General features: G+C 64.5%; 223 protein-coding genes and 1 tRNA gene (2 of these 224 cut by a window edge). 97 read left to right on the forward strand and 127 right to left on the reverse strand.

The genetic code is table 11. The features are described 5' to 3' along the window. Window positions 1-3417: the 3' portion of a HAMP domain-containing protein gene (locus BM374_RS25320; protein WP_092298330.1), read on the forward strand. 2874 nt of this gene lie to the left of the window's left edge; only the last 3417 of its 6291 coding nucleotides appear in the window; its start codon lies beyond the left edge, outside the window; its stop codon occupies window positions 3415-3417. 13 nt (window positions 3418-3430) lie between these two features. Next, the gene (locus BM374_RS25325) at window positions 3431-4915 is read left to right on the forward strand and encodes an HWE histidine kinase domain-containing protein (protein WP_092298333.1); all 1485 of its coding nucleotides are present in this window, start codon (window positions 3431-3433) and stop codon (window positions 4913-4915) included. Here the strand turns inward: BM374_RS25325 and BM374_RS25330 are convergent. Then, window positions 4912-5133, reverse strand: a complete 222-nt coding sequence (locus BM374_RS25330; protein WP_092298336.1) for a hypothetical protein — start codon at window positions 5131-5133, stop codon at window positions 4912-4914. The genes BM374_RS25325 and BM374_RS25330 overlap by 4 nt on opposite strands. A 219-nt stretch (window positions 5134-5352) precedes the next feature. Here BM374_RS25330 and BM374_RS39195 point away from each other — a divergent pair, with 219 nt between their 5' ends. Both BM374_RS39195 and BM374_RS25340 read left to right on the forward strand, forming a co-directional pair. After that, window positions 5353-5544: a hypothetical protein gene (locus BM374_RS39195; protein WP_244552690.1), complete on the forward strand. Its 192-nt coding sequence runs from the start codon at window positions 5353-5355 to the stop codon at window positions 5542-5544. 92 nt (window positions 5545-5636) lie between these two features. Next, window positions 5637-5861 carry a hypothetical protein gene (locus tag BM374_RS25340; RefSeq protein WP_092298342.1) on the forward strand — a complete coding sequence of 75 codons (225 nt, stop codon included), beginning with the start codon at window positions 5637-5639 and terminating at the stop codon, window positions 5859-5861. Between the two features lie 39 nt (window positions 5862-5900). On the opposite strand, the gene BM374_RS25345 is transcribed toward BM374_RS25340, so the two are convergent. Genes BM374_RS25345 through BM374_RS25355 form a run of 3 tightly spaced genes read right to left on the reverse strand, consistent with a single transcriptional unit; the run spans window position 5901 to window position 6612 of the window. Continuing rightward, window positions 5901-6125 carry a hypothetical protein gene (locus BM374_RS25345; protein ID WP_092298345.1) on the reverse strand — a complete coding sequence of 75 codons (225 nt, stop codon included), beginning with the start codon at window positions 6123-6125 and terminating at the stop codon, window positions 5901-5903. Between the two features lie 35 nt (window positions 6126-6160). Then, window positions 6161-6370 (reverse strand): hypothetical protein, encoded by a 210-nt coding sequence (locus BM374_RS25350; RefSeq protein ID WP_092298962.1) that lies wholly within the window; start codon window positions 6368-6370, stop codon window positions 6161-6163. Between the two features lie 32 nt (window positions 6371-6402). Further along, window positions 6403-6612 (reverse strand): hypothetical protein, encoded by a 210-nt coding sequence (locus BM374_RS25355; RefSeq protein WP_092298346.1) that lies wholly within the window; start codon window positions 6610-6612, stop codon window positions 6403-6405. A 115-nt stretch (window positions 6613-6727) separates the two neighbouring features. Here BM374_RS25355 and BM374_RS25360 point away from each other — a divergent pair, with 115 nt between their 5' ends. Together BM374_RS25360 and BM374_RS25365 are read left to right on the forward strand one after the other, a co-directional pair. Next, the gene (locus tag BM374_RS25360; RefSeq protein ID WP_092298349.1) at window positions 6728-6922 is read left to right on the forward strand and encodes a DUF3072 domain-containing protein; all 195 of its coding nucleotides are present in this window, start codon (window positions 6728-6730) and stop codon (window positions 6920-6922) included. 74 nt (window positions 6923-6996) lie between these two features. Continuing rightward, window positions 6997-7266, forward strand: a complete 270-nt coding sequence (locus BM374_RS25365; RefSeq protein ID WP_092298352.1) for a DUF6496 domain-containing protein — start codon at window positions 6997-6999, stop codon at window positions 7264-7266. Window positions 7267-7278: 12 nt separating this feature from the next. Here BM374_RS25365 and BM374_RS25370 read toward each other — a convergent pair whose 3' ends face one another. After that, entirely contained in the window at window positions 7279-7641 is a 363-nt protein-coding gene (locus tag BM374_RS25370; RefSeq protein WP_092298965.1) for a hypothetical protein, read from the reverse strand. A 272-nt stretch (window positions 7642-7913) separates the two neighbouring features. Continuing rightward, window positions 7914-9440: a Do family serine endopeptidase gene (locus BM374_RS25375; protein ID WP_177248525.1), complete on the reverse strand. Its 1527-nt coding sequence runs from the start codon at window positions 9438-9440 to the stop codon at window positions 7914-7916. 211 nt (window positions 9441-9651) lie between these two features. On the opposite strand from BM374_RS25375, the gene BM374_RS25380 reads away from it, so the two are divergent. Continuing rightward, window positions 9652-10488: a universal stress protein gene (locus tag BM374_RS25380; protein WP_092298355.1), complete on the forward strand. Its 837-nt coding sequence runs from the start codon at window positions 9652-9654 to the stop codon at window positions 10486-10488. Between the two features lie 21 nt (window positions 10489-10509). Here BM374_RS25380 and BM374_RS25385 read toward each other — a convergent pair whose 3' ends face one another. From BM374_RS25385 to BM374_RS25430, 10 genes are all read right to left on the reverse strand, one after another. Beyond that, window positions 10510-10722, reverse strand: a complete 213-nt coding sequence (locus BM374_RS25385; protein WP_092298358.1) for a hypothetical protein — start codon at window positions 10720-10722, stop codon at window positions 10510-10512. Between the two features lie 169 nt (window positions 10723-10891). Then, window positions 10892-12745: a putative bifunctional diguanylate cyclase/phosphodiesterase gene (locus tag BM374_RS25390; protein WP_092298971.1), complete on the reverse strand. Its 1854-nt coding sequence runs from the start codon at window positions 12743-12745 to the stop codon at window positions 10892-10894. A 267-nt stretch (window positions 12746-13012) separates the two neighbouring features. Next, on the reverse strand, window positions 13013-13750 hold the full coding sequence (gene rpe / locus BM374_RS25395) for a ribulose-phosphate 3-epimerase (RefSeq protein WP_092298361.1): 738 nt from the start codon (window positions 13748-13750) through the stop codon (window positions 13013-13015). Next, window positions 13747-14679 carry a CbbX protein gene (cbbX, locus tag BM374_RS25400; protein WP_092298363.1) on the reverse strand — a complete coding sequence of 311 codons (933 nt, stop codon included), beginning with the start codon at window positions 14677-14679 and terminating at the stop codon, window positions 13747-13749. The genes rpe and cbbX overlap by 4 nt, the downstream gene beginning before the upstream one ends. Before the next feature lie 99 nt (window positions 14680-14778). After that, window positions 14779-15183 carry a ribulose bisphosphate carboxylase small subunit gene (locus tag BM374_RS25405; protein ID WP_092298366.1) on the reverse strand — a complete coding sequence of 135 codons (405 nt, stop codon included), beginning with the start codon at window positions 15181-15183 and terminating at the stop codon, window positions 14779-14781. Window positions 15184-15194: 11 nt separating this feature from the next. Continuing rightward, entirely contained in the window at window positions 15195-16655 is a 1461-nt protein-coding gene (locus BM374_RS25410; RefSeq protein ID WP_092298369.1) for a form I ribulose bisphosphate carboxylase large subunit, read from the reverse strand. A 33-nt stretch (window positions 16656-16688) separates the two neighbouring features. Next, window positions 16689-17774 (reverse strand): class II fructose-bisphosphate aldolase, encoded by a 1086-nt coding sequence (fba, locus tag BM374_RS25415; RefSeq protein ID WP_092298372.1) that lies wholly within the window; start codon window positions 17772-17774, stop codon window positions 16689-16691. Window positions 17775-17788: 14 nt separating this feature from the next. Next, window positions 17789-19810, reverse strand: coding sequence for a transketolase (gene tkt / locus BM374_RS25420; protein ID WP_092298375.1), 2022 nt, complete (start codon window positions 19808-19810; stop codon window positions 17789-17791). A gap of 16 nt (window positions 19811-19826) precedes the next feature. After that, window positions 19827-20702, reverse strand: a complete 876-nt coding sequence (locus BM374_RS25425; protein ID WP_092298378.1) for a phosphoribulokinase — start codon at window positions 20700-20702, stop codon at window positions 19827-19829. 12 nt (window positions 20703-20714) lie between these two features. Then, the gene (locus tag BM374_RS25430; RefSeq protein ID WP_092298381.1) at window positions 20715-21752 is read right to left on the reverse strand and encodes a class 1 fructose-bisphosphatase; all 1038 of its coding nucleotides are present in this window, start codon (window positions 21750-21752) and stop codon (window positions 20715-20717) included. 120 nt (window positions 21753-21872) lie between these two features. Here BM374_RS25430 and BM374_RS25435 point away from each other — a divergent pair, with 120 nt between their 5' ends. Then, entirely contained in the window at window positions 21873-22844 is a 972-nt protein-coding gene (locus BM374_RS25435) for a LysR family transcriptional regulator (protein WP_092298384.1), read from the forward strand. Window positions 22845-23048: 204 nt separating this feature from the next. Here the strand turns inward: BM374_RS25435 and BM374_RS25440 are convergent, their stop codons facing one another. From BM374_RS25440 to BM374_RS25460, 5 genes are all read right to left on the reverse strand, one after another. Next, on the reverse strand, window positions 23049-23258 hold the full coding sequence (locus tag BM374_RS25440; protein ID WP_092298387.1) for a hypothetical protein: 210 nt from the start codon (window positions 23256-23258) through the stop codon (window positions 23049-23051). A 135-nt stretch (window positions 23259-23393) separates the two neighbouring features. Beyond that, entirely contained in the window at window positions 23394-23813 is a 420-nt protein-coding gene (locus BM374_RS25445; RefSeq protein WP_092298974.1) for a DUF4118 domain-containing protein, read from the reverse strand. 140 nt (window positions 23814-23953) lie between these two features. After that, window positions 23954-25147, reverse strand: a complete 1194-nt coding sequence (locus BM374_RS25450) for an MFS transporter (RefSeq protein ID WP_092298390.1) — start codon at window positions 25145-25147, stop codon at window positions 23954-23956. 70 nt (window positions 25148-25217) lie between these two features. After that, entirely contained in the window at window positions 25218-25772 is a 555-nt protein-coding gene (locus BM374_RS25455; RefSeq protein WP_244552691.1) for a TetR/AcrR family transcriptional regulator, read from the reverse strand. 432 nt (window positions 25773-26204) lie between these two features. Beyond that, on the reverse strand, window positions 26205-27164 hold the full coding sequence (locus BM374_RS25460; RefSeq protein ID WP_092298393.1) for an N-carbamoyl-D-amino-acid hydrolase: 960 nt from the start codon (window positions 27162-27164) through the stop codon (window positions 26205-26207). 225 nt (window positions 27165-27389) lie between these two features. Here BM374_RS25460 and BM374_RS25465 point away from each other — a divergent pair, with 225 nt between their 5' ends. Both BM374_RS25465 and BM374_RS25470 read left to right on the forward strand, forming a co-directional pair. Further along, window positions 27390-27614, forward strand: coding sequence for a hypothetical protein (locus BM374_RS25465; RefSeq protein ID WP_092298979.1), 225 nt, complete (start codon window positions 27390-27392; stop codon window positions 27612-27614). Between the two features lie 217 nt (window positions 27615-27831). Next, complete coding sequence (locus BM374_RS25470) at window positions 27832-28158, forward strand: hypothetical protein (RefSeq protein ID WP_092298396.1); 327 nt, start codon at window positions 27832-27834, stop codon at window positions 28156-28158. A gap of 252 nt (window positions 28159-28410) precedes the next feature. Here BM374_RS25470 and BM374_RS25475 read toward each other — a convergent pair. Next, window positions 28411-28487: transfer RNA gene (locus BM374_RS25475), tRNA-Pro, on the reverse strand. 68 nt (window positions 28488-28555) lie between these two features. Here BM374_RS25475 and BM374_RS25480 point away from each other — a divergent pair. From BM374_RS25480 to BM374_RS25505, 6 genes are all read left to right on the forward strand, one after another. Beyond that, entirely contained in the window at window positions 28556-29545 is a 990-nt protein-coding gene (locus BM374_RS25480; RefSeq protein WP_143270241.1) for an L-threonylcarbamoyladenylate synthase, read from the forward strand. 17 nt (window positions 29546-29562) lie between these two features. Next, window positions 29563-30990, forward strand: coding sequence for an FAD-binding oxidoreductase (locus tag BM374_RS25485; RefSeq protein WP_092298982.1), 1428 nt, complete (start codon window positions 29563-29565; stop codon window positions 30988-30990). Next, on the forward strand, window positions 30987-31424 hold the full coding sequence (locus BM374_RS25490; RefSeq protein WP_092298401.1) for a GNAT family acetyltransferase: 438 nt from the start codon (window positions 30987-30989) through the stop codon (window positions 31422-31424). The genes BM374_RS25485 and BM374_RS25490 overlap by 4 nt, the downstream gene beginning before the upstream one ends. A 70-nt stretch (window positions 31425-31494) precedes the next feature. Beyond that, the gene (locus tag BM374_RS25495) at window positions 31495-32076 is read left to right on the forward strand and encodes an NUDIX hydrolase (RefSeq protein ID WP_092298404.1); all 582 of its coding nucleotides are present in this window, start codon (window positions 31495-31497) and stop codon (window positions 32074-32076) included. Between the two features lie 103 nt (window positions 32077-32179). Next, window positions 32180-33121 (forward strand): glycine reductase, encoded by a 942-nt coding sequence (locus BM374_RS25500; RefSeq protein ID WP_092298408.1) that lies wholly within the window; start codon window positions 32180-32182, stop codon window positions 33119-33121. A 37-nt stretch (window positions 33122-33158) separates the two neighbouring features. Continuing rightward, entirely contained in the window at window positions 33159-34352 is a 1194-nt protein-coding gene (locus BM374_RS25505) for a CaiB/BaiF CoA transferase family protein (RefSeq protein ID WP_092298411.1), read from the forward strand. A gap of 91 nt (window positions 34353-34443) precedes the next feature. On the opposite strand, the gene BM374_RS25510 is transcribed toward BM374_RS25505, so the two are convergent. Further along, entirely contained in the window at window positions 34444-35202 is a 759-nt protein-coding gene (locus tag BM374_RS25510; RefSeq protein ID WP_092298414.1) for an SOS response-associated peptidase, read from the reverse strand. 63 nt (window positions 35203-35265) lie between these two features. On the opposite strand from BM374_RS25510, the gene BM374_RS25515 reads away from it, so the two are divergent. The 4 genes from BM374_RS25515 (at window position 35266) to BM374_RS25530 (ending at window position 37174) form a co-directional block, all read left to right on the forward strand. Then, window positions 35266-35766 (forward strand): hypothetical protein, encoded by a 501-nt coding sequence (locus tag BM374_RS25515; protein ID WP_092298417.1) that lies wholly within the window; start codon window positions 35266-35268, stop codon window positions 35764-35766. Window positions 35767-35769: 3 nt separating this feature from the next. Then, on the forward strand, window positions 35770-36204 hold the full coding sequence (locus BM374_RS25520; RefSeq protein WP_092298420.1) for an NUDIX hydrolase: 435 nt from the start codon (window positions 35770-35772) through the stop codon (window positions 36202-36204). Window positions 36205-36251: 47 nt separating this feature from the next. Further along, window positions 36252-36629 carry a TIGR02301 family protein gene (locus tag BM374_RS25525; RefSeq protein WP_092298423.1) on the forward strand — a complete coding sequence of 126 codons (378 nt, stop codon included), beginning with the start codon at window positions 36252-36254 and terminating at the stop codon, window positions 36627-36629. A gap of 278 nt (window positions 36630-36907) precedes the next feature. Further along, on the forward strand, window positions 36908-37174 hold the full coding sequence (locus BM374_RS25530) for a hypothetical protein (RefSeq protein ID WP_092227477.1): 267 nt from the start codon (window positions 36908-36910) through the stop codon (window positions 37172-37174). A gap of 41 nt (window positions 37175-37215) precedes the next feature. On the opposite strand, the gene BM374_RS25535 is transcribed toward BM374_RS25530, so the two are convergent. From BM374_RS25535 to BM374_RS25555, 5 genes are all read right to left on the reverse strand, one after another. Next, window positions 37216-37530 carry a cupredoxin domain-containing protein gene (locus BM374_RS25535; RefSeq protein ID WP_092298426.1) on the reverse strand — a complete coding sequence of 105 codons (315 nt, stop codon included), beginning with the start codon at window positions 37528-37530 and terminating at the stop codon, window positions 37216-37218. A gap of 10 nt (window positions 37531-37540) precedes the next feature. Beyond that, window positions 37541-38074: a DUF4142 domain-containing protein gene (locus tag BM374_RS25540; protein WP_092298429.1), complete on the reverse strand. Its 534-nt coding sequence runs from the start codon at window positions 38072-38074 to the stop codon at window positions 37541-37543. Between the two features lie 88 nt (window positions 38075-38162). Next, window positions 38163-38852, reverse strand: a complete 690-nt coding sequence (locus BM374_RS25545) for an RNA polymerase sigma factor (RefSeq protein WP_092298432.1) — start codon at window positions 38850-38852, stop codon at window positions 38163-38165. Window positions 38853-38944: 92 nt separating this feature from the next. Next, on the reverse strand, window positions 38945-39811 hold the full coding sequence (locus BM374_RS25550) for a sulfurtransferase (protein WP_092298435.1): 867 nt from the start codon (window positions 39809-39811) through the stop codon (window positions 38945-38947). 177 nt (window positions 39812-39988) lie between these two features. Next, a complete protein-coding gene (locus BM374_RS25555; RefSeq protein ID WP_092298438.1) occupies window positions 39989-41323 on the reverse strand; it encodes a dihydroorotase in 1335 nt (444 codons plus the stop codon). Window positions 41324-41419: 96 nt separating this feature from the next. On the opposite strand from BM374_RS25555, the gene ygfZ reads away from it, so the two are divergent. From ygfZ to BM374_RS25585, 6 genes are all read left to right on the forward strand, one after another. Next, the gene (gene ygfZ / locus BM374_RS25560) at window positions 41420-42301 is read left to right on the forward strand and encodes a CAF17-like 4Fe-4S cluster assembly/insertion protein YgfZ (RefSeq protein ID WP_092298441.1); all 882 of its coding nucleotides are present in this window, start codon (window positions 41420-41422) and stop codon (window positions 42299-42301) included. Continuing rightward, window positions 42298-42924 carry a DNA-3-methyladenine glycosylase I gene (locus BM374_RS25565; protein ID WP_092298444.1) on the forward strand — a complete coding sequence of 209 codons (627 nt, stop codon included), beginning with the start codon at window positions 42298-42300 and terminating at the stop codon, window positions 42922-42924. The genes ygfZ and BM374_RS25565 overlap by 4 nt, the downstream gene beginning before the upstream one ends. Continuing rightward, complete coding sequence (locus BM374_RS25570; protein WP_092298447.1) at window positions 42921-43544, forward strand: YfbR-like 5'-deoxynucleotidase; 624 nt, start codon at window positions 42921-42923, stop codon at window positions 43542-43544. Before BM374_RS25565 ends, BM374_RS25570 begins: the two co-directional genes overlap by 4 nt. Window positions 43545-43666: 122 nt before the next feature. Beyond that, the gene (locus tag BM374_RS25575; protein ID WP_092298450.1) at window positions 43667-44173 is read left to right on the forward strand and encodes a tyrosine phosphatase family protein; all 507 of its coding nucleotides are present in this window, start codon (window positions 43667-43669) and stop codon (window positions 44171-44173) included. Window positions 44174-44192: 19 nt separating this feature from the next. Beyond that, on the forward strand, window positions 44193-45155 hold the full coding sequence (locus tag BM374_RS25580) for an NUDIX hydrolase (RefSeq protein WP_092298453.1): 963 nt from the start codon (window positions 44193-44195) through the stop codon (window positions 45153-45155). 46 nt (window positions 45156-45201) lie between these two features. Next, the gene (locus BM374_RS25585) at window positions 45202-47895 is read left to right on the forward strand and encodes a DUF2339 domain-containing protein (protein ID WP_092298456.1); all 2694 of its coding nucleotides are present in this window, start codon (window positions 45202-45204) and stop codon (window positions 47893-47895) included. 14 nt (window positions 47896-47909) lie between these two features. On the opposite strand, the gene BM374_RS25590 is transcribed toward BM374_RS25585, so the two are convergent. From BM374_RS25590 to BM374_RS25615, 6 genes are all read right to left on the reverse strand, one after another. After that, on the reverse strand, window positions 47910-49598 hold the full coding sequence (locus tag BM374_RS25590) for a methyl-accepting chemotaxis protein (protein WP_177248526.1): 1689 nt from the start codon (window positions 49596-49598) through the stop codon (window positions 47910-47912). Between the two features lie 202 nt (window positions 49599-49800). Continuing rightward, window positions 49801-51543, reverse strand: coding sequence for a methyl-accepting chemotaxis protein (locus tag BM374_RS25595; RefSeq protein ID WP_177248527.1), 1743 nt, complete (start codon window positions 51541-51543; stop codon window positions 49801-49803). A gap of 202 nt (window positions 51544-51745) precedes the next feature. Continuing rightward, window positions 51746-52012: a DUF6894 family protein gene (locus BM374_RS25600; RefSeq protein ID WP_092298466.1), complete on the reverse strand. Its 267-nt coding sequence runs from the start codon at window positions 52010-52012 to the stop codon at window positions 51746-51748. Between the two features lie 162 nt (window positions 52013-52174). Continuing rightward, a complete protein-coding gene (locus BM374_RS25605; protein ID WP_092298469.1) occupies window positions 52175-52777 on the reverse strand; it encodes a hypothetical protein in 603 nt (200 codons plus the stop codon). A gap of 113 nt (window positions 52778-52890) precedes the next feature. After that, window positions 52891-53877 (reverse strand): acrylyl-CoA reductase (NADPH), encoded by a 987-nt coding sequence (acuI, locus tag BM374_RS25610; protein ID WP_092298472.1) that lies wholly within the window; start codon window positions 53875-53877, stop codon window positions 52891-52893. Window positions 53878-53919: 42 nt separating this feature from the next. Continuing rightward, the gene (locus BM374_RS25615; RefSeq protein ID WP_092298985.1) at window positions 53920-55170 is read right to left on the reverse strand and encodes an MFS transporter; all 1251 of its coding nucleotides are present in this window, start codon (window positions 55168-55170) and stop codon (window positions 53920-53922) included. Between the two features lie 341 nt (window positions 55171-55511). Here BM374_RS25615 and nadA point away from each other — a divergent pair, with 341 nt between their 5' ends. The 3 genes from nadA to nadC are packed head-to-tail and all read left to right on the forward strand — an operon-like array spanning window position 55512 to window position 59121. After that, window positions 55512-56615: a quinolinate synthase NadA gene (nadA, locus tag BM374_RS25620; RefSeq protein WP_092298475.1), complete on the forward strand. Its 1104-nt coding sequence runs from the start codon at window positions 55512-55514 to the stop codon at window positions 56613-56615. A gap of 9 nt (window positions 56616-56624) precedes the next feature. Further along, the gene (locus BM374_RS25625; protein ID WP_092298478.1) at window positions 56625-58232 is read left to right on the forward strand and encodes an L-aspartate oxidase; all 1608 of its coding nucleotides are present in this window, start codon (window positions 56625-56627) and stop codon (window positions 58230-58232) included. 10 nt (window positions 58233-58242) lie between these two features. Continuing rightward, window positions 58243-59121 (forward strand): carboxylating nicotinate-nucleotide diphosphorylase, encoded by an 879-nt coding sequence (gene nadC, locus BM374_RS25630; protein WP_092298481.1) that lies wholly within the window; start codon window positions 58243-58245, stop codon window positions 59119-59121. Between the two features lie 4 nt (window positions 59122-59125). On the opposite strand, the gene BM374_RS25635 is transcribed toward nadC, so the two are convergent. From BM374_RS25635 to BM374_RS25645, 3 genes are all read right to left on the reverse strand, one after another. Beyond that, window positions 59126-60583 carry a cell wall hydrolase gene (locus BM374_RS25635; protein WP_177248528.1) on the reverse strand — a complete coding sequence of 486 codons (1458 nt, stop codon included), beginning with the start codon at window positions 60581-60583 and terminating at the stop codon, window positions 59126-59128. Between the two features lie 499 nt (window positions 60584-61082). Beyond that, window positions 61083-64007 (reverse strand): pyruvate, phosphate dikinase, encoded by a 2925-nt coding sequence (gene ppdK, locus BM374_RS25640; RefSeq protein ID WP_177248529.1) that lies wholly within the window; start codon window positions 64005-64007, stop codon window positions 61083-61085. Window positions 64008-64101: 94 nt separating this feature from the next. Then, on the reverse strand, window positions 64102-64257 hold the full coding sequence (locus tag BM374_RS25645) for a DUF3096 domain-containing protein (RefSeq protein WP_014497329.1): 156 nt from the start codon (window positions 64255-64257) through the stop codon (window positions 64102-64104). Between the two features lie 237 nt (window positions 64258-64494). Between BM374_RS25645 and BM374_RS25650 the strand changes: the two genes are divergently transcribed. Further along, window positions 64495-64848, forward strand: coding sequence for a DUF1236 domain-containing protein (locus BM374_RS25650; protein ID WP_092298988.1), 354 nt, complete (start codon window positions 64495-64497; stop codon window positions 64846-64848). Window positions 64849-65100: 252 nt separating this feature from the next. Here the strand turns inward: BM374_RS25650 and glyS are convergent, their stop codons facing one another. The 6 genes from glyS to BM374_RS25680 form a co-directional block, all read right to left on the reverse strand. Further along, window positions 65101-67257, reverse strand: a complete 2157-nt coding sequence (glyS, locus tag BM374_RS25655) for a glycine--tRNA ligase subunit beta (protein ID WP_092298489.1) — start codon at window positions 67255-67257, stop codon at window positions 65101-65103. After that, window positions 67257-68192, reverse strand: coding sequence for a glycine--tRNA ligase subunit alpha (locus tag BM374_RS25660; protein WP_092298492.1), 936 nt, complete (start codon window positions 68190-68192; stop codon window positions 67257-67259). The genes glyS and BM374_RS25660 overlap by 1 nt, the downstream gene beginning before the upstream one ends. A gap of 235 nt (window positions 68193-68427) precedes the next feature. Then, a complete protein-coding gene (locus BM374_RS25665; RefSeq protein ID WP_092298495.1) occupies window positions 68428-68619 on the reverse strand; it encodes a hypothetical protein in 192 nt (63 codons plus the stop codon). Between the two features lie 116 nt (window positions 68620-68735). Next, window positions 68736-69644 carry a S49 family peptidase gene (locus BM374_RS25670; RefSeq protein WP_092298498.1) on the reverse strand — a complete coding sequence of 303 codons (909 nt, stop codon included), beginning with the start codon at window positions 69642-69644 and terminating at the stop codon, window positions 68736-68738. A 216-nt stretch (window positions 69645-69860) separates the two neighbouring features. Further along, window positions 69861-70628 (reverse strand): tRNA1(Val) (adenine(37)-N6)-methyltransferase, encoded by a 768-nt coding sequence (locus tag BM374_RS25675; RefSeq protein WP_092298502.1) that lies wholly within the window; start codon window positions 70626-70628, stop codon window positions 69861-69863. Continuing rightward, complete coding sequence (locus BM374_RS25680) at window positions 70621-70848, reverse strand: putative signal transducing protein (RefSeq protein WP_092298505.1); 228 nt, start codon at window positions 70846-70848, stop codon at window positions 70621-70623. Before BM374_RS25680 ends, BM374_RS25675 begins: the two co-directional genes overlap by 8 nt. 130 nt (window positions 70849-70978) lie before the next feature. On the opposite strand from BM374_RS25680, the gene BM374_RS25685 reads away from it, so the two are divergent. The 5 genes from BM374_RS25685 (at window position 70979) to BM374_RS25705 (ending at window position 75654) form a co-directional block, all read left to right on the forward strand. Then, window positions 70979-71986, forward strand: coding sequence for a polyprenyl synthetase family protein (locus BM374_RS25685; RefSeq protein WP_092298991.1), 1008 nt, complete (start codon window positions 70979-70981; stop codon window positions 71984-71986). A 327-nt stretch (window positions 71987-72313) separates the two neighbouring features. Beyond that, complete coding sequence (locus BM374_RS25690) at window positions 72314-72829, forward strand: winged helix-turn-helix transcriptional regulator (RefSeq protein WP_092298508.1); 516 nt, start codon at window positions 72314-72316, stop codon at window positions 72827-72829. Between the two features lies 1 nt (window position 72830). After that, the gene (fabF, locus tag BM374_RS25695; RefSeq protein ID WP_092298511.1) at window positions 72831-74093 is read left to right on the forward strand and encodes a beta-ketoacyl-ACP synthase II; all 1263 of its coding nucleotides are present in this window, start codon (window positions 72831-72833) and stop codon (window positions 74091-74093) included. 46 nt (window positions 74094-74139) lie between these two features. Continuing rightward, window positions 74140-74772 carry a LysE family translocator gene (locus BM374_RS25700; RefSeq protein ID WP_092298514.1) on the forward strand — a complete coding sequence of 211 codons (633 nt, stop codon included), beginning with the start codon at window positions 74140-74142 and terminating at the stop codon, window positions 74770-74772. A 6-nt stretch (window positions 74773-74778) separates the two neighbouring features. Further along, on the forward strand, window positions 74779-75654 hold the full coding sequence (locus BM374_RS25705; protein WP_092298517.1) for an alpha/beta fold hydrolase: 876 nt from the start codon (window positions 74779-74781) through the stop codon (window positions 75652-75654). A 100-nt stretch (window positions 75655-75754) separates the two neighbouring features. Here BM374_RS25705 and BM374_RS25710 read toward each other — a convergent pair whose 3' ends face one another. The 3 genes from BM374_RS25710 to BM374_RS25720 form a co-directional block, all read right to left on the reverse strand. Further along, window positions 75755-76639 carry a 4-(cytidine 5'-diphospho)-2-C-methyl-D-erythritol kinase gene (locus BM374_RS25710; protein ID WP_092298519.1) on the reverse strand — a complete coding sequence of 295 codons (885 nt, stop codon included), beginning with the start codon at window positions 76637-76639 and terminating at the stop codon, window positions 75755-75757. A gap of 26 nt (window positions 76640-76665) precedes the next feature. Further along, window positions 76666-78459, reverse strand: coding sequence for a tetratricopeptide repeat protein (locus tag BM374_RS25715; protein WP_092298994.1), 1794 nt, complete (start codon window positions 78457-78459; stop codon window positions 76666-76668). A gap of 303 nt (window positions 78460-78762) precedes the next feature. Beyond that, window positions 78763-80424, reverse strand: coding sequence for an electron transfer flavoprotein-ubiquinone oxidoreductase (locus BM374_RS25720; protein ID WP_092298521.1), 1662 nt, complete (start codon window positions 80422-80424; stop codon window positions 78763-78765). A gap of 135 nt (window positions 80425-80559) precedes the next feature. Between BM374_RS25720 and BM374_RS25725 the strand changes: the two genes are divergently transcribed. Then, complete coding sequence (locus BM374_RS25725) at window positions 80560-81363, forward strand: uracil-DNA glycosylase (protein ID WP_092298523.1); 804 nt, start codon at window positions 80560-80562, stop codon at window positions 81361-81363. A 13-nt stretch (window positions 81364-81376) separates the two neighbouring features. Here the strand turns inward: BM374_RS25725 and BM374_RS25730 are convergent, their stop codons facing one another. The 4 genes from BM374_RS25730 to BM374_RS25745 all read right to left on the reverse strand — a co-directional run bounded on the left by BM374_RS25730 (window position 81377) and on the right by BM374_RS25745 (window position 85325). Beyond that, a complete protein-coding gene (locus tag BM374_RS25730) occupies window positions 81377-82885 on the reverse strand; it encodes a glycosyltransferase family 39 protein (protein ID WP_092298527.1) in 1509 nt (502 codons plus the stop codon). A gap of 99 nt (window positions 82886-82984) precedes the next feature. Then, complete coding sequence (gene rnhB / locus BM374_RS25735) at window positions 82985-83764, reverse strand: ribonuclease HII (RefSeq protein WP_092298997.1); 780 nt, start codon at window positions 83762-83764, stop codon at window positions 82985-82987. A gap of 73 nt (window positions 83765-83837) precedes the next feature. After that, window positions 83838-84125, reverse strand: a complete 288-nt coding sequence (locus BM374_RS25740; RefSeq protein WP_092298531.1) for a VOC family protein — start codon at window positions 84123-84125, stop codon at window positions 83838-83840. A gap of 24 nt (window positions 84126-84149) precedes the next feature. Next, window positions 84150-85325, reverse strand: coding sequence for a PA0069 family radical SAM protein (locus tag BM374_RS25745; RefSeq protein WP_092298534.1), 1176 nt, complete (start codon window positions 85323-85325; stop codon window positions 84150-84152). 209 nt (window positions 85326-85534) lie between these two features. Between BM374_RS25745 and BM374_RS25750 the strand changes: the two genes are divergently transcribed. Together BM374_RS25750 and BM374_RS25755 are read left to right on the forward strand one after the other, a co-directional pair. After that, window positions 85535-87949, forward strand: a complete 2415-nt coding sequence (locus tag BM374_RS25750) for a phosphoketolase family protein (RefSeq protein WP_177248530.1) — start codon at window positions 85535-85537, stop codon at window positions 87947-87949. Between the two features lie 7 nt (window positions 87950-87956). Continuing rightward, entirely contained in the window at window positions 87957-89141 is a 1185-nt protein-coding gene (locus BM374_RS25755; RefSeq protein WP_092298999.1) for an acetate/propionate family kinase, read from the forward strand. Window positions 89142-89362: 221 nt separating this feature from the next. Here the strand turns inward: BM374_RS25755 and BM374_RS25760 are convergent, their stop codons facing one another. Continuing rightward, window positions 89363-90202: an RMD1 family protein gene (locus tag BM374_RS25760; RefSeq protein WP_092298540.1), complete on the reverse strand. Its 840-nt coding sequence runs from the start codon at window positions 90200-90202 to the stop codon at window positions 89363-89365. A 319-nt stretch (window positions 90203-90521) separates the two neighbouring features. Between BM374_RS25760 and BM374_RS25765 the strand changes: the two genes are divergently transcribed. Together BM374_RS25765 and BM374_RS25770 are read left to right on the forward strand one after the other, a co-directional pair. Next, window positions 90522-91097, forward strand: coding sequence for a glycosyltransferase family protein (locus BM374_RS25765; RefSeq protein ID WP_092298543.1), 576 nt, complete (start codon window positions 90522-90524; stop codon window positions 91095-91097). A 64-nt stretch (window positions 91098-91161) separates the two neighbouring features. Beyond that, the gene (locus BM374_RS25770) at window positions 91162-92091 is read left to right on the forward strand and encodes a bifunctional helix-turn-helix transcriptional regulator/GNAT family N-acetyltransferase (protein WP_092298546.1); all 930 of its coding nucleotides are present in this window, start codon (window positions 91162-91164) and stop codon (window positions 92089-92091) included. Between the two features lie 184 nt (window positions 92092-92275). Here BM374_RS25770 and moaB read toward each other — a convergent pair whose 3' ends face one another. From moaB to BM374_RS38745, 3 genes are all read right to left on the reverse strand, one after another. Continuing rightward, window positions 92276-92836, reverse strand: a complete 561-nt coding sequence (gene moaB, locus BM374_RS25775; RefSeq protein WP_092298549.1) for a molybdenum cofactor biosynthesis protein B — start codon at window positions 92834-92836, stop codon at window positions 92276-92278. A gap of 205 nt (window positions 92837-93041) precedes the next feature. Continuing rightward, window positions 93042-93983 carry a KPN_02809 family neutral zinc metallopeptidase gene (gene ypfJ, locus BM374_RS25780; protein ID WP_092298551.1) on the reverse strand — a complete coding sequence of 314 codons (942 nt, stop codon included), beginning with the start codon at window positions 93981-93983 and terminating at the stop codon, window positions 93042-93044. Between the two features lie 120 nt (window positions 93984-94103). Then, window positions 94104-94277 (reverse strand): hypothetical protein, encoded by a 174-nt coding sequence (locus BM374_RS38745; RefSeq protein WP_177248531.1) that lies wholly within the window; start codon window positions 94275-94277, stop codon window positions 94104-94106. Between the two features lie 109 nt (window positions 94278-94386). On the opposite strand from BM374_RS38745, the gene BM374_RS25785 reads away from it, so the two are divergent. Further along, window positions 94387-95517, forward strand: a complete 1131-nt coding sequence (locus BM374_RS25785; protein WP_092298554.1) for a site-specific DNA-methyltransferase — start codon at window positions 94387-94389, stop codon at window positions 95515-95517. 308 nt (window positions 95518-95825) lie between these two features. After that, a complete protein-coding gene (locus BM374_RS25790) occupies window positions 95826-96506 on the forward strand; it encodes a glutathione S-transferase family protein (RefSeq protein WP_092298557.1) in 681 nt (226 codons plus the stop codon). 259 nt (window positions 96507-96765) lie between these two features. Here BM374_RS25790 and BM374_RS25800 read toward each other — a convergent pair whose 3' ends face one another. Beyond that, complete coding sequence (locus tag BM374_RS25800; RefSeq protein WP_177248533.1) at window positions 96766-97200, reverse strand: nuclear transport factor 2 family protein; 435 nt, start codon at window positions 97198-97200, stop codon at window positions 96766-96768. A gap of 91 nt (window positions 97201-97291) precedes the next feature. Between BM374_RS25800 and BM374_RS25805 the strand changes: the two genes are divergently transcribed. Continuing rightward, a complete protein-coding gene (locus BM374_RS25805) occupies window positions 97292-98215 on the forward strand; it encodes a LysR family transcriptional regulator (protein WP_092298563.1) in 924 nt (307 codons plus the stop codon). A 104-nt stretch (window positions 98216-98319) separates the two neighbouring features. Here the strand turns inward: BM374_RS25805 and BM374_RS25810 are convergent, their stop codons facing one another. Further along, the gene (locus BM374_RS25810) at window positions 98320-98940 is read right to left on the reverse strand and encodes a glutathione S-transferase family protein (RefSeq protein WP_092299005.1); all 621 of its coding nucleotides are present in this window, start codon (window positions 98938-98940) and stop codon (window positions 98320-98322) included. Between the two features lie 142 nt (window positions 98941-99082). Here BM374_RS25810 and BM374_RS25815 point away from each other — a divergent pair, with 142 nt between their 5' ends. Continuing rightward, the gene (locus tag BM374_RS25815; RefSeq protein WP_092298566.1) at window positions 99083-100387 is read left to right on the forward strand and encodes a flavin-dependent oxidoreductase; all 1305 of its coding nucleotides are present in this window, start codon (window positions 99083-99085) and stop codon (window positions 100385-100387) included. A 178-nt stretch (window positions 100388-100565) separates the two neighbouring features. On the opposite strand, the gene BM374_RS25820 is transcribed toward BM374_RS25815, so the two are convergent. Further along, window positions 100566-100985, reverse strand: coding sequence for a PaaI family thioesterase (locus BM374_RS25820; protein ID WP_092298569.1), 420 nt, complete (start codon window positions 100983-100985; stop codon window positions 100566-100568). Window positions 100986-101037: 52 nt separating this feature from the next. Further along, the gene (gene mutY / locus BM374_RS25825) at window positions 101038-102156 is read right to left on the reverse strand and encodes an A/G-specific adenine glycosylase (RefSeq protein WP_177248534.1); all 1119 of its coding nucleotides are present in this window, start codon (window positions 102154-102156) and stop codon (window positions 101038-101040) included. Between the two features lie 122 nt (window positions 102157-102278). Here mutY and BM374_RS25830 point away from each other — a divergent pair, with 122 nt between their 5' ends. From BM374_RS25830 to BM374_RS25865, 8 genes are all read left to right on the forward strand, one after another. Beyond that, on the forward strand, window positions 102279-102770 hold the full coding sequence (locus BM374_RS25830; RefSeq protein ID WP_092298575.1) for a DUF721 domain-containing protein: 492 nt from the start codon (window positions 102279-102281) through the stop codon (window positions 102768-102770). 127 nt (window positions 102771-102897) lie between these two features. Next, window positions 102898-103554: a DsbA family protein gene (locus tag BM374_RS25835; RefSeq protein WP_092298578.1), complete on the forward strand. Its 657-nt coding sequence runs from the start codon at window positions 102898-102900 to the stop codon at window positions 103552-103554. A gap of 216 nt (window positions 103555-103770) precedes the next feature. Further along, window positions 103771-107235 carry a chromosome segregation protein SMC gene (gene smc, locus BM374_RS25840; RefSeq protein WP_092298581.1) on the forward strand — a complete coding sequence of 1155 codons (3465 nt, stop codon included), beginning with the start codon at window positions 103771-103773 and terminating at the stop codon, window positions 107233-107235. A gap of 129 nt (window positions 107236-107364) precedes the next feature. Next, complete coding sequence (locus BM374_RS25845; RefSeq protein WP_092298584.1) at window positions 107365-108345, forward strand: small ribosomal subunit Rsm22 family protein; 981 nt, start codon at window positions 107365-107367, stop codon at window positions 108343-108345. 133 nt (window positions 108346-108478) lie between these two features. After that, the gene (locus tag BM374_RS25850; RefSeq protein WP_092298586.1) at window positions 108479-109039 is read left to right on the forward strand and encodes a LemA family protein; all 561 of its coding nucleotides are present in this window, start codon (window positions 108479-108481) and stop codon (window positions 109037-109039) included. A 32-nt stretch (window positions 109040-109071) separates the two neighbouring features. Beyond that, entirely contained in the window at window positions 109072-110292 is a 1221-nt protein-coding gene (locus tag BM374_RS25855; RefSeq protein WP_092298589.1) for a M48 family metallopeptidase, read from the forward strand. Between the two features lie 197 nt (window positions 110293-110489). Further along, a complete protein-coding gene (locus BM374_RS25860; RefSeq protein WP_092298592.1) occupies window positions 110490-111242 on the forward strand; it encodes a P-loop NTPase family protein in 753 nt (250 codons plus the stop codon). A 60-nt stretch (window positions 111243-111302) separates the two neighbouring features. Further along, window positions 111303-111971 (forward strand): hypothetical protein, encoded by a 669-nt coding sequence (locus BM374_RS25865; RefSeq protein WP_092298595.1) that lies wholly within the window; start codon window positions 111303-111305, stop codon window positions 111969-111971. Window positions 111972-112151: 180 nt separating this feature from the next. On the opposite strand, the gene BM374_RS25870 is transcribed toward BM374_RS25865, so the two are convergent. The 5 genes from BM374_RS25870 to petA all read right to left on the reverse strand — a co-directional run bounded on the left by BM374_RS25870 (window position 112152) and on the right by petA (window position 118788). Continuing rightward, window positions 112152-112691, reverse strand: a complete 540-nt coding sequence (locus BM374_RS25870) for an adenine phosphoribosyltransferase (protein ID WP_092298597.1) — start codon at window positions 112689-112691, stop codon at window positions 112152-112154. A gap of 112 nt (window positions 112692-112803) precedes the next feature. After that, a complete protein-coding gene (locus BM374_RS25875; protein ID WP_092298600.1) occupies window positions 112804-114969 on the reverse strand; it encodes an anthranilate synthase component I in 2166 nt (721 codons plus the stop codon). A 231-nt stretch (window positions 114970-115200) separates the two neighbouring features. After that, window positions 115201-115875, reverse strand: coding sequence for a dienelactone hydrolase family protein (locus BM374_RS25880; protein WP_057757109.1), 675 nt, complete (start codon window positions 115873-115875; stop codon window positions 115201-115203). Window positions 115876-116122: 247 nt separating this feature from the next. Next, the gene (fbcH, locus tag BM374_RS25885) at window positions 116123-118195 is read right to left on the reverse strand and encodes a cytochrome b/c1 (RefSeq protein ID WP_092298603.1); all 2073 of its coding nucleotides are present in this window, start codon (window positions 118193-118195) and stop codon (window positions 116123-116125) included. A 62-nt stretch (window positions 118196-118257) separates the two neighbouring features. Next, a complete protein-coding gene (gene petA, locus BM374_RS25890) occupies window positions 118258-118788 on the reverse strand; it encodes a ubiquinol-cytochrome c reductase iron-sulfur subunit (RefSeq protein WP_092298606.1) in 531 nt (176 codons plus the stop codon). Window positions 118789-119066: 278 nt separating this feature from the next. On the opposite strand from petA, the gene BM374_RS25895 reads away from it, so the two are divergent. From BM374_RS25895 to BM374_RS25915, 5 genes are read left to right on the forward strand one after another with little or no spacing between them, the layout of a single operon-like run. Next, entirely contained in the window at window positions 119067-119525 is a 459-nt protein-coding gene (locus tag BM374_RS25895; RefSeq protein ID WP_092298609.1) for a tRNA (cytidine(34)-2'-O)-methyltransferase, read from the forward strand. 18 nt (window positions 119526-119543) lie between these two features. Further along, complete coding sequence (gene queE, locus BM374_RS25900; RefSeq protein ID WP_092298612.1) at window positions 119544-120176, forward strand: 7-carboxy-7-deazaguanine synthase; 633 nt, start codon at window positions 119544-119546, stop codon at window positions 120174-120176. Window positions 120177-120190: 14 nt separating this feature from the next. After that, window positions 120191-120556 (forward strand): 6-pyruvoyl trahydropterin synthase family protein, encoded by a 366-nt coding sequence (locus BM374_RS25905; protein WP_092298615.1) that lies wholly within the window; start codon window positions 120191-120193, stop codon window positions 120554-120556. Window positions 120557-120560: 4 nt separating this feature from the next. Then, a complete protein-coding gene (gene hemF / locus BM374_RS25910) occupies window positions 120561-121460 on the forward strand; it encodes an oxygen-dependent coproporphyrinogen oxidase (RefSeq protein WP_177248535.1) in 900 nt (299 codons plus the stop codon). Next, window positions 121451-122191, forward strand: a complete 741-nt coding sequence (locus BM374_RS25915; RefSeq protein ID WP_092298618.1) for an HAD family hydrolase — start codon at window positions 121451-121453, stop codon at window positions 122189-122191. Before hemF ends, BM374_RS25915 begins: the two co-directional genes overlap by 10 nt. Before the next feature lie 179 nt (window positions 122192-122370). Here the strand turns inward: BM374_RS25915 and BM374_RS25920 are convergent, their stop codons facing one another. The 3 genes from BM374_RS25920 to BM374_RS25930 are packed head-to-tail and all read right to left on the reverse strand — an operon-like array spanning window position 122371 to window position 124775. Further along, on the reverse strand, window positions 122371-122565 hold the full coding sequence (locus BM374_RS25920; protein WP_092298621.1) for a DUF2783 domain-containing protein: 195 nt from the start codon (window positions 122563-122565) through the stop codon (window positions 122371-122373). Further along, the gene (locus BM374_RS25925) at window positions 122562-124208 is read right to left on the reverse strand and encodes an FAD-dependent oxidoreductase (protein WP_092298624.1); all 1647 of its coding nucleotides are present in this window, start codon (window positions 124206-124208) and stop codon (window positions 122562-122564) included. The genes BM374_RS25920 and BM374_RS25925 overlap by 4 nt, the downstream gene beginning before the upstream one ends. Window positions 124209-124232: 24 nt before the next feature. Then, entirely contained in the window at window positions 124233-124775 is a 543-nt protein-coding gene (locus BM374_RS25930) for a VOC family protein (protein ID WP_092298627.1), read from the reverse strand. Window positions 124776-124898: 123 nt separating this feature from the next. On the opposite strand from BM374_RS25930, the gene BM374_RS25935 reads away from it, so the two are divergent. The 3 genes from BM374_RS25935 (at window position 124899) to BM374_RS25950 (ending at window position 126629) form a co-directional block, all read left to right on the forward strand. Further along, on the forward strand, window positions 124899-125390 hold the full coding sequence (locus BM374_RS25935) for a MarR family winged helix-turn-helix transcriptional regulator (protein ID WP_244552692.1): 492 nt from the start codon (window positions 124899-124901) through the stop codon (window positions 125388-125390). Window positions 125391-125719: 329 nt separating this feature from the next. Continuing rightward, on the forward strand, window positions 125720-126130 hold the full coding sequence (locus BM374_RS25945) for an ester cyclase (protein WP_092298634.1): 411 nt from the start codon (window positions 125720-125722) through the stop codon (window positions 126128-126130). Between the two features lie 13 nt (window positions 126131-126143). Next, the gene (locus tag BM374_RS25950; protein ID WP_092298637.1) at window positions 126144-126629 is read left to right on the forward strand and encodes a MarR family winged helix-turn-helix transcriptional regulator; all 486 of its coding nucleotides are present in this window, start codon (window positions 126144-126146) and stop codon (window positions 126627-126629) included. Between the two features lie 169 nt (window positions 126630-126798). Here BM374_RS25950 and BM374_RS25955 read toward each other — a convergent pair whose 3' ends face one another. Together BM374_RS25955 and BM374_RS25960 are read right to left on the reverse strand one after the other, a co-directional pair. Beyond that, window positions 126799-127317, reverse strand: coding sequence for a P-loop nucleotide/nucleoside kinase family protein (locus BM374_RS25955; protein WP_092298640.1), 519 nt, complete (start codon window positions 127315-127317; stop codon window positions 126799-126801). Between the two features lie 347 nt (window positions 127318-127664). Further along, window positions 127665-128336, reverse strand: coding sequence for a hypothetical protein (locus tag BM374_RS25960; RefSeq protein ID WP_092298644.1), 672 nt, complete (start codon window positions 128334-128336; stop codon window positions 127665-127667). Between the two features lie 393 nt (window positions 128337-128729). Between BM374_RS25960 and hpaD the strand changes: the two genes are divergently transcribed. Next, a complete protein-coding gene (gene hpaD / locus BM374_RS25965) occupies window positions 128730-129575 on the forward strand; it encodes a 3,4-dihydroxyphenylacetate 2,3-dioxygenase (protein ID WP_092298646.1) in 846 nt (281 codons plus the stop codon). A gap of 24 nt (window positions 129576-129599) precedes the next feature. Here the strand turns inward: hpaD and BM374_RS25970 are convergent, their stop codons facing one another. Next, window positions 129600-129809, reverse strand: coding sequence for a hypothetical protein (locus BM374_RS25970; RefSeq protein WP_092298648.1), 210 nt, complete (start codon window positions 129807-129809; stop codon window positions 129600-129602). 181 nt (window positions 129810-129990) lie between these two features. Between BM374_RS25970 and BM374_RS25975 the strand changes: the two genes are divergently transcribed. The 6 genes from BM374_RS25975 to BM374_RS25995 all read left to right on the forward strand — a co-directional run bounded on the left by BM374_RS25975 (window position 129991) and on the right by BM374_RS25995 (window position 134092). Continuing rightward, window positions 129991-130722 (forward strand): DUF3750 domain-containing protein, encoded by a 732-nt coding sequence (locus tag BM374_RS25975; protein WP_092299014.1) that lies wholly within the window; start codon window positions 129991-129993, stop codon window positions 130720-130722. A 113-nt stretch (window positions 130723-130835) separates the two neighbouring features. Further along, entirely contained in the window at window positions 130836-131048 is a 213-nt protein-coding gene (locus tag BM374_RS25980; RefSeq protein ID WP_092298650.1) for a YodC family protein, read from the forward strand. A gap of 734 nt (window positions 131049-131782) precedes the next feature. Continuing rightward, window positions 131783-132826 (forward strand): medium chain dehydrogenase/reductase family protein, encoded by a 1044-nt coding sequence (locus tag BM374_RS25985; protein WP_092298653.1) that lies wholly within the window; start codon window positions 131783-131785, stop codon window positions 132824-132826. Between the two features lie 224 nt (window positions 132827-133050). After that, a complete protein-coding gene (locus tag BM374_RS38750; RefSeq protein WP_177248536.1) occupies window positions 133051-133218 on the forward strand; it encodes a hypothetical protein in 168 nt (55 codons plus the stop codon). A gap of 39 nt (window positions 133219-133257) precedes the next feature. Beyond that, window positions 133258-133587 carry a GcrA family cell cycle regulator gene (locus BM374_RS25990; protein WP_092298655.1) on the forward strand — a complete coding sequence of 110 codons (330 nt, stop codon included), beginning with the start codon at window positions 133258-133260 and terminating at the stop codon, window positions 133585-133587. Window positions 133588-133657: 70 nt separating this feature from the next. Continuing rightward, entirely contained in the window at window positions 133658-134092 is a 435-nt protein-coding gene (locus tag BM374_RS25995) for a GFA family protein (RefSeq protein ID WP_092298658.1), read from the forward strand. A gap of 73 nt (window positions 134093-134165) precedes the next feature. On the opposite strand, the gene BM374_RS26000 is transcribed toward BM374_RS25995, so the two are convergent. Next, window positions 134166-135239 (reverse strand): TauD/TfdA family dioxygenase, encoded by a 1074-nt coding sequence (locus BM374_RS26000; protein WP_092298660.1) that lies wholly within the window; start codon window positions 135237-135239, stop codon window positions 134166-134168. Window positions 135240-135347: 108 nt separating this feature from the next. Further along, window positions 135348-137024: a cytochrome b5 domain-containing protein gene (locus BM374_RS26005; protein WP_092298662.1), complete on the reverse strand. Its 1677-nt coding sequence runs from the start codon at window positions 137022-137024 to the stop codon at window positions 135348-135350. A gap of 203 nt (window positions 137025-137227) precedes the next feature. Between BM374_RS26005 and BM374_RS26010 the strand changes: the two genes are divergently transcribed. Together BM374_RS26010 and BM374_RS26015 are read left to right on the forward strand one after the other, a co-directional pair. Beyond that, the gene (locus BM374_RS26010) at window positions 137228-137914 is read left to right on the forward strand and encodes a helix-turn-helix transcriptional regulator (protein WP_092298664.1); all 687 of its coding nucleotides are present in this window, start codon (window positions 137228-137230) and stop codon (window positions 137912-137914) included. Window positions 137915-137984: 70 nt separating this feature from the next. After that, window positions 137985-138353, forward strand: a complete 369-nt coding sequence (locus BM374_RS26015) for a VOC family protein (protein WP_092298666.1) — start codon at window positions 137985-137987, stop codon at window positions 138351-138353. Window positions 138354-138366: 13 nt separating this feature from the next. On the opposite strand, the gene BM374_RS26020 is transcribed toward BM374_RS26015, so the two are convergent. Genes BM374_RS26020 through BM374_RS26040 form a run of 5 tightly spaced genes read right to left on the reverse strand, consistent with a single transcriptional unit; the run spans window position 138367 to window position 141964 of the window. Then, on the reverse strand, window positions 138367-139137 hold the full coding sequence (locus tag BM374_RS26020) for a sulfite exporter TauE/SafE family protein (RefSeq protein WP_092298668.1): 771 nt from the start codon (window positions 139135-139137) through the stop codon (window positions 138367-138369). Next, window positions 139134-140402, reverse strand: a complete 1269-nt coding sequence (locus BM374_RS26025) for a CCA tRNA nucleotidyltransferase (RefSeq protein WP_092298670.1) — start codon at window positions 140400-140402, stop codon at window positions 139134-139136. The genes BM374_RS26020 and BM374_RS26025 overlap by 4 nt, the downstream gene beginning before the upstream one ends. 22 nt (window positions 140403-140424) lie before the next feature. Continuing rightward, on the reverse strand, window positions 140425-140688 hold the full coding sequence (locus BM374_RS26030; protein ID WP_092298672.1) for a DUF6111 family protein: 264 nt from the start codon (window positions 140686-140688) through the stop codon (window positions 140425-140427). Continuing rightward, on the reverse strand, window positions 140685-141356 hold the full coding sequence (locus BM374_RS26035; RefSeq protein ID WP_092298674.1) for a CoA pyrophosphatase: 672 nt from the start codon (window positions 141354-141356) through the stop codon (window positions 140685-140687). Before BM374_RS26035 ends, BM374_RS26030 begins: the two co-directional genes overlap by 4 nt. Next, entirely contained in the window at window positions 141353-141964 is a 612-nt protein-coding gene (locus BM374_RS26040; RefSeq protein WP_092298677.1) for a DUF1285 domain-containing protein, read from the reverse strand. Before BM374_RS26040 ends, BM374_RS26035 begins: the two co-directional genes overlap by 4 nt. A 274-nt stretch (window positions 141965-142238) precedes the next feature. On the opposite strand from BM374_RS26040, the gene BM374_RS26045 reads away from it, so the two are divergent. The 6 genes from BM374_RS26045 (at window position 142239) to BM374_RS26070 (ending at window position 152331) form a co-directional block, all read left to right on the forward strand. Beyond that, window positions 142239-143237 (forward strand): AAA family ATPase, encoded by a 999-nt coding sequence (locus BM374_RS26045; protein ID WP_092298680.1) that lies wholly within the window; start codon window positions 142239-142241, stop codon window positions 143235-143237. Next, entirely contained in the window at window positions 143237-144181 is a 945-nt protein-coding gene (locus BM374_RS26050; RefSeq protein WP_092298683.1) for a DUF58 domain-containing protein, read from the forward strand. The genes BM374_RS26045 and BM374_RS26050 overlap by 1 nt, the downstream gene beginning before the upstream one ends. Continuing rightward, window positions 144178-146991: a DUF4159 domain-containing protein gene (locus BM374_RS26055; protein WP_092298686.1), complete on the forward strand. Its 2814-nt coding sequence runs from the start codon at window positions 144178-144180 to the stop codon at window positions 146989-146991. The genes BM374_RS26050 and BM374_RS26055 overlap by 4 nt, the downstream gene beginning before the upstream one ends. A 7-nt stretch (window positions 146992-146998) precedes the next feature. Next, the gene (locus BM374_RS26060) at window positions 146999-149062 is read left to right on the forward strand and encodes a hypothetical protein (protein ID WP_092298689.1); all 2064 of its coding nucleotides are present in this window, start codon (window positions 146999-147001) and stop codon (window positions 149060-149062) included. A 344-nt stretch (window positions 149063-149406) separates the two neighbouring features. Then, window positions 149407-149829, forward strand: a complete 423-nt coding sequence (locus BM374_RS26065; RefSeq protein ID WP_092298692.1) for a DUF2946 domain-containing protein — start codon at window positions 149407-149409, stop codon at window positions 149827-149829. A 141-nt stretch (window positions 149830-149970) separates the two neighbouring features. Next, window positions 149971-152331: a TonB-dependent receptor gene (locus BM374_RS26070; RefSeq protein ID WP_092298695.1), complete on the forward strand. Its 2361-nt coding sequence runs from the start codon at window positions 149971-149973 to the stop codon at window positions 152329-152331. Window positions 152332-152378: 47 nt separating this feature from the next. Here BM374_RS26070 and BM374_RS26075 read toward each other — a convergent pair whose 3' ends face one another. From BM374_RS26075 to BM374_RS26115, 9 genes are all read right to left on the reverse strand, one after another. Continuing rightward, window positions 152379-152762 carry a RidA family protein gene (locus BM374_RS26075; protein ID WP_092298698.1) on the reverse strand — a complete coding sequence of 128 codons (384 nt, stop codon included), beginning with the start codon at window positions 152760-152762 and terminating at the stop codon, window positions 152379-152381. Window positions 152763-152802: 40 nt separating this feature from the next. Further along, complete coding sequence (locus BM374_RS26080) at window positions 152803-154419, reverse strand: N-acyl-D-amino-acid deacylase family protein (protein WP_092298701.1); 1617 nt, start codon at window positions 154417-154419, stop codon at window positions 152803-152805. A 9-nt stretch (window positions 154420-154428) separates the two neighbouring features. Next, the gene (locus BM374_RS26085; protein WP_210188596.1) at window positions 154429-155709 is read right to left on the reverse strand and encodes an MFS transporter; all 1281 of its coding nucleotides are present in this window, start codon (window positions 155707-155709) and stop codon (window positions 154429-154431) included. Window positions 155710-155959: 250 nt separating this feature from the next. Then, window positions 155960-156730 (reverse strand): IclR family transcriptional regulator, encoded by a 771-nt coding sequence (locus tag BM374_RS26090; protein WP_244552693.1) that lies wholly within the window; start codon window positions 156728-156730, stop codon window positions 155960-155962. A gap of 84 nt (window positions 156731-156814) precedes the next feature. Then, on the reverse strand, window positions 156815-157258 hold the full coding sequence (locus BM374_RS26095) for a hypothetical protein (RefSeq protein WP_143270242.1): 444 nt from the start codon (window positions 157256-157258) through the stop codon (window positions 156815-156817). Between the two features lie 47 nt (window positions 157259-157305). Further along, the gene (locus tag BM374_RS26100; protein WP_092298709.1) at window positions 157306-157821 is read right to left on the reverse strand and encodes a GNAT family N-acetyltransferase; all 516 of its coding nucleotides are present in this window, start codon (window positions 157819-157821) and stop codon (window positions 157306-157308) included. A gap of 57 nt (window positions 157822-157878) precedes the next feature. Further along, window positions 157879-158814 (reverse strand): glycosyltransferase family 2 protein, encoded by a 936-nt coding sequence (locus BM374_RS26105; RefSeq protein WP_092298712.1) that lies wholly within the window; start codon window positions 158812-158814, stop codon window positions 157879-157881. Further along, on the reverse strand, window positions 158811-160040 hold the full coding sequence (locus BM374_RS26110) for a hypothetical protein (RefSeq protein WP_177248537.1): 1230 nt from the start codon (window positions 160038-160040) through the stop codon (window positions 158811-158813). The genes BM374_RS26105 and BM374_RS26110 overlap by 4 nt, the downstream gene beginning before the upstream one ends. Further along, window positions 160009-160500 carry an NUDIX domain-containing protein gene (locus tag BM374_RS26115; RefSeq protein ID WP_092298715.1) on the reverse strand — a complete coding sequence of 164 codons (492 nt, stop codon included), beginning with the start codon at window positions 160498-160500 and terminating at the stop codon, window positions 160009-160011. Before BM374_RS26115 ends, BM374_RS26110 begins: the two co-directional genes overlap by 32 nt. 104 nt (window positions 160501-160604) lie before the next feature. Between BM374_RS26115 and BM374_RS26120 the strand changes: the two genes are divergently transcribed. Next, on the forward strand, window positions 160605-161486 hold the full coding sequence (locus BM374_RS26120) for a metallophosphoesterase family protein (RefSeq protein WP_092299021.1): 882 nt from the start codon (window positions 160605-160607) through the stop codon (window positions 161484-161486). A gap of 164 nt (window positions 161487-161650) precedes the next feature. On the opposite strand, the gene BM374_RS26125 is transcribed toward BM374_RS26120, so the two are convergent. The 3 genes from BM374_RS26125 to BM374_RS26135 all read right to left on the reverse strand — a co-directional run bounded on the left by BM374_RS26125 (window position 161651) and on the right by BM374_RS26135 (window position 164261). Further along, window positions 161651-162205, reverse strand: coding sequence for a hypothetical protein (locus BM374_RS26125; protein ID WP_177248538.1), 555 nt, complete (start codon window positions 162203-162205; stop codon window positions 161651-161653). Window positions 162206-162393: 188 nt separating this feature from the next. After that, window positions 162394-162603 (reverse strand): DUF4170 domain-containing protein, encoded by a 210-nt coding sequence (locus BM374_RS26130; protein ID WP_008560963.1) that lies wholly within the window; start codon window positions 162601-162603, stop codon window positions 162394-162396. 23 nt (window positions 162604-162626) lie between these two features. Further along, on the reverse strand, window positions 162627-164261 hold the full coding sequence (locus tag BM374_RS26135) for an isocitrate lyase (protein ID WP_092298721.1): 1635 nt from the start codon (window positions 164259-164261) through the stop codon (window positions 162627-162629). A 228-nt stretch (window positions 164262-164489) separates the two neighbouring features. Between BM374_RS26135 and BM374_RS26140 the strand changes: the two genes are divergently transcribed. Further along, window positions 164490-165935, forward strand: a complete 1446-nt coding sequence (locus BM374_RS26140) for a helix-turn-helix domain-containing protein (protein WP_092298725.1) — start codon at window positions 164490-164492, stop codon at window positions 165933-165935. Between the two features lie 172 nt (window positions 165936-166107). Here BM374_RS26140 and BM374_RS26145 read toward each other — a convergent pair whose 3' ends face one another. After that, window positions 166108-166401: an antibiotic biosynthesis monooxygenase gene (locus BM374_RS26145; protein ID WP_027575542.1), complete on the reverse strand. Its 294-nt coding sequence runs from the start codon at window positions 166399-166401 to the stop codon at window positions 166108-166110. Window positions 166402-166805: 404 nt separating this feature from the next. Between BM374_RS26145 and BM374_RS26150 the strand changes: the two genes are divergently transcribed. Together BM374_RS26150 and BM374_RS26155 are read left to right on the forward strand one after the other, a co-directional pair. Continuing rightward, entirely contained in the window at window positions 166806-167609 is an 804-nt protein-coding gene (locus tag BM374_RS26150) for a hypothetical protein (RefSeq protein ID WP_092298729.1), read from the forward strand. A gap of 162 nt (window positions 167610-167771) precedes the next feature. Beyond that, window positions 167772-168134: a hypothetical protein gene (locus BM374_RS26155; protein WP_092299024.1), complete on the forward strand. Its 363-nt coding sequence runs from the start codon at window positions 167772-167774 to the stop codon at window positions 168132-168134. Window position 168135: 1 nt separating this feature from the next. Here BM374_RS26155 and BM374_RS26160 read toward each other — a convergent pair whose 3' ends face one another. Together BM374_RS26160 and htpX are read right to left on the reverse strand one after the other, a co-directional pair. Beyond that, a complete protein-coding gene (locus BM374_RS26160) occupies window positions 168136-168777 on the reverse strand; it encodes a tetratricopeptide repeat protein (RefSeq protein WP_092299027.1) in 642 nt (213 codons plus the stop codon). 135 nt (window positions 168778-168912) lie between these two features. After that, window positions 168913-169881, reverse strand: a complete 969-nt coding sequence (gene htpX, locus BM374_RS26165) for a zinc metalloprotease HtpX (RefSeq protein WP_092298732.1) — start codon at window positions 169879-169881, stop codon at window positions 168913-168915. Window positions 169882-170269: 388 nt separating this feature from the next. Between htpX and BM374_RS26175 the strand changes: the two genes are divergently transcribed. The 5 genes from BM374_RS26175 (at window position 170270) to BM374_RS26195 (ending at window position 174668) form a co-directional block, all read left to right on the forward strand. Next, a complete protein-coding gene (locus tag BM374_RS26175; RefSeq protein ID WP_092298735.1) occupies window positions 170270-170497 on the forward strand; it encodes a hypothetical protein in 228 nt (75 codons plus the stop codon). A gap of 28 nt (window positions 170498-170525) precedes the next feature. Next, a complete protein-coding gene (locus BM374_RS26180) occupies window positions 170526-171842 on the forward strand; it encodes a lytic murein transglycosylase (protein WP_177248539.1) in 1317 nt (438 codons plus the stop codon). Window positions 171843-171953: 111 nt separating this feature from the next. Continuing rightward, entirely contained in the window at window positions 171954-172457 is a 504-nt protein-coding gene (locus tag BM374_RS26185; protein WP_092298738.1) for a DUF1993 domain-containing protein, read from the forward strand. Window positions 172458-172637: 180 nt separating this feature from the next. Beyond that, the gene (locus BM374_RS26190) at window positions 172638-173738 is read left to right on the forward strand and encodes an alkene reductase (protein WP_092298741.1); all 1101 of its coding nucleotides are present in this window, start codon (window positions 172638-172640) and stop codon (window positions 173736-173738) included. A gap of 123 nt (window positions 173739-173861) precedes the next feature. Beyond that, entirely contained in the window at window positions 173862-174668 is an 807-nt protein-coding gene (locus BM374_RS26195) for a tetratricopeptide repeat protein (RefSeq protein ID WP_092298744.1), read from the forward strand. Here BM374_RS26195 and BM374_RS26200 read toward each other — a convergent pair. From BM374_RS26200 to glpD, 8 genes are all read right to left on the reverse strand, one after another. Next, window positions 174657-175367, reverse strand: coding sequence for a hypothetical protein (locus tag BM374_RS26200; RefSeq protein ID WP_092298747.1), 711 nt, complete (start codon window positions 175365-175367; stop codon window positions 174657-174659). The genes BM374_RS26195 and BM374_RS26200 overlap by 12 nt on opposite strands. Window positions 175368-175513: 146 nt before the next feature. Next, window positions 175514-177295, reverse strand: a complete 1782-nt coding sequence (locus BM374_RS26205) for an ABC transporter substrate-binding protein (protein WP_092298750.1) — start codon at window positions 177293-177295, stop codon at window positions 175514-175516. Window positions 177296-177370: 75 nt separating this feature from the next. Further along, window positions 177371-177700: a DUF2160 domain-containing protein gene (locus BM374_RS26210; protein ID WP_092298753.1), complete on the reverse strand. Its 330-nt coding sequence runs from the start codon at window positions 177698-177700 to the stop codon at window positions 177371-177373. A gap of 9 nt (window positions 177701-177709) precedes the next feature. Beyond that, on the reverse strand, window positions 177710-178516 hold the full coding sequence (locus BM374_RS26215; protein WP_092298756.1) for a carbohydrate ABC transporter permease: 807 nt from the start codon (window positions 178514-178516) through the stop codon (window positions 177710-177712). Continuing rightward, window positions 178516-179490: a carbohydrate ABC transporter permease gene (locus BM374_RS26220; RefSeq protein ID WP_092298759.1), complete on the reverse strand. Its 975-nt coding sequence runs from the start codon at window positions 179488-179490 to the stop codon at window positions 178516-178518. The genes BM374_RS26215 and BM374_RS26220 overlap by 1 nt, the downstream gene beginning before the upstream one ends. After that, window positions 179490-180575, reverse strand: a complete 1086-nt coding sequence (locus BM374_RS26225) for an ABC transporter ATP-binding protein (RefSeq protein WP_092298762.1) — start codon at window positions 180573-180575, stop codon at window positions 179490-179492. The genes BM374_RS26220 and BM374_RS26225 overlap by 1 nt, the downstream gene beginning before the upstream one ends. A gap of 12 nt (window positions 180576-180587) precedes the next feature. Beyond that, the gene (locus BM374_RS26230; protein WP_092298765.1) at window positions 180588-181664 is read right to left on the reverse strand and encodes an ABC transporter ATP-binding protein; all 1077 of its coding nucleotides are present in this window, start codon (window positions 181662-181664) and stop codon (window positions 180588-180590) included. Continuing rightward, entirely contained in the window at window positions 181661-183211 is a 1551-nt protein-coding gene (gene glpD, locus BM374_RS26235) for a glycerol-3-phosphate dehydrogenase (protein WP_092298768.1), read from the reverse strand. Before glpD ends, BM374_RS26230 begins: the two co-directional genes overlap by 4 nt. A 231-nt stretch (window positions 183212-183442) precedes the next feature. Between glpD and BM374_RS26240 the strand changes: the two genes are divergently transcribed. Beyond that, entirely contained in the window at window positions 183443-183724 is a 282-nt protein-coding gene (locus BM374_RS26240; protein ID WP_092298772.1) for a type II toxin-antitoxin system Phd/YefM family antitoxin, read from the forward strand. Then, window positions 183721-184146 carry a type II toxin-antitoxin system VapC family toxin gene (locus BM374_RS26245; RefSeq protein ID WP_092298775.1) on the forward strand — a complete coding sequence of 142 codons (426 nt, stop codon included), beginning with the start codon at window positions 183721-183723 and terminating at the stop codon, window positions 184144-184146. Before BM374_RS26240 ends, BM374_RS26245 begins: the two co-directional genes overlap by 4 nt. A 4-nt stretch (window positions 184147-184150) precedes the next feature. Here BM374_RS26245 and BM374_RS26250 read toward each other — a convergent pair whose 3' ends face one another. Beyond that, complete coding sequence (locus BM374_RS26250; RefSeq protein WP_092298778.1) at window positions 184151-184996, reverse strand: DeoR/GlpR family DNA-binding transcription regulator; 846 nt, start codon at window positions 184994-184996, stop codon at window positions 184151-184153. Between the two features lie 92 nt (window positions 184997-185088). Next, a complete protein-coding gene (locus tag BM374_RS26255; protein ID WP_092298780.1) occupies window positions 185089-185763 on the reverse strand; it encodes an HAD family hydrolase in 675 nt (224 codons plus the stop codon). Window positions 185764-185912: 149 nt separating this feature from the next. Here BM374_RS26255 and BM374_RS26260 point away from each other — a divergent pair, with 149 nt between their 5' ends. Next, a complete protein-coding gene (locus BM374_RS26260) occupies window positions 185913-186299 on the forward strand; it encodes a nuclear transport factor 2 family protein (protein ID WP_092298783.1) in 387 nt (128 codons plus the stop codon). Between the two features lie 118 nt (window positions 186300-186417). On the opposite strand, the gene BM374_RS26265 is transcribed toward BM374_RS26260, so the two are convergent. The 10 genes from BM374_RS26265 to BM374_RS26310 all read right to left on the reverse strand — a co-directional run bounded on the left by BM374_RS26265 (window position 186418) and on the right by BM374_RS26310 (window position 200611). Next, window positions 186418-186609, reverse strand: a complete 192-nt coding sequence (locus BM374_RS26265; RefSeq protein WP_092298786.1) for a hypothetical protein — start codon at window positions 186607-186609, stop codon at window positions 186418-186420. Window positions 186610-186817: 208 nt separating this feature from the next. Further along, window positions 186818-187228: an acyl-CoA thioesterase gene (locus BM374_RS26270; RefSeq protein WP_092298789.1), complete on the reverse strand. Its 411-nt coding sequence runs from the start codon at window positions 187226-187228 to the stop codon at window positions 186818-186820. Window positions 187229-187235: 7 nt separating this feature from the next. Beyond that, window positions 187236-189332, reverse strand: coding sequence for a 3-hydroxyacyl-CoA dehydrogenase NAD-binding domain-containing protein (locus tag BM374_RS26275; RefSeq protein WP_092298792.1), 2097 nt, complete (start codon window positions 189330-189332; stop codon window positions 187236-187238). Between the two features lies 1 nt (window position 189333). Next, window positions 189334-190617: an acetyl-CoA C-acetyltransferase gene (locus BM374_RS26280; RefSeq protein WP_092298795.1), complete on the reverse strand. Its 1284-nt coding sequence runs from the start codon at window positions 190615-190617 to the stop codon at window positions 189334-189336. Beyond that, entirely contained in the window at window positions 190617-192884 is a 2268-nt protein-coding gene (locus tag BM374_RS26285; RefSeq protein WP_092298798.1) for an acyl-CoA dehydrogenase, read from the reverse strand. The genes BM374_RS26280 and BM374_RS26285 overlap by 1 nt, the downstream gene beginning before the upstream one ends. A 320-nt stretch (window positions 192885-193204) precedes the next feature. Beyond that, window positions 193205-193828 carry a flavin reductase family protein gene (locus BM374_RS26290; RefSeq protein WP_092298801.1) on the reverse strand — a complete coding sequence of 208 codons (624 nt, stop codon included), beginning with the start codon at window positions 193826-193828 and terminating at the stop codon, window positions 193205-193207. A 131-nt stretch (window positions 193829-193959) separates the two neighbouring features. Further along, window positions 193960-194559, reverse strand: a complete 600-nt coding sequence (locus BM374_RS26295; protein ID WP_092298804.1) for a TetR/AcrR family transcriptional regulator — start codon at window positions 194557-194559, stop codon at window positions 193960-193962. Between the two features lie 34 nt (window positions 194560-194593). Next, window positions 194594-197731: an efflux RND transporter permease subunit gene (locus tag BM374_RS26300; protein WP_092298807.1), complete on the reverse strand. Its 3138-nt coding sequence runs from the start codon at window positions 197729-197731 to the stop codon at window positions 194594-194596. Between the two features lie 174 nt (window positions 197732-197905). Continuing rightward, window positions 197906-199012 carry an efflux RND transporter periplasmic adaptor subunit gene (locus tag BM374_RS26305; RefSeq protein WP_092298810.1) on the reverse strand — a complete coding sequence of 369 codons (1107 nt, stop codon included), beginning with the start codon at window positions 199010-199012 and terminating at the stop codon, window positions 197906-197908. Window positions 199013-199282: 270 nt separating this feature from the next. Then, window positions 199283-200611 (reverse strand): MFS transporter, encoded by a 1329-nt coding sequence (locus tag BM374_RS26310; RefSeq protein ID WP_092299033.1) that lies wholly within the window; start codon window positions 200609-200611, stop codon window positions 199283-199285. A gap of 76 nt (window positions 200612-200687) precedes the next feature. On the opposite strand from BM374_RS26310, the gene BM374_RS26315 reads away from it, so the two are divergent. Further along, complete coding sequence (locus BM374_RS26315) at window positions 200688-201116, forward strand: ribosomal maturation YjgA family protein (protein WP_502689461.1); 429 nt, start codon at window positions 200688-200690, stop codon at window positions 201114-201116. A gap of 108 nt (window positions 201117-201224) precedes the next feature. On the opposite strand, the gene BM374_RS26320 is transcribed toward BM374_RS26315, so the two are convergent. Together BM374_RS26320 and BM374_RS26325 are read right to left on the reverse strand one after the other, a co-directional pair. Continuing rightward, window positions 201225-202385, reverse strand: a complete 1161-nt coding sequence (locus BM374_RS26320) for a winged helix-turn-helix domain-containing protein (RefSeq protein ID WP_092298815.1) — start codon at window positions 202383-202385, stop codon at window positions 201225-201227. A gap of 117 nt (window positions 202386-202502) precedes the next feature. Next, on the reverse strand, window positions 202503-202757 hold the full coding sequence (locus BM374_RS26325) for a hypothetical protein (protein ID WP_092298817.1): 255 nt from the start codon (window positions 202755-202757) through the stop codon (window positions 202503-202505). A gap of 250 nt (window positions 202758-203007) precedes the next feature. Between BM374_RS26325 and BM374_RS26330 the strand changes: the two genes are divergently transcribed. Both BM374_RS26330 and BM374_RS26335 read left to right on the forward strand, forming a co-directional pair. Continuing rightward, a complete protein-coding gene (locus BM374_RS26330; RefSeq protein ID WP_177248540.1) occupies window positions 203008-203475 on the forward strand; it encodes a MarR family winged helix-turn-helix transcriptional regulator in 468 nt (155 codons plus the stop codon). A gap of 46 nt (window positions 203476-203521) precedes the next feature. Continuing rightward, window positions 203522-205243, forward strand: a complete 1722-nt coding sequence (locus tag BM374_RS26335) for an FAD-dependent oxidoreductase (RefSeq protein ID WP_092298823.1) — start codon at window positions 203522-203524, stop codon at window positions 205241-205243. A 42-nt stretch (window positions 205244-205285) separates the two neighbouring features. Here the strand turns inward: BM374_RS26335 and BM374_RS26340 are convergent, their stop codons facing one another. Then, entirely contained in the window at window positions 205286-205531 is a 246-nt protein-coding gene (locus tag BM374_RS26340; RefSeq protein ID WP_092298826.1) for a hypothetical protein, read from the reverse strand. 377 nt (window positions 205532-205908) lie between these two features. On the opposite strand from BM374_RS26340, the gene BM374_RS26345 reads away from it, so the two are divergent. After that, window positions 205909-206550: an OmpA family protein gene (locus BM374_RS26345; RefSeq protein WP_092298829.1), complete on the forward strand. Its 642-nt coding sequence runs from the start codon at window positions 205909-205911 to the stop codon at window positions 206548-206550. Between the two features lie 51 nt (window positions 206551-206601). On the opposite strand, the gene BM374_RS26350 is transcribed toward BM374_RS26345, so the two are convergent. Continuing rightward, complete coding sequence (locus BM374_RS26350; RefSeq protein WP_092299036.1) at window positions 206602-207906, reverse strand: phospholipid carrier-dependent glycosyltransferase; 1305 nt, start codon at window positions 207904-207906, stop codon at window positions 206602-206604. A 173-nt stretch (window positions 207907-208079) separates the two neighbouring features. On the opposite strand from BM374_RS26350, the gene BM374_RS26355 reads away from it, so the two are divergent. Beyond that, window positions 208080-208781 (forward strand): FecR family protein, encoded by a 702-nt coding sequence (locus BM374_RS26355; protein WP_092298832.1) that lies wholly within the window; start codon window positions 208080-208082, stop codon window positions 208779-208781. Continuing rightward, on the forward strand, window positions 208781-209893 hold the full coding sequence (locus BM374_RS26360) for a hypothetical protein (protein WP_177248545.1): 1113 nt from the start codon (window positions 208781-208783) through the stop codon (window positions 209891-209893). The genes BM374_RS26355 and BM374_RS26360 overlap by 1 nt, the downstream gene beginning before the upstream one ends. 147 nt (window positions 209894-210040) lie before the next feature. Here BM374_RS26360 and BM374_RS26365 read toward each other — a convergent pair whose 3' ends face one another. The 3 genes from BM374_RS26365 to BM374_RS26375 all read right to left on the reverse strand — a co-directional run bounded on the left by BM374_RS26365 (window position 210041) and on the right by BM374_RS26375 (window position 211626). Further along, window positions 210041-210529: a VOC family protein gene (locus BM374_RS26365; protein WP_092298837.1), complete on the reverse strand. Its 489-nt coding sequence runs from the start codon at window positions 210527-210529 to the stop codon at window positions 210041-210043. 26 nt (window positions 210530-210555) lie between these two features. After that, entirely contained in the window at window positions 210556-210984 is a 429-nt protein-coding gene (locus BM374_RS26370; protein ID WP_092298840.1) for a VOC family protein, read from the reverse strand. Between the two features lie 129 nt (window positions 210985-211113). Beyond that, window positions 211114-211626, reverse strand: coding sequence for a cupin domain-containing protein (locus BM374_RS26375; RefSeq protein WP_092298843.1), 513 nt, complete (start codon window positions 211624-211626; stop codon window positions 211114-211116). A 129-nt stretch (window positions 211627-211755) separates the two neighbouring features. On the opposite strand from BM374_RS26375, the gene BM374_RS26380 reads away from it, so the two are divergent. Beyond that, window positions 211756-211974: a CsbD family protein gene (locus tag BM374_RS26380; protein ID WP_092298846.1), complete on the forward strand. Its 219-nt coding sequence runs from the start codon at window positions 211756-211758 to the stop codon at window positions 211972-211974. A gap of 160 nt (window positions 211975-212134) precedes the next feature. Here the strand turns inward: BM374_RS26380 and BM374_RS26385 are convergent, their stop codons facing one another. The 5 genes from BM374_RS26385 to ggt form a co-directional block, all read right to left on the reverse strand. Continuing rightward, window positions 212135-212527 carry an FKBP-type peptidyl-prolyl cis-trans isomerase gene (locus tag BM374_RS26385; protein WP_244552698.1) on the reverse strand — a complete coding sequence of 131 codons (393 nt, stop codon included), beginning with the start codon at window positions 212525-212527 and terminating at the stop codon, window positions 212135-212137. 133 nt (window positions 212528-212660) lie between these two features. Beyond that, the gene (locus BM374_RS26390) at window positions 212661-214952 is read right to left on the reverse strand and encodes a xanthine dehydrogenase family protein molybdopterin-binding subunit (protein WP_092298852.1); all 2292 of its coding nucleotides are present in this window, start codon (window positions 214950-214952) and stop codon (window positions 212661-212663) included. 2 nt (window positions 214953-214954) lie between these two features. After that, window positions 214955-215971 (reverse strand): FAD binding domain-containing protein, encoded by a 1017-nt coding sequence (locus tag BM374_RS26395; RefSeq protein WP_092298855.1) that lies wholly within the window; start codon window positions 215969-215971, stop codon window positions 214955-214957. Window positions 215972-215975: 4 nt separating this feature from the next. After that, window positions 215976-216539 carry a (2Fe-2S)-binding protein gene (locus BM374_RS26400; protein WP_092298858.1) on the reverse strand — a complete coding sequence of 188 codons (564 nt, stop codon included), beginning with the start codon at window positions 216537-216539 and terminating at the stop codon, window positions 215976-215978. 218 nt (window positions 216540-216757) lie between these two features. Next, window positions 216758-218344 carry a gamma-glutamyltransferase gene (gene ggt, locus BM374_RS26405; protein WP_092298861.1) on the reverse strand — a complete coding sequence of 529 codons (1587 nt, stop codon included), beginning with the start codon at window positions 218342-218344 and terminating at the stop codon, window positions 216758-216760. Between the two features lie 182 nt (window positions 218345-218526). Between ggt and trhO the strand changes: the two genes are divergently transcribed. Both trhO and BM374_RS26415 read left to right on the forward strand, forming a co-directional pair. Then, a complete protein-coding gene (gene trhO, locus BM374_RS26410) occupies window positions 218527-219279 on the forward strand; it encodes an oxygen-dependent tRNA uridine(34) hydroxylase TrhO (RefSeq protein ID WP_092298864.1) in 753 nt (250 codons plus the stop codon). Next, window positions 219269-219487, forward strand: coding sequence for a SlyX family protein (locus tag BM374_RS26415; protein WP_092298867.1), 219 nt, complete (start codon window positions 219269-219271; stop codon window positions 219485-219487). Before trhO ends, BM374_RS26415 begins: the two co-directional genes overlap by 11 nt. Window positions 219488-219491: 4 nt before the next feature. On the opposite strand, the gene BM374_RS26420 is transcribed toward BM374_RS26415, so the two are convergent. After that, on the reverse strand, window positions 219492-221396 hold the full coding sequence (locus BM374_RS26420; protein ID WP_092298870.1) for a diguanylate cyclase: 1905 nt from the start codon (window positions 221394-221396) through the stop codon (window positions 219492-219494). Window positions 221397-221567: 171 nt separating this feature from the next. Beyond that, window positions 221568-221783 carry a hypothetical protein gene (locus BM374_RS26425; protein ID WP_092298873.1) on the reverse strand — a complete coding sequence of 72 codons (216 nt, stop codon included), beginning with the start codon at window positions 221781-221783 and terminating at the stop codon, window positions 221568-221570. A 112-nt stretch (window positions 221784-221895) separates the two neighbouring features. Here BM374_RS26425 and hemE point away from each other — a divergent pair, with 112 nt between their 5' ends. Next, entirely contained in the window at window positions 221896-222930 is a 1035-nt protein-coding gene (hemE, locus tag BM374_RS26430; protein WP_092298876.1) for a uroporphyrinogen decarboxylase, read from the forward strand. A gap of 373 nt (window positions 222931-223303) precedes the next feature. Here hemE and hemC read toward each other — a convergent pair whose 3' ends face one another. Then, window positions 223304-224284, reverse strand: coding sequence for a hydroxymethylbilane synthase (gene hemC / locus BM374_RS26435; protein ID WP_092298880.1), 981 nt, complete (start codon window positions 224282-224284; stop codon window positions 223304-223306). An 85-nt stretch (window positions 224285-224369) separates the two neighbouring features. Next, window positions 224370-225141: the 3' portion of a GMC family oxidoreductase gene (locus tag BM374_RS26440; RefSeq protein WP_092298883.1), read on the reverse strand. The gene runs 854 nt beyond the window's last position; the window shows 772 of its 1626 coding nt (coding positions 855-1626); its start codon lies off the right edge, out of view — the gene reads right to left on this strand; its stop codon occupies window positions 224370-224372.

A 225141-nucleotide genomic window follows, 5' to 3' on the forward strand; every position in this document is an offset into this window, starting at 1 on the left:
GCCGAAGTCACGACCGCCGTGGCACGCGGCGACCTGTCGCGCAAGATCACCGTGGACGTGAAGGGCGAGATCCTCGAGCTCAAGAACACCATCAACACCATGGTGGACCAGCTCAATGCGTTCGCCGGCGAAGTCACGCGCGTGGCACGCGAAGTCGGCACCGAAGGCGAACTCGGCGGTCAGGCCCAGGTGCCCGGTGTGGCCGGCACCTGGAAGGACCTCACCGACACCGTCAACTTCATGGCGGCGAACCTCACCGAGCAGGTCCGCGGCATCGTCAAGGTGGTGACCGCCGTTGCGAACGGTGATTTGAAGCAAAATCTCACCGTGAAGTCGAAGGGCGAGGTCGCCGCGCTCGCCGACACCATCAACAACATGACCGAGACGCTCGCCACCTTCGCCGATCAGGTGACGTCGGTGGCGCGCGAGGTCGGCGTCGAAGGGCGTCTCGGAGGTCAGGCCGACGTGCCCGGCGCGGCCGGCACCTGGAAGGACCTCACCGGCAACGTCAACCTGCTCGCGGCCAACCTCACGTCCCAGGTGCGCGCGATCGCGGAGGTCGCGACCGCCGTGACCAAGGGCGACCTGACGCGATCGATCCAGGTCGACGCTCGCGGCGAGGTGGCCGAGCTGAAGGACAACATCAATACGATGATCACCAATCTCCGTCTAACGACGGAGTTGAACACCGAGCAGGACTGGCTGAAGACGAACCTGGCCAAGTTCACCAACATGCTGCAGGGCCAGCGCGATCTTGCGACCGTGGGCCGGCTGCTGCTGACCGAATTGTCGCCGTTGGTGAACGCGCATACCGGCGTGATCTACCAGGTCGAGAATGAGGATAATCCGCAGCTCCTGCTGCTCGCCTCCTATGCCGGCGACGGCGTCTACCCCTATCAGCGCGTGCTGCAGTTCGGCGAAGGCCTGATCGGCCAATGTGCCGTCGACCGGCGCCCGCGCATGATCGCCAACATCCCCGCCGACGTCGTACCGATCAACTCCGCGCTGCTGCGCGTCGCACCGAAGAACCTCGTGGTGCTGCCGGTGCTGTTCGAGGGTCAGGTGAAGGCGGTGATCGAGCTGGCTTCGCTCACCTCGTTCACGACCTCGCAAATGACGTTCCTGGAGCAGCTCACCGATTCCATCGGCATCGTGCTGAACTCGATCGAAGCGACGATGCAGACCGAAGGCCTGCTCAAGCAGTCGCAGCAGCTCGCCGGCGAACTGCAGACGCAACAGCGCGAATTGCAGCAGACCAACGACCAGCTCGAGCAGAAGGCGCAGCAGCTCGCCGAACGCAACGTCGAGGTCGAGCGCAAGAACCAGGAAATCGAGCAGGCCCGCCGCGCGCTCGAGGAAAAGGCGACCGAGCTCGCATTGACCTCGAAGTACAAGTCCGAGTTCCTCGCCAATATGAGCCACGAGCTGCGCACGCCGCTGAACTCGATCCTGATCCTGGGACAGCAGCTCACCGACAATCCGGACGGCAACCTCACCGCCAAGCAGGTCGAATTCGCCCGCACCATCCACGGCGCCGGCACCGACCTCCTCAACCTCATCAGCGACATTCTCGATCTCTCCAAGATCGAGTCCGGCACGGTGACTGTCGACGCCGAGGAAATCCTGACCGCGAACCTGCTCGAGACTGTCGGGCGGCCGTTCCGGCATGAAGCCGAGAATCGGAATCTGTCGTTCAAGATCGACGTCGATCCGAACCTCGCCCGCAGCATCGTCACCGATTCCAAGCGCCTGCAGCAGGTGCTGAAGAACCTGCTCTCCAACGCCTTCAAGTTCACTGCCGAAGGCGAAGTGCGGTTGAAGGTCGCCGGCGCGGTCGGCGGCTGGGGCACGGATCATCCGGTGCTGAATTCCGCACCCGCCGTGATTGCCTTCGAGGTCTCCGATACCGGCATCGGCATTCCCCTGGAGAAGCAGAAGCTGATCTTCGAGGCGTTCCAGCAGGCGGATGCCGGCACCAGCCGCAAGTATGGCGGCACCGGTTTGGGCCTCGCCATCAGCCGCGAGCTCGCGAGCCTGCTCGGCGGCGAAATCCACCTGCGCAGCGCCCCCGGCAAGGGCTCGACCTTCACACTGTATTTGCCGCTGAAATATTCCGGCCCGACCCTGGCGCCGCGCCCTGCGCCGGCGTCGCAACATCAGCCGCCCGCACTTCAGCCGAGTGCACCGGAACAGCAGCGCGTCATCGAGCAGCTGCCCGACGACCGGCTCGATCTCGATCCCGGCGACAGCATCCTGCTGATCGTCGAGGACGATCCGCATTATGCCCGGATCCTGGTCGATCTTGCCCGCGACAAGGGTTTCAAGGTCCTGGTCGCGGCGCGCGGTGCCGAAGCACTGGAGCTTGCCAAGCAGTACCAGCCGTGCGCCGTGTCGCTCGACGTATTCCTGCCCGACATGCTCGGCTGGACGGTGCTGAGCCAGCTCAAGCACAACCCGCTGACGCGCCACATCCCGGTGCAGATCATCACACTCGACGAGGACCGCCAGCATGCGCTGGCCCGCGGCGCCTTCTCCTTCGTCAACAAGCCGACCACGACCGAAGGTGTGGCGGCTGCGCTGACGCAGATCAAGGAATATGCACGGCCACGGCGCAAGCGGCTCCTCATCGTCGAGGACAACGAGGCCGAGCAGTTGTCGATCCGGGAACTGCTGCATCATGACGACATCGAGATCGTGACCACCGACACCGGCGCCGGCGCGCTCTCGACGCTGCGCGAGGCGCCCTGCGATTGCGTGGTGCTCGATCTCAGGCTGCCGGACATGAGCGGCTTCGAGGTATTGGATCAGATCCGGCGCGACGATGCGCTGTCGAATGTTCCCGTGGTGGTGTTCACCGGCCGCGAGCTGTCGGCCGAAGAGGATGCCGAGCTCCACACGATGGCGCGCAGCATCGTGGTCAAGGGCGTGGAGTCACCCGAGCGCCTGCTCGACGAAACCGCATTGTTCCTGCATCGGGTGATCACGGAGTTGCCGATCGAAAAGCAGCGGATGCTGGAGAAGCTGAACAGTTCCGATGAAGACCTGATCGGCAAGACCGCGCTGCTGGTCGACGACGATGCCCGCAACATCTTCGCGCTGTCGAGCGTATTGGAACGGCGCGGCATGAAGGTGCTGACGGCGACCACAGGCCGCGAGGCGGTGACGCTGGTCGAGTCCAACCCGGAAATCGCCATCGTGTTGATGGACATCATGATGCCGCAGATGGATGGCTATCAGACCATCGGCGTGATCAGAGAGAATCCGGCTTTTCTCCGCCTGCCGATCATCGCGCTGACGGCGAAGGCGATGAAGGGCGACCGCGAGAAATGCCTGGAGGCAGGCGCCTCCGACTATCTGGCAAAGCCTGTCAACACCGATCAATTGCTGCTTGCGATCCGCATGTGGCTGCATCGCTGAGTGGGATCCGCGAATGGACCATGAGAAGGTCAATATCCTCCTCGTCGACGACCAGCCGGCCAAGCTGCTCGCCTACGAAGTGATCCTGAAGGACCTCGGCGAGAACCTCGTGATCGCCTCGTCCGGCCGCGAGGCACTGGAAGTTCTGCTCAAAACCGAGATCGCGGTGATCCTGGTCGACGTCTGCATGCCCGAGCTCGACGGCTTCGAGCTCGCAGCGATGATCCGCGAGCATCCGCGCTTCCAGAAGACCGCGATGATCTTCATCTCGGCGATTCAAGTCAGCGACATCGACCGGTTGCGCGGCTACGAGATGGGCGCGGTGGATTACGTGCCCGTACCGGTCGTCCCGGAGGTGCTGCGCGCCAAGGTCAAGGTGTTTGCCGAACTGTATCGCAAGACGCGGGAACTCGAGCGACTGAACCAGGATCTGGAGGATCGCGTCCGCGCCCGCACTGCTGAGCTCGAGAACTCGACCGCGAAGCTGCGCGAGAGCGAGGAGCGGCGCAGCATGGCGATTGCCGCCGGCAAGATGGGATCCTGGGACTGGGACTGGGTCAACGGCGACTGGATGTGGGACGAAGGGCAGTACCGCATTTTCGGTGTGAGCCCGGAGAGTTTCGAGGTCAATCCTGCCAACGTGCAAGCGCTGCTGCACCCCGACGACGTCGATCAACTGCGCAAGGCGATCGCCGAATTCAACAAAGGCACGCGCGCCTACGAGACGGAATTCCGCATCATTCGACCCGACGGCGAGGTGCGCTGGTGCGTCGGCACTGCGGCCGCAACCGCGGATGCCAATGGTCGTGTGGTGCGGGTGAGCGGCGTCACCGTCGACATCACCGAACGCAAGCGCGCGGAGGAGCGGCAGAACCTGCTGGCGCGCGAAGTCGATCACCGCGCCAAGAACGCGCTGGCGCTGGCGCAGTCGATCGTGCGTCTCACCCGCGCCGACGAAGTGAAGGCCTATGTCGATGCAGTCGAAGGGCGCATCAATGCGTTGGCTCGGGTCCACACGATCCTGTCGCTGTCGAGCTGGCAGGGCGCCGAGCTCTCCAAGCTGATCGACGAAGAGCTTGCGCCCTATTCGCCCAGCGGACAGGTCAAGCTGGCGGGTCCCGCAGTACAACTGCTGCCGGCGACCGCCCAGACTTTGGCGCTGGCGCTGCATGAGCTCTTCACGAATTCGGCGAAGTACGGCGCGCTTTCGACACGGTCGGGACGGCTCGCGATCGGCTGGCAGGTCGAGAACGATCTTCTGACGCTGACCTGGGAGGAGACCGGCGGCCCGTTGGTCAGGACGCCGAAATCGCGTGGCTTCGGGACCAGAAGCCTGCTGGCCAGCGTCGAATCCCAGCTCGGTGGACAGGCCCAATTTGACTGGCGGTCGGAGGGCCTGTTGTGCCTGCTCGAGGTCCCGTTGACGCGCAAGACCGCGGCGACGCAGGACAAGTTCGAGACCAGCACCTCTCCCGAGCTCCAGCGCGCATTGGGTTAGCGCGAAGAAGCGACCTTCAGTCGCGGCATCAGCCGCGGTTCATCGGCGACACGCCCTTCGAGCCAGGCTTCCGTTTGCGCGAGATCGCGCAACGCGATCGCATAGCGGCAGGCGGCGCTGCGCTCTGCGCCGCGGGGAAGCTTGCGCGCCTTGCGCAACATCTCGGCCGCTGCATGACGATAGGCCAGCGAGCGATAGAGAAAGACCACTTTACCCATAGCGAACGTTCCGTGTTGACGGCACCCATCCTCGCAAATCGGTCATGAACGTCGGATGAAGCGACGGATCACAATTCCTTCATGCCCGGAGGAACTGGCGATTACCGCGCGCGTTTGCATGCCAGATCAATCGGCAGTTCCATGCGCACGAAGAAATCGCCAAATAGGTCGCCAAGTCTGATCTCCCCGACCGGCATCATCCAGCTGATGACGCACGCAATGATGGGCGCGGCGCTCGGCTTGGTCTTCACGTTCGTGCTGATATTGGCCAATCCTGCGGTCGCGGAATTGCTGAACCACGGCGGCAACGCGGCGGCCTTCGTTTTCGTCGTCACGATGGTGACGACATTTGCCATCGGTGCCACGCTGACGGGCATCGTCTTCATTCTCAACGGGGACAAGGAATCTTGACACGCGCGAATGCGTGCAGCGCTTTGTTGGGAACTCCTGAGGCAGATGGCGGTTGGCTGCCTGCGTCATTTCAACTCAGGGAGTTCCCGCACATGAAGACGACCAAGCTCGCTCTCGCCGTGATGTTGGCAACCGGCCTTGCTGCCGCGCCGTTCGCCGCGCAGGCCAAGTCGCACAAGAAGCATCATCACTCGATGTCGCAGACGACGACGGGCGCCAACATGAAGTCCAAGGGCAGCGATACCTCGGGTCAAGGCAGCTCCGATCAGAGCGGCACCATGTCGACCAACAAGAACGCACCGAGCAACACGAAGTAAAGTCGAGGGAAGCTAGCTCAGGCCCCGCGAAAGCGGGGCCTACTCTTTCGGGCTCGAATCCTCTCGGGGCCACATGGTCGGAGCGCGGGTCACGGCCTCCCGACCAGCCCGCTTCAATTCCTCGACCGAGCAGCGCCCCGACCGAATGAGGTCACTCAGTCTCGCGGCGACGCGCTCGCGGGTCGCCGTCTCCGACGAAATCTGGCCGGCGCAAACTTCATCGAGAACCGCTCGCAGCAGGGCGGTCATTTCGGCATCCGGCATGGACGAACTCCGGCATGTCGCGTTGCGCTACCGCTCTAGCTGCGCCGAATGTCAGTGATGTTAAGACGGCTGCCTGCGGAGCCCGTCTTCACCAGGACGTCGAGCTGAGCCCGCTTGCGCGCAATCAGGAGCTGGGCTGCGGCGTCGTCGAGTCCCTCGCGCTGCAATTGCCGGATGGCGGAACCCAATTCGAGGATTTCGGCGCGCAGCTTCAGAATCCGGTAGGGGTCCTGGTCTTCGTCCACCACCGCCCTCCATCCGTGGTCTGTCGGACGCCTCAGCGGCGCGCGAGCCTGCCCTCGCTCCTCAACGAACGAAGACGCACTCTGTCGCGGATGTCAGGCAACACCTCGCCTCCACCCGCAGCCTTCCATTCGCTGATCAACAGGTTGATTTTCCGGCGCAGATCCATCTGCGCCCGGGCCCGTTCGGTGCAGTCGCGATCGCGATCGACAAGATCGCGGACGCGCGCCTCCACGTCGGCCATTTCCAGCCTCAAAGCGCTGATCTTACGTCGAATTTCATTAATTCTGTTGTCCATGGCTTGTTAGAACAAAATAAGAACATATAGTCAAGCCATGAATTCAGGATGGAGTGTGAACATGCAGGTTCAGGGTAAATACGACGCCAAGGCTTTTCTCACGGAGCAGATGACCCGCGCTCAAGGGCTGCGGCTGAAGCGGTTGAGCGAAGAGGCCTACCAGCCAGCGCAATACGATCGAGGTCTCTCCTTTGCCGAAGCCGCGCGCCGCATCCAGGTCCTGGAAGCGGAGATCGAGCTCGCAAACTCCTTTTGAGGAGCCGGCGACCGGCTCGCTTGGAACGTTGCGTCAGCAATACGGTTCTTTTCCAGGGCGAAGGGAGAGACTTGATGGCACGCAAGGCAAAGAAGCGCCGCTACTCGCGCAGCTCCGGCAGTGATGTCGAGAGCGAGATGCGTCGCTACAAGAAGGGAACCGCCAAGAGCGGACGCGGCGGTCGAGGTGGGCGCGTAAAGAGTCGCAAGCAGGCGATTGCGATCGGCCTTTCGAAGGCGCGCAAGAAGGGCAAGAAGGTGCCGAAGAAGGCGTCGAAGCGAAAGACGAGCAAGAAGAAATCAAGCAAGAAGAAGAGCTCGAAGCGCAAGTCCAGCAAGCGGTAACGCTCACCGCCTTCAGGTCATGCTGCCTGGCATGAAGCAGCGGATCGAAACGCCAAACACGGTCTTGACGGGCCAGACCATGGTGCGGCCGGCCCGGTTTGGCTCGGTGATCACGGCCTCATCGGGGACCTCGACCCACTCCCCGTCGAGACGGACCCGGTAGTGCCCGTTGTGCGAATCCCAATCCGGATCGGCCACAGCAATGCCGTCGGCGTCCGAGCAACAGGGACCCAGATGGCTGCGCAGACTGTCGAACCAAGGTTTCAGCGGCGAGTCGGTAAAGCGACCGTCATCGCGTCCGATGGCACTTCCGGTCCATAGCACGAGAGGCGCTGCGAACAGCGCAAGCTTCAGCGAGAGCTTCAATCGATCCATGTCGGCACCGATCAAATCTGAACCACCGGCCGGTTCCACAAAGCGGCCGGACGTCCGAAGTTCCACTCTGCAATTTACCCCGGCGGCTTCATTGCCGCCAAAGTACAATGTGCGATTCCGAAGTCTGACGAGCGAACGCGGCTTTTTCGGACGAACCCGTCATCATTGCTGCCGTTAACGAGAATGTTATCGCGAGCCCGCCGGCATCTCGCAGGTGCTCATGAAAAAGGCGGCCCGCAGGGCCGCCTTTTGAATTGCCGTCGGGCGAAAGATCAGGCCAGCGGCACCGCGACGAAGCGGGTCGCCTCCGCGCTCTTCACCTGCAACAGCACGCTGTGCTTGCCGGACGATTTGGCCTGTGCAAGCTCGGAACGGACGTCCCCGACACTGGCGACGGTCTTACCGCCGACATTGAGGATGACGTCGCCAGTCTGGATGCCGCGTTGCGCGGCCGGTCCCTGCGGATCGACCTCGGTGACGACGACGCCTTTCTGGCCGGCGCCCTGAACCTCACCGGCCGGCGCCAGGCTGAGGCCGAGGCGCGGTGTGCCGGGAGTCTGCTGGGTCTTGCCGTCATCGGCTTTGGCCTGCCGCTCGTTCGGCAGCTCGCCGAGCGCCAGCGTCACCGTCTTGGTGTCGCCCTTGTGGATGACATCGAGCTTCACGGACGTCCCCGGCGCCAGCCCGGCGATGGTGCGGGCGAGATCGCGGGAGTCCTTGATCGCGGTACCGTTGACGGCGGTGATGACGTCGCCCGCCTCGATGCCGGCCTTCGCCGCGGGACTGCCGTCCTGCGGGGTGTCGACGATCGCGCCGCGCGCGGTCTTCAAGCCCAGGCTGTCGGCGATCTCTGCGGTCACCGGCTGCACCTGCACGCCGAGCCAGCCGCGGGTCACGGACCCCTTGTCCTTCAGCTGGGCAACGACGAGCTTTGCGGTCGAGGCCGGAATGTCGAAGCCGATGCCGACTGAGCCGCCCGACGGCGAGTAGATTGCGGTGTTCACGCCGATGACGTTGCCGTTCATGTCGAAGGCGGGACCACCGGAATTGCCCTTGTTGATCGGCGCATCGATCTGGATGAAGTCGTCATAGGGCCCGTTGCCGATGTCGCGGCCGCTAGCCGAGACGATGCCTGCCGTTACGGTGCCGCCGAGGCCGAAGGGATTGCCGACCGCAACCACCCAGTCGCCGATCCGAGGCTTCTGGTCGGAGAATTTCACGAAGGGAAAGTCCTTCTTGCCTTCGACCTTGATCAGCGCGAGATCGGTCTTCGGATCGGTGCCGACGACTTTCGCGGTGTAGATCGTGCCGTCGTCCGTCGTCACCTGCACGGACTCGGCGTGGTCGACGACGTGGTTGTTGGTCACGGCATAACCGTCAGCCGAAATGAAGAAGCCGGAGCCCTCGCCCGTGATCACCTGGTGACGCTGGCGCGGCATGCCGTCAGGGAAGCGGAAACCGAACTGCCGCGAGAACTGGTCGAACGGGGAATCCTCGTCCTGGTTCATGCGATTTTGCTGCAGCAACGCGCTCTTGTCATTGTCCTCGTCGATCTTCACACGTACCGAGATGACGGCGGGTTTGACCTTGCTGACGAGGTCGCCGAAACCAGCAGGCGTCGCCGCGCTTTCGGTGGCCTGCGCAGGCGAGATCAGGGAGCTCATGCCGAACGGCTTTGACGCAGGAGAAGCCGCCAGCACCGCCACGCCAAGCGCGGCCACGGTGCCGAGCAGCGCCAGCCGGCGCGGCTTCAATATCCTGCGGGACGTCGTGATGTCGGAGTGGATGGGATCTTTCATGTCGAAATCTCCATGTTGGATAAGTCGCCTTGCACCCAACATGGTCATTGCCACCTTACGACGTCCCGTCCGCCCGATTAATTCTTGGCAAAGAAGGTGCGCCCGGAGGCCGCAGGCAAAATCCTCGCCACACATTTGATGCAGCTCAACGCGAGCCCCGCCCGTCGTGAAAGGCTGCGCCGATCCAATGATGTCCATCGGAGGTGCCGCTATGTACAAAGACATTCTCGTCCACATCCCGACCGAGCGGCCGATGCGCGCGGTGGTCGATGGCTCGATCTCGCTCGCAGCCACCCTCAATGCCCATGTCGATGCGGTCGCGATCGGCTATCTCGCCAGCAGCACCGCTTATGTCATGGAAGGCGGCGCTGCCGTGGCGGCCGTGTTCGAGATGGAACGCGAGCGTGCGGTCGAGCGGGCCGAAGCGGCGCTCGCAGTGTTCAAGAGCGAAGCGGCGCACGCCGATATTTCCTGTACCTGCCGCGCGCTCGGCGCGATTCCGGTCGATGCGGCCGCCTCCCTCGGTGACATGGCACGGCTCCACGACCTCAGCGTCGTGCTTCAGCCGAATCCCGAGCAGGCCTCGTTCGACAACGACGTGCCCCGCGAAATCCTGTTTCAGGCGGGCGGACCGGTCCTGTTCCTGCCCTATACGTTCCGGGGCGCCTTCAAGGCGAACCGGATCGGCATCTGCTGGGACGGCAGCCGCGTCGCGGCGCGTGCGTTGCGCGATGCAGCGACATTCTTGGCGAGGGCCGAGGACATCGTGATCATTTCGATCAACGAGGCCGATACTGTCCCCGGCGATGTCTCGGCGACTCATCTTGCCAAGCATCTCGGACGGCGCGGCCTGTCGACCCGCACAGTCAGCCTGTCGGCGACGCGCGCCGATATTCAGCCGACCATCCTGTCACTGGCGGCCGACGAGAATCTGGATGTGCTGGTGATGGGCGGCTACGGCCACTCCCGACTGCAGGAGCGCTTTCTCGGCGGCGTCACCCGGGCGATGCTGGAAGCCATGACGATCCCCACGCTGATGTCGCACTAGCGAAGGCGGAAGGGGCCAATATCACGCCGCGGCGGGGGTCTCCCAATTCGCGGCGGCGGTGGCATCCTCTTCGCGTTGTGCATTGCACGCATCGAAATGGGCTTTCAACGCCAGCTCGGCGAGATATTCGAAATGCTCGGCTTGGCCGAGTAGCTGCCAGTTCTGGAGCGGCCGATAGGCCGCCTGCTGACGACAGAGAGATGCCAGCGCGCGGTAGCGACGTACGTTCTCCATGAGACCTCCCTCGCATTCACCGGGCTTATTGCCCTGATTTGCGTCAGGCCGATGGCGGTTGTGCAAAACATTTTCGCGCCAACGCCTCGGCTTAACTCAGGTTAACTTTGAAAAATAGGCAGATGCGGAATAGTTCCTGTTGGCGAACGGGCCATAGAACAATGGGTTTTTAGGCGTAGCGTCGGCGTTCCACGTTGATGCCGATCAAACCGGAATAGTGTTCGATAGGTTCGGGCCGCCCAATAAGATAGCCCTGCATCTCATCGCAAGCCTCGGCTTCCAGGAAGGCGCGCTGCGCCTCCGTTTCCACCCCTTCCGCAACCACCGGAATGTGCAGGGCATGTGCAAGGCCCAGGACCGCGCGGACGATCTCGGTCGATTGTGGTGTTGCCCCGAGGTTCAAGATGAAGCTGCGGTCAATCTTGATCTTATCAAACGGGAACGACTGGAGATAGGACAGCGATGAGTACCCGGTGCCAAAATCGTCCATCGCAATGCGGATGCCGAGCGCCTTCAGGCGACGTAGCAAATTGAGCGCGCGGGAGAAATCGCCGATCAACACGCCCTCGGTGATTTCGACTTCGAGCCGTGTCGGCGCGAGCCCCGTCTCCAGCAGAATCTGGTGGATGGAGCGTTCGAGGTCACCGGCCTGAAACTGGACCGGCGACAGGTTGACCGCAACCTGTAGCGGGTGCGGCCAGGACGCCGCCTCGCGGCATGCCTCGCGTAGCACCCATTCACCGATTTCGACGATCAGTCCGTTCTCCTCGGCAAGCGGAATGAACTGGTCGGGCGGCACAAAGCCCCGCACCGGATGGTTCCAGCGCATCAGGGCCTCGAAGCCGATGATTTCTCCGTCCATTCGCGCCTGCGGCTGGAAGTAGACCTGAAACTGGTTCTGCTCGAGCGCTTCGCGCAGATCGTGCTGCAACAGCCTGCGGTCGCGCAGTTCCCGGTCCATCGTGGTTTCGAAGAAGCAGACCTTGCCCCGGCCCTCGCGCTTGGCGCGATAGAGCGCCGAATCGGCGTTCGCAACCAGCGTTGCCGCGTCGACGCCGTCGTCCGGATAGACAGCGATGCCGATACTAAGCCCGACATGGGAAAGATAATCGTCGACCTCGAGCTCTCTGCCGATTACCTCGACCAGACGCTCGGCGAGCGAAAGCACGTCGTCACGCCTGACATCATCGGCCATCAGGATCATGAACTCGTCGCCACCAATGCGGGCGACGAAGGCGCCATCCGCCTCTGCGACAAGACGCTCGGCGGCTGCCCGCAGCATCATATCGCCGACGGGGTGACCGAACACGTCATTGACATCCTTGAAGCGGTCGAGATCCAGGCTGAGGACCGCAAAGCTTGTCGAGACTTCCTGTGCCCGCTCCAGCCGCTCGTCGAGCGCCGCATTGAATGCGCTGCGGTTCGGCAGGTCGGTCAGCAAATCGTGATGGGCGAGATGACTGATGCGTTGCTGCGTGTTGACGCGTTCGGTGACGTCCTCGATCACACCGACCAGATATTGCGGCTCACCGGCGCCGTCCGTGATGAGCATCTTGCGTGAATTGACAACGCGGTCGTGGCCCTTGACGCTGGCCTCGAGCAGGTGCTCCTCCAGGACCATCGGCATGCCGCTGGCGACCACCCGGCGGTCCTGCTCATTGACCATGGAGGCGACGTGGGCCGGGAAAATCTCCTCGGGAGTCCTGCCCAGCATCTGCTCGCGCGGCACGCCATAGTAGTCCTCGCCGGCTCGATTGAGCAGGATATAGCGCGAATCCTTCGCGCACTTCGCAAACACGGCGATCGGTATGTTCTCGACGATGGTATCGAGGAACTCCCGGGTCCGCAGCAGATCCTGCTCGACCTCATCGTGCGTGTGTCCGCGCACGTCCGTCCGCCTTTGGCGGTCGCGGTCGCTGGCCTCGTAGGCCGCACTGACGAGCTCGCCGAGCTTGACGAGATCGACCTGCCCTGCGGCATCGGTAGCGCAGCGGAGCTGCTCGGCGAACAAGCGATGCATCATGCCGTCGCTCGGCGCCGTATGCATGCCTCATGCCCGCAAATATCTTCGATCCGCATCCCCGTGCTCTCGCAGCGTTCCTAAACCGCAGATTGAGGCGCTTAGCATTGAGCGGGCGTTAATCGAATCCCCGTCTCGGATGCGTTGGTTACTCCGGCCTGAAAAAGCCGACCGGTTTGCGCGGCATTCTCCGTGGAATTCCGGATGAGAGTGGCGCGCCTTGGTACAAGTCGAACCACACCAGCATCGCCACCCCATCTCATCCGTAATCTACCGGGTGAGCGCGCGTCCTCCGGCACGCATCGGCTGCGCGGAACTATCTTGCAATTTCGAAACCCGGCCGGCCTCCGCAGCAACGCGAATGGCCGCGATGTTGCCGGCATAGTCGGCACTGCTCTTGCCGCGAAATACGGCGGACCCCGCCACCAGCGCATCGGCCCCCGCGGCGGCAACCGCAGCAGCGTTGTCACGGTTGACGCCCCCGTCAACCTCTAGCCGGATCGGCCGTTCGCCGATGATGGTTCGGATGCGCGCGATCTTCTCGAACTGCGATTCGAGAAAGGACTGGCCGCCGAATCCGGGATTGACCGTCATCACCAGGACGAGGTCGAGACGGTCGAGCACATATTCGATCGCGCTCTCGGGCGTTGCCGGACACAGGCTGACGCCGGCCTTCTTGCCCAGCGCGCGGATCGCCTGGAGCGAACGATCGAGATGCGGGCCGGCTTCGGCATGCACTGTGACGACATCGGCTCCGGCCTTGGCGAACGCTTCGAGGTAAGGATCGACAGGCGCGATCATCAGATGCACGTCGAAGACCTTCCTCGTCAGCGGCCGAATCGACTTGATGACATCCGCACCGAAGCTGATGTTCGGCGCGAAATGTCCGTCCATCACATCGCAATGAATCCAGTCGGCGCCGGCCGCGTCGATTGCCGTGATCTCCTCGCCGAGACGTGCGAAATCCGCAGCGAGGATCGAAGGAGCGATGATGATCTCTTTGGTCATGGCTTGACACTCCGCGCGTCAGCACCGCCGGTGAAGACGCGGCTCGCCAGGACGTCGGCAGGATCGATCGTTTCGAGGTCAGCGACATCGAGCATGCGGTCCAGATCAGACACCAGGCGATCGGCCTGCCGCAGGCGGATGCGGTCGACAGCGTTGCGGATCGAGCGTGCGTTGGAGAAGAACGGCTGGGTCCGGCGCAGCGCGATGTATCGCTCGAAAGCCTCGCGCGCCGCGGTCGAGAAGCGATAGCCGCGTTCCTTCAGCATCAGCTCGGCGATGACGAGCAGCTCGGCTTCCGCGTAATCCGGGAATTCGATGTGATGGGCGATGCGCGAGCGGAAGCCGGGGTTGGAGGCGAAGAAGCTCGTCATCCGCTCGCCATAACCGGCGAGGATCACGACGAGGTCCTCGCGCTGGTTCTCCATCACCTGGAGCAGGATCTCGATCGCCTCCTGGCCGTAGTCGCGCTCGTTGTCGGGACGGTGCAGGTAATAGGCCTCGTCGATGAACAACACGCCGCCCATCGCCTTCTTCAGGATCTCCTTCGTCTTCGGCGCGGTATGGCCGATATATTGCCCGACGAGATCGTCACGCGTCACCGAGATCACCTGCCCGCGCCGCACGAAGCCGAGCCCGTGCAGGATCTTGGCCATGCGCAGCGCCACCGTGGTCTTGCCGGTGCCAGGGTTTCCGGTGAACGACATGTGCAGCGTCGGCGGCGCGGATGCCAGGCCGGCACGCTGCCGGATGCGTTCGATCAGGAGCAGCGAGGCGATCTGGCGCACGCGGCTCTTCACCGGCTTGAGCCCGGTCAATTCCTGCTCGAGCTGTTGCAGCGTCTCGGTAATCCCGGCCGCCTCGGCCTCCTTGCGGAGATCGAAGCTGGTCTCGTTGCTTTCAGCGGTGGTCGCGTGGGGAACGTCGAGCATGGTTACCCTCGAAGAAAAGAGCTTCGCCGCGGGGGGAGCGGCGAAGCAGTGGTCCGCCAAGGAAACGGAGCATGGAGCGCTCCGCGCGGAGAGGAATGGCTATTGCGAGGCGTGGGCGACCTTGCGCACGGTGCTGTACCGGATCGCGCGGCCACCAACCTCCTGCCGTACCAGCTCGAACTCGGCCTCCTGTTTCGGCCGGTTGACCAGGAAGGAGATCCGCACCGATTCCCAACCATGGCTGGCGTCGAAGCCGCTGATGCGGATGTAGCGGTCGCCATACACCCTGCGGCACTCGGCGAGTTCCATCATCACGCCGGCGGCGTCCTGAAGATCGAACATCGGCAGTCCCCACATCTCCCAATACGTGCTGCGGGGATGCGGATCGTCGGTGAACTCGATGTTCACCGCCCAGCCATTGGCGAGGCAGTATTGCACCTGCTTGGTGATCTGGTCGTCGGTGAGGTCAGGCAGGAACGAAAAGCAACCCTGGGTCAGTTTCATAGTCCGTCTCCTCACACGGTTTCGAGCGCAGTCGGCACGAAGTCCGGCGTGTCGGTGGATTGATAGTTGAAGGTCACGTCCTTCCAGACTTCGAGCGCCGCCTTCAACGGCGTGCAGGTCTCGGCCGCCCTGGCCAGGATCTCCGGACCCTCGTGGACGTAGTCGCGGCCCTCGTTGCGGGCGAGGATCATCGCTTCCAGCGCTACGCGGTTGGCGATCGCGCCCGCCGCGATCCCCATCGGATGTCCGATCGTGCCGCCGCCGAATTGCAGCACGACGTCTTCGCCGAGAAGATCGATCAGCTGATGCATCTGACCGGCATGGATGCCGCCGGACGCCACCGGCATCATCTTGTTGAGGCTCGCCCAGTGCTGGTCGAAGAACAGGCCGTGCTCGAGCTTGGTCGGATTGAAATCCTCGCGGCAGACATCGTAGTAACCGCGTGTGGTGTTGGGATCGCCTTCGAGCTTGCCGACCACCGTGCCGGCGTGAATGTGGTCGACACCCGCGAGCCGCATCCATTTGGCGATGACGCGGAACGACACGCCATGGCTCTTCTGCCGCGTATAGGTCGAGTGGCCGGCGCGGTGCAGATGCAGGATCATGTCGTTGCGCCGCGCCCATTTGGCCATGGACTGGATCGCGGTGTAACCGATCACGAGGTCGATCATGACGATGCAGGAGCCGAGCTCTTTGGCAAACTCGGCGCGCTCGTACATGTCCTCCATCGTGCCCGCGGTCACGTTCAGATAGGTGCCCTTCACCTCGCCGGAGGCCGCCTGCGCCCGGTTCACCGCCTCCATGCAATAGAGGAAACGGTCGCGCCAGTGCATGAAGGGCTGCGAGTTGATGTTCTCGTCGTCCTTGGTGAAATCGAGCCCGCCCTTCAGCGCCTCGTAGACCACGCGGCCGTAATTGCGACCCGAAAGCCCGAGCTTGGGCTTCACGGTGGCGCCGAGCAGCGGCCGGCCGAACTTGTCGAGCCGCTCGCGCTCGACAACGATCCCGGTTGCCGGTCCCTGGAACGTCTTCACATAGGCGACCGGGAAGCGCATGTCCTCCAGCCGCAGCGCCTTGAGCGGCTTGAAGCCGAACACGTTGCCGATGATGGACGCCGAGAGGTTCGCGACCGAGCCCGGCTCGAACAGGTCGAGGTCATAAGCGATGTAGGCGAAATACGAGCCCGGCGTGCCCGGGACCGGATCGACGCGATAGCATTTCGCGCGATATTTCTCGGCCGCGGTCAGGCGATCCGTCCACACCACTGTCCACGTGGCGGTCGAGGATTCGCCGGCAACGGCCGCCGACGCCTCGATCGGATCGACGCCATCTTGCGGCGTGACGCGGAACAGTGCGATGACGTCGGTGTCCTTCGGCGTGTACTCGGGCTCCCAATAGCCCATGCGCTTGTATTCCATCACACCCGAGCGATAGCGCTCCTTGCCGCGGACCGTTCCAGCATGTGCGTTCATGGCTCTCTCTCCTGCTTTTCTCTCTCTGAATGACTAGGCTGCAACCGGCGCGCGAGCTCCGGTGCGCGGGTCGAGCTCGCCGGTGCGGTAGCGCCGCGCCATCTCGCTCAAGGGAACGACCTTGATCCTGCTGGCGTGCCCCGCAGTGCCGAACTGCTCGAAACGGTCGCGACAGAGCTGGCGCATCGCATCCATCGCAGGCTTGAGGAATTTGCGCGGATCGAACTCCTTACGGCTTTGCGCGGCCACCTTCCGGAACACCGCGGTCATCGCCAGGCGGCAGTCGGTGTCGATATTGACTTTGCGGACGCCGCTCTTGATGCCGCGGACGATTTCTTCCACCGGTACGCCCCAGGTCTGTGGCATCTCGCCGCCAAACTGATTGAACATGTCCTGGAGTGGCTGCGGCACCGAGGAGGAGCCGTGCATCACCAGATGCGTATTCGGCAGCCGACGATGAATCTCCTCGACCACTCGCATCGCCAGGATGTCGCCATCGGGCTTGCGGCTGAACTTGTAGGCGCCATGCGAGGTCCCCATCGCGATCGCGAGCGCGTCGACCTTGGTGGCCAGGACGAAGTCGACGGCCTGATCGGGATCGGTCAGGAGCTGGTCGTGACTGACCGTGCCTTCGACGCCGTGCCCGTCCTCCTGCTCGCCGCCGCCATGCTCGAGTGAGCCGAGCACACCGAGCTCGCCTTCGACGGAGGCCCCGACCCAATGGGCGAGATCGACCACGCGGCGCGTGATAGCGACGTTGTAATCGTAATCAGCGGCGGTCTTGGCATCGGCCTCGAGCGAGCCGTCCATCATGACAGAGGTGAAGCCATGGGCGATCGCGGAGGCACAGGTCGCCTCGTCATTGCCGTGGTCCTGATGCATGCAGAGCGGAATGTCCGGATAGGTCCGCTCCAGCGCATCGATCATGTGCGAGAGCATGAGGTCGCCGGCATAGCTGCGCGCGCCACGCGAGGCCTGGATGATGACGGGCGCATCGACCTCGGCCGCCGCCTGCATGATCGCGATGCCTTGCTCCATGTTGTTGATGTTGAACGCCGGCACCGCGTAGCCATGACTGGCGGCGTGGTCGAGCAGCTGGCGAAGGGTGATACGGGCCACGACGAGTCCTCCTGTTATTGCTTGCGAGCGCGGGCGATGGCCCGGCCGGCGGCTTCGGCAACCCTTTGCGGCGTGATGCCGAATTCGCGGTAAAGCACCGGCGCCGGCGCCGAAGCGCCGAAGCCGCGCATGCCGACGAATTCGCCGTCCGCGCCGATCCAGCGATGCCAGTCGCCGGCGACGGCCGCTTCGATGCCGACGCAGGGCGCGGTCCCGAGAACCGCGGCGCGATATTCCTCCGGCTGCTCCTCGAACAGCGCGAAGCACGGCGCGGAAACCACGGCCGCACGAACGTGCTCTGTCGCGAGCAGGCGGGCGGCTTCCAGTGCGATCGAGACTTCCGAACCGGTCGCCATCAACGTCACATCGCGGCCGCCGTCCGGCGATACGATGAGATAGGCGCCGCGTGCGACCCGGTTCCTGGCGCGGACATCGCTGCGGAAGGTCGGCAGCGCCTGACGCGACAGGCAGAGCACGGAGGGCCGGTCTTTTGCTTCGAGCGCGCAATCCCAGGCTTCCAGCGTCTCGACCGCGTCTGCGGGGCGAAACACCAGCAGGTTCGGAATGACACGGAGTGACGCCAGGTGCTCGACCGGCTGATGCGTCGGACCATCCTCCCCGAGACCGATCGAGTCGTGCGTCATCACATGGATGACACGCAGCCGCATCAGGGCCGCAAGGCGGATCGCCGGCCGGCTGTAGTCGGAGAAGGCGAGGAAGGTGCCGCCATAGGGAATGAAGCCACCATGCAGCGCGAGGCCGTTCATCGCGGCGGCCATGCCGTGCTCGCGGATACCGTAATGGATGTAGTCAGCAGCGAACGCATCGCGCCGGACCGGCGTCTGCACCTTGGCCTGAGTCAGGTTCGAATGGGTCAGGTCCGCGGAGCCGCCGACAAGTCCGGGAATCGTACCTGCAATCGCGTCGAGCACATGTTGCGAGGCATGCCGCGTCGCAAGCTTCGGACGCTCGCTGGCAAAGCGCTCGCGCAATTTCGCCGAGGCCTGGGCATAGGCGTTCGGCAGGGCAACCGACTTGCCCTCGATGAACAGCTCGCGCTGCTCGGGCGTGGCGTTTTCGTAACGATCGAGCCAGGCGAGACGCGCGACCTGTCCGCGCTGGCCGATCATCCGCCACGCCTTTGCGACCGTGACAGGCACGACGAAGGGCTGATAATCCCAGCCCAGCGCCCGCCGCGCTGCCGCGGCCTGCTCGGCGCCGAGCGGCGCGCCATGCGCCTTCTCGGTGCCTTGCCGATCCGGCGCGCCATAGCCGATGACGGTGCGGCAGGCGATCAGCGACGGTTTTGCAGTTTCGCGCTCCTCTGCGATCGCTTGCGCGACAACTTCGGAATCGTGTCCGTCAACGCGGCGCACCGACCAACCGGACGCGGCGAAGCGCGCGAGCTGGTCGTCGGACGTCGCAAGCGAGGTCGGCCCGTCGATGGAGATGCCGTTGTCGTCGAACAGCACGATGAGGCGACCGAGCCCGAGATGGCCGGCAAGCGAGATCGCCTCCTGGCTGATCCCTTCCATCAGGCAGCCGTCGCCGGCGATCACGTACGTGAAGTGATCGACAAGACCGTCGCCATGCCGCGCATTGGCCATGCGCTCGGCAAGCGCCATGCCGACGGCGGTCGCGATCCCCTGCCCCAGCGGTCCCGTTGTGGTCTCGACGCCTGGCGTATGGCCATACTCGGGATGGCCCGGCGTCTTCGAGCCCCATTGCCTGAAGGCCTTGATGTCATCGAGGCTGATATCGCCGCCGGTGAGATGCAGGAGTGCATAGAGCAGCATCGAGCCGTGCCCCGCTGACAGCACGAAGCGGTCGCGGTCCGGCCAGTTCGGGTGCGCCGAGTCGAATTTCAGGAAGCGCGAGAACAGCACGGTCGCAACGTCGGCCATGCCCATGGGCAGGCCGGGGTGGCCGGACTGCGACGTCTCGATGGCATCGACCGCGAGGAAGCGGACGGCATTGGCGAGATCGTTGTGCGTGACCGCCGTGAGGTCGGCTTCGGCATGGACGGAGATGTTCATCGGATTCTCTCCTCGCTCACTTCAAGCTGCGCTTGCGCTCGATCAACTGCATGATCAGCGGCGTCAGGATCAGTTGCATGGCCAGATCGAGCTTCGCGCCGGGGCACACGATCGAGTTCGCGCGAGACATCCAGCTTTGCGGCAGCATCGACAGCAGATAGGGAAAGTCGATGCCGCGCGGATTCTTGAAGCGGATCACCACCATCGATTCGTCCGGCGTCGGGATCCAGCGTGCGACGAACGGATTTGAGGTGTCCACCGTCGGCACGCGCTGGAAGTTGATGTCGGTTTCGGTGAACTGCGGGCAGATGTAGTGGATATAGTCCGGCATCCGCCGCAGAATGGTGTCGGTGACGGCCTCGGTCGAATAGCCGCGCGCGCTGCGGTCGCGGTGCAGCTTCTGGATCCATTCGAGATTGATCACGGGCACGACGCCGATCTTGAGGTCGGCATAGCGCGCGACATTCACCCTGTCGGTGACGACAGCGCCATGCAGGCCTTCGTAGAACAACAGGTCCGAGTTTTCCGGCAGCTGCTTCCAGTCGGTGAAGGTGCCGGGTGCGGCGCCATGCAGCGCGGACTCCTCGGCGTCGTGCACGTAGTGCCGCGTCGTCGCCGTGCCGGTCTCGCCGTAGTCGCGGAAGGCCCGCTCCAGTTCCTCGAACAGATTGGTCTCCGGGCTGAAGTGGCTGAAGTGCTTGTTGCCGCGCTCGGCCTCGTTAGCCATCTGCGTGCGCATCTCGGCGCGGTCGTAGCGATGGAAGGCGTCGCCCTCGATGTAGGCGGCATTGACCTTCTCGCGAAAGAAAATCTGCTCGAAGGTCTTCTTGACCGAGGTGGTGCCGGCGCCGGAGGAGCCCGTGATGGAGATGATCGGATGTTTCCTGGACATGGGTCACCTCCCTCACAGCCGGAAGAAGCCGCGCCGCGCGAACAGCGGCGCGGAGACGCTCGCAACCAGCAGCGGATCGCAATGCAGTTCGGCGGCGCGCCGCACCTCGTTGCTCGAGCCCATGATCAGGGGCACGCGCTGGTGCAGGCTCTGCGCCGAAAGATCGAGGATGCGCTCGCGCCCGGTCGAGGCCGAACCGCCGGCCTGCTCGATGATCATGGCCATGGGCTGCGCCTCGTAGACCAGGCGCAGGCGGCCGTCGCCATAGCCGGGCCGCGCATCCGAGGGATAGAGGAACACGCCGCCACGGGTGAGGATGCGATAGACTTCCGCGACCAGCGAGCCGATCCAGCGCATGTTGAAATCGTGGTTCGCAGGTCCGTCGATGCCGGCGAGACATTCGTCGATGAAGGCGCGCACGGGCGGGTCCCAGTGCCGGCGGTTGGACGCGTTGATCGCGAATTCCTCGCACGCCTCCGAGACCTGCACGCTGCTGCGCGCGAGGCGGAAGCAGCCGGCTTTGCGATCGAGCGTGAAGATGTCGACGCCCTCGCCAAGCGTCAGCACCAGCGAGGTCTGCGGACCGTAGGTGACGAACCCGGCCGCGAGCTGCGCCGAGCCGCACTGATGGAAGGCGAGCGCGAGATCGTCAGGCGCGGGCAGGATCGAGAAGATCGTGCCGACGGTCATGTTGATGTCGATGTTGGAGGAGCCATCCAGCGGATCGATCGCAACGCAGATCTTTGCTTGGCGATCGCAGAACTGAGGCTCGCGCATTTCCTCGGATGCGAGCGCCGCGATCGGCTGCCTGCCCAGGCAGCGGCGCAGGATGGCGTCGGCCTGGATGTCGAGGTCGCGCTGGACATCGCCATCGCTGTTGCGGCCGGTGGTCAGGCCGGAAGCGTCCGCGAGGTCTCCGCTGGCGATGAGGTCGGCGATCTCGATCGCCGCCGCGGCGATGGCGTCAACTGCCGCTGCCACGGCCAGCGCATGCGGAGCCGTCTCCGAATACCGTTGAAGATGGTCGTCCAGCCTGAGGTGCCCGGTCATCTGCGTCCATCCCCTTTGCCGGCGCCGCAATCCATTTCCTCGCCGCTGGAGGTCGGTGCGGTCAGTCTCGGCATTGGGAGATTGACAGGGGCATCTTAATAAGGAAAATTTCTATTTATAATGAGTACCAAAGAATTTTCTTATAATGGCCACGCGGCGGCCCAGCTCCGGCATCTGACGATCCGGCAGTTGCGCTCGCTTGCGGCGCTTTCGGCCAAGGGCAGCGTCACCGCGGCATCAACCCAACTCGGACTGACCCAACCGGCCGTGACGCAGCAGCTGCGGCAGCTTCAGGATCTTGCAGGCTTGCCGCTGGTGCAGCGGACCGGAGATGGCATGCTGCTGACGGAGGCCGGCCGGGAAGTTCTGGCCCTCGCCGAACGGGTCGAAGCCGCCATTACGGACTGCCAGGGCGCACTCGATCTGCTTGCGGGCAGGACCGGCGGTACGGTGCATCTTGGCGCAGTCTCGACCGCGAAATATTTCGTGCCGCATGCCATCGCGGCCTTCTCCAAGCGCTCACCGAAAATCGAGATCAAGCTGACCATCGGCAACCGCGAGGAGATCCGCGAGGCCATGCACGGCTATGAGCTCGATTTCGCCGTGATGGGTCGGCCGCCGGCCGACGTCAGCGTCGACGTGCGCCAGCTCGGGCGCAATCCGCACATCATCGTCGCGCGCAAGGGGCACTGGCTGGAGAAGGATTCAGGCCTCAGCCTGACCGATCTCGTGCACGAGACCTTCCTCACCCGCGAGCCGGGATCGGGCACGCGCACGCTGATGGAGGGCATGTTCCAGAAGTCCGATCTCGAGCCGATCATCGGCATGGAGATGAGCAGCAACGAGACCATCAAGCAGGCGGTGATCGCTGGGCTCGGCATCGCCTTCATCTCGGCACACACTGTCGCACACGAGCTCGCGGAAGGCCGCCTCATCGTGCTCGACGTCGCGGGCCTGCCGATCGTCCGGCAATGGTATGTGATCCGCCGCAGCGACAAGGTGCTGCTGCCGCCGGCACAGGCGATGTTCGATTTTCTGGGCTCGGAGGGCTCGAACTATCTGCCCGAAGTGCCTGATTTCGGCAAGCGTTAGTGCCGCCAGCGCTAGACCATCAGCTTCATCGCGACAGTCGCTGCCAGAATGACGATGATCTGCAGCAGACGCTCTGTCGTGAAAATGCGGTTGAAAGTGATCATCGCGCGCCCCGGCCGTCGTGAACGAAATCTGGACGGATTGCTAGCACACGCGGACAACAGGGCAACTCCGTAGTCGCCCCGGGCCCGCTCTCGACTACGCTCAGGCCGCGAGCAGGGCGGCGTGATCCCCGCGGGCCGCGAAATAGGCTTCCAGTTCCGACAGCGCGCGGGCTTCCCACTCGCTGGCCTGCTCCAGCAGCGACCAGCGCTGGCCCGGCCGGAACGCCGCGGTCTGGCGATAGAGCGATGCGATGCCACGGTAGCGGCGCACGTTCTCGAAGATGGCGTGTCCGTTGATCTGGCCGGTCATGTCGTAAACTCCCTCGTATTCCCGCGGGAGAAATTGCGGCCAAATCTTTTTTGAAAAGTTAGCGGCGTGCCCCAAGCGCGCGGATGGTTGCCGGACTGTTGCCTCTGCGCAACGAGCGCTCTCGCTGGCAGCTGTTTATTGCGAATTCGTTGCCGCGCTCTCGCCCGACGACTTCAATCCGCCACGGCGGTTGATGGTCATGCTCGCACGGCAGAGATCGGCAAGGCCAATCACCAGCGCGGCCAGCAGGCAGAACAGGTTGACGGAATCCGCGTTCGCGCTGGAGAGCGCAGTGAACTCGAAGAAGGGCGGGATGAACGCCCACCACACCAGGGGAATGGTGAGCAGCGCCGCGAATACGGCCGCCGGAGCGCCAGCAACAATGCCGAGCACGAACAGGCTGGGCAGGAACGCTGCGAAATAGAGATTTGCACCGAGCGCGACGCAGACGCCCTGAAGCACAGCCGACGCTGCGACCACGACAAATCCGATCAGAAATGCCTGCCACGACCATGGCCGCAACCGCGGTACGCCAACCAGTCCCGCACGCCTCATAGGGCCTCCCTTGCCGCCGTTAACCAGGCCGCTTGCGACCAAAGTACTACAGCAGCAGGGAATCCGCGAGGTGGAAATCGGAGCGGCCCGGGGCCCCCCTGCAAGGCTGGTAAACGGGGCCACAGCACACAATCGTACCGCTACTCGGTTGCCGCGTAGATCAGACCGGCGATCGGCAGCGCAAGGCCAATGGCCGAGGCCAGCGTCCAGCCGCCCTGCGCGAACGCCCAGGTGCCGAGCGCGGATCCGGCGGCTCCGGCCGCAAAGAACGTCGCCATGTAGAGCCCGTTAAGGCGGCTGCGATGCTCGTGCCCCAGCACGAAGATGGCGCGGAAGCCGAGCACCACGTTACCCTGCACGCCGAAATCGATCGCGATCGCGGCGACCACGAGACAGGCAAGGTTGAGCATCGATCCGGCCACGCCGACATGCGTCATCAGGAAGCCCAGGGCGACGAACAGCATCGCGGCGAGCGTGGCGATGCGGCTGTGGCCGCGATCGGCGAGGCGCCCTGCGATCGGCGCCGCGAACACGCCGGAGACACCGGCCAAGGCAAACAAGCCGATGCCGCGCTGGGTGAAGCCGAATTGGCTGGCGAGCTGGAGCGGCACCACGGTCCAGAACAGGGTGAAGGCACCGAACAGGCCGGCCTGGTACAGCGCGCGCCTCCTGAGCAGCGGCGTGGTGCGCACCAGATGCGGCATCGAGAGCAGAAGCGCGCCGTAATGCATGCGCGCCACCGGCTTGCGCTTCGGCAGCGTCATGCGCAGCACGACCGTGAGCGCGATCATCAACGCGGCCGAGCAGAAGAACACCGCATGCCAGGACAGCGCCGCCGTGACGACGCTCGACACCGGGCGCGCCAGCATGATGCCGAGCATCAACCCGGTCGAGACGTTGCCGACGACACGGCCGCGAATGGCTTCCGGCGCGAGATGGGCGGCATAGGGAATGATGATCTGCACTGCCACCGAGCCGAGACCGATGAACAGCGCCGCGATGAGGAACGGCAGCGCATGGGTCGCGAACGCGGCCGCGAGCAGCGCCGCCGCGCCGAGCGTGATGACGGTGCAGATCAATGCGCGGTTCTCGACGAGATCGCCGAGCGGCACGATGAAAAGCAGCCCCGTGCCGTAACCGATCTGCGTCATGGTCACGATCAGGCCCGCGGCTGCATGCGAGAGGCCGAGCGCGGCACTGATCGGGGCGATCAACGGTTGGGCATAATAGAGGTTGGCAGCGACCATGCCACAGGCCGCGGCGAGCACGAAGGTCAGTCGCTGCGAGACCGCATCGGTCTGCGGTGCGGTCTCGATCGTGGCATTCATCGTCATTCCAAACACTCCAAGACTTCGATGTACGAACTCGACATAGGAAACGTTCGTTTCCTAATTTGACAAAAATTCAGGCCAGCAGCTTCATCGCGATGCCGGCCAGGCGCTCGCCATCAAGCGGCAAGCGCGCCTTGCCGACAACGCGCAGACCCTGCGTCATGCAGATCATCAGCCGCGCTGTGTCGTCCGCTTCGACATGGTCCGGAATCGAACCGTCAGCCTGCCCTTCGCGGATGAGGCCGGCGATGAAGGCCTCGTTGGTCTTGAGCTGCGCCGTGACGCGCGCACGCATCACCGGATCCACGGCCGACAGCTCGACCGCGCTGCCGACTACGATGCAGCCGCGGCGCCCCTCGCTGCCCTGGGAATGCTCGACATAAGACAGCATCACGTTGCGCACCCGCTCGCGGCCATTGGCGCCGCGCGCGGCGGCAGCGCGGGTCTGCTCCCCGCGGATCGCGGTATAACGCTCGAAGGCGGCAATGAAGACGGCATGCTTGTCGCGAAACGCCTTGTAGACGCTGCCGGTGGCAAGGCGCATGGCCGCGGTGAGATCCCCGATCGAGGTGGCATGATAGCCGCGCTCGCAAAACACCTTGATTGCGCCGTCCAGCGCGGTGTCCATGTCGAACTCGCGGGGACGGCCCGGCGGATGGGCGGAAGGCTGAGATTGTCGAGCCGCTTTTTGCATCGCGGAATAATAGGGAATGATCGTTTCCAAATAAATACACGTGGTTGTGATTAATGGGATAAGCGAGCAGGCTGGCCGAGATGCCCCGTATCCCGGACGCGCTGCAGCATGCAACGCTGCTGCGCAGAGCCGAGACCCATGTCACATGGAATGCTCGGAGATATGGGCCCCCGCTCTGCAGCGCACCGTCAAAGAGACACTGCGCTGCGTCCGGGGCGCGAGAGCGGAGACACATACCGCCTCTCAGCGTCATTCGGGAGTACGCCCGTTGGCGCGAGCCGGGAATCCACTTCACATCGACCTGTGGCTCGGTGGATTCCGGGCTCGATGCCACGCATCGCCCCGGAATGACGATGGAAAGAGGGATCACCCCTTCGGCGTCACCGGCGTGCCATCCGCCATGGTCGTGACGCCCTTCCGCTCGACGATCATGCCATAGGCGCGCGGCTGGCGATGAATGTCGAAATTGAACGTCGTGCGTTTATAGGAATTGCAGAGATCGAGATCGCAGCGGGCGAACGCGAGCTCGTCGCCCTTGGTGGTGCATTGCGCGACGATCTCGCCTGACGGCGCGATGATGCAGCTGCCGCCGATATGGTCGACGCCCTCTTCAATGCCAGCCTTGGCGACACCGACCACGAAGGTGCCGTTCTGGTAGGCGCCGGCCTGCATCACCAGGTGGTTGTGGAACAGCGAGAGATCGTCGTGCTCGGGCGCGGGCGGATTGTGCACCGGGGTGTTGTAGCCGATCATCACCATCTCGACGCCCTGCAAGCCCATCACCCGATAGGTCTCGCTCCAGCGGCGATCGTTGCAGATCGCGATTCCCATCACGCCGCCGAACGCATCGGCCACGCCGAAGCCGGCGCCCGGCTCGAAATAGCGCTTCTCCAGATGCTGAAACTTGCGCCACGGCTCGTGCTCGGCATGGCCGGGCAGATGGACCTTGCGGTATTTCGCAACGATCGCGCCGCCTTTGTCGACGAGAATCGAGGTGTTGTAGCGATGGACGATTCCCGCCTCGACCGTGAGCTCGGCGTAGCCGAGGCAAAATCCGATGCCGCACGCGCGGGCGAGATCGAACAGAGCTTGCGTCTCCGGCCCCGGCATCTCGCGTTCGAAGAAGCTGTCGATCTCGGCCTGGTCCTCGAAGTACCAGCGCGGAAAGAACGTGGTCAGCGCAAGTTCTGGATAGACGATCAGATCGCAGCCGTTAGCCCTGGCCTGGCGCATCAACGCCATCAGCCGCGCCACCACTTCGGTCCTGGTCTCGGTCCTCGCAATCGGGCCCAACTGGCCGGCCGCGACAGTCACAAATCTCGCCACGACTTGTCCCTCGTTCGTTGCCCATTGATCGGGGCTCGCGCGCCCATGCAGGTTCTGCGCCTGACGGCGCCAGTATCCGAGGATGAGCTATCGGCTGCAGGTATTCCAGGAACTTTCGTTGCCAATCTGCAACGGTTCCGGACGATCTAAGACCGGACAAAAGAAACGCCCATTGCGGCCACGAACCCTGCTCACAACGCCGTGAGATAAGTCAGGGGAATGACCATGCGTGCACAACGCGTTTGGAACGTAACGGGAGCCACCAGCACCGGCCAGCTTCAGTCCAGGTTGGACGATTTGAACAAGCGACTGAGCCAGCTCGAGGGCCGGCATCCCGAGAGCAACAAGATCGACGAGCTGAAATCAAGCGCGCTCAGCTTGTCGCGGGAGATCGACGACATCCGCTGCGCCGAGGCGACGGCTGCGCTACGGGAATTGCTCCGGAAGTAAAATTGCTCCGCAAGTAAGCCGGGCTCGAGGCGCTGGCTTACGGAACCAACGCCCGCGCCCGCCATTTCCATGGTGAGCATGGAGCAAAATCATGAGTAGGCACCTGACGCGAGCCCATTTCGCGCGCGGCGTGGCCGGCGCGGTTTCCACGCTGGTCCTGTGCGCGACGGCCGCTTTCAGCATCGCGTACCACTTCGCGCTGTGAGGAAGCATTCGCATGATGTCCGACCCCGAGGAGGCGGTAAGACTGCAAGGCTACGGCGAGATGACGTTGCGCACGGCAATCGCGACGGTGATGCTGCTTGCTCCACGCGAGCGCGCGGAAGCCGCGATCTTCCGCGTCCGTGACGGAGAGCGTCTGGCCTCGAGCGAGATCGCCGAGCTCGCCTCGCACTGGGACATTCCGCCGGCGGCTCATGTCAGGTCACCGGGATTGGTCCCGGAGCAGCACTGGTCCGACATCGTTCGTGGCATGGTGCGCGAGGCACCGCTGCCGTCGCTGATGGTGGCATTCTTGCTGGGCGTGCTGGTGGCGAGACGGTGAGGCTGCCGCATCTGCCAGCAGCATGACCGATGAAGCAGCGGACCATCGATTAGCGCGCGCCTTGAAGTTCAAGGCGCCGTAAGCCCAATATCGATTCTTGCCCGCAGATGGGCCAGCCATGCCCGCGGAACAGGCCACTCTGCGAGGACAAAATCGGCCGTGGACCCGCTCGCAAAATCATTGCAAAAGAGAATCCTGGGGCGCCGGCGGCCGGCCCGCCAAGCCTTTGGAAAACGCCAACTTTTGAAATAATGGTCGGAGTGGCAGGATTCGAACCTGCGACCCCTGCGTCCCGAACGCAGTGCTCTACCGGGCTGAGCCACACTCCGACAAGAGGCCGGCTTATAGCGTCGGGTTTGGCGCACCGCAAGCGGCCGATAAGAGGAATTTTGTCCCTGTGAAAACGGGTCTTGAAACACTGGTTTTACCGGCCGGCCGGGCTGCCGCCGAGGCCGCCGCCCGGACGTTGGCCGGCGGCGGACTGGTCGCCTTTCCGACGGAGACAGTCTATGGGCTCGGCGCGGACGCCGCCAATGCCACGGCGGTCGCCCACATCTACAGCGCCAAGGGGCGGCCGGCATTCAACCCGCTGATCGCCCATGTCGCGGACCTCACGGCCGCACGGCGGATCGGCCGGTTCGATGCGCGCGCCCTGAAGCTCGCCGAGGCGTTCTGGCCGGGGCCGCTGACGCTGGTGGTCCCGAAGACAAAGGACTGCCCGGTGGCGGATCTCGCCACTGCCGGCCTCGACACGGTGGCGATCCGCATTCCCGCCCATCCGGTGGCGGAGGCGATCCTGCGCGCCTTTGGCGGGGCGGTGGTCGCGCCCTCGGCCAACATTTCGGGCCACGTCTCGCCGACGCTGGCAGCGCATGTCGAAAGCGACCTTGCCGGGCGGATCGACCTGATCGTCGACGGCGGGCCGGTCGCAGTCGGCGTGGAATCGACCATTGTCGGCTGCTTCGAGGCGCCGACGCTGCTCCGGCCCGGCGGGCTATCGCGCGAAAGGATCGAGGCGGTGCTCGGTGCGCCGTTGGCACGGCCGCCGGTGGATGCCGAGAGCGACGACAGCCAGCCGCTGGCGCCGGGCATGCTGGCTTCGCATTACGCGCCGCGCGCGAGCGTGCGGCTTAACGCGCACGATGTGGCGCACGATGAAGCGCTGTTGGCATTCGGACCGGCCCGCCTGTCCGGCCAGGAGGCGGCCGCCGCAGTCATGAATTTGTCGCCGGCAGCTGATCTCGATGAAGCCGCCGCCAACCTGTTCGGCTATCTTCGCAGCCTGGATGCGAAGGCACCGAGGGCGATTGCGGTGATGACGATCCCGGAAGAAGGCTTGGGCGAAGCGATCAACGACCGGCTGCGGCGGGCGGCTGTGGCACGATAAGAGTGAAAGACGAGACAATGAACATCAATCAATCCGCCACCCCGCCGCTTGCGCCCGAACTGATCGACCAATTCCGCAAAATCGTCGGCGACAAGCACGCGATCACCGATGCGGCCGACATCGAGGCCTACGTCACGGAGGAGCGCAATCTGTTCCACGGCCGCTCGCCGCTGGTTCTGCGTCCGGGCACGACGGCAGAAGTCTCGGAGATCTGCAAGCTCGCCTCCGCGCACAAGATCGCGCTGGTGCCGCAGGGCGGCAACACCGGGCTCGTCGGTGGCCAGACGCCGCACAATGGCGAGGTCGTGGTATCGCTGCGGCGGCTGGACAAGATCCGCGAGGTCGACACCGCCTCCAACACCATGACGGTCGAAGCCGGCGTGGTGCTGCAGATCGCGCAAGCGAAGGCATCCGAGGTCGACCGGCTATTTCCGCTCTCGCTGGGCGCGGAAGGAAGCTGCACCATCGGCGGCAATCTCTCGACCAATGCCGGCGGCACCGCGGCGCTCGCCTATGGCGTGGCGCGCGAGATGGCGCTGGGACTGGAAGTGGTGCTCGCCGACGGGCGGGTGCTCAACGTGCTCTCCAAGCTGAAGAAGGACAACACCGGCTACAATCTGCACAACCTCTTCATCGGCGCGGAAGGCACGCTCGGCATCATCACCGCGGCGACACTCAAACTGTTTCCGAAGCCGCACGCGGTCGAGACGGCCTATGTCGGGCTGAAGTCGCCGGCGGCAGCGCTCAAACTGCTGACCATGGCACAGGGCGAAGCCGCCAATGCGCTGACGAGCTTCGAGCTGCTGTCGGAGATGGCGGTCGATTTCTCGGTCCGTCACGGCATCGACGTGCGCGATCCGCTCGCGGAGAAGCACCCCTGGTACGTGCTGATGGAATTGTCCTCTGCGAGCGACGATGCCCGTACACCGCTGGAGACGATCCTCGCCCGCGCCATGGAGGAAGAGATCGTCGACGACGCCGTGATCGCGGCCAGCCTCGCCCAGCGCAACAATTTCTGGAAGCTGCGCGAGGAAATGTCGGCGGCGCAGAAGCCCGAGGGCGGATCGATCAAGCACGACATTTCGGTGCCCGTCGCCGCCGTACCCGCCTTCATCGAGGAAGCCAACGCGGCCGTGGTGAAGCTGATCCCCGGCGCGCGGCCCGTGCCGTTCGGGCATCTCGGCGACGGCAACCTGCACTACAATGTCAGCCAGCCCATCGGCGCCAATACGGCCGATTACCTGGCGCGCTGGCACGAGGTGAACGCCGTCGTGTTCGAGATCGTGCTGCGCATGGGCGGCTCGATCTCCGCCGAACACGGCATCGGCGTGCTCAAGCGCGACGAGCTGCCGGAGGTGAAGGACAAGACCGCGATCGAACTGATGCGGTCAATCAAGGCGATGCTCGATCCACACGGCATCATGAATCCGGGGAAGGTGCTGTGAGCGTTCTTGCAATCGATGCGATCAAAGATGCCGATGTCGAGAATGTCGTCGCGCTGTGGCAGCGCTGCGGCCTGACGCGGCCGTGGAACGATCCGCATGCCGACATTGCACTGGCGCGGCGGCGCGACAATTCGACCGTGCTGATCGGCCGCGACAATGGCGCGGTCGTGGCAACCGTCATGGTCGGCCACGACGGCCATCGCGGCTGGGTGTATTACGTCGCGGTCGATCCCGATTGCCAGAAGCGCGGGTATGGCCGCCTCGTCATGACAGCCGCCGAGGATTGGCTGCGCGCGGCCGGCATCGCCAAGCTCCAGCTGCTGGTCCGCCGCGAGAATGCGCAAGCCAATGCGTTCTATCAGTCGCTGGGGTTCGAGGAATCGACCTCGGTGATGTTCCAGAAGTGGCTCGACGGCCGCGAATCCACCTCATAATCTTGAGCATGATCTTTTCGGAAAACTACGTCACACTTTTCCGGATCATGCTCGTAGCTGAAAGACAATCATGACCATTTCCGATCGCGTCCGCATCAAGGACGTTCGCGTGCTCTCGGACAACTGGACGCCCCTGAAGGAGACGACGTTCGAGTACCGTCGCGCCAATGGCGAGTGGCAGACGCAGCATCGCGAGACCTATGAACGCGACAACGCCGCCGCCGTGCTGCCGTACAATCGCGCTCGGCGCAGCGTGATCCTGGTGCGCCAGTTCCGCCTGCCGGCCTTCATCCGCGGCTATGACGATCTCCTGATCGAGGCGGCCGCCGGCGTGCTTGATAACGCCGAGCCCGAGGAGCGCATCCGCGCCGAGGCCGAGGAGGAGACCGGCTATCGCCTGCACCACGTTCACAAGGTGTTTGAGGCTTTCATGAGCCCCGGCGCCATCACCGAAAAGCTGCATTTCTTCGTTGCAGAATACGAGCCTTCGATGCGCGTCAGCGCCGGCGGCGGCCTCGCGCACGAGGGCGAGGACATCGAGGTGCTGGAGCTCGGCATCGACGAGGCGCTGGCGATGATCGCCGACGGCCGCATCATCGACGCCAAGGCGATCATGCTGCTGCAATACGCGGCGCTGCATATCTTCAGATAGCCCCTCCGGAGCGGCAAGTCTGGCCTGCGCGGCCGTGGTGCCTGTTGAGCAAACCGCCGACTATCTCTAGTCTGGCTTCAACCAAGAACCAGGAGACGCGCCCATGTCAGCTGATACGTCCGCTCCGCGCGACGACGAATTCGGCTTTGCGCCCGACTACGACTCCCCCATCCCCTATATGCAGCGCACGCGCGACTATTACGCGGCAATCGGCTACACCACACCGTATCGCTGGGCGCATTACACCGCGGCCCCGTTCCAGCCGCTGAAGAAGCCACTGGCGCAGTCGCGCGTGACCATCATCACCACGGCGGCGCCTTATGATCCCACCAAGGGCGACCAGGGGCCTGGCGCCGCCTATAATGGCAGCGCCAAGTTCTACCAGGTCTATGATGGCGACACGTCGCAGCAGCACGATCTTCGCATCTCCCACATTGGCTACGACCGCAAGCACACGTCGGCCACCGACAGCGGCACCTGGTTTCCGCTGCCGCAGCTCTTGAAGGCGAGCGCATCGGGCCGCATCGGTGAAGTCGCCCCGCGCTTCTTCGGCGCGCCGACCAATCGCAGCCATCGCGTCACGCTGGATACCGACGCGCCGGAGATTCTGGCGCGCTGCCTTGCAGACGAGGTCGATGTCGCCGTGCTGGTGCCGAACTGTCCGGTGTGTCACCAGACCACCGCGCTGGTGGCGCGACACCTGGAGGCGGGTGGCATTCCGACCGTGATCATGGGCTGCGCCAAGGACATCATCGAGCACGCCGCTGTCCCGCGCTTCCTGTTCTCGGATTTCCCGCTCGGCAATTCCGCGGGCAAGCCGCACGACGTCGCCTCGCAGGCGCAGACCTTGGAGCTGGCGCTTAGACTCTTGGAGACCGGGAGCGGGCCGCAGACCACGATGCAGTCCCCGCTGCGCTGGAGCGAGGACGCGTCCTGGAAGCTCGACTACAACAACGTCGCGCAGCTTTCCCCGGAGGAACTGGCGCGCCGCCGCGCCGAATTCGACAAGCAGAAGGAGATTGCGCGCGGCAACCGCGCCGCCTGACGTCCTCCAATAACCAAGGGAAAAATGGGAGAGCGACGTGACGCGACCGTTCGAGGGCGTGAAGATCCTGGATTTCACCCAAGTGCTGGCCGGCCCCTATGCGAGCTATCAGCTCGCGCTGTTAGGAGCCGACGTCATCAAGGTCGAGCGGCGCGAGGGCGAGGACATGCGCCGCACGCCGCTCTCTCGCGAATGGGCCGAGCGGGGGCTCGCGCCGGCGTTCCAGGCCATCAACGGCAACAAGCGCAGCCTGACCCTCGATCTGCAGAAGCCCGAGGCGATCGCGATCGTGAAGAAGCTCGCGGCCCAAGTCGACGTCGTCATGGAGAATTTTCGCCCGGGCGTGATGGACAAGCTCGGCATCGGCTACGAGGCGCTGTCGGCGATCAATCCCAAGCTGATCTATTGCGCGGTGTCAGGCTTCGGCCAGACCGGACCGGATCGTTTGCGGCCCGGCTATGACGGCAAGATGCAGGCGCTGTCGGGCATCATGGCGATTACCGGTCACCCCGAGACCGGACCGACGCGCGCGGGCTTTGCAGTCTGCGACGTGCTTTCGGGCGCGACGGCCGCGTTCGCGGTATCGAGTGCGCTCTACCAGCGCGACCGGACCGGCAAGGGCCAGTTCGTCGACGTCTCCATGCTGGAGGCGACCGTGGCGTTTCTGTCGGGCCAGATTGCGGATTGGTCGGTCGCGGGCCATCGCCAGCAGCTGTCGGGCAACCAGGCCGTGAGCCGCAAGACGACGGCCAATCTGTTCAAGGCCGGTGACGGCTACATCCTGCTCGCAGTCAACAACGAGAAGCAATATCGCGCGCTGATGACCACGCTCGGCCGCGAGGACACGCTGTCGGATCCGCGCTTCGCCGACTGGTTCGCACGCAACGAGAACGAGCCGGCGCTGCGGGCCATCATTGAGGAGGCACTAGCGAAACGGCCGGCGCGCGAATGGGAGACGATCCTGGAAGACGCCGGCGCGCCCTGCGCCAGCATCTGGAAGATCGAGGAGGTGATCGACCATCCGCAAGTGAAGGCGCGCGGCGCAATCCAGGAGCTGGATACGCCCTACGGCCGCCTCCGCTTTGCCGGCAGCGGGTTCAAGCTCGCGCATGGTGGCGGAAAGCTCGATCGCATGGCACCGGAGCTGGGCGCGGATACGGATGCGGTGCTCGGCGAGCTGGGGTTTGATGCGGCGGAGATCGCGGCGCTGAGGGCAAGGGAGATCGTTTAAAGGCGCGGGCCTCACATTCCACTGTCGTTCCGAATCGGCGCGCTTTTGGCGCGCTTGTCCGGGACGACGGTGAAATGAATGACGGCAGCGCCTAGAACAGCGACCCCTGCCCGTCGTCGGCCGATGCGGCCGCGACTTTGCGTGCGACCTTCTTCGGCTTCACCACTTCCGCCTCCATCTCCTCCGCGCTGATCGGCAGCACTAGCTGCTCGTCGTCATTGGCAACGCGGTTGACGCGGGTGGAGACCGGGTGCCAGGCGAATTCGCCGGTGCGGGGCGCGGTCATGAGCGGCAGGATCGCATCGATCTCGTCGCCACGGCAATCGAGCCAGCGCTCGAAATCGCGCGGACTGATGGTCACAGGCACGCGGTCATGCAGCGCGGCCAGATCCTCGCCCGCAGCCGCCGTGACGATCGCGACCGTGTCGAGCTCCTCGCCGTTCGGCCCGATCCAGGTCTCGAACACCGCGGCAAAACCGAGCGGCCCACCGTCGGCGCGGTGGATGAAGAACGGCTGCTTGCGGCCGTCCTCCGCCTTCCATTCGTAATAGCCGTCGGCCGGGATCAGGCCGCGCCGCCGGCGAATCGCTTTCTTGAAGGCCGGCTTCTCCAGCACCGTTTCGGAGCGGGCGTTGATCAGCAGCGTAAAGCCCTTGGGATCTTTCACCCAGCTCGGCAGCAATCCCCACCGCATCAGGCGGAAATGACGCGCGCCATTCTCGACCAGCACGACCGGAATCGGTTGGGTCGGCGCGACATTGTACCGGGGCGGGAAATTCGGCTGCTCGACATAGCCGAACAGTTGCCGTAAAGCCGCGGGGGCCGAAGTTATGACGAAGCGTCCACACATCTCAAAGCGTCTATATAGGGTCCGTTCAGGTCCTTTTAACCCCGAACGTTAACACTGCGGCCGATGAGCTCAATGGCCTCCCAACCCGCGCGGACGCATGTACAGACGGGCCCTGAGGCTGCGGCCTGGGCGGAACGGCTGCGCGTGGCCAATATCAACCCGCGGACCGGGCTTGCCACCGACTATCTCAACCATTTCAATGAAGCCGTGATGCTCCTGGAAATGATCCCGGACATGCCGGAATGCGCCGAGGACTTTTTTACCTGGTCGCCGCTGTCCTATGCCGAGCATTTTACGGCCTCGAACTTCAAGGCCCGGGATCTCGCCATCGAAGCCTATGAGAAGGCCGATCCCACTGTGCGGGCCCAGTTCGACCACATCACCGACACCATGACCTCGATCCTGACCGCGGTCGGCTCGGCCATGCGCGAGGTCGAGAAGGACGCGACCCGTGTCCGCCTCGCCGAACAGGCGACGGCTTGGGTCAAGCCTCTGATCGCAGCCTGTGGCGGCATTATCAATGGCGGCGCGGAAGCCGACGTCGACACCATCATGGCGAACTGAACCGTGGCTTCGGTCGCCCAGCCCACCCGTCCCCAGATTGCGGTCAGTGCCGCGATTTTCCGCGAGGGCAAGGTGCTGTTGACTCGCCGCGCCCGCTCGCCCGCAAAAGGCTTCTATTCGCTGCCGGGCGGCCGGGTCGAGTTCGGCGAATCGTTGCACCAGGCCCTGAGGCGCGAAGTCGACGAGGAAACCGGGCTCGAGATCGAAATCGGCGGGCTTGCGGGCTGGCGCGAGGTGCTGCCGGCCGCACCCGGAGCCGGCCATTATTTGATCATGTCATTTGCCGCCCGCTGGGTGACCAGGGAACCGTCCCTGAACGATGAGCTCGACGATTATCGCTGGATCGCTCCGGATGCCCTGGGCAGCATCTGTGACCTCAAGCTGACCGGGGGGCTGGAGGAGGTCATCCAGTCGGCCGCACGGCTGATCGGACCCTAGTCACCACGCCTTGCGTCCCCAGCCCCGAGGGGGCATACAGCCCGCCGATGTCGACGCGATTTCTGGCCCTTTTTGTCCTGATTCTCGCCTGCGCTTCTGCGCCCACCCGGGCCCAGGACGTGGCGGCGCCGTTCGACGCCGATTTGCAGCGGCTGGCCGAGATCCTTGGCGGACTGCACTACCTGCGCGGCATCTGCGGAGCCAATGAGGGCAACAAATGGCGCAACGAGATGCAGGCGCTGATAGATGCCGAAACCCCCTCAGGCGAACGCCGCACCCGCATGATTGCCGGCTTCAACCGCGGTTATAACGGCTTCCAGCAGACCTATCGGAGCTGCACACCGGCAGCGACGGTGGCGATCCGCCGTTACATCGAGGAGGGCGCAAAGATCTCGCGGGACCTGACGGCGCGCTACGCAAACTAGATTTCCCGGTCATTGTCATTCCGGAGCGCGACAAAGGCGCGAACCCGGTATCCATCGCACCAACTCTGCCGCCTGATGGATTCTCAGGTGCGCAATTGCGCACCATAGTTCGCGCCTGACGACGCGCCCCGGAACGACGAGCAGTGGAACTTTATCGTCGACTTTGTTCACAGCCGTTAACCGTTCTTAAAGATGTGGTCTAGCGGTCGTTAATGCCCGTGCTACACCTCTCGCACAGCGCATCGCCGTGGATCGCGCCCCAGCCCTGATCGAGTTTCATGAGCCAGCCGATTTCCTACGCCCCCGCCCGCGCCCCGCTGCCCGACCATGAGCAGAAACAGGCCGCCTTGAGCTATCTGAACGAGGCCTGGGCCGAAGCGCGCCATGACGGCGTCGACGGCGACTGCCTGGCACAGGCGAGCCTGTTTGCGGCCCTCGCCGAGCTCGTCGGCACCTATGGCGAGGACGCGGTGGCGAAGTTCGTCGAGGGCTTTCCCGCCCGCATCCGCAACGGCGAATTCTCGGTCTGCCTGGCGAGGCAATAAGGGCCGCTGAAAAGGCAGCGTCGGACGAACGCAGCCATTCATCACGGCGCGATCTTCAGCGTCGCTTTCATGTTGGGATGATAGCGGCAGTAATAATCGACCGTTCCCGCCTTCTTCAGCACTGATGTGGCCGACTTGTTCGGCGGCAAATTCACGTCGAAATCGCCGTTCTTCGCAGTGGCGGTGTGGGCGAAGACGTCCTTGTTGATCCATTGAATGGTGTCGCCGACCTTCGCAGTCACTTCGGCCGGCGAGATCACGAGATTCTGCATCGTGATCTCGATGGTGGCGGCGTGCGCCGGGACGGCGGTCGTCGCGAAGACAAGGGCGATGGAAGATAGCCGTCCCAACCTCATCGCACGCTCCTTACTTCAGCTCGGCCGCGACGTGTTCGGCGTGCTGCTCATGGCCCTGGAAAATCTTCAGGCCGGTCTGCAACAGGCTCTTCAGCTCGGCATTGCTGGCGGACGGGATCAGCTGGGTCTCCAGCGCGCCGTTGACCGTCTTGTGATAGGCGACCTCGTTGGCGACATAGGCCTTGTCGAAGGCCGCGCCGTTCAGCTTGTCGAGCTCGGCCAGCTTGTCGCTCGCCTGCTTCGACAGCGCCTTGCTGGTGTCGTTGTCCTCAGGCGTGACGTTCAGCTTCTTGACCAGCGCCAGGGCCTGCTTGTTGACGGCCTCGTGGTCGCGCAGCATGTCTTCGGCAAATGCCTTGACGTCCTTGTTCTTGGCCTTCTTCTGTGCCTGCTTGGCTGCGTTGATGTCGATCACGCCCGCGGTGTAGGCGATGTGGGCAATCTGCGGATCGGTGAGCTTGTCTGCAGCCCGCGCGCCTTGCAGCAGCACGGGGCTGGACAACAGAATGGCTGCGGCGAGCGCCGCGCTCCGACGAACGAACATGTTTGACACTCCTGTGCTACCGGACGTCTCGCCGGCGTTGCTTCACAGGAATTGGATGGGCGTTTCGCGCAAACGTTCCCAAGAAATTTCAGCCGCCGACACCGAGACGCTTCAGCACCGCCTCGGTCAGGCGCTCGCAGCGCCAGCCGGCGAATGGAAAGGCGTCCATCATGACAGGGCCGATCTCCTTCTCGACATTCTCGCGCAGCATGGTGCGAGCGCGATGCAGCCGCGTCTTCACGGTCTCGGGCTTGACGCCGAGCAGATCGGCCGTCTCCTCGATGCTCATGCCCTCCATGACCCGGGCGACGAACACCATGCGGAAGACATCCGGCAACTCGTCGATGGCGCGCTCGACGACGCGCTGGATTTCACGTTGGGCCATGGTCCTTTCCGGATCGCCTGCGGGAGAAACGGGAAACTTGATGATCTGCGCCTCGAGCGCCTCTTCCGGTACCGCACCGAGCTCGACATGCGGCTTGGCGCTTCGTACCCGGCCAAGCGCCTCGTTGATGGCGATACGGGACAGCCAGGTCGACAGCGCGGACTCGCCCTTGAAGCCGTCGAGGTGGGTGAAGGCCCGGACATAGGTCTCCTGCACCACGTCCTCGGCTTCGCTGTCGCTGCGCAGGATGCCGCGCGCGAGGCGATAGAGCCTGCGGTTGTTGGCCTGCATGATCTCGCGGAGCGCGGCCTCGTCGCGGCCCCGCGCCCGGTCGATCAGCTCGGATTCCAATGATCTGGCACCGGCGGACAGGCCGGCTGCGGTCCGTTGCATTGCGGTCACCTGTTTCCGTTAATTCCGGACATTGGATGCAGGCTGGCAGGAAAGGTTCCCAACTTTCTTGCCCTTCCCTGGGTATTCTCCGCCTAATCTGTCTCGATCGGTAGCGCCGGGTCCCTCGCCCACTCGCCCATGGAGGCATCGTAGAGCGTCAGGCTATCGTAGCCCAGCTGCGTCAGCATGAGCAGGTCAATGGTCGCCGAGATGCCGCCGCCGCAATACAGGATCACGTTCTTGTCGCGCGTGACGCCTGCCGCGGTGAATTTCGCTTCGGCATCAGCGGGCGAGATCAGGGTCTTGTCGGCATTGACGAGCGTTGCAGCCGGTACGTTGACGCTGCCGGGCACGCGGCCCGGCCGGCCGTAGCGGCTCGGCTCGAGGCCTCGATGATATTGCGGCCCGAGAGCATTGACCGTGACGGTCGAGGGATCGCCGATGCGAGCCTTCACAAAGTTCTTGTCGACGAAGAAGCCGGTGCGCGGCGTGGCCTTGAAGGTGGTGGCCGGATAGCCTTTCGAGGCGCCTGTCTCGACCGGATGTCCCTCCTCCTTCCACTTGTCGAAACCGCCGTCGAGCACCCACGCGGCGACGCCGAGCGAGCGCAGCATCCACCAGAACCGTGTGGACCACATCATGGTGCCGATGCTGTAGAGCACGGTGGGTTTGGTCGCATCGAGGCCGTGGCGGCCAAAGGCAGCCTCGAGCCGGGCCACATCAGGCATCATGAAGAATTGCGGCGCAGAGACGTCCGAGAACTCACCTTGCAGATCGAGGAAATCGGCGCCCGGGATGTGGCCGGCAGCGAAGGTCTTGTCACCGGGAACGGCGCGATAGGGTACCTCGCTGCCTGATGGCGCGGGATCAAGATAGGTCGTGCAGTCGTAGAGGCGGAGATTTGGGTCGCCCAGGATGGCGGCGAGCTGCTCGGTGGTGATGAGGGCACTCTGGCTCATTGATCGTCTCCCATCATACGCGCACTATCCCCGTCACCCTGAGGTGCCGGAGCACAGCGGAGGCCTCGAAGGGCACGGCCACTAGCGGGGCCGCTCATCCTTCGAGGCTTGCCGTGCAATGCAAGAGCATTGCATGGCGCGCACCTCAGGATGACGGATCACAACGAGCGCGGCCTCCTACTGCTTCAGCGTCTCCATAAACCGCACCGCTTCGCCCTGCGACGGCGTCACCAGCTCGCCCTGCCACATCACGCGCTTGCCGCGCACAAACGTGCCGACGGGCCAGCCGGTGACGCGCAGCCCATCATACGGCGTCCAACCGGCTTTCGACGCGACCCATTTGTTGGTGATGGTTTCGCTGCGCTTGAGATCCACAACCGTGAAATCGGCATCATAGCCGGCGGCGATGCGGCCCTTGCAGGCCATGTTGTAGAGCCGCGCGGGGCCGGCGCTGGTGAGATCGACGAACCGTGCCAGCGACAGGCGGCCCGCGTTGACGTGATCGAGCATCAGCGGCACCAGCGTCTGCACGCCGGTCATGCCGGAGGGCGAAGCGGGATAGGTCTTCTGCTTCTCTTCCAGCGTATGCGGTGCGTGATCGGAGCCGAGTACGTCGACGATGCCCTGCTCGATGCCGCGCCAGATGCCGGCGCGGTGATCGGCTGATCGCACCGGCGGGTTCATCTGCGCCAGCGTACCGAGCCGCTCGTAACATTCGGGGGCGACCAGCGTGAGATGATGCGGCGTCGCCTCACAGGAGGCGACATCCTTGTAGTCGCGCAAGAACTCGATCTCTTCCTTGGTCGAGATGTGCAGCACGTGGATGCGTTTTCCCGTCTCGTGCGCGAGCTTGACCAGGCGCTGCGTCGCCATCAGCGCCGCGGTCTCGTCGCGCCAGACCGGATGCGAGCGCGGATCGCCTTCGATGCGCAGCGCCTTGCGATCGTTGAGACGATACTCGTCCTCGGCGTGGAACGCGGCGCGACGTCGGATCACCTGGAAGATGCGGCGCAGGCTCTCGTCGTCTTCCACCAGCAAGGCGCCGGTCGAGGAGCCGATGAACACCTTGACGCCGGCGCAGCCGGGCGCGCGCTCCAGCACCGGCAAGTCCTGCACGTTCTCGCGGGTGCCGCCGATGAAGAAGGCGAAATCGCAATGCATCCGGTGACGGGCGCGCTTCACCTTGTCGGTGAAGGTGGCTTCCGTGACGGTCAATGGCGAGGTGTTCGGCATCTCGAACACCGCGGTGACGCCGCCCATCACGGCGCTGCGCGAGCCGGTCTCGAGGTCTTCCTTCTGCTCCAGCCCGGGCTCGCGGAAATGCACCTGCGTGTCCATGACGCCGGGCAGGATGTGCAGGCCCTTGCAGTCGATCACCTCGGCGGCGGAGCCTTGCGACAGCGCACCCAGCTCGGCGATGCGACCGCCGGTGATGCCGATATCGCGAACACCCTCGCCGTCCTGGTTGACGACGGTGCCGCCCCTGAGGATCACATCGAAACGCTGGGTCATGGAGCCTCTCTCATCCCCAAGCGCAGGGCTCGAGGTCTTGTCGTTTATGCCTTGCGGGCTTACGTTCCGGAGCAACATGTCGCAAGAGATTTTCGCATGAAATCAGCGTTTCTTCCCGACCGGGGCGTAATCAAGGTCGCGGGCGATGACGCGCGCAACTTCCTCAACGGCCTCATCACCACCGACGTCGACAGGCTCAAGCCGGGCCTGGGGCGATTCGGTGCGCTGCTGACGCCGCAGGGCAAGATCATCGTGGATTTCCTGATCACGGAAGCGCCCATTGGCCATGGTGGGGGGTTCCTGATCGACTGCCCGAAGGCGCTGGCCGACGGCCTCGCCACCAAGCTGAAATTCTACAAGCTGCGGGCCAAGGTGACGGTGGACAACCTCACGGGCGATCTCGGCGTGCTCGCGGCCTGGGACGGCCCGTTGGCAGCCCAGCCGGACCTCGCCTTCGCCGACCCGCGCAATAGCGAGCTTGGCTACCGCATTTTGATCCCCGAAGATCTCAAGCAAAGACTCTCCGACCTGATCGGCGCCCAGCTGGTCGATGCCGCCGACTACGAGGCGCACCGTATCGCGCTCGGCGTGCCGCGCGGCGGGCTCGACTTCATGTACAACGACGCGTTCCCGCACGAGACCAACATGGATCGCCTCGCCGGCGTCGATTTCGACAAGGGCTGTTATGTCGGCCAGGAGGTCGTATCGCGCATGCAGCATCGCGGCACCGCGCGAACCCGCAGCGTCAAGGTGCTGCTCGACGGCCCTTCGCCCGAGGCGGGCGCGACCATTCTCGCCGGGGAGAAGCCGGTTGGCACGATCGGCTCGAGCGCCCGCGGCAAGGGCATCGCGCTGGTGCGCATCGACCGCGTTGCTGACGCGCTCGATGCAGGCCAGCCGCTCACCGCTGGCGGCCTCGCTGTGAGGCTCGCCGAACCTGACGTCGTCCGCATTCCATTGAAGCAGCCCAGCGCATGAGCCGTGCTCCCCGCCTGCATCCCGACGGAAAGACCCGCTGCCCCTGGCCCGGGGAAGATCCGCTCTACGTCGCCTATCATGACACCGAATGGGGCGTGCCCGAGTATGACGACCGCGCCCTCTATGAGAAGCTGATCCTCGACGGCTTCCAGGCCGGCCTGTCCTGGATCACGATCCTGCGCAAGCGCGACAATTTCCGCAAAGCGTTCGACGATTTCCAGCCGGAGAAGATCGCGCGTTATACCGACAAGAAAGTGCACGCGCTGATGAACGACGTTGGCATCGTGCGCAACCGCGCCAAGATCGAGGGCACGATCCTGAGCGCCAAATCGTATCTCGATATCATGGAGAAAGGCCCGGGCTTCTCGAAGCTGCTATGGGACTTCATGGACGGCAAGCCCAAGGTCAACAATTTCAAGACCACGGCTAGCGTTCCGGCGTCGACGCCGCTGTCGGTGCAGATCTCCAAGGAGCTGTCCTCGCGCGGCTTCAAGTTCGTCGGCCCGACCATCGTCTATGCCTTCATGCAGGCGACCGGCATGGTCAACGACCATCTCGTCGACTGCCATTGCCACGCGACCTGCAGCAAGCTGCAGCGCAAGCCGCGCCTCAAGACCAAATGACCGCCGGGAAGAGCGCGCGCGCAGCGGAGTCCCGCGCCTGGCAACGCATGCTGTCGGGCCGGCGGCTCGATCTGCTCGATCCCTCACCGCTCGATGTCGAGATCGCCGACATCGCCCATGGGCTCGCGCGCGTCGCGCGCTGGAACGGTCAGACCACCGGTGCTCACATCTTCTCGGTGGCGCAGCATACGCTTCTGGTGGAAACCGTGCTGCGGCATGAGATGCCGCGCGTCGACCCGCGCATGCGGCTCGCAGCCCTGCTGCACGATGCCCCCGAATATGTGATCGGCGACATGATCTCACCGTTCAAGGCGGTGCTCGACGGCCATTACAAGGTCGTGGAGAAGCGCCTGTTAGGTGCCATCCACATCCGCTTCGGCCTGCCGCCGGTGCTGCCCGACGAGATCACGTCAGCCATCAAGGCCGCCGATCGCGGCGCGGCTTATCTCGAGGCGACCGAGCTCGCCGGTTTCAGCGAGAGCGAGGCCAGGCGCCTGTTCGGCAAGGATCCCGGTCTCTCCGACAGCATCCGGCGCGACTATCTGACGCCCTGGACGGCGGCGCGGGCCGAGAAGCAATTTCTGGAGCGGTTTGGCGCCGTGTTTGCGCAGGTGCCGTAGGATGGGCAAAGGCGCCTTTGCGCCGAGCCCACGTCTTCTGACGTTTGCGCTGGGAACGGTGGGCACGCTTGGCTTTGCCCACCCTACGGCACCGGCTATAATCACCGCCCAAAAGGTCCGCCATGATCCACGTCTGTTCGCTCGCCGCTCTTCCCGAAACCGTCCGCCGCACCGGAGCCAGCCACGTGCTGACCGTGATGGCCAATGTCGAACAGGTAGCGCGGCCTGTGTCGGTACTTCCGGCCAATCATCTCAAGGTGTCGATGGACGACATTACCGAGGAGATGGACGGCTTTGTCGCACCGTCCGAAGCCCATATCGATCAAGTGCTGAATTTCGTGCGCGGCTGGGATCGCGGCGCTCCGCTGGTGGTGCATTGCTATGCCGGCATCAGCCGCTCCACGGCCAGCGCATTCGCCGCCGTCTGCGCACTCAATCCTGATCGCGACGAGGTCGAGATCGCGAAGAAGATCCGCGCAGCATCTCCGGTCGCCTCGCCGAACCGGCGCATCGTCAGCCTTGCCGACCGCGCGCTGGGGCGTAATGGCCGCATGCTGCGCGCGCTGGACGAAATGGGCCCAGGCGAGATGCTGGTCGAAGGCCGCCCCTTCGTGATCGAGCTCGAATGACAGCAGCGATCGTCACCGCATGAGGGACAAGCTGCTGACGCCGATCGAGATCGGCCTGACTGCCGCGATCGTCGCGATCGAGGATCACGAGCCATTGGTGCTCACCGCGCGGGGCAGCGACGGGCTCGCCGGCCTCCCGTTCGGTCCATTCGATGCGCCGAGCCATCGCACCTTCGAGATCGGCCTGCGCGCCTGGGTCGAGGCACAGGCGGGCTTGCGGCTCGGCTATGTCGAACAGCTCTACACCTTTGGTGATCGCGGCCGCCATGCTGAGGCCGGCGACACCGGCGCGCATATGGTGTCAATCGGCTATCTCGCGCTGACGCGCGCCGCCGAAGGCGCCGCGAATGCGGCGAGCTTCGAGCCCTGGTATCGCTTCTTCCCCTGGGAAGACCGGCGCGAGGCTCCGCCCGCGATCATTGCCCGCGACATCATCCCGGCGCTGACCGCCTGGGCCGAGGCGGAGCCGCCGGAGACCACGCGCGCGCTGCCGCGGAAGGATCGCGTGCGGTTCTATTTCGGCCTTGACGGTGCTAGCTGGGACGAGGAGCGCGTGCTCGACCGCTACGAGCTCCTCTACGAGGCCGGCCTCGTCGAGGAAGCGCGGCGCGACGGCCGGCCTGCGGCCCTGGCGCGCAAGACGCTCCCCACACTCGGCACCTCGATGCGGTTCGACCACCGCCGGATTCTCGCCACGGCCATCGCGCGGCTGCGTGCAAAACTGAAGTATCGCCCTGTGGTATTTGAACTTTTGCCCGCCGAGTTCACACTCACTGAGTTGCAGTACACGGTGGAAGCGATTTCCGGCCGGCACCTGCACAAGCAGAATTTCCGCCGTCTGGTCGAAGCCGAGGCCTTGGTCGAACCGACCGGCGTCATGTCGACACAGACGGGCGGGAGACCGGCGGCGCTCTATCGCTTCCGCCGCGACGTGCTCCAGGAGCGACCCGCGCCGGGCTTGCGCGTACGCTCCCGGCGCTAGATCAAGTTTAAGGTCGGCCCCTGCCCGCCGATCGCCAGGAGGCCCCATGCTCGACGCGCCATTCGACGTCTTTGCGGTGATGATTGCGATCGTCGCGTTTCTGATCGCGCTGAAGGCGTCCAACCAGGCGAGCGAGCTGCGCAGACGGCTAGGCTCGCTGGAAGCTGCGTTACAGGCGCAGCGACAGGTCCCGCCACCGCCGCCCTTGCCCGTGCAGGAGCAGGTGGGCGCGCCCGCGGCAGAACCGCCGCCGCTTGCGCCCGAGACCGAGGTCGCACCGCCGCCGCTCGTCATGGAAGAGGCTTCGCCGCCCCCGCCCCAGGCTAGGACCGACACCGATGCGCCGCCGCCGTTGCCCGCGCCGGCCCCCGGCTTCGAGGAGCGGCTCGGCACGCGCTGGGTGGTGTGGATCGGCGGCCTTGCGCTCGCGCTCGGCGGCTTCTTCATGGTGCGCTATTCGATCGAGGCCGGCCTTCTCGGCCCTGGCGTACGCGTATTCCTCGGCGGCCTGTTTGCAGCCGCGTTGCTGGGCGCCGGCGAATGGACGCGGCGCAAGGAAAGCATTTCCACCATCCAGGCGCTGCCGATCGCCAATATCCCCGCGATCCTGACCGCGGCCGGAACGGCGGTCGCGTTCGCAACCGTCTATGCAGCCTACGCGCTCTATGGCTTCCTCGTGCCTGCCACCGCCTTCGTGCTGCTCGGCATCGTTGCGATGGGTACGCTCGCGGCAGCGCTGCTGCACGGGCCGGCGCTCGCGGGCCTCGGCGTGGTCGGCGCTTTTGCGACGCCGGTGCTCGTGTCCAGCGGCAAGCCGGACTATTGGGCGCTGTACATCTATCTCGCCATCGTCACCGCCGCGAGCTTCGGCCTCGCCCGTATCAGACTGTGGCGCTGGCTCGCGGTAACGACGATCGTCTTCGCCGTGCTCTGGATCTTCCCGGGGCTTGACACCGGCGAGCTGCAGGTCGCGCCGCATGCGTTCCATGTGATCGCCGGCTTCGTGCTCGCCGCACTGCTCGTGGTCTGCGGCTTCATGTTCGGTCCTGATATCGAGGACGGACAGATCGAACCGGTGTCGTCGAGCGCGCTCGGCGCCTATCTGTTCGGCGCAATGCTGATCGTGCTGTCGAGCGCTCATACCGATCTCGCGCTGATCGCTTTCACACTCCTCGTTGCGGCGACGCTGTTCGTCGCCTGGCGCGCAGAGTCCACCGTCGGCGCGCTGGGGGCGGCCGCCGCGACCGTGTTCATCGTGTTCGCAGAATGGGCCGTGCGCGCCAATCCTGACATGCTGGTGCTGCCGGGCGGCCCAATGCCGGGCATCGCGCCGACCGCGACCGACAGCGCGGTGACGCTGCATCTGGTGACGGCCGCAATCTTCGCCGCCGGCTTCGGTATCGCAGGCTTCCTCGCGCAGGGACGATCCCGTTCGGCGATCATCGCCGTGGTTTGGTCGGCGTCGGGCGTCGCCACGCCGATCGCAATCTTGATCGCCCTCTACGCCCGCATCGCCCATCTCGATCGCTCGATCCCGTTCGCGATTCTCGCGGTGCTGCTCGCCGCCAGCCTTGGCGCGGCGACGGAAATGCTGACTCGCCGCGAAACGCGGCCCGGCCTTGCGATCTCGACGGCGCTGTTCGCAACCGGCACGCTCGGGGCGTTGGCGCTGGCGCTGACCTTCGCGCTGGAGAAGGGCTGGCTCACCATTGCGCTGGCGCTGATGTCGCTCGGCACGGCCTGGATCGCGATGCAGCGGCCGATCCCGTTCCTGCGCTGGCTTGCCGCCATCTTCGCCGCGATCGTCACGGCGCGCATCGTCTACGATCCGCGCATCGTCGGCGATGCCGTCGGCACGACGCCAATCCTGAACTGGCTGCTGTGGGGCTACGGCCTGCCCGCGGCCTCATTCTGGGGGGCGAGCATCCTCCTGCGCCGCCGCGGCGACGATGCGCCGCTGCGCATGGTGGAAGCGGCTGCGATCCTGTTCACCGCGCTGCTCGCCTTCATGGAGGTCCGCCATCTCGCAACCGGCGGCGACATGATTGCAACGCCGTCACTGCTCGAGGCCGCCTTGCAGGTCTGCGTAGCGCTGGCGATGGCGATCGGGCTGGAGCGGTTGCGGCTGCGCAGCCACAGCATCGTGCACAATGTCGGCGCCGTCGTGCTCACCGCGACCGCCGGTCTCATCAGTGTGTTCGGCCTCCTGATCCTCGAGAACCCGCTGATCTGGCGCATCGACGTCGGCGGCGCGGTATTCAACCTGCTGCTGCTCGGTTACGCGCTGCCGGCGGTGCTGATGTTGCTGCTCGCCTATGCGGCGGTCGGCGAACGCGGCAAGGTCTATGCGAACACGATCGCGGGCGGCGCGCTGGTGTTCGCGCTCGCCTACGTCACGCTGGAGATCCGCCGCTTCTATCATGGTCCGTTCCTCAACAGCGGCGAGACCACGGGGGCCGAGCAATACACCTATTCGATCGGCTGTCTCGCTTTCGGCGTCGTGCTGCTCGGTGTGGGCATAACGGTCAACTCCGAGCGCGCGCGGCTGGCCTCGGCCGCCGTGATCGCGCTGACGATCCTCAAAGCCTTCGTGATCGACATGTCGACGCTGACAGGCGTCTACCGTGCACTGTCGTTCATGTGCCTCGGCATCGTGCTGGTGGCGATCGGCTGGCTCTACCAGCGCATCCTCTTCCGGCGGCAGGTCACGGCACCACCGGCAGCGCAGACCGGCACATAGCACACCGCCCGCTCTTAGGCCGCGCGGACCGATTCCAGGAACTGCGCGACCTCGACCTTGAGGCGAGTGCTGTCGGACGCCAGCGATTTCGCCGCCGAGAGCACCTCGACCGAAGCCTCGCCGGTCTCGATCGCACCGCGCTGCACGTCGGTGATGTTCGACGAGACCTCCTGGGTGCCGACCGAGGCCTGCTGCACGTTCCGCGAGATCTCCTGCGTCGCCGCGCCCTGCTCCTCGACGGCGGCGGCAATCGCCGCCGACACCTCGGACAGCCGCTCGATGGTGCCGCCGATCTCCTGGATGGCGCTGACGGATTCCTGGGTTGCGGCCTGAATGCCCGAGACCTGCGCCCCGATCTCGCCGGTTGCCTTGGCGGTCTGCTCGGCCAGCGCCTTGACCTCGGACGCAACGACGGCAAAGCCGCGGCCGGCCTCGCCCGCGCGTGCCGCCTCGATGGTGGCGTTCAGCGCCAGCAGATTGGTCTGGCCTGCGATGGTATTGATGAGCTCGACGACGTCGCCGATGCGAGCGGCCGCTTGCGACAGCTCGTTGACGCGCGCGTTGGTCCGCGTCGCCTGTTCCACGGCCTCCGCCGCCATCCGCGCGGAGTCCTGCACCCGGCGGCTGATCTCGGTGATGGAGGACGACAGTTCCTCCGAAGCGGATGCCACCGCCTGCACGTTGGTTGACGCCTCCTCCGAAGCCGCGGCCACGACGGTCGCCAGCTCCTGTCCGCGCCGCGCCGTGTTGGTCAGCGTCGACGCCGAGGCCTCGAGTTCGGTCGAGGCCGACGACACGGTCCCAACGACCTCGCCGATCATCACTTCGAACTTGCGGGTGATGGCGTCGACACGGCGGCCGCGTTCGATTTTGGCCTCGGCGTCGGCTGCGGCGGCCTCATCGGCAGCCTTCTTGGCGATCAGCGCCTCCTTGAAGATCTGGAGCGCATCCGCCATCGCGCCGATCTCGGTCCGCTCGCCGCGATGGGGCACCTCGGCGGAGAGATCGCCCTCGCCGAGCGACTGCATCGGCTTGATGATGGACGCAATGCCCCGCGAGACGTCGCGCACGAGATAGTAGGCGGCGCTGATCGCGATCACGACCGAGAGCACGATGATTCCGACCAGCACGCGGAAGATGGTGGCGTAGCTGTCAGCGGCCTGCTTCGTTTCCAGCTCGGCGCCGTGATTGTTCAGCTCGATGCCCTTCTGGAGCAAGGGATCCGCTGCCTGGGCCATCTTCGCGACTTTGGTCTGCAGCATCTCGTTGGCGTCGGCCGGGAACTTGCCGGGGCTCTTGCGCGACAGCGCCATCGTTTCCTGAACGCCGGTCAGGTATTCCGCCCACGCCTTGGTCCACTGCTCGTAGATCGATCGTTCCTCGGGCGAGGTGATCAGGCCTTCATAGATCTTGCGGGTCTTCTCAATGCGCTCGCGCAGCGGAGCCATGCGCTTCTCCGCGGCGTCCTTGCCCTCAATGCTCTCCTGCATCAGGTGTAGACGAAGGACAACGCGCAGTTCGTTGATGTCGGCGCGCATCGAGCCGAGCGCGCGCACGCTCGGCAGCCAGCTCTCGGCGATCTCCACGGTATGGGAATTGATGTTCTGCATGGTGCCGATCGCCACTACGCCGACGCCGGCGAGCGAGAGCACGAGGACCGACAGAACGGTCAGAAGCTTGAAGACGATCGACAACTTCGACATCACGACAAATCCCGATGGTATCCGGTAACGCGCACATCACCTGCGCCATAGACGTCACGACGGACGACCGGGCGGAGGTCAGTTCAACAATGCTGGCTGGTTCTCATCTCGTAAGATTGCGCTCCATGATCGCAAACAGGCGTTAACAGGAACCTACGCAAAACCACGGGTCGGCTCCCCATCGACGGGAAGGGTGCACCCGTCAGGCCGCCCGCACAGAATCCAGGAAACGAGCGACCTCGATCTTCAGCCGGTTGCTGTCGCCGGACAGCATCTGCGCGGCGGACAATACTTGCGACGACGCCGAGCCGGTCTCGCTCGCGCCACGCTGCACGTCGGTGATGTTGGACGAGACCTGATGCGTGCCGTGTGCAGCCTGCTGCACGTTGCGCGAAATCTCCTGCGTAGCAGCGCCTTGTTCTTCGACGGCAGCCGCGATGGTCGAGGAGATCTCGGACAACTTCTCGATGGTATCGCTGATGTCCTTGATGGCGCCCACCGATTCCTGCGTTGCGGCCTGGATGCTGGCGATCTGCTGGCCGATCTCACCGGTTGCCTTCGCCGTCTGCTCGGCGAGCGCCTTGACCTCGGAAGCGACGACGGCAAAGCCCCTGCCGGCTTCACCGGCGCGTGCCGCCTCGATCGTCGCATTGAGCGCCAGCAGATTGGTCTGGCCTGCGATGGTGTTGATCAGTTCGACAACATCGCCGATGCGCGTCGCCGCCTTGGACAACTCGCTGACGCGATCGGTGGTGGTGCGGGCCTGGCCAACCGCCTCGCTGGCGACGCGCGCCGATTCCTGCACTTGGCGGCTGATCTCCGTGATCGAGGACGATAATTCCTCAGTTGCGGAAGCCACCGACTGCACATTGGTGGACGCTTCCTCCGAGGCCGCTGCCACCACGGTAGTGAGTTGCTGCGTGCGCTCGGCGGTCGAGGTCAGCGTCGTGGCTGACGCTTCGAGCTCGGTCGAGGCCGATGATACCGTGCCGACGATCTCGCCGACGGCACCTTCGAAGCTGTCGGCGAGCCTGTGCATTTCCGCCCTGCGCTGCTCCGCCGCGATCTGATCCTCCCGCATCTTGGCTTCCGCCTCCTCGCGTGCCTTCTGCTCGGACACGATCTTGAATTTCTCGACGGCGCCGGCAACCTCGCCGACCTCGTCCTTGCGGCCGAGTCCCGGCAGCACGACCGAGAAGTCGCCACCGGCGAGCTTCTCCATCGCGACCGTCAGCGCGCGCATCGGCCGCGCGATGCTGAAGACGGAGAAGATACACGCACCGATCAGGACCAACGCGGCCAGGACGCCAGTAACCAACGACGTCCGCGCGACGGAGGCGGCTTCTGCTTCCGCGGCACTGCGCGCATCGGCGCTTCTTTGCTTGGCAAAGCCGGTGATCTGGTCGGCCAGCACGGAGATCTCTTCGTTGATCGGCGCCAGCGTTTCCTTGCGGAAGTGGTCGATTTCGGAGGTCAGCTTGGCGACTTGCGCCGCTGCCTCGCCATCGTTCTTCCCGCCGATCGCGAGCTGCTGCTTGCGGATCGATTCGATGTGCTGCTGACCTTTGCCGAAATCGCCGACCAGAGCCGTCAGGCGATCGATCCGTTTGTGGTTTTCAGGCGAACGCGAGAGCTTGGCCATCTCGCCTGCGAATTTCAGGGCGGCGGTCTGGCGGTCGTTGAAATAGGTGACGGCCTTCTGCATCTCGGCCGGTGAGGTCGAACTCAGGATGTCGCGAATTCCGATCTGCATTCCGCGTACCGAGGCCTTCGCCTCGGCGGCATTTTGCGCGATCGACTGCTGTCCAAATGCCCCGTTGCTGAGCTTCTGGACCTCGGCATCTCCGCTCATCTGAAGGAAGATCATCAGCGCGACGAGGCTGATCGTCAGCGCCGAGGTGACGGCGAGCTTGGTGCCAATTCGCAGGTTCTGAATGAACATCATTGCAATAGTCCTCGGGGTACGCATCGTCGCGGCGAAGCGCGCAGCAGCCCGAGAAGGCTAACCGTGGGGTTGCTCATTAACGTTAAGCCGCAGGGCTCACCGCCTGGGTAGAAATACGGACAGCACCATTCAAATCGCCGAATTTACACAGCTTTCACGTGCAAATGATCAAGGCCTCGCCGATTTGCACGGGCTGGGTTCGTTAACGAGGGTCCGCATTTGCACGGCTGTCCGTGCAGCCCGCGGCCTCGCCGACCAGGCTGATGCGAAACACCGGCTCCTTGTTCTCGTCGAGCAGCTCCATGCTCCACTTCGCGTTCGGTTTCAGGTTGCGCGAAATGCTGCCGAGCAGATTGGCGCAGACCTCGGTCATCTCTGTCCAGGCTGCAGCCCGATCCTCGAACTCATACGGCTGGTCGGCGGCACCAGAGTAGCGGCCGGTGCTGATGCGGAAGAAATACAGCGACATCGTTGAACCCGTTCGTAGGGCCGCTCCCGGCCGTCACGCAGGCTGGGGCGCCAGTCGCTACCAACGCATGAAAACCGCGGGCCGTATGATTACGGCGCGGCGGCTTCACAAGCGGTGCATTCTGTCAGGCAGGCAAGACAATCGCGGTAGCTTCGCGCAATGTCACTCGGTCGAGCGGCGCAACTCCAGCGGAGCGTCGTTCTTCGAATCCGACTTGGGCTCGGACTTCACTGGCTCGATCCGGCTGCTCTCGACCCGCGGCGTCTCGACCCGCGCCGCGACTTCAGTGCTGGATGCACTGATCGAACCGGTATGCTCCGAGCTGCGTAGCGAGCGCGGCCGCGCGACGGCGCGCGCCATCAGCATCTGGTTGCCACCCTGATGATGGAAGTCGCAATAGGCGAAGCCCATGCCCGAGACCGAACCACGGAAGCTGCGATCGTCGGTTTTTTCCAGGTTGAAACAAGGCTCAAACGGAATGCCCTTGATCGAGGCGCAGACGTTCTGACCGCGGATCTGGAGCGTGTTGCCGGGAAGCCGGATATGGCGCACCGGGCCCGAGCCCGAGAACTGCACCGCGCCGGCAGCGCCGAGATCATCGAGGATGCGGCCTGCACCGCGCGTGCCGTCGAAGCACGTGAAGGCGAACACCTTGCCGGCGACGAAGCGGCGCGCCTCATCCGCATTCATGCTCCCGGCCAAAGCGATGGCCGGCGCAAACGTCACGGCCGCCGTGACAGCCCCCCACACAATACGCGCAAGCATGCTCAACTCCGAACTAACCCCCGCAGCGGGCGATGCCTTATCTCTTTACCCGCTGCTTACCATACTAACCATGGCGACATTGAAGCAGCTTGGTTGGTAAAGTCTGAACGCTGTTAGACAATTTTTACCACGATGCGACCGCGGACCTGACCGGCCAGGATTTTCGCGCCCCATGCCGGAACTTGGTCGAGCGGAATTTCCGTAGTGATTTCAGCTAGTTTCGTCCGATCGAGATCCGAGGCGAGGCGCTGCCAGGCTGCTTTTCGCGGCTCAATTGGACACATCACGGAATCGATGCCGAGAAGGCACACCCCGCGCAAAATGAAGGGCGCGACAGAAGACGGCAGGTCCATGCCGGCGGCGAGACCACAGGCGGCAATGGCGCCGCCGTACTTGGTCATGGACAGCAGATTCGCGAGCGTGGTCGAGCCGACGCTATCGACGCCGCCTGCCCAGCGCTCCTTGGCCAGCGGTTTTGCCGGGGCCGACAATTCATTGCGATCGATCACCTCGGCCGCGCCGAGGCTTTTCAGATAATCCGCCTCGGACGCGCGGCCGGTGGAGGCGATGACGTGATAGCCGAGCTTCGACAGCACGGCCGTGGCGACCGATCCGACGCCGCCAGCCGCGCCGGTCACGACGGCCGGGCCGCTCTTCGGCGAAACGCCGTGCTTCTCCAGCGCCAGCACAGAGAGCATCGCGGTGAAGCCAGCGGTGCCGATCGCCATGGCATCGCGCGCCGACAGGCCCTGCGGCAGGGCGACCAGCCAGTCGCCCTTCACCCGCGCCTTCTCCGCATAGGCGCCGAGATGGGTCTCGCCCATGCCCCAGCCGGTGCAGACGACCTTGTCGCCTGCCTTCCATTGCGGATGCGAGGATTGTTCGACCGTGCCGGCGAAATCGATACCGGCGATCATCGGGAAGCGCCGCACGACCGGCGCCTTGCCTGTGAGTGCGAGACCATCCTTGTAGTTCAACGTCGACCATTCCACGCGGACGGTGACGTCGCCCTCCATCAGCTCGGCTTCATCGAACTGGGAAAGTGCGGCGGTGGTGCCCTTGTCGGCCTTGTCGATCCGGATCGCTTTGAATGTGGCCACGGCCTGAACTCCCTGACTTGTTTGACCGGGATGTTTAGCCGATCAGGCAGGCTGCGCAACCGCGCGTGTGACCGGCTTCTCCACGATCGGTAAATTGATCAGCGCCGAGAGCACGCCGAACAGGATCGAGAGCCACCAGATCGGGGTGTAGGAACCGAACTTCTCGAACACGATCCCCCCTAGCCAGACGCCGAGGAAGCCGCCGACCTGATGGCTGACGAAAGCGAAGCCATAGAGGGTTGCAAGCCAGCGCGTACCGAACATCAGCGCCACCAGCGACGAGGTCGGCGGCACCGTCGACAGCCAGGTCAAGCCGGAGATCGCGCCGAAGGCGATCGCCGAGAACGGGGTGATCGGGAACGAGATGAAGGCGAGCGTCGTGAGCGCACGGGTGAAATAGATCGCCGAGAGGATGTAGCGCTTCGGCAAGGTATTCTGGAGATAACCGACGCTGAGCGATCCCATGATGTTGAACAGGCCGATCGCGGCGATCACCCAGCCGCCGGTTTGCGCCGAGATGCCGCGGTCGACCAGGAACGCCGGCAGGTGCACCGTGATGAACGCGAGCTGGAAACCGCACGTGAAGAAGCCGAGCACCAGCAGGACGTAAGAGCGATGGCCGAAAGCTTCCGCCAGCGCCTTGGTGATGGACTGCTCATCAGCAGGCGCTGCGTTTACCGTGCTCGGGACCGGCGGCGTCGAGATGGCCAACGCCAACGGGATGATCAGCAGCATCAGGAAGCCGAACACGGTGAGCGCCTGCTGCCAGCCGAAATTGTCGATCAGCGCCACGCCGATCGGCGCGAACAGGAACTGGCCCAGCGAGCCCGCCGCCGTGCCGGCGCCGAGCGCAAGGCCGCGCTTTTCGGCCGGCAGGAGCTTCGTGAACGCCGACAGCACCAGGTTGAACGAGCAGCCGGCAAGACCGAAGCCGACCATCACGCCGGCCCCGATATCCAGCGCCAGCGGTGTCGCGGAATAGCGCATCAAGAGAAGCCCGCCGGCATAGAGCAGCGCGCCAACGCACATCACGCGATAAAGGCCGTAGCGATCGGCGACCGCGCCGGCAAGCGGCTGGCCCAATCCCCACAAAAGATTCTGTACGGCGATAGCGAGGCCGAACACGTCGCGGCCCCAGGCGAATTCATGGCTCATCGGCTGCACGAAGAAGCCCAGTGCCGAGCGCGGGCCGAAGCCCAACATGCCGATCGCACAACCGCAGAGGATGATCACGGCCGGAGTGCGCCAGTTGGAGGAACGTGAGGGAGCGAGTTCGCTCGCTTGGATCGACATGCTGTCCTCATTCTTCATTGGCGGGTCCGCCAATCGAGCGGTCGCGGGCCCATCCGTTTAATGCAAATGCATGTAAATCCCAAGCCGAAAATGATTGCATTCCGCGAGGGGCTGCCGCGGGAGCATTGCGTTTCATCGCGGCCTCCTCCGGGGCGCGCAAAGCAGGACTTGACGGAAATGTGTGCCACCAGACCTAGCGACCTCAGCCAAGGCGTGTTATCTTCGATCTACTCATATTGAGCATATATAGATCGTCCTGAGTTCCACCCGGCCTTTCGGCCGGATTTCTCGGGCGTTATATATACTCATATTGAGCATATGTAACCCGATGGGAGGCTTCGATGCCGATCGCCGCAATTTACGGCCCTGATGATTTTGCCAATCGACCACAAGACCAAGCCACCTCCTCCCCGGTCGCGCCGTCGCGAACAGCGCCCGCGCTGCCGAGGCCTTCGCTGGAATGGACCAGCGACGTCGAACGCGCCACGGCGCCGATCTACGCGCGCCTCAAGCATGTGATCCCGCCGATCGAGTGGCCGCTGATGGCGCCGACGGTTCACGCGATCAACGAACTCAAGCGCGCGCGCAACGCGGTGATCCTCGCGCACAACTACCAGGCGCCGGAGATCTTTCACGGCGTCGCCGACATTGGCGGCGATTCGCTCCAGCTCGCCGTCGAAGCTACCAGGGTGAAGGCCGACGTCATCGTCCAATGCGGCGTGCACTTCATGGCGGAGACGTCGAAGCTGCTCAATCCCGAGAAGACGGTGCTGATCCCCGATAGCCGCGCCGGCTGCTCGCTCGCTGCCAGCATCACCGGCGCCGACGTGCGCCTGCTCCGCGAAAGATTGCCCGGCGTCCCTATCGTAGCCTACGTCAACACCTCCGCGGAGGTGAAGGCCGAGGTCGACATCTGCTGCACCTCGTCGAACGCGGTGCAGGTGGTGGAGAGCCTCAATGCGCCAAGCGTGATCTTCCTGCCCGATCGCTATCTCGCGACCTATGTCGCCTCGAAGACCAACGTGAAGATCATCGCCTGGAAGGGCGCTTGCGAGGTGCACGAGCGCTTCACCGGCGATGAGCTGCGCGCGTTCCGCGACGCCGACCCGTCCGTGCAGATCATCGCGCATCCCGAATGCCCGCCGGACGTGTTGGCGGAGGCCGACTTCACCGGTTCGACCGCGCACATGATCAACTGGGTGCGCCAGCGGCGGCCGAAGCGCCTCGTGATGATCACGGAATGCTCGATGGCCGACAATGTTCGGGCCGAGCTGCCCGACGTCGAGATCCTGCGTCCCTGCAATCTCTGCCCTCACATGAAGCGCATCACGCTGTCCAACATCATGGAGAGCCTGCTGACGCTGGGCGAGGAAGTCACGATCGATCCGGCGCTTGCGCAGCGGGCGCGACGCTCGGTCGAGCGGATGATCAATCTGAAGAATTGAGGGCGAGACATGACCGACAACATCTACAACCTCACCCGCTCCACCGATGACGTCGTCATCGTCGGCGGCGGCCTCGCCGGACTGTTCTGCGCGCTGAAGCTTGCGCCGCGACCGGTGACGCTGGTCTCGGCGGCACCGCTCGGACAGGGCGCGTCGTCCGCATGGGCCCAGGGCGGCATCGCGGCCGCCGTGGCCGAAGGCGACAGTCCCGAAGCGCACGCCGCGGACACCATCTCGGTCGGCGGCGGCATCGTCGATCAGGCAATCGCGCTCGGGATCGCCCGCGAGGCGGGCCCGCGGATTCATGATCTGCTCGCCTATGGCGTGCCGTTCGATCGCGATCTCGAAGGCCGGCTCGCCGTGGGGCGAGAAGCTGCGCATTCCGCGCGGCGGATCGTCCACGTTCGCGGCGATGGCGCCGGCGCTGCGATCATCGCGGCGCTGAGCGAGGCCGCGCGCCGCGCGCCTTCGATCCGCCTGATCGAAGGCTTTGTCGCCGAAGCGCTGCTCACCGAGGATGGCGCCGTCACCGGCCTGCAATTGCGCGAGGCCGGCAACTTCGCGGCAAGACCGGTGGTGATTGCCTCGCGCGCAATCGTGCTGGCGACCGGCGGCATTGGCCATCTCTACGCCGTCACCACCAATCCGGCTGAGGCGAACGGATCGGGCCTTGCGATCGCCGCACGCGCCGGCGCCGTGATCGCCGACCCCGAATTCGTGCAATTCCACCCGACCGCGATCATGGTCGGCCGCGATCCGGCGCCCCTTGCGACTGAAGCGCTGCGCGGCGAAGGCGCGACGCTGATCAACAGCAGTGGTGAGCGCTTCATGGTAGCGCGTCATCCGCTCGCCGAGCTCGCGCCGCGCGACATCGTGGCTCGCGGCGTGTTCGCCGAGATCGCATCGGGACGTGGCGCTTTCCTCGATGCGCGGCAAGCACTGGGCGCGCCGTTCGCCGACAAATTCCCGACGGTGCATGCGAGCTGCGTTGCCGCCGGCATCGATCCGGCGACGCAGGCCATTCCGATCGCCCCCGCCGTGCACTATCACATGGGCGGCATCGCGGTCGACGATCGCGGCCGCAGCTCGATCGACGGGCTCTGGGCCGCCGGCGAGGTGTCGTCCACCGGCATGCATGGCGCCAACCGGCTCGCCTCCAATTCGCTGCTGGAGGCCGTGGTCTATGCCGCGCGCATAGCCGACGACATCGGCGGCCACGTGATCCCCTCGCCTGCCCGCCTCCCCGAAGCGGTGGTAACGCCGCGCACCAGCGCGCCGGATGCAGCCAGCGTGAAGCGGCTGCGGACGATGATGGCTGCGAATGTCGGCGTGATCCGCGAGCGCGACGGGCTCGCCGACGCCGTGCGCAGCCTTGCCGCGCTCGAGCATGCGGCCACCAGCATCGCCGTCCGCAGCATGGCAACAGCGGCGCTGCTCGTGGCGGCTGCGGCCTGGTGCCGGCGCGAGAGCCGCGGCGCGCATTTCCGCTCCGATCATCCCGCGGAGACAGCCGCGCTGGCGCAGCGGACCATGACGACACTCGCCGCTGCGCGCGAGGTCGCCAAGGACCTCACCGAGCCTTCAACGCCGCGCGTCGCGCAAGCCATGATCGCCTGAAGGAAAACCCATGATCACCCCGAACTCCCTGCTCTATCCCGACGCCTTCCTGTCCCCGCTTGCCATCAATGAGGCCGTGCATCGCGCGCTCGACGAGGATCTCGGCCGCGCCGGCGATATCACCTCGCTCGCGACCATTCCGGAAGCGACCCGAGCGCGGGCCGTTCTCGTCGCACGTCAGTCCGGCGTCATCGCAGGCCTGCCGCTGGCGCTGGCGACACTGCAAAAGCTCTCGCCCGACATCGAGGTGCGCGCGCATGTCCGCGACGCCGCGCGCGTGACCCGCGGCCAGCAAGTGCTGACAATCTCCGGCCCTGCACGTGCCATTCTCACCGCGGAGCGGACCGCGTTGAATTTCGTCGGTCGGTTGTCGGGCGTCGCCACGCTCACGGCCAACTACGTGGCGCGCACCGAAGGATCCAAAATGCGCATCTGCTGCACGCGAAAGACCACGCCGGGTTTGCGGGCGCTGGAGAAATATGCGGTGCGTTGCGGCGGCGGCTTCAACCACCGTTTCGGCCTCGACGATGCGATCCTGATCAAGGACAATCACATCGCGGTCGCCGGCGGCATCCGCCCCGTGCTGGAGCGCGCCCGCGCCCATGCCGGCCATCTCGTCAAGATCGAGATCGAGGTCGATACGCTCGCGCAACTCCGCGAGGTGCTCGACACGGGACTTGCCGACGCCGTGCTGCTCGACAACATGGATCTCGTGACGCTGCGCGAGGCTGTCAGGATGACGGAAGGCCGCGTTGCGCTCGAAGCCTCCGGCGGCGTGACGCTGGACTCGATCCCCGCGATCGCTGCCACCGGTGTCGACTACGCCTCATCAGGCGCGCTGACGCATTCGGCGCCGAATCTCGACTGTGCGCTGGATATCGAAGCTTGAGCAGCTACCGCCGCTCGGTCACGCCCATCTCGGCGGAGCTCTTGGCTTCCTGCACGAGCTCTGCCGAGAGCGCGGCGGTCTGCGCGGGCGTGCCCCAGCTCGGCTCCTCAGCTCCGTCACCCCAGTTGCGCGGCCGGTAGAAGGTGTGCACGCCGAACTTGTACATCTTCTTCATCTCGGAGACCCAGGACGGGCGCACCCAATAGGCATGATAGTGCGTGGATTTGCCGACCTCGGGGAGCCAGATCTGGCCGTCGAGCATCGCCTTCGAGATCTTCTTGGCGCGCTCCCACATCTCGGGCTCGCGGATCACGTCGGGATTGTTGTCGCAGGCGAAGGTGAACTGGCAGGCGAAGTGACGGTATTTGTTCTGATAGACCACGCCGCACACGTTGTCGGGATATTTGCCGGAGAAGACGCGGTTCATCACCACTTGCGCGACCGCGATCTGGCCGCGTACGGCCTCGCCGCGGGACTCGAAATAGACGGCCTCGGCGAGACATTTTTCGGACTTCGCACGTGACTTGCCGTCGAGCGCCAGACGCTCGGCCGGCGACTTGGCGCGTTGGTTGTCGGCGTTGACCTCGCCCTTCGGCGCGACGCTCTCGCCGCTATCGACCGCGTTTCCGACGTCCGCATTCGGTGGTGACAGCGAGGCCAGCTTCATGTCGGGATCGGGCATCACGATCAGCGGCTCGGCCCCGGGTTCCCAGCTCTCGATGCTCTCGGCGGCGCCGCCGAGCGAGGAGCTGCCGAAGAACAGGCTCGAGGTCTTCACGCTGAAAGGATCGCGCGACGGGGCCGCGCTCGTTGCCTGCTTCAGCGCATTGACCGGCTGTACTGCAAACGACAGCGCGACGTCGTCGGCCTTCGGCGGATTGGCGTATTGCGCCAGCGGCGGCGCGCGCATGGCCTCCTGGAGCTCGGGATCGAGCGCCGCCGCGGACTCCGGCGACATCGCTTGCGGCTGAGGGGCAGCCAGCTCAGCGGTCTTGGCGCCGAACACGGAACTGTTCGAGGTCGCGGGATTCTCCGCGGGCGGAGCAGCCGGCGCGACCGTCCCGGGTGGCGGCGCGGGCGTCGCGATGGCGAGACGGTCACCCTTCAGCGCGCGATCGACCTTGGGAAAATCGGAGGCCTGGTAACGCGCCGGCGCCTGCAGCGCCGGATTGCGCGGAATCGCGCCGGTGACGTCGCGGCCATCGAGGCTCGCAAGACGCACCATCGCGCTCTGCGGCGCTGATGTCCCGATCGGGCGCGAGAAACTGTAGGTGGCGAGCTGAATGGACGAAGCCGCAGAGAACACCTGCTTCTGCCAACGCTCGGCGACGCCGGGCTGACGCGCCAGCAACGAGCCTATGTCCTGATAGCCGGTCTCTCGCGGCATCAGCGCGAAGACCAGGAGACCGATTCCGAAGGACGCGAACTGCGCGCCCTTCGGATGGTTACGCAACACTGACATCGATACGCTCACGCTACGCTTACGCCAGTCTCCGATCGAACTCAGTACATCCGTGCAATTCGATCTTTAGCGTAAGTATCTAATTTAGGTTGCTGGGGCGTTAATCGGCGTTGCCCGCGAAGCACACTCAAGCGATGTCAGGTGTTTTCACGGGGCGGTGCTGGGCCGTGGTAAAGGCCGCGTCATTTGAAGCGGTAAACAAGTGGTCAATGCGAATGGTGAAGGAACTCTTGCGCGTGCGTATCATTACGGGACGTGCACGGTAGTTCACCGTCACCCTGAGGCGCTCGCCTCTTCGGCGAGCATCGAAGGGCGACGGCCCGGCTGCAGCTCGGCCGTGTATCCTTCGAGGCTCCCCATGGGACGCGTTGCGTCCCATGCCTCGCGCCTCAGGATGACGGAGCAAACAGCTGTGCGAATTCAATAACTGCCTTATCGCGTCAAAAGAAAAGAGGCGGAGCTTGGCTCCGCCTCTTTGGAATCACAGTCTCAGTTCGCGTTATGCCTGGCTCGCGATCGCCTTGCCCAGCGCGGCCTGGGCCGCGGCGAGCCGCGCGATCGGCACGCGGTAGGGCGAGCACGACACGTAGTTGAGACCGACATTGTGGCAGAACGCGACGGAGGCCGGGTCGCCGCCGTGCTCGCCGCAGATGCCGACCTTGAGCGATGCGCGCGTCTTGCGTCCGCGGGCGACGCCGATCTTGACGAGCTCGCCGACGCCTTCCTGGTCGAGCGAGATGAAGGGATCGACCGCAAGGATGCCCTTCGCCACGTAGGGACCGAGGAAGCTTGCGGCGTCGTCGCGGCTGATGCCGTAGGTCGTCTGCGTCAGGTCGTTGGTGCCGAACGAGAAGAACTCGGCGCTCTCGGCGATCTCGCCGGCGAGCAGGCAGGCGCGCGGCAGCTCGATCATGGTGCCGACCTGATAGGCGAGCTTTGTATTCGTCTCGCGCATCACGGCCTTTGCGGTGGCGTCGATCCGGGCCTTGACCAGGTCGAGCTCGGCCTTGGTCGCGATCAGCGGCACCATCACCTCGAGGCCGACGGCCTTGCCGGTGCGCTTCTCGGCTTCGACTGCGGCTTCGAAGATCGCTCGCGCCTGCATCTCGGCGATTTCAGGATAGGCAATCGCGATGCGGCAGCCGCGGAAGCCGAGCATCGGATTGAACTCCGACAGCTCGCGCGCGCGGTCGGCCAGGCGCCGCGGATCGGTGTTCATGGCGCGCGCCACTTCCTCGACCTCCGCATGGGTGTGCGGCAGGAACTCGTGCAGCGGCGGGTCGAGCAGACGGATCGTGACGGGCAGGCCCTTCATGATCTCGAACAGCTCGACGAAATCGGCGCGCTGCATCGGCAGCAGCTTGGCAAGCGCGGCCCGGCGCGACTGCTCGTCCTCGGAGAGGATCATCTCTCGCACCGTGCGGATGCGCGTTTCCTCGAAGAACATGTGCTCGGTGCGGCAGAGGCCGATGCCTTCGGCACCGAACTTGATCGCGGTGCGGGCGTCATCCGGCGTGTCGCCGTTGACGCGGACGCCGATCTTGCGGACCTGGTCGGCCCAGTTCATCAGCGTGCCGAATTCGCCGGACAGTTCCGGCTCGATCATCGGCATGCGGCCGGCCAGCACCTGGCCGAGCGAGCCGTCGATGGTGATGACGTCGCCGGCCTTGAAGGTGCGCGAACCGATGCTCATCGTGCCGCGGCCGTAATCGACGCGGATGGTGCCGCAGCCGGAGACGCAGGGCTTGCCCATGCCGCGGGCGACGACTGCCGCGTGCGAGGTCATGCCGCCACGGGTGGTCAGGATGCCTTCGGCGGCGTGCATGCCGTGAATGTCTTCCGGGCTGGTCTCGATGCGGACCAGGATGACCTTGCGTCCGTCGCCCTGGAGCTTGGCCGCTTCGTCCGAGGAGAACACGATCTCGCCGGAGGCCGCTCCGGGCGAAGCCGGCAGACCGGTCGCGATCACGTCGCGCTTGGCGTTGGGATCGATGGTGGGATGCAGCAGCTGATCGAGCGAAGCGGGGTCGATCCGCGTCACCGCTTCCTTCTTGGTGATCAAGCCCTCATTGGCGAGTTCGACCGCAATGCGCAACGCAGCCTTCGCGGTGCGCTTGCCGCCACGGGTCTGCAGCATCCAGAGCTTGCCGCGCTCGACGGTGAACTCCATGTCCTGCATGTCGCGGTAGTGCTTTTCGAGCTGCGTGTAGATCCGCGTCAGCTCCTTGAAGGCCTCCGGCATCGCCGATTCCATCGACGCCTTGTCGGAGCCGGATTCTTTCCGCGCATCCTCGGTGATGTCCTGCGGCGTACGAATGCCCGCCACCACATCCTCGCCTTGCGCGTTGATCAGGAACTCGCCGTAAAGCTTGCTCTCGCCGGTCGACGGGTTGCGCGTGAACGCAACCCCGGTCGCCGAGGTGTCGCCCATGTTGCCGAACACCATGGCCTGCACGTTGACCGCGGTGCCCCAGGATTCCGGAATATCGTGCAGCTTGCGGTAGGTCACCGCGCGCGCGTTCATCCAGGACGAAAACACCGCGCCGACCGCGCCCCAGAGCTGGTCGTGCGGATCCTGCGGAAACTCCTTGCCGGTCTCGCGCGCGACCGCGTCCTTGTATTTGCCGACCAGTTCGACCCAGTCCTCGGCGGACAGGTCGGTGTCGAGCGTGTAGCCCTGGCTATCCTTGAAGGTGTCGAGGATTTCCTCGAAGTGATGATGCTCGAAGCCGAGCACCACGTCGGAATACATGGTGATGAAGCGGCGATAGCTGTCATAGGCAAAGCGGCGGTCGCCCGACAGTTCCGACAGCGCCTCGACGGTCTGGTCGTTGAGACCAAGATTGAGCACGGTGTCCATCATGCCCGGCATTGAGGCGCGCGCGCCGGAGCGCACGGAGACGAGCAGAGGGTTCTTGGTGTCGCCGAACACCTTGCCGGTCAACTTGCCGACATAGTCCAGCGCCTTTTCAACCTGCGGCTTCAGCTCCTTCGGATAGGTCTTGTCGTGCTCGTAGAAGTAAGTGCAGACCGAGGTTGGGATGGTGAAGCCGGGAGGCACCGGCAGGCCGAGATTGGCCATCTCGGCGAGGTTGGCTCCCTTGCCGCCGAGCAGGTCACGCATTTCCGAACGGCCCTCGGCCTTGCCATCACCGAACGTGAAGACCCACTTACCAGCCGGGACCTTGGCAGGCGCGCTCTTGGGCTTGGCCGCCGTTTTTGCGGCGGGCTTTGCCGCCGGCTTGGCAGCAGCCTTTGCAGCAGTCTTCGCAGCGGTCTTGGCAACGGGCTTGGCGACCGGCTTCGGGACGCTCTTCACGGCGCTCTTGGGGAGTGCCTTGCGGGCCGCCGGCACGGCTTTCGCCTTGGCGGAGGGCTTTGATTTCGCTGAAGTTTTATTAGGCTTCGAGGCGGCTTTGGCCATAGCTTGCACACAACCTGCGAGAGGGACGGGAAATTGCGGGCCTTACACCATTTTGGGCGGGCCCGCGCAAGTCAGAGTTCCGGAAAATCAAGGCCTAGAGATGGAGCCACTTCAACAAGCCGAGCCCAATCGCGCCATTGATGATGAGGAAAATCGCCACGATCAGGTTGAGCAAGCGCGGCATGATCAAAATGAGCACGCCCGCAAGCAGCGACAGAAGCGGCGAGATGTGGGCGACAGTGATGTGCATGAATTTTCTTTCCGAGCGTTAGGGCGAATCGCGGCCGGATCATAGCGGACCCGGTTCCGCGGGTAGAGACGCGCATCAAGCCGCGCGAGTTCCCCCCTTCGCGAAAACTGCCCGAAATTGCCACGTATGCGGCAGGGCTTTTTCCGGAACATCGCGCGCGGCGCAGCATTGGCAACCGGTCGCGCCATTCGCGCTTCCGTCAGACCACGTCGCAAAACTACGTCGAAGGAGTTGCCCATGCGGAACAGGATTCTTGCCCTTGCAGCGCTCGCGGCCGCGATCGGCTCGCCCGTCGCGGCGCAGGCGCAAACCGGGATCACGGTGGGACGTGCGCCGGCCGTGGTCGACAGCGGCCCAACGATTGCAGTCGAACAGCGGCCGGCTTTCCGTGACTATGTCATCGAACAACGTGTGCCGGCCTTCCATATTCCGGATCGCGTCGTGGTCGGTGCCACTCTACCCGAAACCGGCATCACCTATTACGACGTGCCGCAACGTTTCGGCGCGACGACCTATCGCTACACGGTCGTGAACGGCGAGACCGTGCTGGTCGAGCCGCGCTCGCGGCGCATCGTCGAGGTGATGGACTAGGTGAATTCAACTCGATGTCCGGCGCGCCGATCGAGACGGGCGCGAGCAGTGTTATCGGACATCAGGCCCCGCCCGGTCCTCCCCCCGCCGGGCGGGGCATTTTCGTACCACATCCACAGCCGTCATTCCGGGGCGCGCAAAGCGCGAGCCCGGAATCCATCGTGCAGCGCGTGACGTGGAAAAATGGATTCCGGGCTCGCGCCAAGGGGCGCGCCCCGGAATGACAGCGGGATTTGCCGCGCGACCCCGCCCTCAATCCTGGATCTTCGAGAAATCCGCCACCGCGCGCGTAGCGCTGCGGATTTCGTTCAGCAGCTTCAGGCGGTTCTCGCGCACCTTCGCATCGTCGTCATTGACGCGCACCTTGTCGAAGAAGGCATCGACCGGCGGACGCAGCTTCGCCATCGCGCTCATCGCGGCGGCAAAGTCTTCCCTAGCGACGGCCGCACCTGCTTCCGCCTTCACCTGTTCGATTGCCGCGGCAAGCGCCTTCTCCTCGGCGAGGCTGTAGAGAGACGCATCCGGCGCACCGTCGAAGGTCCGCTTGTCCTTCTTCTCCTCGATCGAGAGGATGTTGCTGGCGCGCTTGGTGCCGGCGAGGAGGTTCTTGCCGTCGTCGGACTCGAGGAATTTGCCGAGAGCTTCGACGCGACGGACGATCATCAGGAGATCGTCCTGACCGCCGAGCGCGAACACGGCATCGACGAGATCGTGACGCGCGCCCTGCTCACGGAGCTGAACCTTGAGGCGATCGGCGAAGAAGGCGAGCAGATCGTTGGAAAAATGTTCTGCCTCTCCGATAACTCCCGCCTCATTCAAAGCATAGCCCAGCCACGCCACGTCGATAGATTTCAAAAGCGGAAGCTTAATGTCGTTGGACACGAGAATACGAATGATTCCAAGCGCCGCGCGTCTAAGTGCAAACGGGTCCTTGCTTCCAGTTGGCTTCTCATCGTGTCCCCAGAATCCCACGACAGTGTCGATCTTATCCGCCAATGCTACGGCCACGCTCACTGGATCAGTAGGAACGCGATCCGCTGGTCCCTGGGGCTTGTAGTGCTCCTCGCAAGCTGCTGCAACGGAAGCACGTTCGCCCTGCGCCAATGCGTAATACTTGCCCATGAGGCCTTGCACCTCAGGAAACTCACCAACTACTTCAGTGAGCAAATCCGCTTTAGCTAAGCGCGCAGCTTGCTCTACGTCATTTGCGTACTGTGCAGAATTTCCTTCGTAGAACCTCGCGCCGATTTTCAGCTGCGGCTCGATAAATTCTGCAATCCATGCAGCTAATCGTTCAATTCGCTTGATGCGCTTCGCTTGCGTTCCGAGCTTCTCGTGGAACACGATCTGCTCGAACTTCGGCAGACGATCCTCGAGCCTGGTCTTCAGATCGGTCTCGTAGAAGAACTTTGCGTCCGAGAGCCGCGCGCGGATCACGCGCTCGTTGCCTGAGACGATGACCTTGCCGCCGTCGGTCGCCTCGATGTTCGCTGTGAGGACGAACTTGTTGGTCAGCCTCCCCGTCTTGGGGTCACGCACCACGAAGCATTTCTGGTTGTTGCGGATGGTGGCGCGGATCACTTCATCCGGAGTCTTCAGGAACTCCTGCTCGAACGAGCCCATCAGCACGACCGGCCATTCGACGAGGCCAGAGACCTCGTCGAGCAGGGCCTGGTCCTCGACCAGCTCGAACCCTTGCGCGAAAGCAAGCTGCTTGGCGTCCGTGAGGATCGCGTCTTTGCGACGCTCGGGGTCAAGCACGACCTTGGCGTCGAGCAGTTTTGCCTCGTAGTCCTCGAAGCGGCGGACAGAGATAGAGGATGGCGCGAGGAAGCGATGGCCATACGTCGTCTGGCCGGCCTCGATGCCGTCCACTTCGAACTTCACGACATCGGGCTCTTCGGTCTCGAGCCCGAAGGTCGCTGTGATCGCATGCAGCGGACGCACCCAACTCAGCGAGCCCGGTTTGGCCGAGCGCGCGCCCCAACGCATCGATTTCGGCCAGGGGAAGGTTCTGATGATGACGGGCAGGATTTCCGCGAGCACGTCGATCGCGGCGCGGCCGGGCTTCTCGATCAATCCGATATAGAAGTCGCCCTTGGGATCGCGCTGGATCTTGGCCTCGTCCAGCGACTTCAAGCCTGTCGCCTTCAAGAACCCTTGCACGGCTGCATCGGGCGCGCCGACTTTCGGTCCGCGGCGCTCGGTCTTGAGATCAGGCTGACGCGCCGGGATGCCGTGCACGGTGAGCGCGAGGCGGCGCGGCGTCGCGAAAGCTTTCGCCCCTTCATACACCAGGCCTTCGGCGACCAGCTTCTCGGTGACCAGGCGGCGCAGATCGTCGGCCGCCTTGGCCTGCATGCGCGCGGGAATCTCTTCCGAGAACAGTTCAAGCAACAGATCAGGCATCAGGCCGCTCCACCGGCTTCGGTGTGCACCCAGGCTTCGCCGCAGGCTTTTGCCAGCTCGCGAACTCGGAAGATGTAGCTCTGTCGCTCCGTCACCGAAATCACACCACGCGCGTCGAGCAGGTTGAAGACATGGCTTGCCTTGATGCACTGGTCATAGGCCGGCAGCGCCATCAGATGGGCCTCGCGCTTCTCGTCCTTCCAACCGGCATCGAGGTATTTCTTGCAGGCCGCTTCGGCCATCTTGAATTGCTCGAACAGCATCGCCGTATCTGCATGTTCGAAATTGTGCCGCGAATATTCCTGCTCGGCCTGGAAGAACACCTCCTTGTAGGTGACCTTCTCGGCGCCTTCGCGGCCGTTGAAGTTCAGGTCCATGATGCGGTCGACGCCTTGCAGATAACAGGCAAGTCGTTCGAGCCCATAGGTGAGCTCACCCGCGACGGGCGCGCATTCCACGCCGGCGACTTGCTGGAAATAAGTAAACTGGCTGACTTCCATGCCGTCGCACCAGCACTCCCACCCCAAGCCCCAGGCGCCGAGCGTCGGGCTCTCCCAATCGTCCTCGACGAAGCGGATGTCATGGATGGCAGAGTCGATTCCGATCGCGGCCAGCGACTTCAGGTATAGCTCCTGCAGGTTCGGCGGCGACGGCTTGAGGATGACCTGGAACTGGTAATAGTGCTGGAGCCGGTTCGGGTTCTCGCCATAGCGGCCGTCCTTGGGCCGCCGCGAGGGCTGCACATAAGCGGCATTCCACGGCCGCGGCCCGAGCGCGCGAAGGGTCGTCCCGGGGTGGAAGGTGCCGGCGCCGACTTCCATGTCGTAGGGTTGCAGGATCACGCAGCCGTAATCCGCCCAATAGCGCTGCAAGGCCAGGAGCAAGCCCTGGAACGAGCGGTCCGGGCGCATATGGGCAGGCAATGAGGCGTCCATCGTCAGATCAGGCTCTCGCGGGGGGTTGAATCGCGCGGGACCGTATCGACGGCGGGGGTGGGAATCAAGGCAAAGGGGGGCTTTCTCACCTCTCCCGCTTGCTTGCGGGAGAGGTCGCGCCGAAGGCGCGGGTGAGGGCTTTCTCCTCTTGGGGGTCCTCGCCTGCGGAGGGACCCCCTCCCCAGCCCTCCCGCAAGCAAGCGGGAGAGGGAGCGCACCTTCCGTGCGGAGACAGCTACCCCGGCCGATACGCTCCGGTCACAGGATCGCGCTTCAGTGTCTGGATGGTCCCCATGGGCGCGGCCTCGGCGACGCGCGACAGGCGCATCTCCTCCAGCTCCTCGTTGATCCTGATGGCAGTCTTGTAGGCCCAGCGGACCACGGCAAGCCCACCCAGGACGCCCGCGAATGCGACGAACGGCGGCATCGGTCGATCCTTGTTCAATGCTCAGCCCCCACACGCATATTCGCGCACTCCGGGCCGCGCCGCAATTGGCTCAGCTGCAAGCATCCTTGGGGCCAAATGGCGCGGGAGGGCGCCGTCTAGAACCCGAATTTCGCCCAAATCGCCCGCGTCTCCACCGCCGAGATCAGTTCATCCGGCAGCCCAACCATTGATTCCATGGCCGAAAGCTGCCCCGCGCCGGGCGATTTCCGCCCAAGCAGGCTGGAGAGCAGCCCGGTCGGCTGCGCGATCACGGGGGTGAGAACCTTCTCGCCATAGCGGGCACGAAGAGTTGAGCGGAGATCGCCGATGCCGTCGGCAAGCCCGAGCGCAACCGACGTTTCGCCGGCCCAGTACTCGCCGGTGAACAGGGTGTCGTCGAGGCCCTTCAACCTGACGCCGCGACTCTCCTTCACCAGCGCGATGAAGATCTGGTGGATCTCGCGCTGAAGCGCCTTCAGCTTGGCGACATCGTCAGGGTTCTCGGGCAGGAAGGGATCGAGCATCGCCTTGTGCGCGCCGGCCGTGTAGAGACGCCGCTCGATGCCGAGCCGCTTGATCGCCTCCTGGAAGCCGAAGCTGCCGCCGACCACGCCAATCGAGCCGAGGATCGAGGACGGATCGCAGAAGATCTCGTCGCCGGCGCAAGCGATCATGTAGCCACCCGAGGCCGCGACGTCCTCGACGAACACCAGCACGGGCAGATTCTTCTCCGCCGCAAGCTGCTTGATACGCAGATAGATTTGGCGCGACTGCACCGGCGAACCACCTGGCGAATTGATCACCAGCGCCACCGCCTTGGCATTCCGGTATGAAAACGCCCGCTCCAGCACCCGCGCGACGCCTGCCAGCGTCATGCCCGGACGCAGTGGCGTCACTGCGCCGATGACACCCGACAGCCGCACCACCGGCACCACCGCCGCGCCCGGGCGGAAGCGCGCCGGCAGATATTGCATGAGCTTGTCGGCCAGGCCGGAATTCTCGCGATCGTTCAATTGTTCGGCCATGGCCTTACCTCTGGTTAACTATTCTTTATCACGCGACTGTCATTGAAGGTGCCTGGAACGTGTTTTGCAGAATCCCCGTTGGGAAGCTGCAATGAGGCAGCGGAGGAAACGACATGAAGATCTATCTGCTGTTGGTGCTGATCGGGGCGCTTTTCACGGCGATTCGCTTTACGTCCCCGCAGGAACAGCAGTCGGAATCGCTTCCGCAGTAGGCCGTCAAGGCTCCGCCAGCGGCAAGACCGCTCTGCCCTCCAGAATATTCCTCACCTCATTTTTAGGCACTGATGACTCGTTATTGAGCATCAGGCCCGGCAGCAATCGCGTCGGCGCCCGGCCACCTTTGACGGCGCGCACCAGCACACGGATCGCCGGCCTTCCCGCTTCACCATGAATCGGCAGGATCGAGACGCTGCCGAAGCCGCGTGACAGCGCTGCCAAAACGTCCGCAATCCCATCCGCGCGCCAGATCAAGGTCAATACACCACTCGATCGAAGGATGCGCCGCGCTGCATGCACCCACGCATTCAGAGTTTCCTCTGTCGCGACATGTGCGGCGTGACGCGCCTGGTCCGGCGAGCCGCGATGCCTGATGGCATCGTTGAAGGGCGGGTTCATCAACACGCAGTCCGCACTGTCGGGCATGAGCCCATGTGCCGCAAAAGTCTGCGCATCCGCAGTGACGTCGAGCACAATCACGTCCGCGGCAATCGCATTCGTGGCCGCATTGGCATGCGCGAGGCCGGCCAGTTCCGGATCGAGCTCGACGAGGCAGAGATTGATCCCACCGACACGCCGAGCCAGCGCCAGGCCGGCCGTGCCGACGCCGGCACCCAGATCGACCACACGGTCGCCTTGACGGGCCTCCGTTGCGGCCGCAAGCAGGATCGCATCGTGCCCTGCGCGGTGGCCGGATCGCTTCTGCCTCAGCAGCAGCTGCCCGCCGAGAAAGGCGTCCTCGGTAATATCTGTGACGACGTCAATCATCGCCGCGCAGTTCGTGGCTGAGCCCGGCCTCGGTCAGGAGCGCCCTCGCCTCGACGGCGTCGTCCTCATGGACCAGGATCCGGCGCGGCAGGACGCCGAGCGAGCCCTCGATGATGCTCATGTTCTGGTCCAGCACCAGATGGTGGATGTTGGCGCCGTCGAGCAGCGCGCCGATCGCCGACACCAGCACGATATCGTTGGTCCGAACCAGTTCACGCAAACGAGCCTCCTGCCTGAAAAGGGATTAAGCGGCAAATGTCAATGGTTCCGCAGCACTTGCCGCGTCCGCCTCCAGTTTCTATTGTCTTTCCATCAGAATAGCCCCTCCGGGGCAAATATTGGAGACCGGCGTGGCCGTCATCGTACCTTTCGAAACCCCCGGCGCGTCGATCGAAGAGCTGGTTGGCCTTGTCGCCCCTGACATGGAGCGCGTCAACGCCACGATCCTGTCGCGGACCGGTTCGGACGTGACCATGATTCCCGAGGTCGCCAACCACCTGATCTCCTCCGGCGGCAAGCGGTTGCGGCCGATGCTGACGCTGGCCATGGCCAACCTCGCCGGCTACACCGGCGACGGCCATATCAAGCTCGCCGCCTCCGTCGAGTTCATGCATACCGCCACGCTTCTTCACGATGACGTCGTCGACGAGAGCGAGATGCGCCGCGGCAAGCTGTCGGCGCGCATGCTTTGGGGCAACGAGGCAAGCGTGCTGGTCGGCGACTTCCTGCTGGGCCAGGCCTTCCGCATGATGGTCGAGGTCGGCTCGCTCCGCGCGCTCGACATCCTCTCGGCGGCCGCCGCCACCATCGCCGAGGGCGAGGTGATGCAGCTTGCGGCCGCCAAGAACACCGCAACCACCGAGGACGAATATCTCGCCGTGATCCGCGGCAAGACCGCCGAGCTGTTCGCAGCCGCATGCGAGGTCGGCCCCGTCATCGCGAACCGTCCCAAGGCCGAGCAGACCGCCTGCCGCTCGGTCGGCATGAATCTCGGCATCGCTTTCCAGCTCGTCGACGACGTGCTCGACTACGGCGGCAAGAGCGCCAAGCTCGGCAAGAACACCGGCGACGATTTCCGTGAGGGCAAGATCACCCTGCCCGTCGTGCTCGCCTTCCGCCGCGGCAACGACACCGAGCGCGCCTTCTGGATCAAGGCGCTCGAACGTGGCGAGATCGGCGACACCGACCTCGATCACGCCATCGGCCTGATGAACAAGCACCGCGCGCTGGAAGACACGCTGAGCCGCGCCCAGCACTATGGCGCCATGGCCGTCGATGCACTGGCGCTGTTCCCATCGTCGCCGATGAAGAGCGCGCTGGAGCAGGTGGTGGCGTTCTGTTTGGCACGGTCACACTAAGCGACGAATTCGCGTCCAGTTTCCACAATCAACTCCGTCATCGAGCGCACACTCCTCTCTCGTGTCCCGGACGCGCTGCAGCGTGAAACGCTGCTGCGCTGAGCCGGGATCCACGCGACACGGCGCTCTCAGCGACATGGGCCCCGGCTCTGCAGCGCACCGCTGAAGGAGCGCTGCGCTGCGTCCGGGGCACGAGCGGTTCAATAAACCCGTACCACGCTCCCCCCCCCAACGCGCCCATCGGCCCGACCATCCTCGCCAGCCTGTTCCTTCATCCGCAGCTACTAGTAACTTGCATTTTGCAAGTTACATTCCTACCTTCCTCGCATGCAGCCCAAATCGCCCTCCATCCAGGAATGCCCGGTTGGCCGTGCCGTGGAAACGGTCGGAGAATGGTGGAGCATCCTGATCCTGCGTGATGCATTTCAGGGCTCGACCCGGTTCGACGAGTTCGAGCGCAACCTCTCCATCGCGCCGAACATCCTGTCGCGGCGCCTCGCACATCTGACCAAGTCCGGCATGTTCGTCCGCCGCCGGTATCAGGAACGGCCGCCGCGGCACGAATATGTGCTGACGGACAAGGCGCGGGATTTTTTCCCCGTGATCGCCACGCTGCTGGCCTGGGGTAACAGGCATCTCGCGCCAAAGGGCGAAACGGTCCTGCTGGCGAACCGGGACGACCGTCGCCCGCTTGATCCGATCGTGGTCGACGCCGCCGATAGGCAGCCGATCACGCTCGAAAACGCGGTGGTGATCGCGGGTCCCGGCGCGAGCCGCCTGATGCGGCGCCGGCTCACCTCGCTCAAGGCCATGAACCCGGCGGTCGCGCCGACTGGAGACTGAGATGCGTCGTATCGTCGTGACAGGCATGGGCGCGGTGTCGCCGCTCGGCTGCGGTGTCGAGACTTCCTGGCGGCGGCTGCTTGCCGGTCAAAGCGGGCTGCGACCGCTGCCGGAATGGGCGCAAGTCCTGCCGGCGCGCATTGCCGGCCTCGTGCCCGACAAGGCCGATGATGCGGAAGCTGGCTTCGATCCCGCAGAAGCCGTCGCACCAAAAGACCAGCGCAAGATGGACCGCTTCATCCTGTTCGCGCTGCTCGCCACCGCAGAGGCGGCTGCGCAGGCCAAATGGACGCCTCAGGAGGCTTTCGCGCTGGAGCGGACGGCGACGATCATCGCCTCGGGCGTTGGCGGCTTCCCCGCGATGGCGGAGGCGGTGCGCATCACCGAGCGGCGCGGCGCACGCCGGCTATCACCCTTCACGATCCCCTCGTTCCTCGCCAACCTCGCGAGCGGCCACGTGTCGATCAAATACGGCTACAAAGGCGCGCTGGGCACGCCGGTCACGGCATGTGCCGCCGGCGTGCAGGCGATCGGCGATGCCGCGCGTATGATCCGCGCGGACGAGGCCGATGTCGCGATCTGCGGCGGTGCCGAGGCCTGCATCGACATTGTCAGCCTCGGCGGTTTCGCCGCGGCGCGCGCGCTGTCGAGCTCCTTCAACGACGAGCCTGCCCGGGCCTCGCGCCCATTCGATCGCTATCGCGACGGATTTGTCATGGGCGAAGGCGCCGGCATTCTGGTGATCGAGGAGCTGGAGCATGCGCTCGCGCGCGGCGCCACGCCGATCGCCGAGATTGTCGGCTACGGCACCACGGCGGACGCCTATCACATGACATCGGGCCCGCCCGATGGCGACGGCGCACGCCGCGCCATGGAGATCGCGCTGCGCCAGGCGAGGCTTGCGCCTGCGGATATCCAGCACCTCAATGCGCATGCGACCTCGACGCCCGCCGGCGACGAAAGCGAGCTTGGCGCGATCGGTGCGCTGTTCGGCCGCAACAGGTCCATCGCCGTGAGCGCGACCAAATCGGCCACCGGCCATCTGCTCGGCGCCGCCGGCGGGCTGGAGGCGATCTTCACCGTGCTCGCCCTTCGCGACCAGATCGCACCGCCGACGCTCAATTTCGAGACTCCCGACGCAAGCACCGACGGCATCGACATTGTCGCAGGCGGCGCGCGGCCGATGCCGATGCGCAACGCCATCTCCAATGGCTTCGGCTTCGGCGGGGTCAATGCCAGCGTGATCTTCCGCCGCATGGGCTGAAGCGAGATGGCTTTGCAATCATGGCGCGCTGCGCTACGAAAACGGCATGATTGAAACCAATCTCTGGCTGTTCCTGACCGCGGCGTTTTTCATCGCCGCCGTTCCCGGCCCCGGCATTTTCTACGTCGCGGCACGAACCTTATCCGACGGGCGCGGCAGCGGTCTCGCCTCGACCGCGGGTACGGCGCTCGGCGGCTTGGTTCATGTCGTGGCAGGCAGTCTCGGCATCTCGGCGGTCATCCTTGCCAGCGCCGAGCTGTTCGCCGCGGTGAAGTTCATCGGCGCCCTCTATCTGGTCTGGCTTGGCATCAGGACGTTTCGCGGCGTCGGCAGCGCGCTGCCCCTCGAGAGCGAGCCCGTCGGCGACATCAGGGCCTTCCGCGACGGCGTTCTGGTCGAGGCGCTGAACCCGAAGACGGCTGCGTTCTTCCTCGCTTTCATTCCGCAATTTCTCGATCCCTCGGGATCGAACCCCACGCTGCAATTCATCGAGCTCGGCGCGATCTCGGTGACGCTGAACACGCTTGCCGATGTCGTCGTGGTGCTGACGGCGTCCGCAACGCGAAGGCAATTGATCGGACGGCCGCACCTGATGCGTCGCCTCAGCCAAGGCTCTGGTGTCTTCATCGCCAGCCTTGGCCTGTCGCTCGCGCTGGCGCGGCGGCCGGTGAACGGGTAACCCGCGATGCTCGCTCCGCAAAGTCGCTATTACGAGTCCCACGGGCTACGGCTGCATTATGCCGATTGGGGCAACGAGAGTGCGCCGTCCCTCATGCTGGTCCATGGCGGCCGCGATCATTGCCGAAGCTGGGATGCCATCGCCCGCTCGCTGCGTCAGCATTTTCATGTGATCGCGCCCGACCTGCGCGGCCACGGCGATTCCGACTGGACCCGCGGCGGCAGCTACGCGCTGACCGAGTATGTCTACGACCTTATCCAGCTCGTCCGTGCCATCGCAGCGCCTCAAGTGGCGCTCATCGGCCACTCGATGGGCGGCATGGTGAGCCTGATCTTTTCGGGGGCATTCCCCGAGCTGGTCTCGAAGCTCGTCGTGCTGGACGGTGTGACGATGTTGCCGGATGCGCCCAAGCCGCCGCCGCACGAGCGCATCAGCAAATGGGTGAGCCAGCTCGACAGACTGCACGATCGCACGCCGCGCCGCTATTCGACCCTCGAGGACGCTGCTGCGCAAATGGTGCTTCACAACAAGCGGCTGTCGCGCGAACTCGCGCTGCACCTCGCCACCCATGGCGCGCGACAGAACGAGGATGGCACGTATAGCTGGAAGTTCGATCCGTACCAGCGCGCCTCGGCGCCGCACCGGCTCTGGCCGGACGATCACGTCGCGCTGTGGTCGCGCATCACCTGCCCGACGCTGCTGCTGAACGCCGGCGAAAGTTTTCTCGCCGGCGCGCGCTCGGCGGGACTGGAGCGCTATTTCCAACAGGCGCGCGTCGCGACCATCGCCGGGGCCGGACACTGGCTGCAACACGACAAGCCGGATGAGGTGCTGGGTGAGATCCGGCGCTTTCTGGGTCTGGCTGAGGAAGGCGCGAGTTAGCTCGGCTCCATCCCGTCGTTGCGAGCGCAGCGAAACAATCCAGAGTCTTTCCACGGTGGGATTCTGGATTGCTTCGCTGCGCTCGCAATGATGGATAGGATTAGCTCAACGTCCCCGCATGCACCCACCAGCCCGGGTGATCCCTGCGGATCTTCTCGGCAGCGGCGTGCGCATCTCCGGGCACACCATAAATTGCGAAGCAGGTCGCACCCGAGCCGGACATGCGCGCAAGCTTGACACCGGCGGAAGAGCGCAAGGCTTCCAGCACATCACCGATGACAGGCTCGATACGCATCGCAGGGGCTTCGAGGTCATTGGCAACGGTTTCGAGAACCTCGACCCAATCGGCAATCGATCCGCCCTCGCCCGGCCAGGCAGGGGCTTCGAGGACCGAAGTGGCCCCGACCAGCAGCTCCCCGTTGCGCAGGCCCAGCGCCTGGAACACGTCCTTGGTCGCAACAGGCACGCGCGGATTGATCATCACACAGGGCATGCTCGGCAATGCCAGCGGCAGCAGCTGCTCACCGACCCCGGTCATGTCACAGGCGCGCGAGAGCAGACACACCGGCACGTCGGCGCCGGTCGCGAGCGCGACTTGCTGGAGCCTGGGATCATCGAGCGGCAGATTGTTGAGACGAGCCAGCAGCCGCAGCGCCGCAGCGGCATCGGCCGAGCCGCCGCCGATCCCGGCTGCGACGGGCAAGACCTTGTCGAGCGCGAAAGCGCCGAGCTTCAGGTTCGGCACGGCGTCCGCCAACAGCTTGGCGGCTTTGAACACGAGATTGTCCGAGGTCTCGCCGCAAGCCGCCGCAAGCGGTCCCGTCGTCGCAAGCCTGAGCTCGCCACCGGGCTCCAGGGTGAGCCGATCGGCACAGTCGGCAAACGCAACCACGCTTTCGAGATCATGATAGCCGTCGGCGCGACGGCCGACCACGCGAAGGCTTAAGTTGACCTTCGCGCGCCCTTCTTCAACCAACGCCGGCATCGGCGATACGCCCCCAGTTGCCCAGCCTAACCGCCCTTGTCGTCGTCTTTCTTCTTGTCCGCCTGCGCGGCCGAAGAGTTCGAATTGTCCTCGCTGAGGCCGTTCGCGATCTTGGCCTCGATTTTCGGAAGCTCCTCCGGCTCGGGCTTGAGATCACGGGCATGCGCCCACTGGAACTTGGCTTCCAGAGTACGGCCGACGCGCCAATAGGCGTCGCCGAGATGGTCGTTGATGGTGGGATCCTCAGGCTTGAGGTCGATGGCGCGCTCGAGATTCTTCACCGCCTCTTCGTAGTTGCCGATGCGGTAATAGGCCCAGCCGAGCGAGTCGACGATGTAGCCGTCGTCGGGACGCTGCTCGACCGCACGCTTGATCATCTTCATGCCTTCGTCGAGATTCACGCCCTGGTCGATCCAGGAATAGCCGAGATAGTTCAGGACGTGCGGCTGGTCGGGCTGGAGCTCGAGCGCCTTCTTCATGTCGGCCTCGGCCTTGGCCCACTGCTTGGAGCGCTCCTCGCAGATACCGCGATAGTAGTACCAGACGCTGTTGGCCTTGTCGTTGCCGGCAGGCAGCACGTCGATGCCCTGCGAGTAGGTCGCCCCGCAATCGCCGAACTTCTTGCGGCCGCGCTCGATATTGCCGAGCGCCATGATGGCTTCGAGATCCTTGGAATCCTCTGACGTCACGCCCTTGAGGATCTTGATCGCCTCGTCGGTGCGATCGGCGGAGTCGAGATCAATGGCGAGCTGGATCTGTGCGTTGCGCTTCAAGGGCGAGCTCGACGGCACGCGCTCATAGATCTTGATCGCCATCTGCGGCCGCTTCACCGATTCATAGAGGTCGGCGAGCGAGAGCAAGGCCAGCGGGTGAGAGGGCTGGAGATACAGCGCGAGCTGGAGATAAACCAGCGCCAGATCCTCGCCGCCGCGGCGGGTCAGCGTGGCGCCGATGCCGTAAAGCGCCTCGGCCGCGCCGCCCTGGGCGGAATCGACCAGCGACGGCATCTTCTTGCCCGCCTTGGTTTCACGCAGCCCTTCCACGATCAGCGGATGACGGGCGAGCTTCTTGTCGAAGGCTTCGTAGATCGCAGTTGCCGAAGCCGCGTCCTTGTTGCGCGACAGCCAGCGCGCATAGGCCTCGGTGACGCGCAGCATGGAATCGTCGAGCTTGTAGGCGCGCTCGAAGCGAACGCCCGCGTCCTTCTCCTTGCCGGCGTTCTCGAGGATCATGCCGGCGTGCAGATCCTTGAACAGCGGATACCATTCGGGACCTGCCAGCTTGTCGATGGTCGCAACCGCGCCCTTGGCATCGCCCGCTCCATAAGCGGCCCATCCGGATAACAGCGTCGCGACGAGATCGGTGATCGGTCCACGAACCGACTGGTTGATGTTGCTCTGCGCGCTCTGATATTTCTTCAGCTTCAAATCATGCACGCCGACCACGAGGCGAGCGACGCGATTGGTCTTGTCGATGGTGAGGATGCGCTCGGCGAGCTTGACTGCTTCGTCGATGTCGCCATCGTCGACCGACGAGATGAAGGCGCGGTCGAGCAGTTCGTTGTTCTTGGGATCGGTCCGCAGCGCGGAGCGGTAGAACGCGGCGGCCGAGGTCGCGTCCCGCTCGACGCTGGCATGGCGGGCAGCAAGATAGCTGCCGGCGCTGGTGAGGGACTTCAGATCGTTCCGGGTCGGAAACTGCACCGCCGTGTCGGCCGGATGATCCGGTGTCTGCGCCAGCACCGCGCCGGGGACCACGATTGCGGAGCCGGCAAGGACGATGGCAGCAGCAGTCCAGCGATTGAAACGATTTGAGAACATCAGGGCTCGCCTTGAGTTGGTGGTGCCTGGGTTTGAAGCAAAGGCCGTCTCGCACGCGAACGCGGCCGGCGACATGGGACCCGGAACCGTCGGGTCCGGACAATGCCGCTTTTGGCGCTTCACCGCAAGGATTCGGACCGGCGATCCCCTCCGCACGCCCCAAATCAGCCAAGTAACCGATCAAGTCAGCCCCAAGACGCCGCTACTGTGGCCGTATCGTGACCAGGGGCACCCGCGGCACTCCCGTCCTCACGCGAACGTGCGCTCCATCACGCTTCGGACCACTGAGCCACCGTGGCGCGCCTACATCGCCTCGTAGTTCGGCCCGCCGCCCCCCTCCGGAGGAACCCAGGTGATGTTGCCGTTGGGATCCTTCACGTCGCAGGTTTTGCAGTGGACGCAGTTCTGCGCGTTGATCTGGAAGCGGGGGCTGCCGCCCTCCTCGACCCATTCGTAGACGCCGGCGGGGCAATAGCGATTCGACGGGCCGGCAAAGACGTCGTGCTCCGACGTCTTCTGGAGGTTCATGTCCGCAACCTTCAGGTGGACCGGCTGATCCTCCTCATGGTTGGTGTTGGACAGGAACACCGAGGATAGCTTGTCGAACGAGATCTTGCCGTCGGGCTTCGGATAGACCTTCGGTGCGTGGCTCCTGGCCGGATCGAGCGTCGCGCGATCGGGCTTGGCGTGTGACTGGGTGCCGAACAGCGAGGCACCGAACAGCGTGTTGCACCACATGTCGAAGATGCCGAGCCCGGCCCCGATGAAGGTGCCGAACTTCGACAAGAGCGGCTTGGCATTGCGGACCGGATAGAGGTCCTTGCCCACGACGGAATCGCGCCATGCGTTCTCGTATTCGACGAGTTCGTCATTGGCGCGTTCGGCGGCGAGCGCGGCCGCGACATGCTCCGCGGCGAGCATGCCGGTGCCCATCGCATTGTGCACGCCCTTGATCCGCGGCACGTTGACGAACCCTGCCGCGCAGCCGATCAGCGCGCCGCCGGGGAAGCTCAGCCGAGGCACCGATTGATAGCCGCCTTCGGTGATCGCACGCGCGCCGTAAGCGAGCCGCTTGCCGCCTTCGAGCGTGGCACGCACTGCGGGATGGTTCTTGACGCGCTGGAATTCGTCGAATGGCGAGAGATACGGATCGTTATAGTTGAGGTGGACGACGAAGCCGATCGACACCAGGTTTTCGTCATAATGGTAGAAGAACAGGCCGCCGCCGGTATCGTTCTTGAGCGGCCAGCCGACCGCGTGCTGGACCAGTCCCTTCTGGTGCTTGGCGGGATCGATCTGCCATACTTCCTTGAGGCCGATGCCGAACTTCGGCGGTTCGCTCTTGGCGTCGAGCGCGAACTTGTTGATGAGCTGCTTGGTCAGGCTACCGCGCGCCCCTTCGGCAAACAGCGTGTACTTGCCGAGCAATTCCATGCCGCGGGTGAAGGAATCCTTCGGCTTGCCGTCGCGGCCGATGCCCATGTCGCCGGTGGCAATGCCCTTGACCTTGCCTCCCTCGTCATAAAGCACTTCGGCGGCGGCAAAGCCGGGATAGATCTCGACGCCGAGCGCCTCGGCCTTGCGCGCGAGCCAGCGGCAGACATTGCCGAGCGAGCCGATGTAGCAGTGATGGTTGTTCATCAGCGGCGGCATGATGAAGTTCGGCAGCTTGATCGCGCTCGTCTCGGTGAACCAGAAGAAGCGGTCGTCCTTGACCTGGGTCTTCAGCGGGCAATCGGAATCCTCGCGCCAGTCCGGGATCAGCTTGTCGAGGCCGGCCGGGTCGATCACAGCGCCGGAGAGAATATGCGCACCAACCTCCGAGCCCTTCTCCACCACGACGACGTTGAGATCGGCGTTGATCTGCTTCAGCCGGATCGCGGCGGCCAGGCCCGAGGGGCCGGCGCCAACGATAACGACGTCGAATTCCATGGATTCGCGCGGGGGAAGTTCTTCGGTGCTCATCTGATCTCAGCCCTCGAGACGGTTCCTCGTCATTTGCGCCCCCTTGTTTCCGATTTTTCCGGGTAGGACAACCACGGAAATGCGTTCCGCTGGGATGCAAGGCGCCCTAAGATGAATTAATAGTCTGACTTTCCAATGATCCCCGAGCCCGCGCCCACCGTCCGAGAGCTTCTCGCCTTCTATCTGGAGGCCGGTGTCGACTGCGCGCTCGCGGAGGAGCCCATCGACCGCCTGGCGGAATTAGACACCCCACCGCCGGCCCCGCGCGTAGCACCGATCGAGACACCGCGGCCCGTCGCCGCGCCTGCGGTGATGCGCGGCGAGGCCGCGCCGGCGCCCGACGTCGCGATCGCCTCGGCGCGCGAGGCCGCGCGCACGGCGCCGACGCTCGAGGCCTTGCGCGAGCTGATGCAAAACTTCGAGGGCTGCGCACTGAAGCACACCGCGACACGGCTGGTGTTCGCCGACGGCAACCCGCAGGCGCGCATCATGTTCGTCGGCGAGGCGCCCGGCCGCGACGAGGACATCGAGGGGCTGCCGTTTGTGGGCCGCAGCGGCAAGCTGCTCGATCTGATGATAGGGGCCATAGGCCTCAACCGCACCACCGCCTACATCACCAACGTCATTCCCTGGCGGCCGCCGGGCAATCGCACGCCGACGCCGCAGGAGACGCAGATCTGCCTGCCCTTCATCCAGCGCCATATCGAGTTGGTGAATCCCGACGTGCTGGTGACACTCGGCAATCCCTCGACGCAGACGCTGCTGTCCACGCGCGAAGGCATCATGCGCACGCGCGGCCGCTGGTTCGATTACGAGACGGGCCAACGCACCATCCGCGCGCTGCCGACCTTCCACCCGGCCTATCTCCTGCGCTCACCGTCGTACAAGCGTCTGGCCTGGCAGGATCTGCGGGCGATCGCGAAGGCGTTGGCGGGCTAGCAAGCTCGCGTACTCACGCCCCCTTCGGTCGCACGATCGCCCAGCCGATGCGCAGCAGTCCCTGACGGCCATTGACGAGCCATTCGAAGGCGCGTGGCACTTCGGGCACGATGCTAGGGAAGCGCGCGAGGATTTCCGGTGGCGGAGTGCCGGCGGTGTCAGAGGCACGCCAGACCACGACGCCGCCGCTCTCGCTGAATTTGGCCTGCGACATCCACGGCGTACGCGCAGGATCAGCATCGATGAACAGATGCGGCCGGCCGGAATGCAGCGTGATCAGGCTCGCAAGCTGGGTTTCACCTGCGACCGCACGGAGGCGATGGTTGGTGCGGCGGGCGAAGCTCTCATCGAAAAAGTCCGAGATCGCGCGCGCCGGCATCGAGGTCGCGATCTCTCCGGTATCCGTCCAGGGCAGGAACAGCACGGCCAGCACGACGCCGACGGCGGGCGCCACGATGGCCGCGAGCCACACGGTGCGCAGCATGCGGGCACGGCGCATCGCGATGAGATCGCCGGCCACCACAACCATGGCAAGGCCCGACATCAGCAGCACGACGCCGGGGCCGCCGATGACGGCGTCGAAGCCGAACACGCCTGAGATCAGGACCGCACCGAGGGCGGGCGCCAGCGCAAAGAAATAGACGAAGTTGCGCGCGAGCGGCTCAACCGGCGGCCGGTAGATGATCGGCGCCTCCTCGCCCTTGCCAGCGAACAGGGGCGTGTTGAGGAAGCTCAGCACCGGGACCGCCACGGCTCCGAGCGCAAGCCCGCCGAGCAGCCAGGCGGCGTGGATCGCGCGAGGGCTGAGGTCGGCAAGTTGGGGCAGCGCCGGCAGCACGAGGGTCTCGGCGCGCATCAGCCAGACGGCATAAGGCAGCGCCAGCACCGCGACCACAACAAGTGCGAACAGCGGATCGAGCGCGCGCAAGGTCCGGCGGCCGCCCGCGGTCGCGAGCGCGAAGATGACGAGCAACGCGAGCAGGAAGATCGCGGCCGGCGTGGTCAGGAGCAGCAGGCCCGCCTCGATCGACCAGGCGAACCAGGCATTGCCGCGGCGCTGGCCGATAATCTGCCAGGAATGCAACAGCAACAGCGCCCAGAGCGGCCGCGCCAGCACCAGGGGGCCGAAGTCGAGCGCGGACGAAGAGAAGGCCAGCACCGTCATCGTCAAGAGCACAGCGAGCACCGCCTGTTGGGCGCCGACCACCGCGCGCCCCAAGTGGTAGAGCGCGATGAAGGTCGCAATCTCGCAGAGCTCGGCCAGCACGTAGACGCCGAACATGTGGCCGCCCGCGGCGCGATAGGCGATGTCGGCGAGCCAGATTGAGAGCGGCGGGCCGAGATCAGTGCCGATCTGATATTCCCTGCCGAAGGCCAGCAGGGTCGCAAGGCTGCCGGGCGGGCTCCGATAGAACAACAGCGCCACCAGCAGCCACATCGCGGCCTGGAGCAGCACAGCGATCCAGACGATCAACCGCGGCCGGGCGCGAATGAGCTCGATGACCAGGGAGGTAAACCGCATGCAACGCCCGCAAGATGCAGCCAACCCGTCCAGCCGGCCCTATTCGCTCACATCCGTTTTGATAAAGGGCGCCACGCGTCGTGGCAACGCCAGTCTACGCTAGAGGCCTGCTGAAGCATCGATTTCAACTGAGGTCTCCACCTGCACGATCTCGGTGACCTCGAACAGGTCCCGCACCGGCTCGATCGTCCAGGGCATGTGCTTGGCGCGGGCGGCGGCGACCGGGGCGAAGAAGCTGCGATGGTGGATGGTGGGGCCGAGGCGATTGAGCGCGTCGAGATGCTCGGGGACGCCATAGCCTTTGTGCTGCTCGAAGCCGTAGCCTGGGCAGTCCTGCGCCAGCGCGCACATCAGCCGGTCGCGCGTCACCTTGGCGACGATCGAGGCAGCCGCAATCGACAGCACGATGCCGTCACCGCCGATGACGGCCTCGCAGTCGCACTCGATATCGAGGCGATCGCGGCCGTCGACGAAGACATGCCTGGGCGCCTCCGGCAGCGCCACCACCGCGCGCTTCAGCGCCCACAGCGAGGCGCGCAGGATGTTGTCGCGGTCGATGCGTGCCGGGGATGCGACGGCGACCGAGACCTGCGCGGTGGCGCAGATCTTGTCGAACAGTTTTTCACGTTCTTCCGCCGTCAGCCGCTTGGAATCGTCGATGCCGCGCGGGATACGGTCCGGATCGAGAATCACCGCGGCCGCTACCACCGGACCGGCGAGCGGCCCGCGGCCGGCCTCGTCGCAGCCCGCGATCGGCCAGACGCCGCGCTTGATCAGCGCGCGCTCGCGGCGGAAGCTCGCCTTGGCAGGCGCGGCCTTCCCGGCAACGTCCTTCGGCGCGTCCTTAGCAGCCTTCTTGGCGGATTTGTCCCGAATCATGGCCGGGATCGTGCGCAAGCCGCCCGGCCAGCGCAACCGGGAACCCCACGCAATTCCCGTTATTCATCCGGCGTCAGTCCGCCAGATGCACCCGCCTGTCGTCACCGACCTCGATACCGGGCGCGACCACGACCTCCCAGGGATGGCCGTCGGGATCGGCAAAATAGCCGGAATAGCCGCCGTAATCGGTCTCGTGCGCGGACTTTAGCAGGGTGGCGCCTTTGCTGAGCGCAAACGCGAGCACGGCATCGAGGCGCGAAAAGCCGAGCGCGTCGTAAAAGGCGATGCTGGCGCGGATGTCGCTGACGCCAAGCGTGATCACCGTCAGTCGCGGCACCGGGGCCGACAGTTCCTTACTCATCGCACTCCTCGCGGGCTTCGGCTGTCAGAACAGGCTGAGCTGCTCGCCGTTCTGCTTCGGCCGCGCAAAATGATCCGTGGTCAGCTTCGACCGGCGCTTGTTGAGACCGAGCCGGTCGCAGGCGATCTCGAAGCGGCGGCCGATGGTCCAGGCCATCGGCCCGGTGCCCTTCATCCGCTCGCCCCATTTCGAATCGTAGTCGCGGCCGCCACGCATGTCGCGGATCAGGGTGAAGACGTGGCGGTAGCGGTCCGGGTAGTTCGCCATCAGCCATTCGCGGAAGAGATCGCGCACCTCGAGCGGCAGCCGCAGCAGCACGTAGGAGGCTTCCTTGACGCCGGCATGGGCGGCCGCATCGAGAATGCGCTCGATCTCGGAATCGTTCAGCGCCGGGATCACGGGCGCGACCATCACGGTCGTCGGAATGCCCGCCTCCGAGAGCTGCTTCAGCGCCTCCAGTCGCTTCGGCGGCGTCGAGGCCCGCGGCTCCATGGTCCGCGCCAGCTTCGGATCGAGCGAGGTGACGGAGATCGCGACCTTGGCAAGGTTGCGCCTGGCCATCGCAGCGAGAATGTCGATGTCGCGTGTGACCAGCGCGGATTTGGTGACGATGCCGACGGGATGGCCGGTACGCTCCAGCACCTCCAGAATGCCGCGCATGATTTTGCGCTCGCGCTCGATCGGCTGATAGGGATCGGTGTTGGTGCCGATCGCGATCATCCGCGGCTCATAGCCGGAGGCCGCAAGTTCCTTCTCGAGCAGAACAGGCGCCTCGGGCTTCACGAACAGCTTCGACTCGAAATCGAGCCCCGGCGACAGGCCGAGATAGGCGTGCGTCGGTCGCGCAAAGCAATAGACGCAGCCGTGCTCGCAGCCGCGATAGGGATTGATCGAACGATCGAAGCCGATGTCGGGAGAATCGTTGCGGGTGATGACCTTGCGCGAGGTGTCGACGCCGACGCTGGTCTTGAACGGCGGCAGTTCCTCAAGGCTCTGCCAACCATCGTCGAAGGCGACGCGGGCCTCGGCTTCATAACGGCCGCTGGCATTGGACTGGGCGCCCCGCCCGCGGCTGCGCGCGCGGTCGATGGCGACGCCAAGTTCTGGAAAATCAGCGGGGAAAGCAGAAGGCGCACCCGCCGGCTCGGAGGGCGCCGTGACCGGCGGGTGCTTGAGAGCAGAAGAAGATGCTGGACTCATGCAACCAAAATAACACGCCAGAGGAACAAATCAAGAACAAGAATCGAAAACGCGAAAACAACCCCATGCACAGTAGCGCTGCCCAAACTTCGCGCGCCGAGGTTTGACCTCACGCAACATCGCGTGAACCCGGTCCCGTTTGATGCGGGAAAGGATCGATCTCGCCGGAACTCGGTTGGTGACGATCCCCGGTGAAGGTCGGCAGGAATATGACAAATCAACAACATCAGGCCGCTGCAAGCAGCGACCTCGATCTCCTCGATCGCTATTGGCGCGCCGCAAACTACCTCTCCGTCGGGCAGATTTATCTGCTGGACAATCCCCTCCTGCGCGAGCCGTTGGTCCCTGCGCACATCAAGCCCCGGCTGCTCGGCCATTGGGGCACGACGCCGGGGCTGAACTTCATCTATGCCCACCTCAACCGCGCCATCCGCGCACAGGATCTCAACGTGATCTATGTCTGCGGTCCCGGCCATGGCGGACCGGGCATGGTCGCCAACACCTATCTCGAAGGCAGCTACAGCGAGATCTACCCGGATATCGGGCGCGATACGGAGGGATTGCGCAAGCTGTTCAGGCAGTTCTCCTTCCCAGGCGGCATTCCGAGCCACGCGGCGCCGGAGACCCCGGGCTCGATCCACGAAGGCGGCGAACTCGGCTACGCGCTGGTGCATGCCTATGGCGCGGCATTCGACAATCCGGGCCTCATCGTCGCCTGCGTCATCGGTGACGGGGAGGCCGAGACCGGCCCGCTCGCGGCGTCCTGGCACTCGAACAAGTTCCTGAACCCGGCACATGACGGCGCGGTTCTGCCCATCCTGCACCTCAACGGCTACAAGATCGCCAATCCGACCGTGCTGGGGCGGATGCCTGACAGCGATATCCGCGAGCTCTTCCGCGGGCTTGGCCATGAGCCGCTGTTCGTCGAGGGCGACGATCCCAAGGCGATGCATCAGGCCATGGCCGATGCGCTCGACGTCGCGATCGCGAGCATCCGCTCGATCCAGCAGCACGCCCGAGATAGCAACAAGAGCCTCGAGCGGCCACGCTGGCCGATGATCGTGCTACGCAGCCCGAAAGGCTGGACCGGCCCGAAGGAGGTCGACGGCCAGAAGGTCGAAGGCTTTTGGCGCGCGCATCAGGTGCCCGTCGCGAACTGCCGCGAAAACCCGGCGCATTTGAAGATCCTCGAAGACTGGATGCGCAGCTACGAGCCTGACAAACTGTTCGACAAGAACGGCGCGCTCATTCCCGAGCTGCAGGCGCTCGCTCCGCAGGGGAACAGGCGGATGGGCGCCAATCCCCACGCCAATGGCGGGCTGCTGAAGAAGGAGCTGAAGCTACCGGACTTCCGCAGCTTCGCAATCGACGTGCCGCAGCCGGGCGCCGTGACGGGTGAAGCGACGCGCGAGCTCGGCAAACTCCTGCGCGACGTCATCCGCCTCAACGCGGGGGAACGCAATTTCCGCATCATGGGTCCGGACGAGACCGCCTCAAACCGGTTGGACGCCGTATTCGACGCCACCGAACGCGTGTGGATGGAGCCGATCGAACCCTACGACGTCCACCTCGCGCAGGACGGCCGCGTGATGGAGGTTTTGAGCGAGCATCTCTGCCAGGGCTGGCTCGAAGGCTATCTGCTCACCGGCCGTCACGGCTTCTTCTCCTGCTACGAGGCCTTCATCCACATCGTGGATTCCATGTTCAACCAGCATGCCAAATGGCTGAAGGTGACGCGGCACCTGCCATGGCGGCGGCCGATCGCCTCGCTCAACTATCTCCTGACCTCGCATGTCTGGCGCCAGGACCATAACGGCTTCAGCCATCAGGACCCCGGCTTCGTCGATCTCGTCGCCAACAAGAAGGCCGATATCGTCCGCATCTACTTTCCGCCGGATGCCAATACGCTGCTATGGATCGCCGACCACTGCCTGCGCACCTACAACCGCATCAACGTCATCGTCGCCGGCAAGCAGCCCGCGCCACAATGGCTGTCGATGCAGGAGGCTGCGACGCATTGCGATGCCGGCATCGGCATCTGGGCTTGGGCCGGCACGGAAGGTACGAGCAGCGAGCCCGACGTGGTCATGGCCTGCGCGGGCGACGTGCCGACACTGGAGACGCTCGCCGCCGTCGACCTCTTGCGCAAGGCGCTACCCGATTTGAAGATCCGTGTCGTCAACGTCGTCGATCTCATGACGTTGCAACCGAAGGAGCAGCACCCGCACGGACTTTCCGATCGCGACTTCGACTCGCTGTTCACGCGCGACAAGCCGGTGATCTTCGCCTATCACGGCTATCCCTATCTCATTCATCGGTTGACCTATAATCGCACCAACCACGCCGGCATGCATGTGCGCGGCTTTGCCGAGGAAGGCACCACGACGACGCCGTTCGACATGGTCGTGCTCAACGAGCTCGACCGCTATCACCTCGCGATCGAGGCGATCGAACGCGTGCCTGATCTGGCAACCAAGGCCGCGCAAGTGAAGCAGCAATTTCGTGACAAGCTGATCGAGCATTCGCGTTACGTGCGCGAGCACGGCGAGGACATGCCGGAAATCCAGCAATGGGTCTGGCAGAACAGTGCCGGCGGCACCACGCCGGCCGAAGCCGGCGATTGACGGCGCCATGGCGGACGCGGTCCTCACCCTCAACTCGGGCTCATCGAGCATCAAGTTCGGCCTGTTCGACATCTCGACGGCCGAGCCCGCCCTGCTCTGCAACGGCCTGCTCGATGAGCACGAGGCGAAGCCGCGCCTTGTGGCCAAGAGCCCCTCGGGCGAGACGCTGTTCGAGACGCAGAGGGAGGTATCGGATGTCGACGGCGGCCATCTGTTCGCCGACGTTCTAAGCTTCATCGAGGATCGTTTTCGCGAAAGCCGCTTGCGCGCAGTGGGGCACCGCATCGTCCACGGCGGACCCGAATATTCCGGCCCGGTCGTTTTGACCGACGACGTCACCGCAAAGCTGGAGGCGCTGACGCCGCTGGCGCCGCTGCACCAGCCGCGCTGCCTGGCACCCGTCCGCGCCGTCAGCGCAATCCGTCGTGCGCTGACGCAGATCGCCTGTTTCGATACCGCGTTCCATCACGGCCTCGCGCCACCCGCGAGCCGCTTCGCCATTCCACGGCGCTATGAAGAGCACGGCCTGCGGCGCTACGGCTTTCATGGCCTCTCATTTGAATATGTCGCTGGCCGGCTCGTCGAAATCGCACCGGAGTTTGCGGCCCGGCGCACCGTCATCGCTCATCTCGGCAATGGCGCCAGTCTCTGCGCACTTCACGACGGCCGCAGCGTCGACACCACGATGGGACTGACGCCGCTCGACGGCCTCGTGATGGGCACGCGCTGCGGCACCGTCGATCCCGGCGTGTTGCTCTATCTGCTCCAGCACGAGAGAATGAGCACCGAGGATTTGCAACATTTGCTCTATCACGAGTCCGGCCTGCTCGGCGTCTCCGGAATCTCCGCGGACATGCGCACGCTGCTGGCGAGCCAAGAGCCCGCCGCGCGCGAGGCTGTCGATCTCTTCACCTTCCGTGCGGCGCAAGAGATCGCGATGATGGCAAATACGCTCGGCGGACTGGAGGGCCTGGTGTTCACCGGCGGCATCGGCGAGCACGCCAAGGAAATCCGTAGTGCCATTGGCGAGCGACTCGGCTGGCTCGGGGTGCGCATCGATCCAGCAGCGAATGACGAGGCGCGCGAGCGGATCAGCGACGAAGACAGCTCGGTCGATGTCTTCGTGATCCCAACCAACGAGGAGTTAACGATAGTACGGCACTGCGTCGCGGTGTTGCAACCGAGCGCCTAAGGCATGACGGACGATCGGCCGCAACTTTCCTTCTCCCCTTGTGAGAGAAGGTGGCGCGAAGCGCCGGATGAGGGGTTCTGTCCGCGGTCACACATACATTGAGCATACGGAGACATACCCCTCACCCAAGCGAGCTTGTGTCTACCAGCGTCGCTGCCCTCTCCCGCAAGGGGCGAGGGCACAATAGCGCGCATCGCGCTCGCGGCCGGGATTTCAGCCTATCAGTGCCCCCCAGCAAAGATCTGGATGCACCCGATCACGACCTCGATCACGATCAACACCACCACCGCGATTTCGAGCCGCAGCGAGCGCTGGGTGTCGATGATGTCGGTCAGCGCATCGGCCGTCTCCGAGATGACCTTGAGCTTGCGCTCGAGCGTGTCCAGACGCTCCGTCAGCTCATATTCGTCTTCCAGACGCGCATAGAGCCGGTCGAGCTGAGGCTTCTCCCAGAGCGCGTCGGGCTTCTCGGCGACAGCGACGCGGCCGGCGACGCGCTGCTGGACGAGCAGCGCGTTGCCGATGAGTTGCAGGATGCCCTTGCGCCGCCGCGACGTACGGCCTTTCTCGGCAAGCTCCCGCGCAAGGGGCTCGATGACGTCGAAGACCGCGGCAACGCGCCGCTCGTCGCGCGCCAGCGACGTGCTCTTGGCGAGCGCATCGGCGATCAGCAGCAGCCGTTCGTCGGAAAATTTGAAGAGGCAGATCGGCCCACCCGGCTGAATCGCCTCCGCGTTTTCGTCCTTGCAAAGCTGCGCCTGCGCGATCTCCTCCTCATAGGGACTGAACTCGCCCGTGACGCGTGACTTCAGGCTGTCGAGCACCACCTTCTCCTCCGAGGGAAGCAAGCCGATCAGCACTACGACGCCGTAGCGGAAGATCACGGCGAGGCCGGCATGGACACGAAAGGCAGCGGGCGTCGAGGACACCAGCGTGCCGAGTTCGAGGTTCGAGGCGTTAATGCGCTCGCCCAGCATCACGGCGCGGATCCGCAAGGTCGGCGCGGCATCCGGCTTCGGCGATGTGGGCGTCATGCCAACGGGAAGTTGATCGGCGTTCATCAGGAGACATCTCGCTTGGCGCACTGGAGGTCGCGCGTATTTCCTTGCCGCAAGGTCCATGTCAGATTGCTGACATAGCCTTGCAGAAAGTGCCCTCCTTACATATCGGCAGAGAAAGGCTCAGTTTGAAGCTCACGACATCGAGATTCGCCGAAACATTCGGCAACAGTCCTGCCGCGGAGCGGCCGCGTTGTGCACGGCGGTTTACCATCGCAGCCGGAGCGCGGCGCGAAAAGTTGCGCTCGGCAGCGTCGCGTGTTTATGACAACATCATGACGAGTTACGTTTCTCCCGAAGTGCGGACATCGAAGCCTCTATCATGCTGAGTGTCATCATACCGACCGAAGGCGTCGAGCAGACCGCGGTCGCCACTCTGGCCGCGCTGGTACCCGGTGCCGCAGCGGGCGTCATCAAGGAAGTTCTGCTGGTCGACGGCACCCGCAACGGCGTCATGGAGCGCGTCGCCGACGTCGCCGGCTGCCGCTTCATCGGCTACGAGGGGTCTTCGCAGGGCGCAGCGCTCGCCGCCGGCGCGCTCCAGGCCCGGTCCCCCTGGCTGATGTTCCTCCCGGCCGGGGCGGTGCTCGAAACCGGCTGGATCGAAGAGACCACCCAGTTCATCCAGGCCGTCGCAGCCAGCGGCCGCGATCGTGCGGCCGTATTTCGCTACGCCCGCTCGCCTTACGCCGAAACCAGCCTCCACGATGTCCTGTGGTCCGTGGCGCGCAAGCTGGTCGGTCCCCTCGGCGATCAGGGTCTTTTGATCGCACGTGATCATTACGACCGGATCGGCGGCTACCCGCCCCAGGCCCGCGGTTCCGAGGCGAGGCTGCTCAGGCGGCTCGGGCGGTCCTCCCGGACGCTGCTGCGCAGCCGGATCGTCATGGTGGGTTGAAGCGCAGCCGATACTTGCCAAAGTCAAACAATTATTTGACAATGGCAAGCATCGAGGTGTTCCCATGCGCATTGCCAGTACCGACGACCAGATCGCCGCGATCCGCGCCTTCAACCGCTTCTATACGCGCAAGCTCGGTGTGCTCGGCCAGCACCTTGGCAAGAGCCCGTTTTCGCTCAGCGAGGCCCGCGTGCTTTTCGAGCTCGCGCACCGCGACGACCTTGCGGCCAAGGAGATCGGAAACGAGCTTGGTCTCGACCCCGGCTATCTCAGCCGCATCATCCAAAACTTCGACGAAAAGGGGCTGATCACGCGGAAGCCCCTGCCCGCGGATCGCAGGCAATACCAGCTCAGCCTCACCGCCAAAGGCCGCCAGGCCTTCGCCAAGCTGAACCTGAGCTCGCAAAATGAGGTCGCCGCGATGCTGGCTCAGCTTACGGCCGGCGATGCAACGCGGCTGACGCAGGCGATGTCGACCATCGAGGCCGTGCTGGAGCAGCGACGAAGCCAACCCGCTCCCGTCGTGCTGCGCAGCCATCGCGTCGGCGACATGGGCTGGGTCATCTCCAAGCAAGCCGCCGCCTATGCCGCGGACTATAACTGGGACATCAGCTACGAGGCGCTGGTCGCCGAGATCTGCGCCCAGTTCATCAAGACCTATGACGCCGCACGCGAGCACTGCTGGATCGCGGAAGTCGGCGGCGAGCCGGTCGGTTCGATCTTCCTGGTCAAGGCCACGGACGAGCTCGCAAAACTCCGCCTGTTGCAGGTGGAGAAGAAAGCGCGCGGGCTAGGCGTCGGCCGCGCGCTGGTCCAGCAATGCATCGAGGGCGCGCGCGAGAGGGGCTACAAGCGGATGACGCTATGGACGCAGAGCATCCTGGTGGCCGCGCGCGGCATCTACAAGGCCGCTGGCTTCGAGCTGATCGCGACGGAGCCGCATCACAGCTTCGGGCAGGATCTTGTCGGAGAGACGTGGGAGATGGATCTGTAATCATCGCAACGCGCGAGCTGCGCATGAATGTGCCCTCGCCCCTTGCGGGAGAGGGCAGCGATGCTGGTAGAGCAACCTCACTGGGGTGAGGGGTATGTCTCCACGAGCATCTGTGCTCGCGGATCGATACCCCTCATCCGGCGCTTCGCGCCACCTTCCCCGACAAGGGGGGAAGGAAAGAAAATCACGCCGTCGCGCCCTGCGCCTTCGGCCGTCGCAGATGCTCGTCCAGGCGCGGCATGATCTCGACGAAATTGCAGGGGCGCGTGCGGTAGTCGAGTTGGGCTTTCAGGATGCCGTCCCAGCCGTCGCGGCAGGCGCCGGGCGAGCCCGGCAGACAGAAGATGTAGGTTGCCCCAGCAACGCCCGCGGTGGCGCGGCTCTGGATCGTCGAGGTCCCGATCTTGGCATGGCTCAGCATGTGGAAGGCGATGGAGAAACCGTCCATGCGCTTCTCGAACAAGGGCTCGATCGCCTCCGGCGTGACGTCGCGCCCCGTAAAACCAGTGCCGCCGGTAGTGATGACGACGTCGACGCCGGCATCCGCGATCCAGCGGCGGACGACGGCACGGATCGCCTCGACGTCATCGGTGACGATCTCGCGCGCGGCGAGATGATGGCCCGCCGCGGTGAGGCGATCGGCCAGGGTCTGGCCGGACTTGTCATCGGCAAGCGCGCGCGTGTCGGAGACGGTCAGCACCGCGATGTTGAGCGGGATGAACTGTTTGGTTTCGTCGATGGACATTACGACTTAACTCCTGCTCCCACACCCACCACCTTCATCCCCCGGACGAACGCATTTGCGTTCGCCGGAGAGGTGCGCGCCTTGCGGTGCAACCGCACCGCACGGCAAGCCTCGAAGGATGGGCCGCGGGCTCCGCCATCCTTCGAGGCTCGCCGAAGAGGCGAGCACCTCAGGATGACGCCACTGCATCCGAGGCACAAGACCGCTACGGCCCACCGCCGCCGAACGTATTGCAGGCTTGCAGCGAGCCCTGCTGATAGCCGGTCATGAACCATTGCTTGCGCTGCGCGGCCGAACCGTGGGTGAAGGAGTCGGGCACGACGCGCCCTGTGGCCTGACGCTGCAGCGTATCGTCACCGATTGCGCTTGCCGTGCTCAGGGCGGCGTCGATGTCGCCGGTCTCAAGGAAGTTCGGACGTTTCTTCGCCTCGCGATTGACCCAGATGCCGGAGAGACAGTCGGCCTGCAATTCGACCTTCACCTGGAGCGCATTGGCCTCGGCCTTGCTCTGGGCCTGCTGCTGCAATCGCGTCACCTTCGGAATGATGCCGAGCAGGTTCTGGATATGATGGCCGGCCTCGTGCGCGATGATGTAGGCGGTCGTGAAGTTGCACGCCGATTTGCCGGAACAGCCATGGAAGCGCGTCTCGACCTCGCGGAAGAACGAGGTGTCGAGGAAGATGGTGCGGTCCGGCGGACAGTAGAACGGCCCCATCGCCGACTCGGCCCGGCCGCAGCGGCCACCATTGGTGACGTTGCGGAACAGCACGACCTTCGGGCCGGTGTAGGACTGGCCCGAGGCCTGGAAGATCTCGCTCCAGCGATCGTCGATCTCGCCGAGGATGCCCGAGATCATACTGCCCATTTCGTCGGTCGGCGCACCGCGCTTGGCCTGGGACGACGGGCGGTCGCTCTGGTAGCTCGGCGCCTGGCCGCCGGAGAGGATCTCGGCGCCGCCGATCAGGAGGCGTGGATCGATGCCGAAGGCATAGCCGATCAGGCCGAGCACGATGATGGTGCCGATGCCGAGCCCGCCGCCGCCCATCGGCAGGCCGAACCCGCCGCCTCCACCGCCGCCAAATCCTCCGCCGCCTTCGTCGCGACGATCCTCGATGTCGTCGCTGCGGCGGAAATCATCGTAGCGCATGGCGGGCTTCCCTCAAATCCTGATGGCGTCAATTGGGCGGCGCTGAAACGTTGGAGCTCAACGCGCCACATACGTAAAATTTCCGTTGCCTTTATCAATATCGTGGCCGGCAAAAATTGCCTAGTGCGACAGCGCGCCCGCATCAGCAATTTTTCCGAGGGCCATGCATTTTTTTCCGAGAGAAATTTGACCGCCGCCGGGCCGCCGCAATGCAGGGACGCGCGAAATACGCTGCAAAACACGGCGAATGCGAGCAATCACCGGCTCGCGCAACGCGATGAAAGTCTTGCTCACACAAGCGGCGGGTTAAGTCGATTTTTACTTTGCCGCTTCATTGTAACGGTCAGTCGGTTGTTTGGTCCCGCGTCGCCGACAGCGTCGCCTGAGTCAGAGTTCTTGAGTCATGGTAGTGTCGCGTCGCGGGGCGTCTGCAAGGGCGCCCCGCACAAATTTTGAGTCTGCCTCGCACAGCATCATCGTCGGCGATTGCGTCGCCGAGATGTCGAAGCTGCAGCCCGGCAGCGTCGATCTGGTGTTTGCAGATCCGCCCTACAATCTCCAGCTCAAGGGCGATCTCAAGCGCCCCGATGAATCCCATGTCGATGCCGTCAACGACGACTGGGACAAGTTCGATTCGTTTTCCGCCTATGACGATTTCACCCGCGCCTGGCTGCTGGCCGCGCGCCGCGCCATGAAGCCGTCGGCGACGATCTGGGTGATCGGCTCGTATCACAACATCTTCCGCGTCGGCGCGATCATGCAGGACCTCGGCTTCTGGCTCCTGAACGACATCGTCTGGCGCAAGACCAACCCGATGCCGAACTTCCGCGGCCGCCGCTTCACCAACGCGCACGAGACCATGATCTGGGCTGCGCGCGACGAGAAGGCCAAGGGCTACACCTTCAACTATGAGGCGCTGAAAGCCGCCAACGAGGACGTGCAGGCACGCTCGGACTGGCTGATCCCGCTCTGCACCGGCGAGGAGCGCCTCAAGGGCGCCGACGGCAAGAAAGTGCATCCGACGCAGAAGCCGGAAGGGCTGCTCGCGCGCGTGCTGCTGTCGTCGTCCAAGCCCGGCGATCTCGTGATCGATCCCTTCAACGGCACCGGCACCACCGGCGCCGTCGCCAAGCGTCTCGGCCGCTCCTATATCGGCTTCGAGCGCGACAAGACCTACGCCAAGGCGGCCGAAGCGCGCATCGCGGCGGTCGAGCCGTTGCCGGAAGAGAGCCTCGTCCCGTTCATGACCGCGCGCGAAGCGCCGCGAGTCGCGTTCTCCGAGCTGATCGAACGCGGCATGATCATGCCCGGCACCAAACTGTTCGACGCCAAGAAGAAGTTGGGCGCGCTGGTCCGTGCCGACGGCGCCATCATGTTCGGCGACAAGGTCGGCTCGATCCACCGCATCGGCGCGGTGGCGCAAGGCGCACAGGCCTGTAACGGCTGGACGTTCTGGCACGTCGAGACCAAGAAGGGCCTCAAGCTGATCGACGAGCTCCGCGCCGAGATCCGCGCCGGCATGGCGGCGGAATAGCCGGCATCGGTGGTCATCCGGGGCTCGCGAAGCGAGAGCCCGGACTCCATGGGGCGGCAGAGTTCGTGGAGAAATGGATTCCGGGCTCGTGCTACGCACGCCCCGGAATGACAAGAGAGTTTGTCGGCGATGGCGGGCCTTACGACGACGGCCGGCCTTTGTTACGCCGGTTGATCTGCGCGGCGCGCAGATACCACACGGCAAACTCGACGGTTGCCCTTCCCGACAAAGTTCAGGCAAGAGAGGGTCCGCCGCGCAGCCAAGATGCCTGCGTCCGCTGTTGGCCACCAACATTCGGGAGATGCCAGATGCTCAAATTCTATTTCAACGGATCGCCGAACCCGACCAAGGTCGCGCTCTTCCTCGAGGAAGCCGGCCTTCCTTACGAGGCGGTGAAGATCGACACCCGCAAGGGCGAGCAGTTCGCACCGGACTATCTGAAGATCAATCCGAACGCCAAGGTGCCGGCGATCGACGATGGCGGCACCATCGTGTTCGACAGCAACGCCATCCTGCTCTACCTCGCCGAGAAGACCGGCAAGTTTCTCCCCGCCAACCGCGCCGAGCTACTGTCCTGGCTGATGTTCGTGGCATCGGGCGTCGGCCCGTATTCGGGTCAGGCCGTGCACTTCAAGCATTTTGCACCGAAGGACCAGAACCACGACTACGCTCACAACCGCTACCAGTACGAGACGGATCGCCATTACAAAATTCTCGACGGTCACCTCAAAGATCGCCGCTACATGGTCGGCGACGCCTATTCGATCGTGGACATGGCGCTGTGGGGCTGGGCGCGAATGGTGCCGTTCAAGCTCGGCGACGACGCCTTTGCCCGCTACCCGAACGTCAAGCGTCTGGTGGACGAGATCTCGGCGCGGCCGGCCGCCGCGCGCGCGATCGCGCTGAAGGACAAGTTCACCTTCAAGGCCGAGATGGACGACGAGGCGCGCGCCAACATGTTCAGACACATGACGACGAAAGTAGCCTGATCGAATCCACGGCCTCGACGTTGGTGGTCGCTTCCTGCGAGGCGGAGGCGACTTCCGTCGACAGATCCTGGGCGCGTGTCGCGGTCGCGGTCAGCGAGCCGGCGGAGGCATCGAGCTCGCTCGATGCCGACCTTCAAATTGTTCGCGCGAGCTCTGCGAAGGACGCCTCAGGTGCTGCTGATTTTATCGGCGGCAATGCAAAATCTCGGCGCGAATCGCGCAGGGAGCTGCATGCGTTGGCGGGACGACGTCCGGTCCTCTAGCTCGCAGCCGTTTGCGGAAACACGCCGAGCGCCTTCTCGGTCAGCACCGAGTCGCAATACTCGCGGATCTCCTTGATCTTGCCGTTCTCGAACCGGAACACGAGACAGTAGTCGTTGTCGTAGCGCACGCCCGCAGGCGTGACGTTGTCGCCCTTGGCCTCCACCACGACGATGTCGCCATCGGCGATGAAGCGGTGAGCGACCGTGCGCGTCCGGTCACGAAGGCGGCTGCGCACGTAGCCGTGCAGATCGTTGAGGATCGCCTCCTTCCCTGCGAAGGTACGCGACCAGGAATACTGGCCGGTCACGACCCATCTGGCATCGTCGGCAAGGCTTGCGGTGAACAGGGAGCGGTCGCGCACCGCCGGATCGGGGCTGGCGGCGGCGGCGAAAATATCCTGCATCAGCTTCTTGTTGGCGCTCGTGCTCATGGCGGCATCTCCTGATAGTGGCAACGCCGAGACCATCGCCGCCCGATCGAAATTCTTCAAATCGATAGAGAATATGATATCAATTCACCGCATGAATTTGAATTCGCTCGACCTCAATCTATTGACCGCGCTCGACGCGCTGCTGCGCGAGGCCAATGTCAGCCGGGCCGCCATGCGCATCGGGTTGTCGCAACCGGCCGCGAGCCACGCGCTGCAACGCCTGCGCGACATCTTCGGTGATCCGTTGCTGGTGCGCACCGGCGCCCGGATGGAGCTGACGCCGCGAGCACAAGCGTTGCGCGCGCCGCTGGCGCAGGCACTCGACCAGGTGCGCGGGCTGTTCGTGCCGGACGAGTTCGATGCTGCACGCAGCGAGCGGGCATTCCGGTTGATGATGCCTGACCTCACTGTGGAGCTATTGATGCCACCCTTGATGGAAAAGGTGACGCGCCTTGCGCCCAGCGTTCGCATCGACGTGGTGCCGTGGCGGGGGCCGGCGATCTTCCACGCCGAGTTCGCCCGCACCATCGACCTCGTGATCTCGATCGGCAACGCCTTCAAGGGCTTTCACCGCCAGCTGCTCTACACCGACAGCGACGCACTTGCGATCCGGCGCGGCCATCCGCTTGCACCGAAGCTGAAGCGGCGCGAGACGTTCCTCGCCGCGCGCCACGTCGGTGTGATCATCCGCGGCAATGCTGAGGATCTGATCGACACCTGGCTCCGATCCAAGGGAATCGAGCGACACATCTCGCTGGTGGTGCCAAGCTATCTCGAGGCCCTGCACGTCGCCGCCCGCACCGACCTCGTCGCCTTCGTACCGCGCCGGCTGATCGCGGCGCTGTCGAAGCAGCTCGGGCTCGTGACAGTGACGCCGCCGCTCGACCCCGGCATCGACGAGCAGTTCATGTTCTACCCGACGCGGGCGCAGATGGACCCGGGCTCGATCTGGCTCAGGCGCCTGATGCTGGAGACGGGGCGGGAGTTGGAGCAAGTCAAGCGCAAGCTCTCGTAGGGTGGGCGTGGGTTAGCCGAAGGCGTAACCCACCACTTTGGTTTCCGCAGAAACAGACGAGGGGGGTTCCGCTGCGCTAGACCCACCCTACGAAGCAGGCGTCCTTACGCCTTCTGCGCGGCCATCACCTTTGCCACGGCGGGCCGGTCGGACATCCGCTTGAAATGATCGGCGATCTTCGGCGTGGCGTTGATGTCGACGCTGTCGCCTTCGAGCCAGGTCGAGAGCGTGTAGAGATAGGGATCGCAGATCGTGAACTGATCGCCCATCACCCACGGCCCCTTGAACATTCTCTGTTCGATCAGCTTGAAGCAGGCGGCCATGGTCTTCGGCACCATCGCTTTCATGTCGGCGAACGAGCTCTCTTCCGTCGCCCAGCGCGCGCCGCGCATCTTGTGGGCATGGTTGATGTGCACGGTCGAGCAGAGATAGGAGTTGAACGACTGCACTTGCGCGAAGTCGAAGGCATCGTCGAGCGGCGCGAGCTTCGCCTTGGGGAAGACTTGCGCGAGGTAAGCCAGCATCGCCGGCGTCTCCGTCAGGACACCGCGATCGGTGATCAGGGCCGGCACGCGACCCTTCGGGTTGATGGCGAGATATTCCGGGCTGTTCTGCTGGTTGTCCTTGAAGCTCAGCCGTTCGGCCGTGTAGTCGGCACCGGCCTCCTCCAGGGTGATGTAGGTGGCGAGCGCGCAGGTGCCGGTGGCGTAGTAGAGCTTGAGCATGTCGGACCTCATTGGAAACCAGGAAATTAACGGCTGCCGGTCCCGGCGTCCATAGCACGGCTTTCTCAGTGTTGTTTACTCTTCGCAGTTGCCCACCGCTGCCCTGCCGTGCCAAGACGCCTGTAATTGGAGGGGCTTTGTCATGACGGTACTCATCGCCGGCGGCGGCATCGGTGGGCTGACGCTTGCGCTCAGCCTGCACCAAATCGGCGTTCCCGTAAAAGTGTTCGAAAGCGTTGCGGAATTGAAGCCGCTCGGCGTCGGTATCAACGTGTTGCCGCATGCGGTGCGCGAGCTGATCGAGCTCGGGCTGCTGGAGAAGCTGGACGCCAGCGGCGTGCGCACCCGCGAGCTCGCTTATTTCTCCAAGCATGGCAAGCCGATCTGGAGCGAGCCGCGCGGGCTGGACGCCGGCTACAAATGGCCGCAGTTCTCGATCCATCGCGGCACGCTGCAGCAGATCTTGCTCGACGCTGCGATCGAGCGGCTCGGCCGCGACAACATCCTCACCAGCCATCATCTGACCGGCTGGAGTGAGACGGCGGCCGGCGTCCGCGCCGACTTCATCGACAGGGCAACTGGCAAGGCCGCGGGGACCTTTGAAGGCGCGATCATGATCGCGGCCGACGGCATCCATTCCGCCGCGCGAGAAAAGCTCTATCCCAACGAGGGTCCCCCGATCTGGAACGGCCGCATCCTCTGGCGCGGCGTGACACCGGCAAAAGCCTTCCTCACCGGCCGCACTATGATCATGGCCGGCCATGAGATCCTGAAATTCGTCTGCTATCCGATCTCGAAGGAGCCGGATGCGAACGGCAACCACCTCATCAACTGGGTCGCCGAGCGCCACATGCCGCCGACCTATCAATGGCGCCGCGAGGACTATAACCGCACCGCGAGGCTGGAAGAATTCTTGCCCTGGTTCGAGAGCTGGACATTCGACTGGCTCGACGTGCCCGGCCTGATCAGGAACTGCCCGCACGCCTATGAATATCCGCTGGTCGATCGCGATCCGGTGTCGCAATGGACCTTCGGCAAGGTCACGCTGATGGGAGACGCCGCGCACCCGATGTACCCGATCGGCTCGAACGGCGCTTCGCAGGCGATCCTCGATGCACGAACCATCACCCGCGAGATTCTGGCGCACGGACCGACGCAAGCCGCTCTGCCCGCCTATGAAGCCGAGCGGCGTCCGGCGACCACGGACCTCGTCCTGCTCAACCGCAAGAACGGCCCGGAGCAAGTGATGCAGCTCGTCGAAGAGCGCGCGCCTGATGGTTACAAGGTCGTCACCGACGTGCTGTCGCAAAAGGAGCTGGAAGACATCGCCGCGAACTACAAGCGCGTGGCGGGCTTCCAGGTCGAGGCGCTGAATGCGAAGCCGCCGATCGTGAGCAAGGACGCGCGCGGGGGCGTGACGCTTTCGCTCAAAGCGGGATGCGCATGAATGCGCCCTCGCCCCTTGTGGGAGAGGGCAGCCCCGCTGGGAGAGGCATATACACTCGGGTGAGGGGTCTGTCTCCGCGCGGACCTCTCGTTATTTGAGTTCGCGGATAGAACCCCTCATCCGGCGCTTCGCGCCACCTTCTCCCACAAGGGGAGAAGGAAGAAAGCCCGTTGCGACACTATCGCACCACCCTCGCCGCCTCCAGCAGCCGCTCGCTCGCGCTCGCCGTCGCCAGCACCGTGCCATCCTCGGCCGTCAGCTTCGCCTCGACGAACGCAATGGTCTTGCCGAGCTGCGTCACCTTCGCTTCGCCGACGATCGGCCCAGGCTTTGCGGGCGCCAGAAAGTTCACGGTCATGCTGATGGTGGTGGTGTAGAGCCGGCCCTCGCTCATGACCAGCACGGCCGGCCCCATGGTGTCGTCGAGCATTGCGGAGAGCATGCCGCCCTGGATGAATCCTGCGGGATTGCAGAACTCAGGCTTGCCTTCGAAGCCGAGCTTGATCCACCCATCTGCCGGACGGGCATCGAGCAGCCGCCATCCGAGCAACTCGGCACAGGGCGGTCTCTTGAAGTTGTCGAGCGCGGTCTTGATCATCGGCAGCCTCCGTTCCGCACCTCGATAGCGCGACGCAGCTGCCAACGTGCTGTCAGGAGGATGGGCCCGGCGCCAGATTTAGCGCGTGCGCAATCACCTTGCGCATGAGGTTGGGCAGCGCCTCGTCGGCCAGGGTTGAGATCGGCACCCAGCGCATGCCGGCGGGCGGACGCGTGCGGGCTGCGGCCTTCGCGGTGTAGACCACGAGCTCCAGCGGAAAATGCGTGAAGACGTGAGTGACAACGCCGACCTTGCGCTGCCAGCGCGACAACCCCTTCAGGTCGGGCGCCTGCTGTTTTGCAGTCGCGTCCTCCTGGCCAGGAAGCCAGTCCGAGCCCGGCACCTCGGTCATGCCGCCGAGCAATCCTTTTTCGGGCCTTGAGCGCACCAGCAGCTCGTCGCCGCGGGTGATGACGAAGGCGGCGCCGCGCCGCAACGATCCGCTCTTCTTAGGCGCCTTGCGCGGAAACGTCTCCTGCGTGCCGAGCGCGCGGGCCGTGCAATCCTCGTTCAACGGACACCGTGAGCAGGCCGGCTTCTTCGGCGTGCAGATCGAGGCGCCCAGATCCATCAACGCCTGTGCGCTGTCGCCAGCGCGAGAATTCGCCAGCAGCGTCGCTGCCATCTGCTGGATCAGCGGTTTTGCCTGCGGCAGCTCCTCCTCGACCGCAAACAGGCGCGACACTACGCGCTCGATATTGCCGTCGACGGGCATGGTGTGGCGATCGAACGCGATCGCCGCGATCGCGGCCGCCGTGTAGGGCCCGATCCCCGGCAACGCCCGCAGGCCCTCCTCGGTATCGGGGAAGACGCCGCCATGCTGGCGCGTCACCGCAACGGCGCAGGCATGGAGATTGCGTGCGCGCGAATAGTAGCCGAGCCCGGCCCACATCCGCAGCACGTCGTCCTGCGAGGCGTTCCCCAACGCCGTGACCTCGGGCCAGCGCGCCACGAATTTTTCGAAATAGGGCCCGACCGCCTTCACCGTGGTCTGCTGGAGCATGATCTCCGACAGCCAGACGCGGTAAGGGTCCGATATCTCTCCGGGCGCAGCCCGCCAGGGCAGCCGACGGCGATGGCGATCATACCAGGCGAGCAGCGCGATCGGGCGCGACACGGTCTCCGACCGACTGGGTTCCAATTTCGCCTTCAGGGCAGATCTGGGGCTCATGGTCTTACTGTAGCGGCAACGTGCCGGCCTCTCCATGTCATGCCCGCGCTCGTCGCGGGCATCCACGTCTTTCTTCGCTGCGGGAAGTCTGTGGCCCAGCCGCCGAAGTGCTATAAGGCCCCATGGCCAAATTCCCTCCCAAACCCGGCCCCATCAGCGCCAAGCCGCTCGGCATCCTGCTCAACGACGTCTTTGCCGAGGCCTATGCCAAGCAGGGGTTCGCGGCGCGCGAGCTGGTGACGCGGTGGGCGCAGATTGCCGGGCCTGAGATCGCCGCCCACGCCGAGCCGCTGAAGATGCAGTGGCCGCGACCGGTCGAGGGCCAGCCGCAGGAGCCGGCAACCCTGGTGCTGCGGGTCGAGGGGCCGATGGCGCTGGAAATCCAGCACTCGGCCGATGTGATCCTGGAACGGGTCAACCGGTTCTTCGGCTGGAGCGCGGTCGGCAAGCTCGCCTTCCGCCAGGCTCCCCTTTCGCGCCCCCGGGTCCGAAAGCGGCCCGGCCCCCCGGACCCCAAGGCCGTCGCCAAGGTCGCGGAGGATCTGGGCGCGATCGAAGATGAAGAGCTGAAGTCGGCACTGGCGCGGCTTGGAGCCGCCATCAAGCGAAATTGAGCCTTATTCCGCTGCCAATCTGGACCTGCCCTTGCCGCTCGCCATTGCCTCAAACCACGTTTCAAGCTAGCGACAGGCCGCTCGGAGGGAACTTCGGGCAAAGACCCAGCCAATCCGGGAGCCGACCTTGATCATCACCCGCCGCGCCTTCACCACGATGCTGTCGCTGACCGGGCTTGCCGCGCTCGCCGGGCTCTCGCCGCTGCGGTTCATCTCGGAGGCGATAGCACAGTCCGCCGCCGATGTGGCCAAGCCGGTGTCGCTCCCCGACATGGCGCTCGGCCCCAAGGATGCTGCCGTCACCATCACCGAATATGCCTCGATGACCTGCCCGCATTGCGCGGCCTTCAACGAGCAGGTCTTCCCCAAGATCAAGTCGGAATACATCGACACCGGCAAGGTGCGGTACATCTTCCGCGAGTTCCCGCTCGACATCAAAGCCGCAGCCGGCTCGATGCTGTCGCGCTGCATCGCCAAGGACGACGCGGCAAAGTACTTCGCCGTCACCGACATGCTGTTCCGCCAGCAGAACGACTGGGTGGTGAAGAACACCACGGAGACGTTGACGCGAATCGGCAAGCAGGCCGGCCTCACCCAACAGCAGGTCGAAGCCTGCCTCAAGGACCAGGCGCTGCTCGACAAGATCGCCGCCGACCAGAAATATGCCAGCGATGTGCTGAAGGTGGATTCCACGCCGACCTTCTTCATCAACGGCGAGAAGATCAAGGGCGAGGCCTCGTTCGAGGAGTTCGCCAAGAAGATCAATCCGCTGCTGAAGAGCTGATTCGCTCGTCAAGATCCTGATTCGCATCTCAAAAAGCCGTAGCTTTCCGGCATAAATCCCTTGGGAAAAGCGGCTTTCGCCGGTTGCCCTCGCGACGCACCGCGGCCATTGTCCGCCGCATGAGGCGCCCCGCGCGACTCGCCCAGACAGCGACATTGCCTTCCATGGTATTGTCCCGGCAGGGGGATTCGCGCCTGCCAACAGAGATGCGTGCTTATGAAAATCACCCGCCTGCGCCTTCACGGCTTCAAGTCCTTCGTTGAGCCCACGGACTTCGTCATCGAGCCCGGCTTGACCGGCGTGGTCGGGCCCAACGGTTGCGGCAAGTCGAACCTCGTCGAGGCGCTGCGCTGGGCGATGGGCGAAACTTCTTACAAGTCGCTGCGCGCCGCCGACATGGACGCGGTGATCTTCGCCGGCTCCGGCAACCGTCCGGCGCGCAACCATGCCGAAGTGACGATGACGATCGACAATGCCGATCGCACCGCGCCTGCGGCGATGAACGACAGCCAGCTGCTCGAAATCTCCCGCCGCATCGAGCGCGAAGCCGGGTCGGTCTATCGCATCAACGGCCGCGACGTACGCGCGCGTGACGTGCAGATCCTGTTCGCGGACGCCGCGACCGGTGCGCGTTCGCCGGCCCTCGTCCACCAGGGCAAGATCGGCGAGATCATCCAGGCCAAGCCCGAACAGCGCCGCCGCGTGCTGGAAGACGCGGCCGGCGTCGCCGGCCTGCACGCCCGCCGCCACGAGGCGGAGCTGCGGCTGAAGGCGGCCGAAACCAATCTCACCCGCGTCGAGGACGTGATCGGCCAGCTTGCGGGGCAGATGGAAGGCCTGAAGAAACAGGCCCGCCAGGCCGTGCGCTATCGCGAGGTCGCCGCCAAGGTCCGCAAGGCCGAGGCCACGTTGTTCCATCTGCGCTGGATCGGCGCCCATGCCGACGTCAACGAATCCGGCCAGACCCACGATCTCGCCGTGCGCGAGATGGCCGAGCGCACCCAGCACCAGGCCGAAGCCGCCCGTATCCAGGCAATCCGCGCCGCCGAGATGCCGGCGCTGCGCGATGCCGAAGCACGCGCCGCAGCCGGGCTCCAGCGGCTCACCAACGCCCGCGAATTGCTCGACCGCGAGGAAGAGCGCGCCAAGGAACGCGTCGCCGAGCTCGAACGTCGCCTCGCGCAGTTCGAAGGCGACATTTCCCGTGCTCAGCAACAAACCATGGACGCCGACGTCGCGCTGCAGCGACTCGACACCGAAGACGCCGAGCTGAAGGAAGAGATCAAGTCGCGCGTCGAGAAGCGCTCCGGCGTCGACGAGCGTGTCGCCGAAGCCGAGGCGGTGCTGACCGAGACCGAGCAGCAGTTCGCCGAGCTCACCACCGCGCTCGCCGACCTCACCGCCAAGCGCAACCAGCTCGAGGCCAACGTCCGCACCCACCGCGACAAGCTCGCCCGCCTCGACCAGGAGATCGCGAATGTCGCGGCGGAAGAGCAGAAGCTCGCAGCCGAGACCGGCGGCTTCGGCGATCTTGATGAGCTGACCGCCGCGGTCGAGACCGCCGAGCAGACGCTGGCGGCGTCGGAAGCCGCAGCTCAAGCGAGCGAAGCCGCGCATGTCGCGGCGCGCCAGACGCTGGAATCCTCGCGCTCGCCGCTGGTCGAAGCCGACAAGCGCGTGCAGCGGCTCGACACCGAGGCGCGTACGATCTCCAAGATCGTCAATGGTGAGACCAAGAACCTGTGGCCGCCGATCATCGACGGCATCACCGTCGACAAGGGTTTCGAGAAGGCCATCGGCGCCGCACTCGGCGACGATCTCGATGCGCCGATCGACCCGTCGGCGCCGATGCGCTGGACCAATGTCGGACACGCCGAAGGCGATCCGGAGCTGCCCGAAGGCGTCACCCCGCTCGCCAACCACGTTCAGGCGCCGGCCGAGCTGACGCGCCGCCTGGCGCAGATCGGCGTGGTGCCGCGCGAGCGTGGCGCCGAGCTGGTCTCGCAGCTGAAGACCGGTCAGCGGCTGGTCTCGCCCGAAGGCGACGTCTGGCGCTGGGACGGCTTCGTCGCCGCCGCTCACGCCCCGACCGGCGCCGCCCGGCGCCTCGCCGAGCGCGCCCGCCTCGTCGATATCGAGAACGAGCTGGAGCAGGCCCGCATCGACGCGCAAATCAAGCGCCAGGCGCTGGAGAATGCCGAGTCCGAGCTGCAGATGGCGGCCAGCACGGAAGGCGCCAGCCGCGAAGCCTGGCGTGCCGCGCAGCGCGAGCTGAATGTTGCGCGTGAGCGCCACGCCGCCGCCGAGCGCGAGATCAGCCGCCACGCCGCGCGCAAGGCGACACTGTCCGAAGCGCACAGCCGCCTCGCCGCCGACCGCGCCGAGGCCGAAGCCGCGTACGAATATGCCGAGGCCGGCATCAGCGAGCTGCCGTTGAGCGAGGACACCGAGACTCGTCTCGCCGCGGTCCGCAGCGACATCGAAAACCATCGCCGCGTCGCCGCCCAGGTTCGCGCCGAGGCGCAGGCGCTGGCACGCGAGGCCGAGCTCGCCGATCGCCGCGTGCAGGCGATCCTCGCCGAGCGCACCGAGTGGCAGAACCGCAAGGAGAGCGCGGCCTCCCACATCGACACCATCCAGGCCCGTATCGCCGAGCTCACGATCGAGCGCAGCGAGCTCGAGAACGCGCCCGCCGTGTTCGCCGAGAAGCGCAGCGCGCTGATCACCGAGATCGAGTACGCGGAGAACGACCGCCGCATGGCCGCGGACGCGCTCGCCACCGCGGAAAGCGCGATGGCCGAGACCGACCGCGTCGCCAAGCTGACGCTGGAAGCGCTGTCCAGCGCTCGCGAGGCCACCGCCCGCGCCGAGGAGCGCATGGAAGGCGCGCGGCGCCGGCTCGAGGACATCGAGCGCGAGATCCGCGACATGCTCGAAGTCGAGCCGCAGGCGGTCGCCGGCCTTGCCGAGATCGAGCCCGGCACCGAGCTGCCGCCCTTGCACGACATCGAGGAAGACCTCGAAAAGATGCGCCGCGACCGCGAGCGCCTCGGCGCCGTCAATTTGCGCGCCGAGGAGGAGCTGCGCGAGGTCGAGACCCAGCATACCGGTCTCGTCACCGAGCGGGACGATCTGGTCGAGGCCATCAAGCGGCTGCGCCAGGGCATCCAGAGCCTCAACAAGGAAGCGCGCGAGCGCCTGCTGACCTCGTTCGAGGTCGTCAACAACCACTTCAAGCGCCTGTTCGTCGAGCTGTTCGGCGGCGGCGAGGCCGCGCTGCACCTGATCGAGAGCGACGACCCGCTGGAAGCCGGTCTCGAGATCATCGCCAAGCCCCCGGGCAAGAAGCCGCAGACCCTGTCGCTGCTCTCGGGCGGCGAGCAGGCGCTGACCGCGATGGCGCTGATTTTCGCGGTGTTCCTGACCAATCCCTCGCCGATCTGCGTGCTGGACGAAGTCGACGCGCCGCTCGACGACCACAACGTGGAACGGTACTGCAACCTCTTGCACGAGATGACCGGCTCGACCGACACGCGCTTCATCATCATCACGCACAATCCGATCACGATGGCGCGGATGAACCGCCTGTTCGGCGTCACCATGGCCGAGCGCGGCGTCTCGCAACTCGTGTCGGTGAGCCTGGCCGAGGCGGTGGACATCCTCGACCAGAACGTGGCGTGAGTCCGCAGTCGCGCCACACCCATTGCGTCATCATCCGCGAAGGCGGATGATCCAGTACGCCGCGGCTTCCCGGTTGACGGCACTGTCTCGGAGTACTGGATGCCCCGCCTTCGCGGGGCATGACTGCGGATGATGATAGCCCCCACTCTCCCCGCCGAACTCAAGGCCGCCCTCGACGCCAAGCTCCAGGGCTTTTCGCGCACCGACGCAGCGCAGCGCTCGCAGAAAATCTCGACCACCTATCGCGGCGGCGGCGGCTCTGGCACGATCAAGTCGGACGCCGATGCGCTCGCCTATGCGCTGGCGCGGATGCCGGCGACATATGCGGCCGTTGCCGCAAGCCTCAGCGCATTCAACGAGATCGCACCGGACTTCGCCCCGGAAACGCTGCTCGACGTCGGGGCAGGCCCGGGCACCGCAAGCTGGGCCGCGGCAGAGGCCTTCTCGTCGCTGCAGGACTTCACCCTGCTCGACGCCAATGCGACGCTGAGCCGGCTCGCGCTCGAACTGGCACGCGACAGCTCGCGCCTTTCCGATTGCCGGTACCTACCGGGCGATGCCGCTACCAACCTCGCCGAAGTCGCGCAAGCCGACCTCGTCGTCGCCAGCTACATCATCGGCGAGCTCGGTGGGGGCGACCAGCGCAAGCTCGCGGAGACAATGTGGGCGAAAGCGCGCCATGCACTCGTCGTAATCGAGCCCGGCACGCCCGCCGGCTATGCCCGCATCCTCGCCCTGCGCCAGCAACTGATCGCAGCCGGCGCGTACGTCGCCGCCCCCTGCCCGCACGAAAAGCCCTGCCCGCTGGTTGCGCCCGACTGGTGCCATTTCAATCAACGCCTGCCGCGCTCGCAAGCCCACCGCCAGATCAAGGGCGCCGAGGTGCCGTTCGAGGACGAGCGGTTCATCTATGTCGCCCTGGTCCGCACGCCGCCCGCAGCCCGCGCCGCGCGCGTGCTGGCACCGCCTGAAATCGGCAAAGCCGAAATCAAGGCCAAGCTTTGCACCATGGAGGGCGTCGAACGCGCGAAAGTCGCGCGCCGCGACAAGGCTGCGTATGCAGGCGCCCGGCGCTGGCGCTGGGGCGATGCCGTTCTGTCCGAAAGTTAACCCCGTTGCCCGCGCTTTCCCCTTGAACTCGGATGGCGCCCGATCCGACCAAGTCTTACCTTCTCTCCACGGGGCTCTCCCCGGCCTCGTTTTGGTTTACGCTGTCCGCCCCAATTCTCTTCAGGAGTTCTCCATGTCGACCGGCTGGATCGTTCTCGGCATCATCGTCGTCCTCGTGCTGTTCGCCTTCAGCGCCTACAACCGGCTGGTGGCGCTGGGCCAGCGCGTCGGCCAGGCCTTCGCCGACGTCGACGTCCAGCTCAAGCAGCGTCATGACCTGATCCCGAACCTGGTCGAGACGGTGAAGGGCTATGCCTCGCACGAGCGCGGCACGCTCGACGACGTCATCAAGGCGCGCAATTCGGCGATGTCGGCACAGGGGCCGGCGCAGGTGTCCGCCGCCGAGACCCAACTCTCCGGCGCACTGGGGCGGCTGATCGCGCTGTCGGAGGCTTATCCGGACCTCAAGGCCAACGCCAATTTCCAGCAGCTCGCATCCGAGCTCGCCGACCTCGAGAACAAGATCGCGGCGAGCCGCCGCTTCTTCAACAACGCGGTCCAGGAATACAACACCGGCATTCAGCAGATGCCCGCCGCGCTGTTCGCCGGCATGTTCGGCTTCACCAGGAAGGACTTCTTCGATCTCGGCACCAGCCGCACCGAGGTCGAAGCTGCGCCCCAGGTGAAATTCTGATCTGAACCTTTAGGCCGGCAGGGCAACGCGTCATGGCCGCGTATGGTCTCTACACGCACATCGCCTCGAACAAGTTTCGTTCGATGCTGCTGCTCGCCGGCCTGTTCGCGCTGGTCTATGTGCTGGTGTTCGCCGGCGGGCTGGTCGCCGAGGTCGTCATCAACGGCAACGGCACCGTCGCCTATTATCTGAATCGGGCCTTTTACGACCTCCTCAAAGCCGCCCCCTTCGCGACGATCGCGGCGGCGGCCTGGATCGTCATCGCCTATTTCTTCCACCAGTCGATGATCGACGCTGTCACCGGCGGCCACGACGTCACCAGGCAGGAGGCGCCGCGGCTCTACAATCTCCTGGAAAATCTCTGCATCTCGCGCGGCATCACCATGCCGAAGCTGAAGATCATGGAGAGCCCGGCGCTGAACGCGTTCGCGACCGGCCTCAATCCCAGGCAATATTCCATCACCGTCACCACCGGACTGCTCGACGCGCTGAACGACCAGGAGATCGAGGCGGTGCTGGGCCACGAGCTGACCCACATCAAGAACGGCGACGTGCAGCTGATGGTGGTCGCCGTCATCATCGCCGGCGTGGTCGGCTTCTTCGGCGAATTGTTCTTCCGCCTCTTCACGAATTTGAGCTGGAATTCCGGCGGCTCGTGGTCGTCGGGCTCGTCCTCATCGTCGCGGTCGTCCTCGTCGTCGAGCGACAGCAAGAACTCCGGCGGCGGCGCGGTGATCGTGATCGTCATCGCGGTCGTGCTGATCGTGGTGGCCTGGCTGATGTCGCAGGTGGTCAAGCTGGCGCTGTCCCGGTCGCGTGAATATCTCGCCGATGCCGGCTCGGTCGAGTTGACGAAAAACCCGGATGCGATGATCTCGGCGCTGCGCAAGATCGAAGGCCGCGGCGAATTGCCGGACGCGACCTCCGCGGTGATGGAGCTTTGTGTCGACAATCCGCGCGAGGGGTTCGCGGATCTGTTTGCAACCCATCCCTCCGTACAGTCCCGCGTCGATGCGCTGGTCAAGTTCGCCGGCGGCCATGATCCCGGCCCGCTGCCGCCCGCCGACGAGACGGAACGCCCCGACGCAGACGAGCCTGGAGATCAGCAGAACGCACCGCCGGCACTGCCGCAGGGTCCGTGGAACGATCCCGGCGGCCGGGCCACGCCACCGCCCGCCCACGCGCCGGGCACTTCCGGAACCGCGGTCGGCGATTCTGTTGGCAACCCCATGGGTCCCTGGGGTCGCCACTAAGCATGCATCGGCCGCGCGCTTTGTGCCAGTTTCACGACGATCCGGAAAAACATCGGGAATTGCAGCTACGGGCTGCCGAGGAATTTTGAATTCTCCCTTGTTTCTGCCATGTTCGCGCCCAACAGCAGACTCGGGACACCGATTTGGGGCCTGGCCGATTGCGACCCTCGCGATCGGGGGCGCGTTAGGGGACAGCAATGGCAAAGCCGGCAGTGGTTGTGGTGGGCGCGGACAAGGGCGGGGTCGGCAAGACCACGGTGTCGCGTACCTTGCTTGATTATTTTTCCGCCAACAACGTGCCGACGCGCGCGTTCGACACGGAGTCGCCGCGGGGAACGCTGAAGCGCTTCCACCCCGAGATCACCGAAATCGTCGACATGACGACCACGGCCGACCAGATGAAGATCTTCGACACGCTGAACGCGGTCAGCCCGTCGGTGACCGTGATCGACGTTCGCGCCGGCCTGCTCTCGCCCGCCCTGGCCTCGCTGCGCGACATCGGCTTCCTCGATGCGGCCAAAGCCGGGCAGATCACCTTCGCCGTGTTCCACATCCTGGGCCCCTCGATCGCCTCGCTCGAGGAGATCGCGGAGACGGCCGGCTTCATGACCGGTGCAAAATATTTCCTGGTGAAGAACTTCATCAACGACACCCAGTTCTTCCAGTGGGACCAGGCGACCTACAATTCCTACTTCCACCGCATCAAGGACGCCACCGAGCTGACCATCCCGAAGCTCAACGAAATGGCCTATGAGCAGGTCGAGGTCTCCTCGGTCCCGTTCCTGAAATTCGTCGCCAACAAGGGCATCAACGACGAAGCCGCGAACTATTCGTTCGTGCTGCGCGGTTATGTCCGGCACTGGCTCGCCAATGTCTGGAGCGAATTCGACCGCATCCGCCTGACCGACATCGTCGGCTCGAAACCGGTGACCCGCAACAGCGAAAAATAGTTGCGCAGGCCGGGCTGATACGGCTGGATTGGGCGGTGACTTGGCCTGATATAGCAGCCGATGCCCGCGACACCCCTCTACATCATTTGCTCGCCCCGCCCGCAGGTCGGCAAGACCCTGCTGGCGCGGCTGCTCACCGAATTCCTGCTGCTCAAGAACGGCAACGTCGCTGCGTTCGACGTCAATCTGAAGGAGCCGTCGCTGCTCGATTACCTGCCGAAGGTCACCGAAACGGCTGATGTGGTCGACACCTACGGCAAGATGCAGCTGATGGACCGCGTCATCATCGATGACGGGCTCGCCAAGGTCATAGACCTCGGCTTCCACGCCTTCGACGAGTTCTTCAAGATGACCGACGAGATCGGTCTGCTCAAGGAAGCGGCGCGCCGGCATGTCGCGCCACAGATCCTGTTCGTCGCCGATACCGACCGCGTCTCGGCCCGCGCTCACGAGATGCTGCGCCAGCAGATCCCGCGGATGAACCTGATCACTGTCGACAATGAGTTCGTCATCCGCGGCGAGCTGCCACCCGCGATGGAGGGCGGCCGCCTGCTCCGCCTGCCGGCGCTGCCCGGGTTCCTCAAGACCTATATCGACCGCCTGAGCTTCTCCTTCACCGGCTACCTGCGTCAGGAGAAGGATTCCTCGACCGAGCTGCACCAGTGGATCCGGCGCAATTACCTCGCCTTCCGCGAGCTCGAGCTCAGCCTGATCCTGCAACGGTCTTGAGAGACGTCATTCCGGGGCGCGCGTCAGTGCGAACCCGGAATCCATTGCGCGGCATCGCTGCGGCCGGGATGGATTCCGGACTCGCGACTTCGTCGCGCCCCGGAATGACGAGAGAGCCAGAATGGCTTCGCCCCATATTTATCCGGGCAATATTTAGGCGATCTGGAGACCGTCGCGACTTCAATGCCCCTCGAACGTCATCAGCGTGCGCACCGGCACGTCCATGGCGCGCAGCTTGGCCGCGCCGCCGAGCTCGGGCAGGTCGATGATGAAGCAGGCGGCGACGACATTGGCGCCGATCTGGCGCAGCAGTTTCACCGCGCCCTCCGCGGTGCCGCCGGTGGCGATGAGATCGTCGACCAGGATGACGCGCTCGCCGGGCTGGATCGCGTCGATATGCATCTCCATTTCGTCGATGCCGTATTCGAGCGAGTAGGCGATCCGCACGGTGGTGTGCGGCAGCTTGCCTTTCTTGCGGATCGGCACAAAGCCGGCCGAGAGCTGATGCGCCACAGCGCCGCCGATGATGAAGCCGCGCGCCTCCATGCCGGCCACCTTGTCGATCTTGTTGCCGGCCCAGGGATTGACGAGTTCGTCGACCGCGCGGCGGAAGGCGCGCGCATCGGCGAGCAAGGTCGTGATGTCGCGGAACATGATCCCCGGCTTGGGATAGTCGGGAATGGTGCGAACGCTCGCCTTGATGTCGTGGTCAAAGGTCATTCGTTTCTCGTTTCGTTGTCATTCCGGGGCGGCTCCAGAGCCGAACCCGGAATCTCGAGATTCCGGGTTCGATGCTGCGCATCGCCCGGAATGACGAGCGTGAAGCATGCACTCATTTCGCCCCCGCATCCAGCCGGAACGCATTCTCCACGATACGCAAGCCCACCTCGCCACTGAGCGACATCAGCGATTCCGGATGGAATTGCACGCCGGCGACCGGCAGGGTCTTGTGCTCCAGCGCCATGGCAACGCCGTCCTCGGTAGTGGCGGTGACGTCGAGCACCTCCGGCATGCTGTCGCGCTCGACGAACAGCGAATGATAGCGGCCGATCACGATCTCGTTCGGCAGGTTGCGCATCAGGCGCCCGCCGCGCACCTGGACCCGCGAGGGCCGGCCGTGCGCGGGATGGGTGAGTTGGCCGAGCTCGCCGCCGAAATATTCACCGATCGCCTGCACGCCGAGACAGACGCCGAACACCGGCAGCTTGTTCTCCAGCGCCGCATTGATCGTCTTCTTGATCCCGAAATCCTCGGGGCGACCCGGTCCGGGCGACAGCACCAGCAAATCCCACCTCTTCTGCTTGAGCATGTCGAGCGCATGCACATAGCGGACCACGGTGACGCTGGCGCCGACCTGGCGGAAGTAGTCGGCGAGCATGTGCACAAAGCTGTCGTCATGGTCGATCAGCAGCACGCGCTTGCCGGACCCGGTTGCATCAGGCGCAAAGCTCGACAGCGGCTTCGGCGGATCGCCGCGCAGCGCCTGGAACAGTGCAGCGGCTTTCACCTGGCATTCGCGGTCTTCCGCGGCGGGATCCGAGTCGAACAGACAGGTGGCGCCGACGCGGACCTCCGCAAGACCATCCTTCATGCGGATGGTGCGGATGGTGAGGCCGGTGTTGATGCTGCCGTCGAAATTCACTGCACCGATCGCGCCCGCATACCAGCGCCGCGGCGAGCGCTCGTGGTCCTCGACGAACTGCATCGCCCAGAGTTTTGGTGCGCCTGTGACGGTGACGGCCCAGGCGTGGGTGAGGAAGGCGTCGAGCGCGTCGAAACCGGGACGCAGCATGCCCTCGACATGATCGACGGTGTGGAACAGCTTTGAATAGGTCTCGATCTGTCGACGAGCCAGCACCTTGATCGTGCCGGGGACGCAGACGCGCGCCTTGTCGTTGCGGTCGACGTCGGTACACATGTTGAGCTCGAACTCGTCCTTCTCCGAGTTCAGGAGCTGGCGGATCTGCTCGGCGTCGCCGATGGCATCGGTGCCGCGCGCGATCGTGCCCGATATTGGGCATGTCTCGACGCGGCGTCCGTCGGAGCGCACGAACATTTCCGGCGAAGCCGAAACGAGGTATTCGCCCTCGCCCAGATTCATCAACGCGCCGTAAGGCGACGGGTTGATGACGCAGAGACGCTGGAACACTTCGGCCGGCGAGCGCTCGCAAGGCTCGGCGAAAAGCTGGCCCGGCACGGCCTCGAACAGATCACCGCGGGCAAAGGCCGCCCGCGCTGTCTCGACCGTAGCTTGATATTCGCCGGGCGCGTGATCGGCAAAGCCCTGGCGATCCGTTTTCATGTACGGGCTGTCGGCGGTCTCACGCGGCAGGCCTTCGGTGGACTTGCCCTTCCACGCGAAATCGTAAGCGAGCACGACACCGCGCCCCGTCGCGCGATCATAGGCGAGCAGACGATCGGGCACGTAAAGCACGATGTCGCGCTGGTCTTGCTCGCGCGGGCGCTTCTGCACGAGGTCCTCGATCTGGAACACGAGATCGTAGGCGAAGGCGCCGAACAGGCCGAGCAGCCCGTCTTCATTGGCGGAGAAAGCGGCAATGATGTCGCGCACCAGCGACATCACGCTGGCGCGGCGCGTGCGCTGGTCTTCCTCGATAGGCGCATCGCCGCGGATGATGTGACCGGCAAGGCGCGTTGTGCTCTTCTCCGAGATCACGAGGCAGGGCTCGCGCAGGACGTCGGCGAGGAAGGCGATCAGCACCTGTCCGCGGTCGTTGAGCGCTTCCAGCTTGAAGTTGATACCTGATGTCTCGAGCTTGAGCGGCGGATCGGAGAAGCCGAGGTCAAAGCTCTCGTAGCGGCCGGGCACTGTCGTGCCGGAGGATAGCACCACGCCGCGGCGGCGGTCGAGCAGGCTGACGAGATCGTCAAGCCTGGAGGCACCACCGGTAAACTGTTCGGCCACGCGCGTGATCGCAAGGCCGCCGCGGGTGACGTAGTCGCTTCTGGCGGGAAGAGCAAAGACTGTCCTGTTCATGGGGTCCTCTTACGAAACTTGCCGAGGGAACGCCACACAGGACAAACGAAAAGGCCGCCGCGCTGTGCTGGCGACCTCAGACGATTTTGGGAAAACAAATCGCACCGGCCACCTCTTAGGAGGTGCGCCACCAACGACGGGATGGGCGGGCTGCGGTGCTCATGGGTGGGATACTCACCATGGCGCGGGGACGGCGTCAAGGGCGCCGCCCCACTATAGGGCGACCGATAATTACCCTAGATGTTTCCTGAAGAACTCCGTCGCCCGGCCCCAGGCGAGCTCGGCGGCTTCGCGGTCGTGCACGGCCTGGCGCTGCTCGTTGACGAAGGCGTGCTCGGCGTCATAGCGGAAAAGCTCGAGTGACTTGCCGGCGGCCTTCATGGCCTTTTCGAACCCGCTGACGAGCTCCGGCGTACACCAATCGTCCTTGTTGGCGAAATGGGCCTGGAGCGGGATCTTGACATCGGCGGGTTTGGCGGCCTGCTCCGGCGGGATGCCGTAGAACACGACGCCGGCGGCGAGCTCCGGCACATGCACCGCCCCGATGATGGTGACGGCGCCGCCGAGGCAGAAGCCGGTGAGGCCAACCTTGGCGCCGTTACGCGACAGATATTGCGCGGCTCCCCGCACCGTCTGCGTGGTGGCGTCCATGAAATCGAGCGAGTTCATTTCCTTGTTGGCGGAATCCGTATCGTGATACGGCACCACCTTGCCCTTGTAGAGATCGGGCGCCAGCGCATCGAAGCCGGCGAGTGCAAAGCGGTCACACAGGCCCTTGATCTGGTCGGACAGGCCCCACCATTCCTGGATCACGACCACGCCCGGCGCGTTGCCGCGCGCGGCGTTGGCGAGATAACCGGATGCATCCTTGCCGTCCGGGCGCTTGAAAGTGATGGCGGTTCCCATGGTGTCCTCCGGTGAGTTTCTGAGGGAGCGATTGGCGGTATTTTGGCGGCTGAGAGGGCGTGAAGCAATCCACACTCTCGTCATTCCGGGGCGCGCGATGGCGCGAGCCCGGAATGCATCGGGCCGCAGAGATGGTGGATAGATGGATTCCGGGCTCGACGCTGACGCATCGTCCCGGAATGACGGAGAGCTCAACAACAAAAAAGCCCCTTTTCGGGGGCTTTTTCATTCCCGTTTCGCGCGCCGCTCAGTGCGAATCGGCCCAGACCTTCTTCTTGGTGAAGTACATCAGGAACGCGAAGATGATCAGGAACACGAATACCTGGAGGCCGAGGCGCTTGCGCGCTTCCATATGCGGCTCGGCGGTCCACATCAGGAACGTGGTGACGTCCTTGGCGTATTGCGCAACTGTCGTCGGCGAGCCGTCATCATAGGTCACTTGGCCGTCGCTGAGCGGCTTCGGCATCTTGATCGCGTGGCCCGGGAAGTACTTGTTGTAGTACGAGCCTTCCGGAATGGTCACACCTTCCGGCACCTTGTCCTCAAACCCCTGGAGCACCGCCGAGACATAGTCCGGGCCCTGCTCCTGGTACTGGCTGAAGAAGTCGATGATGAACATCGGAAAGCCGCGGCCATAGGAGCGCGCCTTGGTGATCAGCGACAGGTCCGGCGGCGCCGCACCGCCGTTCGCCGCGCGAGCTGCCTGCTCGTTCGGGAAGGGCGACGGGAAGTAGTCAGCCGGCCGGCCGGGGCGCTCAAACATCTCGCCCTGGTCGTTCGGGCCGTCCTTGATCTTGTACTCGGAGGCAAAGGCCGCCGCCTGCGCCACCGAATAGCCGGGGCCACCGGCTTCCGCGAGGTTGCGGAAGGCGACGTAGGACAGCGCGTGGCAGTTGGAGCAGACTTCCTTGTAGACCTTCAGGCCGCGCTGGAGCGCACCGCGGTCATACTTGCCGAAAGGGCCGGCGAACGACCAGCTGTTGCCCGGCGGCTTGGTGCCACCTTCCTCGGCGCGGGCCTTGTCGGCCGAGGCAGCGAACAGTGCGCCGGCCAGGGCCAGCACGATCGCGGTCGAAACCATCGGCGTCGACCTGCTGCCGGTCTTGGCAAGCACGGCATCCGAGATCGAGTTCGGCACCGGCCGCGGCTTCTCGATGCGCGAGAGCAGCGGCAACACGATCAGGAAGTAGGCGAAGTAGCAGACCGTCAGGACCCGGCCGGCGATCACATAGATGCCTTCCGGCGGCTGCGCGCCGAGATAGCCGAGCAGGATGCAGACCACGACGAAGATCCAGAAGAACTGCTTGGCTAGCGGGCGATACTTCGACGACCTGGTCCTGGCGCTATCGAGCCAGGGCAGGAAGCACAGGATGATGATCGCCGAGAACATCGCGATGACGCCCGCGAGCTTGTTCGGGATCGAACGCAGGATCGCGTAGAACGGCAGGTAGTACCATTCCGGCACGATGTGCGGCGGCGTCACGCCCGGGTTCGCCGGAATGTAGTTGTCGGCATCGCCGAGATAGTTCGGCATGTAGAAGATGAACCAGGCGTAGAGCAGCAGGAAGCAGGCGACGCCGAACATGTCCTTGATGGTCGCGTGCGGCGTGAACGGCACCGTGTCCTTTTCCGTCTTGGGCTCGACACCGTCAGGATTGTTCTGGCCCGCGACGTGCAGCGCCCAGACGTGCAGCACGACCACGCCCGCGATCAGGAAGGGCAGCAGATAGTGCAACGAGAAGAAGCGGTTCAGCGTCGGGTTGCCGACCGAATAGCCGCCCCACAACAGCGTCACGATGCTCTCGCCGACATAGGGAATGGCGGAGAACAGATTGGTGATGACGGTGGCGCCCCAGAAGCTCATCTGGCCCCACGGCAGCACATAACCCATGAAACCCGTCGCCATCATCAGGAGATAGATGATGACACCGAGGATCCAGAGCACCTCGCGCGGCTCCTTGTACGAGCCGTAATAGAGGCCGCGCAGCATGTGGACATAGACCGCGAAGAAGAACATCGACGCGCCGACCGCATGCATGTTGCGCAGCAGCCAGCCGTAATTCACGTCACGAACGATCAGCTCGACCGACTTGAAGGCGAGATCGGCATGCGGCGTGTAGTGCATCGCCAGGATCACGCCGGTCAGGATCTGAATCCCCAGCATGAACGAGAGAATGGCGCCGAAGGTCCACCAATAGTTCAGGTTGCGCGGGGTGGGATAGGCGACGAAGGAAGAGTGCATGAGACCAAAGATCGGCAGGCGCCGCTCGATCCATTGCAAGGCCGGATTGCTCGGCTGGTAGTCGGATGGTCCGCTCATGATGCGATCCTGAGGAAATAAAACGACGAGACGGCGCGAAGCTTCGGACGAGGTTCCGAAGCTCAGCCGATCTGGATTTTGGTGTCGGAAACGAAAGTGTACGGCGGCACCGGCAGGTTCGCGGGCGCGGGCCCCTGGCGGATGCGGCCGGACGAATCGTACTGCGAACCATGGCAGGGGCAGAAGAACCCGTCGTAATTGCCTTCATGGGCGATCGGAATGCAGCCGAGATGGGTGCAGATGCCGATCACGACCAGCCACTGATCATGACCGGACTTCACCCGGGCCTCGTCGGACTGCGGATCGGGCAGGCTCGCCACGGGAACGGCGCGCGCCTCGTCGATTTGCTTCTTGGTGCGGTGGCTGATGTAGATCGGCTTGCCGCGCCAGAACACCTTGATGTCCTGCCCCTCGGCGACCGGGCTCAGATCGACCTCGATCGGCGCACCGGCGGCGATGGTCGAGGCGTCCGGATTCATTTGGGAGATAAAGGGCCAGAGCGCAGCCGCGCCCCCTACTGCTGCGGCCGCCCCCGTTGCAACGAATAAGAAATCACGGCGTGTCGGATGGTCCGCCGAAGACGCTGTCGTCACGATTCCAACCCTTTCTTCTTATGCGACCGGTGGAACCGCTCCAGGAGCCCCCAAGGTCCCCGGAACAGTGCTGCCGGCGCCCGCGGCCCCCCGCGGCGGCAGAACTTCACGTGTCCTCGCCAAAACAAGCGAAAACAGCAGTCCAGAATCGTTCTATTGGCACCCTTGCAGGACGAGCGCAAGCCCGCTAACGGCGCGGGAGCGTGCAATGCACGAATTCCGCGGCCAGCGATGTTTTATTGAGACATTTCCGGCCATCAACCAGCCCTCCACCGCCCATGCAGATCGCGCTTTTCCAACCCGACATCCCCCAGAACACCGGCACGATTCTCAGGCTCTGCGCCTGCCTGGGCATCGGCGCCCACATCATCGAACCGGCCGGCTTCCCGGTCTCCGATCGGCATTTCCGCCGGGCGGGAATGGATTACCTCGACCACGTCAGCATCGTCAGGCACGATTCCTGGTCGAAATTCGAGGAATGGCGCAGAGGCCAAGGCTACCGCCTGCTGCTGTTCACCACCAAAGCCGCCACGGACTATCGCGATTTCCGTTACCAGACGTCGGACATCCTGCTATTCGGGCGCGAGAGCGCCGGCGTAACCGACGCGGTGGTCGAGGCTGCGGATGCGCGCCTGGTGATCCCGATCTCGCCAGGGCTGCGGTCGCTCAATGTTGCCATGAGCGCGGCGATGGCCGCGGGCGAAGCGCTCCGGCAGGTCCGGAACCCGCAAGATTGATATGACGAGGAGAGATCAGTGAGCTACGCGGTCAAGGAAATCTTCCTGACCCTGCAAGGTGAAGGCGCCCATGCCGGGCGCGCGTCGGTATTCTGCCGTTTTGCCGGCTGCAACCTCTGGAGCGGCCGCGAGGCGGACCGCGCGTCTGCGACATGTCGGTTCTGCGACACGGATTTCGTCGGCACCGACGGCACGCTCGGCGGGCGCTACGCCTCGGCGGTGGAACTGGCCGATACCATCGCGGCGCAGTGGACGGCCAAGGCCAATAACCGCTACGTCGTGCTGACCGGCGGCGAGCCGCTGCTCCAGCTCGATGCCGCCCTGGTCGATGCGCTCCATGCGCAAGGCTTCGAGATCGGTGTCGAGACCAACGGCACGATGGCCGCGCCTGAGGGCCTCGACTGGATCTGCGTCAGCCCCAAGGGCGGCAGTGAGCTCGTGCTGCGACAGGGGCACGAATTGAAGCTGGTCTATCCGCAGGCCCTCGCCGCGCCGGAAGCTTTCGAGGGTCTCGCCTTCGAGCGCTTCTCCCTGCAGCCGATGGACGGACCTGAAGTGATCGAGAACACCGCGCGCGCGATCGACTATTGCCTGCGCCATCCGCAATGGCGGCTGAGCGTGCAGACGCATAAATCGCTCGGCATCAGATAGGACTGAACGGACAGATGTGGGAGTTGACGAAATCGTTCCGCTTCGAGGCGGCGCATACGCTGAAGGGGACGACCTTTGGTGCGGCAAGCGAGGAGATCCACGGCCACTCCTTCCGCGCCGAGGTGACGGTGCGCGGCACGCCGGATCCCGCGACCGGCATGGTGGTCGATCTCGGCCTGCTGCAGCGTGCAATCGAGGAGGTGCGCTTGGGACTCGACCACAAGTTCCTCAACAAGATCGAGGCGCTGGGCACGCCGACGCTGGAGAACCTCTCGCGCTTCGTCTGGGAGCGGCTGGCGCATATCGGCAAGCTCACCCGCGTCAGCATCCACCGCGACAGTTGCAACGAGAGCTGCACCTATTACGGTCCGCAAGGCTAACGACATGACATCGGCACTGGACTCCAACCTGATCGAAGACCGCAAGGCCCGCGCCCGCAGCTGGTTCGAGCAACTGCGCGACGACATCTGCGCGAGCTTCGAGCGGCTCGAGGATGAGGCGCCGCAGGGCCTCTATCACGGCATGGCCGGCCGCTTCGTCCGCACGCCCTGGCAGCGCACCGACCATACCGGAGCAGCGGGTGGCGGCGGTGTGATGTCGATGATGCATGGCCGCCTGTTCGAGAAAGTCGGCGTGCACTGCTCGACCGTGCACGGCGAATTCGCGCCAGAATTTCGCGCGCAGATTCCGGGCGCCTCGGAAGACCCGCACTTCTGGGCCTCCGGCATCTCGCTGATCGCCCACATGCGCAATCCGCACGTGCCGGCCGTGCACATGAACACGCGCTTCGTCGTCACCACCAAGGCCTGGTTCGGCGGCGGCGCGGACCTGACGCCGGTGCTCGACCGCCGCCGCACACAGGAGGATGCGGACACCCTCGCCTTTCACGCTGCGATGAAGGAAGCGTGCAGCGGGCCCAACGGTGTTGCTGATTACGACAAGTACAAGAAATGGTGCGACGAGTATTTCTATCTGCCGCACCGGAAAGAGGCGCGCGGCATCGGCGGCATCTTCTACGACTGGCACGACAGCGGCGATTGGGAGGCCGACCTCGCTTTCACCCAGGATGTCGGCCGCGCCTTCCTGAAAATCTATCCTGACATCGTCAGGCGCAATTTCGCGAGCGCCTGGACCGCTGAAGACCGCGAGGAGCAGTTGATCCGCCGCGGCCGCTATGTCGAGTTCAACCTGCTCTACGACCGCGGCACCATCTTCGGGCTCAAGACCGGCGGCAATGTGGATTCGATCCTGTCGTCGCTGCCGCCGGAGGTGAAATGGCCATGAGCGTCATCAAGCCGCTGCCCCGCGCCATGCTGATCGACATGGACGACACCATCCTGTCGGCCTATGGCCGGCCCGAGATCGCCTGGAACACGATCGCAGAGGAATTTGCCGAGGAGCTTGCGCCGCTGCCGCCGCCGCAGGTCGCAACCGCCGTGCTGGCCTATGCGCGCCAGTTCTGGTCGACGGCGGAGCCGATCTGGCGGATGAAGCTTGGCGAAGCGCGCCGGCTCACGGTGCGTGGCGGCTTTGCTGCGCTCGCCGCCCAAGGCCATCGCGCCCTGCCCGACGATCTCGCCGATCGCATCGCCGACCGCTTCACCACCTATCGCGAGGAAGCAATCTTCGTCTTCCCCGGCGCGCATGATGCGATCGACGCCTTCAAGAAGCACGGCGTCAAGCTCGCGCTGGTCACCAATGGCGCCGCCGACATGCAGCGCGCCAAGGTCGAGCGCTTCGAGCTGACCCATCGTTTCGATCACATCCAGATCGAGGGCGAGCACGGCTTCGGCAAGCCCGAGGAGCGCGCCTATCTGCACGCGATGGAGGCGCTCGGCGTCACGCCTGCGGAGACCTGGATGATCGGCGACAATCTGGAATGGGAGGTCGTGACGCCGCAGCGCCTCGGCATCTATGCGATCTGGCTCGACGCGCATGGCGACGGCCTGCCCGAGGGCTCGACCGTCAAGCCCGACCGCATCATCCGCTCGCTGACCGAGCTCGTGCCGGGCTAGATTTTCGAAAACAACCCCATGCACAGTAGGCGGCCGTTGCAGAATCAACGGCTTGCCGCAAAACGCAACGCGAATGCGGATTTTACGAAAATCCGTTGACCCGTCGGGCAAAACAGGCGCATGATGCCATCCTCGGGATGTGCAGCGCGATCAGAGCTTCAGGCGAGGCTCGTGAATGTTTAGCCGCCGGCGGCGCGAGCGCAGGCGATTGCCTCGGTGAGCACCTTCCGGTCTCCGATGTGATTGGCGAGCAGCAGGATCAGCCGGGCGTTCATGCGCAGCGCCTGCTCCTCGTCGAGGTTGCGCTGGCTGTTGATCAGCTCGGCGTAGAAATCGTCGGGATCAGCGATGTTCGGGGCGAGGTTGAGCATCATGCCGCAAGCTCCTTCTGGCCGGCGGGGTGCTGCGCGCTGTCCTGAGCGGTGGCGCGCAACATCGCCTCGATGATCTTTGCCTCGTCGAACCCGCTCCAACGAGCGGCGACATATTGATCGGGCCGGAACAGATAGGTGGTGCCGGGGGATGCGCCATAGCGCGCGGCAAGCAAACCTGAGGGATCCTCGATGTCGCGCCCGACGCGAACGATCCTCGCCGCAAGAGGGCCAATCGCGATCTCGGTCTTGTCGATGGCGTTACCGAAAGTTACCACTGTGAATCCATCGCCGAGGCAACGGAGGAACCAGGAAGGCTTGCCGGCAACGGTCGGCGCATCGGCCGCATTGGTGCCCGGCCGCATCTCGCCGGTAGCGAGGTCCTCGTCGGGCGTATTGAGCGCCGAGGTCGCATAAGGCGTCGGCACCGACAGGCGGCCGCTGTTGACCAGCGGTCGCGCGAAGGCGTGCTGCTGGGCGAGTTCCAGCACGGCATCGCGGAAATAGCGGCTCACCTTCGTCTTCGGCGTGATGAAGTCGGTGGCACGGGTCGAGTTCAGGATGTTGTCGTCGGCCGCGTAGGCCCGCTCTTCGTGATAGCTGTCGAGCAATGCTTCCGGCGCTTCGCCACGCAGCACCATCGCGAGCTTCCAGGCGAGATTGTCGATGTCCTGGACGCCGGTATTGGCGCCGCGCGCGCCGAACGGCGAGACCTGATGGGCGGCATCTCCGGCAAACAGCACGCGCCCCTGGCGGAAGTTGTCGATACGCCGGCAGGCGAACTGGTAGATCGAGACCCATTCGAGCGCGAACTGCGCGGCGTCGCCGAGCATCGCCAGAATGCGCGGGATCACCCGCTCCGGCTGCTTTTCCGCATCGGCATCGGCGCCCCAGCCGAGCTGGAAGTCGATCCGCCAAATGTTGTCCGCCTGCCGGTGCAGCAGCACGGACTGACCTGGATGAAACGGAGGATCGAACCAGAACCAGCGCTCGGTCGGGAAATCCGCTTTCATGGCGACGTCGGCGATCAGGAAGCGGTCCTGGAAGAGCTGCCCCGTGAACTCGGCGCCGACCATCTTGCGCGTATCGGAGTTGGCGCCGTCGCACGCGATCACCCATTGCGCCTCCATGGTGAAAATGCCGTCGGGCGTCTCCACCGCGAGCGTCGCATGGTCGCCGGGCTGCTTCAGGCTGATGAGGCGGTGCTTCCAGCGCAGGTCGATCAGCGGATTGGCCCTGCATTTGGCGACCAGGATCTCCTCCAGGTGATATTGCTGCAGGTTGATCATGGCCGGCCATTGGTGATTGGCCTCAGGCAACAGGTCGAACTGGTAGGACAGCTGGTCGCGGAAGAAGACCTTGCCGACCTTCCAGCTCACGCCGCGATCGACCATGGGCGCCGCACAGTCGAGCCGGTCCCAGATCTCGAGCGGACGCTTGGCATAGCAGACTGCGCGCGAGCCGATCGAGACGGTGTCGTTGTCGTCAAGCACGACGACCGGCTGGCCGCGCGCCGCGAAGTCGAGCGCCGCGGTGAGGCCGATGGGACCTGCGCCGATCACCACGATCGGATGCCGCTTCACGATGCCGTCCGCCTGCTCCTTCGAGCGCAGATAGGAGAACTTCGGATAGATGTAGTTCGTCATGTTCGCTGTCCTGCTGAATCGAAGCTAATGGGCGTCCGCGAACTCCTTCTCGTGCATCCAGGCGGTGTGGCGCGGCGGGCGCTTGGTCCGCGACCATTCCTCGACCATGTCATGCGCCACCGATTTCATCCGGTCGATCTGCTCCGGCGTCGCAGTCCAGGCCGCGATCTCCAGGCGATGGCCGCTGGGATCGCGGAAATAAATCGACTTGAAGATGGTGTGGTCGGTGATGCCGACCACGTCGAGGCCGGCTGCCTCGGCCCGCTCCTTGGCTTCCTCGAGCTCGGCGAGGTCCTTGACCTGAAAGGCGATGTGCTGGGTCCAGTCCGGCGTGTTGGGATCGCGCCCCATCGGCGGCGAGTTCGGCAGCTCGAAGAAGGCGAGGATGTTCCCGTTTCCGGCATCGAGGAAGATATGCATGTAGGGATCCGGCGCCTTGGTCGAAGGCACCCGGTCCTCGGCGATGGCGCCGAGCAGATCCATGTTCATGACCTTCTTGTAGAACTCGACCGTGGCCTTGGCATCGACGCAGCGATAGGCGACGTGATGGATCTTCTCGATTTTCATGGCGTTTCGCTCCCTGGATTTGCGATTGCCAAGTTCGTATCAAATGTTACTATCTGCTGGATTTGATCTGGATCAATGGGCCGGGGAAATTTTGCAGCCTTCGAGGCGCGGGTGAAAATGGGGATGGGACGTTCGGGCAAGGAGCGGCGCAGAGAAACGGTCGGTCGCGCTACAGCGCAGGCGGCAGACCAGCTCGACTTGCAGCAATACTTTCCGTATCGGCTGGCACGCCTCGCCGAGCAGGTGTCGCTCGCGGTCTCCGAGGTCTATTCAGAGCGTTTTGCGTTGACCCGGCAAGAATGGCGCGTGCTCGCGATTCTCGGCGTGCGTCAGGAGATTGCGACCAAGGAGATCGGTCCGCTCACAACACTCGACAAGATGCAGGTGAGCCGCGCGGTCCAGGGTTTGGAGACGCGCGGCATCGTGAGCCGCAAACAGCATCCCGACGATCGCCGGGAGTTGATCGTCTCGCTGACATCAGCCGGCCGCGCGCTCTATCGCAAGATCGTCCCCTACGCACGCGAGCGGGAGACGGCGCTGCTGGCGGTGCTCACCGCCGAGGAGGTCGAAGTACTCGACCGCGCGATGCGCAAGCTATCGGCGGCTTTGACGTAGGGCATGTCCTCATGAAGCGCCGGCCGAACGATGTCCGGTTCTCCCTGATAGCAATGCAAACAGAGATACCCTGACTTCCGGGTTGGGCCAAATGCTGCCGTTCTATGGTCGTCGGCAGAGATCGCCGCGACGTCGAGATCAAGGTCTTCCGCCGGCACCTCCTAGTTGAAACGCGCACCGTTCGGCATGCGCTCAGTGACGCATTCAGCGGCGCTGGGCGGCACGGCGCTCATCTCGCCGCCTCGAAAATCGATTGGCGCCCCCCGATTGACATTATACAGTCTTACTGTACATTTTAAGCCTGTCCTGTCCGATGAAGAGGCGCCTTCATGTCAATCGAAGCCAACAAGGGGATCATTCGGCGGTTCAACGTGGAGGTCATCCAAAATGGGGACCGCACCGCATTCGAGGCGCTCGTGGCACCGGACTTCGTCAATCGATCCGCACCGCCTGGTGCGCCCAGCGGCCCGGAAAGCCTTTGGGCTACATTCGAGCACGTGCTTCGTCCCGCATTGTCTGGTCTTGAGGTGGCGATTCACGACCAGATCGCCGAGGGCGACAAGGTGACGACCCGGAAGACGATCAGCGGCACGCATACGGGACCTTTCGTGGGCGTCGCGCCGACGGGTAAGGCGGTCTCCATCGATGTGATCGACGTGGTTCGCGTTCGGAACGGTCAGTACGTCGAGCACTGGGGGGTCAACACCTTGCCCGGCGTGCTCGCCGCCCTCAAAGCCTAGGCGTCAGCGGCGGATGAACGCCAAATCGTCTCCAGACGATCTCGTGGTGCTGGCTGAGCGGCTCAGGCGGGCCATCGGGGATTTCGTGCGTGTCGTTCGCGCCCAATCCGACACCCCGACGACTGCGCGTACGGAAACGCTGGATCTTCTCGATCGCGTGGGGGCGTTGACAACCGCCGAGCTCGCTCAGCGTCGACGTGTGAAACATCAGAGCATGCGCCTCGTAATCGAGCAGTTGGAACGGGACGGCCTGGTCGAGAAGACGGCCGACCCTCAGGACCGACGCGGCCAGCTCATTGTGCTCCGCCTCCAAGGACGCACCGCCTTAGAGCAAGATCGCCAGGCGCGAGCCCTTTGGATCGCCGCGGCCTTGCGCGACCTGATCGGGTCTGAAGACCGGCGCGATCTCGAGCGCGCCATCGCCCTACTTGAGCGCCTTGCAGAGGTCTCCGGTCGCGCTCCGCCTGATCTGAGCGCAGCAGGTCGTCGAAGGCGCTAGCCTTCGAGTATTCGATTTGGGCGCTGGTCGGCCGGGCGCGTCGGCCGATCCTAACTTCTGCAATAGGTCAAAAGCGCCGGTTTGAGCGGCGCTGTGTCGCTTCCGGTTTGCCCCGATCAGCAGACCATATCTGAGCCAAACAGAACTTCGCCATCGGGCCAATAGGAGACTAAGCAGTCTTGGCGCGAATATACGCCTCCGCCTGTTGCAGTAGTGGATCGAGCGAGCTAACGGCCGTATCGAGCACCAGGCGCTCTCGATCCCACGGTTCATAATCTCGATTCACTACCTCGTCCCACGTTGGAAGCTTGAGGCCGCTGATGTCTGAGGTGCGCGTTTCCACTCGTTTCCGATGCACGACAACGTCGCTGCAAACCACTTCAATCTCGACGACGTATGCCGACTTCTGAGCGGCGGTCTGTCGCCATCCGACACGGCTTGCTAGGACCGGATTTACGCAGTCTGCGACAACGAGCCGACCAAGCTCAAGATTTTCAGCCGCCAGCGCATTGCCTAATACATAGCCCATCGCGCCGACTATATGGCCTGCTGCGCGTAACGTCTGCTCGATGGCATCGATACGAAGATACGTGGCCGCGAGGCGTCTGGTCAGCTCCCGAGATACTGTTGTCTTGCCGGTGCCGGGAAGGCCACCAAAAACTATCAGCGCAGGTGCATGACTTGTCATGTCACATCATCGGCCGGTATTCGGAAGTCCGCAACGGGTCAAAGGCTGCCTTCGGTAGGCAGCATGACTTGGTCGGGTCATTTCTTGGGAGCGGACATCGCAGCTGTGGGCTGGGTCAGCGACGGGCCACTTCGAGACATTCGGCGAAGAACCCCGGCAGTTGGGCCGGGACTCCGCATGCTGGGTACTCGGGAATCGAGTCGCTTTTTCGCGCTTCCGCTTCCGTCGACACCAGCCGACTAGGCCACCGCGTGCGAACATGAGGCCTGGCAGGCCTGCCGGCGATCGGGCCAGGAACGGCTGCGGGAGCGGTGACGGTGCTGCGGGAGACGAACGGAAAGTCATGGCTATCCTGGCCTATCATGGCTTCTGCGCGCTCGGAGGCTGCTGCCGAGCCACCTGCCAAAGGCGGCGGTCGCGAGAACAGGCACCAGCAACGGCGGCACATAGAAGATCGCGATGTAGGCCTGGCCGGCATCACGGACACCGCTGGCGATTGCCGCGCCCCAGATGCCATGCACCATGGCAACCAGCGCCAAAGCCATCGTGGCGACGACGCCGCCGAAGCTGCCGGTTGCAGCCGCGGCCCCGAGCGACCACGCGAGCAGGACCAGATAGAGCCCGATCCCGACCTTGTCTGAGCCATTCGTCACGAGAAGCAGAACAAATGCTGTTGCCGCGAACGCGATCCCGCCGGCGTGCACGATCGCCGTCCGCTCCGTACCAAGGCGTCGCGCATCCGCGGTGACGAGACGCACGTAGCTGCTGCCGGCCAATGCCACGAGCCCGCTGGTGACGCCGTCGGCTCCCAATCCGTAGAGCGCGCCCGACAAAGCGCCGTCGAGCGACAAGCGAGAGAAGTACAAGGCTCCCCACGCGCCGAAGCCGAGAGCGGAAAGGCCAGCCGCGACAAGGTGGGAACGGGTCAGCATGAACAGGCCGGCGCCGGTCAGCAGCGGCAACAGCGGCTCGACGACAATGAGGTAGAGCAGCTTGAGCAGGTCGAGTGACGATCCCAATCCGTCTCGCGTCTGTGCACGCGCCTCCGACTCATCCGACCCTTAGTCGGAGTCTCGGCTCAACTGGTTCATCAGCGAAATTGGTCGCTCGGCCTCCGCTCAGGGGCAAAAGCGCCGATTTGGCCGGCGGTAGAGCACTTCCGGTTTACCCCCGGCTGCTGACATCTCGCTGCGACGTGCCAACGGAAACGATCGGCCACAAGCAGTCATGCTCTGGTCAAGCATGGGATTTCTGCTCGACACCGAAAGCTGGCATTGGCGCATTTGTGAGTACACGCCTAGCTAGCGAACGAAGCCGTAGTCGGCGCGCCGATTTGACCTGAATCAATTGTCGTCGCAATCGCAATCACTACGATCACAAGAACGACAATAAATCAGGGAAGGAAGACCTCCGTGGGAGAGATCGTGCTGGCCGCCAAGATCGCGCACGTCCCCTCGATCATGATTTCCGAACGGGACGGTCCCCTGAAGGGGAAGCGGGATGCCGCGATAGCGGCGCTGCGCGAGATCGGCAAGCGGGCGCGCGAGCGAGGCGCCGACACGTTCCTGGTGTTCGACACGCACTGGATCTCGAACTTCGGCTGCCACATGAACGCCAATGCGCGTCATCGCGGGGTCTACACCAGCCACGAAGCTCCGCACATGATCCAGAACATGGCGTACGACTATCCGGGCGATCCCGAGCTTGGCGACGCTATCGCGGCAGAGGCCGCCAGGGACGGCCTTCAGGTGCTGGCCCACAAGGTCGAGACCTTGCCGCTCGAATACGGCACCATCGTGCCGATGCATTACATGAACGAACGTGGCTGGGCGCGCGTCCTCTCGGTCGCCGCACCGATCTTCGCCGCCGTCGAGGAGAACCGCAAATTCGGGGCCGCTTGTGCCAGGGCGATCGTGGCGTCCGGTCGCAAGGTCGCCGTGCTCGCGTCCGGTTCGATGTCGCACAAGCTCGTATCCAACGAGCAGGTCGGCGACAGACAGTGGGAACAGGTCGGCAGCGAATTCAACCGGCAGATGGACCTGCGCGTTCTCGACCTCTGGAAGGAGCGGCGCTATGCCGAATTCGTCCGCATGCTTCCGGAGTATTCGACCAAGTGCAACGGCGAAGCCTTGATGGCGGACACGCACATGATGTTCGGGCTGCTGGGATGGGACGGCTACAAAGGGGAAACGGAGCTGCTGTGCCCCTACTTCCCGTCGTCAGGCAGCGGCCAGATCATTGCCGAACACCATCTCTGAAGCAGCTTCACTCAGGCTCCAGGACTAGCGGCGACGCGCGATCCAGCGCCCGACGAGAAACGCGACAAGGAGTGCCGTCAAGGGCGCCTTGACCGTCAGCTCTCGCAATTGGTCGGCCCAGCGCATCGCGGCATTCTCGGAGCCCGACTTCCGAGCGGGAGCCTGCTCCAAATTGCCCTCGTCATTCGTCAGCCCCGAGGCTTCCGTCATCGCCTCGACTTCTTTCATGTCCATGCGCGTCCTCCGATCCTGGTGCGGTTGCGGAACAACCGGCTTGATTTCCTATGCCGGTCCGCACCGCATGGGCGGCGATCTCGTACGGAACCAATGGCCGTTGAAACGGCCATGGCGGCGGCATTCACGCGACCTATATGTTCGTCGAACATCCCGCCGTACCGCTGCCTTGAAGAAGCCCTTGCTCGTCTTTCTGTTCCTCGTCTTCGCCCCGCTCGCCGCATCTGCCGCGAGATATTGGTGGCTGGCCGATGACCGCGGCAATTGGCAGACGGCCGACCGCTCTAGCGCCGGCCTCCTGCAGCCCGCGGCGGCGCATCCCGACGCCGTCATCCGGGTGTTTGCCGCACGCACGGTGAGATGGCGCGGCATCTTCGCCGTTCACAGCTGGATCGTGGTCAAGGAGAAGAATGCGTCGGCCTATACGCGATATGATTACACGGCGTGGGGCGATCCGATCCGCACCAACGGCTTCGCTCCGGACGGGCGGTGGTTTGGCGCCGGGCCCGAAACGATCGTGGCCCTCGATGGTGAGCGAGCCGAGGCGCTCATCCCCAAGATCCGATACGTGATCGAAACCTACAAGTTCCGCGCCTATGGAGATTACAGCGCCTGGCCGGGGCCCAACTCGAACACCTTCGTCCAGGCCGCACTGGATTCCGTCCCCGAGCTGCGCGCCGTCCTTCCTCCGACGGCAATCGGCAAGGACTTCCCCTATACGGGCAAATGGTTTGGCCTGTCGCCGTCAGGGACTGGCGTCTACGCCTCCCTTGCCGGATTCGTCGGCCTCAAGGTCGGCTGGATCGAGGGACTGGAGATCAACTTCTTAGGCGCCGTCCTCGGGGTCGACATCAGGCGTCCCGCGCTCAAGCTGCCGGGGCTCGGACGCTTCGGAATAGCCGCCGGCGTGTAGCGTGTAACGGATGAGCTGGCGCAAGCGGCCCCTCGCCTGAGCAACCGTGTTCGACCTGTCATGACAAATCGCTAGCTTCGCACCCGGGTCGGTCAAACTCGAAAGGACAATCCATGGAATTGAAAGCCGGCGATATCGTCATGCTGAAATCGGGCGGCCAGCCGTTGACGGTCGCGGAGGTCAAGGGCGACGACGTGCTCTGCATCTGGATGGGCATGGAAGGCGACCTCTTCCGCGAGACGCTGCCGCTCGCCACGCTCGTTCAGGTGGAAGAGGACGAGGAGGAAGATGAGGACGACGAAGACGAGGAAGAAGACGACGAGTAGCACGTCTAGGATCGCATTCTGGTCAGGCCGGGGCGCCTAGCTCCGGCACGTCAGATGTCCGCTTCTCCGCCGACGAGGGCGCAATCGCGGACATCACTAGATATGAAGGCTATCGCATATGAAGATTGGCTCGCCTGCAGCCATCCTTCGAGACGCCCGCCTTTGGCGGGCCCTCAGGATGAGGATGGCGTGTGCGGCAGCAAGTTTCCGCGAACACCGGCACGCGCCCGCATGCTCAACATAATCCGTCAGAAGCGCAGCCTCGCTCCCCCAACGGATAGGACAGTGTCAGCTGAGCGTTGAAAAGGGTGTAAGCGAACCAAGGAGGAGAAAGCGATTCATAGCGGAAGCGCAGCTTGCCCTCCAATTCGACGCAGCCAGGATACCAAGAGGCCACGTAGAGGATTTCTTCGGTCACCGCCGTGGCTATAGGAACAAGCCGTCACACCAGCACGGATTGAGAACCGCGAGAACGTCCGCCTTGGGTCCACAACCTGACATCTCGCTGTTTCAACCTGTCATGTTGCTCCTGGCCAAAACGGCGTCAACTCCTTGAAATTCGGCGTCGCCGGAGAATCGGGCAACCGTTCGCGCAAGCAACCGGATTGGTCATTTGGCCAAAGGAGAATTCCAAAGAGGGCAGTCTCGAGCTTGATCTGGATCAATTCCATTGATGCGGACTGGCAGCAGCCTGACCGTTCCGCGCTGGATGTTGGGATGCATGGAGATCGGTCATGATGGAGCAGCGCAACCGAGTTGTTCAGGTCAGCCGCTTCGGTGATCCCGGGAGATTAGAGGTGGTGGACGCTCCTCTGCCGACCGCCGGTTCGGGCGAGGTGCGCGTTCGCGTACTCGCGTCGAGTCTCAACTACACCGAGGTGTTGATCAGGCGCCATCTATATCCGCAAACGATGCGCCTCCGGCCGCCTTTCGTAATGGGCTACGACGTGGTGGGGGCAATCGATCAGCTCGGCGAAGGCGTACACGACTTTCAGATCGGCGATCGCGTGGCCGACATGACGGTGGTCGGATCAAATGCCGACTATCGCACGCTTCGGGCGAGCGACGTGGCCCGCGTGCCGGTGGATGTGGACGCGGCTGAAGCGGCTGCGCTGATCCTGAGCTGGACGACTGCGCACCAGCTTCTGCACCGCGCGGCCAAGGTCCGGCGGGGCCAACGTGTGCTCGTGCACGGGGCCGCTGGTGCGGTCGGTCAGGCGCTGCTCGTGCTCGGAAGACTGGCCGGCCTCGAGCTGTGGGGCACTGTACGCCGCGAGCACATGACGCTTGTGCAAGACCTTGGGGCAACGGCAATCGACTACCAGCATGAGGACTTCACGCGCATTGTGCCGGGCGGGTTCGACGTCATTGTCGACGGCGTTGGCGAAGACGGCTACCGCCGCTCATACGCGGCGCTCAAACCGGGTGGCCTGCTCTGCGCCATCGGCTTTTCGGCGAGCGTACAGGCACAGCGTCGAATGCTGGCAATTTTGATGGAGATCGCGCGCCTCTACCTGTGGAGACTGTTGCCGGGCGGCAAGCGAGCCCGCTTTTACTCTGTAAATGCCATGCGGGCGCGACATCCCGCTTGGTTCAAGGAGGATTTGGAGCAACTGTTCGGGCTTCTGGCAAGTGGCGCCATCCGGCCGCGGATCGCCGAGCGGATCTCGTTCGAGGAGGTCGCCGACGCTCACCGTCGCCTAGAAGCTGGCGGTCTTGAGGGCAAGCTCGTTCTTTGTCCGGATCTCTCCTCGCGACGCAACCAGCGCGCGGCCTGAGGCGACACGCGACACGCGCAGCGGCGAGGTTTTGGTGGACATAGGGCCTGCTGGCCTTCGGGTACAAAGCAGCCTCAAGCGTCGCCAATTGCGTGGCGGGTACGGCCCATGCTCATGCAATCGACCTGTGTCACCCTCGCGTTTGCAACGATCACGCCCTGGACCAGCGCGTGATGCCGGCAGGAATATTCGACTGCGGGTACTTTTCGAGGAGCGACAACGACATGAAGCAACACACCTTCGAAGCTTTTTCCATCACAGCGATCGGCTGGACACCGCTCGTGCTTATGGGCGCCGCGATGCCGCCAAGAGATCCCGATGAAGAGGAGGACGACGAAGACGACGATGACGCTGACGAACCGCCGGTCGTGCGCGAGCCGGACGAAGACTAGACTGGCGCGTGTACTGCAGTCGGCGCTATAATATCTCCCATGGGTTGGGATGCGAAAGACATAGCGCTGCTCACCAGGCTCTGGTCCGCAGGACAGAGCGCGGCGCAGATAGCGCCCCGTCTCGGGCGCAGTCGTAACGCGGTCTGCGGCATGCTGACCCGTCAGGGCCTGAAGCGCGGCCACAAGCCGCCCACAGCAAGGCCCAAGATAAGGCGCCCCCCGAAACTGAAGCCGAGGTCGTCGGCAGCCTGCGCCCGTCCAGCCCCAAAGAAGGTGTCGAGGAACACAACGGAGAGGCAGCAGCCCAAGGAATTCGGCAGGCAGCAGCTTTACGCCATGCTGGCCGAGGCGGTCAGAAATACTGGCTAGGAGCTCACCGCGAACCTATTAGCGCTGCCGGCAGTCAATATCCCCTGACCGGCTCGACGGAGAATCGACCATGGCCGATGCCCACTGCCTTTGCGGTGCTCTCAAGCTCACAGCGCGAGAACCATCGATGATGGTCGTTGCCTGCCATTGTTTCGCTTGCCAAAGACGGACCGGCGCTCCATTCGGCGTCGGGGCATTCTACGCGATCGACACCGTCGAGATTTCCGGTGCGGCCACGGAATTTGTCCGCGTTGGCGATAGTGGCCGCAACGTGCGCAGTTATTTTTGCCCAACGTGCGGTTCGACAGTCTATTGGAAGCCCGATGCGCTGCCATCGATGATCGGCGTTGCCGTTGGTGCGCTGGCCGCCCCTGATTTCCCGGCCCCCGCGTTATCGGTCTTCGAGCGGTCGAAACATCATTGGGTGCATCTGGACGCGGAGATCGAACACTTTCACGAAGGCGCGATGCGAAAATATTCGCCTGACCTGACGAGAGGCGCCTGATCTCGTTGACCGCACCCCTCAGGGGTCGTTGGCTTTCGGCGCCACGGCGAATGAGCGAATGTGACTTCGATCGTCAGTCCAGCGGAACGTTCAGGCTGGTCCCTTTGACGATGATGCCGCCGCGGTTGCCGATCTCGATCGAGCCATAGCGCTGCCTGAAGCAATCGGGCAGCGGCCGGTCACCGTCCATGCTGAGCCACAGGCGCAGCAAATGACGCTTCCGGCTTGCATCGGGCCAATCGCGGAATCCGGTCCGGTCATGCAGCAGGGCGTGATTGTAGACGAACTGCATGTCGCCGGGCTGCAGCCGCATGCTGAAATGCAGCCTGGGGTCGTTTGCGAGCGCGTCGAACAGATCGAGCGCCTCGACGTGATCAGGCGTCAGCCTCGGCGCATCGGGAAAGCGCTGCGCACTGTCGATATACTGGCGCTGATAGAACCCGGTGAGGAATCCCGCATGCCAATTCAGCACCGGGATTTCGAGATAGGGCTTTTCATTGTCCGGCACCTCGCCGCGCCGGTCGGTCGCGATCGGTTCGAACAGGAGGGCGGCAAGATCGGGACGTCGTGCGTGCATTTCGTTGTAGATGGTCGACGTGCTGACGAGGAGGGAATCTCCTCCCTCCATCGCCTCGCGAATGCATAGCAGTCCGACCACGTCGGACGAATCCGTGTGGAACGTCTGCCGTTCCGAGGTCTGGTAAATCCTGACGTTCGGGTCCCTCGCATCGGCGCCGATGTCTCGGACGTGACCGAGGATGTGGCCCGCTGCGTTTTGCGAGCGCGCCGACCCGAGATGCGCGCCCACCCCGCAAAAGATCGTCGCCGCAAACTCCTGGCTGTAGTTCGCCACCGGCAGGCCGCGGATGAGTTCGAAACCGAGGCCGGTCAGGAGCTTGGTCTTGAGCTCTTCCAGATGCGCACCGAACTGCGGAAGCGGAAAGCTGTCCTTGGTGATGTCGGCGATCTTCCTGCTTCGGCCAAGATAGGATTCCGCCGCGTGCTCCAGCTCTGCGATTTCGCTTCTCCCAAGCGATACCAGCCATCGCTCAGGATGGGCCTTCATCTCGGCACCCAGCCAGGCAGACGGGATGTCGATCTTCCCTGGAGGGCGACTGATCTCGCCCGACGCTGAGACGGCATTCATACTTGGTTCCTGAGGAGATGGGTCGTGAGATGGGAGGGCTGCCGACGATATTGAAGTTTGCGCACAGCGCAAGCTGACGCCGCGTGGCCTTCGCCCGTCTGGTCATGGCTAGGCGCCTGCAGCCTCGACGAGGTCGCCGATGCAGAAATGAGCCATGTGCGCGACGGCCTCAGCACTGTGGTAGTCGCCGAATTCGGCGGTGGCTTCCTTGCCGGCATACATTCGGGCGATGCCGGCGCCGCCGGGATGATGCGGTGCCCATTCGGTAATGTCGTAGACTTTTCCCCGGATGATGACCCAGCAATCGTCTCTGGTGTTGTGCCGGGCGACCTCGGCGCGCGTGACGGGGCGCGGCTCCCTGGCGGACCCCGTCGGCGTCCAGAGCGTGCGGGTGATCGCAGCGTAACTGGCCTTGGCCGCGCGGCGGAAATCCCACGGCCCCAATCTCTTGGGCGGCAGCTCGGTGCCGATCGTGCGGGCGTCGTAGGCGTAGATCCAGGAATCGTCCTCGCCGCCGCGCTTGTCGTGGGCGAAGGCCGGGCTCACCCGCTCGTCGAGCTTCTCCAGCAGCGCCTTCTGCTCGGCGGTGTCCCTGGCCCGCAAGTGATCGAAGGCGAATTTGGAGCCGAGCTGAAAGCGCGTCGCGCGGTAATGTCGCACGCGTTCGTAGTGCAACAACGCTGTCGCCACGTCGCTCTTGTGCAGGGCGAAGGCGCAAGACAGCGCGGCGGCGTCCTCGAAGGACTGTGCGGCGCCCTGGCCGAAGGTGGGAAGCATCGGATGCGCCGCGTCGCCGAGCAAACAGATGCGGCCCTGCACCCAGGTTTCGAGCGCATCACGATCGTAGAGGCCCCACTTCGTCGGACGAACGATCGCGCCGGCCAGAGCCAGCAGGTCATTTCTGCTGGGGTGCCCGGTGAATGCCTCGCCCACCTCGCGAACGATCTCCTCCCGACTGACCGGAAACCAGTCGCCCTCCTCTTTCTCGAATGCGGCGGAGTCGGGCTCATAGCGGGCGATCCACACGTTCAACAACTCACCGCCCCGCACCCAATAGGTCGTCGCCCCGCTCTTGTCGTTGCGATGGCGGTCCATGCTGAAGGAATGGATGGGATTGTTGTCCAGCGGGCTGCCGTCGGCTTGGCGGAGCGAGGCGACCACCGTCCGCGGAATGAGTCCGCGGAAGCATGTTACTTCGGTCCAGCGCTTGGGGCGGGGGTTCGGCCACGCCAGCTGCAACGTAGCGGAGTTGATTCCGTCGGCACCGACGAGCACCTCTGCGGTGGCGGTCTGGCCATTCGAAAAGGTCGCCGCCACCTCGCCGTCGGTCTGACGCAACTGCGTCAGTCGGCTGTCCATATGCACTGTGATCGGGCACGGCTCGCCGCTATCTGGGCCGAACGCGAACACCCGCTTGTAGAGGCACATCAACAGGTCGAGCCTGTGCATGTGATGAAAGCCGGCGCCGTCGCCCGCGGCGGTGACATGATCGAACGGCCGCTTGGTCACGCTGCCATCCGCGTTGAACTGCCGTGTCGATTCCAGAATGGCCGCCCGGCCACCGTCGATCGCCCCGTCGGGGCCCTTGGGATCCCCGCCATCGAGGTCGACGCCGAGCCACCGGCAGATCCGCGCCCCGTTGGGCGGGATATTCAACCCCGCGCCTGCGGTACTGGGCACCTTCGTCTGCTCGTAGACATCGACCGATGCGAACACGCCGGACTGCCGCAGCGCCAGCGCCGTCATCAGCCCGCCCATTCCCGCACCGACGATCACCGCCCGCATTCTGTCATCCTTCCGGAACGCACCGATTCCCGCCTTGCGGCGGTGCTCAAGGTGGATGTCGTCTGAACAGATGCACCGAGACTAGCCGCGGGCAGACCGGCAATAAAGCGGCTTCTCGCCGAAGCGAGCGGGGCGCATAACGCCCACCCGAGCTGGAAACCGATGCTGACAGAATCTGGCAGCATGGCGTGATATGCGCGGGCATGTCGCGCGCTCAACGCCTTCTTGATGTGATCCAGCTCTTGCGCAGCCATCGTCGGCCCGTCGCGGCAAGCCGGCTGGCCGAGGAACTCGGCGTCTCGCTCCGGACGATCTATCGGGACATCGAGACGCTAAAGGGCCAAGGGGCCCATATCGATGGCGAGGCCGGCATCGGCTATGTCCTGCGGCCGGGGTTCATGCTGCCGCCTTTGATGTTCTCGGAAGAGGAGATCGAAGCGCTCGTGCTGGGCGGTCGATGGGTTGCGGCTCAGTCGGATGAGCCGCTCGGAAAGGCGGCGAAGAACGCGCTGGCAAAGATCGCCGCCGTGCTGCCCGATGACCTCCAGCGGAGCCTGGAAACGTCGAGCCTGATGGTCGCTCGCCGTGATCCGGCAGCAGGCGATACCCAATTGCCTGTTATCAGGGCCGCGATCCGCAACGAGCGCAAATTGCGCATCACCTATAGCGACGAACGGGACAACCGCACCAATCGCACGATCTGGCCGATCGCGCTCGGGTTCTTCTATTCCGTACGCATGGTGGCCGCTTGGTGCGAGAGCCGCGGCGGCTACCGCCATTTCCGCACCGACCGGATCCTGTCGATCACCCTCACGGAGCGGCGCTACCCACGACGCCGCACCGAGTTGCTGCGGGAGTGGAAGCAGCTGGAAGGTATGAGCGAGTCCTGATCATGCTGACAGAAACTGTCAGCACCTTCAGTTAAGCCTCGTCCATCGCCAAGCTGAACAGGAGATGCAAATGGCCGATTTCAACCTCGTGGTGCTCTATGTCGACGACGCGCAAGCGAGCTCCGCCTTTTATCAGACCCTGCTGGAGTGCCCTGTCGCGCAATCATCTCCGAAGTTCGTGGTTCTTCCGCTGGGAAATGGCACCATGCTGGGCCTGTGGCAGCGGGATGCCGTCGTACCTCCTTCTGCTTCGCAAGCCGGCAGCAGCGAGATCTCGTGGACGGCGCCAGATGCGGAGGCCGTGCGCGCGACCTTTGAGGCCTGGACCACCCGCGGCGTGCGGATCGCGCAGCCTCCAACCGCCATGCCGTTCGGACACACCTTCGTTGCGCTCGATCCCGACGGGCATCGCCTGCGCGTCCTGGCGCCCGCGGCGTAAAGGGCGCCTTCCTCTAGCCGACGAGCTGCCTCGCCGCCGCCGAGATCATCACCAGCCCGCCGGTGATCACGGCGGCGTCGAGGATCGCGGCATGGATGTGCACCGGCATCCGCTCGACGAAGGCCTTGGCCAGGAACGCACCGGGGACGGCGAGGCCGCCGATCAGAAACGCGAAGGCGAGCACCTGCGCAGTGACGGCGCCGGCGAGACCGAACACCGAGATCTTGATGAGGCCGGTGCCGAGCGAGACCATCGCGTCGGTCGCGATCACGGCGGCGCCTTCAAGGCCCGCCGCCATCAGGAGCGAGAGCAGGATCACGCCCGAGCCCGAGGTGCCGCCGACCAGCACGCCGTAACCGACCGATCCCGCGGCAAGGCCGGTGTCGTCGATCTTGACCTCGCGCCGCCGCAGGACGCGGCGCAGCGGCACGCTCAGGATCAGCATGGTGCCGATCACGATCGCGGCGCCGGCATTGGTGAGGCGCGTGTAACCATAGGCGCCGAGGGCGGTCGTCAGCGCGGCGCAGGCGAGAACGATCAGCGCACGGCGGCGATCGGCGTAGCGGAGATAGGCGACGGCACGGCTGGAATTGGTGAAGAGCGCTGATATCGCGATGATCGGCACCACCGGTTCGGCGCCGACCAGCGGCACCAGTACCAGCGGCATCAATGCGCCGGTGCCGTAACCGGCAAGACCACCGATGATCGAAGCAAACAACGCCATCATTGCGACCAGCAGCAGCTGGAAAATCGAGATGTCGGCGAAGCCCGAGACGATGGTCACGTTTTCCCGTCGCGACTGACACGTGCCGCAGCTTGATCGGCGATGGAAGCGAGCGCGGCTTCCTCTAGGGGAAAATCCGCCGCAAGCCAAGCGTCCTCGGCCAGTGTCAACACATGTCCGAGCGCCGGCCCTTCCGCCAGGCCACGCGCGATGAAGTCGGCGGCCTTCAGCGGAAATTTCGGCGCAGTCCAGCGCTGCGGTAGTTCGGCGAGCGCACGCCAGCGCGAGGCGCCGACATCGCCGCCGACTCTCGCCCAGGCCAGCAACACGCGATCGTGATAACGCTCGGGGCCGAGCCGGTAGAGGAGTCGCCGCGCACGCGCCTCGTCCATGGCGGCGAAGCGCCACCAGCGGTGGCCCATCGAATCCAGCGCCTTGGCTTCCGCATTGGAGAGCCGGAGGCGGGTAGCGACGCGCTTGGCGTCTTCCGTGACGGCCAGGGTCAGCGCGGCGAGGCGCCGGGTGCTGCTGGCGGGCAGATCGAGCGCGCGCTCGATCGCGATCATCGCCGTGAGCGGCCCGGTATAGGCGACGCCACCGATCAGGGCTTGCAGCAGGCCGGCATCGGCCATCGCAAGCGCGGCGGCGGATGCACCTGATGCCACCAGCAATTTCAGCATCTCCATGCGCACGCGCTCGGCCGAGAGGGTTGCAAGGCCCGCGCGGCCGCGGATGCAGGCGAGATAGCCGTCGCGATCCGGCTCGCCCGTGCCGAACGCGGCATGGATGCGGAAGAAACGCAGGATGCGCAAATAGTCCTCGGCAATGCGCCGGTCGGGATCGCCGATGAAGCGCACGCGGCGCGCTCTGGCATCGGCGATCCCGCCGACATAGTCGTACACCACGCCGTTCGCATCGACCGACAGGCCGTTCATGGTGAAGTCGCGCCGCTCGGCGTCCTTCACCCAGTCGCGGCCGAACGCGACCTTGGCCTTGCGGCCGAACGTCTCGGTGTCCTCGCGCAGCGTCGTGACTTCATAAGGCGCCCCGTCGATCACCAGCGTGATGGTGCCGTGGTCGATGCCGGTCGGCACGCTCTTGATGCCGGCAGCTTTCGCACGCCGCACCACCGCGTCCGGCAGCGCCGTCGTCGCGATGTCCATGTCACCAGGCGGCAAGCCGAGCAGCGCGTTGCGGACGGTGCCACCGACCACGCGCGCCTCCTCGCCGTCAGCGTTGAGCAATTGCAGGACGCGCGCCGTCCCGCCTGCGGTCAGCCAGGGCGCACCGGCAAGAATCGGGGCAAGTATCGGCTCCGCGCTCATCGTCCGGTCCCTATCCTTCCATTCAGCTTTCCCTGCCCGGCACGAGCTTGCCGTTCTCGATATGGGCGGGAATGTAGGTCGAGTTCGGCGCGGCGCCGGAGAAATGTGCAAGGCCGATCAGGCCGGCGATGACGAGCACGAGTGCCACCAGAATCAAGCGCGCGACGACGGTGATCGGCCAGGACGATTGCACGAACAGGCCCGACCGCGTGGCGGCCAGGAACAGCGCATAGACGGCAAAGGGAATGAGGAAGATTCCGATCTCGGTCAGAACCGGCCGGATCATGACGAATAGATCCGCTCATACAATACACGCAGCATCCCGGCCGTCGCCCCCCAGATGTAACGCTCCGCAAACGGCATGGCATAATAGAACCGCTCCATGCCGCGGAATTCCTTGCTGTGCACCTGGTGATTCACCGGATTCATCAGGAAGGATAGCGGCACCTCGAATGCGTCATCAACCTCGGAATGGTTGATCGTCAGCTGAAAACCGGGGCGCACTCTGGCGACGGTCGGCAGGATGCGGAAGCCGAACGCGGTGCCGTAGAGATCGAGATAGCCGATCGGCTCGACGAACTCTCTTGATAACCCGACCTCTTCCTCGGCCTCGCGCAGCGCGGCGTCGAGCGGCGAGGAATCGATCGCGTCGATCTTGCCGCCGGGAAAGGCGATCTGGCCGGCGTGGTCGTTGAGATGGGCCGAGCGCTGCGTCAGGAGGATGGTCGGCTCGGGATGATCGACCACCGCGATCAGAACCGCTGCGGGACGCACCGGCTGCTCGCGCGCGATGATCTCGAGCATCTTGTCGGTGCCGGGATCGCCGGACGATGGAATGATGTTGGGATCGTAGAGGCCGGGCGGCACATCGAAGCCGAGCTTCGCCTTCGAGCGGGCGAAGAAATCCGCCGCGCCGAACGTGACCGGGCTACTTTTCAGGATAGGCTTGTTCAAAGCGCGGCCCTCACCTGCTCCGCATCGGCCATGGCGAAGAATTCGCCCGATGATTCGACGCCGAACATCGGCTGGCCATCGACCATCCGCTCCTCGCCCATGTCAACCAGATCGTAATAGAGCGCGCGGGTGACCTTGGCCCAGAGGTCGGCGCGCACATGCAAATACGGTGTCAGGCCGCCGTCCGCCGCCTGCTCGAAGCGCAGCCAATGCGCGGCATCGCACGTGACCCAATCGTCGACATTGGTGCGGAAGCTCAGCACGCGCCGGTTGCCCTCGCCGCTTACGAGCATCTCGACCGCCATGAACGGTGCATCGTCGACGCGAATGCCGACCTTCTCCACCGGCGTGACGAGGAAATGCTTGTCGCCCTCGCGCTTGAGAATAGTCGAGAACAGGCGGACCAGCGCGTGGCGGCCGATTGGCGTGCCCATGTAGAACCAAGTACCATCGGACGCGATTCGGATGTCGAGATCGCCGCAAAACGGCGGATTCCACAGATGCACCGGAGGCAGGCCCCTTTTGGCGCCTTCGGCGTTGGCGGCACTTTTGGCGGCGGCAGTCAGCCCTTCAAGACCGCGATCGGCGCTCTGCCCTTGGTTCGCCATGGTTTGCCCTGAGTTTGTCATTTGGCACGTTTGGTGCAAGTCCGACTGGTAGGTCTACGTTGTACCTAACTATACGGTTCCATCCCGGGTAAGTCCGGTGTGGAGGTCTCCACTTCGTGATGCCGTACATAACCCGAAGCCGATAAGGTGGGGATAGGTTAATTCAACGAATACATGGCCTTCCTGCAAGTTTAGCATAGGGGCCATGATGCAGGTTTTGATGCGATCATTGACGACGCAGGAAAGCCGCGTGGCAGGCTGAAGGAGCGAGCGTATGGCGGAAAGTGTCGAGAAGCTCGAAGACGGCGTCGTCCGTTCGGCCGAGCAGGTGTCTGCCCAAGTGCGCGCGGCAAAGGACGCGATCGCATCGGTGATCTTCGGCCAGGATCGCGTGATCGAGAACACGCTGGTCACCATCCTGTCCGGCGGCCACGCGCTCCTGATTGGCGTGCCCGGCCTTGCCAAGACCAAGCTGGTCGAGACGCTCGGCGTCACCCTCGGGCTGGATGCCAAGCGCATCCAATTCACGCCCGATTTGATGCCGTCGGATATTCTCGGCGCCGAAGTGCTGGACGAGAGCACCGCCGGCAAACGCTCGTTCCGCTTCATTGCGGGTCCGGTGTTCGCGCAGCTGTTGATGGCTGACGAGATCAACCGCGCCAGCCCGCGCACGCAATCGGCGCTGCTGCAGGCGATGCAGGAGCAGCATATCACCGTCGCCGGCGCGCGACACGATCTGCCGAAGCCGTTCCACGTGCTCGCGACGCAGAACCCGCTGGAGCAGGAAGGCACCTATCCGCTGCCCGAAGCGCAGCTCGACCGCTTCCTGATGGAGATCGACGTCGACTATCCCGATCGCGACGCCGAGCGCCGCATCCTGTTCGAGACGACAGGCGCCGAGGAGACGCTGGCGAAGGGATCGATGACATCAGATGCGCTCATCACGGCGCAGCGGCTGGTGCGCCGCCTGCCGGTCGGCGATTCCGTTGTCGAAGCGATTTTGTCGCTGGTGCGTTCGGCGCGTCCGGGTGCCGAAAGCGGCGAGGCCGGCAAGTTCATCGCCTGGGGCCCCGGCCCGCGCGCCAGCCAATCCTTGATGCTGGCGGTGCGCGCACGCGCGCTGATCGACGGACGTCTGGCGCCATCGATCGACGACGTGCTCGATCTCGCCGAGCCGGTGCTGAAGCACCGCATGGCGCTGACGTTCCAGGCACGGGCCGAAGGCCGGACGATTCCCGATGTGATCAAGCAGTTGAAGACGCGGATCGGTTGATGGCAGCAGAGAACGGGCACGCAGCGAAGGAGATCATCGCGATCCGACGTGCCGATGGCGAAAGCCGCACGCTCGCCGCTTCGCTGCCGCGCCTGGTGCTCGAGGCCCGCCGCATCGCCGCCAACGTCATCCACGGTTTGCATGGACGGCGCCGCGCCGGCTCGGGCGAGAATTTCTGGCAATACCGCCGCTTCGTTTCGGGCGAGCCGTCGCAGAATGTCGATTGGCGGCGATCGGCGCGTGACGACCATCTCTATGTCCGCGAGCTCGAATGGGAGGCCTCGCACACGGTCTGGATCTGGCCCGACCGTTCGCCCTCGATGGCGTTCGCCTCGAAGACCGCGCGCGAGTCCAAGCTGGAACGCACGCTGATCGTCGCCTTCGCGCTGGCCGAGCTGCTGGTTGCGGGCGGCGAGCGCGTCGGCATTCCCGGATTGATGGCACCGACCGCGAGCCGCAGCATCATCGACAAGATGGCGCAGGCGATGTTGCATGATGATGTCATCAGGTTGAGCCTGCCGCCCTCCTTCGTGCCCGCAGCGCTGGCCGAGACCATCGTGCTGTCGGATTTCTGGTCGCCGATCGCGGAGATCAGGGCAACGCTCGCAGGGCTGTCCGGCTCCGGCGCGCATGGCACGCTGGTGCAGATCGTCGATCCCGCCGAAGAAAGCTTCCCCTATTCCGGCCGCGTCGAGTTCGTCGAGCCGGAAGGCTTTGGCGCGATCACCGCCGGCCGTGCCGAGAGCTGGGCGGTGGATTACACCACGAGGCTTGCGCTGCACCGCGACCAGATCCGCGCCGAGACCAACAAGCTCGACTGGCTGTTCACGACGCATGCGACCGACCGCTCGGCCGCCGAGCTCCTGCTGTTCCTCCATGCCGGCATGCAAGTGAGCAAGTCGGGCGCCCGCACCACCTCGATCAAGGCAGGGCCGGCCGCATGATGGGATTGCCGCTCGCTTTCACCGAACCGCTGCTGCTGATCGGCCTTGTCAGCCTTCCGGTGCTGTGGTGGCTGCTCCGCGTGATGCCGCCGCGTCCGCGCCGCGTCGAGTTTCCGCCGACGCGCCTATTGTTCGAGATCGCGCCAAGGGAAGAGACTCCGTCGCGGACGCCGTGGTGGCTGACCGCATTGCGGCTCCTGGCTGCGGCCCTCGTCATCTTCGCCGCCGCCGGCCCGATCTGGAATCCGCAGACGGGCCTTGCCGCCAGCAAGGCGCCGCTGATGATCATGTTCGACGACGGCTGGAGCGCTGCTTCGAACTGGGACACCAGGATCCGGGCCGCCGACGAGCTGATCGCGAACGCCGACAACGACCGCCGCGCCGTCGCGCTGGTGCCGCTGTCCGAGCCGAACCGCGATATCACGCTGATGCCGGCCGGCGCGGCGCGCGTTGCACTGCGGCAGATCGTGCCAAAGCCCTATTCGATCGACCGTGTTGAAACCCTCACCGCGATTGATCGTTTCCTCAAGGCAACCGGCGATTGCGAGATCGCCTGGCTGTCTGATGGCGTCGACACCGGCCGCGGCGAAGAGTTCGTGGCCGGGCTCGGCAAGACCTTGGGGGATCGCAGCTTGACGGTGTTCGAAGGCGGCACCTCCTCCCCGATGGCGCTGGTCGCGGCGGAGAACGCGGCTGCGAAGATGACGGTGAAAGTGCTGCGCACCGACAGCGGCCTTTCCACCGGCACCGTGCGCGCCCTGGACCAGAAGGCCTCGCCGATCGGCGAAGCACGCTTCACCTTCGGACCGCAGGACAAGGAGACCGAGGCAGCGTTCGACCTGCCGGTCGAGTTGCGCAACGACATCTCCCGGCTCGAGATATCAGGCGAGCGTTCGGCCGGCGCGGTGCAGCTGCTCGACAAGCGCTGGCGCCGCCGCGCCATCGGCATCGTTTCGGGCTCCACCAGCGAGACCGCGCAGCCGCTGCTGGCCCCGACCTTCTATCTCACGCGCGCACTGGCGCCGTTTGCCGACGTGCGGCTCGCCGACAAGGGCTCGCCGCAGCAGGGCATCACCCAATTCCTGGACCAGAAGCTGCCGATGATCATCCTCGCCGATGTCGGCACCGTCGCGCCCGAATTGCGCGAGCGCCTCAACGCCTGGATCGACCAGGGCGGCGTGCTGGTGCGGTTCGCCGGTCCCCGCCTGGCACAGGCCGAGGATGATCTCGTACCGGTCAAGCTGCGCAAGGGCGGCCGCACGCTCGGCGGCAGCCTGACCTGGGAGAAGCCGCAGCACCTCGCCAGCTTCGCCGCTGACGGTCCGTTTGCCGGCGTCGCCGTCCCCAAGGACGTCACCGTGAGCCGGCAGGTCCTGGCCGAGCCCGACGCCGTGCTCGCCACCAAGAGCTGGGCTTCGCTCGAAGACGGCACGCCGCTCGTGACTGGCGAGCATCGCGGCAAGGGCATCGTCAGCCTGTTCCATGTCAGCGCCGACATGCGCTGGTCGGACCTGCCGATGTCCGGCACCTTCGTCGAAATGCTGAGGCGCGTCGTCGAGATGTCCGGCTACACGGCCAAGCCCGGCGCCGGCGTTGCCGGCGAAGCCAGCACCGAGACGCTGGCGCCGCTGCACATGCTCGACGGCTTCGGCGCCTTCGGGCCGCCGCCCGCCACCGCCAAGCCGCTGACGGCTGATTATCGCGACCGCGCCACGCCGGACCATCCGCCCGGCTTCTACGGTCCGGCAGAAGGACCGCTCGCCGTGAACACGCTCGCCAGCGCCGACCGCATCGCTGCCCTCAACACCGCGAGCCTGCGCGCCCGGCACGCCACTTACACAAATGCCGAGCCGCGCGATCTGCGCGGCTGGCTGCTGTCGACCTCGCTGGCGCTGTTCCTGGTCGACGCCATCATCGTCGCGCTGCTCGGCGGTGGTCTCGCGGCGCTGCTGCGACGGCGAGCCGCGCCCGCGATGATCCTGATCGGGTTCATGCTCGCCGGCGTCGCAGTTCTCTCGCCGACGCCGGCGCGCGCCGACAGCGCTGCGGACGAGTTCGCGATGAAGTCGACCTCGCAGACGCGCCTCGCCTATGTCGTGACCGGCAATGCTGACGTCGACTCCATCGTCAAGGCCGGCATGTCCGGCCTGACGCTGTTCCTGGCGCAGCGCACTGCGCTCGAGGCCGGCGATCCCGTCGGTGTCGATCCCGCGCACGACGAACTCGCCTTCTTCCCGCTGATCTACTGGCCGATCGTGCCGGGCCAGCCGAAACCGCCACAGGACGCGATCAACAAGATCGACGCCTATATGAAGCAGGGCGGCACCGTGATCTTCGACACCCGCGACGCGATCGAGGCGCCGCCCGGCGACAATGGAGCCTCGCAGACCCCGGGCATGCAGACCCTCCGCGAGATCCTGTCCTCACTCGACGTCCCCGAGCTGGAGCCGGTGCCGCGCGAGCACGTGCTGACCAAGACCTTCTACCTGCTGCGCGACTTCCCCGGCCGCTTCAACTCGGGCCAGACCTGGGTCGAGGCGCTGCCGCGCGAGGACGACGACGAGAGCGCACAGCGGCCCGCGCGCGGCGGCGACGGCGTCTCGCCGATCATCATCACCTCCAACGACCTCGCGGGCGCCTGGGCGCTCCGTCCCGACGGCCAGCCGATGCTGCCGCTTACGCCGGGCGAGCCGCGCCAGCGCGAATTCGCCTACCGCGCCGGCGTGAACATCGTGATGTACACGCTGACCGGCAACTACAAGGCCGACCAGGTGCACGCACCGGCACTGATCGAACGGCTGGGGCAATAGGATCGAGATGAACTACGGCATCGCCTTTACGCCGCTTGTCCCTGCGATCGTCCTGTGGATCGCGCTCGCAGCGATCGTGGTCATCGCGATCGTGCTGTTGCTTGCGCGGGCGCGCGGCGCGGCCGTGCGCGTCGCTGCGCTGGCGCTGTTCTTGCTGGCGCTCGCCAATCCCTCCTTCACGCGCGAGGATCGCGATCCCCTCACCTCGGTCGCCGCCGTCGTCGTCGACAAGAGCCCGAGCCAGAATTTCGGCAAGCGCAACCAGGAAGCCGCGAAGGCGCAGGAGGCGCTGGTCGATGCCTTGAAGAGGATCAAGGGACTGGAGGTGCGCGTCGTCGAGGCCGGACAGGCCGATGGCGAGACCGACGGCACGAAGCTGTTCGGCGCCCTGGCCTCGGCGCTGTCGGACGTGCCGGTCGACCGCGTCGCCGGTGCATTTCTGATCACCGACGGCCGCGTGCATGACATCCCCGCCAACGCCGCCGCGCTTGGCTTCCAGGCGCCGGTGCAGGCCCTGATCACCGGCCAGAAGGACGAGCGCGATCGCCGCATCGCCATCACCGCGGCGCCGCGCTTCGGCATCGTCGGCCAGACCCAGACCATCAGCTACAAGCTCGACGACCAGGGCGTCACCGGCGAGCGCGCCAAGGTCACGGTCCGCCGCGACGGCGAGGTCATCAACGAGCGGACGCTCTCGAGCGGCCAGAGCGCGAGCGTCGACGTCGAGATCAAGCATGCCGGCCCGAACATCGTCGAGATCGAGGCCTCGCCGCTCGAAAGAGAATTGACCCCGGTGAACAACCGCGCTGTCGTCGCCATCGACGGCGTGCGCGACAAGCTGCGCGTGCTGCTGGTCTCCGGCGAGCCGCATTCCGGCGAGCGCACCTGGCGCAACCTGCTCAAGTCGGACGCCAGCGTCGACCTCGTGCACTTCACGATTCTAAGGCCACCGGAGAAACAGGACGGCACGCCGATCAACGAACTCTCGCTGATCGCGTTTCCGACCCGTGAGCTGTTCCAGCAGCACATCAACGAATTCCAGCTGATCATCTTCGATCGCTACGCCCGTCAGGGCGTACTGCCGATCGCGTATTTCGACAACATCGCGCGCTATGTGCGTTCGGGCGGTGCCGTGCTGGTCTCGGCCGGTCCCGACTATGCATCCAACACCAGCATCTGGCGCACGCCGCTCGACACGGTGCTGCCGGCGGAGCCGGTCGGCGTGACCGAGAAGCCGTTCTATGCGCACCTCTCCGACATCGGCAAACGCCATCCCGTGACACGCGGGCTGGAGGGCGCGGCGTTCGAGCCGCCGCATTGGAGCCGCTTCTTCCGCACCGTGGACACCCGCAATTCGGTCAACCCGCCCGTCATGACCGGCGCGGACGGCAAGCCGCTGTTGTTCCTGTCGCGCTTCGGCGAGGGCCGCGTCGCGCTGCTGCTGTCCGACCACATCTGGCTGTGGGCGCGCGGCTATGAGGGCGGCGGCCCGCATCTCGATCTGCTCAGGCGAATGTCGCACTGGCTGATGAAGCAGCCGGACCTCGACGAGGAAGCGCTGCGCCTGCAGGTGCAGGGCAAGGACCTCGTCGTGGTGCGCCAGACCATGGGCGACAGCGTGCAGCCGGTGAGCGTGACCTCACCCTCCGGCGTCTCACACGAGCTGACGCTCAGCCCCGGCGACCCCGGCGAGTGGCGCGCCAGCCTGCCGGCCAGCGAGCTCGGCCTGTGGCAGGCGACCGACGGCACGCTGAAGGCGCTGATCAATGTCGGCCCGACCAATCCGAAGGAGTTTTCGGAAGTCACCTCCACCACCGAGACGTTGAAGCCGCTGACGCAGGCGACCGGCGGCAATTCGGTGCGGATCGCGGAAGGCGGCAGCGTCGAACTGCCGCGCATCGTGCCGGTGCGCTCGACCAGCGTCTTTGCCGGCGACGGCTGGATGGGCGTGCGCATGCGCGACGCCAGCGTCGTCAAAGGCGTCGGCGTGCTGCCGATCTTCGCCGGCCTGATCGGGCTTCTGCTGCTGCTCGGCGCATTTGCCGCGACCTGGGTGCGCGAGGGGCGGTGAGGCGCGATGGGGGATGAGGCTTGCTCCCCGCCTCGCTCGCTTGCTTGCGGGAGAGGCCGACACGCTCGGCGAGCGTGGCGGGTGAGGGTTCTTTCCTCTTGGGGATTGTCCCGTTGCGGAGACACCCTCTCCCCAACCCTCTCCCGCAAGCGCGGTAGAGGGGGCACACCTGCGTCGTTGAGACAGCCAAACCTAACCGCGCACTAGTTGCCTGAACAACACATCAAGCCGCACCCCTGCATATGCGGGTCCTCTCCCGGTTGACATCCGCTCCCACCTCTTGCGATGTTACATTATAACACCGCAGCGTCTGGTCGGCGCCTCGCGGTGTGAGGTGCGTTTGGATGAAGTGGTTTCGCTCGAATATCAGGCACGGCGCCCGGCTCGCGATGTTCGCGATGCTGGTGCAGTTTGCGCTGACGTTCGGCCACAGCCACTGGTTCGCGCAGGCCGCGCCGCTTGCGCAGTCGCAGCTCACCGGCAGCGACAAGGGAACTGCCAAGGGGACCGCCAAGAGCATTGCGTCGCCCGATAGCGCGGCAGTCCAGAAGCAGTCACCGACAAACCCCGACCGCGAACAGCCGGGCGACGACAATTGCGCGATCTGCGCATTGGTCGCGATGGCCGGCACGGTGGTGTTCGCGACGCCGCCTCTGCTGCATTTGCCGCAGGCGGTCGAACTGCTCTATCGCACCACCGATGCCGAATTCCTCCATCTGGAATCGGCAAGCCACGCGTTCCAGCCACGCGCGCCTCCTGCCTCCTGATCTGCGACGCTTGATCACCTGGGCCCGCCGCATTGGCGGATGCCCGAGAGCCGTTGAAGTCGAATTCCGTCGCACTGCGGCGGCAGGCTGCCTCCGATCAACATGTAGACCTTCGGACAGCGCCTGAAAGGAATCAGGATCATGTCATTTGAATCGCGACGCGCGCAGCGTTTGGGCGGAGCAAGCCTGCTCTTGCTCGGCGTCGCCGCGAGCCCGGCGCTGGCGCAAGACAAGCCGGCCAGCACAGAGCTTCCCTCCATCACCGTAACGGCTCCGAGTCCCATCGTCCGCCGGGCGGTCGTGCCGTCCCGTAGCCCGGCCCGACCCTCGCGAACGGCGCGGGCGCGCAGCCGCGAACGCACGGCGGAAACCACGCCGGCGGCCCCCGCGCCCGCTGTGCCCCAGCCGGGCGTGCTGCCCATCGTGACCAACCAGTTCGCGACCGTCACGGTGGTGCCGAGCGAGGAAATCCGCCGTGAGGGCGGCGGGCAGCTCGGCGACCTGCTGTTCTCGAAACCCGGCATCACCGGATCGAGCTTTGCGCCCGGCGGCTCGAGCCGACCGATCATCCGCGGCCTCGACGTCAACCGTGTAGGCATCGTCGAGAACGGCACCAATGCCGGCGGCGCCTCAGATCTCGGCGAGGATCATTTCGTGCCGATCGATCCGCTCGCGACCAACCAGGTCGAAGTGGTGCGTGGGCCGGCGGCACTACGCTACGGCTCGACGTCGATCGGCGGCGTCGTCAGCGCCACCAACAACCGGATTCCGGATGCGCTCCCGAGCTGCGCACCGTCGTTCCAGACTTACGGCCTGCCGACAAAAGCGCCGCTCGCGTCCGCGGCGACATCGCCCTGCGTCACGGCGGAGACGCGCAGCGCGTTCAGTTCGGTCGACCGCGGCGTCGAAAGCGGTGTGTTGCTCGACACCGGCGGCGGCAATTTTGCCTTCCATGCCGACGCCTATGGCCGCAATACCTCGGACTATTACATTCCGAGCTATCCGTATTTGTTCGACCAGACACGGCCGGTCGGCAGTCGCCAGCCGAATTCGGCAACGCGGTCGGATGGCGCGTCGATCGGCGGGTCCTACATTTTCACAGGTGGCTTCATCGGCGCCTCGATCACGCAGAATGATTCGCTCTACCATATCCCCGGCATCGATGGCGCCGATCACCAGACCCGTATCGATGCGCATCAGACCAAGATCAACGTCAAGGGCGAATATCGCCCGGACGCCGCAGCGATCGATGCGATCCGTCTCTGGGCCGGCGCCACCAACTACCGTCACAACGAGCTCGGTCTCGCCGATCCCGCCGATCCGACAACCGATGGTGTCCGGCAGACCTTCACCAACAGGGAAGAGGAGATTCGCATCGAAACGCAGTTGATGCCGTTCAATGCGCGCTTCGCCGATGTGACCACTGCCTTCGGCTTTCAGGCAGGTCATCAGGAGCTGACTGCGCCGAGTCCGGACGATCCCGGCTCGCTGTTCAATGGATTATGGGACCCGAACCGCAACTACCGGGTCGCCGGCTACGTCTTCAACGAGTTCAAGTTCAGTGAACAGACCAGAGCGCAGATCGCCGGCCGGATCGAGCATGTCGAGCTGCACGGCACGACGCCCGACTTTCCGGCGGACTTCCTGCCCGACGGTACGCCGCAGGCGCCCATTGCGCGCAACCCGTCGTTCACACCGAAGAGCGGCAGCATCGGGCTGCTGCAGGACCTGCCGGGCGGCATGGTCGGCAGCATCACCGCGCAATATGTCGAGCGCGCGCCGAAGCCGGCCGAGCTGTTCTCGCGCGGTGGCCACGATGCGACCGCGACGTTCGACATCGGCAATCCGAACCTCACCATCGAGACCGCGAAATCGGTCGAGGTCGGCGTGCGCAAGGCGACCGGGCCGGTCCGCTTCGAGGCGACGGCCTATTACACGCATTTCGACAATTTCATCTATCGCCGCCTCACCGGCGTGATGTGCGATGGCGACTTTGCCTCATGCGGCACGCCCGGGGCCGAGCTGAACCAGGCGGTCTATTCGCAACGCAACGCCAACTTCCGCGGCGGCGAGTTCCAGTCACAGATCGATCTCGGCGCCTTCCAAGGCGGCATTTGGGGCATCGAGAACCAGCTCGACGTCGTGCGTGCCACCTTCACCGACGGCACCAACGTGCCACGCATTCCCCCCTTGCGGATGGGCGGCGGCGTATTCTGGCGCGACGACAACTGGCTGATGCGCGTCAACCTGTTGCATGCCTTCGCCCAGAACAACATCGCCGCGATCGCGGAAACGCCGACGGCGGGCTACAACCTCTTGAAGGCCGAGGTGAGCTACAAGACCAAGCTCGACCGCAACTGGTTCGGTGCGCGCGAGATGACGGCCGGTCTCGTCGGCAACAATCTCCTCAACGAGAACATTCGCAATTCGGTTTCCTACACCAAGGACGAGGTGCTGATGCCCGGCATCGGAGTGCGAGCGTTCGCGAACTTCAAGTTCTGATCTCGCTGCGTCGGGGCCTGCGGGGCCCCGACGCAACACCTGGCAGCTCACTTGCGATAGGCGACGCAGTCGATTTCCACCTTGCAATCCACCACCATGCTCGACACCACGCAGGCCCGCGCCGGGGGATTGGCGCCGAAATATTCGGCGAAGACCTTGTTGAAGCTTTGAAAGTCTCTGGGGTCGTCGAGCCAGACACCGCAACGCACGACATCCTTGGGCTCATAGCCGGCCTCGGTGAGGATGGCGAGCATGTTGCGGATGGCCTTGTGCGATTGCGGGATGATGCCGCCCTCGATCACTTCACCGTTCTCCATCGGCGTCTGGCCGGAGACGTAGAGCCAACCGTCGGCCTCCACGGCCCGGGCAAACGGAAGGTGCTGGCCGCCGGTGCCAGTGCCACCGGCGGCGCCATAACGTTTCAGCGTCATTGATCTTGTCCTGTAGTTGATAACTATGAGTGCGGAGCCGTCATAAGGTGATCAAGGCCCGGCCCGGCCGCGCCAAGGTGCTGCGCCCGTCCGCGACCACGGCCTTTCCAGCGACGAAGACCGAACGGATGCCTGCGGGCATCTCCGTCGGCGTCTCGAACGTCGCCTTGTCCATGATGGTGTCGTCGAACAGCGTGAGATCGGCGATCATGCCCGGCCGCAGGATGCCGCGATCGGACAGGCTGAAGCGCTGGGCGGGCATCGCCGTCATCCGCCGCACGGCATCTTCCAGCGTTAGCCAGCCCTGTTCGCGCGTCAGCCGGCCGGCGACGCGCGGGAAACTGCCATAGGCGCGCGGATGCGGCTTGGTGCCCGGACGCGGAATGCCGTCGGAGCCGACCATGTGCAGGCGATGGGTGAAGGCGGCGCGCAAGTCCGCCTCGTCGAGCTGGAACATGATGATGCCGGTCTGGCCCTGGTCCTCCTCGATGCAGCGAACCATCAGATCGAACGGCGAGATCCCGAGCTCGCGCGCGGCATCGACCATCGACTTGCCCTCGAGCGGCTTCAGTGCGGGATTGCCGGTGCCTGAGATCCGTACATTATGCCAGCCGATCAGCACGATCTTGGACTGCGCGGCATGCGGATCCGGATCGCCCTGCTCCACCAGCACGCGCAGCGCCTCGCGCTTGGCCGGATCGCGCAGCCGTTCGCGCAACGCATCGATGCCGCCTTCGAGTGCCGCCGGCGGCAGCAATTGCAGCATGTAGGAGCTGCCGGCGGGATAGGGATACATGTCGAAGGAGATGTCGATCCCCTCCGCGCGCGCCGCCTCGAGCCGGTCGAGCGCCGCAGGGATGGCGCCCCAGTTCGGCTTTCCCGCCGATTGCAGATGCGACAGCAGCCCCGCGGCGCCTGAGGCGCGCAGGATCGCGATGAACTCGTCGATGGATTGCAAGAGGCCCGCTTCATAGCTGCGGATATGCGCGGTGAGCAGCTTGCCGTGCGCCCGCACGGTCGCAGCCAGGGCGTTCAGTTCATTGGTGTCGGCAAACGCGCTCGGCGGATAGACAAGGCCGAGCGACAGACCGGCCGCGCCTTGCGCGAGCTGCTGCGCGAGCAGCGCCTGCATCGCCGCGATCTCCTCGCCGGTCGCCGCGCGGCGCTCATAGCCGAGCACGGCAAGCCTGATCGCGGCATGGCCGACCAGCGAGACGAGGTTGAGCGCCACGCCGGGCCCTTCCAGGGCGTGCCGGTAGCCGTCGAAGCTGTCGAAGACCTCGTCGGATCGAGTCTCGCCAGCGAGACCGGAGAAATGCAGGCGCAGCATCTCGGCGGAGTTTTCCGTTGCCGGATAGAGCGAGAAGCAGCAATTGCCGACCACGAGCGTGGTCACGCCCTGCAACACCTTCTCGGGTCTGTCGGGCTCGCGCAGGCAGATCAGATCGTCATGGCAATGGGCGTCGATGAAGCCGGGCGCGAGATAGCATCCGCGCGCCTCGATGATGTCGGCCTCTTCCACCGGCAGCGAGGTGCCGATCGCCGCGATGCGGCTGCCGCTGATGCGCAGGTCAGCCTCGAACCACGGCGCGCCCGTGCCGTCGATCACGCGGGCATTGCGGATCAGCGTGTCCTTGCCATTGGACTTTTGGGACATGCCCTCTCCTCAAGTCGCAGGCACGGCGCCGGGCGGTGATACCTCTTCGTAATCGGGGATCGACTCGATCCGGCCAAGCACCACGACATAGAAGAAGATGCCGATCAGCAACACGACACCTGATATCATGAAGGCGCCGGCAAAAGATTGAGTCCAGTCGACCACGATGCCGGTCACGATTGGCGCGAGCACGCCCATCATGTTGTTGGTGAAATTCAGGATACCGCCAACGGTTCCCGCGCCGCCCTTCGGCGCGATCAGCGACACGATCGAGGAGCCGACGGGCGCGGCGGCCGACAGCCCCGAGATCGCGATCGACAGCCACAGCAGCGCCCAGCCCGGCTTCACGGTGAAGGCCGCGCCGATCACGGCGAGCCCCATCAGCATGCCGACAATGATCACCGACTGGCGCACCCGCGTCGAGTCGTAGCCGCGCGCGATCAGATGATCCACCAGGAAGCCGCCGATCAGGAGGTCCGACAAGGTCGCGAAGATCCAGGGAATCGTCGAATAGCCCGCGGCCGACATCAGGTTCATATGCATGGTCTGGGCGAGATAGCCGGGCAGCCAGGTCAGGAAGAGATAGAAGGTGTAGCCATAGGCGGAGAAGCCGATGGTCAGCCCCCAGACTTTGCGATTGCGCAGGAGGTAGCCGAGCATGCGGCTCTGTCCCGCCGTGGCCGGGCCTTCCGGCGTGCCGCCGCCGGCGATGATGTAGTCATGCTCGGCCTTCGAGAGCTTCGGATCCTCGCTCGGATTTCGGTAGATGACATAATAGGCGACGAAATACAGAAAGCTCAGCAGCGCGGTGACGCCAAAACCCCAGCGCCAGCCGTAGAGAAAGATCACGTAGGCGACCAGCGGCACGCCGATCACGTTGGAAAATTTTGCGGCGGAATCGAAGATCGCGGTCGAGCGCGCGCGCTCGTCGAGCGGAAACCAGTGGCCGGTCGCCTTCTGGCTGGCCGGGAAGGCCGGCGCTTCGGCGACGCCGAGCAGGAGGCGCGCGGCAGCGATGCCCCACAGACCGCTGGCGAGCGCGGTGATGCTGGCGGCGACCGCCCAGAGGAAGCTCGAGGCGCGACCGACCGTGGTGACGCCGAAACGATCGAGCACCATGCCGCCTGGAACCTGCAGCAGTGAATAGGTCCAGAAGAACGCGCTGCCGAGCAGCCCGATGTCGGTGGCGGTGAGGCCAAGCTCCTTGGTGAGTTCGGGCGTGGCGGCGGAGAGCCCGACGCGATCGATGTAATTGATGAGAATTCCGACGCCGAGGAGACATCCGATCATCCAGCGTCGCCCGGGTACCTGTTGGCCTGCATTCGCCATCTTGAATCCTCGCTTGGAACGCAGGATCGCGTCTCGCGCCCCGGCATGGGGAACGGAGAACTTCGCCCGCAATTGCACTGTCTCTTATAGTGGACAATATTATCTTATAGCGTCACGTTAGATATCAGGACGACATGCTGTCAAGTCTGGACGTGCGACGACGCCGCACGAAACGATGCGGCCGCATCGAATCGCAGCTTGCCGGCTGAGCTCAGCGGCGATCCGAGAGTTCGGCTGCGGTGGCGACCAGGTCCTCGAGCAGCGCGGTCCTGCGTTCCTTCAGCGAATCCGCGGGAACGACGAAGCAAAGCGTCGCGACCGCGACGCCCTTCTTGTCGCGAATGGGTGCAGCAAGACACGACGTGAACCGATCCGACAGCGCCGTGGTCACGCATTTGCCGTCACGTTTCGCGCGCGCGACGTCCTTGATGAAATCATCGACATCGAGCACGCGGCCGTCCGGAAGACGAAAATCCTCCTTCGGAACGAACGCACGAATCTCCGCCGGGCTCATATGGTCGAGCAGCAACCGGCCGGATGCCGTCCACGGCAGCGGCACCTCGACGCCGACATCGGTCGTGATCCGAAACAGGCCTTCCCCGTCGCGCGTATCGACCACCACGTATTTGCGTCCGCGCAGAGCGCAGAGCTGCGCGGCGGCGCTATGCCGGGTCGCCAGCCGGTCGAGCGCTTCGCGGCATCGGCGATGCAGGGGATTGGCCTCCGCATAGGCCTGCCCGTAGAGATGCACCGCCTTGCCGAAATAGATCTGACCGCCCTCGCCGACGCTCTCCAGCAGATCCGCCTCGATCAGGCGATTGGCGATGGCGTAGACCGTCGATCGCGGCGCGCCCATCTGCTTGGCGATATCGCCGAGCTTGGAAGGCGCGCGCAAATGCAGCAGCGCTTCCAGGAGATCGATGGTCCGATCAATCCCGTTCTGGCGTTCCGCGGGCGAGGCGCCCTTCCTGGATGCGGCCAAACTACAAAAATCCTTCGTCAGCTTCGCGGTGAGCGGTTTTGGCACAAACCGCTCCGACGGTATAGCGTGTCCGGCTTTCCATGTTCAGGAGCCCTGCATATAGCGGACGGGATTCTCGGGATCCGCTTTGAAAATGCCGGCGACCTCCGCGAACAGGGTCGATACTGCATCCTGCTTGAGGTCGTCGAACCGATTGAAGCTGAAGTTGTTGCCCCCCATGCGTAATTCGCCGAGTTTTCCAGCATAGCAGGATACGACCGGCGCGCCTTGCCGGGTCACCGTCACGTAAACGCTGATGTAGTTTTTCTGAAGCGCAACACCGATCACCGGCCAGTACGTAGTTTTTCCCGATTTGACGGCGTAGCGAAACTTGCCATAGCCGATCATCTTCATGCGCATTCCCGCTTCTCCCGCGGGCGTTCCCTGATGGAAATAGCGCTTGAGGGCCGGCGCGGCCGCGACGACCAGTCTGTGCAACTCGGTCAGATCGCGCTTTCGCTCGGGGTCGAAATCGAGATAGGCCTGCAATGTGTCGGCTGCTGCGCGGAACATGTGAGCCTCGACCGGTTGGTGCGCTAGCCCCGCGCCTTGCTCCAGTCCGGAGCGACTGCGCCCGAGACGCCCTCGAATGCGCCCTCGACGAGCTCGAACACCAGGATACGCGCGGCATCGACCGGGCCCGGCATGGTGATGCGGCCCTTGGGCACGGGCTTGAAGCCGACGCGGCTGTAATAGGGCTCGTCACCGACCAGCAGCACGAGGCGGTGGCCTTTGTCCCTGGCGTCCTTCAGGGCACGCTCCATCAGCATGCGGCCGATGCCGCGGCTGCGAAACGGCGGTTCGACGGTGAGCGGCCCGAGCAGCAGCGCCGGCGTCTCACCGATCGTGACAGGCAGTTGCCTGACCGAACCGACCAGCAGCGTGCCGATGCGGGCGGTGAAGGAGACATCGAGCACGTGATCGACGTGCTCGCGGATGCGATAGGCGCTGAGGACGAAACGGCCGGGGCCGAAGGTGCGCTCGTGCAGGCGCTCGATCGCCTGGGCGTCGCCCGGGGCTTCGGGACGGATGGTAATTGAGAGATCGTTCATATTATTTCGCGGAGTAGCATCTACGCATCGGGAGGTCCATGGGCCTTAGGTCCGCCTTCAGTTCCTTTGCGGCGTCGGCTGGGACAGATAGGCCAGCATCTTCATCTCCCGCCGCCCTCGCGTGACGGTGTCGAGCACGAGCCCCGATGAGACCGACAGCAACGCCATGATCGTCAAGCCCATCGCCAGCACGGCAGTCGGCAGCCGCGGCACGAGGCCGGTTTCGAAGAATGTGACGACGATCGGGATCGCGAGGATGATCGCGGCCAGCGCCAGCAGGATCCCGATCACGGTGAAGAAACGCAGCGGCCGCTCGGAGCGGTACAGCTTCAGCATGGTCCCGAGAATACGAAAGCCGTCGCGCCAGGTGTTGAGCTTCGAGAACGAACCTTCGGGTCGCGCGTAATAGGGCGTCTCGACCTCGGCGACCGGCAGCGACAGCTCCAGCGCGTAGACCGCGAGCTCGGTCTCGATCTCGAAGCCATCGGACAGCACGGGGAACGATTTGACGAAGCGCCGCGAGAACACGCGGTAGCCGGACAGGATGTCCTTGAAGGCCTGGCCGAAGGTCGAGGACAGGAAGCCGGTCAGCATGCGATTGCCCATGCGATGGCCGAGACGGTAGGCGGCCTGCGACTGATCGATGCGGAGCCCGACCACCATGTCGAGATGTTCGTCGAGCAGCTTGTCGATCATGCGTGGAGCGCTCGGTGCATCGTAGGTGGCGTCGCCGTCGACCAGCACGTAGATGTCGGCCTCGATGTCGGCGAACATGCGACGCACGACGTGACCCTTGCCCTGCCGCCGCTCGCTGCGCACGATCGCACCGGCCTCGCGCGCGACGGCAGCGGTGCGGTCGCGCGAATTGTTGTCGTAGACATAGATCTCGGCCGCCGGCAGCGCCTTGCGGAAGTCGGCGACGACGGTTGCGACCGCCGCCTCCTCGTTGTAGCAGGGCACGAGTACGGCGATGCGAGGTTGCGCAGATGTCATCGCGGTATCACTCCCAGACTGGCCGGCTGGCCCCGGACCGATGCCGCCGCTCGCGCCTCGACCGGTCGCAGCAGCTGCGCGAACGACAGCGTCCACAGCGACAGCATCGTGATCGGCACGACATAATAAGGCGTGAAGATCGGGTGGCTCATGAAGAAGCCGAGATTGAAGGCGAGGTTGCCGACCACGACGAGCGCGGCCTGCCGCACATGCCCCTCGCCGGCCGCCAGCAGCCAGACCGTCGCACCGACCGCCAGCACCATCAGCACGAGCTGCATGTCGCGCAGATATTGGCCGAAGACCGCGAGATCGAAAACCGGCGCGACCACGTCGGCACTGCCATAGGTCGTCGCCATCGCGCTGCCGGCGTTGATGGCCTGGGCGGCCAGCGTTGGCGCCATGCCGACGAGCACGCCGGCACCGAAGGCGAGGCCCCGCACGAAGGTCGCGAGCGAGCGGGTCCACAGGAAGGGAATGCCGAGGATCAGGAAATAGCCGGCAGCCAGCAACGCATTCGGCAATCTGAAATTGACGGACAAACCGAGCAGGAGACCGATCAGCGCAATCAGCCAGACGCTGCGCTTGTCCCTGGTCAGCCACAACGAAGTGAGCAAGCCGGCAACCGCGCATAGCGCCATGGTCGGCGGCACCGAATAGCTCGCCTTGGCCGGGTTGATCATGAGATAGACGGCGAGCGCGCCGAACAGGCTCGCACCCGTGACCGACGAAAGCGTCCGCGCCATGGCAATGCCCGACAGCGCAAGGGCGCACACGATCAGGCTCGCGGCAACATAGAGCGGCACCACCTGGTGGCCTTCCGGAAACAGGGCGAGCAGAAAGCCGGTCCCCGGCGGATATTGCAGCACGACTTTGCCATCAGGCATCGGATTGTGGCAGGGCCAGCGGATCGGATCCTTCCATTCGGCGAAACCGATCTCCTTCATCTTGCCTTCGAAATAACGGTCGTCGTCCCTGACCGCGTTGGTGTCGAGCCCGCTGACGCCGAAGCGCTGGAACAGGTGCGCCTGCCTCAGGTAGCAGATGTCGTCATAGACCCCGCGGGCCTCGCTCCAACGCGACATCGCGACGATGTCGCTGGCGAGGATCGCGAGGCAGATCAGGCCGAAGGCGAATTTTGCGGCTTTCATCGGGCTCCCGTAGCGCCCGTTCGGGCCGGCAGCACCATAGCCGCCCTCAGCGCCACGTCGCAATCGGGGGCTTGCCATCGAGCACCTCCGCGATCCTCAAGCGGGTGCCGGGCGTCGCCCCCGCCGGCAGCGCGGCGGTATCGAAGAACCCGCATTCGATGATCTCGCGGTTGGGCTTCGGCAGCCGGTCCTGGCGGAAATGCCTGACCACATAGACCGCGACATGGTCGCGGCGGGAGACGTGGCTGTTGAGAAAGATCCCATGCAGCAAGGCCACCCCCGTCAGCTCGATATCCCCCTCCTCCTTGAGCTCGCGACGCATCGCCTGCTCCATGGTCTCGCCATGGTCGACGCCGCCGCCCGGCAAATACCAGCCCGAGACGTAGCTGTGCTTGACCAGGAACACCTTGTTGTCGGCATCGAGCACGACGGCGCGGACGCCGAGCGTCATGCCGCGGACCAGAAGGAAATAGGCGTGGAAGAATCGCCGCAGCAGCGGCTCGAATCTCCGTCGGAACTCGTCCAGGCGTTTCGCCATTAGCCTCTCGTGATGCGCCCTCTCAGGCTTGTCTTGCGTGTTGCCGGCGACCTTGCCATTACAGCGGGGGAATAGCGAGGCAATCGCGCGCGATGACATCTTTCCTGGCACCTTTCACACTCGCCCATCTGTCCGACCCGCACCTGCCGCCCTTGCCGAAGCCGCGGCTGATCGAGCTCGCCGGCAAGCGCGTGCTCGGCTACGTCAACTGGACGCGCAACCGCCACAAATACCAGCGTCGCGAGGTGCTCGACGCGCTGGTCGCCGACATGCAGGCGCAGGCGCCCGACCACATCGCGGTCACGGGCGATCTCGTCAACCTGGCGATGGAGGCGGAGTTCGCGCCGGCACGCGCCTGGCTTGACGAGGTCGGGCCGCCCGACCGCGTCACCACGATTCCCGGCAATCACGACGCCTATGTCCGTGCTACCTTTCATCGCTTCGGCGAGACGTTTGCGCCCTATCTTGCGGGCGACGACGGCAGCGTCGGCTTTCCGAGCGTGCGGCGCCGCGGGCCGGCCGCGCTGATCAGCCTTTCCAGTGCGGTGCCGACGGCACCCCTGATGGCGACGGGCGTGCTCGGACGCCATCAGCTCGCCGCGCTCGAACAGATGCTCGACCGGCTCGCGGCCGAGGACGTCTTCCGCGTGCTGCTGATTCATCATCCTCTAAAGTCCGACGCGCGCCAAAAGCGGCTGATTGATTCGGCAAGCCTGCTGGCGCTGCTCAAGCGCCACGGCGTCGAGCTGATCCTGCACGGGCACGACCACATCCATTCGACGATGTGGTTCGAAGGCCCTGATGGCAACATTCCCGCGATCGGCGTGCCATCGGCTTCGGCGCTCGCGCACGGCCGCTATCCGGCGGCGGCTTACAATCTGTTCAGGATCGAGAAGGATGATGCCGGCTGGCGCTGCGAGCAGATCGTGCGAAGCATCGATCATGGTTTGCAGGTCCGGGAGATCAAGCGCGCACGGGTGGTGTGACCCGATGCCGTCGTTCCGGGGCACGCGAAGCGCGAGCTTTGGTGCGCAATTGCGCACCAGAGAATCCATCGGCCCCGCAGCGCATCCCGATGAATGGCTTCCGGGTTCATGCTTCGCATGCCCCGGAATGACGGAGAGAGATACCCCGAGACGACAGAGAGCAATCACCAGCTCCGCAACGCCGCAAGCACGGCGACGCCGAACAGCGCGGCCGCACCGAGGATGAAGCCGAACACGAACGGCCACAGGCGCGAGCGGCGCGGCGGCTCTGCGACCTCCACCTTCGGCTCCGATGGCACCACCATCGCGTGCTCGCGCTCGATCATGCGGCGGGCGACATAGTCGGTCACGGCGTCCACGATGACACCCGTGTCATGCGATTCGGCGAGCACGATGCGGCCGAAGCGGGTGTCCTGGACGAAGCGGTACTGCCGCTTGTCGCGTCCCATCATGATGTGAGCGACGACGTCGATCCAGAGCCTCGGCGTGTCGCCCTGGCTGATGCCGCGATCGAACAGGTCGATCCTGTCCGGCACCTGCGCAAACAATGGATCGAGCGCGTCGTTGAGGATCTCGAGCCGCGCCACCTCGGCGTCCCGCAAATCGACGACGACGCCGGTCTGATCGGCGGCCTCGATCCGCGCGCGCAACAGCGCGTCCCGCAACCGCACCGGGCGCGGCTGGCTCGGATGGATACCGCTGGTCTCGGGCTCTGACATTGTCGGCCTCGTCCTCACTTGCCGCCATTAACCTATCAGCAACCATCGCGCCCGCAAAGGCCTCTAGTTCCAGATACTTACCGTGCCCACAGGCCATTCACGTGTGCCAAAAACAGACGATCCCACCCGGCTCGCGCCGGATGGGACCCTCCGTCCTTGGACGTCTTCTTAACTCATTCAGGCAGCCGTCAGGCCGAGACCCGTGACGGCTCTTCCACGATCGAGAAGCGGACGCCGGCCTTGTGGCGGCTCTCTTCCGACACCTCGCGCCAGCAGTCCTCGGCTTCCTTGCGGGTCTTGAATGGACCTTTGACCTGAGCCGAGCCTTCGACGAGCTTGTGGAAGTTCATCGAGCCGAACTCGCCGCCGATCACCCAGAAATTGCTGCCTTTGGTCATTGTCGATCTCCTGTTGCCTGGCGTTAGCCGAACTGGTTCATCGTGTTGTGGACGCCGCCCGCCTTGAGAGCAGCCTCGCCTGCGAAATACTCCTTGTGGTCGTCGCCGATATCGGAGCCGGCCATGTTCTGGTGCTTGGCGCAGGCGATGCCTTGACGGATCTCCTGGCGCTGCACGTTCTTCACGTAACCGAGCATGCCCTGCTCGCCGAAATATTCCTTGGCGAGATTGTCGGTCGACAGCGCGGCCGTGTGGTAGGTCGGCAGCGTGATCAGGTGGTGGAAGATGCCGGCGCGCTTGGCCGAATCCGCCTGGAAGGTCCGGATGCGCTCGTCGGCTTCCTTCGCCAGCGGCGTATCGTCGTATTCCGGCTTCATCAGCTCGGCGCGGTTGTACTTGCTGACATCCTTGCCGGCCTCCTTCATCGCGTCGTAGACCTGCTGACGGAAGTTGATGGTCCAGTTGAACGACGGCGAGTTGTTGTAGGCGAGCTTGGCGTTCGGGACGACCTCACGGATGCGGTCGACCATCTTGGCGATCTGCTCGATATGCGGCTTCTCGGTCTCGATCCAGAGCAGGTCCGCGCCGTTCTGCAGCGAGGTGATGCTGTCCAGCACGCAGCGGTCCTCGCCCGTGCCGGGACGGAACTGGTAGAGGTTCGAGGGCAGCCGCTTCGGACGCATCATCTTGCCGTTGCGATTGATGATGACATCGCCGTTCCTGGCGTTCTCCGCGGTGATTTCCTCGCAATCGAGGAAGCTGTTGTACTGGTCGCCGATGTCACCCGGCTTGTGGCTGACAGCGATCTGCTGCGTCAGGCCTGCGCCGAGGGAGTCGGTGCGGGTGACGATGATTCCATCTTCGACGCCGAGCTCGAGGAAGGCGTGGCGGCAGGCGCGGATCTTGGCGATGAACACTTCGTGCGGCACGGTGACCTTGCCGTCCTGGTGACCGCACTGCTTCTCGTCCGAGACCTGGTTCTCGATCTGGAGCGCGCAGGCGCCCGCTTCGATCATCTTCTTGGCGAGCAGATAGGTCGCCTCGGCGTTGCCGAAGCCGGCATCGATGTCGGCGATCACAGGCACGACGTGGGTCTGGAAGTTGTCGATTTTCGCGATCAGCTCCTTCTCGCGAGCCTTGTCGCCTTCCTTGCGGGCCTTGTCGAGCAGACGGAAGATGTCGTTGAGCTCGCGGGAGTCCGCCTGACGCAGGAAGGTGTAGAGCTCTTCGATCAGCGCCGGCACCGCGGTCTTCTCGTGCATCGACTGGTCGGGCAGCGGACCGAACTCGGAGCGCAACGCCGCGATCATCCAGCCGGACAGGTACAGATAGGTGCGATCGGTCTTGCCGCCGAAATGCTTCTTGACCGAGATCAGCTTCTGCTGGGCGATGAAGCCGTGCCAGCAGCCCAGCGACTGGGTGTACTTGGTGGGATCCTTGTCATAGGCGGCCATGTCGGCGCGCATCAGCGCCGCGGTGTAGCGGGCGATGTCCAGGCCCGTCTTGAAACGGTTCTGCAGGCGCATGCGCGCGACCGCTTCGGCCGTCACCCCGTTCCAGGTCGGCTGGGTCTCGAGGAGTGCTTGGGCCGCCTTGACCTCGTCCTGATACGAAGACGGGCCCTGGAGGGAGCTGATGCCGCGTGGCTGGTAGTTCATGAGCCTGATCCTTTCGCTGACGATGGCGATGGGTTGCCATCGACATTCTTGACACTGCATTGCGAAATGCGTGACCAGAGCTAAACGCGAAAAGAGAAACTTCGTATAGATGCCTTGTTTTTTATTGGTGATGTCATGTAACATAAAAACATGTAACAGATGTTATTTTGTAAAAAATGTAAAGTATAGGTCAGATATCCTGTCCTTATACCCACGGAGATCCGAAGCATGCCCGCAGAGTCCGGGAAAAAGCTGTTCGTCGGGCCGCGCTTCCGCAGAATCCGGCAGCAATTGGGGCTGTCTCAGACCCAGATCGCCGAGGGGCTCGGGATCTCGCCGAGCTACGTCAATCTGATCGAGCGGAACCAGCGCCCGGTGACGGCGCAGATCCTGCTGCGGCTGGCTGAAACCTACGACCTCGATCTGCGCGATCTCGCGACCGCCGACGAGGACCGCTTCTTTGCCGAGCTGAACGAGATCTTCTCCGACCCCCTGTTCCGCCAGATCGACGTACCCAAGCAGGAGCTCCGCGACCTTGCCGAGCTCTGTCCCGGCGTCACCCACGCGCTGCAGCGGCTCTATGCGGCCTATACCGAAGCGCGCCAGGGCGAGACGCTGGCGGCCGCGCAGATGGCAGACCGGGACGTCGGCACGCGCTACGAGGCTAACCCGGTCGAGCGCGTGCGCGAGCTGATCGAGGCCAACCGCAATTATTTTCCGGAGCTCGAGCAGGCCGCAGAAGCCTTGCGCGACGAGCTGAACGTGCCCGCCGAAGGGCTCTATGCGGCCCTCGCTGCCCGGTTGCGCGAGAAGCATTCGGTCCAGACCCGCATCATGCCTGTCGACGTGATGCGCGAGACGCTCCGCCGCTTCGACCGCCACCGCCGCCAGCTCCTGATCTCCGAGCTGGTCGACCCGCCCGGCCGCGCCTTCCAACTCGCCTTCCAGTTGGGCTTGGGGGAATGCACGCAAGCGCTGGAGACCATCATCGGCCGCGCCGGTCCGCTCGACGATGCACCGCGGCGGCTGTTTCGCATCACGCTCGGCAACTATTTTGCGGCCGCCGTGATGATGCCCTATCCGGCGTTCCTCGCCGCAGCCGAAGCGCTCAACTACGACATCCACGTGCTGGCGCAGCGCTTCAATTCCGGCTTCGAGCAGGTCTGCCATCGCCTCACTACCTTGCAGCGGCCGAACGCGCGCGGCATTCCGTTCTTTCTCCTGCGCGTCGACAATGCCGGCAACGTCTCGAAACGGTTTTCGTCCGGCACGTTTCCGTTCTCGAAGTTCGGCGGCACGTGTCCGCTCTGGAACGTGCACTCGACCTTCGACACGCCGGATCGCCTGCTCAAGCAGGTGATCGAGCTGTCCGACGGCACGCGCTATTTCTCGATCGCGCAGATGGTGCGCCGTCCCGTTGCGCCGCACCCGCTGCCGCAGCCGCGCTTTGCCATCGGCCTCGGCTGCGAGATCCGTCATGCGGCGCGCCTGACCTACGCCGCCGGCATGGACCTCGAGAAAACGGAAGGCACGCCGATCGGCGTCAACTGCCGGCTCTGCGAGCGCGAAAACTGCGCCCAGCGCGCCGAGCCGCCGATCACGCGCACGCTGATCTTGGACGAGACGACGCGGCGGGTGTCGAGTTTCGCGTTCTCGAATGCAAGGGAGTTGTAGGGGGCGGCGTTTGACGAAAAGCGCACGCTCCACACACAACTGTCATGCCCCGCGAAGGCGGGGCATCCAGTACGCCGCGGCCCATCGGCTCTATCATTACTGTCACGGCGTACTGGATCGCCCGGTCAAGCCGGGCGATGACAGTTGAGTGTGAGGCGGGACGACCGTCCAGCTACGCCAGCGTATGCACGATCACGGGCCCCGCTGCCGCGCTCGCATGCCCTGCCAGCAGCGGACCCAGATCCTTCTCGATCCAGGCAATGGCGCGCTTGTTCGCCTCCTCGGCCTGCTCGAACTTGTCGAAGATCGAGATCGCGGTCACCGTGTCGTCGCCGGCATAGACCACGTAATAGGCCCTGAAGCCGTCAACGTCGCTGATGATCGGAACGGCGCCGTCCTTGATGCGGCGCGCCAGCTCTTCGGCGCTTCCGCTCTTCGCCTTGGCCTGACGGATGGCGGCATACATGGCATCCTCCCTTCCGGCTGTCTGGATCGGGCTTGCTGCCCTCTGATGAATCTACACCTCCAGGCCCAACCCGTCATCCCCGCGCAATGGCGAAGCCATTGTCGCTGGAGGTGCGAGTGGCGCGATGCGCAAAGCATCGCGCCGGGAGCCTCGAAGGATGAACGGCCACAGATACAGCCGGGCCGTTCATCCTTCGAGGGCCGCTAAGAAGCGGCCGCCTCAGGATGACGGAAAATAGGCTAGCGCTCGCGGCAGCCTTGGTTAACCCGGGCCTAACCGGCTGCCGCGTTCTGCAACCAGCGATTAAGCACGCCTCAATATCGCGGCCTTAGTCTTGCCGCACTCACTTTTCGCAAACAACGGCAGCCTATCCTGCCGCGAGAAGTGACATCAGGGGGTTTTACATGCGCATTGCGTTGCTGCTGACCGCGACCATTGTCGGCGCGCTGTTCGCCACTCCGTCCAAGGCCGGCTCGCTCGACATCGCGTCCGCCGATGCGAAGCTGCCGCCCGGCTTCCAGAGCTATCGCGGCTATATGTTCGACTTGTCAGAGGCGTCCGATCGCAAGGATCTCGATAAGCTCACCGAGAATCTGAAGCAGCAGATCGACGTCGTCGAAGCCGCCGGTCTCTCGCCGCGCGTGATGCGCTTCTTCCGCACCGTTCCGATCATCGCGAGCGAGCTGGCCTGCCTCGACGAGGGCGCTGCGACCGCATGCTACGGCCGGGTCACGCCTGACATCCCGCGCACCACGCCGCGCACGCTGACGGTGTGGGACCACGACAGGCAGCGCTGGACCAATCCGAACGCGGTCGACCTCGCGGTCGATTCCGGGCTCGGCGTGATCATGGTGCGGCCGGACATGATGCGTTACGAGAAAGAGGCCGTGCTGCTCCACGAGATGCTGCACGCCTACCACGCGCGGCTGTTGCCGGACGGCTACGCCAACAAGGGCGTGATCAGCTATTACGCCTATGCCAAGTCCAAGGACCTGCTGCCCAAGGAGGCCTATGCGCTGAAGAATCCCATGGAATTCTTTGCCGTGACCGCCAGCATCTTCCTGGCCGGCAAGAGCGATTACCAGGATCCCAAGACCCGCGAGGCGCTCAAGGAGAAGATGCCGGACTATTACAAATACCTGGTCGGCGTGTTCGGCTTCGATCCCGATCCGGCAGCCTCGAGCGGCCCGGTTGCCTCGCTGAAATAAGGCCGGAAACAAGTCTCCCAAAAAAGCCGCGCAAAATGCGCGGCTTTTCTGTTTTGTGGAGCGGAAGCTGCGGATGACGGCCTTGCAGGAATTGCCAAGGCGGGGGCTGATCTGCATAGTCCCGCCGCATCGAGTGGGACTGTTTCGAAGAGGATGGAAGACATGGCGGACGCCGACCTGGATGTCGTGATCCGGCAACTGGCCAGACAGCTGCATACGGGCCTGATGTCCCGCGCCAAGGAGCGGCGGGATCGTTTCAACGGCCTTGCGGCCAAGGCCAAGGGCAAGGAGACCGGCACCCGCTTCAAGATGATGGCCAAGGCCACCATGGAGCAGGCCACCGCAGCCGCAAGGCGCCTGCAGATGTCCGCCGACAATGTCGCCGACAGCTACGCCCGCGCCATGCGGCTCGCCGCCAGCACGCCCGTCGAGGTGAAGGCGGAGAAGCCGGCAAAGGAAAAGCCTGCCAAGGACAAGCCGGCGAAGAAGGCTGCGAAGAAGGCGAAAGCCAAGAAGGCGGCCTAACTCACCGCTGCGGTGTGGAGACCTCAGTCGGCTCGGCGCGCGTGAGCTCGGCGAGTTTTGCGCGCGCGGTGTCGTGGACGCGGCCGTCCTTGCCGGGAGGGAGTGCGAGAGCGGCCTCGAAATCAGCGCGGGCGTCGTCGACCTGACCGCGAGCGAGAAACGCAAGGCCGCGGTCGAGGCGGGCCTGCGCATCCGTGGGGTCGAGGCGGACCGCCGTGCTGTAGCTCAAGATCGCGCGGTCGAGATCGCCCTTGGCGGCCAGCGCGAGGCCGCGCTCGCGATACGGCATGGCCGGCCTGGGATCGAGCGCGATCGCTTCGTCGTAATCGGCAATCGCAAGATCCAGCTCCCCGTTCTGACGGTAGGCCTGCGCCCGGTCGCGATAGAGCGAGGCGCGGTTGGGATTGAGGTGGATCGCCTCGTTGAAATCGGCGATCGCCCGGCCGTTGTCGCCGTGGCGCAATGCGATGCGCCCGCGCCCCTCATAGGCGAAGGCAATCAGGGAGCCGCGAAGCGGCGAGAAGCCGATCACGGCCGAGCAGATGTCGGGCTCGTCCTCATCGCCGCAATTCACGACCGTGTGCGTGGACAGGCCAATGGCCACGCCCAGGACGATCAACAATGGCACGGCGGCTCTGGTCATCGCGACGGCGACCGGCGACAGGCCGGCCACGCATCCCCTTTCGAAGGAATACTCTCGGTCAGCCTGTTAACACTGACAGAACTGCGCTTCTGTGCGCCAGGTCACAAAGCCGGACGAAATCCTGATGGTTCCGTGTCAGCCCCAAGGACCACGGAAAGGACCACGGGCAGGGCCACGGGACGGATCGCGCGAGGACGAGCGGCCCCACGGGCCCTGCGGCGGATAGTTCTCGTTGGCGCCGACGGACGGCGCAGCCCGCGTGCCGAGCTCGGCCGCGAGCTGCTGGAGCGCCGCGATGCGATTCTGCGTCGAGGGATGGGTTGCGAAGAGATTGTCGACGCCATGGCCCGACAGCGGATTGATGATGAACATATGCGCGGTGGCGGGGTTTCTCTCGGCATCGAAGTTCGGCACCTGATGCGCTGCATTTTCGATCTTCACCAGCGCCGAAGCCAGCCACATCGGCTGCCCCGCGATGCGCGCACCGAGATTGTCGGCGGCGTATTCGCGCGTGCGGCTGATCGCCATCTGCACCAGCATCGCGCCGAGCGGAGCGAGGATCATCATCAGGATCGAGCCGACGATGCCGGGGCCGTTGTTGTCGCGGTTGCCGCCGAAGAACATGCCGAACTGCGCCAGCATCGAAATTGCGCCCGCGATGGTCGCGGTTACGGTCATCAGCAGCGTGTCGTGATTTTTGATGTGTGCGAGCTCGTGCGCGATGACGCCGGCAAGCTCCTCGCGGCTGAGCTGGTTCATCAGGCCGACGGTGACAGCGACAGCGGCATTCTCGGGATTGCGACCTGTCGCAAATGCATTCGGCTGTGCCTCGTCCATCAGGAACACGCGCGGCATCGGCAGGCCCGCCCGGCCCGCAAGCTCGGCAACGAGCCCGACCAGCTCCGGCGCGCTGTGGCGGTCGACTTCATGGGCGCCGTACATCGAGAGCACCGCGCGGTCGGAGTTCCAATAGGTGAAGAGATTGGTCGCGGCAGCAATGACGAGTGCGATCATGGCGCCGCTGGCGCCGCCGATCAGATAGCCCACCGCCATGAACAGCGCCGTCAGGCCTGCGAGAAGCATTGCGGTACGAAGAGAGTTCATGGCCGTCTCCAGAGCGGACCACGGCCGCCGATGGCGTCGCAGACCGGCAAACGTCAGGTAGGGATGACCCCGCCCCCGGTGCAAGGTTTCAGGGTGCGTCGCGGCGCCGCGGCACTTGACCCGGCTTGGAACAGCCGGGCACGATCCAAGCCATGCAATTCGAGATTCTCGGCGACATCTCGGAGGTCGAAACCTTCGCCAGCGGCTCGGGTATCCGCGAAATTGCCAGGCTGCGGCGGATCTAAGGGCGTGGACGATGGCGTAAGCGCAAGGGCATCGCCCAGGTGCGATTATCCAATGGCTCTACCCACCTCGCTGAGATACACTGGTATGAAGCCGCCGGAATCGGCCGCAAGGAATTCAAAATCAAGAGCCTGCTCCGACCATCATGACCAAATCGCGAGGCAAGCAACTGGTGATCTGCGTCGACAATGAGGGCTACGAGGTGTCCCTCGAGAAGCGCAAGATCTATGTGTCGCTACGCGATCCCGCGGCCGAGAAACTCGACATGCTGCGGATCGTCGATGAATCCGGCGAAGACTACCTCTATCCGAAGACATTCTTTCGCGAGATCGCCCTCCCCCTCGCTGTGAAACGCGCCGTGCTGGCAGCCTAGCAGCTCCCTGACATCACCAGAGATATCAATGCCGATGAACTGCCTTGGTTCTCGCCTTGCCTTCGCGACGATTGCAGTCTGGTTCGCGCTCGCCTTTCCCGCCTCTGCCCAGTTCGCGCCGCCGCCGGCAAGGCCTGCCGCGCCCAAGGCAACCTCACCCTCGCCGCGCGCGGCGGCGTGCCACAAGGGGGAAGGCTTCGATCGTTTCCTCGCTGACGTGAAGAGCCAAGCGGTCGCCGCCGGCGTGTCGCAGCGAACGATCGCGGAGGCTTCGCCCTACCTCGTCTACGATCAGGGCATCGTCAACCGCGACCGCGGTCAGCGCGTGTTCGGCCAGCTCTTCACCGAATTCGCCGGCCGCATGGCCGCTCCTTATCGCATGCAGAACGGCCAACAGCACATCAAGCGGCACGCAGCGGCGTTCGCGCGCGCCGAAAAGGAATATGGCGTGCCGCCGGCGGTGATCGCCGCGTTCTGGGGCCTGGAGAGCGATTTCGGCGCCAACATGGGCAATCTGCCGACGCTGAAATCGCTGGTGTCGCTTGCGTATGATTGCCGCCGTTCCGAGATGTTCGTGAACGAGACCATCGCCGCGCTGAAGATCATCGACCGCGGCGATCTCACGCCAGGCGAGATGATCGGCTCCTGGGCCGGCGAACTCGGCCAGACCCAATTCCTGCCGACGCATTACGTCAACTACGCCGTCGACTATGACGGCGACGGAAGGCGCGACCTCCTGCGCAGCGAGGAGGACGTGATCGGCTCGACCGCGAACTACATCGCCAACGGCTTGAAATGGCGGCGCGGCGAGCCGTGGCTGGAAGAGATCAAGGTGCCCTCGAGCCTGCCATGGGAGCAGACCGATCTTAGCGTGCAGCTGCCGCGCGCGAAATGGGCGCAGCTCGGCGTCACCTATCCCGACGGCCGGCCGCTGCCGAACGACAATCTCGCAGCGTCCGTGCTGCTGCCGATGGGACGCAATGGGCCGGCCTTCATGGCCTATGCGAACTTCGCGGCTTACACGGAGTGGAATAGCTCGCTGATCTATTCGACGACCGCCGGCTATCTCGCCTCGCGCATTGCGGGCGCACCGCCGATGCGCAGACCTGCCGGGCCGGTCGCGCAACTGCCGTTCAACGAGCTCAAGGAATTGCAGCAATTGCTGGTGCGCGCCGGCTTCAATGTCGGCAAGGTCGACGGCGTGCTGGGCCAGCAGAGCCGCGCCGCCGTGAAGGCGATGCAGATCAAATATGGCCTGCCCGCCGATTCCTGGCCGACCGCAGAGCTTCTGGCCCGGATGCGCGGCGGCACCGCACAGGCACAACCCCAGGCGACGGTGCGGTAGAATTTTCGCACCGCACAAGCCCGTTTTCGCGATTGTATTATTCCATGAGCCTCCCATGTGAGTGGCTCAGGTTTTCTCCTGAGATTTCCCATCCTTTGAAGCGAGCATCACATGTCCTTCTATGACGCCGTCGTCCCCGCTTATTTGCAAATGCTGAACAGCCTGACCGGCCTGCTCACCAAGGCTGAGGCGCATTGCGCGGCCAAAAAGATCGACCCGAGCGTCCTGCTCGGCTCCCGCCTCTTCCCGGACATGCTGCCGCTGTCGAAGCAGATTCAGCTCGTCAGCGATTTTTCGGCCAAGGGTTGCGCACGTCTGACGCATACCGAGGTGCCATCGATGCCGGACACCGAAACCAGCTTCGCGGAATTGAAGCAGCGGCTGGCGAAGACCATCGACTTCGTGAAATCGTTCAAGCCAGAACAGTTCGAGGGCGCCGACAGCAAGGACGTCACCTTTCCGGCCGGACCCGACCGGACCATGACGCTGAAGGGCCAGCAATTCTTCAGCTCGGTCTCGCTGCCGAACTTCTATTTCCATGCCGCGACCGCGCACGGCATCCTGCGCCATAACGGCGTTGAAATCGGCAAGCGCGATTTCCTCGGTGTGAACTGATTTGCGCAATCGCACGGCAGCGGCAGCAAAAATTCGCTGCCGCTGCCGTGATTGCGCATGAATTATGCTGCGCGGGCGCTGCCGCGCAGCTCGCCTGCACTTTCCGTATGGCTCATCCCTTGCGCCTGATATCGCAATGCACAAGTGTTCCGGACCTCTTAACCCCTGGAAGCACCCTCAATGAGCCGTCCCACCAAATTGTTCGAGACCTACAAGCTCGGCCCGATCACGCTGGCCAACCGCCTGGTGATGGCGCCGCTGACGCGCAACCGCGCCGCGCCCGGCACCTTCGTCCCCTCGCCACTCGCCGCCGAGTATTACGGCCAGCGCGCCTCTGCGGGCCTCCTGATCACCGAAGCGAGCCAGGTCTCGCAGCAAGGCCAGGGCTATCAGGACACGCCAGGCATCTACTCCAGGGAGCAGGTCGCCGGCTGGCGCAAGGTCACCGACAAGGTGCATGAGCGCGGCGGCAAGATCTTCATCCAGCTCTGGCACGTCGGCCGCATCTCGCATGTCGATCTCCAGGCTGGTGGCGCGGCGCCGGTGGCGCCCAGCGCGATCCGCGCCAAGGGCAAGACCTTCGTCAACGGCACCTTCGCCGATGTCTCCGAGCCCCGCGCGCTCGAGCTCTCCGAGATTCCGGGGATCATCGACGACTTCAAGCGCGCCACGAAGAACGCGCTGGAGGCCGGCTTCGACGGCGTCGAGATCCACGGCGCCAACGGTTATCTGCTCGACCAGTTCGCCAAGGACGGCGCCAACAAGCGGACCGATTCCTATGGCGGCTCGATCGAGAACCGCGCGAAGCTGATGCTGGAAGTCTCGAAAGCCGTCGCGGCCGAAGCCGGCGCCGACCGTACCGGCATCCGCATCTCCCCGGTGACGCCTGCCAACGACATCTCCGATTCCAATCCGCAAGCGCTGTTCGATTACATCACCGACGGTCTCAACGCCTTGAAGCTCGTCTATCTCCACGTCGTCGAGGGTGCCACCGGCGGTCCGCGCGACTTCGCGCCGTTCGACTATGCATCCCTGCGCAAGCGCTTCTCGGGCGCATACATGGCCAACAATGGCTATGATTTCGATCTCGCGACCAAGGTGCTCGATGCGAACGCCGCCGATTTGATCGCCTTCGGCAAGCCGTTCATCTCCAACCCCGATCTGGTCGAACGCCTGAAGCAGGGTGCAGTGCTGAACGATTGGGATAAGAACACGTTCTACGGCGGCGGAGCCAAGGGTTACACGGACTACCCGACGCTGGCGGCCGAGCCGGCGGAATAATCCTCCCTTCTGCCTCGGAGAAACGCGAAGCAAAAAAGGCCGGGATCGTTCCCGGCCTTCGTTGTTGGATGCGACGAGCCCCGCGATATTGCCGCGTCCCGGCATCCTTGCTCTAATGCGGCGATGGATGACACCCAGACACTCGTTCGCCGCGCCACTGCAGCGGTCAATTCGGGCAAGCCCGACGAGGCGCAGCGTCTGTGCGAACAGGGCCTTGCCCGCGATCCCGGCGATCCGATGCTGCATCATCTGCTGGCGGCCGTGTTGTTCTCCAGAGGCGTCATCGGCCCGGCTCGCGCGCATATCGACGTCAGTCTTGCCAAGCGGCCGAACAACGCGCCGGCGCGGCTGCTGGCCGCCCGCATCGCGCGCAACGAAGGCCAGTTCGACACCGCGCTCGTCCATCTCGATGCCGCGATCGCAACCAGCCCACAGCGCGAGATGTTCATCGAGAAGGCCCGAACGCTCGACATGGCGGGGCTGAGAGATCAGGCACGCGGCGCCTGGCAGGCAATCCTCAAGGTCATCCCCGGTCATCAGGAAGCAACGGCGCAGCTGGGCCGGCTGGCCTGGGAGGATGGCGACCCCGCCACCGCTGCAAGCCTGCTCGCGCAGGCGACTGCGACCGACGCGCCGGCATCCGTCTGGTTCAATCTTGGTCTCGCGCGGCAGGATTTGCGTGACCACGATGGCGCGGCAAGAGCCTATCGCAAGGCGTTCGACCTCAAGCCCGACCATGCCGAGGCCGCGCTCAATCTCGGCATCGCCCTTCAGGAGACTGGAGACCTGGATGCCGCCATGGATGCGTTCGGCAAGGCCTATCGCCTGCGTCCGCAGCTGTTCGGCTCCATCGCAATGGCGTTGACCTCCGCCCCTCACGGGCGGCTGTGGCTCGACGAGGACGCGCTGCGGCGCGCGCTAGCGCGTTAAGCGTCCGCGCTTGGCGCGAAACTGTTTGCGGTAGACATTGGGCGCGGCCAGCACGTCGCCAACGACCTTCTCATAGGACTGCCGGTGCGCCGCGTCGAAGGGCTCGAACACGAGTTCGGGCGCCTGGCGCGGAACGGCAAAGCACTGCGCAATCGGCGTGCCTTTTTCCAGCACGCCTGAAAAATCAGGCTTGATCCAGACGGCTGGAAAATTGATCCCACCGTCGTGAAACCGGTCGGCGTCGACCAGGCCCGAGACGAGACGAAACGGCAGGTCGTCGCGGTTGACGGGATGCGTCGCGAATAGCGACCAGCCGGGCTCGAGCTCGATGGTCCAGAAACTGTTGAACTTGAGCGCGGATCGTCCATTCGAGAACGGCGCCGTGGCAAATTGCGCGACCGGATGGAAGCTGAGCGGCGCGCGCGGATGCCCCGCCGTCTCCGGTTCAGGGATGTCCCAATCCCACGAGAACTCGCCGCCCTCGATCCTGACGTCGCACGGCAGCGGAATCATGACCCCATAAGCCATCGCATCGACGAAGGGCGGACATTGCTTGACCGTGCGGATGTCGCGGCCGTGGATCTGCGAATGCGCGGTGGCAGGCATCGCCCGCAGCCAGTCCGGCAAGGCGCTGCGCGCCGGAAACGGGCGCACCAGATGATCGGCCAGCCTTGGATCGCAACGGAAAATCATGCGCATGGCGAAGTCTCGCGTCTGGGTCGGGGCCAGTTCAGATCACGGCCGCCGATAAGGCAAGAGGTCCACACGACAAAAGGCCGGGATTGCTCCCGGCCTCCTGTCTTCATGGATGGCCGGGACGATCCGGCCATGATGATACAAGCGAATTATTTCGCTTCGGCGCGCTTGGGCGGGGAGGCCGGCCACGACTTGATCAGCGTGTCGTAGTCGACGGTCTCGCCCTTCGGCTTCTCGTTCGCAAGCTTGCGCTGCGGAGCGATGTTGCCGTCCTTGGCCGACTTGTCGTACCAGAACTCAGCCGTCTTCTTCGGGTTGAGCTTCGGTCCGCAGGCGCCCTGCACGCCCGACTTCTCGAGACGCTCCATCACCGAATCCTGAGCGGCTGCGAGCGAGTCCATCGCGGCTTGCGGCGTCTTCGCACCGGACGACGCATCGCCGATGTTCTGCCACCACAGCTGAGCGAGCTTCGGATAATCGGGCACGTTGTTGCCGGTCGGGGTCCACTGCACGCGCGCGGGCGAGCGGTAGAACTCGATCAGGCCGCCGAGCTTCGGCGCACGTTCGGTGAACGACTTGTCCCAGATGTCGGATTCGCGGATGAAGGTCAGACCGACATGGCTCTTCTTCAGCGACACCGTCTTGGAGACGATGAACTGGAGATACAGCCAGGCAGCCTTGCGGCGGTCGACCGGGGTCGACTTCAGCAGGGTCGCCGATCCCACGTCCTGGTAGCCGAGCTTCATGCCGTCCTTCCAGTAGGCGCCGTGCGGCGACGGAGCCATACGCCACTTCGGCGTACCGTCCGCGTTCATCACGGGCAGGCCGGGCTTCACCATGTCGGCGGTGAAGGCGGTGTACCAGAAGATCTGCTGGGCGATGTTGCCCTGCGACGGCACCGGGCCCGATTCGGAGAAGGTCATGCCCTGAGCCTGCGGCGGGGCATACTTCTTCATCCAGTCGAGATACTTGACGATCGAGTAGACCGCCGCCGGGCCGTTGACGTCGCCGCCACGCTCGACTGACGAGCCGACCGGACGGCAGCCTTCCATGCGGATGCCCCATTCGTCGACCGGCAGGCCGTTCGGGATGCCCTTGTCACCGTTGCCGGCCATCGAGAGCCAGGCATCGGTGAAACGCCAACCGAGCGAGGGATCCTTCTTGCCGTAGTCCATGTGACCATAGACGCGGACGCCGTTGATTTCCTTGACATCGTTGGTGAAGAACTCGGCGATGTCCTCGTAAGCTGACCAGTTCACGGGAACGCCGAGATCGTAGCCGTACTTGGCCTTGAACTTGGCCTTGTAGTCCGGATTGGTAAACCAGTCGTACCGGAACCAATACAGGTTGGCGAACTGCTGGTCCGGCAGCTGGTAGAGGTGACCGTTCGGCGCGGTCGTGAACGACTTGCCGATGAAGTCGTTGACGTCGAGCATCGGGTCCGTGACGTCCTTGCCGTCCTTCGCCATCCAGTCGGTGAGGTCAACTGCCTGGCCGTAGCGGAAGTGCGTTCCGATGAAGTCGGAATCGTTGATCCAGCCATCATAGACGTTCTTGCCGGACTGCATCTGGGTCTGGATCTTCTCGACGACGTCACCTTCCTGGATGATGTCGTGCTTGACCTTGATGCCGGTGATCTCCTCGAACGCCTTCGCGAGCGTGCGGGATTCATATTCGTGCGTGGTCAGCGTCTCGGAGACGACGTTGATCTCCATGCCCTTGAAGGGTTCAGCGGCCTTGATGAACCACTGCATCTCCTTCAGCGCATCGTCCTTCGACAGGGTCGACGGCTGGAATTCGCTGTCGATCCACTTCTTGGCGGCGGCTTCGTCCGCGCGCGCCGGCGCGGCGATCGTCACTGAAGCCGCGATCAGCGCGATCGCGCTGGTCATGGTCAGAAGACTATCCTTGGTCGTTCGCAAGTGTCGCATTAAGTTTCCTCCGGTTGAAGCGACAAACTAAATCCAGGCCCGGGTAGACCCCGGATCTGCTCTTTCTCGCAGGCCTCAGACGGTGCGAAAGATCACCACGCCCGAGGCAAGCGAAATCACGGTTGCGAGCCACAGGCTCGTTATCTCAAATCCTTCCTCCCCGATCGGGACTGTCGCGATCGGATCGGTACCGACGACCCCGATCCACACCAGGTGGATGACGGCGGCCACGATCAGCGAGACGAACAGGCGGTCGCCGCGCGTGGTCGGGATACGCAGGATCCCAACGCGCTCGGCTTCAGGATAGGCCGCCGCGAGCCAGGTCATGACGGCCAATGTGCACGCCAGCGCCACGAAGAAAATCGCGGTCGGTAGCGTCCATGCCATCCATGCGATGGAGTCCATGAAAACCTCCTACACCCGGCCGAGCGCGAAGCCGCGCGCGATGTAGTTGCGGACGAACCAGATCACGAGTGCGCCCGGGATGATTGTGAGCACGCCGGCAGCTGCCAACAGTCCCCAGTCCATGCCGGCTGCCGAGACCGTGCGCGTCATGACCGCAGCGATCGGCTTGGCGTTGACCGAGGTCAGCGTCCGCGCCAGCAGCAGCTCGACCCAGGAAAACATGAAGCAGAAGAACGCGGCGACGCCGATACCGCTTGCGATCAGCGGCACCAGGATCTTGATGAAGAAGCGCGGGAACGAATAGCCGTCGAGGAAGGCGGTCTCGTCGATCTCGCGCGGCACGCCGGAGACGAATCCTTCGAGGATCCACACCGCCAGCGGGACATTGAAGATACAGTGCGCGAGCGCAACCGCCCACGGCGTATCGAACAGCCCGATCGCCGAATAGAGGTTGAAGAACGGCAGCGCGTAGACCGCGGCCGGCGCCATGCGGTTCGACAGCAGCCAGAAGAACAGATGCTTGTCGCCGAGGAAGCGGTAGCGCGAGAACGCATAGGCGGCAGGCAACGCCACCGAGATCGAGATGATGGTGTTGATGACGACGTATTCGAGCGAATTGATGTAGCCGGAATACCAGCTCTCGTCGGTAAAGATGCGCCTGTAGTGCTGCAGCGTCGGCGCATGCGGCCACAGCGTCATCGTCGAGATGATCTCGCCGTTGGTCTTGAAGCTCATGTTGACGAGCCAGTAGATCGGCAACATCAGGAAGATCAGGAACAGCCCCATGATGAGGCGGCGGCCTGGAATCGAGTGCATCAGACCACTCCTTCCTTTGGCTTGAGCACGGGCGCGGGTTTGAGCGCGGCCGACGGCTTGGGCTCCGCCGCCGGCTCCTTCTCCGCCTGGACCTTTCGTTCGACACCGGCATTGGTCATGACGGTGTAGAAGATCCAGCAAACGATCAGGATGATCAGGTTGTAGACCAGCGAGAGCGCGGCCGCCTTGCCGAGGTCGAACTGGCCGAGCGCGATCTTGACGAGCTCGATCGACACGAAGGTGGTCGAGTTGCCGGGGCCGCCGCCGGTGACGACGAACGGCTCGGTGTAGATCATGAAGCTGTCCATGAAGCGCAGCAGGACGGCAATCAGCAACACGCGATTCATCTTCGGCAACTGGATCGCCTTGAACACGGCCCAGCGCGAGGCGCCGTCGATCTGGGCGGCCTGGTAATAAGCCTCCGGGATCGACTTCAGGCCGGCATAGCAGAGCAGCGCGACGAGGCTCGTCCAGTGCCAGACGTCCATCACGATGACGGTGACCCAGGCATCGATGTCGTTGGAGACGTAATTATAGTCGAGCCCGATGTGGTTGAGGACATAGCCGAGCAGGCCGATGTCGGGCCGGCCGAAGATCTGCCAGATCGTGCCGACCACGTTCCACGGAATGAGCAGCGGCAGCGCGAGCGTGACGAGGCAGGCGGCGACGGTCCAGCCCTGACGCGGCATTGACAGCGCGATGACGATGCCGAGCGGCACCTCGATGGCGAGAATCACCAGCGAGAAGAACAGATTGCGGCCGAGCGAGGCCAGGAAGCGGCCGCCGAGATCGGTCGAGGGATCGAGCAGCTCCTTGAACCAGCCGACGCCGTTCCAGAAGAACTGGTTGTTGCCGAAGGTGTCCTGCATCGAATAGTTCACCACCGTCATCAGCGGCAGCACCGCCGAGAAAGCGACGACCAGGAACACCGGCAGCACCAGGAACCAGGCTTTTTGGTTGACGGTCTTGTCCATCAGGCGGCTCCCTCCACCAGAAGGCTGTCGGCATAGACGTGGATGTGCGCGGGATCGAATTTCAGCCCGGCATTGCCGTCGGAGCCGGCGAAAGCTGCCGGCGCACGTGCCGCGATCTTGGTCTCGCCCATGCGCACGCGCGCGAAGCGGATGCGGCCGAGGTCGTCGATACGCTCGATCTTGGCGCTGAGCAGGCCGGGCCCCGGCGCAACCGCGTCGACGAACTCCGGACGCACGCCGATCTCGATCTTGGCGCCTGCCGGAAGGTCGTCATAGCTGCGGTTCAGCGCGATGACATGGTCGCCGACCTTGGCTTCACGCCCCTTCACCTCAGCCGGCAGGATATTCATGCCAGGCGAGCCGATGAAATAGCCGACGAAAGTGTGCGCAGGCTTGTCGAACAGCTCAGCCGGCGTTCCGCTCTGCACCACGCGGCCGTCATGCATGACGACGACGGTGTCGGCGAAGGTCAGCGCTTCGGTCTGGTCGTGGGTGACGTAGATCATCGTGAGGTCGAGCTCGCGATGCAGCGCCTTGAGCTTGGAACGAAGCTGCCATTTCAATTCAGGGTCGATCACCGTCAGCGGTTCGTCGAACAGCACGGCGGCAACGTCGGAGCGGACGAGGCCGCGGCCCAGCGAAATCTTCTGCTTGGCGTCGGCGGTGAGCCGCGTCGCCTTGCGGTTCAGATAGGGTTCGAGGTCGAGAAGGCGGCCGATCTCGGCGACGCGCTTGTCGATCTCGGCCTTGGGCACGCCACGGTTCTTCAGCGGGAATGCCAGGTTCTGCCCCACCGTCATGGTGTCGTAGATCACCGGAAACTGGAACACCTGGGCGATGTTGCGCTTCTGGGTTGACAGCGGTGTGATGTCCTCGCCGTCGAACAGGATTTTACCTCTCGACGGCGTGATGATGCCGGAAATGACGTTGAGCAGCGTGGTCTTGCCGCAGCCGGACGGGCCGAGCAGCGCATAGGCGCCGCCCTGCCGCCAGGTCATGGTGACCGGCTTCAGCGCAAAGGTCTCCTGCGGCGCATCGTTGCCGCCGTAGGAATGGGCGAGATCGACGAGGTCAATGCGAGCCATGGCGCACCTCCCTCAAGAACCGGGCGCCGCGACGAGGCGATCAGCCGCGTCGAAGACGAAGACATCATTGGGATCGAGCACGGCGTCCAGGGTCTGGCCGGGCTCGAACTCGTGCACGCCGTGTAGCACCGCAACCCAGTTCGATCCGGCGCGGGTCAAATGCACGAAACTCTCCGAACCGGTGATCTCGGTCACCGTCACCGTGGCGTGGAAGGCGTGACGATCGGCCTCGCCATTGGCAAGTCCAAGCTGATGCGCGCGGAAGCCGACGCGATAGGCGCCGTCGGCGAGCGACGAATAGAGGCCCGAGGCCGGCGACGACGTGCCGCCGGCATATTGCACGGAGCCGTTCTTCTTCTCGATGCCGACGAGATTGAGCGGCGGATCGGAGAATACCTGGGCGACGCGCAGGGTCTGCGGCCGGCGGTAGACATTGGTGGTCTCGCCCATCTGGAGCGCCTGGCCTTCCCACATGCACACCGTGTTGCCGCCGAGCAGCAGCGCCTCGGTCGGCTCGGTGGTGGCATAAACGAAGATCGCGCCGGAGGCTTCGAAGATGCGCGGCAGCTCGGCGCGCAGCTCCTCACGCAGCTTGTAGTCGAGATTGGCGAGCGGCTCATCGAGCAGCACGAGATCGGCGTCCTTGACCAGCGCGCGCGCGATCGCAGCGCGCTGCTGCTGGCCGCCCGAGAGCTGCAGCGGCGTGCGCTTCAGGAACGGCTCGAGCCGCAGCAGTTTCGCGGCTTCCGCCACCCGCGTCTCGATCTCCTCGCGCGGCTTGCCCTGCACACGCAGGGGCGAAGCGATGTTCTCGTAGACCGTGAGCGAGGGATAGTTGATGAATTGCTGATAGACCATCGCAACCGAACGCTGGCGCACGTCGGCGCCGGTGACGTCCTTGCCGTTGACGAGCACCTTGCCCGTGCTCGGCTTGTCGAGACCGGCGAGCAGCCGCATGATCGAGGTCTTGCCCGACAGCGTCGGCCCGAGCAGCACGTTGAGCGTGCCGCTCTCCAGCGTCAGCGAAACGTCGCGGATGTGCTGGACCCCGTCGACGGTCCGGGTCACGTGATCGAGTGTCACGCTCATGAGCGTCCTCCTGCTTCGAGCAGTGGACTTTGCGATACGGCGTGGGTCCTGATCCAGTCGTCCAGGGACGCAATTTCGTCGGCAGATAGTCGCAGACCGAGCTTGGAGCGGCGCCAGACGATATCCTCGGCGGTCACCGCCCATTCATTGGTCATCAGGTAGCGAACCTCGCGTTCCGTCAGTGTTGCGCCAAAGGCCTGGCCGAGATCGGCGGCCGACTTGGCGTCGCCAAGCAGTTTGATGGCGCGGGTGCCGTAGGCGCGTGCGAGCCGCCGCGCATGCTCATGGCTCAGGAAAGGGTAGCCGCGCTGGAGCTCGGCGATCAAGCCATCGACGGCCGATACGTCCATGTCGCCGCCGGGCAGCGGCCATTTGCCGGTCCAGCCCTCGCGCGCTTTCGCACTGCGAAGATAGGGGGCGAGCCGTTCCAGCGCCTCTTCGGCAAGACGGCGATAGGTGGTGATCTTGCCGCCATAGATCGACAGCAGCGGCACCCCGCCCGGCGTGTCGAGCTCGAACACGTAATCGCGGGTCGCGGCCTTGGCCTCGCTGGCGCCGTCGTCATAAAGCGGCCGTACGCCGGAATAGGTCCAGACCACGTCCTCTGATGTCACCGGCTTGGCGAGATATTCGCTGGCGGCCGCGCAGAGATAGTGGATCTCCTCCGGCGTCGCCTTCACCTTGGAAGGGTCGCCGTCATAGTCGCGATCGGTAGTGCCGATCAGCGTGAAGTCGTCCTGATAGGGAATGACGAAGATGATGCGACCGTCGGCGTTCTGGAACATGTAGGCGCGGTCGTGGTCATAGAGCTTCTTGACCACGATGTGCGAGCCCTGCACCAGGCGCACCTTTGCTTTGGCATTGACGCCGGCGCCGCGGCCGAGCACGTCCTCGACCCAGGGACCGCCGGCATTGACCAGCGCGCGGGCTTGGATCTGTGTGCGCGCACCGGTGAGGGTGTCGACCATGCTGACGGTCCAGACGCCGTCGGACTGCTTGATATCCGTCGCGCGGGTGCGGGTGCGGATCTCCGCACCCTTGTCGGCGGCATCGCGCGCATTGAGCACGACGAGGCGGGCATCATCGACGAAGCAGTCGGAATATTCGAACGCGCGGGCATAGCGATTCGGGATCAGCGGCTTGCCGACCTCGTCGCGCCTGAGATCGAGCGAGCGGGTCGCCGGTAGCAAATGACGGCCGCCGATGTGATCGTAGAGAAAGAGGCCGAGGCGCAGCAGCCAAGCCGGGCGCAGGCCGGCGTGATGCGGCAAAACGAAACGCAGGGGGCGGATGATGTGGGGCGCGATGCCCCAGAGAATCTCGCGCTCGATCAGCGCCTCGCGGACCAGCCGGAACTCGTAATATTCGAGATAGCGCAGGCCGCCATGCACCAGCTTGGTCGACCAGGACGACGTCCCGCTCGCCAAATCGTTCATTTCGCACAGGAAAACAGTGTTGCCGCGGCCGACCGCGTCCCGCGCGATGCCGCAACCGTTAACACCGCCTCCAATGATGGCGAGGTCGAAAATACGCTCCAACAGACGCATCCCCCGAAAACCGCCCGTTCAGTCGCGCGGCTACTTTCGTTTTTGATTAGATCACACCGGAAAACGAAAGCAAGATGAAAGAGAGACGAAAGGAAGCGAAAGTGGAACTTTTTGTGGGGCAATTCGCCGTCCAAATGGGCATCTCGGATGGCGACGCGAAGCGCAGCCTTACGCTTGAATAGACACTTCAGGGGCTATATAGTCAAAATAGTCAGATAGGTTCTCGTTAACATGACGGATCACAGCTCCGTTCCCGGCCCACAACCCACCGACACATGGACGCTTGCCAACGCCAAGGCACGCCTGTCTGAAGTGATCGACCGCGCCCAGACTGGCCCCCAGATCATCACCCGTCACGGCAGGCCGAACGCCGTAATCGTGTCCGCCGAAGAATGGGCGCGAAAGACTGCGCGCAAAGGCACGCTCGCTGAATTCCTGCTGGCCTCACCACTGCGCGGCGCCGATCTCGAACTTGAACGCGTACAGGACGAACCACGCGACGAGATGCCGTGAACCTGCTTCTCGACACCAATGTGCTCTCGGAGGTTCAGCGCCCGGCACCTTCTCCGAAAGTGTTGGCCTGGCTCGACACGGTCGATGAGGATCGCGCTTTCATCAGCGTCACGTCCATCGCCGAGCTTCGCCGCGGGATTGCATTGCTCGATGACGGCCGTCGGCGGACGGCGCTGACCGCCTGGCTCACCCACGATCTACCGGCCCGGTTTGCAGAGCGCATCCTGCCGATCGATCACGCGGTGGCTGAGCGCTGGGGCGATCTGATGGCACAGAGCCGCCGCAGCGGCATTGCATTGTCAGTGATGGACGGGTTCTTCGCGGCAACCGCGCTGGCGCACACTCTCACACTCGTCACACGCAACGTGAAGGGTTTTACGCCATTCGGCGTGCCGCTGCTCAACCCGTGGGACGGCGCCTAGTCTTTTATCGCAGCCGCACCACTGGCGCGGCTTCCGGCGCGGTATCCTGCGCCTCGGCCTGGGTCTCGTCGACGTCGGCGCCCTTCGGCATCGCCTCCACCACTTCGATGCCCTTGCTGTGGCAAATGGTGGCGAGGCGCTCGGGCAGCTCCTGATCGGTCACGAAGGTCTGGATCTGCGTCATATGCGCGATCCGGACTGGCGCGCTGCGGCGAAGCTTCGTGGAATCAGCGACCAGCATCACGCTGCGGGCATTGGCGATGATGGCCTGCGCCACCTGCACCTCGCGATAGTCGAAGTCGAGCAGCGCGCCTTCCTCGTCGATCGCGGACGCGCCGATGATGGCGTAGTCGACCTTGAACTGACCGATCAACTGTGTCGCGGTCGAGCCGACCACGGCACCGTCAGCGCGCCGCACCGTGCCGCCGGCCACCACCACCTCGATGCGGGGGTGGCGGTAGAGCAGCATGGCGACGTTGAGATTGTTGGTGATGACCAACAAATCCTCATGCGAGGTCAGCGCGCTCGCGACCTCTTCCGTCGTGGTGCCGATATTGATGAAGAGCGAGCAGCCGTTCGGGATCAGCGAGGCGGCGGCAGCCCCAATCGCCTTCTTCTCGTCGGCGGCGACGAAGCGGCGGGCCTCGTAGGCGAGGTTTTCAACACCGGAGGCGATGATGGCGCCGCCATGGATGCGGGTCAGCGAGCGGCGCTCACAGAGATCATTGAGGTCCTTGCGGATGGTCTGCGCCGAGACTTCGAAGCGCCGCGCCAGCTCCTCCACCATGACGCGGCCGGAAGCGCGGGCGATGTTGAGGATTTCAGCTTGGCGATGGGTCAATCCGGTCACGGCAACGGCCTCAAATCAGAACGATACATGGTGCGGCTTCTCGCCCGCGCGGTCAATGCGGATGCCGATCACGGTTAATGGATGGGTGCCCCTCACCATGCCATCGCGCGCGCGAGCCGCGCGAGCAGTTCGGGATCGTCAAAGGCGCTGGCTGAGGCGACGGCGCCTGCGCCAACGAGGTCAGCATCGCTAAGGCTGGTCCGGATACCGATGGTCGCAATCCCGGCGGCGGTGGCCGACTGCACGCCCGAGCGGGAATCCTCGAACGCGATCGAGGCGGCCGCGCTGGCGCCAACGAAGCGCAGCCCCTCCTGATAGGGCAGCGGATGCGGCTTGCCGTGCGGCAGCTCCTCGCCGATCACGAGCGCCTTGAAACGATCCGTGATGCCGAGGCCGGACAGCAGCAACTCGGCATTGAGACGCGGCGCGTTGGTGACGGCGACCATGGGAATGCCGGCCTCGTCTGCGCGGTCGAGCAGCGCCATCAGGCCCGGCAGCGGTTCGATCTGCCCCGCAACCAGGTTGCGAAACACTTCTTCCTTCTCGTCGAGGATCGCGGCACGCCGCTCCAATGTCTCGTCGGACAGAAAGCGCTCCCCGATCGACACATTCGCAAAGCCTTGCAGCTCCCTGGAGAAGCGCGCGTGGTCGAAAACATGGCCGCGCGGACCGAGCACCTGGTTGAACGCCTTCAGGTGCAGCGGGTCAGTGTTGGCGAGCGTGCCGTCGATGTCGAACAGCAACGCCCTGCCCAGGCCCCGGATCATGTCGTGTTCCCTCTCGCGCTCGGCGCAATGATGCGCGAGACGTATCAATTCGCGCGGGGTGACGCAATGCGGCCCATTGCGGGACGTGACACTCGACAAAGTCGAATGCTGCTGCAACAGTGGCCGCAAGATCAAGAACGGAGGATACGATGACACTCAATCGCGATCATGCAGCCGACCATGAGGCGGTGGCAAAAAACGTCGAGGCCTTTCGCCTCGCCCAGATCGCGGCCGATCAAAAGGCGCTCAGCGCGCTGTGCGCGGACGATCTGAGCTACAGCCATTCCAACGGCTTCCTCGAGGACAAGGAAGCCTTCGTCGCCAATGCCACAGACGGCAAGACGAAATTCCTGTCGATTGCGTACGAGGATCCGACCATCAAGATCGTCGGCCCTGCCGCGATCGTGCGCTTCCACTGGATGGCCGAGATGATGACCGACGGAAAGAAAGTGGCAAACAGCCTCCACATCCTGATGAACTGGCAGAAGCAGGGCGACGAGTGGAAGCTGTTGTCGCGCTCCGCGACGAAGTTGTGATCGACAGTGTCATTCCGGGACGCGCCAGGCGCGGGCCCGGAATCCATTGATCGGCAGTTTTCTGCAGCAAAATGGATACCGGGCTCGCGCTTCGCACGCCCCGGAATGACCGCGGCTGTTACGCCGCCTCCTTCACGTCGCCGTTCACCAGCTTGCGCGCAGCGCGCTCGGCTTCGCGGGCGTTGCGAAAGAGCTGGCCTTCAAGACGATTGAATTGCTGGGATGAGGCGAAGAAGCGGTAGCCTCCCTGACCGCGGACCACGATGCCCGCGGTCTCTGAATTCACTTCGATGATGTAGCTGTCCGGCATGTCCCGTGGATTCCTCAGTGCGGGCAAATAACGGCCAGTCTGCCCAAAGGTTCCTGAGGGCAAATCAACCGGTTTCGACCCCGAATCGACGCGCTATTGAGTACGCCGGGACCTCATCCGTTTTATGACCCGTTGTTGGCGAAGACGCGACGCGTGGACTCATCGTCGCCGCACATCTTGCCGAGATGGGACAGAGTGCCGCGCGCGATCAGGTCGCGATCGGCGCGGCGGCCGAACGCACCTCTTGCGGTCGACCATGCTCGTCGATCGAGACGTAGGTAAAATTTCCATCGGTGACGAGGAACGGATGCTCTTCCCCGCGCCGCAGCGCCCAGGCTTCCAAATGCACTGTCATCGAGGTGCGGCCGACCCGCACGAGATTGGCGTAAACCGAGACGAGATCACCGACATAGACGGCTTTGCGAAAATTCATTGCCTCGATCGCAACCGTCACAGTGCGCGACTTCGCGACCTTTGATGCAAACACGCCGCCGCCGACGTCCATCTGGCTGAGCAGCCAGCCGCCAAAGATATCGCCATTGGCGTTGGTGTCTGCGGGCATCGCGAGCGTGCGGATGCAGAGATCGCCGCTCGGCTCGATGTCGGACTTTTCGCTCATGCTTCTCTCACTTGAAATTGTCCCAGCCCGGATCGGGCGCGAAACGCTCGCCGAATCGATCGGCCAACGCGCGCAAGGTCGATACGACATTCTCCACGCCGCGTGCACGCGCATGGTTCAGGGGACCGCCGCGGAACGGCGCGTAGCCGGTGCCGAAGATCATGGCGCCATCCACCGCATCGGCATCGTCAACGATGCCTTCGCGCAGAGCCGCGACGCAGACATTGGACATCGGCAGCACCAGGCGGTCGATCATCTGGTCGGTGACACCAGGACCGGTCTCGGGCAGCGGCGCCTTCTGCGCCTTGCCGTCCTTCCAGGTGTAAAAGCCCTTGCCGGTCTTGCGGCCGAGTTCGCCCCTTGCGACCTTTTCGCGCAACCAGGCCGGCGTGGGCGGCAGCAGGTCACCGAACTTGGTGCGCAGCATGTCGCCGACGTCGAGGCAGATGTCGAGACCGACCTGATCGGCCAGCTCGATCGGCCCCATCGGCATGCCGAACTGCTCGGCCGCAGCGTCGATCAGACGCTGGTCGGTCTTCTCGTCCAGCATCACCATCGCCTCAAGCATGTAGGGCGTCAGCGCGCGGTTGACGAGGAAGCCCGGCGAGCTCTTCACCGATAGCGGCAAACGGTCGATCGCGCCGACGAAGGCGAGCGCTTGTTTCAGCACCTGCGGATCGTTGCCATCATGGCTGACGACCTCAACCAGCTGCAGCCGCGACACCGGATTGAAGAAGTGCAGGCCGACGAGGCGCTCCGGCCGCGTCAGGGTCGTGCGCAGATCCTGCAGCGGAATGCTCGATGTGTTGGTGGCGAGGATCGCCGCCGGCTTCATCCGCGGCTCGAGGCTGGCATAGACCTTCTGCTTCAGGTCGAGCTTTTCCGGCACCGCCTCGATAATGAGATCGGCATTGCGAACGCCCTCGCCGTCCATGTCCGGGATGAGGCGATCGAGCGCATCGCGCACCTCGGTCGGCTTGCGAATGATCTTACTGTAGAGATCGGCGGCGCGCTTGATCGCGCCCGCGATCGGCGCGGCCTTCATATCGGCGAGCGAGACGCGCAGTCCCTGCCCGGCTACCCAAGCCGCTATGTCGCCGCCCATGGCGCCGGCGCCGATGACATGGACGTGCCTGATCGTGTTGCCGGAGCCTGCGGCCTTCTTCATCTGTTCGCGCAGGAAGAACACGCGGATCAGATTTTGCGCGGTCGGGGTCACCATCAATTTGGCGAACGACGTCTGCTCCGCCTTCAGCATCGCAGCCTTGCTGCCACCATGCGTTTCCCAGAGATCGATCAGCGCGTAAGGTGCCGGATAATTCCGGCGCGGCGCAGCCTTCGCCGCCTCGCTTCGCATGCGCTTGGCAAGCAGCCCGCGCACCGGGCCGAGATTGGCCGCGCGTGCGAGCAGCCCGGGCTTGGCCCGCTTCAGGCGGCCGAACAGCACGTCCTTCACGGCATTGCGGACGTGGCGCTCCTGCGTCACGGTGTCGACGAGGCCGAGCGCTTTGGCGCGTCGCGCGTCGATGGTGCGCCCGGTCAGCATCAGGGACATCGACTGGGTCGGATTGACCAGCGCGGTGAAGCGCGCGGTGCCGCCGAGCCCGGGATGCAGGCCCAGCATCACCTCCGGGAAGCCGAAGCGCGCGCCATCGATGGCGATGCGCGACTGGCAGGCCAGCGCGACTTCGAGCCCGCCGCCGAGGCAGAAGCCGTGGATGACCGCGACCGTCGGCAGCTTCAACGCTTCCAAATGGTCGACCACCGCATGCGCGGCGCGGATGCGTGTCTCCACCATCTCGGCGTCGCTCGCGCCGCGGAATTCGTTGACGTCGGCGCCGGCGATGAAGCCGGACGGTTTTGCGGAGCGGATCACGACGCCTGCAGGCCGCTCGGTCTCGATCGCCGCAAGCACGGCATCAAATTCCTCCATCACGTCGGAGGATAGCGTATTGGCGCTGGCATCGGCGCGATCGAACAGCAGCCACGCGACGCCGTCGGCATCGCGCGTCAGCTTGAAGTGCCGGTAGGGACCATCGGCTGCGGGTGGGGGCCCGAGCGAGAGCACGCGGTCGCCGAGCGCGGTCATGATCCTTGAATCCATGTCACACCGCCTCGATCAGCATGGCACCGCCGAGCCCGCCGCCGATGCACTCGGTGGCAATCCCGCGCCGCGTGCCGAGCCGCTTCATCGCGTTGACGAGATGCAGCACGATGCGATTGCCTGACGTACCGACGGGATGACCGAGCGAGATCGCGCCGCCGTCGACATTGAGCTTTTCGCGCTCGACCTCGCCGGCTGGGCCGTCGAGCCCCAAAATCTCGCGGCAGAACTTTTCGTCGTTCCAGGCGGCGAGGCAGCCGAGCACCTGGGTGGCAAAAGCCTCGTTCAGCTCCCAGGTCTCGACGTCCTTGATGGTGAGATCGTTGCGCTGAAGCAGCGGCGTGACTGACATGACGGGGCCGAGTCCCATGATGCTGGGATCGAGCGCAGCCCAATTGCTGTCGACGATCGCAGCCTTCGGCGTCAGCTTGTGCTTGGCCACCGCGGCGTCGGAGGCGAGGATCACCCAGGAGGCACCGTCGGTGATCTGCGAGGAATTTCCGGCCGTGACCTGCCCCCAGGGACGCTCGAACACCGGCCGGAGTTTTGCCAGCGACTCGGCCGTCGAATCCGGCCGCACGCCGTCGTCATGGTCGAAGAATTTTCCGTCGCGGGAGAACGCCGTCTCGACCTCGCCTTTCAGAAAGCCCTCGGCTTGCGCGTGCGCAAGACGGCGATGGCTCTCGGCCGCGTAGGCGTCGGATTGCGCGCGGGTGATGCCGAAGAGATGGCCGACCACCTCCGCGGTCTGGCCCATGTTCAATTCGGTGACGGGATCGGTCAGTCCTCGCTCGAGCCCAATGATCGGCTTGAGATCGCGCGGCCGCAGCTTGAACGCGGCGGCGAGTTTCGCGGCCACGCCCTTGGCAGTGGCAAGGCCGGCAAACCAGCGCACGCCGGAATTCGGCCAGACCAGCGGCGCGTGGCTCAGCGCCTCGGTGCCGCCGGCCAGGATCATATCGGCATGACCTTCGCGAAGGTACCGATAAGCGGTATCGATCGACTGCATGCCGGAGCCGCAATTGATCTGCACGGTAAAGGCGACCATATCCTCGCCCATACCGAGCCGGAGCGCGGCGACGCGGGCCGGGTTCATCTCGTCCGCGATGACGTTGACGCAGCCGAGAATGACCTGATCGAAATCATCAGGCGAAAACGGTTGACGCGCCAGCAGCGGCCGTCCGCATTGCACGGCCAGATCGACCGGCGTGAATGGCCCCGGTCCCGAGCGTGCCTTCAAGAACGGCGTACGGCTGCCGTCGACGATGAAAACCGGTCGTGCCATTAGCCTGCCGCCCTCTGTTCACCGAGCTCCTGGAAGAACTGATGCACGTCGCCGGATTTCTTGTAAATCGGCGACAGCGCTTCCGGCGGAAAATCGTCGACCTCGATGACCTTTGCAACGGCTTCCTGAGACGCAGCCAGCTGCTCGCCTTCGGCCTGCGTGATCACCCCCTTGGTGACGGCGTCCTTCCAATTGCGGATATGCGCGGCACGCATCCGCCTGGCGATGGCGTCGGTCGCTGCTACCAGCTTGAACGCGCGCTCAAGCCGCGCAAAGCCGCTGTCGTCGTCGACATAAGCGAGATCCGGCGTCAGCCGCTCGCGCGCCGGCGATGGCTCGAGCACGAGGCTTGCGCATTGGTGCACCACGCGATCGGACGGGCCGAGCACGCGGGCGCCGAAGGGCTGCACCACGAGCTTGAGGAAGCCGGCAACAAATCGATTGGGCAGATTGGCTAGGATTTCAGCCAGCCTGATCTCGATGGTCTTGAAGCCGGTCGCCATGCACCATTCCAGCGCGGCAAAATCCTCTTTCTGCCGGCCCTCGTCCTGCCAGCGCTTGAGCGCCGCCGAGAGCAAATACAGTTCGGACAGGATGTCGCCGAAGCGCGCCGACAGCATTTCCTTGCGCTTGAGCGCGCCGCCGAGCGTGAGCAGCGCCATGTCAGCGCAGAGCGCGAACGCCGCGGAGTAACGCGAGAGCTGGCGATAGAATGGCGTGGCCTCGCCCGCGTCGGGCGTCAGGGCGAAGGCGCCAAAGGTCCAGCTCCGGCCGAAGGCCCGGAACAGCGTCCGGAAGCTGTGGCCGACATGTTTCCAGAACGCCCTGTCAAAGGCCGAGAGCCCGCGCTCGCGGTCGGTATCCGCGAGCGCGTTCATCTCGTCGAGCAGGTAAGGATGCGCGCGGATCGCGCCCTGCCCGAACACGATGAGATTGCGGGTGAGGATGTTGGCGCCCTCGACAGTGATGCCGACGGGCACGGCGCGGTGCAGATTGCCGAGATAGTTTTGCGGACCATCGATCACGGCCTTGCCGCCATGGATGTCCATGGCGTCGTCGATCGCGATGCGCATCCGCTCCGTCGCGTGCAGCTTCATGATACCCGAGATCACGGCGGGATGAATGCCGGCGTTGAGCGCCGCGCAGGTGAGCCTTCGAGCGGCGTCGAGCTGATAGGCGGTGGCGACGATGCGGGCGAGCGGCTCCTCGACGCCCTCGAATTTCGAGATGGAGATGCCGAACTGCTCGCGGATGCGGGCGTAGGCGCCGGTGGTGCGCGCGGCATAGGCGGCACCGGCAGCGGAGAGTGATGGCAGCGAGATGCCGCGGCCGGCAGCAAGCGCCGTCATCAGCATCCTCCAGCCCTGCCCCAGCCTCTCCTTGCCACCGATCACATAGTCGAGCGGGATGAAGACGTCGCGGCCCCAGTTCGGGCCATTCTGGAAAACTTGCATCGACGGCAGATGGCGATGGCCGATCTCGACGCCAGGGAGATTGGTCGGGATCAACGCCACGGTGATACCGAGGTCTTCCCTGTCGCCGACGAGATGATCGGGATCATAGGCCTTGAAGGCGAGGCCAAGCAGCGTCGCGATAGGACCGAGCGTGATGTAGCGCTTGTGCCAGTTGAGCCGGAGGCCTATGACCTCACGCCCCTCGAAATCGCCTTTGCAGATGATGCCAGTGTCGACCATCGACGCGGCATCGGAGCCCGCTTCCGGGCTGGTGAGGCCGAAACAGGGAATGTCGCGGCCGTCGGCGAGACGCGGCAGCCAGCGTTCCTGCTGCTCTTTCGTTCCAAAGCGTACCAAAAGCTCGCCGGGTCCGAGCGAGTTCGGCACCATCACAGTGACGGCCGCGGCGATCGAGCGTGTCGAGATTTTTCGGACGACTTCCGAATGCGCATAGGGCGAGAAACCGAGACCGCCAAACTCTTTCGGGATGATCATGCCGAAGAATCTTTCGCGCTTGATGAAGTGCCAAACGTCCAACGGCAGATCGCGCAAATCCCAAAAGATCTTCCACTCGTCGAGCATGGCGCAGAGCTCGTCGACGGGTCCATGGAGGAAAGCCTGCTCTTCGTCCGTCAGCTTGGCCTGCGGCACCTTCAGCAGCTTCGACCAGTCGGGATTGCCGGTGAAGAGATCGGCATCCCACCAGACGTCCCCGGCCTCCAGCGCCTCGCGCTCGGTGTCGGACATCGCCGGCAGCACGCCGCGTGCGAGAGCGAAGATCGGCTTGGTGATGGTGTCGCGGCGGAAGCTCATGGCAGACCTCTTGCATCGGCGCGGTCGCGGGCATCTTAGCGGAAAGTGGCCGGCTGAAGTGAACACTTCACGGGCAAAATCATGCCGAATTGACGCGGCTGTGCGGTCGCCCCGGCGACCATAACGACCGGGGCGTGCTGGCAGTTCCGGGAGGGGAATGATGGCACATGTCTTCGCCGTCATTCCGGGGCACGCGAAGCGTGAGCTTTGGTGCGCAATTGCGCGCCAGAGAATCCATCGTGCCGCAACGTTGGTTGATGAATGGATTCCGGGCTCGCGACGGCGCGCCCCGGAATGGCGGCGGACAGAGCTTGACCGGCCTAATCCGGCCGGACCATCTCGAACATGTTTTCCGGCTTGATCTCGAAATAGTCGCCGCGGCGGCCGGCGCGCGTGATCGGGCGGGCGGCGGCGGTCTGGTAGACGCCGTCCTTGATCATGGCCTTGTCGATATGGACGGCGACGACCTCGCCGAGCGTCAGCCAGCCATCGGCTTGCCTGCCGTCGGCGCCCTTGAGGCGGATGATGTCGGAGACCTTGCATTCGAACGCGACCGGGCTCTCGCCCACGCGCGGCACGTTGACGAGCTTGCCGGGCACGGCGGTCAGCCCCGCGATCTCGAACTCGTCGACCTCGGGCGCAACATGCGCCGCGGTCGCGTTCATGTGCTTGGCGAGATCCATGGTGGCGAGATTCCAGACGAATTCGCCGGTCTGCTGGATGTTCTCGACCGTATCCTTCCAGTTGGTGGAGGAGAAGCCGATGATCGGCGGCACGTAAGCGAACGCGTTGAAGAAGCTGTACGGCGCAAGGTTGACGTGACCCTTGACGTCGCGCGAGGAGATCCAGCCGATCGGCCGCGGGGCGATGATGGCATTGAACGGATCGTGCTTGAGGCCATGGCCCTTGGCGGGCTCATAGAAGTACAGGTCCTTGTCGGTCACGCGCTGCTTCTCCGCTTTCCGTCATTCCGGGGCGGTCCGTAGGACCGAACCCGGAATCTCGAGATTCCGGGTTGCGCTGCGCGCGCCCCGGAATGACGGCAGGTGCTTATAGGGGGAAACGTCCTACGCCGTCAGTGGCGCGGCGACAGACCCGCGATGACGAAATCGATCATCTGGTCGATGGTCGGACCCGGCTTGGTGGCGCACTGGGCGATCATCTGGGGGTGGAAGAAACGCATCATGGCCGTGCAGGCACACAGTGAAGCCAGCTGAAGGTCGGGGGCCTCGAACTCGCCGGAGGCCACACCCTGGGCGATCATCTGGCCGACCACACCGGCGATGCACTCCATATGGTTGACGCAGACCTCCCAGTCCTCCTGCATCGCGATCTCGACCATCTCGTGCAGCTTGTTTTCGCCGACATAGCGCTCGGTGTTCATGCGATGGACGGTGGTGAGCAATTCGCGGAAGCGCTCCTTGACCGGACCGGGCTTCGCCACGATCCGCTGCGCCTCGAGCTCGACTTCGCCCATCAGGCTCCGCGCCACCGCCTGGTGAATCGCCTTCTTAGATTCGAAGAAGCGATAGACGTTGGCGGGGCTCATCCGCAGCTCTTTGGCGATGTCTCCGACCGTGGTCTTCTGATAGCCGATCAGGCGGAACAGCCGCTCGGCCACCTCGAGGATACGCTCCCGGGTGTCGCCTTCGATATGTTCCGAAATCAGGGCCATCAATCAGGACTCGCTCACCAGCACTTCATCTCACTTATTCAGCCGCCTCAGCAAGCGGAATTGCGTGCTCGTCATCGCTCCCATGCTGCGACGCGGCAGGCTGTTCGGGGGTACCGGCCTCATCCAGGCTCTTGCGGAACCAGAGAGCGTAGAGGCCCGGCAGGTACAGCAGCGTCAGGAATGTCGCCACGAACAAGCCGCCCATGATGGTGATCGCCATCGGGCCCCAGAAGGCCGAGCGCGACAGCGGGATCATGGCGAGGATGGCGGCCAGCGCCGTCAGCACCACCGGACGGGCGCGACGGACAGTCGCCTCCACGATGGCCTCCCGGCGCGTCAGGCCATGAGACACGTCGGTCTCGATCTGGTCGACCAGGATGACCGTGTTGCGCATGATCATGCCCGCGAGCGCGATCAGGCCGAGCAGCGCCACGAAGCCGAACGGGGCATTGGCGACGTTGAGGCCGAACGAGGCGCCGACGATGCCGAGCGGCGCGGTCAGGAACACCAGGAACAGCCGCGAGAAGCTCTGCAGCTGAATCATCAGCAGTGTGAGCATCACCATGACCATCACCGGGAAGAGGACGAAGATCGAGGCATTGCCCTTGGCCGACTCCTCGAACGCACCACCCGCTTCGATGCGGTAGGCCGGCTCGAGGTAGTCCTTGATCTGCTGCAGCTTCGGCGTGATCTGGTTGGTGACGTCAGGGGCCTGCACGCCGTCGACGACGTCGGAGCGCACGGTGATCGCCATGTCGCGATTGCGCCGCCACATGATCGGCTCCTCGTGGGAATATTCGATTCTGGCGATCTGCTGCAGCGGCACGGCCACGCCATTCTTCGAGGTGATGGTGAGATCGCCGACACCGCCGAGGTCGAGGCGTTCGGACGGGATCGCGCGGGCGACCACGGCGACCTTCTCGATGCCATCACGCACGGTCGTCACCTGCGCGCCTGAGATCAGCATCGACAGCGCCTGCGAGACGTCCTGGGGCGTGAGCCCCATCGCACGCGCACGATCCTGGTCGACGACGAGCTTGAGATAGGGCGACTGCTCGTTCCAGTCGAGCTGGACGTCCTTGACGTTCTTGTTCTGCCGCATGACGTCGCGGACCTGATAGGCGATCTCGCGCACCTTGTTGGCGTCGGGGCCGATCACGCGGAACTGGACGGGAAAGCCGACCGGCGGACCGAAGTTGAAGCGGTCGACGCGGACGCGCGCCTCGGTCAGCATGCCGTCGGCAACCGCGCCCTCGATCTTGGCCTTGACCCGCTCGCGCGCCTCGACGCCCTTGGCGACGATGACGATCTCGGCAAAGGCCTCGTTCGGAAGCTGCGGGTTGAGGCCGAGCCAGAAGCGCGGCGAGCCCTGGCCGACATAGGAGGTATAGGTCTCGATGTCCTTGTCGTCCTTCAGCAGCGTCTCGGCCTGCTTCACCGCCTTTTCGGTGACGTTGAAGGCGGTGCCCTCGGGCAGGCGCAGCTGCAGGAACAGCTCGGGTCGCTCCGACAGCGGGAAGAACTGCTGCTGAACATGGCCGAAGCCGACGACGGAGGCGACGAAGACGGCGACGGTCGCGGCCACCACCGTGATGCGGTGATTGACGCACCATTGCACGATCGCGCGCAAACCCTTGTACATGCGGGTCTCGTAGACCGCGTGCGGATCGTGGTTGTGGTGCACCTTTATCTCAGGCAGCAGCTTGACGCCGATATAGGGCGTGAAGATCACCGCCACGAACCACGAGGCGACCAGCGCGATCGCCACGATCCAGAAGATGCTGCCTGCATATTCGCCGACCGCCGAATTGGCAAAGCCGATGGGGAGGAAGCCAGCGGCCGTAACCAGCGTCCCCGTGAGCATCGGAAACGCAGTTGATTCCCAGGCAAAGGACGCAGCGCGCATGCGGTCCCAGCCCTGCTCCATCTTCACCACCATCATCTCGACCGCGATGATGGCGTCGTCGACGAGCAGGCCGAGCGCGATGATCAGCGCGCCGAGCGTGATGCGGTGCAGGTCGAGCGACATCGTGTTCATGACGATGAAGACGATGCCGAGCACCAGGGGCACGGACAGCGCGACCACGATGCCGGTGCGCCAGCCCAGCGCCAGGAACGAGACGAACAGCACGATCACCAGCGCTTCCATGAAGGAATGCACGAACTCGCCGACGGCGTGCTCGACCACTTTGGGCTGGTCGGCGATCATTTTGAAGTCGATGCCCTGCGGCACGGCTTTCATGAAGTCGTCCGTCGCCTTCTCGACGTCCTTGCCGAGCTCGAGGATATTGGCGCCCTTGGCGGTGACGACGCCGATGCCGATCGCGGCCTTGCCTTCCTGGCGGACCACGAAACTCGGCGGATCGACATAGCCGTGGGTCACGGTGGCGATGTCGCCAAGACGGAACACGCGGCCGTTGCTCTCGACCGGGGTTTCGGCGACGGCCTTGGCGCCGTCGAGCGCACCGGTGACGCGCAGCGGCACGCGCTGCGACGAGGTCTCGACCGTGCCGGCCGGCGTCACGTTGTTCTGCTTGGCGAGCGAATCGAACAGCGCCTGCGGCGTGATGCCTAAGGTGGCGAGCTTGGCATGACTGAATTCGACGAAGATGCGCTCATCCTGGTTGCCGTACATGTCGACCTTGGTCACGCCGGGCACCTTGAGGAGGCGCTGACGGAATCCTTCGGCGACCTTCTTCAGCTGGGCGTAATCGGCGCCGTCGCCGGTCACCATGTAGAGGATGGAATCGACGTCGGAGAACTCGTCATTGACCACCGGCCCAAGAATGCCCGAGGGCAATTGGCCCTGCACGTCGACCAGCTTCTTGCGTAGCAGATAGAAGAGATAAGGCACGTCCTTCGGCGGCGTGGAGTCGCGGAAGGTGACCTGAAGCGCGGTGAAGCCGGGCTTGGAGTAGGTCTGCACCTTCTCGAAATAAGGCAGCTCCTGGATCTTCTTCTCGATGGGATCGGCGACCTGCTCCTGCATCTCCTGCGCGGTCGCGCCCGGCCACATCACGGAGACGTTGACCACCTTCACCGTGAAGAACGGATCCTCGGCGCGGCCGAGCTTCTGATAGGAGAAGAAGCCGGCGACGCCGAGCACCAGCATCAGGAAGAGAACCAGCGTCGGATGACTGACGGCCCAGGCCGAAAGATTGAAGCGCTTCATCGCACTCTCCGAAAGACGATCCAGTTGCAAAGACGACAGCCGCTCTGTTCAAGGCATCGTCGCGAGGCAGCGAAGCAATCCAGGGGGCTGGGCAGGTTCTGGATCGCTTCGCCGCTTCAGCCTTCGCGTAGGACAAAGGCCGAAACTCACCTCACACGACGTAACGCGTACACTCTAGAAAGACAGCGACGACACGACCCGCACCTTCTGGCCGGGATCGAGCTTCTGAACACCGAGGGCGACGATCTTGGCGCCCTCCTCCACACCACTGGTGATGATGACGTCGTTACTGTCGTAGGCCTTCACCGCGACCGGCTTGAGCGTGACCTTGCCGTTATCGTCGACGACGTAGAAGGAGGGCTTGCCGCCTTCGTTGAACAGTGCCGACAGCGGCAGCCGCGCGACACGCTCGGTGGCGGCGTCCGACAGCGTCAGCGTCGCGGTCATGCCGAGCGCGACCTTGTCGTCCGCTTCGGGCAGCGAGAATTTTGCAAGGTAAGTCCGCGTGGCGGGGTCGGCAGCCGGCGCGATCTCGCGCAGCTTCGCCGTATATTTCTTGTCCGGCTCGGACCAAAGAGTGACGCTGGCGACGCCCGACTTGGCACGTCCAACCAGCGTCTCAGGGATCGCGACGACCGCTTCCTTTTCAGCAAAGCGGGCGACACGGATCGAGGCCTGGCCTGCGGCCACCACCTGGCCGGGCTCGATCAGTGTTGCGGTGACGACGCCACGGGCGTCGGCGACGAGCGTCGCGTAGGAAAGAGAATTCCTGGTCAGTTCGACCGAGCGGATCGCGCGGTCGAGGCGTGCGCGGGCCTCATCGGCAGCGGCGCGGCTCGAATCCATCGCCGCATCCGTGGTCCAGCCCTTGGCCTTCAGGTCCTTGGCGCGTTGCTCGGCGGCGGCGGCCTGGGCGAGCACGCCGGTGGCGGCGGTCTGTTCGGCGACCGCCTGCTCGGCCTGGAGCTTCAGGTCGACCTCGTCGAGGGTCGCGAGCGCCTGGCCGACTTCCACGGTCTGGCCGACTTCCACAAGGCGCTTGGCAACCTTGCCCGCGACGCGAAAGCCGAGATCGCTCTCGATCCGGGGCTTGATGGTGCCGACGAAGCTGCGCTCCGGGGTCTCGGCATCATAATGCGCAGTCGCAACCAGAACCGGCCGCGGCGGCTCGGACTTTTGCGCCACGGTATCGTTGCACCCAGCCAGCGCGACAGCCATCAGGGCCAGCGACACGCCCGCCAAGAGCTTGGAATAGCTGGACAAAACCGACCGAACGAACATCGGAGGACACTCCTGCGTCTGCAATGACACGAATGTCGACTAATCACTGATAAAAGTCAATAATCGTCAGTCATCAGGAATGCGTGATCGTTAAGGGGTGGTAATGGCCGAGAGAAAGTTGCCACGACGGTGCTATCGTAAGTGGGCAAAGCGAGCGTGCCGACCACCTTGGCCGACAACAGGAAAATGGTGGGCACGGCGCAGAACGCCTTTGCCCACCCGACTACGCGGTTTTGCACGCTACGCGACGACGCGGTTGTGCACGCTTCCTCACCGCGCCCGATCGGCAAACTCATGCTTGCTGTCGTGACCGCCGATGAAGGCCAGGATGCCGGCGATCAGGGGCAGCACCGCGAGCACCAGGAGGCCGGTCGAGGTCTGGCCCGTGGCTTCCTTGACCCAGCCGATCAGATAGGGCCCGCCGAAACCGGCGAGGTTGCCAACCGAGTTGATCAGGGCGATGGCGCCGGCCGCGGCCGTGCCTGACAGCCAGGCGGTCGGCAGCGTCCAGAATACGCCGAAGCAGCAGAACACGCCGATCGCGGCGACCGTCAGGGTCACCATCGTCATGGTGGGGTCGGTGAGGTAGGAGGACACGCCGAGCGCGACCGCGGTGAGCAGCAGCGGTGCGCCGACATGCATCACGCGCTCGCGCGTCGCATCCGAGTGCCGCGCCCACAGGATCATCGCGATGGTGCCGAACAGAAACGGGATCGCGGTGACGAAGCCGGTCTGGGCATTCGTGAGGCCGAACGCCTTGACGATCTGCGGTAGCCAGAACTGCATGCCGTAGAGCGCGCCGACGAAGCCGAAATAGATCAGGCTGAGCGCGATCACCTTCGGGGAGGACAGCGCCTGGCCGAGCGAGGGATGTTTCACGGCCTGCTTGATGGCGATTTCCGCATCGAGTTTGGCCTTGAGCCAGGCCTTTTGCTCGGCCGAGAGCCAATCCGCCTTCTCCGGCCTGTCGGTGAGATAGAACCAGGTGACGATGCCGAGCAGCACCGAGGGAACGCCCTCGAGGATGAACAGCCACTGCCAGCCCTTCAGACCCATGGCGCCGTCGAGCCCGAGCAGCAGTCCCGAGATCGGCGCGCCGATCACGGTCGAGACCGGCACGGCGATGGCGAAGGCTGCGAGGAAGCGGGCGCGATATTCGGCCGGATACCAATAGGTGAGATAGAGGATGATGCCCGGGAAGAAGCCGGCCTCGGCGACGCCGAGCAGGAAGCGCAGGACGTAGAAGCTCGTGACACCGCTGGTGAGCGCCATCAATGCCGAGATGATGCCCCAGGTCACCATGATGCGGGCGATCCAGCGGCTGGCGCCGAACTTTTCCAGCGCCAGGTTGCTCGGCACCTCGAAGATGAAATAGCCGATGAAGAAGATGCCGGCGCCCCAGGAGAAGATCAGTGGGGTGAACTTCAACTCGGCATTCATGATCAGCGCGGCGAAGCCGAGATTGACGCGGTCGAGATAGGAGAAGAAGTAGGCCAGCACCAGGAATGGGATCAGGCGCCAGGAGATGGCGCGGATGGTCGAGGTCTCGATGGCGCTTTTCGCGCCGGCGGAGCCGGTATAGGTCGTGGTCTGGCTCATGGTTTCCCCCAGGGTTGTTGCTTTTATGGGCTGATTGGCGGTTTTGAGCATCGCGGGCGAAGAGTCAATGGAAGCCATCCACGGAGCGCCGCCGGTCAACACCATTGCACCGAGACGGAGGAGGCTGATCCGGGCTGGACTGGCCCTGCTTGTGATTGCCTGCGGGCTGGGCTTGCGCTGGTGCGGCTTTCCGCTCGGCTTCCCCGCTTTCGTCGTAAAGTATGGCGGCTCACTGCTATGGGCCACGATGGTGTTTCTGCTGGTCGGAGTGTTGCTGCCGCGGCTGACGCGGACGCAGATCGCAACCACCGCGATCATGATCGCGGTTTTGGTCGAGTTGTCCCGGCTGGTGCACACGCCCTGGCTCGATGCGTTCCGCCTCACGACGGCCGGCGCGTTGCTGCTCGGGCGCATCTTCTCGCTGTGGAATCTGGTGGCTTATGCAGTCGGGATTGCGTTCGGCGTTTGGATCGATTGGCTCGCACAACTGCGTAGGGTGGGTTAGCTCCGCGGATTGCGCGAAGCGCAACCGCTGGGCGTAACCCACCTCTTCTGTCTCCGCAGAAATAGACGATGGTGGATTACGCATCGCTGATCCACCCACAAAACCAATTCACTCCGCCAATTGAAACCGCTCGAACCGATCGAGCTCATCCTCGATCTTCTGCTTGAGCTCCCTGCGGCCGGCCGTCTTCTTCCCCTGCCCGATCCAGGTCCATTTCTGCATCAAGAGCTTTCCGGCCTGCCGGTCGGTTTTGAGATCGAGCGCTGCGACGATCTCGTCGCCAACGAGCACGGGCAGCGCAAAGTAACCGAGCTTGCGCTTGGACTTCGGCACATAGGCCTCGAACAGATGGTTGTAGCCAAAGATGAGATTGGTGCGCTTGCGCTGGATGATCAGCGGATCGAACGGCGAGAGGATGTGAACGAGATCGGACGACACCTCATGCGGCTCGAGCGTCGCAGGCATAGCCCAATGCTCCTGTTTGCCGGCACCCTCGATCGCGACGGGCACGAGCTCGCCGCGGCGGACGCGCGCGGCGATCAGGGCTGCAACCGCCTTCTTGCTCGGTGCATCGAGATGACAGACCGAATCCAGGCTCACCACGCCCTGCGAGCGTAACGCGCGGTCGAGCAGATAGGCCGTGATCTCCTTGGGCGAGGCCGGCTTCGGCAGCTTGTCCCAGCCGAAATGCCTGATCATCAGATCATAGGTCTTGAGCATGCCCTGGCGCGCGCTGATGGTCGCGACGCCGGTGTAGAAGGCGAGCTGAAGCGCGCGCTTGGAGGGCTTGCGGGTCTGCCACAGATGCTCCTTCTCGGTGAGCACGTCGTCCTCGATGTCCCGGATCGTCAGCGGCCCGGCCCGCAACAGCCGCATCACCTTGCGCGTGTCGGCCGGCGTCACCGAGGCATACCATTTGTGCCCCTCGCGCTTGTGCTCGCGCATCGCCGGCAGGAAGAAACGAAAATCCCCCGAGGGAACATAGGACAGCGCATGGGTCCAGTACTCGAACACGCTCTTGTCGACGCTCTGCGCGTGACGCAGATCGGCGCGGCGATAGGACGGGATGCGGCTGAAGAGGATGTGATGATGGCAGCGCTCGATCACGTTGATGGTGTCGATCTGGACGTAGCCGAGATGGGCAACCGCCTCGGTGACGGCTTGCGCGCCCTCTCCGAACGGCGCGCGCGTGTCGAGCCGCTGGGCGCGGAGCCAGATCTGCCGGGCCTGTGTCGTCGGGAGTGGAAAGGGTTTGGGTGCGCGGGACATTGCGGAAGGCAATGTAGCGGGATTCGCTCGGAGAGAAAGGCCGGGACCGCAAACAAAAGAAAAAGGCCGCGCTGCCAATCTGCTGACGGCGCGGCCGGATGATGGTGCGCGTTGCGCCTACTTCATCATCATCGCCTTCTGCGACTTCATGTAGTGCATGCAGGCGCCCTTCATCTTGCCATTGCTCATGTCGGTGTTGGCCATGGCCATTTCCTTGTTCGCCGCCATCTTGGCCGGCGTGTCCGGGGTCCCGCCCATCATGGCGGCAGACTTCATCATGTTGTCCTTGGTGCACGCCATCATGGCGGCGGATGCGGGGGATAGCGAAAAGGCGAACGCGACAAAGGCTGCGGCGGTGAGCAAGGTCTTCATCGAAAAGTCTCCTTAAGTAAAACGAAACCGGCGTCATGCCGGCATTCGCAACTACGTATTCTCTACCGACAACGTTTCGCGGAGAAGACATTTTTTTGCGGCCCGCGCGACAATGGGATCGGCCGGCCACTTGACGGGCCGACACGACTGTTTCCGCCCGCGCCTCCGCAATCGGGTATTTGGATGGACAGGACGATGCCCGCGACGCACAGTCCGGCAACCATCCAGGCTCGATTCGAAAGCACATCACTTGAGTAGCAAGAAGGCGGGAACGGCGTGGCGGCATGCCAATATCGGCCGCCTGCTCAACAACGCGGTGCGACGCTTCGAGGCGCGCGTGCTCGAGCTGATGAGCGACAGGGGACACGACGAAACGCGCATCGCGCATGTCAGCCTGACCCGCAATCTCGATGTGGAGGGGACACGGCTGACGGAGCTCGCCCGCCGCGCCTCGATGAGCAAGCAGGCGATGGGCGAGTTGGTCGACCAATGCGCCGAGCTCGGCCTCGTGGACCGCATTGCCGATTCTACCGACAAGCGCGCGCGTATCGTCATGTTCACCCCGGCCGGACTTGAATGGCTGGATGCATTCCGCGAAGCCGTCGACATCGCCGAAAATGAGATGCGCAGCGAGCTCGGCAAGACAGCCATGGATGCGATCCTGAAGGGCCTGGCGGCCTACGGCGCGAAGTTCGACACGCTCGACGAGGACATTTAGTCAGGCTGCTTGACGATATCGTCAGGCTCCCTTACCATGCAGGATAATGCTGGTAGGGAGATACGTCTTGAGAAGCGCCTTGGAGGCACGTCTGACGGCCTCGGTGCTCATCGTGGGCGGGGGACCATGCGGGCTGATGCTGGCCAACGAGCTGGGCCGGCGCGGCGTATCCGCGATCCTGGTCGACGAAAAGCCGGGCACGGCCTTCAACCCGCAAGCCAATGCGACGCAGGCGCGGTCGATGGAGCACTATCGTCGGCTGGGCTTTGCCGATGAGATCAGGCGCGAAGGCCTGCCCACGGATTATCCGACCGACGTTGCATATTTCACTCGCTACACCGGCCACGAACTCGCGCGCTTTGCCTTGCCGTCATCGTCACGCGCAAGCGAACTCGTCAAGGGCTTGTCGGGCTCCTGGAGTGCGGCGGAGCTGCCGCATCGGGTCTCGCAGAAATATGTCGAGGCCGTGCTGCGTCGCCATGCCGATCGGCTTCCCGGGATCCAGCTCAACTATGGCCATCGGCTGATCGGCTACGTCGAGAGCGACGACGGCATCGTCGGCGAGATCGAACGCCTCGATGATGGTAGCCGCTCTCAGGTCCAGGCCGGCTTCCTCGTCGGGGCCGATGGGCCGCGCTCGATGGTCCGGCAATCGCTCGGGATCGTCTATGGCGGCGAGACCGGGACGCAGCGTGATTTCATGGGTGGCCGCATGTTGGCCGTCTATCTCCGTTCACCGGAATTCTACGCGAGCGTCCCGCACGCCAAAGCGTGGATGTACAATTGCTTCAACGGCGACCGCCGCGCTTTCATGGCCTCGGTGAACGGGCGCGACGAGTTCGCATTTCATACGCAGCTTCGGCCCGGCGAAGATGAGAACGCGATCACGACCAATGAGGCCAAGGCCGCGTTCCAACGCGCCTGCGGCGCGCCGATCGAATGCGACGTGCTGTCCTTCCTGACCTGGACCGCAGGTCACGCGCTGGTCGCGAACGGGATGCAGCGGGGCAGAACCTTCCTCGGCGGCGACGCCGCGCATCTGTTCACGCCGACGGGCGGGCTCGGCTACAACACGGCGATCGAGGATGCAGTCAATCTCGGCTGGAAGCTCGCCAGCGTCGTCAAGGGCGCCAGCCCGGCAGCGCTGCTCGACACCTATGAGGTCGAGCGGCGTCCGGTGGCGCTTCGCAACACCAATTATGCGCGGCGCTTCGCGGATTCGCTCGGTCTGTTCACACCCGCGCCGGAGATCGAGCTCGACACGGACGAAGGCCGCGAGGCCCGGCGGATTGCGGGCGCCTATCTTGAGCAGCACGCCCGTGCCGAATTCAACATCCCCGGCGTGACCTTCGGCTGCCGCTACGACGGCTCGCCGATCATCGTCTCCGACGGCAGCCAGCCGCCACCCGATGCCGCGAACGTCTATGTGCCGACTGCCTGCCCCGGCGGCCGTGCGCCGCATGTGTGGCTGGAAGACCGTGCGTCCTTGTACGATTTGTTCGGGTTCGAATGGACACTGCTGCAGTTCGGCGAGGTCGCCTCGGCCCAAGCTGCGGTCGCCGATGCCATCGATAAGCTTGGCGTCGACGTGAAGCTGGTCACGCTGTCCCCAGCCTTGCGCGATCTCTATGACGCCGATCTCGCCTTGATACGTCCGGACCAGATCGTGGCCTGGCGCGGTGCCGCTTCGCAGGCCGGAACGATCAGGCACGTCCTTGCGCGCGCGCTCGGATATGATGCGAACCACGCGACGCGACTGGCAAGCTGATTCGTGTGCGGCACCCCGGGCCGCGGCCCTAGTCAGGAACGCTCAGCGGCTGTCCCGTGGCGCCTTGGGCCGGTCACTGAGGCTGCCGGTGGCGATGTCGGGTTCGCAATTGGCCTTGCCGCGCCCCTCCGACTGGCAGCGATAGACGCTGCCGGTGAGACGGTCGACCAGCCACATGTTGTCGTCGGTCGGCGCTTCGAAGCCGACATAGCGGCTGGTAAGCCCCGTGATCAGCGTCGAGAGCAGGATTGCGACCGCAATCATCGCCGCACCGATGTAGATGGGCATGGCATTCAGAGACACAGTCCGATCAGGCGGGCCGCTGCGATAGAGCTGATAGTCACTTGGCCTCGGCACTGGATGGAACTCGGCTCCCCTCGTCTGCAATTGTCGGATGAAATTGCTTGCTAGGCGCGCATCTGGCCGAAAGCTTGTCCTTGAACGGACCATGCCGCGACCGCTTTGCGACGAACGGCGTACATAGGTTTCAACAATACTCTCCCGCGTCTGCATGCGCCGGGAGCGAAAGTACCGGTTCCCTGAGGGAGCCAGCGTAAGCCGGAAGCCCTGGCCACGAACGTGACAAAGATCACATTCGAGCATTTGAACCTTCCCTATGCTCGCCGCATCAAATCGCCATCAGGCGTTACAGCGAGGATACGACAATGACCCATTTCAGTAAGTCTTTTGGACTGAAGGCGATCACGCTCACCGCCGCGCTGTCGCTGACGGCCGGCCTGGCTTTCGCCGGCGACACCAATGTCTCCACCAGCCAGATCCTGGACGCGTTGAAGCCCAAGCCAGTCACCCGTGGCCTGTCCGCTGGTCCGCAGGTCGATCCGACGGCGCAGGCCAAGGAAGCGACCTTCCTGAATACCGTGCGCAACCGGCCGACCCGTTCGCTCTCGATGGGCGAACGCGATCAGATCGCCGAGCTCGCGGCGTCCAAGCCGAAAATCGATCTGGAGATCCAGTTCGACTACAACTCGGCCGATATCGCCAAGACTTCCGTCGCCTCGGTGCAGGCGCTCGGCAAGGCGCTGTCCGATCCGTCGCTGAAGGGCTCGACCTTCGTCGTCGCCGGCCATACCGACGCGATCGGCACGGAGGAGTACAATCAAGGCTTGTCGGAGCGCCGCGCCGACACCATCAAGAAGTACCTGGTGCAGAACTACGGCCTCAATGGCAACGACCTCGTCACGGTTGGCTATGGCAAGACCAAGCTGAAGGACGCCGCCAACGGCGCCGACCCGATCAACCGTCGCGTCCAGGTCGTGAACATGGATACCAAGACGGCGTCGAAATAATTGCGGCAATCGACACCGCCTGCCGCGACAGCGGCGGGCGGTTTTCTGTCGTCAGATCCAGCTCTGAAACAGCATGAGCTTATTGAACATCTGCATCGACGTGCCGACGAAGGCGGCTGAAATCGGTAGCATCGCCGCAAAGCCGATCCCGGCAACGCCGACATAGGCCCACAGCACCCAGCGCGGCAGGCCGTCTCTGCGCAGCAGATAGACGAGCGCAAGCGAAGCTGCGGTGGCGGCCGGCAGATAATAGTAGATGAAGCCCAGCGTGCGCGGCAGCAGCGCCCAGGCAAGCCAGGGCCCGAAATAGAACGCCGCGATCAAGAACGCATCCCAGCGACGCGCAACGATGAAGTCGCGCAGCACCACGACAAGCGCGAGCAGCGCCGGCCACAGCACCAAGGGATTGCCGAGGAAGACGATCGCCGCCACGTTGTCGTCTGTCGTCTTGTCGAACAGAAACCAGACCGGCCGCGCCAGCAAGGGCCAGGAGGGCCACGAGCTCATATAGGTGTGGCCGCCGATCGCGGTGGTGGTGTTGTCGGCGAAGATCCGGCGCTGAGCCTCGATCAGATCCGGCAGCGACAAGCCATAGAGCGGAACGAAGGCGGCGAGATAGGTCACGGCCGGCAGCAGCGCGAAGCAGAGCGCGGCATGATGCGCCCTGAATGCAGGCCAGAGATCGGGGCGGTACCAATCGCCTGGTTTGGCATCGGCAAACAGCGCGTGCCAGCCCTGCATCAGACGAACCACCGCAACGATGACGATGCAGACGCCGAGCGGAAACAATCCGCTCCATTTGCAGGCGGCAGCGAGACCGAACAGGCTGCCTGCGAGCGCGAACAGCGCCTGCGGCCGCTCGCGTCGAAAGCCGTGCATGAAGGCAGCGATGGCGAGCAGGCCGAAGCCGAGCGCAAAGATGTCGAGCATCGCGATGCGCGCCTGCACATAGAGCATCTGGTTGAACGCTGCGATCAGTGCCGCCGCGATCGCGGGCCCTTGTGCGGAGAACAGCGCGAGGCCGCAGAGATAGATCGCGACGATTGCGAGCGCACCGAACAACGTCGCCGGATAACGCCAGCCGAATGAATTGTCGCCGAAGGCCGCGATCGAAGCTGCGATCAGCTCCTTCGCCAGCGGCGGATGCATCGGATTGAGCATCGGTTGCGTCGCCGTGGAGCCGAGCATCTGCCGTGCAGCCGGCACATAGTGCACCTCGTCGAAGACGAATTTTTCCGGTGTCACCAGCCCGATCAGCAGCGCGAAATGAGCGGCTAGGAAGATCGCGACAGCAATCACTGCGCTTCGCGACGCCGTCGGAACCGCATGTGCTTCGCGCGACGGCTGTGGGGCTATTTTGCGTGGCAAATCTACGTCACCGCGAATAAAAAATGACTCAGCCGATCCATTGAACGCATTCTGCCGCAACTGTCACTAAGCTAACGCTCGTCCCGCGTCGTTTGTGATAATTCCGCCACAACACAAGCGTGCGCGATCCGGTACGATCAGGGACCTCGATCGGTTACAAAATGAATTTACGTTTTCTGCTTTTCCCCACACTGCTATCGGCCGCATTGTGCGCTGCGCCTGGTGCGCAGGCCCAGACGCGCGTCGGCGAAGCCGTCCTGGTCCAGAACGAGGTGGTCCGCGTCGCCGCGACCACGACGCCCATCAGCGTCGGCGACAGCATGCTGCGGGACGAGACCGTGCGCACCGGCGCCGACAGCGCCGCGCGCTTCGTGATGGCCGACAGCACCAATCTGTCGCTCGGGCCGAGCGCGACGCTGAAGCTCGACCGCACCGTCTTCAACGACGAGCACAGCTATCGCGACGTCGCGATCCGCATGGCCACCGGCGCCTTCCGCTTCGTCACCGGCCATTCGCAGAAGACCGCCTACAAGATCACGACGCCACTCGCGACCATCGGCGTACGCGGCACCACGCTCGACATCCTGTCACAGCGCGGCCGCTCGGTCGTGGTGCTTCAGGAGGGCGCGGCCAGCGTCTGCACGCTGAACTTCCAGTGCATCCAGCTCACTCAGCCCGGCGACACCGCGGTCATCACCTCGACCGGCGGCAAGATCTCCATCATCAAGAGCAACACGCCGCCCTGGACCTTCGCGGCCAACTGCGCCGCCAATGCCGGGCTTTGCGCCGTCAACCAGTATGCCGACGCCTCACCGATCATTAGCCCCGCCGTCCATGACGACGGCATGCTGTGCGGACGCTGATGATGATGCCCGGCGTCAAGAGGCTCGTCCTGGCCGGCGCATTGGCTGCGATTGCTGCCCTTGCGCTGTCGACGTTCATCGTCCATCCAGCCGCGGCTGCGAGCACTTGCGAGTCCGAATGTGGCTCGCCGACCCCCTATCCGTCACCAAGCCCCTCTCCGTCGCCGAGCCCATCACCGACCCCGAATCCGAATCCGTCACCGAGTCCCACGCCGACAGGTGCCGATTCCAGCGGCAACGCAGTCAATGGGCTCGCGGGCCAGCGCTTCAACCAGATGATCACCAACCGGGTGCTCGGAACGGTGCTGCTTGGCGTCAACGAGCAGGTCAATTGCAGCGACTGCGTCAGCGCGTTCGGCTCGGCGGGCTCGTTTTCGGCCGGCATCCACGGCCGCAAGGAACTGACGCCCAATCTGTCGCTGCTGGCCGGTCTCGCCTACACGCAATACAGCGAGGGCAGCTACCACATCACCAGCGCGCCGATTGGCGCCTTCGCGCTACGCTATGATTTCACCGATTGGGGCTCGTCGCGTCCGTTCTTCGATGTCGGCACGATCCTGACTCCATGGGAGAAGGCGCGCTACACCCGCAGTTACAACACCAGCCTCGGCCCGGTGACGGTAACGAGCTCGACCAACGCCGCGAACTACGCAGTCTATGGCCGCGCCGGCTGGATGAGCCGCCTGTCACCGCGCGACGAGGTCGCGGCCTCCATCGAGGTCTGGCAGCTCTGGCAGCGCGTGTCGGGTTACGCGGACAACACGGCCGCATTCAATCCGTTCGACGCCACCGTTGCTGATGGCACCGACCGCACCAGCCTGGTCAAGATCGGCGGCCAATGGACCCATCTCTTCGCCGGCAATATCGAAACCAACCTCAATGGCGGCTGGGTGCAGTCGTTCGCCAGCCATAGCGGCATCGTCGCCACCGTGACCGGCGACGGCACGGTGGTGCCGACGATGGGCAACCAGGGCTGGTTCGAATATGGCGGCCGCCTCGGCTTCCGCGTGCAGAAGGGCTGGGTCGTGGACGTCTTTGCCAATGGCACGCTCGGGCCACAGCCGGTGGGCAACACCATCCACGGCGGCGTGGGGCTGCGGATTAATTATTAGGGCATGCAAACGGTCTCGTAGGGTGGGTTAGCCCTGCGATTGCGCAAAGCGCAATCGCAGGGCGTAACCCACCTCTTTCATCTCCGCGGTCACAGACGTGGTGGGTTACGCCTTCGGCTAACCCACCCTACGACACCTGTGTTGCCGCTACGCCGCAGACTTGCCCTCGAACGCTCGCCGCAGGACCTCCACATCCAGCTTCACCATCTTCATCATGGCCTGCATCGCGCGGGCGCCAGCGGCCCTATCCGGGCTCGACAGGAACTCGAACATCACCTTCGGCACCACCTGCCAGGCCACGCCCCAGCGGTCCCTGAGCCAACCGCACTGCTCTTCCTTGCCGCCATGAGCCAGGAACGCGTTCCAGACGCTGTCGACCTGAGCCTGATCGTCGCAATGGATCATCAGCGAGATCGCGTGGGTGTATTCCATTTTCATGCCGCCGTTGAGTGCGACGAGGGGCTGTCCGGCCACCGTGAACTCGACGACAAGCACCGAGCCCTCCTTGCCGGACGGACCATCCGATACGTTGCGCTGAACGTGCGTGATCGCTGAATTCGGTACGAGCGAGACGTAGAACTTCGCAGCTTCCTCGGCATCGCCGTTGAACCACATGCAGGGGACCAGCTTGGACATCGTGAATGCTCCTCTTCAGATTTCGATCAGGCGTTCGCCAAAACCGGCTTCGCAGGGACGGCTGCCATGTCCAGCCAGTTCACACCCCACATATGGCCGTCCGGATCCTCAAAGCTGCGGCCATACATGAAGCTGTATTCGTCCTTCGGGCTGGGATCAGCCACTCCGCCCGCAGCCTCGGCCCTGCCGACGATCTCGTCGACCTCGTTCCGGCTATCGGCGGACAGGCAGAACAGCGCCTGGTTCGAGGTCCTTGCGTCGGCGATCGGCTTCGGCGTGAATTGACGGAATTTGTCGTGGGTGGTCAGCATCGCGTAGATGGTCTCGGAAAAGACCATGCAGCTCGCCGTGTCGTCGCTGAATTGCGGGTTCCTGATCGCCCCGATCGCCTCGTAGAAGGCAGTCGCTCGCCTGAGATCGGTCACCGGCAGATTGAGGAAAATCATCCTGGGCATCAAAAGCTCCTTGGGTGGGTTCTGCCCAAGGACGGACGGCCGGGCTGCCACCCGACACCGCTTCAGAATAATTTTTTGCGCGCTATCTGCGAGGCTCGATGGCACCGAACCCCGCACGGCTTGGCCAGCTTACGTCTTCTCGTTCGGATCGCGATGAACAGGGTCGATCCACAACACGGTCTCGGGCTTCTCGACCGGCTCGATGTCGAGGTTGATCGCGACCGCCTCCCCGTCGCTGCGCACCAACACACATTCCAGCACCTCGTCGGGGCTGGCGTTGATCTCCTGGTGCGGCACGTAGGGGGGCACGAAGATGAAATCCCCGGGGCCGGCCTCGGCGGTGAACTGCAGGCTCTCGCCCCAGCGCATCCGCGCCTTGCCCTTCACCACATAGATGACGCTTTCGAGATGGCCGTGATGATGGGCGCCGGTCTTGGCGTCCGGCTTGATGCTGACCGTGCCTGCCCACAGTTTCTGGGCGCCGACGCGGGCGAAGTTGATCGCGGCGGCGCGGTCCATGCCCGCGGTCGAGGGCACGTTGGTGTCGAGCTGATTGCCGGGAATGACGCGGACGCCGTCATGTTTCCAGCGATCGTCGTGATCGTGGTCATGGTGAGAATGCGAGTGATCATGGCCGGTCATATTCTCGTGCTTTCTGTTGGTTCCGTGCGCGGCAAGCTAGCCCAAAGCTGCATGCGCAAGCCATAGCAAAATCGGAACCCTCGTAGCCGCCAGACGTTGTCCTCGCTGGTAAACTGCAAGGAGAGTTTCATGGGTAGCACGACCGACAAGATCAAAGGCAACGCCAACGAAGCCATCGGCAAGGCCAAGCAGGGTATCGGTGAAGCCACCGGCTCCGAACGCATGAAGGGCGAAGGTGCGGTCCAGGAGGTGAAGGGCAAGGGCCAGCAGGCCATGGGCGATGCCAAGGACGCCGCCAAGGATGCGATTGATCGCGCCGCCGCATCAGCACGTCGCGCGACGGAGTAACCCCAGTCTGACTGAATGTGAAAAGACCGGCCGAAAGGCCGGTCTTTTTGTTTGTGTTGAGCTCTGTCCGTCATAGCCGGGCTTGACCCGGCCATCCACGTCTTGGCCACACGAACGAAGTACGTGGATGCCGGGGACAAGCCCGGGTGACGGCCGAAGATTATTTCACGCCAAGCAATTCGACATCGAACACCAACGTCGCATTCGGCGGGATCACGCCGCCGGCCCCGCGCGCGCCGTAGCCGAGCTGCGGCGGGATGATCAGCGTGCGCTTGCCGCCGACCTTCATCGTGGCAACCCCCTCGTCCCAACCGCCGATGACGCGACCCTTACCGATCGGGAATTCGAACGGCTCGTTGCGATCGACGGACGAGTCGAATTTCTTGCCCTTCTGGCCGTTCTCGTAGAGCCAGCCGGTGTAGTGCATCACGCAGATCTGGCCGGGCTTCGGCGAGGCGCCGGTGCCGACGACGCTATCGGTGATCTGCAATCCTGAAGCTGTGGTCATGGTCTTTCCTGCGGTCTGGGCCGAGGCCGTGGTGGAAACGAATATCGATGCGCTGCCGATCGACGTGATCGCGAGTGCCGACATGATGGCGAGGAGCATGCGCTGAAAACGCTGCATAAGACACCTTCCGTTTGAGGCCGAAGGTGTCTAGCGCAACGAGCCCATGGTTTCCACCCCTTTAGACCTCGATATTTTCCAGCCGCACCGGCAGCTTGCGAATGCGCTGGCCGGTGGCGTGATAGATCGCGTTGCAGATCGCCGCGTTGGTGCCGACGTTGGCGAGCTCGCCAAGCCCCTTCGCGCCAGCCGGGTTGATGTGATCGTCCTGCTCGGAGATCAGGATCACCTCGACACCAGGCACATCCGCATTCACGGGCACGAGATAGTCGGCAAAATTGTCATTGACGTAGCGCGCGGTGCGTTCGTCGATCTCGGTGGCCTCCAGCAGCGCCGAGGACATGCCCCAGATCAGACCGCCCATGAGCTGGCTCCGCGCCGTGCGCGGATTCAAGATGCGGCCAGCCGCGAAGGCGCCGACCAGCCGGGGGCAGCGAATCTCGTGGGTGAAGCGGTTGACGCGGACCTCGACGAACTCGGCACCGAAGGCATAGGCGATCTTGTCCTTCATGGCGGCGCCGCCGACCAGCCGCGCGTGGCCGCTATGCATGGCTTTGAAGGAATCCAGCGGCGCGCCTTCCGGCTTCCACTCGCCATATTCCTCGACCACACCAACCCCGAGCGCGTCGAACGCCTTCTCCAGATCGAGTGGACGATCACTCTTTGCCGCTTGGGTCGTCGGCGTCTGGCCGATGCCGACCGTTTCCTTGGCCTTGTCCGTGAGGCTTTCGTTCGGCATCAACGCCTTGAACAATCTTTGGCGGACCTGGTCGCATACCATCATCACCGCCGAGCACGTGCTCGCCGTGGAATTGGAGCCACCCGCGACCGGAGCTGGCGGCAGGTCGCTGTCGCCGATAAAGACGGAGACCTTCTCCAAGGGAACACCGAGCCGCTCGGACGCGGTCTGGGCGATGATGGTATAGGCGCCGGTGCCGATCTCATGGCCGGCGATCTCGACGCGGGTGCGACCGTCGCGCTGCAGACGTACGCGCGCCGCCGACGGCGCCATCTGCGTCGGATAGCAGGTGGCCGCGCAGCCATAGCCGATCAACCAGTCGCCATCGGACATGGATTTCGGCGCGGCCGAGCGCTGAGCCCAGCCGAAGGCTTTGGCCGCTTCGTCGAAACACGCCATCAGCGCGCGCGATGTATAGGGCTTGCCGCCAATCGGCTCGTTGATGGTGTCGTTGACGCGGCGGAGCTCGACCGGATCCATATTGAGCTTCACGGCAAGCTCGTCCATCGCGCTCTCCAGCGCGAACAGATACGGCACCTCCGGCGGCGAGCGCATGAAGCCCGGCGTGTTGCGGTCGGCCCTCACGATCGACACCAGGCTGTCGACATTCGGGCAGGCATAGAGCCGCGTGGTGGTCTTGGTACCGCCGACGCAATAGGGATCGGCGCGCGAGGAGACCTCGGCGCCTTCGTGCCTGAGCGCGACGAGCTTGCCGTCCCGGCTCGCGCCGAGCTTGATCTCGTGCCGCGTCTCGGCGCGATAGGTTGCGATGGTAAAACCCTGGTCGCGGGTCGGGACCAGCTTGATCGGCCGGTTCAGCCGCCTCGCGATACCGGCGATGATGGCGGTCCGCGGCGTCATCGAGCCACGCGAACCAAAGCCACCGCCGACGTAGGGATTGACCACCCTCACCTTGTCGGCATCGATGCCGAGCTGCTCGGCAACGCCGTTCTTCAGGCCATAGACATACTGGCTTGGCTCGTAGATGACGAGATCGTCGCCCATCCAGACGCAACTCGTCGAAAACAGCTCCATCGGATTGTGGTGCTGCGTGGGGGTATCGTACGAAGCGGTGAGCTTCACCTCGGCCTCGTCGAATGCCTTGGCGAAATCGCCGACTTGTGGGTCTTCCTTGAATTGCCCGTTCTGGCCTTTCGCTGCGGCTTTCGTCGTTCCCGGCGAGTCGAAGCTCGCAGCCGGCGTGATCGCCGTGTAGCTGACCTTGACTCGATTGGCCGCCTCGCGCGCGGCCTCGTAGCTCTCCGCGACGACCACCGCGATGATTTCTCCGTCATGGGCGACGTCCGCCGATTTCAGCGGCTGGATCGTGGTGCCGGCATAACCACCATTGCTGAAGAGTTTCGATTCCTTCAGCTTGGGCGCATTCTGGTATGTGACAATGTCGATCACGCCACGCACGCGTTTGGCGTCGTCGAGTTCGAAGCTGTTGATGCGGCCTTTAGAGATTGCGCTGGTGACCAGGAACGCATAGGCCGGATTGTCCAGCGGCATGTCGGAGCCGTAGGTCGCCCGCCCCGTGACTTTTGCGACCGCATCATAGCGCGGCACGGGCTGCCCCATATTCGCCTTCGGCTCGGGAGCTGCAGCGGTCATGGTCAGATCTCCATCGTTACGGCCTGCTGGAGCGCGCGTGCTACCACGCGCTTGCCGAGCGCGATCTTGAAACCGTTGTGCTGGCGCCCCCTGGCGTCTGCAAAAGCGGCATCGGCGGCGCGCTGCGCCAGAGCGTCGTCAAACCTTTGGCCCTTCAGCAGCGCTTCCGCCTCGCGCGCACGCCAAGGCACTGTGGCAACACCGCCAAGCGCGACGCGAGCATCACTGATGGTGCCGTCCTGTACGTCGAGCGCGACCGCGGCCGACGAGAGTGCAAATTCATAGGACTGGCGGTCGCGCGCCTTCAGATAGACCGAGCGTGGCCAGCGGCCGGGAATGACGAACGCCGAAATCAACTCGCCCGGTTGAAGGGTAGTCTCGATCTCGGGCGTGTTGCCGGGGGCCTTGTGCAGCTCCGCAAACGGCATGCTGCGGGTGCCGGATCTACCGGTAATCTCGATCGAGGCGTCCAGCGCAATCAGCGCCTGGGCAAAATCGCCGGGATAGGTGGCGATGCACTGGTCCGAAGTGCCGAGTACCGCATGCATGCGGTTGACGCCATCCATCGCGGCACAGCCGGAGCCGGGATTGCGCTTGTTGCAATTCTCGTAGGAGACGTCGCGGAAATAGCTGCAGCGCGTCCGCTGCATCACGTTGCCGCCGAGCGTCGCCATATTGCGAAGCTGGGCGCTGGCCGCGAGTTTCAAGGAGTTTGCTACGACCGGATAGTTGCGCTGGATCTCATCATGCGCGGCGACATCGGACATTTTCGCGAGCGCGCCGAGGCGGAGGCTCTCACCGCCGGGATCGACTGCCGACCAGCCCTCCGAAAGCGGATTGATGTCGACGATCGCGGCGGGCCGCATCACGTCGAGCTTCATCAAATCGATCAGCGTGGTGCCGCCGGCAAGCGGCTGTGCGGCTGCCTTTGTCAGCGGATTGTTGGCGGCCGCGGCGGCGCTAAGCACCTGCACGGCCATATCAGGGTCTGTCACCCTCTGATATGAAAACGGTCGCATACGCCTAACCTTTCATGATCTCGGGCGCGGCCTGCTTGATGGCAGCGACGATGTTGGGATAGGCGGCACAGCGGCAGATGTTGCCGCTTATGTACTCGCGGATGTCGGCATCGCTGCCGGCGTGCCCCTCCTTCACGCAAGCGATCGCCGACATGATCTGGCCAGGCGTGCAATAGCCGCATTGGAAGGCATCGTTGTCGATGAAGGCCTGCTGCATCGGATGCAAATGGTCGTCGGTCGCAAGGCCTTCGATGGTCGTGATCTCCTGCCCTTCGGCCGCAAGCGCCAACGTCAGGCACGACACCACGCGGCGGTCTCCGATCAGCACGGTACAGGCGCCGCATTGACCGTGATCGCAGCCTTTCTTGCTGCCGGTGAGCTTGAGATGTTCGCGCAGGGCATCCAGCACCGTGGTTCGCGCATCGAGGCTCAGGCGCTTGTCCTTGCCATTCACCCGCAACGTGACGTCGACGGGAAGCGATGGATCCTGCGCCGTCACCGGCCGCGCGTCCTGCGCGGCCGCGCGCGCCGTCATCGGAACAAGAGCGCTACCGGCAGCGCCCGCCATGAAGGCGCGCCTGTCGAATCCGGACGATCGGGAACTTGAATGTTCGGGCATGGACGGCCTCCGCCGCTGGTCTGCAACAAGCAGCGCGCGCCCGCGCCACTCATCGCCCCATAACCTCAAGCAATGAGCTCCGTTCCGCACAAGAAAGGGCGACGCAGCAAGATGCCGCGTCGCCCTCGTCAACTTTTCCTGATCCCGTGCGAGGAACCTCGCGACGATCAATAACCGAGCGCGCAGCCGTCCTTGCGCGGGTCGGAACCGCCGGTCAGCGTGCCCTTGTCCCAGTCGATCCAGATCGCCTGGGCGCCGCCGAGCGGGCCGACCACGCTGCTGGTCTTGTGGCCGAGCTTCTTGAGGCCTTCGACGACAGCGACCGGCACGCTGTCCTCGAGCTGATACTGGCCCTCGTAGTGCAGGCCGCGCGGCATATCGATCGCCTCCTGCACGTCGCAGCCATAGTCGAGGATGTTGGTCAGGAGACGGGTCTGGCCGGTCGGCTGGTACTGGCCACCCATGACCGCGAACGACACCGTCGAACGGCCGCCCTTGGTGAGCAGGCCCGGCATGATGGTGTGCAGCGGACGCTTGCCGCCTTCGATGCAGTTGGGATGGCCCGGCTGGATGCGGAATCCGCCGGCGCGGTTCTGGAACAGCACTCCGGTCTTGTTGGAGACGATGGCCGAGCCGAAGGAATGCGCGACCGAGTTGATGAACGAGCAGACGTTGCGGTCCTTGTCCACCACGGTGATGTAGATGGTCGAGGGATTCATCGGCGGCGCAACGTTCGGCAGGTCGAGCATTCCGTCCAAGCGGATCTTGCTGATGTACTCGTCGGCAAAGCCCTTCTCGAGCATCTCGGCGACGTTGATCTTCATGTGCTCCGGAGAGGCAACATGCATCTCCCGGTTCATGTAGGCGATGCGCGCAGCTTCCGCCTCGAGATGGAAGCGCTCGACGCTGACGGGCGCGTGCTTCGTCAGGTCAAACCGCGACAGGATGTTGAGCATCAGGAGCGCGGTGACGCCGGGGCCGTTCGGCGGGCACTGCCAGACGTCGTAGCCCTTGTACATCGTGCCGATCGGCGTCGTGACTTCCGTGCTGTGCGCGGCGAAATCGTCCAGCGAGTGCAGGCCGCCGATGCCGCGCAGGGTCTCGACCATGTCTTCCGCGATCGGGCCCTTGTAGAACGCATCGCGGCCGTCCTTGGCGATCGCACGCAGCGTCTTGCCGAGTTCGGCCTGACGGATGACGTCGCCCGCAACCGGCGGCTTGCCGCCCGGCAACAGGTAGCGGACGGTGTTGGTGCCGCCCTTCAGCTTCTCGAACTGGTTTTTCCAGTCGAAGGCGACGCGGGGCGCGACGACATAACCTTCCTCGGCCGCCTTGATCGCTGGCTGCAGCAGCCGGTCGAAGCCGAACTTGCCGTGGTCGCGCAGCACGGTCGCGAAGGCATCGATCACGCCGGGGATCGAAACCGCATGCGCCGAAGTCAGCGGCACCGAATTGATCTTGCGCTCGAGATACCAGTCGGCGTTCGCCGCCATCGGCGCGCGGCCCGAGCCGTTATAGGCGACGATCTTGCCCTCGCCGCGCGGCTGGATCAGCGCGAAGCAGTCGCCGCCGATGCCGGTCGATTGCGGCTCAATCACGCCCAGCAAAGCAGAGCCCGCCACCGCCGCGTCCACCGCCGTGCCGCCCTCGCGCAACACCTCGATCGCGGCCAGTGATGCCTGCGGATGCGAGGTCGCCACCATCGCGTTGGTGGCGTGTACGGTGGACCTGCCGGGGAAATGGAAGTTTCTCATCGAATTCTTGCTCTTTCTCAGACCGGGGGCGCGGATGGTCCGCCATCCCGGAACAAGGCTTACATGACATATTCCAGCCCATCCGGGCAATGCTGGCATACCAGGAAGATGGCTGCCATCCGCCGGGAATAGAGCTGTTGCTTGCGGGTTTTCCGGGCGTCAGTCGCCTGCTAAATGGACGCATGATCTACAAGGTTTGTGCGTTCTACCAATTCGCCGCCCTCCCTGATTACCGCGAGCTGCGCGAGCCGCTGCGCGCTCTCTGCGCCGATCTGTCCCTGAAGGGCAGCGTTCTGCTGGCCGGGGAGGGTATCAACGGCACGGTCGCGGGCGCGGGCGAGGCCATCGACGCTTTCGCTCGCGAGCTCGCACACGGCGACATGTTTGGCGGCAGGCTGAACAATCTCGAATTGAAATACTCGACTGCGGGGGCGATGCCGTTCGGCCGGCTCAAGGTGCGGCTGAAGAAGGAGATCGTCACGCTTGGCGATGCGGAAGCCGATCCGACCCGGCAGGTCGGCACCTATGTCGAAGCGGACGATTGGAACGCGCTGATCGCCTCACCCGACACGCTGGTGCTTGACACCCGCAATGCCTTCGAGGTGGCGATGGGAACGTTCGAGGGCGCGGTCGACCCCGAGATCAAGAGCTTCGGCCAGTTCAAGGATTTTGCCGCGGAAAAGCTCGATCCGGCGAAGCACCGGCGGATCGCGATGTTCTGCACCGGCGGCATCCGCTGCGAGAAGGCGAGCGCGCATCTGCTGGCCCGCGGCTTTGCCGAGGTCTATCACCTCAAGGGCGGTATCCTGAAATATCTCGAACAGATCCCGGAGGCGCAGAGCCGCTGGCGCGGCGAATGCTTCGTGTTCGACGAGCGCGTCGCGCTCGGTCACGGCTTGCGCGAACGGGACAAGGAGCACTCACGTGACGAATGAGATCAAGGCGCTCGCCGAGCGTGTCGACACGCTGGAGGCCCGCCTCGCCTATCAGGACGACGCAATCGAGACGTTGAACCAGACCATCACCGCGCAGTGGAAGCAGATTGACGCGCTGACACGGCAACTCGCGCAGCTCAGCGAGCGTCTGCAGGAGGCCGAAGCCAACGCGCCGGGCCCTGCCAACGAGCGGCCGCCACATTATTGAAAGACTACTGACCGGACGCCTTGGGCAACAGGTCCGTGACCTCACCGGACATCACCAGTTGGTCGCGGCCGGCATCCTTGGCAGCGTAGAGCGCCTGGTCCGCAGCTTCCACCAGCGATCCCGTGCCCGCGGTGCGTTCGAACGCCGGCCGGCAGGTGGCACCGCCGACCGAGACGGTGACGCAGGACGCCGCCGGATTGGAAGCGTGGACCAGACCTGCATCGCGGACAGCGCTGCGGATCCGCTCGCCGAGCCGGGCGCAGCCCGCGGCATCAGTGTTCGGCAGCAGCATGGCGAATTCCTCACCGCCATATCGAGCCGCGAGATCGCCGACCCGCTGCGTTTCGGCCGCGATGATCTTGGCGACCACGCGCAAGCAGGCATCGCCGGCAGGATGGCCATATTCGTCATTGTAGGATTTGAAGTGATCGACGTCGATCATCAAGAGGCCCAGGCTGGAACGGTCGCGGTAGGCGCGCGCCCATTCTTCGTTGAGCCGCTCGTCGAAACGGCGGCGATTGGCGAGCCCGGTGAGGCTATCCTCGATCGCGAGCGTCTCGAGCCTGGTCTCCAATTGCTTCTGCTCGGTGATGTCGCGCGAGATCGCGACCACGCCGTCGACGCTGCCATTGTCCTTGCGCGTGACGCGCATGGTCGATTCCAGCCAGACCTCGGACTTCTGCCGGTGCGCGTTGCGGTAGGTAAGGCGCGCTTCGTCGGTGTCGCCGCGCTTCATGGCGTCGACGACGGCCTGGACGTGCGGCCGGTCTTCCGGGTGGATGCCGGCGAGTGCGTCCGTGCCGATCAGCTGATTGGGGCGCCAGCCGACGACGCGGCTGGACGAGGGCGAGACATAGCGCAGCCGCTCGTCGAGTCCGATCCGGGTGACCATGTCGCTGGAGCCTTCGGCGAGCAGGCGGAAATGCGCCTCCTTCTCGACCAAGGCCGCGGCCATGCGCTGGCCGCGCTGCAACTGCCGCACCAGCACCGCGCCGATGATCGCGATCAGCATCACCAGGGCGACCACGTACAGCATGCGGGAGAGCGCCGCGGCCCGCCATGGTGCGAGCAACTCCTCCTTGTCGACGGTGGCAAGCAGGACGAGCGGATAGCGGCCGCTGCGCTTGAAGAAGCTGACGCGTTCGGCGCCGTCCAGCAGTGACTTGAAATAATAGGCGCCGCTCGGCCCCTGCAGGCTGGCATCGCGAAACAGTGGGCCATCGCTCACATTCCGGCCGACGAATTTCTCGTTGTTGGGGGTTCGCGCGACGATCGTGCCGTCGCCGTACGTCAGCGACACCGAACTGTTGCGTCCGATCTCGAACTGCTCGTAGAAATGCGACAGATAGCGGGAGCCGATCGCCGCGAGCACGACGCCTCCAAAGCTCCCGTCCGGCTTGTCGAAGCGGCGCGACAGGGTGATGACCCATTCGCCGTCCAGAAGGCTCTTGACGGGATGGCCGACATAAGCCTCGCGCTTGGGCGAGAGCTGATGATGACGGAAGAACGCGTCATCGCTGAGCGTTGAGGCGATCGTGCCGGGCGACGTCAGCCAGTTGCCGCGATCGTCGATGATGGCGAGGCTGTGGACGCGCTCCATCGCCTTCTTGCGCGCCTCCAGGAGAGTGCGCAACTTGGCGATCGTAATGGGCCCGGTGCCGTCCATCTCCAGTCGGCTGACGACGCCGACGACGCCCGAATCCAGCAGATCAAGACTGTCCTCGGCATGCTGCGTCAGCGAGCGCGCGACGTTCGCCATCTCGGTCTCGGCGCCCTTGAGCACCGCATCGCGCGCGGCCCATTCACGCCAGCCGCTGACGCCGAGGATCGCGACACATGTGAGGACGACGAATGCGGCCGCGCGCAACGGCAGGCGGCTCCATCCGGTTCTCTGAGAGGCGACGTTCATGCGGCAGAAATCTCCAATTTCCGGAAACTCTGCCGCTTCTCTTATTGAACCCTGAAGCGCCTGCGGAAATTCGCATTCATCTACGGGTTTTTCCGTACTCCTACGGATCGGACTCTCCGCGGATCACTAACAAGGTCTTATCAGGATTGTCGGAAACCGGCGGCCCGGCCGCTAGCTGAAGATCGACTTGACCTTGTCCCAAAGCGAAGGGTGCTCGGCCTCCGCGTCGGCCTTCGACGGCGTCGGCTGCGCGGCGCTGACGGGATCCGATGCGGGGAAGGTATCTTCCAACCCGGTATCGAGCTTGGCGTGACGATCGGCCGCGAGCGCTTCGCGTAGGTCCTCGGCATGCTTGTCATGCGGAGCGGGATTGAATGTCTGAGCCATTGGAATTCCTCCTCCATTGGCAGGGCAACGCGGCGCATTTGCGCTGGTTCCCCTGTTCCGCTCCGGCCTCTCACGGTGTATCAGGAACCCCACATCTGCATCAGGATCACTCGTGCCCCAATCTGCGACAAAGCCCTTCATCGACGTGCTCTCCGGCCAGCCGCAAACCATCCCGCCGATGTGGATGATGCGGCAGGCCGGCCGCTATTTGCCCGAGTATCGCGAGGTGCGCGCCAAGGCCGGCGGCTTCCTCGATCTCTGCTTCAATCCGGAGCTTGCCGCCGAAGTCACGCTGCAACCGATCCGCCGCTTCGGCTTCGACGCGGCGATCATCTTCTCCGACATCCTGGTGATCCCCTACGCGCTCGGCCGCTCCGTGCGCTTCGAGGTCGGCGAAGGTCCGCGGCTCGAGCCGCTGGACGATCCGGCGAAAGTCCGAACGCTCGCCGCGCACGCCGACTTCGGAAAGCTCCAGCCGGTGTTCGAGGCGCTCAGGATCGTGCGCACCGCGCTCGATCCGAAAGTTGCACTGATCGGCTTCTGCGGCGCGCCGTGGACGGTTGCGACCTACATGGTCGCGGGCCAGGGCACGCCGGACCAGGCTCCGGCGCGGATGATGGCCTATCGGTATCCCGAGGCATTTTCCAAGATCATCGACGTGCTGGTCGAGACCTCGATTCAATATCTGCTGGCGCAGCTCGAGGCCGGCGCCAATGCCTTGCAGATCTTCGACACTTGGGCCGGCGTATTGCCGCCGGCCGAGTTCGCGCGCTGGGTGACCGAGCCGACGCGGCGCATTGTCGAAGGTGTGCGTGCCAAGGTGCCTGATGCCAGGATCATCGGCTTCCCCCGCGGGGCCGGCGCACAATTGCCTGCCTATGTCGAGGCGACCGGCGTCAACGGCGTCAGCATCGACTGGACCGCGGAGCCCGGCTTCATTCGCGAGCGCGTGCAGAGCCGCGTCGCGGTGCAGGGCAATCTCGATCCGCTGGCGCTGATCACGGGCGGCGAGGCGCTCGACCGCGCGGTGGACGACGTGCTGGCGAATTTCGGCGCGGGCCGGCTTATCTTCAATCTCGGCCACGGCATCCAGCCGGAGACGCCGATCGCCCATGTCGAGCAGATGCTGAAGCGCGTGCGGGGGTAAGAAGTCCGTCCCCCCAAGGGGCGGACACAAATCGCGAAAACAACCCCATGCACAGTACGAATCGCTGAAGAATTTCGCGCCACAACCTCATTCGCCCTTTCCGAAGTCTATTTGACACGTCGGGCAAAACAGGCGCATATTGCCATCATCGCGAATGGCCATTGGCGTTAGGTCGTGCGCCTCAACGCGAGCGAATCTCGGCAAGAACTCGACGACCTTCATCGAGCGCGTCACCGCTCGAAGGAGCGGTCCGTGGCAGAGAGAGCACGACCGGTCTCCTCGCGCGCCCTGAACACGACGTCCCGTTGCCCGGCGTCCGGTGCCGTCCTTCGCTCGGCCAACTCTCGCGTGCCAATTTACGCTTCAAGTCAGCCTAGCGCGGGCGGCTGCGCTCGATGATCTCGGCGGCGCCCTTGCCCAGTAGATCCAGTCCCACGGCACGCCCGAGCTCGCGCGGGCGATCGGCGGGACCTGAACGCGCCGCTTCGATGATGGTGTTGCCGGAGAGGTCGAGCACGGAGGCCGTAAGCGACATCTGATCGCCCGAGATGGTCGAGAAGCCAGCCACGGGCGAATTGCAGTGGCCGTTGAGCACCCACAGCACCTCGCGCTCGGCATCGGCGCAGGCGTGCGCCGTGGGATCGTCGATCGACGACAGGATCTTTCGCGTTTGCCAATCCTGCGCGGCGCATTCGACCGCGACGATGCCCTGCCCAGCTGCGGGCAGCATCTCCGCCGCGGTGAATTCGTAGGCGATGCGGCTGGCGAGCCCGACGCGATCGAGACCCGAGCGCGCCATGATCAGCGCATCCGCGGGACCCACCGCGCCGCCATCCGGCAGGCGCTGCATCTCGTGATTGTCCAGCTTGCGCACGCGCGTGTCGGCGGCGCCGCGAAAGTGGATCACTTCGACATCCGGAAACAACCGCCGCGCATAGGCGGCGCGTCGCACCGCGTTGGTGCCGATCTTGAAACCCTTGCCAGCCGACTGGCGCAGCCTCTCCAGCGTGACGCCTTCGCGCAGCACCAGCGCATCGCTGGGTGGATCGCGCGACAGCGTCGCGCCAATGACGAGGCCAGGCGTGTCCTCATTCCCGGGCATGTCCTTCAGCGAATGCATCGCCGCCTGGAGCTCGCCCGCAATCACCGCGGCGCGGATCTGCGCCACGAAGGCGCCGCCCTTGCCGCCATGGGGCAGCAGCTTGCTGGTCTGGTCGAGATCGCCGGTGGTGTCGAACTTGACGATCTCGACGTCGAGACCTGATACCGCTGACGTCAGGCGGCGGGCAATCTCTTCCGTCTGGGCCAGCGCCATCGCGCTCTTGCGGGTGCCGATCTTGAATCGCGGTGCCAAGTCGAGTGTCCTTTCCGAAACGCGCGCCGTTTTGTTCGAGCACGATCTTGTCGGAAAACCGGTCCCCACTTTTCCGGATCATGCTCTACCGCGCATCCTCCAATATCATGTCGGAGGCCTTTTCGGCGATCATGATGATCGGCGCGTTGGTATTCCCCGAGACGAGGTCAGGCATGATCGAGCCGTCGACAACGCGAAGGCCGTCGAGCCCCCTCACCTTCAGCCGCTGGTCCACCACCGCCAGCGCGTCATTGCCCATACGACAGGTCGAGGTCGGATGATAGATGGTGCTGCCACGCTCGCGGCAATAATCCAGAATCTCGGCGTCCGTCGATACCTTCGCGCCGGGATCGTATTCGCCAGTCACGAACGGCTTCAGCGCCGGCGCATTCAGGATCTTGCGCAGGAACTTGATGCCTTCGACATTGGTGGTGCGGTCGGTCTCGGTGGACATGTAGTTGATACGGATCTCCGGCGGCACGGTCGGATCCGCGCTCCGGATGCGCAGGGAGCCCCGGCTCTCGGGGCGGAGCTGGCAGACCGAGGCGGTGAAGCCGGAGAAGTCATGCAGCCGCTCGCCCATCTTGTCGGTCGAGAACGGCAGGAAGTGGACCTGGATGTCGGGCGACGCCAGCCGTGGATTGGTCTTGAAGAATGCGCCGGCGGTGCCGGCCGCGATCGTCAGCCAGCCTTTCCGGAAAAGCGCATAACGCGCGCCGGCCAGCGTCCGGCGCAGCGGATGATTGACAGTGTCGTTCAGCGTGATCTTCTGCGAGCAGCGCATCACGATGCGGACCTGCATGTGGTCCTGCAGATCATGCCCGACGCCTTGCGCATCCAGCACCACGTCGATGCCG

The organism is Bradyrhizobium sp. Ghvi (assembly GCF_900115265.1).
Classification (GTDB): Bacteria; Pseudomonadota; Alphaproteobacteria; order Rhizobiales; family Xanthobacteraceae; genus Bradyrhizobium.

What these genes read in the sequence shown, in the direction of transcription:
- BM374_RS25325 (WP_092298333.1), top strand. Translation starts at nt 3,431, where the DNA reads ATGGACCATGAGAAGGTCAATATCCTCCTCGTCGACGACCAGCCGGCC.
- BM374_RS25330 (WP_092298336.1), bottom strand. Translation starts at nt 5,133, where the DNA reads ATGGGTAAAGTGGTCTTTCTCTATCGCTCGCTGGCCTATCGTCATGCA.
- BM374_RS39195 (WP_244552690.1), top strand. Translation starts at nt 5,353, where the DNA reads ATGATGGGCGCGGCGCTCGGCTTGGTCTTCACGTTCGTGCTGATATTG.
- BM374_RS25340 (WP_092298342.1), top strand. Translation starts at nt 5,637, where the DNA reads ATGAAGACGACCAAGCTCGCTCTCGCCGTGATGTTGGCAACCGGCCTT.
- BM374_RS25345 (WP_092298345.1), bottom strand. Translation starts at nt 6,125, where the DNA reads ATGCCGGATGCCGAAATGACCGCCCTGCTGCGAGCGGTTCTCGATGAA.
- BM374_RS25355 (WP_092298346.1), bottom strand. Translation starts at nt 6,612, where the DNA reads ATGGCCGACGTGGAGGCGCGCGTCCGCGATCTTGTCGATCGCGATCGC.
- BM374_RS25360 (WP_092298349.1), top strand. Translation starts at nt 6,728, where the DNA reads ATGCAGGTTCAGGGTAAATACGACGCCAAGGCTTTTCTCACGGAGCAG.
- BM374_RS25365 (WP_092298352.1), top strand. Translation starts at nt 6,997, where the DNA reads ATGGCACGCAAGGCAAAGAAGCGCCGCTACTCGCGCAGCTCCGGCAGT.
- BM374_RS25370 (WP_092298965.1), bottom strand. Translation starts at nt 7,641, where the DNA reads ATGGATCGATTGAAGCTCTCGCTGAAGCTTGCGCTGTTCGCAGCGCCT.
- BM374_RS25375 (WP_177248525.1), bottom strand. Translation starts at nt 9,440, where the DNA reads ATGAAAGATCCCATCCACTCCGACATCACGACGTCCCGCAGGATATTG.
- BM374_RS25380 (WP_092298355.1), top strand. Translation starts at nt 9,652, where the DNA reads ATGTACAAAGACATTCTCGTCCACATCCCGACCGAGCGGCCGATGCGC.
- BM374_RS25385 (WP_092298358.1), bottom strand. Translation starts at nt 10,722, where the DNA reads ATGGAGAACGTACGTCGCTACCGCGCGCTGGCATCTCTCTGTCGTCAG.
- BM374_RS25390 (WP_092298971.1), bottom strand. Translation starts at nt 12,745, where the DNA reads ATGATGCATCGCTTGTTCGCCGAGCAGCTCCGCTGCGCTACCGATGCC.
- rpe (WP_092298361.1), bottom strand. Translation starts at nt 13,750, where the DNA reads ATGACCAAAGAGATCATCATCGCTCCTTCGATCCTCGCTGCGGATTTC.
- cbbX (WP_092298363.1), bottom strand. Translation starts at nt 14,679, where the DNA reads ATGCTCGACGTTCCCCACGCGACCACCGCTGAAAGCAACGAGACCAGC.
- BM374_RS25405 (WP_092298366.1), bottom strand. Translation starts at nt 15,183, where the DNA reads ATGAAACTGACCCAGGGTTGCTTTTCGTTCCTGCCTGACCTCACCGAC.
- BM374_RS25410 (WP_092298369.1), bottom strand. Translation starts at nt 16,655, where the DNA reads ATGAACGCACATGCTGGAACGGTCCGCGGCAAGGAGCGCTATCGCTCG.
- tkt (WP_092298375.1), bottom strand. Translation starts at nt 19,810, where the DNA reads ATGAACATCTCCGTCCATGCCGAAGCCGACCTCACGGCGGTCACGCAC.
- BM374_RS25425 (WP_092298378.1), bottom strand. Translation starts at nt 20,702, where the DNA reads ATGTCCAGGAAACATCCGATCATCTCCATCACGGGCTCCTCCGGCGCC.
- BM374_RS25430 (WP_092298381.1), bottom strand. Translation starts at nt 21,752, where the DNA reads ATGACCGGGCACCTCAGGCTGGACGACCATCTTCAACGGTATTCGGAG.
- BM374_RS25435 (WP_092298384.1), top strand. Translation starts at nt 21,873, where the DNA reads ATGAGTACCAAAGAATTTTCTTATAATGGCCACGCGGCGGCCCAGCTC.
- BM374_RS25440 (WP_092298387.1), bottom strand. Translation starts at nt 23,258, where the DNA reads ATGACCGGCCAGATCAACGGACACGCCATCTTCGAGAACGTGCGCCGC.
- BM374_RS25445 (WP_092298974.1), bottom strand. Translation starts at nt 23,813, where the DNA reads ATGAGGCGTGCGGGACTGGTTGGCGTACCGCGGTTGCGGCCATGGTCG.
- BM374_RS25450 (WP_092298390.1), bottom strand. Translation starts at nt 25,147, where the DNA reads ATGACGATGAATGCCACGATCGAGACCGCACCGCAGACCGATGCGGTC.
- BM374_RS25455 (WP_244552691.1), bottom strand. Translation starts at nt 25,772, where the DNA reads ATGGACACCGCGCTGGACGGCGCAATCAAGGTGTTTTGCGAGCGCGGC.
- BM374_RS25465 (WP_092298979.1), top strand. Translation starts at nt 27,390, where the DNA reads ATGCGTGCACAACGCGTTTGGAACGTAACGGGAGCCACCAGCACCGGC.
- BM374_RS25470 (WP_092298396.1), top strand. Translation starts at nt 27,832, where the DNA reads ATGATGTCCGACCCCGAGGAGGCGGTAAGACTGCAAGGCTACGGCGAG.
- BM374_RS25485 (WP_092298982.1), top strand. Translation starts at nt 29,563, where the DNA reads ATGAACATCAATCAATCCGCCACCCCGCCGCTTGCGCCCGAACTGATC.
- BM374_RS25495 (WP_092298404.1), top strand. Translation starts at nt 31,495, where the DNA reads ATGACCATTTCCGATCGCGTCCGCATCAAGGACGTTCGCGTGCTCTCG.
- BM374_RS25500 (WP_092298408.1), top strand. Translation starts at nt 32,180, where the DNA reads ATGTCAGCTGATACGTCCGCTCCGCGCGACGACGAATTCGGCTTTGCG.
- BM374_RS25510 (WP_092298414.1), bottom strand. Translation starts at nt 35,202, where the DNA reads ATGTGTGGACGCTTCGTCATAACTTCGGCCCCCGCGGCTTTACGGCAA.
- BM374_RS25515 (WP_092298417.1), top strand. Translation starts at nt 35,266, where the DNA reads ATGAGCTCAATGGCCTCCCAACCCGCGCGGACGCATGTACAGACGGGC.
- BM374_RS25525 (WP_092298423.1), top strand. Translation starts at nt 36,252, where the DNA reads ATGTCGACGCGATTTCTGGCCCTTTTTGTCCTGATTCTCGCCTGCGCT.
- BM374_RS25530 (WP_092227477.1), top strand. Translation starts at nt 36,908, where the DNA reads ATGAGCCAGCCGATTTCCTACGCCCCCGCCCGCGCCCCGCTGCCCGAC.
- BM374_RS25535 (WP_092298426.1), bottom strand. Translation starts at nt 37,530, where the DNA reads ATGAGGTTGGGACGGCTATCTTCCATCGCCCTTGTCTTCGCGACGACC.
- BM374_RS25540 (WP_092298429.1), bottom strand. Translation starts at nt 38,074, where the DNA reads ATGTTCGTTCGTCGGAGCGCGGCGCTCGCCGCAGCCATTCTGTTGTCC.
- BM374_RS25545 (WP_092298432.1), bottom strand. Translation starts at nt 38,852, where the DNA reads ATGCAACGGACCGCAGCCGGCCTGTCCGCCGGTGCCAGATCATTGGAA.
- BM374_RS25550 (WP_092298435.1), bottom strand. Translation starts at nt 39,811, where the DNA reads ATGAGCCAGAGTGCCCTCATCACCACCGAGCAGCTCGCCGCCATCCTG.
- BM374_RS25555 (WP_092298438.1), bottom strand. Translation starts at nt 41,323, where the DNA reads ATGACCCAGCGTTTCGATGTGATCCTCAGGGGCGGCACCGTCGTCAAC.
- ygfZ (WP_092298441.1), top strand. Translation starts at nt 41,420, where the DNA reads ATGAAATCAGCGTTTCTTCCCGACCGGGGCGTAATCAAGGTCGCGGGC.
- BM374_RS25565 (WP_092298444.1), top strand. Translation starts at nt 42,298, where the DNA reads ATGAGCCGTGCTCCCCGCCTGCATCCCGACGGAAAGACCCGCTGCCCC.
- BM374_RS25570 (WP_092298447.1), top strand. Translation starts at nt 42,921, where the DNA reads ATGACCGCCGGGAAGAGCGCGCGCGCAGCGGAGTCCCGCGCCTGGCAA.
- BM374_RS25575 (WP_092298450.1), top strand. Translation starts at nt 43,667, where the DNA reads ATGATCCACGTCTGTTCGCTCGCCGCTCTTCCCGAAACCGTCCGCCGC.
- BM374_RS25580 (WP_092298453.1), top strand. Translation starts at nt 44,193, where the DNA reads ATGAGGGACAAGCTGCTGACGCCGATCGAGATCGGCCTGACTGCCGCG.
- BM374_RS25585 (WP_092298456.1), top strand. Translation starts at nt 45,202, where the DNA reads ATGCTCGACGCGCCATTCGACGTCTTTGCGGTGATGATTGCGATCGTC.
- BM374_RS25590 (WP_177248526.1), bottom strand. Translation starts at nt 49,598, where the DNA reads ATGTCGAAGTTGTCGATCGTCTTCAAGCTTCTGACCGTTCTGTCGGTC.
- BM374_RS25595 (WP_177248527.1), bottom strand. Translation starts at nt 51,543, where the DNA reads ATGATGTTCATTCAGAACCTGCGAATTGGCACCAAGCTCGCCGTCACC.
- BM374_RS25600 (WP_092298466.1), bottom strand. Translation starts at nt 52,012, where the DNA reads ATGTCGCTGTATTTCTTCCGCATCAGCACCGGCCGCTACTCTGGTGCC.
- BM374_RS25605 (WP_092298469.1), bottom strand. Translation starts at nt 52,777, where the DNA reads ATGCTTGCGCGTATTGTGTGGGGGGCTGTCACGGCGGCCGTGACGTTT.
- BM374_RS25615 (WP_092298985.1), bottom strand. Translation starts at nt 55,170, where the DNA reads ATGTCGATCCAAGCGAGCGAACTCGCTCCCTCACGTTCCTCCAACTGG.
- nadA (WP_092298475.1), top strand. Translation starts at nt 55,512, where the DNA reads ATGCCGATCGCCGCAATTTACGGCCCTGATGATTTTGCCAATCGACCA.
- BM374_RS25625 (WP_092298478.1), top strand. Translation starts at nt 56,625, where the DNA reads ATGACCGACAACATCTACAACCTCACCCGCTCCACCGATGACGTCGTC.
- nadC (WP_092298481.1), top strand. Translation starts at nt 58,243, where the DNA reads ATGATCACCCCGAACTCCCTGCTCTATCCCGACGCCTTCCTGTCCCCG.
- BM374_RS25635 (WP_177248528.1), bottom strand. Translation starts at nt 60,583, where the DNA reads ATGTCAGTGTTGCGTAACCATCCGAAGGGCGCGCAGTTCGCGTCCTTC.
- ppdK (WP_177248529.1), bottom strand. Translation starts at nt 64,007, where the DNA reads ATGGCCAAAGCCGCCTCGAAGCCTAATAAAACTTCAGCGAAATCAAAG.
- BM374_RS25645 (WP_014497329.1), bottom strand. Translation starts at nt 64,257, where the DNA reads ATGCACATCACTGTCGCCCACATCTCGCCGCTTCTGTCGCTGCTTGCG.
- BM374_RS25650 (WP_092298988.1), top strand. Translation starts at nt 64,495, where the DNA reads ATGCGGAACAGGATTCTTGCCCTTGCAGCGCTCGCGGCCGCGATCGGC.
- glyS (WP_092298489.1), bottom strand. Translation starts at nt 67,257, where the DNA reads ATGCCTGATCTGTTGCTTGAACTGTTCTCGGAAGAGATTCCCGCGCGC.
- BM374_RS25660 (WP_092298492.1), bottom strand. Translation starts at nt 68,192, where the DNA reads ATGGACGCCTCATTGCCTGCCCATATGCGCCCGGACCGCTCGTTCCAG.
- BM374_RS25665 (WP_092298495.1), bottom strand. Translation starts at nt 68,619, where the DNA reads ATGCCGCCGTTCGTCGCATTCGCGGGCGTCCTGGGTGGGCTTGCCGTG.
- BM374_RS25670 (WP_092298498.1), bottom strand. Translation starts at nt 69,644, where the DNA reads ATGGCCGAACAATTGAACGATCGCGAGAATTCCGGCCTGGCCGACAAG.
- BM374_RS25675 (WP_092298502.1), bottom strand. Translation starts at nt 70,628, where the DNA reads ATGATTGACGTCGTCACAGATATTACCGAGGACGCCTTTCTCGGCGGG.
- BM374_RS25690 (WP_092298508.1), top strand. Translation starts at nt 72,314, where the DNA reads ATGCAGCCCAAATCGCCCTCCATCCAGGAATGCCCGGTTGGCCGTGCC.
- fabF (WP_092298511.1), top strand. Translation starts at nt 72,831, where the DNA reads ATGCGTCGTATCGTCGTGACAGGCATGGGCGCGGTGTCGCCGCTCGGC.
- BM374_RS25700 (WP_092298514.1), top strand. Translation starts at nt 74,140, where the DNA reads ATGATTGAAACCAATCTCTGGCTGTTCCTGACCGCGGCGTTTTTCATC.
- BM374_RS25705 (WP_092298517.1), top strand. Translation starts at nt 74,779, where the DNA reads ATGCTCGCTCCGCAAAGTCGCTATTACGAGTCCCACGGGCTACGGCTG.
- BM374_RS25710 (WP_092298519.1), bottom strand. Translation starts at nt 76,639, where the DNA reads ATGCCGGCGTTGGTTGAAGAAGGGCGCGCGAAGGTCAACTTAAGCCTT.
- BM374_RS25715 (WP_092298994.1), bottom strand. Translation starts at nt 78,459, where the DNA reads ATGTTCTCAAATCGTTTCAATCGCTGGACTGCTGCTGCCATCGTCCTT.
- BM374_RS25720 (WP_092298521.1), bottom strand. Translation starts at nt 80,424, where the DNA reads ATGAGCACCGAAGAACTTCCCCCGCGCGAATCCATGGAATTCGACGTC.
- BM374_RS25725 (WP_092298523.1), top strand. Translation starts at nt 80,560, where the DNA reads ATGATCCCCGAGCCCGCGCCCACCGTCCGAGAGCTTCTCGCCTTCTAT.
- BM374_RS25730 (WP_092298527.1), bottom strand. Translation starts at nt 82,885, where the DNA reads ATGCGGTTTACCTCCCTGGTCATCGAGCTCATTCGCGCCCGGCCGCGG.
- rnhB (WP_092298997.1), bottom strand. Translation starts at nt 83,764, where the DNA reads ATGATTCGGGACAAATCCGCCAAGAAGGCTGCTAAGGACGCGCCGAAG.
- BM374_RS25740 (WP_092298531.1), bottom strand. Translation starts at nt 84,125, where the DNA reads ATGAGTAAGGAACTGTCGGCCCCGGTGCCGCGACTGACGGTGATCACG.
- BM374_RS25745 (WP_092298534.1), bottom strand. Translation starts at nt 85,325, where the DNA reads ATGAGTCCAGCATCTTCTTCTGCTCTCAAGCACCCGCCGGTCACGGCG.
- BM374_RS25750 (WP_177248530.1), top strand. Translation starts at nt 85,535, where the DNA reads ATGACAAATCAACAACATCAGGCCGCTGCAAGCAGCGACCTCGATCTC.
- BM374_RS25755 (WP_092298999.1), top strand. Translation starts at nt 87,957, where the DNA reads ATGGCGGACGCGGTCCTCACCCTCAACTCGGGCTCATCGAGCATCAAG.
- BM374_RS25760 (WP_092298540.1), bottom strand. Translation starts at nt 90,202, where the DNA reads ATGAACGCCGATCAACTTCCCGTTGGCATGACGCCCACATCGCCGAAG.
- BM374_RS25765 (WP_092298543.1), top strand. Translation starts at nt 90,522, where the DNA reads ATGCTGAGTGTCATCATACCGACCGAAGGCGTCGAGCAGACCGCGGTC.
- BM374_RS25770 (WP_092298546.1), top strand. Translation starts at nt 91,162, where the DNA reads ATGCGCATTGCCAGTACCGACGACCAGATCGCCGCGATCCGCGCCTTC.
- moaB (WP_092298549.1), bottom strand. Translation starts at nt 92,836, where the DNA reads ATGTCCATCGACGAAACCAAACAGTTCATCCCGCTCAACATCGCGGTG.
- ypfJ (WP_092298551.1), bottom strand. Translation starts at nt 93,983, where the DNA reads ATGCGCTACGATGATTTCCGCCGCAGCGACGACATCGAGGATCGTCGC.
- BM374_RS25785 (WP_092298554.1), top strand. Translation starts at nt 94,387, where the DNA reads ATGGTAGTGTCGCGTCGCGGGGCGTCTGCAAGGGCGCCCCGCACAAAT.
- BM374_RS25790 (WP_092298557.1), top strand. Translation starts at nt 95,826, where the DNA reads ATGCTCAAATTCTATTTCAACGGATCGCCGAACCCGACCAAGGTCGCG.
- BM374_RS25800 (WP_177248533.1), bottom strand. Translation starts at nt 97,200, where the DNA reads ATGAGCACGAGCGCCAACAAGAAGCTGATGCAGGATATTTTCGCCGCC.
- BM374_RS25805 (WP_092298563.1), top strand. Translation starts at nt 97,292, where the DNA reads ATGAATTTGAATTCGCTCGACCTCAATCTATTGACCGCGCTCGACGCG.
- BM374_RS25810 (WP_092299005.1), bottom strand. Translation starts at nt 98,940, where the DNA reads ATGCTCAAGCTCTACTACGCCACCGGCACCTGCGCGCTCGCCACCTAC.
- BM374_RS25815 (WP_092298566.1), top strand. Translation starts at nt 99,083, where the DNA reads ATGACGGTACTCATCGCCGGCGGCGGCATCGGTGGGCTGACGCTTGCG.
- BM374_RS25820 (WP_092298569.1), bottom strand. Translation starts at nt 100,985, where the DNA reads ATGATCAAGACCGCGCTCGACAACTTCAAGAGACCGCCCTGTGCCGAG.
- mutY (WP_177248534.1), bottom strand. Translation starts at nt 102,156, where the DNA reads ATGAGCCCCAGATCTGCCCTGAAGGCGAAATTGGAACCCAGTCGGTCG.
- BM374_RS25830 (WP_092298575.1), top strand. Translation starts at nt 102,279, where the DNA reads ATGGCCAAATTCCCTCCCAAACCCGGCCCCATCAGCGCCAAGCCGCTC.
- smc (WP_092298581.1), top strand. Translation starts at nt 103,771, where the DNA reads ATGAAAATCACCCGCCTGCGCCTTCACGGCTTCAAGTCCTTCGTTGAG.
- BM374_RS25845 (WP_092298584.1), top strand. Translation starts at nt 107,365, where the DNA reads ATGATGATAGCCCCCACTCTCCCCGCCGAACTCAAGGCCGCCCTCGAC.
- BM374_RS25850 (WP_092298586.1), top strand. Translation starts at nt 108,479, where the DNA reads ATGTCGACCGGCTGGATCGTTCTCGGCATCATCGTCGTCCTCGTGCTG.
- BM374_RS25855 (WP_092298589.1), top strand. Translation starts at nt 109,072, where the DNA reads ATGGCCGCGTATGGTCTCTACACGCACATCGCCTCGAACAAGTTTCGT.
- BM374_RS25860 (WP_092298592.1), top strand. Translation starts at nt 110,490, where the DNA reads ATGGCAAAGCCGGCAGTGGTTGTGGTGGGCGCGGACAAGGGCGGGGTC.
- BM374_RS25865 (WP_092298595.1), top strand. Translation starts at nt 111,303, where the DNA reads ATGCCCGCGACACCCCTCTACATCATTTGCTCGCCCCGCCCGCAGGTC.
- BM374_RS25870 (WP_092298597.1), bottom strand. Translation starts at nt 112,691, where the DNA reads ATGACCTTTGACCACGACATCAAGGCGAGCGTTCGCACCATTCCCGAC.
- BM374_RS25875 (WP_092298600.1), bottom strand. Translation starts at nt 114,969, where the DNA reads ATGAACAGGACAGTCTTTGCTCTTCCCGCCAGAAGCGACTACGTCACC.
- BM374_RS25880 (WP_057757109.1), bottom strand. Translation starts at nt 115,875, where the DNA reads ATGGGAACCGCCATCACTTTCAAGCGCCCGGACGGCAAGGATGCATCC.
- fbcH (WP_092298603.1), bottom strand. Translation starts at nt 118,195, where the DNA reads ATGAGCGGACCATCCGACTACCAGCCGAGCAATCCGGCCTTGCAATGG.
- BM374_RS25895 (WP_092298609.1), top strand. Translation starts at nt 119,067, where the DNA reads ATGCAGATCGCGCTTTTCCAACCCGACATCCCCCAGAACACCGGCACG.
- BM374_RS25905 (WP_092298615.1), top strand. Translation starts at nt 120,191, where the DNA reads ATGTGGGAGTTGACGAAATCGTTCCGCTTCGAGGCGGCGCATACGCTG.
- hemF (WP_177248535.1), top strand. Translation starts at nt 120,561, where the DNA reads ATGACATCGGCACTGGACTCCAACCTGATCGAAGACCGCAAGGCCCGC.
- BM374_RS25915 (WP_092298618.1), top strand. Translation starts at nt 121,451, where the DNA reads ATGGCCATGAGCGTCATCAAGCCGCTGCCCCGCGCCATGCTGATCGAC.
- BM374_RS25920 (WP_092298621.1), bottom strand. Translation starts at nt 122,565, where the DNA reads ATGATGCTCAACCTCGCCCCGAACATCGCTGATCCCGACGATTTCTAC.
- BM374_RS25925 (WP_092298624.1), bottom strand. Translation starts at nt 124,208, where the DNA reads ATGACGAACTACATCTATCCGAAGTTCTCCTATCTGCGCTCGAAGGAG.
- BM374_RS25930 (WP_092298627.1), bottom strand. Translation starts at nt 124,775, where the DNA reads ATGAAAATCGAGAAGATCCATCACGTCGCCTATCGCTGCGTCGATGCC.
- BM374_RS25935 (WP_244552692.1), top strand. Translation starts at nt 124,899, where the DNA reads ATGGGACGTTCGGGCAAGGAGCGGCGCAGAGAAACGGTCGGTCGCGCT.
- BM374_RS25945 (WP_092298634.1), top strand. Translation starts at nt 125,720, where the DNA reads ATGTCAATCGAAGCCAACAAGGGGATCATTCGGCGGTTCAACGTGGAG.
- BM374_RS25950 (WP_092298637.1), top strand. Translation starts at nt 126,144, where the DNA reads ATGAACGCCAAATCGTCTCCAGACGATCTCGTGGTGCTGGCTGAGCGG.
- BM374_RS25955 (WP_092298640.1), bottom strand. Translation starts at nt 127,317, where the DNA reads ATGACAAGTCATGCACCTGCGCTGATAGTTTTTGGTGGCCTTCCCGGC.
- BM374_RS25970 (WP_092298648.1), bottom strand. Translation starts at nt 129,809, where the DNA reads ATGGACATGAAAGAAGTCGAGGCGATGACGGAAGCCTCGGGGCTGACG.
- BM374_RS25980 (WP_092298650.1), top strand. Translation starts at nt 130,836, where the DNA reads ATGGAATTGAAAGCCGGCGATATCGTCATGCTGAAATCGGGCGGCCAG.
- BM374_RS25985 (WP_092298653.1), top strand. Translation starts at nt 131,783, where the DNA reads ATGATGGAGCAGCGCAACCGAGTTGTTCAGGTCAGCCGCTTCGGTGAT.
- BM374_RS38750 (WP_177248536.1), top strand. Translation starts at nt 133,051, where the DNA reads ATGAAGCAACACACCTTCGAAGCTTTTTCCATCACAGCGATCGGCTGG.
- BM374_RS25990 (WP_092298655.1), top strand. Translation starts at nt 133,258, where the DNA reads ATGGGTTGGGATGCGAAAGACATAGCGCTGCTCACCAGGCTCTGGTCC.
- BM374_RS25995 (WP_092298658.1), top strand. Translation starts at nt 133,658, where the DNA reads ATGGCCGATGCCCACTGCCTTTGCGGTGCTCTCAAGCTCACAGCGCGA.
- BM374_RS26000 (WP_092298660.1), bottom strand. Translation starts at nt 135,239, where the DNA reads ATGAATGCCGTCTCAGCGTCGGGCGAGATCAGTCGCCCTCCAGGGAAG.
- BM374_RS26005 (WP_092298662.1), bottom strand. Translation starts at nt 137,024, where the DNA reads ATGCGGGCGGTGATCGTCGGTGCGGGAATGGGCGGGCTGATGACGGCG.
- BM374_RS26010 (WP_092298664.1), top strand. Translation starts at nt 137,228, where the DNA reads ATGTCGCGCGCTCAACGCCTTCTTGATGTGATCCAGCTCTTGCGCAGC.
- BM374_RS26015 (WP_092298666.1), top strand. Translation starts at nt 137,985, where the DNA reads ATGGCCGATTTCAACCTCGTGGTGCTCTATGTCGACGACGCGCAAGCG.
- BM374_RS26025 (WP_092298670.1), bottom strand. Translation starts at nt 140,402, where the DNA reads ATGAGCGCGGAGCCGATACTTGCCCCGATTCTTGCCGGTGCGCCCTGG.
- BM374_RS26030 (WP_092298672.1), bottom strand. Translation starts at nt 140,688, where the DNA reads ATGATCCGGCCGGTTCTGACCGAGATCGGAATCTTCCTCATTCCCTTT.
- BM374_RS26040 (WP_092298677.1), bottom strand. Translation starts at nt 141,964, where the DNA reads ATGGCGAACCAAGGGCAGAGCGCCGATCGCGGTCTTGAAGGGCTGACT.
- BM374_RS26045 (WP_092298680.1), top strand. Translation starts at nt 142,239, where the DNA reads ATGGCGGAAAGTGTCGAGAAGCTCGAAGACGGCGTCGTCCGTTCGGCC.
- BM374_RS26050 (WP_092298683.1), top strand. Translation starts at nt 143,237, where the DNA reads ATGGCAGCAGAGAACGGGCACGCAGCGAAGGAGATCATCGCGATCCGA.
- BM374_RS26055 (WP_092298686.1), top strand. Translation starts at nt 144,178, where the DNA reads ATGATGGGATTGCCGCTCGCTTTCACCGAACCGCTGCTGCTGATCGGC.
- BM374_RS26060 (WP_092298689.1), top strand. Translation starts at nt 146,999, where the DNA reads ATGAACTACGGCATCGCCTTTACGCCGCTTGTCCCTGCGATCGTCCTG.
- BM374_RS26065 (WP_092298692.1), top strand. Translation starts at nt 149,407, where the DNA reads ATGAAGTGGTTTCGCTCGAATATCAGGCACGGCGCCCGGCTCGCGATG.
- BM374_RS26070 (WP_092298695.1), top strand. Translation starts at nt 149,971, where the DNA reads ATGTCATTTGAATCGCGACGCGCGCAGCGTTTGGGCGGAGCAAGCCTG.
- BM374_RS26075 (WP_092298698.1), bottom strand. Translation starts at nt 152,762, where the DNA reads ATGACGCTGAAACGTTATGGCGCCGCCGGTGGCACTGGCACCGGCGGC.
- BM374_RS26080 (WP_092298701.1), bottom strand. Translation starts at nt 154,419, where the DNA reads ATGTCCCAAAAGTCCAATGGCAAGGACACGCTGATCCGCAATGCCCGC.
- BM374_RS26085 (WP_210188596.1), bottom strand. Translation starts at nt 155,709, where the DNA reads ATGATCGGATGTCTCCTCGGCGTCGGAATTCTCATCAATTACATCGAT.
- BM374_RS26100 (WP_092298709.1), bottom strand. Translation starts at nt 157,821, where the DNA reads ATGAACGATCTCTCAATTACCATCCGTCCCGAAGCCCCGGGCGACGCC.
- BM374_RS26105 (WP_092298712.1), bottom strand. Translation starts at nt 158,814, where the DNA reads ATGACATCTGCGCAACCTCGCATCGCCGTACTCGTGCCCTGCTACAAC.
- BM374_RS26110 (WP_177248537.1), bottom strand. Translation starts at nt 160,040, where the DNA reads ATGGCAAGCCCCCGATTGCGACGTGGCGCTGAGGGCGGCTATGGTGCT.
- BM374_RS26115 (WP_092298715.1), bottom strand. Translation starts at nt 160,500, where the DNA reads ATGGCGAAACGCCTGGACGAGTTCCGACGGAGATTCGAGCCGCTGCTG.
- BM374_RS26125 (WP_177248538.1), bottom strand. Translation starts at nt 162,205, where the DNA reads ATGTCAGAGCCCGAGACCAGCGGTATCCATCCGAGCCAGCCGCGCCCG.
- BM374_RS26130 (WP_008560963.1), bottom strand. Translation starts at nt 162,603, where the DNA reads ATGACCAAAGGCAGCAATTTCTGGGTGATCGGCGGCGAGTTCGGCTCG.
- BM374_RS26135 (WP_092298721.1), bottom strand. Translation starts at nt 164,261, where the DNA reads ATGAACTACCAGCCACGCGGCATCAGCTCCCTCCAGGGCCCGTCTTCG.
- BM374_RS26140 (WP_092298725.1), top strand. Translation starts at nt 164,490, where the DNA reads ATGCCCGCAGAGTCCGGGAAAAAGCTGTTCGTCGGGCCGCGCTTCCGC.
- BM374_RS26145 (WP_027575542.1), bottom strand. Translation starts at nt 166,401, where the DNA reads ATGTATGCCGCCATCCGTCAGGCCAAGGCGAAGAGCGGAAGCGCCGAA.
- BM374_RS26150 (WP_092298729.1), top strand. Translation starts at nt 166,806, where the DNA reads ATGCGCATTGCGTTGCTGCTGACCGCGACCATTGTCGGCGCGCTGTTC.
- BM374_RS26155 (WP_092299024.1), top strand. Translation starts at nt 167,772, where the DNA reads ATGGCGGACGCCGACCTGGATGTCGTGATCCGGCAACTGGCCAGACAG.
- BM374_RS26160 (WP_092299027.1), bottom strand. Translation starts at nt 168,777, where the DNA reads ATGACCAGAGCCGCCGTGCCATTGTTGATCGTCCTGGGCGTGGCCATT.
- htpX (WP_092298732.1), bottom strand. Translation starts at nt 169,881, where the DNA reads ATGAACTCTCTTCGTACCGCAATGCTTCTCGCAGGCCTGACGGCGCTG.
- BM374_RS26175 (WP_092298735.1), top strand. Translation starts at nt 170,270, where the DNA reads ATGACCAAATCGCGAGGCAAGCAACTGGTGATCTGCGTCGACAATGAG.
- BM374_RS26180 (WP_177248539.1), top strand. Translation starts at nt 170,526, where the DNA reads ATGCCGATGAACTGCCTTGGTTCTCGCCTTGCCTTCGCGACGATTGCA.
- BM374_RS26185 (WP_092298738.1), top strand. Translation starts at nt 171,954, where the DNA reads ATGTCCTTCTATGACGCCGTCGTCCCCGCTTATTTGCAAATGCTGAAC.
- BM374_RS26190 (WP_092298741.1), top strand. Translation starts at nt 172,638, where the DNA reads ATGAGCCGTCCCACCAAATTGTTCGAGACCTACAAGCTCGGCCCGATC.
- BM374_RS26195 (WP_092298744.1), top strand. Translation starts at nt 173,862, where the DNA reads ATGGATGACACCCAGACACTCGTTCGCCGCGCCACTGCAGCGGTCAAT.
- BM374_RS26200 (WP_092298747.1), bottom strand. Translation starts at nt 175,367, where the DNA reads ATGCGCATGATTTTCCGTTGCGATCCAAGGCTGGCCGATCATCTGGTG.
- BM374_RS26205 (WP_092298750.1), bottom strand. Translation starts at nt 177,295, where the DNA reads ATGCGACACTTGCGAACGACCAAGGATAGTCTTCTGACCATGACCAGC.
- BM374_RS26210 (WP_092298753.1), bottom strand. Translation starts at nt 177,700, where the DNA reads ATGGACTCCATCGCATGGATGGCATGGACGCTACCGACCGCGATTTTC.
- BM374_RS26215 (WP_092298756.1), bottom strand. Translation starts at nt 178,516, where the DNA reads ATGCACTCGATTCCAGGCCGCCGCCTCATCATGGGGCTGTTCCTGATC.
- BM374_RS26220 (WP_092298759.1), bottom strand. Translation starts at nt 179,490, where the DNA reads ATGGACAAGACCGTCAACCAAAAAGCCTGGTTCCTGGTGCTGCCGGTG.
- BM374_RS26225 (WP_092298762.1), bottom strand. Translation starts at nt 180,575, where the DNA reads ATGGCTCGCATTGACCTCGTCGATCTCGCCCATTCCTACGGCGGCAAC.
- BM374_RS26230 (WP_092298765.1), bottom strand. Translation starts at nt 181,664, where the DNA reads ATGAGCGTGACACTCGATCACGTGACCCGGACCGTCGACGGGGTCCAG.
- glpD (WP_092298768.1), bottom strand. Translation starts at nt 183,211, where the DNA reads ATGCGTCTGTTGGAGCGTATTTTCGACCTCGCCATCATTGGAGGCGGT.
- BM374_RS26240 (WP_092298772.1), top strand. Translation starts at nt 183,443, where the DNA reads ATGACGGATCACAGCTCCGTTCCCGGCCCACAACCCACCGACACATGG.
- BM374_RS26255 (WP_092298780.1), bottom strand. Translation starts at nt 185,763, where the DNA reads ATGATCCGGGGCCTGGGCAGGGCGTTGCTGTTCGACATCGACGGCACG.
- BM374_RS26260 (WP_092298783.1), top strand. Translation starts at nt 185,913, where the DNA reads ATGACACTCAATCGCGATCATGCAGCCGACCATGAGGCGGTGGCAAAA.
- BM374_RS26265 (WP_092298786.1), bottom strand. Translation starts at nt 186,609, where the DNA reads ATGCCGGACAGCTACATCATCGAAGTGAATTCAGAGACCGCGGGCATC.
- BM374_RS26270 (WP_092298789.1), bottom strand. Translation starts at nt 187,228, where the DNA reads ATGAGCGAAAAGTCCGACATCGAGCCGAGCGGCGATCTCTGCATCCGC.
- BM374_RS26275 (WP_092298792.1), bottom strand. Translation starts at nt 189,332, where the DNA reads ATGGATTCAAGGATCATGACCGCGCTCGGCGACCGCGTGCTCTCGCTC.
- BM374_RS26280 (WP_092298795.1), bottom strand. Translation starts at nt 190,617, where the DNA reads ATGGCACGACCGGTTTTCATCGTCGACGGCAGCCGTACGCCGTTCTTG.
- BM374_RS26285 (WP_092298798.1), bottom strand. Translation starts at nt 192,884, where the DNA reads ATGAGCTTCCGCCGCGACACCATCACCAAGCCGATCTTCGCTCTCGCA.
- BM374_RS26295 (WP_092298804.1), bottom strand. Translation starts at nt 194,559, where the DNA reads ATGGCCCTGATTTCGGAACATATCGAAGGCGACACCCGGGAGCGTATC.
- BM374_RS26300 (WP_092298807.1), bottom strand. Translation starts at nt 197,731, where the DNA reads ATGAAGCGCTTCAATCTTTCGGCCTGGGCCGTCAGTCATCCGACGCTG.
- BM374_RS26305 (WP_092298810.1), bottom strand. Translation starts at nt 199,012, where the DNA reads ATGTTCGTTCGGTCGGTTTTGTCCAGCTATTCCAAGCTCTTGGCGGGC.
- BM374_RS26310 (WP_092299033.1), bottom strand. Translation starts at nt 200,611, where the DNA reads ATGAGCCAGACCACGACCTATACCGGCTCCGCCGGCGCGAAAAGCGCC.
- BM374_RS26320 (WP_092298815.1), bottom strand. Translation starts at nt 202,385, where the DNA reads ATGTCCCGCGCACCCAAACCCTTTCCACTCCCGACGACACAGGCCCGG.
- BM374_RS26325 (WP_092298817.1), bottom strand. Translation starts at nt 202,757, where the DNA reads ATGAAGACCTTGCTCACCGCCGCAGCCTTTGTCGCGTTCGCCTTTTCG.
- BM374_RS26335 (WP_092298823.1), top strand. Translation starts at nt 203,522, where the DNA reads ATGCTGGTAGGGAGATACGTCTTGAGAAGCGCCTTGGAGGCACGTCTG.
- BM374_RS26340 (WP_092298826.1), bottom strand. Translation starts at nt 205,531, where the DNA reads ATGCCCATCTACATCGGTGCGGCGATGATTGCGGTCGCAATCCTGCTC.
- BM374_RS26345 (WP_092298829.1), top strand. Translation starts at nt 205,909, where the DNA reads ATGACCCATTTCAGTAAGTCTTTTGGACTGAAGGCGATCACGCTCACC.
- BM374_RS26355 (WP_092298832.1), top strand. Translation starts at nt 208,080, where the DNA reads ATGAATTTACGTTTTCTGCTTTTCCCCACACTGCTATCGGCCGCATTG.
- BM374_RS26360 (WP_177248545.1), top strand. Translation starts at nt 208,781, where the DNA reads ATGATGATGCCCGGCGTCAAGAGGCTCGTCCTGGCCGGCGCATTGGCT.
- BM374_RS26365 (WP_092298837.1), bottom strand. Translation starts at nt 210,529, where the DNA reads ATGTCCAAGCTGGTCCCCTGCATGTGGTTCAACGGCGATGCCGAGGAA.
- BM374_RS26370 (WP_092298840.1), bottom strand. Translation starts at nt 210,984, where the DNA reads ATGCCCAGGATGATTTTCCTCAATCTGCCGGTGACCGATCTCAGGCGA.
- BM374_RS26375 (WP_092298843.1), bottom strand. Translation starts at nt 211,626, where the DNA reads ATGACCGGCCATGATCACTCGCATTCTCACCATGACCACGATCACGAC.
- BM374_RS26380 (WP_092298846.1), top strand. Translation starts at nt 211,756, where the DNA reads ATGGGTAGCACGACCGACAAGATCAAAGGCAACGCCAACGAAGCCATC.
- BM374_RS26390 (WP_092298852.1), bottom strand. Translation starts at nt 214,952, where the DNA reads ATGACCGCTGCAGCTCCCGAGCCGAAGGCGAATATGGGGCAGCCCGTG.
- BM374_RS26395 (WP_092298855.1), bottom strand. Translation starts at nt 215,971, where the DNA reads ATGCGACCGTTTTCATATCAGAGGGTGACAGACCCTGATATGGCCGTG.
- BM374_RS26400 (WP_092298858.1), bottom strand. Translation starts at nt 216,539, where the DNA reads ATGGCGGGCGCTGCCGGTAGCGCTCTTGTTCCGATGACGGCGCGCGCG.
- ggt (WP_092298861.1), bottom strand. Translation starts at nt 218,344, where the DNA reads ATGAGAAACTTCCATTTCCCCGGCAGGTCCACCGTACACGCCACCAAC.
- trhO (WP_092298864.1), top strand. Translation starts at nt 218,527, where the DNA reads ATGATCTACAAGGTTTGTGCGTTCTACCAATTCGCCGCCCTCCCTGAT.
- BM374_RS26420 (WP_092298870.1), bottom strand. Translation starts at nt 221,396, where the DNA reads ATGAACGTCGCCTCTCAGAGAACCGGATGGAGCCGCCTGCCGTTGCGC.
- BM374_RS26425 (WP_092298873.1), bottom strand. Translation starts at nt 221,783, where the DNA reads ATGGCTCAGACATTCAATCCCGCTCCGCATGACAAGCATGCCGAGGAC.